226 protein-coding genes, 2 tRNA genes, 1 pseudogene and 1 riboswitch (2 of these 230 only partly in view) are annotated in these 224,888 nt (G+C 58.6%); of the genes and pseudogenes, 97 read left to right on the forward strand and 132 right to left on the reverse strand.

All coding sequences use genetic code 11. The features are described from left to right. Positions 1-842 carry the 3' portion of an asparaginase gene (locus ACR0AM_RS07780; RefSeq protein WP_480554431.1) on the forward strand. It extends 157 nt beyond the left edge of the window, so the window shows 842 of its 999 coding nt (coding positions 158-999); the start codon falls outside the window, past its left edge; it ends in the stop codon at positions 840-842. Between the two features lie 5 nt (positions 843-847). Here the strand turns inward: ACR0AM_RS07780 and ACR0AM_RS07785 are convergent, their stop codons facing one another. From ACR0AM_RS07785 to ACR0AM_RS07835, 11 genes are all read right to left on the reverse strand, one after another. Further along, entirely contained in the window at positions 848-1,168 is a 321-nt protein-coding gene (locus ACR0AM_RS07785) for a YciI family protein (RefSeq protein WP_267364302.1), read from the reverse strand. A gap of 22 nt (positions 1,169-1,190) precedes the next feature. After that, positions 1,191-1,619, reverse strand: a complete 429-nt coding sequence (locus ACR0AM_RS07790) for an SRPBCC family protein (RefSeq protein WP_480554430.1) — start codon at positions 1,617-1,619, stop codon at positions 1,191-1,193. Beyond that, the gene (locus tag ACR0AM_RS07795) at positions 1,607-1,936 is read right to left on the reverse strand and encodes an ArsR/SmtB family transcription factor (protein WP_480493917.1); all 330 of its coding nucleotides are present in this window, start codon (positions 1,934-1,936) and stop codon (positions 1,607-1,609) included. Before ACR0AM_RS07795 ends, ACR0AM_RS07790 begins: the two co-directional genes overlap by 13 nt. A gap of 41 nt (positions 1,937-1,977) precedes the next feature. Then, entirely contained in the window at positions 1,978-2,856 is an 879-nt protein-coding gene (gene serB, locus ACR0AM_RS07800; RefSeq protein ID WP_480554427.1) for a phosphoserine phosphatase SerB, read from the reverse strand. Positions 2,857-2,891: 35 nt separating this feature from the next. After that, the gene (locus ACR0AM_RS07805; protein WP_480622573.1) at positions 2,892-3,620 is read right to left on the reverse strand and encodes a metallophosphoesterase family protein; all 729 of its coding nucleotides are present in this window, start codon (positions 3,618-3,620) and stop codon (positions 2,892-2,894) included. A gap of 120 nt (positions 3,621-3,740) precedes the next feature. After that, on the reverse strand, positions 3,741-5,336 hold the full coding sequence (gene serA, locus ACR0AM_RS07810; RefSeq protein ID WP_480493919.1) for a phosphoglycerate dehydrogenase: 1,596 nt from the start codon (positions 5,334-5,336) through the stop codon (positions 3,741-3,743). 96 nt (positions 5,337-5,432) lie between these two features. Then, complete coding sequence (locus ACR0AM_RS07815) at positions 5,433-6,587, reverse strand: phosphoserine transaminase (protein ID WP_480474210.1); 1,155 nt, start codon at positions 6,585-6,587, stop codon at positions 5,433-5,435. A gap of 196 nt (positions 6,588-6,783) precedes the next feature. After that, positions 6,784-9,639, reverse strand: a complete 2,856-nt coding sequence (gcvP, locus tag ACR0AM_RS07820; protein WP_480476842.1) for an aminomethyl-transferring glycine dehydrogenase — start codon at positions 9,637-9,639, stop codon at positions 6,784-6,786. 113 nt (positions 9,640-9,752) lie between these two features. Next, positions 9,753-10,118, reverse strand: a complete 366-nt coding sequence (gene gcvH, locus ACR0AM_RS07825) for a glycine cleavage system protein GcvH (RefSeq protein ID WP_480474211.1) — start codon at positions 10,116-10,118, stop codon at positions 9,753-9,755. Positions 10,119-10,136: 18 nt separating this feature from the next. Further along, entirely contained in the window at positions 10,137-11,231 is a 1,095-nt protein-coding gene (gene gcvT, locus ACR0AM_RS07830; protein WP_480622574.1) for a glycine cleavage system aminomethyltransferase GcvT, read from the reverse strand. Between the two features lie 288 nt (positions 11,232-11,519). Further along, positions 11,520-12,716 (reverse strand): Zn-dependent hydrolase, encoded by a 1,197-nt coding sequence (locus ACR0AM_RS07835; protein WP_480622575.1) that lies wholly within the window; start codon positions 12,714-12,716, stop codon positions 11,520-11,522. Between the two features lie 139 nt (positions 12,717-12,855). Between ACR0AM_RS07835 and ACR0AM_RS07840 the strand changes: the two genes are divergently transcribed. The 4 genes from ACR0AM_RS07840 to ACR0AM_RS07855 are packed head-to-tail and all read left to right on the forward strand — an operon-like array spanning position 12,856 to position 16,358. Beyond that, positions 12,856-13,506, forward strand: a complete 651-nt coding sequence (locus ACR0AM_RS07840; protein ID WP_480605520.1) for a histidine phosphatase family protein — start codon at positions 12,856-12,858, stop codon at positions 13,504-13,506. A 21-nt stretch (positions 13,507-13,527) separates the two neighbouring features. Next, complete coding sequence (locus tag ACR0AM_RS07845; RefSeq protein WP_480474213.1) at positions 13,528-14,142, forward strand: glutathione S-transferase family protein; 615 nt, start codon at positions 13,528-13,530, stop codon at positions 14,140-14,142. Between the two features lie 14 nt (positions 14,143-14,156). Continuing rightward, positions 14,157-15,212: a saccharopine dehydrogenase gene (locus tag ACR0AM_RS07850; RefSeq protein WP_480622576.1), complete on the forward strand. Its 1,056-nt coding sequence runs from the start codon at positions 14,157-14,159 to the stop codon at positions 15,210-15,212. A gap of 3 nt (positions 15,213-15,215) precedes the next feature. After that, positions 15,216-16,358, forward strand: a complete 1,143-nt coding sequence (locus ACR0AM_RS07855) for a saccharopine dehydrogenase family protein (RefSeq protein WP_480622577.1) — start codon at positions 15,216-15,218, stop codon at positions 16,356-16,358. A gap of 94 nt (positions 16,359-16,452) precedes the next feature. Here the strand turns inward: ACR0AM_RS07855 and ACR0AM_RS07860 are convergent, their stop codons facing one another. The 3 genes from ACR0AM_RS07860 to ACR0AM_RS07870 form a co-directional block, all read right to left on the reverse strand. After that, positions 16,453-16,656, reverse strand: a complete 204-nt coding sequence (locus ACR0AM_RS07860; protein ID WP_480474216.1) for a DUF1127 domain-containing protein — start codon at positions 16,654-16,656, stop codon at positions 16,453-16,455. Positions 16,657-16,693: 37 nt separating this feature from the next. After that, positions 16,694-16,921 carry a DUF1127 domain-containing protein gene (locus ACR0AM_RS07865; protein WP_480474217.1) on the reverse strand — a complete coding sequence of 76 codons (228 nt, stop codon included), beginning with the start codon at positions 16,919-16,921 and terminating at the stop codon, positions 16,694-16,696. 245 nt (positions 16,922-17,166) lie between these two features. Continuing rightward, on the reverse strand, positions 17,167-17,484 hold the full coding sequence (locus ACR0AM_RS07870; RefSeq protein ID WP_209505065.1) for a DUF3775 domain-containing protein: 318 nt from the start codon (positions 17,482-17,484) through the stop codon (positions 17,167-17,169). A gap of 151 nt (positions 17,485-17,635) precedes the next feature. On the opposite strand from ACR0AM_RS07870, the gene ACR0AM_RS07875 reads away from it, so the two are divergent. Together ACR0AM_RS07875 and ACR0AM_RS07880 are read left to right on the forward strand one after the other, a co-directional pair. Continuing rightward, a complete protein-coding gene (locus tag ACR0AM_RS07875; RefSeq protein ID WP_480517947.1) occupies positions 17,636-18,292 on the forward strand; it encodes a sigma-70 family RNA polymerase sigma factor in 657 nt (218 codons plus the stop codon). A 10-nt stretch (positions 18,293-18,302) separates the two neighbouring features. Continuing rightward, the gene (locus ACR0AM_RS07880; RefSeq protein WP_480605507.1) at positions 18,303-18,953 is read left to right on the forward strand and encodes a ChrR family anti-sigma-E factor; all 651 of its coding nucleotides are present in this window, start codon (positions 18,303-18,305) and stop codon (positions 18,951-18,953) included. 63 nt (positions 18,954-19,016) lie between these two features. Here ACR0AM_RS07880 and ACR0AM_RS07885 read toward each other — a convergent pair whose 3' ends face one another. The 6 genes from ACR0AM_RS07885 to ACR0AM_RS07910 all read right to left on the reverse strand — a co-directional run bounded on the left by ACR0AM_RS07885 (position 19,017) and on the right by ACR0AM_RS07910 (position 26,324). Next, entirely contained in the window at positions 19,017-20,246 is a 1,230-nt protein-coding gene (locus tag ACR0AM_RS07885) for a DNA recombination protein RmuC (RefSeq protein ID WP_480622578.1), read from the reverse strand. Positions 20,247-20,303: 57 nt separating this feature from the next. Next, positions 20,304-22,166, reverse strand: coding sequence for a DNA mismatch repair endonuclease MutL (gene mutL, locus ACR0AM_RS07890; RefSeq protein ID WP_480622579.1), 1,863 nt, complete (start codon positions 22,164-22,166; stop codon positions 20,304-20,306). A gap of 262 nt (positions 22,167-22,428) precedes the next feature. Then, positions 22,429-23,358, reverse strand: a complete 930-nt coding sequence (locus ACR0AM_RS07895) for a metal ABC transporter permease (RefSeq protein WP_267363489.1) — start codon at positions 23,356-23,358, stop codon at positions 22,429-22,431. Continuing rightward, positions 23,355-24,560: a metal ABC transporter permease gene (locus tag ACR0AM_RS07900; protein ID WP_480622580.1), complete on the reverse strand. Its 1,206-nt coding sequence runs from the start codon at positions 24,558-24,560 to the stop codon at positions 23,355-23,357. The genes ACR0AM_RS07895 and ACR0AM_RS07900 overlap by 4 nt, the downstream gene beginning before the upstream one ends. 3 nt (positions 24,561-24,563) lie before the next feature. Beyond that, positions 24,564-25,367 carry a metal ABC transporter ATP-binding protein gene (locus ACR0AM_RS07905; RefSeq protein WP_480474224.1) on the reverse strand — a complete coding sequence of 268 codons (804 nt, stop codon included), beginning with the start codon at positions 25,365-25,367 and terminating at the stop codon, positions 24,564-24,566. 3 nt (positions 25,368-25,370) lie between these two features. Next, positions 25,371-26,324, reverse strand: a complete 954-nt coding sequence (locus ACR0AM_RS07910; protein WP_480605500.1) for a metal ABC transporter solute-binding protein, Zn/Mn family — start codon at positions 26,322-26,324, stop codon at positions 25,371-25,373. Positions 26,325-26,522: 198 nt separating this feature from the next. Here ACR0AM_RS07910 and deoC point away from each other — a divergent pair, with 198 nt between their 5' ends. From deoC to ACR0AM_RS07925, 3 genes are all read left to right on the forward strand, one after another. Further along, complete coding sequence (deoC, locus tag ACR0AM_RS07915; protein ID WP_480474226.1) at positions 26,523-27,521, forward strand: deoxyribose-phosphate aldolase; 999 nt, start codon at positions 26,523-26,525, stop codon at positions 27,519-27,521. 47 nt (positions 27,522-27,568) lie between these two features. Then, positions 27,569-29,902, forward strand: a complete 2,334-nt coding sequence (locus ACR0AM_RS07920; RefSeq protein WP_480622581.1) for an aldehyde dehydrogenase family protein — start codon at positions 27,569-27,571, stop codon at positions 29,900-29,902. 224 nt (positions 29,903-30,126) lie between these two features. Further along, the gene (locus tag ACR0AM_RS07925) at positions 30,127-30,936 is read left to right on the forward strand and encodes an SDR family oxidoreductase (RefSeq protein ID WP_480493935.1); all 810 of its coding nucleotides are present in this window, start codon (positions 30,127-30,129) and stop codon (positions 30,934-30,936) included. A gap of 22 nt (positions 30,937-30,958) precedes the next feature. On the opposite strand, the gene ACR0AM_RS07930 is transcribed toward ACR0AM_RS07925, so the two are convergent. The 7 genes from ACR0AM_RS07930 to ACR0AM_RS07960 form a co-directional block, all read right to left on the reverse strand. Then, entirely contained in the window at positions 30,959-32,269 is a 1,311-nt protein-coding gene (locus ACR0AM_RS07930; RefSeq protein ID WP_480474230.1) for a M16 family metallopeptidase, read from the reverse strand. Next, complete coding sequence (locus ACR0AM_RS07935; RefSeq protein WP_480622582.1) at positions 32,266-33,606, reverse strand: M16 family metallopeptidase; 1,341 nt, start codon at positions 33,604-33,606, stop codon at positions 32,266-32,268. The genes ACR0AM_RS07930 and ACR0AM_RS07935 overlap by 4 nt, the downstream gene beginning before the upstream one ends. 81 nt (positions 33,607-33,687) lie before the next feature. Then, positions 33,688-34,203 (reverse strand): DUF3035 domain-containing protein, encoded by a 516-nt coding sequence (locus ACR0AM_RS07940; protein ID WP_480474232.1) that lies wholly within the window; start codon positions 34,201-34,203, stop codon positions 33,688-33,690. Positions 34,204-34,253: 50 nt separating this feature from the next. Then, complete coding sequence (gene lspA / locus ACR0AM_RS07945; RefSeq protein WP_480474233.1) at positions 34,254-34,730, reverse strand: signal peptidase II; 477 nt, start codon at positions 34,728-34,730, stop codon at positions 34,254-34,256. Further along, entirely contained in the window at positions 34,730-36,319 is a 1,590-nt protein-coding gene (gene purH, locus ACR0AM_RS07950) for a bifunctional phosphoribosylaminoimidazolecarboxamide formyltransferase/IMP cyclohydrolase (RefSeq protein WP_480622583.1), read from the reverse strand. Before purH ends, lspA begins: the two co-directional genes overlap by 1 nt. 22 nt (positions 36,320-36,341) lie before the next feature. Beyond that, positions 36,342-38,081, reverse strand: a complete 1,740-nt coding sequence (locus ACR0AM_RS07955; RefSeq protein ID WP_480622584.1) for a heparinase II/III family protein — start codon at positions 38,079-38,081, stop codon at positions 36,342-36,344. A gap of 89 nt (positions 38,082-38,170) precedes the next feature. Beyond that, the gene (locus tag ACR0AM_RS07960; RefSeq protein ID WP_480622585.1) at positions 38,171-39,430 is read right to left on the reverse strand and encodes an RsmB/NOP family class I SAM-dependent RNA methyltransferase; all 1,260 of its coding nucleotides are present in this window, start codon (positions 39,428-39,430) and stop codon (positions 38,171-38,173) included. An 88-nt stretch (positions 39,431-39,518) separates the two neighbouring features. Between ACR0AM_RS07960 and ACR0AM_RS07965 the strand changes: the two genes are divergently transcribed. Further along, the gene (locus ACR0AM_RS07965; RefSeq protein WP_480622586.1) at positions 39,519-39,701 is read left to right on the forward strand and encodes a DUF1674 domain-containing protein; all 183 of its coding nucleotides are present in this window, start codon (positions 39,519-39,521) and stop codon (positions 39,699-39,701) included. 4 nt (positions 39,702-39,705) lie between these two features. Here the strand turns inward: ACR0AM_RS07965 and ACR0AM_RS07970 are convergent, their stop codons facing one another. Beyond that, on the reverse strand, positions 39,706-40,560 hold the full coding sequence (locus tag ACR0AM_RS07970; protein WP_480622587.1) for a LysR family transcriptional regulator: 855 nt from the start codon (positions 40,558-40,560) through the stop codon (positions 39,706-39,708). Between the two features lie 99 nt (positions 40,561-40,659). Here ACR0AM_RS07970 and tmpA point away from each other — a divergent pair, with 99 nt between their 5' ends. The 3 genes from tmpA to ACR0AM_RS07985 are packed head-to-tail and all read left to right on the forward strand — an operon-like array spanning position 40,660 to position 43,048. Then, positions 40,660-41,796: a 2-trimethylaminoethylphosphonate dioxygenase gene (gene tmpA / locus ACR0AM_RS07975; RefSeq protein WP_480622588.1), complete on the forward strand. Its 1,137-nt coding sequence runs from the start codon at positions 40,660-40,662 to the stop codon at positions 41,794-41,796. Further along, positions 41,793-42,383, forward strand: a complete 591-nt coding sequence (gene tmpB, locus ACR0AM_RS07980) for a (R)-1-hydroxy-2-trimethylaminoethylphosphonate oxygenase (protein ID WP_480482839.1) — start codon at positions 41,793-41,795, stop codon at positions 42,381-42,383. Before tmpA ends, tmpB begins: the two co-directional genes overlap by 4 nt. Then, entirely contained in the window at positions 42,380-43,048 is a 669-nt protein-coding gene (locus tag ACR0AM_RS07985) for an ureidoglycolate lyase (protein WP_480622589.1), read from the forward strand. Before tmpB ends, ACR0AM_RS07985 begins: the two co-directional genes overlap by 4 nt. 86 nt (positions 43,049-43,134) lie before the next feature. Here the strand turns inward: ACR0AM_RS07985 and dapB are convergent, their stop codons facing one another. Further along, complete coding sequence (dapB, locus tag ACR0AM_RS07990; RefSeq protein ID WP_480517976.1) at positions 43,135-43,944, reverse strand: 4-hydroxy-tetrahydrodipicolinate reductase; 810 nt, start codon at positions 43,942-43,944, stop codon at positions 43,135-43,137. Positions 43,945-44,045: 101 nt separating this feature from the next. Between dapB and rbfA the strand changes: the two genes are divergently transcribed. The 7 genes from rbfA to ACR0AM_RS08025 all read left to right on the forward strand — a co-directional run bounded on the left by rbfA (position 44,046) and on the right by ACR0AM_RS08025 (position 49,581). Next, positions 44,046-44,441 (forward strand): 30S ribosome-binding factor RbfA, encoded by a 396-nt coding sequence (gene rbfA, locus ACR0AM_RS07995; RefSeq protein WP_480622590.1) that lies wholly within the window; start codon positions 44,046-44,048, stop codon positions 44,439-44,441. Beyond that, entirely contained in the window at positions 44,438-45,181 is a 744-nt protein-coding gene (locus ACR0AM_RS08000) for a phosphodiester glycosidase family protein (protein ID WP_480622591.1), read from the forward strand. The genes rbfA and ACR0AM_RS08000 overlap by 4 nt, the downstream gene beginning before the upstream one ends. Positions 45,182-45,235: 54 nt before the next feature. Then, positions 45,236-46,141 carry a tRNA pseudouridine(55) synthase TruB gene (gene truB / locus ACR0AM_RS08005; protein WP_480494047.1) on the forward strand — a complete coding sequence of 302 codons (906 nt, stop codon included), beginning with the start codon at positions 45,236-45,238 and terminating at the stop codon, positions 46,139-46,141. A gap of 21 nt (positions 46,142-46,162) precedes the next feature. After that, a complete protein-coding gene (locus ACR0AM_RS08010) occupies positions 46,163-46,666 on the forward strand; it encodes a DUF1643 domain-containing protein (protein ID WP_209598417.1) in 504 nt (167 codons plus the stop codon). 95 nt (positions 46,667-46,761) lie between these two features. After that, entirely contained in the window at positions 46,762-47,796 is a 1,035-nt protein-coding gene (locus ACR0AM_RS08015) for a calcium-binding protein (RefSeq protein WP_480622592.1), read from the forward strand. A gap of 143 nt (positions 47,797-47,939) precedes the next feature. Further along, positions 47,940-48,209, forward strand: coding sequence for a 30S ribosomal protein S15 (gene rpsO, locus ACR0AM_RS08020; RefSeq protein ID WP_480474255.1), 270 nt, complete (start codon positions 47,940-47,942; stop codon positions 48,207-48,209). A gap of 196 nt (positions 48,210-48,405) precedes the next feature. Beyond that, positions 48,406-49,581, forward strand: coding sequence for a S41 family peptidase (locus tag ACR0AM_RS08025; protein WP_480474256.1), 1,176 nt, complete (start codon positions 48,406-48,408; stop codon positions 49,579-49,581). 69 nt (positions 49,582-49,650) lie between these two features. Here the strand turns inward: ACR0AM_RS08025 and ACR0AM_RS08030 are convergent, their stop codons facing one another. After that, positions 49,651-50,550, reverse strand: coding sequence for a hypothetical protein (locus tag ACR0AM_RS08030; RefSeq protein ID WP_480493945.1), 900 nt, complete (start codon positions 50,548-50,550; stop codon positions 49,651-49,653). 178 nt (positions 50,551-50,728) lie between these two features. Beyond that, positions 50,729-52,441: an adenylate/guanylate cyclase domain-containing protein gene (locus tag ACR0AM_RS08035; protein WP_480622593.1), complete on the reverse strand. Its 1,713-nt coding sequence runs from the start codon at positions 52,439-52,441 to the stop codon at positions 50,729-50,731. A 329-nt stretch (positions 52,442-52,770) separates the two neighbouring features. On the opposite strand from ACR0AM_RS08035, the gene pnp reads away from it, so the two are divergent. Both pnp and ACR0AM_RS08045 read left to right on the forward strand, forming a co-directional pair. Continuing rightward, positions 52,771-54,921 carry a polyribonucleotide nucleotidyltransferase gene (gene pnp / locus ACR0AM_RS08040; RefSeq protein WP_480493947.1) on the forward strand — a complete coding sequence of 717 codons (2,151 nt, stop codon included), beginning with the start codon at positions 52,771-52,773 and terminating at the stop codon, positions 54,919-54,921. A gap of 176 nt (positions 54,922-55,097) precedes the next feature. Next, positions 55,098-56,102, forward strand: a complete 1,005-nt coding sequence (locus ACR0AM_RS08045; RefSeq protein WP_480622594.1) for a Hint domain-containing protein — start codon at positions 55,098-55,100, stop codon at positions 56,100-56,102. Between the two features lie 12 nt (positions 56,103-56,114). On the opposite strand, the gene ACR0AM_RS08050 is transcribed toward ACR0AM_RS08045, so the two are convergent. Then, a complete protein-coding gene (locus tag ACR0AM_RS08050; RefSeq protein ID WP_480560535.1) occupies positions 56,115-56,750 on the reverse strand; it encodes a DUF1326 domain-containing protein in 636 nt (211 codons plus the stop codon). A 265-nt stretch (positions 56,751-57,015) separates the two neighbouring features. Between ACR0AM_RS08050 and ACR0AM_RS08055 the strand changes: the two genes are divergently transcribed. Further along, positions 57,016-57,705 (forward strand): outer membrane protein, encoded by a 690-nt coding sequence (locus ACR0AM_RS08055; RefSeq protein ID WP_480622595.1) that lies wholly within the window; start codon positions 57,016-57,018, stop codon positions 57,703-57,705. A 129-nt stretch (positions 57,706-57,834) separates the two neighbouring features. Here ACR0AM_RS08055 and ACR0AM_RS08060 read toward each other — a convergent pair whose 3' ends face one another. Next, positions 57,835-58,485 (reverse strand): peroxiredoxin, encoded by a 651-nt coding sequence (locus ACR0AM_RS08060; protein ID WP_480517988.1) that lies wholly within the window; start codon positions 58,483-58,485, stop codon positions 57,835-57,837. A gap of 214 nt (positions 58,486-58,699) precedes the next feature. Between ACR0AM_RS08060 and ACR0AM_RS08065 the strand changes: the two genes are divergently transcribed. Continuing rightward, positions 58,700-60,139: an aldehyde dehydrogenase family protein gene (locus ACR0AM_RS08065; protein WP_480622596.1), complete on the forward strand. Its 1,440-nt coding sequence runs from the start codon at positions 58,700-58,702 to the stop codon at positions 60,137-60,139. 61 nt (positions 60,140-60,200) lie between these two features. Here the strand turns inward: ACR0AM_RS08065 and ACR0AM_RS08070 are convergent, their stop codons facing one another. Beyond that, positions 60,201-60,635: a glyoxalase superfamily protein gene (locus ACR0AM_RS08070; protein ID WP_480622597.1), complete on the reverse strand. Its 435-nt coding sequence runs from the start codon at positions 60,633-60,635 to the stop codon at positions 60,201-60,203. A 177-nt stretch (positions 60,636-60,812) separates the two neighbouring features. Beyond that, positions 60,813-61,664 carry a bifunctional helix-turn-helix domain-containing protein/methylated-DNA--[protein]-cysteine S-methyltransferase gene (locus tag ACR0AM_RS08075; protein WP_480622598.1) on the reverse strand — a complete coding sequence of 284 codons (852 nt, stop codon included), beginning with the start codon at positions 61,662-61,664 and terminating at the stop codon, positions 60,813-60,815. Between the two features lie 117 nt (positions 61,665-61,781). On the opposite strand from ACR0AM_RS08075, the gene nth reads away from it, so the two are divergent. After that, positions 61,782-62,426: an endonuclease III gene (nth, locus tag ACR0AM_RS08080; protein ID WP_480622599.1), complete on the forward strand. Its 645-nt coding sequence runs from the start codon at positions 61,782-61,784 to the stop codon at positions 62,424-62,426. Next, positions 62,423-63,412, forward strand: coding sequence for an adenosine kinase (locus ACR0AM_RS08085; protein ID WP_480517990.1), 990 nt, complete (start codon positions 62,423-62,425; stop codon positions 63,410-63,412). The genes nth and ACR0AM_RS08085 overlap by 4 nt, the downstream gene beginning before the upstream one ends. Positions 63,413-63,486: 74 nt before the next feature. On the opposite strand, the gene ACR0AM_RS08090 is transcribed toward ACR0AM_RS08085, so the two are convergent. Both ACR0AM_RS08090 and ACR0AM_RS08095 read right to left on the reverse strand, forming a co-directional pair. After that, positions 63,487-64,386, reverse strand: coding sequence for a LysR family transcriptional regulator (locus ACR0AM_RS08090; RefSeq protein WP_480605464.1), 900 nt, complete (start codon positions 64,384-64,386; stop codon positions 63,487-63,489). Between the two features lie 409 nt (positions 64,387-64,795). Further along, complete coding sequence (locus ACR0AM_RS08095; RefSeq protein ID WP_480554394.1) at positions 64,796-65,287, reverse strand: RNA pyrophosphohydrolase; 492 nt, start codon at positions 65,285-65,287, stop codon at positions 64,796-64,798. A gap of 137 nt (positions 65,288-65,424) precedes the next feature. Between ACR0AM_RS08095 and ACR0AM_RS08100 the strand changes: the two genes are divergently transcribed. After that, entirely contained in the window at positions 65,425-67,452 is a 2,028-nt protein-coding gene (locus ACR0AM_RS08100; RefSeq protein WP_480622600.1) for an FAD-dependent oxidoreductase, read from the forward strand. Here ACR0AM_RS08100 and ACR0AM_RS08105 read toward each other — a convergent pair. Continuing rightward, positions 67,418-68,080 (reverse strand): LysE family translocator, encoded by a 663-nt coding sequence (locus ACR0AM_RS08105; protein ID WP_480622601.1) that lies wholly within the window; start codon positions 68,078-68,080, stop codon positions 67,418-67,420. The genes ACR0AM_RS08100 and ACR0AM_RS08105 overlap by 35 nt on opposite strands. Positions 68,081-68,503: 423 nt before the next feature. Between ACR0AM_RS08105 and ACR0AM_RS08110 the strand changes: the two genes are divergently transcribed. Next, positions 68,504-69,409, forward strand: a complete 906-nt coding sequence (locus tag ACR0AM_RS08110; RefSeq protein ID WP_209505110.1) for a LysR family transcriptional regulator — start codon at positions 68,504-68,506, stop codon at positions 69,407-69,409. 52 nt (positions 69,410-69,461) lie between these two features. Here ACR0AM_RS08110 and ACR0AM_RS08115 read toward each other — a convergent pair whose 3' ends face one another. Beyond that, a complete protein-coding gene (locus ACR0AM_RS08115; protein WP_267365933.1) occupies positions 69,462-70,379 on the reverse strand; it encodes a LysR family transcriptional regulator in 918 nt (305 codons plus the stop codon). A 98-nt stretch (positions 70,380-70,477) separates the two neighbouring features. Here ACR0AM_RS08115 and ACR0AM_RS08120 point away from each other — a divergent pair, with 98 nt between their 5' ends. Further along, positions 70,478-71,440, forward strand: coding sequence for a sodium-dependent bicarbonate transport family permease (locus ACR0AM_RS08120; RefSeq protein WP_480493955.1), 963 nt, complete (start codon positions 70,478-70,480; stop codon positions 71,438-71,440). On the opposite strand, the gene ACR0AM_RS08125 is transcribed toward ACR0AM_RS08120, so the two are convergent. Genes ACR0AM_RS08125 through ACR0AM_RS08140 form a run of 4 tightly spaced genes read right to left on the reverse strand, consistent with a single transcriptional unit; the run spans position 71,433 to position 74,349 of the window. Beyond that, on the reverse strand, positions 71,433-72,335 hold the full coding sequence (locus tag ACR0AM_RS08125; protein WP_480474274.1) for an OmpA family protein: 903 nt from the start codon (positions 72,333-72,335) through the stop codon (positions 71,433-71,435). The two genes, ACR0AM_RS08120 and ACR0AM_RS08125, sit on opposite strands and share 8 nt — an antisense overlap. Then, entirely contained in the window at positions 72,332-72,904 is a 573-nt protein-coding gene (locus ACR0AM_RS08130) for a peroxidase-related enzyme (protein WP_480474275.1), read from the reverse strand. Before ACR0AM_RS08130 ends, ACR0AM_RS08125 begins: the two co-directional genes overlap by 4 nt. A 15-nt stretch (positions 72,905-72,919) precedes the next feature. Then, positions 72,920-73,630 (reverse strand): GNAT family N-acetyltransferase, encoded by a 711-nt coding sequence (locus tag ACR0AM_RS08135; protein ID WP_480622602.1) that lies wholly within the window; start codon positions 73,628-73,630, stop codon positions 72,920-72,922. Then, on the reverse strand, positions 73,627-74,349 hold the full coding sequence (locus ACR0AM_RS08140) for a competence/damage-inducible protein A (protein WP_480474277.1): 723 nt from the start codon (positions 74,347-74,349) through the stop codon (positions 73,627-73,629). The genes ACR0AM_RS08135 and ACR0AM_RS08140 overlap by 4 nt, the downstream gene beginning before the upstream one ends. A 50-nt stretch (positions 74,350-74,399) precedes the next feature. On the opposite strand from ACR0AM_RS08140, the gene sfsA reads away from it, so the two are divergent. Beyond that, entirely contained in the window at positions 74,400-75,107 is a 708-nt protein-coding gene (sfsA, locus tag ACR0AM_RS08145) for a DNA/RNA nuclease SfsA (RefSeq protein WP_480605454.1), read from the forward strand. A gap of 86 nt (positions 75,108-75,193) precedes the next feature. Then, positions 75,194-76,891, forward strand: coding sequence for an adenylate/guanylate cyclase domain-containing protein (locus ACR0AM_RS08150; protein WP_480493959.1), 1,698 nt, complete (start codon positions 75,194-75,196; stop codon positions 76,889-76,891). Positions 76,892-77,077: 186 nt separating this feature from the next. On the opposite strand, the gene ACR0AM_RS08155 is transcribed toward ACR0AM_RS08150, so the two are convergent. Then, positions 77,078-77,878 carry a helix-turn-helix transcriptional regulator gene (locus ACR0AM_RS08155; RefSeq protein WP_480622603.1) on the reverse strand — a complete coding sequence of 267 codons (801 nt, stop codon included), beginning with the start codon at positions 77,876-77,878 and terminating at the stop codon, positions 77,078-77,080. A gap of 172 nt (positions 77,879-78,050) precedes the next feature. Here ACR0AM_RS08155 and ACR0AM_RS08160 point away from each other — a divergent pair, with 172 nt between their 5' ends. Next, positions 78,051-79,142, forward strand: coding sequence for an extracellular solute-binding protein (locus ACR0AM_RS08160; protein WP_480622604.1), 1,092 nt, complete (start codon positions 78,051-78,053; stop codon positions 79,140-79,142). Positions 79,143-79,226: 84 nt separating this feature from the next. Continuing rightward, entirely contained in the window at positions 79,227-80,192 is a 966-nt protein-coding gene (gene speB / locus ACR0AM_RS08165) for an agmatinase (RefSeq protein WP_480622605.1), read from the forward strand. 182 nt (positions 80,193-80,374) lie between these two features. Here speB and ACR0AM_RS08170 read toward each other — a convergent pair whose 3' ends face one another. The 5 genes from ACR0AM_RS08170 to ACR0AM_RS08190 are packed head-to-tail and all read right to left on the reverse strand — an operon-like array spanning position 80,375 to position 84,571. Beyond that, positions 80,375-81,460, reverse strand: coding sequence for a flavin monoamine oxidase family protein (locus tag ACR0AM_RS08170; protein WP_480622606.1), 1,086 nt, complete (start codon positions 81,458-81,460; stop codon positions 80,375-80,377). Further along, positions 81,460-82,134 carry an SDR family NAD(P)-dependent oxidoreductase gene (locus ACR0AM_RS08175; RefSeq protein ID WP_480493961.1) on the reverse strand — a complete coding sequence of 225 codons (675 nt, stop codon included), beginning with the start codon at positions 82,132-82,134 and terminating at the stop codon, positions 81,460-81,462. Before ACR0AM_RS08175 ends, ACR0AM_RS08170 begins: the two co-directional genes overlap by 1 nt. 4 nt (positions 82,135-82,138) lie before the next feature. Then, complete coding sequence (locus tag ACR0AM_RS08180; RefSeq protein WP_480622607.1) at positions 82,139-82,816, reverse strand: cupin domain-containing protein; 678 nt, start codon at positions 82,814-82,816, stop codon at positions 82,139-82,141. Positions 82,817-82,831: 15 nt separating this feature from the next. Beyond that, entirely contained in the window at positions 82,832-83,812 is a 981-nt protein-coding gene (locus ACR0AM_RS08185) for an MBL fold metallo-hydrolase (protein WP_480622608.1), read from the reverse strand. A 57-nt stretch (positions 83,813-83,869) separates the two neighbouring features. Then, on the reverse strand, positions 83,870-84,571 hold the full coding sequence (locus tag ACR0AM_RS08190; protein ID WP_480622609.1) for a type 1 glutamine amidotransferase domain-containing protein: 702 nt from the start codon (positions 84,569-84,571) through the stop codon (positions 83,870-83,872). Between the two features lie 108 nt (positions 84,572-84,679). Between ACR0AM_RS08190 and ACR0AM_RS08195 the strand changes: the two genes are divergently transcribed. Continuing rightward, complete coding sequence (locus ACR0AM_RS08195; RefSeq protein WP_480474288.1) at positions 84,680-85,225, forward strand: TetR/AcrR family transcriptional regulator; 546 nt, start codon at positions 84,680-84,682, stop codon at positions 85,223-85,225. A 488-nt stretch (positions 85,226-85,713) separates the two neighbouring features. Further along, positions 85,714-86,526 (forward strand): type I methionyl aminopeptidase, encoded by an 813-nt coding sequence (gene map / locus ACR0AM_RS08200; RefSeq protein ID WP_480493965.1) that lies wholly within the window; start codon positions 85,714-85,716, stop codon positions 86,524-86,526. Here the strand turns inward: map and ACR0AM_RS08205 are convergent. The 4 genes from ACR0AM_RS08205 to ACR0AM_RS08220 are packed head-to-tail and all read right to left on the reverse strand — an operon-like array spanning position 86,514 to position 89,115. Beyond that, positions 86,514-86,693, reverse strand: coding sequence for a hypothetical protein (locus ACR0AM_RS08205; RefSeq protein ID WP_480622610.1), 180 nt, complete (start codon positions 86,691-86,693; stop codon positions 86,514-86,516). The two genes, map and ACR0AM_RS08205, sit on opposite strands and share 13 nt — an antisense overlap. Before the next feature lie 25 nt (positions 86,694-86,718). Then, a complete protein-coding gene (locus tag ACR0AM_RS08210) occupies positions 86,719-87,354 on the reverse strand; it encodes an HAD family hydrolase (protein WP_480622611.1) in 636 nt (211 codons plus the stop codon). Beyond that, a complete protein-coding gene (rsmD, locus tag ACR0AM_RS08215; protein ID WP_480474291.1) occupies positions 87,347-87,907 on the reverse strand; it encodes a 16S rRNA (guanine(966)-N(2))-methyltransferase RsmD in 561 nt (186 codons plus the stop codon). Before rsmD ends, ACR0AM_RS08210 begins: the two co-directional genes overlap by 8 nt. Beyond that, positions 87,904-89,115: an NAD(P)/FAD-dependent oxidoreductase gene (locus ACR0AM_RS08220; protein WP_480622612.1), complete on the reverse strand. Its 1,212-nt coding sequence runs from the start codon at positions 89,113-89,115 to the stop codon at positions 87,904-87,906. Before ACR0AM_RS08220 ends, rsmD begins: the two co-directional genes overlap by 4 nt. Before the next feature lie 99 nt (positions 89,116-89,214). Here ACR0AM_RS08220 and ACR0AM_RS08225 point away from each other — a divergent pair, with 99 nt between their 5' ends. The 4 genes from ACR0AM_RS08225 (at position 89,215) to ACR0AM_RS08240 (ending at position 90,734) form a co-directional block, all read left to right on the forward strand. After that, the gene (locus ACR0AM_RS08225) at positions 89,215-89,700 is read left to right on the forward strand and encodes a redoxin family protein (RefSeq protein WP_480474293.1); all 486 of its coding nucleotides are present in this window, start codon (positions 89,215-89,217) and stop codon (positions 89,698-89,700) included. A gap of 103 nt (positions 89,701-89,803) precedes the next feature. After that, positions 89,804-90,049 carry a glycine zipper 2TM domain-containing protein gene (locus ACR0AM_RS08230; RefSeq protein ID WP_209598444.1) on the forward strand — a complete coding sequence of 82 codons (246 nt, stop codon included), beginning with the start codon at positions 89,804-89,806 and terminating at the stop codon, positions 90,047-90,049. Positions 90,050-90,059: 10 nt separating this feature from the next. Then, positions 90,060-90,407: an EF-hand domain-containing protein gene (locus ACR0AM_RS08235; protein ID WP_480622613.1), complete on the forward strand. Its 348-nt coding sequence runs from the start codon at positions 90,060-90,062 to the stop codon at positions 90,405-90,407. A gap of 15 nt (positions 90,408-90,422) precedes the next feature. After that, entirely contained in the window at positions 90,423-90,734 is a 312-nt protein-coding gene (locus tag ACR0AM_RS08240) for a hypothetical protein (protein WP_209598446.1), read from the forward strand. Here the strand turns inward: ACR0AM_RS08240 and ACR0AM_RS08245 are convergent. Genes ACR0AM_RS08245 through ACR0AM_RS08260 form a run of 4 tightly spaced genes read right to left on the reverse strand, consistent with a single transcriptional unit; the run spans position 90,731 to position 93,473 of the window. Next, the gene (locus tag ACR0AM_RS08245; RefSeq protein WP_480622614.1) at positions 90,731-91,024 is read right to left on the reverse strand and encodes a 4a-hydroxytetrahydrobiopterin dehydratase; all 294 of its coding nucleotides are present in this window, start codon (positions 91,022-91,024) and stop codon (positions 90,731-90,733) included. The genes ACR0AM_RS08240 and ACR0AM_RS08245 overlap by 4 nt on opposite strands. After that, positions 91,021-92,208, reverse strand: coding sequence for a GNAT family N-acetyltransferase (locus ACR0AM_RS08250; RefSeq protein ID WP_480622615.1), 1,188 nt, complete (start codon positions 92,206-92,208; stop codon positions 91,021-91,023). The genes ACR0AM_RS08245 and ACR0AM_RS08250 overlap by 4 nt, the downstream gene beginning before the upstream one ends. Before the next feature lie 45 nt (positions 92,209-92,253). After that, complete coding sequence (locus ACR0AM_RS08255) at positions 92,254-93,021, reverse strand: glycerophosphodiester phosphodiesterase family protein (RefSeq protein ID WP_480622616.1); 768 nt, start codon at positions 93,019-93,021, stop codon at positions 92,254-92,256. Continuing rightward, a complete protein-coding gene (locus tag ACR0AM_RS08260; RefSeq protein WP_480474299.1) occupies positions 93,018-93,473 on the reverse strand; it encodes a RidA family protein in 456 nt (151 codons plus the stop codon). Before ACR0AM_RS08260 ends, ACR0AM_RS08255 begins: the two co-directional genes overlap by 4 nt. 350 nt (positions 93,474-93,823) lie before the next feature. Here ACR0AM_RS08260 and ACR0AM_RS08265 point away from each other — a divergent pair, with 350 nt between their 5' ends. Together ACR0AM_RS08265 and ACR0AM_RS08270 are read left to right on the forward strand one after the other, a co-directional pair. Next, entirely contained in the window at positions 93,824-94,594 is a 771-nt protein-coding gene (locus tag ACR0AM_RS08265; protein ID WP_480476848.1) for an MlaA family lipoprotein, read from the forward strand. Next, entirely contained in the window at positions 94,584-95,183 is a 600-nt protein-coding gene (locus ACR0AM_RS08270; RefSeq protein ID WP_480474300.1) for an MlaC/ttg2D family ABC transporter substrate-binding protein, read from the forward strand. Before ACR0AM_RS08265 ends, ACR0AM_RS08270 begins: the two co-directional genes overlap by 11 nt. 102 nt (positions 95,184-95,285) lie before the next feature. Here ACR0AM_RS08270 and fliP read toward each other — a convergent pair whose 3' ends face one another. The 4 genes from fliP to fliF are packed head-to-tail and all read right to left on the reverse strand — an operon-like array spanning position 95,286 to position 98,476. After that, positions 95,286-96,017, reverse strand: a complete 732-nt coding sequence (gene fliP / locus ACR0AM_RS08275) for a flagellar type III secretion system pore protein FliP (RefSeq protein WP_480474301.1) — start codon at positions 96,015-96,017, stop codon at positions 95,286-95,288. Continuing rightward, positions 96,017-96,304 carry a FliM/FliN family flagellar motor C-terminal domain-containing protein gene (locus tag ACR0AM_RS08280; RefSeq protein ID WP_267364617.1) on the reverse strand — a complete coding sequence of 96 codons (288 nt, stop codon included), beginning with the start codon at positions 96,302-96,304 and terminating at the stop codon, positions 96,017-96,019. The genes fliP and ACR0AM_RS08280 overlap by 1 nt, the downstream gene beginning before the upstream one ends. Further along, positions 96,297-96,893, reverse strand: a complete 597-nt coding sequence (locus tag ACR0AM_RS08285) for a FliH/SctL family protein (protein ID WP_480622617.1) — start codon at positions 96,891-96,893, stop codon at positions 96,297-96,299. The genes ACR0AM_RS08280 and ACR0AM_RS08285 overlap by 8 nt, the downstream gene beginning before the upstream one ends. Further along, positions 96,893-98,476 carry a flagellar basal-body MS-ring/collar protein FliF gene (gene fliF, locus ACR0AM_RS08290; protein ID WP_480622618.1) on the reverse strand — a complete coding sequence of 528 codons (1,584 nt, stop codon included), beginning with the start codon at positions 98,474-98,476 and terminating at the stop codon, positions 96,893-96,895. Before fliF ends, ACR0AM_RS08285 begins: the two co-directional genes overlap by 1 nt. Positions 98,477-98,594: 118 nt before the next feature. On the opposite strand from fliF, the gene ACR0AM_RS08295 reads away from it, so the two are divergent. Genes ACR0AM_RS08295 through ACR0AM_RS08315 form a run of 5 tightly spaced genes read left to right on the forward strand, consistent with a single transcriptional unit; the run spans position 98,595 to position 103,226 of the window. Then, positions 98,595-99,092 carry a flagellar basal body-associated FliL family protein gene (locus ACR0AM_RS08295; protein WP_480487036.1) on the forward strand — a complete coding sequence of 166 codons (498 nt, stop codon included), beginning with the start codon at positions 98,595-98,597 and terminating at the stop codon, positions 99,090-99,092. A 9-nt stretch (positions 99,093-99,101) separates the two neighbouring features. Then, the gene (locus ACR0AM_RS08300) at positions 99,102-99,584 is read left to right on the forward strand and encodes a hypothetical protein (RefSeq protein ID WP_480484557.1); all 483 of its coding nucleotides are present in this window, start codon (positions 99,102-99,104) and stop codon (positions 99,582-99,584) included. After that, positions 99,581-100,165, forward strand: a complete 585-nt coding sequence (locus ACR0AM_RS08305; protein ID WP_480487034.1) for a MotE family protein — start codon at positions 99,581-99,583, stop codon at positions 100,163-100,165. The genes ACR0AM_RS08300 and ACR0AM_RS08305 overlap by 4 nt, the downstream gene beginning before the upstream one ends. Before the next feature lie 47 nt (positions 100,166-100,212). Next, a complete protein-coding gene (motA, locus tag ACR0AM_RS08310; RefSeq protein ID WP_480622619.1) occupies positions 100,213-101,082 on the forward strand; it encodes a flagellar motor stator protein MotA in 870 nt (289 codons plus the stop codon). Then, entirely contained in the window at positions 101,079-103,226 is a 2,148-nt protein-coding gene (locus ACR0AM_RS08315) for a hypothetical protein (RefSeq protein ID WP_480622620.1), read from the forward strand. The genes motA and ACR0AM_RS08315 overlap by 4 nt, the downstream gene beginning before the upstream one ends. A gap of 58 nt (positions 103,227-103,284) precedes the next feature. Here the strand turns inward: ACR0AM_RS08315 and ACR0AM_RS08320 are convergent, their stop codons facing one another. Further along, positions 103,285-104,652: an MmgE/PrpD family protein gene (locus ACR0AM_RS08320; protein ID WP_480622621.1), complete on the reverse strand. Its 1,368-nt coding sequence runs from the start codon at positions 104,650-104,652 to the stop codon at positions 103,285-103,287. A 119-nt stretch (positions 104,653-104,771) separates the two neighbouring features. After that, entirely contained in the window at positions 104,772-106,226 is a 1,455-nt protein-coding gene (betB, locus tag ACR0AM_RS08325; protein ID WP_480622622.1) for a betaine-aldehyde dehydrogenase, read from the reverse strand. Between the two features lie 188 nt (positions 106,227-106,414). Here betB and ACR0AM_RS08330 point away from each other — a divergent pair, with 188 nt between their 5' ends. Continuing rightward, the gene (locus tag ACR0AM_RS08330; protein ID WP_480622623.1) at positions 106,415-106,744 is read left to right on the forward strand and encodes a hypothetical protein; all 330 of its coding nucleotides are present in this window, start codon (positions 106,415-106,417) and stop codon (positions 106,742-106,744) included. Between the two features lie 3 nt (positions 106,745-106,747). On the opposite strand, the gene ACR0AM_RS08335 is transcribed toward ACR0AM_RS08330, so the two are convergent. Then, positions 106,748-107,260, reverse strand: a complete 513-nt coding sequence (locus tag ACR0AM_RS08335; protein ID WP_480487029.1) for a potassium channel family protein — start codon at positions 107,258-107,260, stop codon at positions 106,748-106,750. Positions 107,261-107,325: 65 nt separating this feature from the next. Then, positions 107,326-108,231 carry an oxygen-dependent tRNA uridine(34) hydroxylase TrhO gene (trhO, locus tag ACR0AM_RS08340; protein ID WP_480487027.1) on the reverse strand — a complete coding sequence of 302 codons (906 nt, stop codon included), beginning with the start codon at positions 108,229-108,231 and terminating at the stop codon, positions 107,326-107,328. A gap of 97 nt (positions 108,232-108,328) precedes the next feature. Here trhO and pncA point away from each other — a divergent pair, with 97 nt between their 5' ends. Further along, positions 108,329-108,922: a bifunctional nicotinamidase/pyrazinamidase gene (gene pncA, locus ACR0AM_RS08345; protein ID WP_480622624.1), complete on the forward strand. Its 594-nt coding sequence runs from the start codon at positions 108,329-108,331 to the stop codon at positions 108,920-108,922. On the opposite strand, the gene ACR0AM_RS08350 is transcribed toward pncA, so the two are convergent. Then, on the reverse strand, positions 108,919-109,452 hold the full coding sequence (locus ACR0AM_RS08350) for a hypothetical protein (RefSeq protein ID WP_480622625.1): 534 nt from the start codon (positions 109,450-109,452) through the stop codon (positions 108,919-108,921). The genes pncA and ACR0AM_RS08350 overlap by 4 nt on opposite strands. Before the next feature lie 164 nt (positions 109,453-109,616). On the opposite strand from ACR0AM_RS08350, the gene pncB reads away from it, so the two are divergent. Then, the gene (gene pncB / locus ACR0AM_RS08355; protein WP_480622626.1) at positions 109,617-110,909 is read left to right on the forward strand and encodes a nicotinate phosphoribosyltransferase; all 1,293 of its coding nucleotides are present in this window, start codon (positions 109,617-109,619) and stop codon (positions 110,907-110,909) included. Positions 110,910-110,942: 33 nt separating this feature from the next. Here the strand turns inward: pncB and tnpA are convergent. Then, positions 110,943-111,335 (reverse strand): annotated as a pseudogene (gene tnpA / locus ACR0AM_RS08360) (IS200/IS605 family transposase). A gap of 428 nt (positions 111,336-111,763) precedes the next feature. After that, a tRNA-Thr gene (locus tag ACR0AM_RS08365) sits at positions 111,764-111,839 on the reverse strand. A gap of 238 nt (positions 111,840-112,077) precedes the next feature. Between ACR0AM_RS08365 and ACR0AM_RS08370 the strand changes: the two genes are divergently transcribed. The 3 genes from ACR0AM_RS08370 to arsJ are packed head-to-tail and all read left to right on the forward strand — an operon-like array spanning position 112,078 to position 115,168. After that, positions 112,078-112,911 (forward strand): arsenate reductase/protein-tyrosine-phosphatase family protein, encoded by an 834-nt coding sequence (locus ACR0AM_RS08370; RefSeq protein ID WP_480622627.1) that lies wholly within the window; start codon positions 112,078-112,080, stop codon positions 112,909-112,911. Next, positions 112,908-113,906: an ArsJ-associated glyceraldehyde-3-phosphate dehydrogenase gene (locus ACR0AM_RS08375; protein ID WP_480622628.1), complete on the forward strand. Its 999-nt coding sequence runs from the start codon at positions 112,908-112,910 to the stop codon at positions 113,904-113,906. The genes ACR0AM_RS08370 and ACR0AM_RS08375 overlap by 4 nt, the downstream gene beginning before the upstream one ends. Next, positions 113,903-115,168 carry an organoarsenical effux MFS transporter ArsJ gene (gene arsJ / locus ACR0AM_RS08380; RefSeq protein ID WP_480622629.1) on the forward strand — a complete coding sequence of 422 codons (1,266 nt, stop codon included), beginning with the start codon at positions 113,903-113,905 and terminating at the stop codon, positions 115,166-115,168. The genes ACR0AM_RS08375 and arsJ overlap by 4 nt, the downstream gene beginning before the upstream one ends. 200 nt (positions 115,169-115,368) lie before the next feature. Here arsJ and ACR0AM_RS08385 read toward each other — a convergent pair. Then, positions 115,369-115,445 (reverse strand) — tRNA-Arg (locus ACR0AM_RS08385). A 115-nt stretch (positions 115,446-115,560) separates the two neighbouring features. Between ACR0AM_RS08385 and ACR0AM_RS08390 the strand changes: the two genes are divergently transcribed. After that, positions 115,561-116,586, forward strand: a complete 1,026-nt coding sequence (locus tag ACR0AM_RS08390) for a LacI family DNA-binding transcriptional regulator (protein ID WP_267366879.1) — start codon at positions 115,561-115,563, stop codon at positions 116,584-116,586. Then, positions 116,583-117,794, forward strand: coding sequence for a winged helix-turn-helix domain-containing protein (locus ACR0AM_RS08395; protein ID WP_480622630.1), 1,212 nt, complete (start codon positions 116,583-116,585; stop codon positions 117,792-117,794). The genes ACR0AM_RS08390 and ACR0AM_RS08395 overlap by 4 nt, the downstream gene beginning before the upstream one ends. A gap of 3 nt (positions 117,795-117,797) precedes the next feature. On the opposite strand, the gene ACR0AM_RS08400 is transcribed toward ACR0AM_RS08395, so the two are convergent. Further along, positions 117,798-118,496 (reverse strand): fumarylacetoacetate hydrolase family protein, encoded by a 699-nt coding sequence (locus ACR0AM_RS08400; RefSeq protein ID WP_480493991.1) that lies wholly within the window; start codon positions 118,494-118,496, stop codon positions 117,798-117,800. Positions 118,497-119,098: 602 nt separating this feature from the next. Further along, positions 119,099-119,533 carry a homoprotocatechuate degradation operon regulator HpaR gene (gene hpaR / locus ACR0AM_RS08405; protein ID WP_480494048.1) on the reverse strand — a complete coding sequence of 145 codons (435 nt, stop codon included), beginning with the start codon at positions 119,531-119,533 and terminating at the stop codon, positions 119,099-119,101. Between the two features lie 189 nt (positions 119,534-119,722). Between hpaR and ACR0AM_RS08410 the strand changes: the two genes are divergently transcribed. Continuing rightward, a complete protein-coding gene (locus ACR0AM_RS08410; RefSeq protein ID WP_480474321.1) occupies positions 119,723-120,493 on the forward strand; it encodes an HpcH/HpaI aldolase family protein in 771 nt (256 codons plus the stop codon). Between the two features lie 4 nt (positions 120,494-120,497). On the opposite strand, the gene ACR0AM_RS08415 is transcribed toward ACR0AM_RS08410, so the two are convergent. After that, on the reverse strand, positions 120,498-121,640 hold the full coding sequence (locus ACR0AM_RS08415; protein ID WP_480622631.1) for a DUF3095 domain-containing protein: 1,143 nt from the start codon (positions 121,638-121,640) through the stop codon (positions 120,498-120,500). A gap of 140 nt (positions 121,641-121,780) precedes the next feature. Between ACR0AM_RS08415 and ACR0AM_RS08420 the strand changes: the two genes are divergently transcribed. The 5 genes from ACR0AM_RS08420 to ACR0AM_RS08440 all read left to right on the forward strand — a co-directional run bounded on the left by ACR0AM_RS08420 (position 121,781) and on the right by ACR0AM_RS08440 (position 128,022). Next, on the forward strand, positions 121,781-122,953 hold the full coding sequence (locus ACR0AM_RS08420) for an MFS transporter (protein WP_480622632.1): 1,173 nt from the start codon (positions 121,781-121,783) through the stop codon (positions 122,951-122,953). 21 nt (positions 122,954-122,974) lie between these two features. Further along, complete coding sequence (locus tag ACR0AM_RS08425) at positions 122,975-124,006, forward strand: glycosyltransferase family 4 protein (RefSeq protein WP_480622633.1); 1,032 nt, start codon at positions 122,975-122,977, stop codon at positions 124,004-124,006. Between the two features lie 103 nt (positions 124,007-124,109). Continuing rightward, positions 124,110-125,132 carry an aspartate-semialdehyde dehydrogenase gene (locus ACR0AM_RS08430; protein ID WP_480474325.1) on the forward strand — a complete coding sequence of 341 codons (1,023 nt, stop codon included), beginning with the start codon at positions 124,110-124,112 and terminating at the stop codon, positions 125,130-125,132. Positions 125,133-125,255: 123 nt separating this feature from the next. Then, positions 125,256-126,887: a DUF4139 domain-containing protein gene (locus ACR0AM_RS08435; protein WP_480622634.1), complete on the forward strand. Its 1,632-nt coding sequence runs from the start codon at positions 125,256-125,258 to the stop codon at positions 126,885-126,887. Between the two features lie 217 nt (positions 126,888-127,104). After that, positions 127,105-128,022 (forward strand): endonuclease/exonuclease/phosphatase family protein, encoded by a 918-nt coding sequence (locus ACR0AM_RS08440; RefSeq protein WP_480622635.1) that lies wholly within the window; start codon positions 127,105-127,107, stop codon positions 128,020-128,022. 63 nt (positions 128,023-128,085) lie between these two features. Here the strand turns inward: ACR0AM_RS08440 and ACR0AM_RS08445 are convergent, their stop codons facing one another. Continuing rightward, positions 128,086-128,622 (reverse strand): SRPBCC family protein, encoded by a 537-nt coding sequence (locus ACR0AM_RS08445; protein WP_480622636.1) that lies wholly within the window; start codon positions 128,620-128,622, stop codon positions 128,086-128,088. 97 nt (positions 128,623-128,719) lie between these two features. Further along, positions 128,720-129,370, reverse strand: a complete 651-nt coding sequence (locus tag ACR0AM_RS08450) for a carbonic anhydrase (protein WP_267363919.1) — start codon at positions 129,368-129,370, stop codon at positions 128,720-128,722. 144 nt (positions 129,371-129,514) lie between these two features. Here ACR0AM_RS08450 and ACR0AM_RS08455 point away from each other — a divergent pair, with 144 nt between their 5' ends. From ACR0AM_RS08455 to ACR0AM_RS08465, 3 genes are all read left to right on the forward strand, one after another. After that, positions 129,515-129,904 (forward strand): hypothetical protein, encoded by a 390-nt coding sequence (locus ACR0AM_RS08455; protein ID WP_480622696.1) that lies wholly within the window; start codon positions 129,515-129,517, stop codon positions 129,902-129,904. 63 nt (positions 129,905-129,967) lie between these two features. After that, the gene (locus ACR0AM_RS08460; protein WP_480622637.1) at positions 129,968-131,350 is read left to right on the forward strand and encodes a leucyl aminopeptidase family protein; all 1,383 of its coding nucleotides are present in this window, start codon (positions 129,968-129,970) and stop codon (positions 131,348-131,350) included. Then, positions 131,347-132,084: a C40 family peptidase gene (locus ACR0AM_RS08465; protein WP_480622638.1), complete on the forward strand. Its 738-nt coding sequence runs from the start codon at positions 131,347-131,349 to the stop codon at positions 132,082-132,084. The genes ACR0AM_RS08460 and ACR0AM_RS08465 overlap by 4 nt, the downstream gene beginning before the upstream one ends. On the opposite strand, the gene ACR0AM_RS08470 is transcribed toward ACR0AM_RS08465, so the two are convergent. The 15 genes from ACR0AM_RS08470 to ACR0AM_RS08540 all read right to left on the reverse strand — a co-directional run bounded on the left by ACR0AM_RS08470 (position 132,081) and on the right by ACR0AM_RS08540 (position 146,941). Continuing rightward, the gene (locus ACR0AM_RS08470) at positions 132,081-132,431 is read right to left on the reverse strand and encodes a DUF2794 domain-containing protein (protein ID WP_480474332.1); all 351 of its coding nucleotides are present in this window, start codon (positions 132,429-132,431) and stop codon (positions 132,081-132,083) included. The two genes, ACR0AM_RS08465 and ACR0AM_RS08470, sit on opposite strands and share 4 nt — an antisense overlap. Before the next feature lie 73 nt (positions 132,432-132,504). Continuing rightward, entirely contained in the window at positions 132,505-134,169 is a 1,665-nt protein-coding gene (locus ACR0AM_RS08475) for an ABC transporter permease (protein ID WP_480622639.1), read from the reverse strand. A 122-nt stretch (positions 134,170-134,291) separates the two neighbouring features. Further along, the gene (locus ACR0AM_RS08480; protein WP_480622697.1) at positions 134,292-135,509 is read right to left on the reverse strand and encodes a phenylacetate--CoA ligase family protein; all 1,218 of its coding nucleotides are present in this window, start codon (positions 135,507-135,509) and stop codon (positions 134,292-134,294) included. Between the two features lie 19 nt (positions 135,510-135,528). Continuing rightward, positions 135,529-136,362 carry an ABC transporter ATP-binding protein gene (locus tag ACR0AM_RS08485; RefSeq protein WP_480622640.1) on the reverse strand — a complete coding sequence of 278 codons (834 nt, stop codon included), beginning with the start codon at positions 136,360-136,362 and terminating at the stop codon, positions 135,529-135,531. A gap of 111 nt (positions 136,363-136,473) precedes the next feature. Continuing rightward, positions 136,474-137,757: an ABC transporter substrate-binding protein gene (locus ACR0AM_RS08490; RefSeq protein WP_480474335.1), complete on the reverse strand. Its 1,284-nt coding sequence runs from the start codon at positions 137,755-137,757 to the stop codon at positions 136,474-136,476. A gap of 74 nt (positions 137,758-137,831) precedes the next feature. After that, positions 137,832-138,908, reverse strand: a complete 1,077-nt coding sequence (locus ACR0AM_RS08495; RefSeq protein WP_480482437.1) for a branched-chain amino acid ABC transporter permease — start codon at positions 138,906-138,908, stop codon at positions 137,832-137,834. A 3-nt stretch (positions 138,909-138,911) separates the two neighbouring features. Then, positions 138,912-139,169: a hypothetical protein gene (locus ACR0AM_RS08500; RefSeq protein ID WP_480474337.1), complete on the reverse strand. Its 258-nt coding sequence runs from the start codon at positions 139,167-139,169 to the stop codon at positions 138,912-138,914. Continuing rightward, a complete protein-coding gene (locus tag ACR0AM_RS08505) occupies positions 139,166-139,585 on the reverse strand; it encodes a hypothetical protein (protein ID WP_480622641.1) in 420 nt (139 codons plus the stop codon). Before ACR0AM_RS08505 ends, ACR0AM_RS08500 begins: the two co-directional genes overlap by 4 nt. Beyond that, positions 139,572-140,558: a branched-chain amino acid ABC transporter permease gene (locus ACR0AM_RS08510; RefSeq protein WP_480474339.1), complete on the reverse strand. Its 987-nt coding sequence runs from the start codon at positions 140,556-140,558 to the stop codon at positions 139,572-139,574. Before ACR0AM_RS08510 ends, ACR0AM_RS08505 begins: the two co-directional genes overlap by 14 nt. Positions 140,559-140,587: 29 nt before the next feature. After that, positions 140,588-141,406 carry an ABC transporter ATP-binding protein gene (locus ACR0AM_RS08515; RefSeq protein ID WP_480474340.1) on the reverse strand — a complete coding sequence of 273 codons (819 nt, stop codon included), beginning with the start codon at positions 141,404-141,406 and terminating at the stop codon, positions 140,588-140,590. Between the two features lie 78 nt (positions 141,407-141,484). Further along, a complete protein-coding gene (locus tag ACR0AM_RS08520) occupies positions 141,485-143,458 on the reverse strand; it encodes an AMP-binding protein (RefSeq protein WP_480622642.1) in 1,974 nt (657 codons plus the stop codon). 306 nt (positions 143,459-143,764) lie between these two features. Beyond that, positions 143,765-144,355, reverse strand: coding sequence for a hypothetical protein (locus tag ACR0AM_RS08525; protein WP_480493996.1), 591 nt, complete (start codon positions 144,353-144,355; stop codon positions 143,765-143,767). 110 nt (positions 144,356-144,465) lie between these two features. Beyond that, positions 144,466-144,864 carry an 8-oxo-dGTP diphosphatase MutT gene (mutT, locus tag ACR0AM_RS08530; RefSeq protein ID WP_267363933.1) on the reverse strand — a complete coding sequence of 133 codons (399 nt, stop codon included), beginning with the start codon at positions 144,862-144,864 and terminating at the stop codon, positions 144,466-144,468. Continuing rightward, entirely contained in the window at positions 144,861-146,087 is a 1,227-nt protein-coding gene (gene argJ, locus ACR0AM_RS08535; RefSeq protein ID WP_480622643.1) for a bifunctional glutamate N-acetyltransferase/amino-acid acetyltransferase ArgJ, read from the reverse strand. The genes mutT and argJ overlap by 4 nt, the downstream gene beginning before the upstream one ends. 5 nt (positions 146,088-146,092) lie before the next feature. Further along, positions 146,093-146,941 carry a peptidylprolyl isomerase gene (locus ACR0AM_RS08540; protein ID WP_267363935.1) on the reverse strand — a complete coding sequence of 283 codons (849 nt, stop codon included), beginning with the start codon at positions 146,939-146,941 and terminating at the stop codon, positions 146,093-146,095. Between the two features lie 177 nt (positions 146,942-147,118). Between ACR0AM_RS08540 and secA the strand changes: the two genes are divergently transcribed. From secA to ACR0AM_RS08555, 3 genes are all read left to right on the forward strand, one after another. Then, positions 147,119-149,836: a preprotein translocase subunit SecA gene (gene secA, locus ACR0AM_RS08545; RefSeq protein WP_480622644.1), complete on the forward strand. Its 2,718-nt coding sequence runs from the start codon at positions 147,119-147,121 to the stop codon at positions 149,834-149,836. Between the two features lie 100 nt (positions 149,837-149,936). Beyond that, a complete protein-coding gene (locus tag ACR0AM_RS08550; RefSeq protein WP_480622645.1) occupies positions 149,937-150,854 on the forward strand; it encodes a hypothetical protein in 918 nt (305 codons plus the stop codon). A 24-nt stretch (positions 150,855-150,878) separates the two neighbouring features. Continuing rightward, complete coding sequence (locus tag ACR0AM_RS08555; protein WP_480622646.1) at positions 150,879-152,435, forward strand: phosphate ABC transporter substrate-binding/OmpA family protein; 1,557 nt, start codon at positions 150,879-150,881, stop codon at positions 152,433-152,435. Between the two features lie 3 nt (positions 152,436-152,438). Here ACR0AM_RS08555 and radC read toward each other — a convergent pair whose 3' ends face one another. From radC to dnaK, 13 genes are all read right to left on the reverse strand, one after another. Next, positions 152,439-153,194 carry a RadC family protein gene (gene radC, locus ACR0AM_RS08560; RefSeq protein WP_480482451.1) on the reverse strand — a complete coding sequence of 252 codons (756 nt, stop codon included), beginning with the start codon at positions 153,192-153,194 and terminating at the stop codon, positions 152,439-152,441. Positions 153,195-153,229: 35 nt separating this feature from the next. Continuing rightward, positions 153,230-153,964 (reverse strand): ABC transporter permease, encoded by a 735-nt coding sequence (locus ACR0AM_RS08565; RefSeq protein ID WP_480622647.1) that lies wholly within the window; start codon positions 153,962-153,964, stop codon positions 153,230-153,232. After that, positions 153,961-154,689, reverse strand: a complete 729-nt coding sequence (locus ACR0AM_RS08570) for an ABC transporter ATP-binding protein (RefSeq protein ID WP_480622648.1) — start codon at positions 154,687-154,689, stop codon at positions 153,961-153,963. Before ACR0AM_RS08570 ends, ACR0AM_RS08565 begins: the two co-directional genes overlap by 4 nt. Further along, positions 154,686-155,360, reverse strand: coding sequence for a thiaminase II (tenA, locus tag ACR0AM_RS08575; RefSeq protein ID WP_480622649.1), 675 nt, complete (start codon positions 155,358-155,360; stop codon positions 154,686-154,688). Before tenA ends, ACR0AM_RS08570 begins: the two co-directional genes overlap by 4 nt. Beyond that, positions 155,357-156,292 (reverse strand): ABC transporter substrate-binding protein, encoded by a 936-nt coding sequence (locus ACR0AM_RS08580; RefSeq protein ID WP_480474352.1) that lies wholly within the window; start codon positions 156,290-156,292, stop codon positions 155,357-155,359. Before ACR0AM_RS08580 ends, tenA begins: the two co-directional genes overlap by 4 nt. An 18-nt stretch (positions 156,293-156,310) precedes the next feature. Continuing rightward, the gene (locus ACR0AM_RS08585) at positions 156,311-157,276 is read right to left on the reverse strand and encodes a ThiF family adenylyltransferase (protein WP_480622650.1); all 966 of its coding nucleotides are present in this window, start codon (positions 157,274-157,276) and stop codon (positions 156,311-156,313) included. After that, positions 157,273-157,869 carry a thiamine phosphate synthase gene (locus ACR0AM_RS08590; protein WP_480622651.1) on the reverse strand — a complete coding sequence of 199 codons (597 nt, stop codon included), beginning with the start codon at positions 157,867-157,869 and terminating at the stop codon, positions 157,273-157,275. Before ACR0AM_RS08590 ends, ACR0AM_RS08585 begins: the two co-directional genes overlap by 4 nt. Further along, positions 157,866-158,630 (reverse strand): thiazole synthase, encoded by a 765-nt coding sequence (locus tag ACR0AM_RS08595; RefSeq protein WP_480474355.1) that lies wholly within the window; start codon positions 158,628-158,630, stop codon positions 157,866-157,868. Before ACR0AM_RS08595 ends, ACR0AM_RS08590 begins: the two co-directional genes overlap by 4 nt. Before the next feature lie 2 nt (positions 158,631-158,632). Next, complete coding sequence (thiS, locus tag ACR0AM_RS08600) at positions 158,633-158,827, reverse strand: sulfur carrier protein ThiS (RefSeq protein ID WP_480622652.1); 195 nt, start codon at positions 158,825-158,827, stop codon at positions 158,633-158,635. Further along, positions 158,811-159,788: an FAD-dependent oxidoreductase gene (locus ACR0AM_RS08605; protein WP_480622653.1), complete on the reverse strand. Its 978-nt coding sequence runs from the start codon at positions 159,786-159,788 to the stop codon at positions 158,811-158,813. The genes thiS and ACR0AM_RS08605 overlap by 17 nt, the downstream gene beginning before the upstream one ends. Continuing rightward, positions 159,785-160,588 carry a bifunctional hydroxymethylpyrimidine kinase/phosphomethylpyrimidine kinase gene (gene thiD / locus ACR0AM_RS08610; RefSeq protein ID WP_480622654.1) on the reverse strand — a complete coding sequence of 268 codons (804 nt, stop codon included), beginning with the start codon at positions 160,586-160,588 and terminating at the stop codon, positions 159,785-159,787. The genes ACR0AM_RS08605 and thiD overlap by 4 nt, the downstream gene beginning before the upstream one ends. A 44-nt stretch (positions 160,589-160,632) precedes the next feature. Next, positions 160,633-160,737: riboswitch (TPP riboswitch) on the reverse strand. 241 nt (positions 160,738-160,978) lie between these two features. Next, positions 160,979-162,124 (reverse strand): molecular chaperone DnaJ, encoded by a 1,146-nt coding sequence (gene dnaJ / locus ACR0AM_RS08615; protein WP_480474359.1) that lies wholly within the window; start codon positions 162,122-162,124, stop codon positions 160,979-160,981. A 74-nt stretch (positions 162,125-162,198) separates the two neighbouring features. Next, positions 162,199-164,106, reverse strand: a complete 1,908-nt coding sequence (gene dnaK, locus ACR0AM_RS08620) for a molecular chaperone DnaK (protein WP_480518184.1) — start codon at positions 164,104-164,106, stop codon at positions 162,199-162,201. 212 nt (positions 164,107-164,318) lie between these two features. On the opposite strand from dnaK, the gene ACR0AM_RS08625 reads away from it, so the two are divergent. After that, entirely contained in the window at positions 164,319-164,921 is a 603-nt protein-coding gene (locus tag ACR0AM_RS08625) for an alpha-ketoglutarate-dependent dioxygenase AlkB family protein (protein ID WP_480622655.1), read from the forward strand. Here the strand turns inward: ACR0AM_RS08625 and ACR0AM_RS08630 are convergent. Further along, the gene (locus ACR0AM_RS08630) at positions 164,918-165,742 is read right to left on the reverse strand and encodes an ABC transporter permease (protein ID WP_480482477.1); all 825 of its coding nucleotides are present in this window, start codon (positions 165,740-165,742) and stop codon (positions 164,918-164,920) included. The two genes, ACR0AM_RS08625 and ACR0AM_RS08630, sit on opposite strands and share 4 nt — an antisense overlap. 122 nt (positions 165,743-165,864) lie before the next feature. Between ACR0AM_RS08630 and cysQ the strand changes: the two genes are divergently transcribed. The 7 genes from cysQ (at position 165,865) to ACR0AM_RS08665 (ending at position 173,895) form a co-directional block, all read left to right on the forward strand. Continuing rightward, positions 165,865-166,662, forward strand: coding sequence for a 3'(2'),5'-bisphosphate nucleotidase CysQ (gene cysQ / locus ACR0AM_RS08635; RefSeq protein ID WP_480506880.1), 798 nt, complete (start codon positions 165,865-165,867; stop codon positions 166,660-166,662). Continuing rightward, the gene (locus ACR0AM_RS08640) at positions 166,662-167,462 is read left to right on the forward strand and encodes a 3-deoxy-manno-octulosonate cytidylyltransferase family protein (RefSeq protein WP_480622656.1); all 801 of its coding nucleotides are present in this window, start codon (positions 166,662-166,664) and stop codon (positions 167,460-167,462) included. The genes cysQ and ACR0AM_RS08640 overlap by 1 nt, the downstream gene beginning before the upstream one ends. 71 nt (positions 167,463-167,533) lie before the next feature. After that, positions 167,534-168,517, forward strand: coding sequence for a UDP-glucose 4-epimerase GalE (galE, locus tag ACR0AM_RS08645; protein WP_480622657.1), 984 nt, complete (start codon positions 167,534-167,536; stop codon positions 168,515-168,517). A 7-nt stretch (positions 168,518-168,524) separates the two neighbouring features. Next, on the forward strand, positions 168,525-169,568 hold the full coding sequence (locus tag ACR0AM_RS08650) for a glycosyltransferase family 2 protein (RefSeq protein ID WP_480622658.1): 1,044 nt from the start codon (positions 168,525-168,527) through the stop codon (positions 169,566-169,568). Between the two features lie 185 nt (positions 169,569-169,753). Next, positions 169,754-170,740, forward strand: coding sequence for a glycosyltransferase family 2 protein (locus tag ACR0AM_RS08655; protein ID WP_480622698.1), 987 nt, complete (start codon positions 169,754-169,756; stop codon positions 170,738-170,740). Continuing rightward, positions 170,737-172,437, forward strand: a complete 1,701-nt coding sequence (locus ACR0AM_RS08660; protein ID WP_480622659.1) for a DUF5927 domain-containing protein — start codon at positions 170,737-170,739, stop codon at positions 172,435-172,437. The genes ACR0AM_RS08655 and ACR0AM_RS08660 overlap by 4 nt, the downstream gene beginning before the upstream one ends. Before the next feature lie 6 nt (positions 172,438-172,443). Further along, positions 172,444-173,895: a nodulation protein NodH gene (locus ACR0AM_RS08665; RefSeq protein ID WP_480622660.1), complete on the forward strand. Its 1,452-nt coding sequence runs from the start codon at positions 172,444-172,446 to the stop codon at positions 173,893-173,895. Here the strand turns inward: ACR0AM_RS08665 and ACR0AM_RS08670 are convergent. The 8 genes from ACR0AM_RS08670 to hslO all read right to left on the reverse strand — a co-directional run bounded on the left by ACR0AM_RS08670 (position 173,879) and on the right by hslO (position 183,118). Then, positions 173,879-174,397, reverse strand: a complete 519-nt coding sequence (locus tag ACR0AM_RS08670) for a L,D-transpeptidase family protein (RefSeq protein ID WP_480474368.1) — start codon at positions 174,395-174,397, stop codon at positions 173,879-173,881. The two genes, ACR0AM_RS08665 and ACR0AM_RS08670, sit on opposite strands and share 17 nt — an antisense overlap. Positions 174,398-174,456: 59 nt before the next feature. Beyond that, on the reverse strand, positions 174,457-175,242 hold the full coding sequence (locus ACR0AM_RS08675) for an ion transporter (RefSeq protein ID WP_480474369.1): 786 nt from the start codon (positions 175,240-175,242) through the stop codon (positions 174,457-174,459). A 21-nt stretch (positions 175,243-175,263) separates the two neighbouring features. Continuing rightward, on the reverse strand, positions 175,264-176,493 hold the full coding sequence (locus ACR0AM_RS08680) for a class I SAM-dependent RNA methyltransferase (RefSeq protein WP_480622661.1): 1,230 nt from the start codon (positions 176,491-176,493) through the stop codon (positions 175,264-175,266). 39 nt (positions 176,494-176,532) lie between these two features. Then, positions 176,533-178,365 (reverse strand): ABC transporter ATP-binding protein, encoded by a 1,833-nt coding sequence (locus ACR0AM_RS08685; RefSeq protein WP_480622662.1) that lies wholly within the window; start codon positions 178,363-178,365, stop codon positions 176,533-176,535. Next, on the reverse strand, positions 178,362-180,200 hold the full coding sequence (locus tag ACR0AM_RS08690; protein ID WP_480622663.1) for an ABC transporter ATP-binding protein: 1,839 nt from the start codon (positions 180,198-180,200) through the stop codon (positions 178,362-178,364). The genes ACR0AM_RS08685 and ACR0AM_RS08690 overlap by 4 nt, the downstream gene beginning before the upstream one ends. 191 nt (positions 180,201-180,391) lie before the next feature. Next, a complete protein-coding gene (locus ACR0AM_RS08695) occupies positions 180,392-181,546 on the reverse strand; it encodes a CCA tRNA nucleotidyltransferase (protein WP_480622664.1) in 1,155 nt (384 codons plus the stop codon). Next, positions 181,543-182,139, reverse strand: a complete 597-nt coding sequence (locus ACR0AM_RS08700; RefSeq protein WP_480474374.1) for a CoA pyrophosphatase — start codon at positions 182,137-182,139, stop codon at positions 181,543-181,545. Before ACR0AM_RS08700 ends, ACR0AM_RS08695 begins: the two co-directional genes overlap by 4 nt. After that, the gene (gene hslO / locus ACR0AM_RS08705) at positions 182,132-183,118 is read right to left on the reverse strand and encodes an Hsp33 family molecular chaperone HslO (RefSeq protein WP_480506871.1); all 987 of its coding nucleotides are present in this window, start codon (positions 183,116-183,118) and stop codon (positions 182,132-182,134) included. Before hslO ends, ACR0AM_RS08700 begins: the two co-directional genes overlap by 8 nt. A 76-nt stretch (positions 183,119-183,194) precedes the next feature. Between hslO and ACR0AM_RS08710 the strand changes: the two genes are divergently transcribed. Next, complete coding sequence (locus ACR0AM_RS08710) at positions 183,195-183,638, forward strand: NUDIX hydrolase (RefSeq protein ID WP_480494015.1); 444 nt, start codon at positions 183,195-183,197, stop codon at positions 183,636-183,638. Here the strand turns inward: ACR0AM_RS08710 and ACR0AM_RS08715 are convergent. Beyond that, on the reverse strand, positions 183,635-184,909 hold the full coding sequence (locus tag ACR0AM_RS08715) for a PP2C family protein-serine/threonine phosphatase (RefSeq protein WP_480622665.1): 1,275 nt from the start codon (positions 184,907-184,909) through the stop codon (positions 183,635-183,637). The genes ACR0AM_RS08710 and ACR0AM_RS08715 overlap by 4 nt on opposite strands. Positions 184,910-185,071: 162 nt before the next feature. Here ACR0AM_RS08715 and ACR0AM_RS08720 point away from each other — a divergent pair, with 162 nt between their 5' ends. Further along, entirely contained in the window at positions 185,072-185,401 is a 330-nt protein-coding gene (locus ACR0AM_RS08720; RefSeq protein WP_480622666.1) for an Hpt domain-containing protein, read from the forward strand. On the opposite strand, the gene ilvA is transcribed toward ACR0AM_RS08720, so the two are convergent. Further along, on the reverse strand, positions 185,398-186,624 hold the full coding sequence (ilvA, locus tag ACR0AM_RS08725; protein WP_480622667.1) for a threonine ammonia-lyase IlvA: 1,227 nt from the start codon (positions 186,622-186,624) through the stop codon (positions 185,398-185,400). The genes ACR0AM_RS08720 and ilvA overlap by 4 nt on opposite strands. Positions 186,625-186,682: 58 nt before the next feature. Continuing rightward, the gene (locus ACR0AM_RS08730; protein WP_480622668.1) at positions 186,683-187,462 is read right to left on the reverse strand and encodes a hypothetical protein; all 780 of its coding nucleotides are present in this window, start codon (positions 187,460-187,462) and stop codon (positions 186,683-186,685) included. Positions 187,463-187,603: 141 nt separating this feature from the next. Here ACR0AM_RS08730 and ACR0AM_RS08735 point away from each other — a divergent pair, with 141 nt between their 5' ends. The 4 genes from ACR0AM_RS08735 (at position 187,604) to msrA (ending at position 190,556) form a co-directional block, all read left to right on the forward strand. Next, entirely contained in the window at positions 187,604-188,830 is a 1,227-nt protein-coding gene (locus ACR0AM_RS08735) for an argininosuccinate synthase (RefSeq protein ID WP_480622669.1), read from the forward strand. Between the two features lie 32 nt (positions 188,831-188,862). Further along, positions 188,863-189,267, forward strand: coding sequence for a DUF1810 domain-containing protein (locus ACR0AM_RS08740; protein ID WP_480622699.1), 405 nt, complete (start codon positions 188,863-188,865; stop codon positions 189,265-189,267). A 79-nt stretch (positions 189,268-189,346) separates the two neighbouring features. Continuing rightward, positions 189,347-189,628 (forward strand): SCP2 sterol-binding domain-containing protein, encoded by a 282-nt coding sequence (locus tag ACR0AM_RS08745; RefSeq protein WP_480474381.1) that lies wholly within the window; start codon positions 189,347-189,349, stop codon positions 189,626-189,628. A gap of 256 nt (positions 189,629-189,884) precedes the next feature. After that, positions 189,885-190,556 (forward strand): peptide-methionine (S)-S-oxide reductase MsrA, encoded by a 672-nt coding sequence (gene msrA / locus ACR0AM_RS08750; protein ID WP_480622670.1) that lies wholly within the window; start codon positions 189,885-189,887, stop codon positions 190,554-190,556. Here the strand turns inward: msrA and ACR0AM_RS08755 are convergent. Together ACR0AM_RS08755 and ACR0AM_RS08760 are read right to left on the reverse strand one after the other, a co-directional pair. Beyond that, a complete protein-coding gene (locus tag ACR0AM_RS08755) occupies positions 190,553-191,425 on the reverse strand; it encodes a ribokinase (protein ID WP_480622671.1) in 873 nt (290 codons plus the stop codon). The genes msrA and ACR0AM_RS08755 overlap by 4 nt on opposite strands. 3 nt (positions 191,426-191,428) lie before the next feature. Further along, positions 191,429-193,684 carry an NADP-dependent malic enzyme gene (locus ACR0AM_RS08760; protein WP_480622672.1) on the reverse strand — a complete coding sequence of 752 codons (2,256 nt, stop codon included), beginning with the start codon at positions 193,682-193,684 and terminating at the stop codon, positions 191,429-191,431. Between the two features lie 161 nt (positions 193,685-193,845). Between ACR0AM_RS08760 and mutS the strand changes: the two genes are divergently transcribed. After that, complete coding sequence (mutS, locus tag ACR0AM_RS08765) at positions 193,846-196,461, forward strand: DNA mismatch repair protein MutS (RefSeq protein ID WP_480622700.1); 2,616 nt, start codon at positions 193,846-193,848, stop codon at positions 196,459-196,461. A gap of 57 nt (positions 196,462-196,518) precedes the next feature. Here mutS and ACR0AM_RS08770 read toward each other — a convergent pair whose 3' ends face one another. Together ACR0AM_RS08770 and hrcA are read right to left on the reverse strand one after the other, a co-directional pair. Further along, positions 196,519-197,082, reverse strand: a complete 564-nt coding sequence (locus tag ACR0AM_RS08770; protein WP_480494021.1) for a nucleotide exchange factor GrpE — start codon at positions 197,080-197,082, stop codon at positions 196,519-196,521. A 10-nt stretch (positions 197,083-197,092) separates the two neighbouring features. Next, complete coding sequence (gene hrcA / locus ACR0AM_RS08775; RefSeq protein ID WP_480494022.1) at positions 197,093-198,157, reverse strand: heat-inducible transcriptional repressor HrcA; 1,065 nt, start codon at positions 198,155-198,157, stop codon at positions 197,093-197,095. 112 nt (positions 198,158-198,269) lie between these two features. Between hrcA and rph the strand changes: the two genes are divergently transcribed. Genes rph through ACR0AM_RS08795 form a run of 4 tightly spaced genes read left to right on the forward strand, consistent with a single transcriptional unit; the run spans position 198,270 to position 201,094 of the window. Beyond that, positions 198,270-198,983 (forward strand): ribonuclease PH, encoded by a 714-nt coding sequence (gene rph, locus ACR0AM_RS08780; RefSeq protein ID WP_480606640.1) that lies wholly within the window; start codon positions 198,270-198,272, stop codon positions 198,981-198,983. After that, complete coding sequence (gene rdgB / locus ACR0AM_RS08785) at positions 198,980-199,594, forward strand: RdgB/HAM1 family non-canonical purine NTP pyrophosphatase (protein ID WP_480622673.1); 615 nt, start codon at positions 198,980-198,982, stop codon at positions 199,592-199,594. Before rph ends, rdgB begins: the two co-directional genes overlap by 4 nt. Beyond that, the gene (gene hemW, locus ACR0AM_RS08790; protein ID WP_480622674.1) at positions 199,584-200,738 is read left to right on the forward strand and encodes a radical SAM family heme chaperone HemW; all 1,155 of its coding nucleotides are present in this window, start codon (positions 199,584-199,586) and stop codon (positions 200,736-200,738) included. The genes rdgB and hemW overlap by 11 nt, the downstream gene beginning before the upstream one ends. Before the next feature lie 2 nt (positions 200,739-200,740). Continuing rightward, positions 200,741-201,094 carry a YbaN family protein gene (locus ACR0AM_RS08795; protein WP_480474389.1) on the forward strand — a complete coding sequence of 118 codons (354 nt, stop codon included), beginning with the start codon at positions 200,741-200,743 and terminating at the stop codon, positions 201,092-201,094. Here ACR0AM_RS08795 and ACR0AM_RS08800 read toward each other — a convergent pair. The 7 genes from ACR0AM_RS08800 to ACR0AM_RS08830 all read right to left on the reverse strand — a co-directional run bounded on the left by ACR0AM_RS08800 (position 201,084) and on the right by ACR0AM_RS08830 (position 208,455). Beyond that, positions 201,084-201,980 (reverse strand): ParB/RepB/Spo0J family partition protein, encoded by an 897-nt coding sequence (locus ACR0AM_RS08800; protein ID WP_480622675.1) that lies wholly within the window; start codon positions 201,978-201,980, stop codon positions 201,084-201,086. The genes ACR0AM_RS08795 and ACR0AM_RS08800 overlap by 11 nt on opposite strands. 20 nt (positions 201,981-202,000) lie before the next feature. Next, complete coding sequence (locus ACR0AM_RS08805) at positions 202,001-202,804, reverse strand: ParA family protein (RefSeq protein ID WP_480622676.1); 804 nt, start codon at positions 202,802-202,804, stop codon at positions 202,001-202,003. After that, a complete protein-coding gene (gene rsmG / locus ACR0AM_RS08810; RefSeq protein WP_480622701.1) occupies positions 202,797-203,414 on the reverse strand; it encodes a 16S rRNA (guanine(527)-N(7))-methyltransferase RsmG in 618 nt (205 codons plus the stop codon). The genes ACR0AM_RS08805 and rsmG overlap by 8 nt, the downstream gene beginning before the upstream one ends. After that, complete coding sequence (mnmG, locus tag ACR0AM_RS08815; protein ID WP_480622677.1) at positions 203,414-205,282, reverse strand: tRNA uridine-5-carboxymethylaminomethyl(34) synthesis enzyme MnmG; 1,869 nt, start codon at positions 205,280-205,282, stop codon at positions 203,414-203,416. Before mnmG ends, rsmG begins: the two co-directional genes overlap by 1 nt. 12 nt (positions 205,283-205,294) lie before the next feature. Next, on the reverse strand, positions 205,295-206,581 hold the full coding sequence (gene mnmE / locus ACR0AM_RS08820) for a tRNA uridine-5-carboxymethylaminomethyl(34) synthesis GTPase MnmE (protein ID WP_480622678.1): 1,287 nt from the start codon (positions 206,579-206,581) through the stop codon (positions 205,295-205,297). Between the two features lie 30 nt (positions 206,582-206,611). After that, positions 206,612-207,883, reverse strand: coding sequence for a transcription termination factor Rho (gene rho, locus ACR0AM_RS08825; protein ID WP_480554303.1), 1,272 nt, complete (start codon positions 207,881-207,883; stop codon positions 206,612-206,614). A gap of 122 nt (positions 207,884-208,005) precedes the next feature. Further along, positions 208,006-208,455: a CopD family protein gene (locus tag ACR0AM_RS08830; RefSeq protein ID WP_480622679.1), complete on the reverse strand. Its 450-nt coding sequence runs from the start codon at positions 208,453-208,455 to the stop codon at positions 208,006-208,008. Between the two features lie 405 nt (positions 208,456-208,860). On the opposite strand from ACR0AM_RS08830, the gene ACR0AM_RS08835 reads away from it, so the two are divergent. The 4 genes from ACR0AM_RS08835 to dnaQ are packed head-to-tail and all read left to right on the forward strand — an operon-like array spanning position 208,861 to position 211,595. Further along, positions 208,861-209,460 carry a Maf family protein gene (locus ACR0AM_RS08835; RefSeq protein WP_480622680.1) on the forward strand — a complete coding sequence of 200 codons (600 nt, stop codon included), beginning with the start codon at positions 208,861-208,863 and terminating at the stop codon, positions 209,458-209,460. Further along, complete coding sequence (locus ACR0AM_RS08840; RefSeq protein ID WP_480518235.1) at positions 209,457-210,290, forward strand: shikimate dehydrogenase; 834 nt, start codon at positions 209,457-209,459, stop codon at positions 210,288-210,290. The genes ACR0AM_RS08835 and ACR0AM_RS08840 overlap by 4 nt, the downstream gene beginning before the upstream one ends. Then, on the forward strand, positions 210,287-210,880 hold the full coding sequence (gene coaE, locus ACR0AM_RS08845) for a dephospho-CoA kinase (protein WP_480622681.1): 594 nt from the start codon (positions 210,287-210,289) through the stop codon (positions 210,878-210,880). Before ACR0AM_RS08840 ends, coaE begins: the two co-directional genes overlap by 4 nt. Next, positions 210,873-211,595: a DNA polymerase III subunit epsilon gene (gene dnaQ, locus ACR0AM_RS08850; RefSeq protein WP_480622682.1), complete on the forward strand. Its 723-nt coding sequence runs from the start codon at positions 210,873-210,875 to the stop codon at positions 211,593-211,595. Before coaE ends, dnaQ begins: the two co-directional genes overlap by 8 nt. Before the next feature lie 24 nt (positions 211,596-211,619). Here dnaQ and secB read toward each other — a convergent pair whose 3' ends face one another. Beyond that, positions 211,620-212,120, reverse strand: a complete 501-nt coding sequence (secB, locus tag ACR0AM_RS08855) for a protein-export chaperone SecB (protein ID WP_209506872.1) — start codon at positions 212,118-212,120, stop codon at positions 211,620-211,622. Positions 212,121-212,174: 54 nt separating this feature from the next. Next, entirely contained in the window at positions 212,175-212,675 is a 501-nt protein-coding gene (locus ACR0AM_RS08860) for an FxsA family protein (RefSeq protein ID WP_480622683.1), read from the reverse strand. A 108-nt stretch (positions 212,676-212,783) separates the two neighbouring features. Here ACR0AM_RS08860 and ACR0AM_RS08865 point away from each other — a divergent pair, with 108 nt between their 5' ends. Genes ACR0AM_RS08865 through ACR0AM_RS08875 form a run of 3 tightly spaced genes read left to right on the forward strand, consistent with a single transcriptional unit; the run spans position 212,784 to position 215,070 of the window. Continuing rightward, the gene (locus ACR0AM_RS08865) at positions 212,784-213,446 is read left to right on the forward strand and encodes a Tim44/TimA family putative adaptor protein (RefSeq protein ID WP_480559165.1); all 663 of its coding nucleotides are present in this window, start codon (positions 212,784-212,786) and stop codon (positions 213,444-213,446) included. Further along, positions 213,443-214,483: a murein transglycosylase A gene (gene mltA / locus ACR0AM_RS08870; RefSeq protein WP_480622684.1), complete on the forward strand. Its 1,041-nt coding sequence runs from the start codon at positions 213,443-213,445 to the stop codon at positions 214,481-214,483. The genes ACR0AM_RS08865 and mltA overlap by 4 nt, the downstream gene beginning before the upstream one ends. After that, entirely contained in the window at positions 214,483-215,070 is a 588-nt protein-coding gene (locus ACR0AM_RS08875; protein ID WP_480518245.1) for a Smr/MutS family protein, read from the forward strand. Before mltA ends, ACR0AM_RS08875 begins: the two co-directional genes overlap by 1 nt. On the opposite strand, the gene ACR0AM_RS08880 is transcribed toward ACR0AM_RS08875, so the two are convergent. From ACR0AM_RS08880 to ACR0AM_RS08900, 5 genes are all read right to left on the reverse strand, one after another. Beyond that, a complete protein-coding gene (locus ACR0AM_RS08880) occupies positions 215,067-216,287 on the reverse strand; it encodes an MFS transporter (RefSeq protein ID WP_480622685.1) in 1,221 nt (406 codons plus the stop codon). The genes ACR0AM_RS08875 and ACR0AM_RS08880 overlap by 4 nt on opposite strands. Next, positions 216,284-217,384 (reverse strand): alpha/beta hydrolase, encoded by a 1,101-nt coding sequence (locus tag ACR0AM_RS08885; RefSeq protein WP_480622686.1) that lies wholly within the window; start codon positions 217,382-217,384, stop codon positions 216,284-216,286. The genes ACR0AM_RS08880 and ACR0AM_RS08885 overlap by 4 nt, the downstream gene beginning before the upstream one ends. Before the next feature lie 154 nt (positions 217,385-217,538). After that, positions 217,539-219,233 (reverse strand): Na/Pi cotransporter family protein, encoded by a 1,695-nt coding sequence (locus ACR0AM_RS08890; RefSeq protein WP_480518249.1) that lies wholly within the window; start codon positions 219,231-219,233, stop codon positions 217,539-217,541. A 4-nt stretch (positions 219,234-219,237) separates the two neighbouring features. Next, entirely contained in the window at positions 219,238-220,035 is a 798-nt protein-coding gene (locus ACR0AM_RS08895) for an inositol monophosphatase family protein (protein ID WP_480622687.1), read from the reverse strand. A gap of 364 nt (positions 220,036-220,399) precedes the next feature. After that, the gene (locus ACR0AM_RS08900; protein ID WP_480622688.1) at positions 220,400-221,266 is read right to left on the reverse strand and encodes a glycosyltransferase family 2 protein; all 867 of its coding nucleotides are present in this window, start codon (positions 221,264-221,266) and stop codon (positions 220,400-220,402) included. An 819-nt stretch (positions 221,267-222,085) separates the two neighbouring features. On the opposite strand from ACR0AM_RS08900, the gene ACR0AM_RS08905 reads away from it, so the two are divergent. The 4 genes from ACR0AM_RS08905 to ACR0AM_RS08920 all read left to right on the forward strand — a co-directional run. Continuing rightward, a complete protein-coding gene (locus ACR0AM_RS08905) occupies positions 222,086-222,562 on the forward strand; it encodes an acyltransferase (RefSeq protein ID WP_480622689.1) in 477 nt (158 codons plus the stop codon). Then, positions 222,559-222,972: a sugar 3,4-ketoisomerase gene (locus tag ACR0AM_RS08910; RefSeq protein ID WP_480622690.1), complete on the forward strand. Its 414-nt coding sequence runs from the start codon at positions 222,559-222,561 to the stop codon at positions 222,970-222,972. The genes ACR0AM_RS08905 and ACR0AM_RS08910 overlap by 4 nt, the downstream gene beginning before the upstream one ends. Next, positions 222,969-224,069 (forward strand): DegT/DnrJ/EryC1/StrS family aminotransferase, encoded by a 1,101-nt coding sequence (locus ACR0AM_RS08915; RefSeq protein ID WP_480622691.1) that lies wholly within the window; start codon positions 222,969-222,971, stop codon positions 224,067-224,069. Before ACR0AM_RS08910 ends, ACR0AM_RS08915 begins: the two co-directional genes overlap by 4 nt. 75 nt (positions 224,070-224,144) lie before the next feature. Further along, positions 224,145-224,888 carry the beginning of a glycosyltransferase family 2 protein gene (locus tag ACR0AM_RS08920; RefSeq protein ID WP_480622692.1) on the forward strand. The gene runs 1,551 nt beyond the window's last position, so the window shows 744 of its 2,295 coding nt (coding positions 1-744); it begins with the start codon at positions 224,145-224,147; the stop codon falls past the right edge of the window.

The raw sequence follows: 224,888 nt of genomic DNA on the forward strand, positions 1-224,888 counted from the left end.
TTCAGGCGCTTCCGCTGGTCACGTCGGGAGCCGCTGCAAAATACGGATTGAACAGCGAACATCTTGCATTGGCCTGCGCGTCACACAACGGGGCTGCGATCCATACCGACCGCGTAACAGCGTGGCTTGATCATCTGGGGCTGAGCGAGCACGACTTGCGCTGCGGGCCACAGGAGCCAGCGGACACTGCCGCGCGGGATCGGCTGATCCTGGCGGATGACACCCCGTGCCAGATCCACAACAACTGTTCCGGCAAGCATTGTGGTTTCCTGACACTGGGTCAGCATATGGGCGCAGGGCCGGAATATCTGGAAATCGATCACCCGGTGCAGCAGGCCTGCCTGTCTGCCATCGAAGAGACGTCAGGCGAAACCAGCCCCGGTTACGGTATTGACGGCTGTTCCGCCCCGAATTTCGCCGTGTCGCTGGCCGGGCTGGCCCGGTCGATGGCATGGTTCGCCAGCGCCTCGGATCGGTCCGACCGTTCCAGCGAGGCGGCGGTGCAATTGGTGGCGGCAATGGTAAAACACCCGGAACTGGTAGCCGGTGAGACCCGTGCCTGCACCGAACTGATGCGCGCCATGAACGGGCGTGTTGCCATCAAGACCGGGGCCGAGGCGGTGTTTGTGGCCATCATCCCGGAAAAACGCATGGGCGTTGCGCTAAAGATCACCGATGGCACCACGCGGGCCAGCGAATGCGCCATCGCCGCTATTCTGGTGAGCCTCGGTGTGCTGGAGGCCGATCACCCGGCCACCCGCAAGTTCATGAACGCCCCGCAATACAGCCGCCGGGGGCTGGAATGCGGCGTGATCAAACCTGCGCCGGGTTTCCCCGGCTAAGGCCCCTACATCTCGATCTCGTGCACCTCGGCCACCTCGACCGAGCCCGAGCCATTGACGACCATCGGACAGCCCTTGGCCATCTCGGTCGCGGCTTCGATACTGTCGGCCTTGATCACGGTAAAGCCCGAGGCCGGGTTTGCGCCGCCATTGTCGACAACCCCGCTGCTGCTGACCGTATAGGACTGTCCGACCGGGTTGCCGGGGATCTCTAACGCTTCGGCCATACCCTGAAACCATGCGCCCCAAGCGGCCATGGTCGCCTCAATCTCGGCGGGGTCGGTCGGGGTGTGTCCCCCGTGATAAACAAACAAATACTGGGGCATATCGCTCCTCCCTGATGAAACCTTATTTGCACTTCGCTTCGAGTTTGCGCAGCGAAGACGTCCAGCCCTGATTGTGGTTCGCGGCTGCTTCGGCATCGGCCAGTTCGCGGTGGTCCAAAACCAAGCGTGACCCTGTGCCCGTCGCTGTGACTGTGAAGGTGACGTGGCTTTCGGCCCCGCGCTGATCCTGATCGTCATGCCAGCCCCAGGTAAACCCCACCGAGTTTGGCGGGTCGACATGCGTGACGTGGCCCGAGACCTTGTATTGCTGACCCTCGCCGTTTTCCATGACCGAATACCACGGGCCGGTGCGCGAGAAATCCAGATTGTGCTCAGGCACGTGCATCCCTTCGGGCCCCCACCATTGCAACAACCGGCTGCCGTCGCTGATCCATACAAACAGATCCTCTGGGCTGACGGGGAAGTCCCGTTCCAGTTTCAGGTCGGCCATGACTTCTCCCTTTCGATAATATCACTGAGGCGATCGAGGCTGCTTTCCCAGAATTGCCGTTTGGAGATCGTCCAGTCGGCAATCATCCGCAGCCCGTCGGACCGGATGGAGTACATCCGTTGGGTGCCCCGCACGCGCTGCTGCACCAACCCTGCCTCGCGCAACACTTTCAGATGGCGCGAAATCGCAGCACCGGACATTCCGCGCCCTTCGATCAGGTCACCGGCGGGCAGTTCGCCCTGCTCCATCAGCTGCTCGACAATCGAGAACCGGGTGGCATCGGACAAAGCGGAAAAGGTGGTCAGAAGCGTGCTCATAACCTCTATTTAACACAAATGTTAAATAATGAAAAGCCCTGTCAGGATTCGGTAAAATCCAAGCGACTGTACCCTTGCAGGTAAAGCAGTGCCGTCAGATCGCCGTGATTCACCCGCACGTCACATTTCGCGGCCACCGACGGCTTGGCGTGAAGGGCAACCCCGGTTCCGGCCCGCTCCAGCATGCCCAGATCATTGGCCCCGTCGCCCACGGCGATCACGTCATTTTCGGACAACCCAAGACGCGTGGAAATCTGCTCAAGCGCCTCGATCTTGGCTTGCCGCCCCAATATGGGACGCGCCACATCGCCCGTCAGTTTGCCATCTGCGGCCAGCAGAGTGTTGGCGCGGTTTTCATCGAACCCCAGCAGCTCTGCCACCCGCGCGGTGAAGGCAGTAAAGCCACCGGACACCAGTGCAGCATAGGCACCGTTGGCTCGCATTGTTGCCAGCAACGCCTGTCCGCCGGGCATCAGGGTGATCCGTTCGCGCAGGACTTTGCCAATGACGCTTTCATCCAGATCCTTCAGCAGACCAACCCGTTCGATCAGAGCACCTTCGAAATCCAGCTCTCCGTTCATGGCGCGGGCGGTGATGTCCTTGACCCTTTCGCCGACGCCAGCCTCATCCGCCAGTTCGTCAATGCATTCCTGCTGGATCATGGTGCTGTCCATATCGGCCAACAGCATCTTTTTGCGCCTCCCCTGTGCGGGCTGCACAATCAGGTCCACGCCCATGCCTTGCAGATCAGCCCAAACGTCCCAGCGATTGGCGGGCATGTCACTCAGCTCAAACTCGACCGCCTCGTCCGGGCTGAGCCACAGGACATCTCCACCGCCCCACGCGTTGCGCAGCGATTCAGGCAGGGCACGGTCCAGCGAGGGTGCAACCGGGTTGGTCAGCAAAGTGGCGACGTACATATTCCAATCTCCAGTGTCATACCCATGCGGGACGGTCAGGGCGTCAACAGTGTTCGACCCTGTTCGGTCAGTTCCCAGCAATTCTGTCCCTCGAATACGGCGACGCCCGTCGGGCGTCCGTATCCGGCCCCCGTGTCCAGATTGATCCGGTTGCCATAATGCGTCGCCTGATCCACAGGCGTGTGACCATGAACGATCAGTTTGGGATGCGGGCCGTGGTAGTCGTGGAAGTCCTGTCTGATCCAGATCAGATCACTTGCCTGCTGTTCATTCAGCGGCACACCCGGACGGATACCCGCATGAACAAAGACAATCTCGGGCGTCTGATGCATCACCACCAGATCGCGCAGGAAGGTCAGGTGCGACTTCGGCACGGCTGTCTGAGCCATACGGTGCAGGTTTTCAAGGCGGATCTGACCTTCGAATTCCACCCCATAGCTGCGCAGGGTGTCGACCCCGCCCAACCTGTCATGCAGCCAGTGGTATCCCGCCAACAAATGCGGATCGTGGCGCGGAGTGTCCTCCATGAACCAGGCAAACATGCGGTCGTGATTGCCCAGAAGAGTGATCCAGTTCCGGCCGGCATCACGTCCGGCAATCAGGCGGTCAATCAGCCCGCGACTGTCAGGGCCGCGATCCACGTAATCACCAAGAAACACGATCTGAACATCGGGGCCACCATCGCTTTGGATCAGAGACAGCGCGCGGTCCAGTTCGGCCACCTGCCCGTGCAGATCACCAATGGCATAGACTGGCAATGTCATAGAATCCTCCGGCGGTATGAGTCAGCTCGCTTGTGACTCAGATTGCGAAATCAGAGAAGAAAGGACCCGGGTATTCGCATAACCGGGTCGTGAACTGTTCCTCAAACTCAACAGCCGCGATCAGGCGACGTCGAATTCCAGCGGTTTGATCTGCGTGAACAGGCCTGTTTCGGCAAGCTTTGCCCGTGCTTCGGCCGGGACCGGTTCGTCGACATAGAGCAACGCAATCGCTTCGCCGCCAGCCTCTGTGCGGCCGAGGGTAAAATTGGCGATGTTAACGTTGTTCTCACCCATGGTCTGACCCAGCGTGCCGATGATGCCGGGCACGTCTTCGTTGGTGGTGTACAGCATATGAGCGCCGACCTCGGCATCGATATTGATGCCTTTGATCTGGATGAAGCGCGGCTTGCCATCGCTGAACACCGTACCCGCGATCGACCGTTCACGTTTGTCCGTTACGACCGTGACCTTGATATAGCCATCAAAAACACCCGACTTATCCTGATTGGTGGTCGAGATTTTGATCCCGCGTTCTTTCGCGACCACAGGGGCCGAGACCATGTTCACCTCGGGGTTGAACTTTTTCATGATCCCCGCGACCACCGAACAGTTCAGCGCAGCCAGGTTCATTTCAGCGGCCACACCGTCATAGAGGATGTTGATCGCCTTGACCGGCTCATCCGTCATCTGGCCGATGAAGCTGCCCAGATGACCTGCCAGCTTGATCCACGGCCCCATCAGCTTGGCTTCTTCCGCTGTCACGCTGGGCATGTTCAGCGCGTTCTCGACCGCGCCCGTCAGCAGGTAGTTCGAAATCTGTTCAGCCACCTGCAAGGCCACGTTCTCCTGCGCCTCGGTGGTCGCCGCGCCCAGATGGGGCGTGCAGACCACGTTGGGCAGGTTGAACAGCGCGTTATCCTTGGCGGGTTCCTCGCTGAACACGTCAAAGGCCGCTCCGGCAACATGGCCGGATTGCAGCATTTCGGCCAGAGCCACTTCATCGACCAGACCGCCACGGGCACAGTTGATGATCCGTACACCCTTTTTGGTTTTGGCCAGATTCTCGCGGCTCAGGATGTTGCGGGTCTGATCCGTCAGCGGCACATGCAGGGTGATGAAATCGGCGCGCGCCAGCAGTTCGTCCAGTTCGACCTTTTCGACGCCCATCTTGGACGCTTTCTCTTCGCCCAGATAAGGATCATAAGCGATGACTTTCATTTTCAGGCCCAACGCACGTTCGCACACGATGCCACCAATGTTACCGGCACCGATCACGCCCAGTGTCTTGTTGGTCAGCTCGATCCCCATGAACTTGGACTTTTCCCACTTGCCCGCATGGGTCGAGGTGCTGGCCTCGGGGATTTGCCGCGCCACGGCGAACATCATCGCGATGGCGTGTTCGGCGGTGGTGATCATGTTGCCGAAGGGTGTGTTCATCACGATCACACCCTTTTTCGAGGCCGCCTCTTTGTCGACATTGTCGGTGCCGATCCCGGCGCGGCCGATGACCTTCAGCCTGTCGGCTTTTTCCAGAAGGGTCGGTGTAACCTTGGTTGCTGAACGGATGGCGAGACCATCATATTGACCGATCACCTCGGCAAGCTTGTCTTTGTCTTTGCCCAGCTCGGGCATGAAATCCACGTCGATGCCGCGGTCGCGGAAAATCTGCACTGCGGTTTCGCTGAGATTGTCGGATACGAGTACTTTGGGAGCCATTTTGGTTGGTCCTTTGAATTCTTCAGAGGGTAGCGCGCTGACGCCCGCCTTACATCAGTGATGGGGTAGGCCGGGCTTCAGCCCGGCACATGAAACTCAGGCAGCCTGCGCCTGCGCTTTGATCTCGGTCGCAAAGGCCCATGCCAGCCAGGGCAGCATCGCCTGAATATCCGAGGTTTCAACCGTACCGCCGCACCAGATGCGCAGGCCCGCAGGCGCGTCGCGATAAGCGCCGATATCAAGTGCGATATTCTCGGCTTCAAGTCGCTTGGCGACTGCCTTGGCAAAGGCTGCACCGTCCTGAATACGCGCGTCGGTGAACTTCAGGCAGACCGAAGTGTTCGACCGTGTCGCCTCATCCTCTGCCAGGTTTGCGATCCAGCCGTTCTGGTCGCAGAACGCGTGTACCGCACCCGCATTGGCATCCGCACGCGCGATCAGCCCCTGCAATCCGCCCACCGATCGCGCCCAGTCCAGCGCAAAGAGATAATCTTCGACCGCCAGCATTGACGGCGTGTTGATCGTTGCCCCGGTAAAGATGCCTTCGATCAGTTTGCCGCCCTTGGTCAGGCGGAAAATCTTGGGCAGCGGCCATGCGGGGGTATAGCTTTCCAGCCGTTCAACGGCGCGCGGGCTGAGGATCAGCATCCCGTGGGCCGCTTCGCCGCCCAGCACTTTCTGCCAGCTGAAGGTTGTTACATCCAGCTTGTCCCAGGGCAGATCCATCGCAAAGGCCGCCGAGGTTGCATCGCAGATCGTCAGGCCCTGGCGGTCATCGGCAATCCAGTCGCCATTGGGTACCCGTACACCCGAGGTTGTGCCGTTCCACGTGAACACCACGTCATTTGCGAAATCGACCGAGGCCAGATCAACGATCTGCCCGTAATCCGCGGTCTTCACCTCGGCGTCGATCTTCAGCTGCTTGACCACATCGGTCACCCAGCCGGACCCAAAGCTTTCCCAGGCTAGCATCTCGACCTTGCGCGCACCCAGCAAAGACCACAGCGCCATTTCAACCGCGCCGGTGTCCGAGGCGGGAACGATGCCAATGCGGTAATCCGCCGGAATGCCCAGAATCTCGCGCGTGCCTTCGATGGCCGCCTTCAGCTTATCCTTGCCGACAGCGGCGCGGTGCGACCGGCCCAATGCGGCATCAGCCAGTTTTGTCAGGTCAAATGTGGGGGGTTTGGCACAGGGGCCCGAAGAAAAACGCGGATTTGCCGGCCGCGTCGCCGGTTGTTCGATCGTCATGTGTATTACCCTTCCAGATACACGCCCCTCGTTGGGGAGGGGTGTCCCACGGACAGACCTAGGGGGCCTTCGCACCTGCAGCAAGCAGAAAAGACGCTTTACCGGGTGAAAACGACATCTGAAACGGGTACAAATCAGAACACGCGTTTCCGATTGGCGAAAAACCCCGCCGATGTTTCGGCGGGGTTGGGTTGTGTTACTCTGCGGCGTCTTCGTATGCGTCCATGGGTGGGCATGTGCAGACGAGGTTTCGGTCGCCGTATGCGTTGTCGACGCGGTTGACGGGGGACCAGTATTTGTCGACGCCCATGGAGCCCGGAGGGAAGCAGGCCTGTTCGCGGGTGTAGGGGCGGTCCCAGTCGCCGACCAGATCACGCACCGTGTGAGGGGCGTTTTTCAGCGGGTTGTTTTCCGCGTCGATCTTGCCGTCGATGATGTCCTGCGCTTCCGAGCGGATCGAGAGCATGGCGTCGCAGAAACGGTCGAGCTCGTCCTTGGGTTCGGATTCGGTGGGCTCGACCATCAGGGTTCCGGCCACCGGCCAGCTCATCGTGGGGGCGTGGAAGCCTGAATCGACCAGACGCTTGGCCACATCGTCGACGGTGACATGCGCCGCCTCGTCCAGCGGTCTTGTGTCGAGGATGCATTCATGCGCCACCCGGCCCGTTTCCGATGTGTAGAGGATCGGATAGGCGTCCTTGAGCCGCGCCGCGATGTAGTTGGCGTTCAGGATCGCCACCTTGGTGGCCTGCGTCAGCCCCGCACCGCCCATCAGCAGCACATAGGCCCATGAGACGGGAAGGATCGAGGGCGAGCCGAAGGGGGCCGCCGAGACCGGGCCCACGGCGGTGCCATATTCCGGGTGGCCCGGCAGATGCTCGGCCAGATGCGCCTTGACGCCGATCGGACCCATGCCGGGGCCGCCACCGCCATGCGGGATGCAGAAGGTCTTGTGCAGGTTCAAGTGGCTGACATCGCCGCCAATGTCACCGGGGCGCGACAGGCCGACCATGGCGTTCATGTTGGCGCCGTCGATATAGACCTGACCGCCGTGATCATGGGTGATCTGGCAGACCTCCTGCACGGTGGTCTCGAACACGCCATGGGTCGAGGGGTAGGTGATCATGCAGGCGGCCAGATGGTCCGAATGCTTTTCCGCCTTTTCGCGGAAGTCATTCAGATCGATGTTGCCCTTGTCATCCGATTTCACCGGCACAACCTGCCAGCCCACCATCTGCGCCGAAGCCGGGTTGGTGCCATGGGCCGAGGTCGGGATCAGGCAGACATTGCGCTGCCCTTCGCCACGGGCGAAGTGATAGTTGCGGATGGTCAGAAGGCCCGCATATTCGCCCTGCGCGCCCGAGTTGGGCTGCTGGGAGATCGCGTCATACCCGGTGATCTGGCACAGCTTGTCGTTCAGGTCCGCAATCATCTCGTGATAGCCCCGCGCCTGATCTTCGGGCACGAAGGGATGCAGGTTGCCGAACTCGGGCCAGGTGACCGGGATCATCTCGATCGTGGCGTTCAGCTTCATGGTGCACGAGCCCAGCGGGATCATCGCCCGGTCCAGCGCCAGATCGCGGTCGGCCAGACGGCGCATATAGCGGGTGATCTCGGCCTCGGCCCGGTTCTTGTGGAAGATCGGGTGGGTCAGGTACTCGCTTTCGCGCAGCGCGTAATCCGGCAGGCGGTATTGCTTGTTCGAGCTGTCATCCTTGCGGTCGATGCCGAAGGCACCCCAGACCGCCTCGATGGTTTCGGGGCGGGTCTGTTCGTCCAGGCTGATGCCCACGCGGGTCTCGCCGACCTTGCGCAGGTTGACGCCACGGGCCACGGCGGCCTCCATCACCACGTTCTGCAGGTGGCCGACCTCGACCGTGATGGTGTCGAAGAACACTTCAGGTTCCACCGCAAAGCCCGCCTCTTCCAGACCGGCGGCCAGGCGCGAGGTCTTGCGGTGCACCGATTGCGCGATCGCCTTGATGCCGTCGGGTCCGTGATAGACCGCATACATCGAGGCAATGACCGCCAGCAGCGCCTGCGCGGTGCAGACGTTCGAGTTCGCCTTTTCGCGGCGGATGTGCTGCTCGCGGGTCTGCAGCGCCAGGCGGTAGGCCTTGTTGCCGCGGCTGTCGATGCTGACCCCGATGATCCGGCCCGGCATCGAGCGCTTCAGCTTGTCGGTGGTCGCCATATACGCGGCGTGCGGGCCGCCATAACCCATCGGCACGCCAAAGCGCTGGGTCGAGCCGATGGCGATATCCGCGCCCATCTCGCCGGGGGATTTCAGCAACGCCAGCGACAGGATGTCGGCGGCGACAACGGCGATGGCGTTATGGTCATGCAGCGCCGCGATCTCGTTCGTGAAGTCGCGCACATGGCCATGGGTGCCCGGATACTGGAAGATTGCACCAAAGACGGCACCTGCATCCAGCTGATCGGGATCGCCCACCTGCACGTCGATGCCCAGCGGCTCGGCGCGGGTTTTGATGACCGCGATGGTCTGCGGATGGCAGTTGCGGTCGACGAAGAAGGCCGCGTTATTGGCTTTGGACCGGCCGCCGCGCTTGGCCATCGCCATGGCTTCTGCCGCGGCAGTGGCTTCGTCCAGCAGCGAGGCGTTGGCCACATCGAGCCCGGTCAGGTCGCTGACCATGGTCTGGAAGTTCAGCAGCGCTTCGAGCCGGCCCTGGCTGATCTCGGGCTGATAGGGCGTGTAGGCGGTGTACCAGGCCGGGTTTTCCAGAATGTTGCGCAGGATCGGCGCCGGGGTGGTGGTGCCGTAATAGCCCTGACCGATCAGCGAGGTCAGAACCTTGTTCTTGCCCGCCACCTGTTTCATGTGAAAGAGCGCATCGCGTTCCGTCATCGCCGGGCCCCAGTCCAGCGGCTCCTTCTGCCGGATCGCGGGCGGGACGGTGGCGTCGATCAGCTGGTCCAGCGTCTTGAAGCCGATCACCTGCAGCATGTCGCGCATCTCGGTCGGGCTGGGCCCGATGTGGCGGCGATTGGCGAAGTCATAGGCTTCGTAGTCGGTCAGTTTGAAGGCCATTGCAGCGCTCCTCAAAGAATGTCTCGCCCGGCCGCTCTGGCAGATGCCTCCGGCGGGAGTATTTGGAAAAAGATGAAGCGGGGAGCCCCGGTCTCTGGGGCTCCGGGCCGGATTTAGCCGATGAAGGCCTTGTAGCCGGCTTCGTCCATCAGATCTTCCAGCTGCGCGGCATCGGCGATCTTGATCTTGTAGATCCAGGCCTCGCCTTCGGGGTCGTCGTTCAGCGCGCCGGGATTGTCGGCCAGCGCCTCGTTCACCTCAATGATCTCACCATCAACCGGCGCGTAAAGCTCGGAGGCGGCCTTGACGGATTCGATCACGCCGATCTCGCTGTCCTTGTCGAACTCGTCGCCCACTTCCTGCTGCTCGACAAAGACCACCTCACCCAGCTGCTCGGCCGCGTGTTTGGTGATGCCCAGCGTGGCCGTGTCGCCTTCGACCGCCAGCCATTCATGCTCTTCGGAATAATAGGTTGCCATGGTGTCTCTCTCCTGACTTCAACGCTTGTAATTCTGTTTGACGAAGGGCAGCGCCACGATCTGCGCCGGTTGCGCCTTGCCCCGGATGATCAGGTTGACCTTCTCGCCCGGCTCGCCATGGCCCGCGGACACATAGCCCATTGCAACCGGGCCGCCGACCGTGGGGCCAAAGCTGCCCGAGGTGATCTGACCGATGGTGTTGCCCTCAAGGCATTGCACCTCGACCCCCTGACGCGCGGGCGCGCGGCCGTCGGGCTTGATGCCCACCAGCTTGCGCGCAGGCCCCTCGGCCAGTTCGCGCTGCACACGTTCCGCACCCGGAAAGCCGCCTTCTTCCTTGCGGCGTTTCTGCATCGCCCAGCCAAGGCCGGCCTCGACCGGCGAGGTGCTCTGGTCAATGTCATTGCCGTACAGGCACAGACCCGCCTCCAGCCGCAGGCTGTCGCGCGCGCCCAGACCCGCCGGTTCGCAATCCTCATGCGCCAGGAACGCCCGGGTAATCTCGATCGCCTTGTCTTCGGGGATCGAGATCTCGTACCCGTCCTCACCCGTATATCCCAGCCGCGAGATGCGGCATTCGACACCCAGGATGTCAGCAATCGTGGTTTCCATGAACTTGAGGTCGCGCGCCGCAGGGCAGAGCGCACTCACCACGTCCTCGGCCTTGGGACCTTGCACGGCCACCAGCGCGCGGTCGAAGATCTCGGTCACTTCGACACCTTCGAGATTGTCGCGCATATGCGGAATGTCCTGATGGCGCAGCGCCGCGTTCACGACCACAAAGTAATGATCCCCCGCATTCGACACGATCAGGTCATCCATGATCCCGCCTTCGGCATTGGTGAAGAACCCGTACCGCGCCTTGCCGTCCTTCAGCGTCGCATAAGCCTGCGGGCACAGAGCTTCCAGCTTCTCGCCCACATTCTCGCCCCGCAAAATCACCTGACCCATATGCGACACATCAAACAACGCCGCCTTCTCGCGGCACTGCTTATGCTCGCCCATGATCCCCAGCGGATACTGAACTGGCATCTCCCACCCGGCAAAATCAACCATCTTGCCGCCCAACTCAACGTGAAGCCCATACAACGGCGTGCGTCTAATCTCGGTCATCTTGGATACCTTTTCGTATCTTTCGGTTTCGAACGCATTCCCGTCAGTCTGCCCCACGCTATCAATTTTGCAACGATTCCGGTCAACTTGCGAACCAGAGTACCGCCTGTGGGACAAGTCTGTATACGGGCGTATGCATCCTTTGCGTTCCTATAGGAAACTTTTTTCCGTTAGGCAACATTGGTCTTTTGACTTTTGCATGGGTTTGCCGATCACAGTTTCGAGCGCGACGATAACACCAGACAAACCAACCGCAATGGCCTGTAAAAACGGTATTTTACCCGCACCTTATCGCACCCGCCCTTCAAGTGACTGCACTGCGAGATCCAGCACCCTCAGCCCGGCCACAAGATCGCTTTCGGCGGTATCTTCGGCAAAATCGTGGCTGATACCGTTGATTGAGGGCACAAACAGCATCGCAACAGGCATCAGGCGCGACACGTTTGTGGCATCGTGCAGCGCGCCCGACGGCATCCTGCGCCACCTGCCGGGGGCCACCTGTTCGGCACCGTGTTCCAGCGCCACGCGCAGGGTCTGATCCATCGTGACAGGTTCCAACCCAAGCAAAGGGCCGTAGGTCAGTACCATGTCCCGTTCCCTGGCTACTTCCTGGGCTGAGGTACGGATGATTTCCTCCATCCGCGACAGCCGATCCGGATCGCCATCGCGCCACTGCATCGAGAACCGCGCCCGACCCGGCACGATGGACGACGCATTGGGGTGAAGGTCGACCCGCCCGATGGTCCAGACGGTTTGCGGTGTCACCACGTTGCGAAACCGTTCGGTGAGGCGCGTGCTGAACAGTGACAACGCCTGAAACGCATCGCGGCGCAAATGCATCGGCGTGGTGCCCGCGTGATTCTGCTGCCCTTCGAAAGTGACCGACATGTCCCGGATGCCGACGATATCGGTAACGACGCCGATCTGCTCGTTCGCAGCGTCCAGAGAGGGGCCCTGTTCGATATGCATCTCGACAAAGCCACTGAACCGCGCGGGATCGACAAAACCCTGCGACAGGTTCGCCATGGAAGATCGGGCCTCACCAAAGCTGACGCCGGCACCGTCGGTCAACACATCGGCCTTGTCCAGCGGCAGACCGCCGGACCAGACCGCCGAGCCCGTGGTCACACCGAACCGGCCTTCTTCATCCTGAAAACTGACGACCGAGATCGGCTGGTCGCTGGACCGCGCGATCTCCAGCGCGGCAATCACCCCGAGCGCGCCGTCCAGCCAACCGCCTTCGGGCTGGCTGTCGGAATGCGACCCCATGAGCAGAGAACGGCCAGGGGCCAGCCCAAACAGATTGCCGACCGGGTCGAAATGCGGTGTCAGACCTGCGTCGGCCATACGGTCCGCCAGCCATTGGCGCGCCGCAATATCCGCTTTTGAATAGGCCGGGCGGATGACTCCTTTGCCCACACCCGAGGCACCGAATTCACGCAGCTTGTGCAGATCATCCAGAAAACGCGTGTGATCGACGGCCATGAATCCCTCCGGGCGCAGTTGGTCAGGGCGACCATAGCCAGAAACCGGACAGCTGCGAATGTTTTTCCGGCGAGATCAAGAAACCCCTCTGGTCCCGGCAAGGAACCTGCCCTAAGACTTCGGCGCAAGAGGGAGCGACATGTCACATATCACATTGGTGCGCCACGGGCAGGCAAACACGACAGCGCGCGACGAAGCAAGCTATGACAAGCTGAGCGATCTGGGCCATCAACAGGCCCGCTGGCTGGGCGCGCATCTGCGTGACACCCGCAGCCACTATACACGCGTCTATTGTGGCACCCTGACCCGCCACACCGAGACGGTCACCAGCATGGGATTGACCGATCCTGTCTGCGACGCACGGCTGAACGAGATCGAGTATTTCACCCTTGCACAGTTGTTCGAAGAACAGCACGGCGTCGAAATCCCGACCGACCGCGAGGGATTTGTCGAACACTTGCCCAAAACCTTCGCGGCCTGGGCCAGCGGAAAGATCGAGAACGCTCCGGAAACCTTCGACGCGTTTGAAGCCCGCGTCCGCGATGCGCTGCACGAGATCGGGACCGAGGGCGGACCGGCCATCGTCGTGACCTCGGGCGGGTTGATCTCGATGGTGGTGCGGCAGGCGATGGGGTTGGACATCCCGTCGATGGCGCGGGTGGCCCTTGCCATCATGAACACGTCGATGCATCGTCTGCACCCGATTGGCGCACAGCTGAGCCCGGTTTTGTTCAATGCGGTGCCGCATCTGGAAGCACCCGACCGGCAGTTTGCGCAGACCCACCTGTAGGAAGCAGATTGGAGATCCCCGATGCAGCTTTATTACGCACCCCGAACCATCTCGGTCGCTGTTGCGATTGCTCTGGAAGAGGCCGGACTGGACTATGAAGCAATCAAGCTGGACTTTGCCGATGGGGAACAGACAAAACCGGCCTACAAGCAGATCAATCCCAAGGGGCGCGTTCCGGCGCTGGTGGTCGATGGCGGCATCCTGACCGAGACCGGCGCGTTGCTGGAATATATTGCGGCCAAGGCACCCGAGGCCGGGTTGGTGCCAGCTGATCCGGTCATGGCCGCCCGCATGCGCGAGGTGATGTTCTATCTGGCCTCGACCATGCATGTGAACCACGCCCACAAGCTGCGCGGGCATCGCTGGGCCGACAAGAAATCCAGCTGGAAAGACATGACGGACAAGGTCGCGCAGACGATGACTGCATCTTGCGACTATATCTCGTCAAACGGGCTGCGCGGGCCGTTTGTTCTGGGGGACGCGTTCTCTCTGGCCGATGCTTATCTTTATGTGGTTTGCAGCTGGCTGGAAGGCGACGGCGTCGATGTCTCGGCCTTCCCCAGGATCATCGCCTTCCGCGAGGCGATGGAGGCACGGCCTTCGGTTCAGGCGGTGCGCGCTGCCGGGATGCTCTGACAAAAGGAAGTAAGATGACACATCTCTGGGTCAGGGCGGAACAGCGCCCGAACGAGGAACGGGTGGGGCTGACACCCGAAGGGGCCGCGGCACTGATCGCCGCAGGTCTCCGCGTGACGGTTGAGGAAAGCCATGTCCGCGCCATTCCGATTGATGGCTACAAGGACGCTGGCTGTGCAATCGCGGCTGAGAATTCGTGGCCCGAGGCCCCGCTGGACGCGATCATCTTTGGCCTCAAGGAACTGCCCGAAGATGGCACCCCCCTGCCCCATCGCCACATCATGTTCGGCCATGCCTATAAGGGCCAGCATTCGGGTCGTGCGCTGCTGGAGCGGTTCAAGGCCGGGAGCGGCACGCTTTATGACCTGGAATATCTGGTGAGCGAAGATGGCCGCCGCGTTGCCGCCTTTGGTTACTGGGCCGGGTATGCCGGTGCTGCGGTAACGCTCAAGACGTGGGCGGCACAGCAACGGGGCGAGGCATGCCCGCCGGTTGGGGTGTATGCAGGCAAAGACGTTCTGAACGCTGAATTGCTGGCCGAGTTGGACGCCACCGGAGCCCCACGCCCCCGCGCCATCGTGATCGGTGCACTGGGTCGCGTGGGTACGGGGGCCGCAGACCTGTGCGACGCGATGGGCGTCGACGTCACCAAATGGGACATGGCGGAAACCGCCAGCGGCGGACCGTTTCCGGAAATTCTGGACCACGACCTGTTCCTGAACTGCATCTTCGCGCGCCCCGGAACCCCGGTCTTTGTTCCGCGTGAGGCGTTGACTGCCCCGCGCAACCTGACTGCTATCGGCGATGTCGCCTGCGACCCGGACAGTGATTACAACCCGGTGCCGGTCTATGACCGTGCAACCACATGGGACGCGCCCGCTTTGCGCGTGGCAACCGATCCGGTGATGGACGTGATGGCCATCGATAACTTGCCGTCGATGCTGCCGGTCGAAAGTTCGGAAGATTATGCGGCACAGCTTTTGCCGTCGCTTCTGACCCTGACCGATCTGGACAGCGGCGTCTGGGGTCGGGCAGAAGCAACTTACAAAACACATATCGAAGGGATCTGAGCGATGACGATTCACTGGTGTGGCACCGGCCTGTCGGCCATCCCCGGCCTGCGCCGTCTGATCGAGGGCGGTCACAAGGTCACTGTCTGGAACCGGACGGTCGAAAAAGCCAGGGCCGAGGTTGGGGACCTGACCAACGATATTCGCGCCTTCGACATCGACGCTCTGGGTGGTGTGCTTGAGAAGGGCGACGTGATCGTGTCCATGCTGCCGGGCGACTGGCACGTACCACTGGCAGAACTGGCGATTGCGAAACAGGCCAATTTCGTGTCGTCATCGTATATCGCGCCCGAAATGCGCGCACTGGACGACAAGGCGCGCGAGGCCGGTGTGGCGCTGGTCAACGAAGTTGGTCTGGATCCGGGCATCGACCACCTGATGGCCCATGCACTGGTCGATGACTATCGCGCCTCGGATGCGTTCGATCCGCAAAACCACCTGAGCTTTATTTCGTATTGCGGTGGCATTCCCAAAATCCCGAACCCGTTCCGCTACAAGTTCAGCTGGTCGCCCTTGGGTGTGCTCAAGGCGCTGCGGTCGCCGTCGAAGTCGATCCGCGACTATGCCCCGTTGGACGTTGCCCGTCCGTGGGATGCGATCAGCAGCTATATCGCGCCGCTGCCAACGCCGGAAAGTTTCGAGGTCTATCCCAACCGCGACTCGATCCCGTTCAAGGCGCAGTACCAGTTCGAGGATCACTGGCCAGTCAGAGAATTCGTCCGCGGCACCCTGCGCCTGAACGGTTGGGCGGATGCGTGGTCGGATGTGTTCCGTGAAATCGAAACCCTGTCGGGCCCGGAAGGGGATGCGCGTCTGAAAGAGATGTCTGACCAGTTCTGGAGCGAAAACGCCTATGACGAAGGTGAGCCCGACCGCGTTGTGCTGTGTGTTGGACTGAAAGCCGAGAAAGACGGCGTTCCTGTCTGGCACAAGACCTATGTCATGGACGCCTGGGGCGATGAGCGCGGCACAGCAATGGCGCGTCTGGTATCGATCCCGGTTTCACTTGCCGTCGAGGCCGTTTTGAACCGCGCCATCCCGGCAGGCGTTCACGCAGCCCCGAGCGACCCAAAACTGGTACAGGGCTGGATGACCGAGATCGACAGGTTGGCCCAGCACTTGCAGATCGTGGATCATACGGCCTGATCGCACGAAAAAAGCCATTCCAGAGTTTCTGGAATGGCTTTCATTGTTCTTCTTCAGGCATGGTAAACTCGTCTGGATTTCTCTGAAGGTATCTTCAGATATAGCGCTCGATGGTGTCTTCGACATCGCTGCGGTTGATGCCAAGCTCTGCCAGCTGATGGTCGGTCAGGCCGTTCAGATGCTGAGCGGCCCGAACGATATCCGGGCTGATGGCTCGAATGCGCATGGCGCGATCAAACAGCAACAAGGCGCTGGCGGCCGGGGTCGGTTGATTGGTCGAGGGGATAAAGTCAAACATACTGATTACCTCACGCAAGGGTTGCGAAACTTTCGGGTCACTGCTGGTAGGGTGCGTTGTGATACACGCTGTGATAAGCGCGCCGACGGATCTGGTCGCGGGGAATGCCGATATCGTTCAGCTGCTTGTCGCTGAGCTTTTCCAGCTTCCGAACGGTTTTTGAGAAAATCTGGCGTCGGAAATGTTCAACTTTTGCGTCGGCATATTTGGCAAAGAGGCCGTCCAAGAGGCCCTTATGAGTGTCAATCGTCTGTGCATGGGTCATTGCTGGTTCCTCCAATATTTGAGTTGCTTGGTTGTGATAGCTTCAAATAAGGGAGGCCACCGTTAAGGCCGCCAGTCGGAATCATTAAAGTTTGTTGAGATGACGCGTGCAGCTATTCGCGACCGGTCTGCCCTACCTGTTCCTCACTTACAGGAGTGCCCGCGCAGCGGAAGGCGCGTTGGCCTTGGTATCCGACGCTGGCGACCAACGCACAAGTCTGTTTTTGGGTGATGCCGCCGAAGGGCCTACATCAGATCGTTTTCTACGTCTTCCGCAGATATTCCCAGTGCGTCCAGACCATTCTCAAGGTGGTCAGACATGTGCGGTGTTCCGATCAGGTAGTCTGCACAGGGGGTCGAAGCCTCGGACTTGGCGGTGGCGATGGCCTCGGCCAGATCTTCCGCGAAAAAGCTCTCGCGCCCGATCCACATGATGGCAACCAGTTCGGCCTGCTCGTCTTCGCTCATGCGGTCGATGAACGCTCGCAATTCGCCCTCGGCCCGGTTCAGTTCGCGGCCCATCATGGCGACCTGGGCGACTTTTCTTGCCGAGATTTCCAACATCTCTTCCACTCCTCGTGTTCGCGGTTGTTACGCCATCACAACCACCGACAGCGGCCTGCGTCTTTGATCTTGAACAAACAGGCGGATCAGCGCCGCGATCAAAATGTCCCGATAAAGTGATCCGGCTTGGGGCGTGCGCCGTAATGTGGTTATGTTTACCCAGACCAATACAGCGACCTTGGACGGACCAGCGGTTGAAACACCCGCCCCTCAACCTTGGCGCATCAACAAACACATCAAGGGTAGGCGGGTGAACGACATCAACGGCAAGCGCGAGACCAGGGCCGAATGGGTGGACCACGTCAGACGCATCCGGGATGCGCAGGATCAGGCGGCATTTGCCGATCTGTTCCAGCACTTCGCGCCGCGTATCAAGGCCTTTCTGATGAAGTCAGGGGCTGATGCCGCCATGGCAGAAGAGTGCGCGCAAGAGGTGATGGCGACCTTGTGGCACAAGGCCCACCTGTTCGATCCGACGCGGGCCACTGTGGCCACGTGGGTGTTCACCATCGCACGGAACAAGCGCATTGACGTGCTGCGCAAGCAACGCCGTCCTGAACCCGAGGATCTGGGTTGGGGTCCCGAGGCAGAGCCCGATCAGGATGACGTCATCGCGCTGCAACAGGAAACCGCGCAACTGCGCACCGCCTTGCAGGCGTTACCGGATGCGCAGCGGGACCTGATCGAGAAGGCGTATTTCGGCGACCTGAGTCACCGGGAAATAGCGTCACAAACCGGATTGCCACTGGGAACAATCAAGTCACGGATACGGCTGGCGCTGGATCGCTTGCGCCACGCGATGAATTGAGATGAGTAAGATGAACAAGTTGATCAAACATCACCTGACAGATGACCTGCTGATGGCCTATGCCGCAGGCAACCTGCCCGAAGCCTTCGATCTGATGGTCGCCACGCATCTGTCCCTATGCGACCACTGCCGTGCGCGCGCAGAAAGCTATGACGCCGTTGGCGGGCAAGTTCTTGACAAGCAGAGTGAGGCAGTCAGCATGAGCGAAACCTCTCTGGCGGCCACGATGGCTTTGATCGCCAAGGGTGCTCCGGCGCCCAAGCCCGTTCGCCCGGGATGTGCAGTTCTGCCGGCCCCGTTGCAGGATTACGTGGGTGGAACAGTCAAGGACATCCGCTGGAGGCCGATTGGCATGGGCGTCAAACAGGCGATCCTGCCGACCACTAAAGACGCCACCGCCCGATTGCTGTTCATCCCAGCCGGTGCCGCCGTACCGGATCATGGCCATAACGGCATGGAGCTGACAATGGTTCTGCAAGGGGCTTTCTCGGACGAGGTTGACCGCTTTGCCCGCGGCGATGTCGAGATCGCTGACGAGGATCTTGAACATACGCCTGTGGCGGATATCTCGGAAGACTGCATTTGTCTGGCGGTTACGGATGCGCCGCTGAAATTCAACAAGCTGATGCCGCGCCTGTTCCAGCCCTTTCTGCGTATCTGAGCGCTTGCAGGCGCTGGCCCATCAGAACCGGTCCGGTGCCGGTTCAGTTTTTCAACAGGATCCTCAGCCTTCGTGACGCGCCAGAGGTACAACCTCTGTTTCAGTATCGGGCGCGATTTCTTCGAAGTCGAAATTATCCAACCGCTGCGCCCGGCGGCCGGCCTTTTCGGCACTGATCTTGATTTCCGAGATATCCTTGGCCGCCTGACCGAAGTGACGGTCGAGGTTTGAAACGCGGTCGCCCAGACGGTCCACATCCTTGTGCAGCAATCCCAGTTCTTTGCGGATCGCACCGGCCTGTTCACGCATGCGCGCATCTTTAAGGATCGCTCGCATCGTGTTCAGCGTGGCCATGCAGGTGGTGGGAGAGACGATCCAGACCCGTGCGGAGAACCCTTCGCGCACGACATCAGGCAGGCGGGCGTGCAGCTCGGCATAGATCGCTTCGGACGGGACGAACATCAGGGCACCGTCAGCGGTTTCCCCTTCGAGGATGTATTTCTCGGAAATGGCCTTGATATGCACTTTCACGGCAGCGCCAAAAGCCCGCAGGCATCTTTCAACATCTGCCTTGGTCTGCGCGGCGGCAAGTGCTTCGAAATCCTCAAGCGGGAATTTCGCGTCAATCACGATCGGGCCAGGCGGGTTAGGCAGATGCACGAGGCAATCTGCACGCCTGCCGTTCGACAAGGTGGCCTGCAGCGAATAGCTGTCTGCGGGCAGTGCCTTGGACACGATATCGTTCAGCTGAATCTCACCAAACATCCCGCGCCGCTGCTTGTTTGACAGGATATCCTGAAGGCTAAGAACATCGCCCGACAGTTTCGTGATATTGTCCTGCGCCTTGTCGATGGCGGCCAGACGCTCCTGCAACTGCGTCAGTGATGTCGCCGTCTGCTTTGACGAACCGTGCAGGGTTTCCTTCATCCGTTCCTGCATTTCGGCCAGCGCGCGCGCCGATTTCATCGCGTTGTCCGCCAGCCGGTCATTCATCTGCTGCTGGACCGAGGACAAGCGCGCCTCGACCGTCTGGATCACCTGCACCTGCGCGTTGGCCTGCGTGTCCGAGACATGCTGCAAGCCGCCGCGCAACTGTTCCTGCCCCTGCCCCAGCTGCTGCACATGCTGACCCAGAAGCGCCATCTGCCGCGCCAGCGGTTCCGCCATCCGGGCCGAGCGATTGGCTGCGCGCAACGACAGGAACAGCAGCAGCAGGATCAGCGCGACTGTTCCGCCCGCAACCAGAATCACGGGATCATTCAGCGCTATTTCAATACCTGCAATCTGGATCATGGGGTTCAGTATGTTCTCGTTTTGTTTCTGTCTTCTTAAGGCCTGTTTGACACCAAATCAACTGCGCCCGAACAGGCGTTCGATATCGCTTAGCTTCAGTTCCACATATGTGGGTCGCCCGTGATTGCACTGGCCGGAATGCGGCGTCGCCTCCATCTCGCGCAGCAGGGCGTTCATTTCCTCGGCCCGCATCCGGCGGCCGGACCGGACCGAGCCGTGGCAGGCAACCCGGCTGAGGATCGCCTCGATCCTTGCCTGCACCATCTGGGTTTCGCCCTGATCGGCCAGTTCGTCGAGGATATCCAGGATCATCGCGCGCGCATCGACCTCGCCCAGAACGGCCGGGGTTTCGCGCACGGCAATGGCGCCTCCGCCAAAGGGTTCGATGGTCAGCCCCAAACGGGACAGATCATCACAGACCGCCATCAGACGGGCGCAGTCGCCTTCGGACAACTCAACAATCTCAGGGATCAAAAGTGCCTGCGCCGCGACGCCCGTCTCGGCCATCTGTGTTTTCAGCTTTTCATAGACCAGCCGTTCATGCGCGGCGTGCTGATCAACGATCACCATTCCATCGGCAGTCTGGGCGATGATGTAGTTTTCATGCACCTGCCCGCGCGCAGCTCCCAGCGGAAGGTTTTGCGCATCAGGCTCCTGACCCTGTGATACGGGTGCAACCGGGGTCGGATCGACAATGCTGCCGCTGTAATCATGCGCCAGTTCCGCAAACCCCGGAGCCTGCGCCCGGTACGCGGCCTGGCGCGCTGCGGGCGACGGGCGATCCATCTGATAGACCCGCGCTGGTGCAGACTGCGCAGGCTCCGGTCTCATTGCACCCAGGGTCGCATTGGCCACGGTCGAGGACGCACGATGCCCGGCCTCGGCCAAAGCGTGGCGCAGGCTGGACACGATAAGCCCGCGCGCAACGCCGGGATCGCGGAACCGGACCTCGGACTTGGCAGGGTGAACGTTCACGTCAACCAATGTCGGGTCGCAGTCGATGAACAATGCCGCCGCCGGGTGACGGTCCCGGCTGAGGAAATCGAAATAGGCCGCCCGCAAAGCACCGGTCAGCATCTTGTCCCGCACGGGACGCCCGTTGACAAAAAGGTACTGCGCCACCGCAGCGCCACGGGAATAGGTCGGCAGGGCCGCATAGCCAAAAAGCCTGAGACCTTCGCGCGTGGCATCAATCCGCAGCGCATTCTCGGCGAATTCGCGCCCGATCACACGGGCAAGACGGGCGTGCAGGGCGTCAAACAGGTCGCCATTCTCGCGATCCGCGCGGAAGATCACGCGACCTTCACCTCCGCCCGAGACATCGCGCAGGGTAAATGTGACGGATGGTTCGGCCATCGCCAGCCGTTTCACCATGTCCGTGATCGCCTGTGCCTCGGCCCGGTCGGTGCGCATGAATTTCAGCCGGGCGGGGGTGGCGAAGAACAGATCGCGCAGCTCGACCACCGTACCCGCGCGCAGGGCGGCAGGCTTGACCGACCCCGTCTTGCCACCTGCAACATGGATCTGCGCCGCATCCAGACCCGGCGCTCGGCTGGTTATGGTCAGGCGTCCGACAGCCCCCAACGAGGGCAGGGCTTCGCCTCGAAATCCGAAGGTGTGGATATTCAGCAGATCCGATCCATCAATCTTTGACGTGGCGTGGCGCGACAGGGCAAGCGGCAAATCTTCGGCCGGAATGCCGCAGCCATCGTCGGTCACGCGGATCAGTGTCTTTCCCCCGTCGGCGATTTCGACGGATATACGCGTGGCCCCGGCATCCAGTGCATTCTCGACCAGTTCCTTGACCGCCGAGGCCGGGCGTTCCACAACTTCACCCGCCGCAATACGGTTGATCGCAGCATCGTCAAGCTGTCTGATCACGGGGCGATTTTCGCTGATATTGGGGTTTGTCTGCGCCATACCCCTAGACCTAGCACAACCGCGCACGATTCTGCCACCGGTTTGAGCATGTCTTCTGATCGGAAAGTGGCGCCCGGATGGCCGTGAATGAATCCCCATTCCGTACCATCCGGGCGTACCAAAGTGAGTGGTGTGTTCAGCTAATCAATGGGCAGCCCTCTAGCACGAGACTTCCCAAAAATCTGCTTAAGATTAACCTTAACGGCATCTGGGCAGAGTTTGGCCGATGACGCATAGGCATCTGCGGCAGGAAAATGCCGTCTCAGGCTGACGTCTGAACACCAATGCGTGTGCGGCATGGGCCAAACATGGCCGCCAGCGCCAGGATCAGCCCGGACATCGTTGCGATCATCCCTGCCGCACTGACCGCATCCGCTGCGCCCAGCCACAGGGGCCCGTAGCCTGCCAGCACATACCCCGTCACGGCAGAGGTTACGGCGATCACGACACTCCAGCCAATCTGTGCCTCAAGCCGGTTGGTCAGCATCCGCGCAGCTGCCGGAGGGCAGATAAACATCGCGATCACGATGATCGAGCCTACCGCGTCGAAGGCGGCGACCGCCGCGATGGCCGCAGTGATGACGAGCGCCATACCCAGAAGTCCCGTACGAATACCAATCGTGCGGGCGAAACCTTCGTCAAAGGTGGATATTTTCAGCGGCCGCCAGAACAGCCATGTAAACAGCATCACACCCACCAGTGTCAGCGCAATACGGGGCAGTTCCGGGGGCAATCCGGCAAGGGCCTGAGCGTCCAGCAACGAAGACCACCCGGTCGCGTCCAGCCAGATCAGGCTTTCGAGATTGCCGTAAAGCGCATGTTCCACATCCAGATGCACGGTTGACGTATCCGTCTGCTCAAGCAGCAGGACGCCTGCCGCGAACATGGTGGTAAAGACCACGCCCATGGCGGCCCCGGGTTCGATCTGCCCCAGTCGGCGAATGGCCTCGATCAGGACAACAGCCAGAACCGCGGCCCCAGCCGCACCCAACATCATCGGCCAGGTGGATATGGCACCTGTCAGCAGAAACGCAACAACGATACCCGGCAGCACTACATGGCTGATCGCATCGCCGATCAGCGCCTGTTTTCGCAACACAAGAAAGTTGCCGGGCAAGGCACAGGCGATGGCCGCAAATGTTCCGATCAGCAGCGGCGTCAGAGACAGCGGAACGAATTCTTCACCACTCATGCCGGTATCCCCTGCGGTCCGCCAATCTGGCGGTCGATCTCATCAATCTGGTCGCGTGTCAGAACGGTCTCGATATCACGCAACCCGTCATAAAGCGCAGCTGTCGCCTCGTGCGCCTGATCGGCGCGCACGATTTCCCATCGCTTTTCATCCCGCAGGGCCTTGGCCGCGCGGGCCTTGCCGGTGTCCGTCGCCACGCCATCCGCCCGGACCAGCCCGGCACGCCGCAGCAAACGCAGGGTCAGGGGTTCATAGATCTTCTGCCCTTGTGCCAGCGCCAGAAGTCCCTGACGAATATGCACCCGGCGCTGAAACCGCAGATGCCGCAGCACCGCCGCCAGAACGCCGCGCACTGGGGCGAAGAAGAGGGAGGCGAGGAAAAAGGCAAAGCTGACCAGTACGATGATCGGGCCGGTTGGAAGATTGGGCGCAGATGCGGATATGGCAGCGCCGATATATCCGGCCAGCCCACCGGCCAGCCCGGCCAACAGAACAACGCGTTCCGAGCGGTCAGACCAGAACCGGGCGGTCACCGCCGGAATGATCAGCAAAGCCACGATCAGGATCAGGCCGACGATTTTCAGACCGACCACGGTCACGGCCATGACCAGCCCCATCATGGCCAGATCGATACGATGCACCGGCAACCCGCGCGCCGCTGCATATTCGGGGTCGAATGCGACAAGGGTCATCGGACGGCGGATGATCAGCACCAGAGCCAAGGTCAAGGCGCCACCAAATGCGATGATCACCGCATCGGCCCACAGCATTCCGGCGGTCGAACCCAACAGGAAACCTTCCAGCCCGGCCTGACGGCCAACCCCCATGGTTTGGATGACCGTCAGCAGCACGATCCCAAAGCCGAAGAACACAGACAGGATCGCACCGATCGCGGCGTCCTCAGCCAGGCGGGTACGCCGTGTCAGCCAGTTCATGCACAACAGACCAACCCAGGCTGAAATTGCGGACCCAACCAGCAGGCCCGGCAGGTAGCGCCCGTCCCCGCCCAGAGCGACCAGCACCATGAAAGCGATACAGACGCCCGGCAGGGTCGCATGGCTGATTGCGTCGCTGACAAGGGCGCGCTTGCGCAGAAACAGGAATGTCCCCGTTACGCCCGCCGACACGCCCAGCAATGTCGCACCGATGGCAACCAGCGTGGCGTTATAGCCAAGCTGAAGGGTCAGAGCATCCCAAAGCATGAACTATCCCAGCGCGCGTGAAATCTGATCGATCTGTGCCGTTGCCAACCTGCCACCATAGGCCGATTGCAGCGTTTCCGCAGTGAAAGCCTCGGCCACTGAACCCTCGGCCACCTTGCGGGTGTTGATCAGGAAAACGTGGTCGAAATAGTCGGTCACGGTGGCCAGATCGTGATGCACGACAACGACTGTCTTACTGGCCTCTTTCAGTGATTTCAGCACCGCGATGATGGCTTTTTCAGTAGCAGCGTCGACACCGGCAAACGGCTCGTCCAGCAGATACAGATCAGCATCCTGAGCCAGAGCACGCGCCAGAAACACACGCTGTTGCTGGCCACCGGACAGCTGGCCAATCTGGCGATCCGCGAAATCGCGCATTCCGACACGGTTCAGGCAATCCATCGCACGGGCCTTGTGGCGCGCGCGCAAGCGGCCCAACAGGCCCAGTTCACGCGACAGACCCATCAGAACCACGTCGATCACCCGTGTCGGGAAATCCCAGTCCACACTGGCACGTTGGGGAACATAGGCGACACGTGCGCGTTGCGAATTCAGCGGCTGACCAAATACTGTCACCTGCCCCGACAATGGCGTAACGATGCCCAGCGCCGCCTTGAGCAGCGTTGATTTTCCAGCGCCGTTTGGCCCGATAATGGCAGTCATCGCGCCGGGCGTAACCGTCATATCAACCGAAAAGACCGCAGGTTTCTGTCCGTAGGAAACCGTCAGCCCCCGCACAGCCAGAGGGCTGTTATCCAGGTTTTGTTCCTGGACCGTCACACCTTCGTTGCTGATCAGCCCCAGCATCTCTCAGAACCCCGCTGACAGTTTGCCGTTCATGCCGCGATCGGGAACTTCTCCGCCCAATGCGCCTGCGATAACGGTGATATTGTGGTCCAGCATCCCGATATAAGTGCCTTCATAGGTGCCATCCTCGCCCATGGCATCCGAGAACAACTCGCCCCCGACCTTCACCTCGTGCCCTTTGGCTGCGGCCCCTTCGATCAGCGCGCGGATCGACCGGTCAGAAACCGAGCTTTCGACGAATACCGCCGTGATCCTGCGATCAACCAACAGGTCAACCAGCTCTCCGATCCGGTTCAGGCCCGCCTCGGATTGGGTCGAGATGCCCTGAATGCCCAGAACCTCGAACCCGAAACTTTCACCGAAATAACCAAAGGCGTCGTGGGCGGTGACCAGAACCTTGTTGTGATCCGGTACGGTGGACAGGGTTTTCTCGGCATAGGCCGTCAGACGGTCTATGTCGGCCAGATGGGCTTGTGCATTCGCAGCAAAAACCTCGGCTGCTTCGGGGCGTGCCTCGGTCAGGGCGCGCTGCACCTCTACAACAACCTCGCGCCACAGCACGGGCGTCATCCATAGATGCGGATCATACTTGTCGGCATAATTGTCGTGCGCGCGCAGCCTGGACTTGTCTACGCCTTCTGCAACCGCAATAACGGTCCTTTTCCGCTCAAGATCATGAAAGAAGTCTTCCATTTGCGCTTCGAGATACAGGCCGTGCCACAGAACCAGGTCTGCTCGTGTCATCGCCACAATATCGCTGCGCGTCTGGCGATAGGCATGGGGATCAACGCCGGGGCCCATAAGCCCTCTGACCTCAACCAGATCACCACCGACCTGACGCGCCGCATCTGCAATCATGCCCGTTGTGGCCACCACTTTCAGCGGTGCCCCGGCAAACGCCATGGCTGGCACCGAAAGGGCCAGAGCCAATAGTGCAAGGTAATGCCGACGAATCATTTCCAACCTCGATTTGGATGCGCGTTGGATCAAATATGAGAACCATTCGCAACTAAGTCAACGCTAATGAGAATTATTCGCAAGAAAACCTCTATTATTTGTCCAAATGGTCAAAAATATTCGATCATTGCGCCGGAACACCTTCCATTCCCGAGCCACCCGTGCGATTTTGTCGCAAACCTCCCAAAGGACGTAACCATGGATACGCAGAGCTCAGAAAGCCCCGTGCGCACCGCGCATCTGCCGCAAGTAACCGAACCCCGGAACCCCGGAATGGAACTGGATCTGGACTGGGTGCGCGCCGTTCAGGCCAATACTTCTGCGATTGAACGCCGTGCGGCCACATTGCCGGGCCGCCGTTCGGTCAAGAAGGAATATCAGGCTGCGTGGCTGCTGAAAGCCATCACGATGATCGACCTGACCACGCTGTCGGGCGATGATACGGTGGGCCGTGTGCGCCGCCTGTGTGCGAAGGCCCGTCAGCCGGTTGCGCCTTCGGTTCTTCAGGCTCTGGACATGCCGCCGATCACGACAGGGGCGGTTTGCGTCTATCACGATATGATCGAAACCGCTGTGGACGCTTTGAAAGGCACTGGCATTCCGGTCGCTGCCGTGTCCACCGGCTTTCCCGCCGGCCTGTCCCCGTTCCATCTGCGCGTGGCCGAGATCGAGGAAAGCGTGAAAGCCGGGGCCGAGGAAATCGACATCGTGATTTCGCGCCGTCATGTGCTGTCAGGTGACTGGCAGGCCCTGTATGATGAGATGAAGGCGTTCCGCGTGGCTTGTGGCGATGCCCATGTCAAAGCCATTCTTGCGACCGGAGAATTGGGCAGCTTGCGCAATGTCGCGCGCGCCTCGCTGGTCTGCATGATGGCCGGGGCGGATTTCATCAAGACCTCGACAGGCAAGGAAAGCGTCAACGCCACCCTGCCCGTGTCGCTGGTAATGATCCGCGCGATCCGCGATTACTATGACCGCACTGGATATCGGGTCGGGTATAAACCTGCGGGTGGTATTTCGAAAGCCAAGGACGCGCTGGTTTATCTGTCGCTGATCAAGGACGAGCTGGGCGACCGCTGGCTGGAACCGGATCTGTTCCGCTTTGGCGCCTCGTCGTTGCTGGGCGATATCGAGCGGCAGTTGGAACACTATGTGACCGGGGCTTACTCGGCTGGTTACAGGCATTCGATGGGCTGAGCCCGTGGATATGTCTGGACAGTGAGTATTTGGGAAAAGATGAAGTCATGACAGTCAAAGAGATTTTTGAGACCATGGAATACGGCCCCGCCCCCGAAAGCGCCGCTGAGGCGCTGGCCTGGCTGGTCGATCAAGGCGACAAGTTCGGACACTATATCGATGGTGCGTTCACCAAGCCTGGCAAAGGGTTTGACAGCCGCAACCCTGCGACCGGGGAGGTTCTGGCGAAACTGACGCAGGCCAAGCAGGCCGACGTGGACGCCGCTGTAGCCGCCGCGCGCAAGGCTCAGCCGAATTGGGAGAAACTGGGCGGCGCGGGCCGTGCGCGGTATCTCTATGCAATTGCGCGCCTGCTGCAAAAGCATTCGCGTTTGTTTGCGGTGCTGGAAAGCCTCGACAACGGCAAACCGATCCGGGAATCGCGTGACATCGATATTCCGCTCGCGCAGCGGCATTTCTATTATCACGCCGGCATGGCGCAGCTGATGGAAAGCGAGCTGCCCGACGCCGAAGCGTTGGGTGTGTGCGGTCAGATCATTCCGTGGAACTTCCCCCTGCTGATGTTGGCGTGGAAGATCGCGCCTGCGCTGGCGATGGGGAATACGGTGGTTCTGAAACCGGCTGAATATACCTCGCTGACGGCGCTGTTGTTTGCCGATATCTGCACACAGGCCGGTCTGCCGAAAGGTGTCGTCAACATCGTCACCGGAGACGGTGCCGTGGGTGAGATGATCGTGGCCTCGGACGTGGACAAGATTGCCTTTACCGGCTCGACCTCGGTAGGCCGCCGTATTCGCGAGGCGACGGCGGGTTCGGGCAAGGAACTGACTTTGGAACTGGGCGGCAAGTCGGCCTATGTCGTGTTCGACGATGCCGATATCGATTCAGCCATTGAAGGGCTGGTGGATGCGATCTGGTTCAATCAGGGTCAGGTCTGTTGTGCGGGCTCGCGCCTACTGGTGCAGGAAGGCATCGCCGACCGTTTCCACGACAAGCTGCGCGCTCGGATGGACACGCTGCGCGTCGGCAATCCGCTGGATAAATGCATCGACGTGGGCGCAGTTGTGGACCCGGTTCAGTTGCAGACCATCAAGGGAATGGTCGAAAGCAACACTGCGGGCCATGTGCACCAAGCCGCCTGCGATCTTCCCGCAAACGGTTGCTATTACCCGCCGACACTGATCTCGGGGCTCGAGACCTCGGACCCGTTGATGCAGGAAGAGATCTTTGGTCCGGTGCTGGTGTCTTCGACTTTCCGCACACCAGAAGAGGCCGTCGAGCTGGCCAACAACACCCGGTATGGTCTGGCGGCGACCGTCTGGACCGAGAATGTGAACCTTGCGCTGGATATCGCGCCCAAGCTGGTTGCGGGCGTGGTTTGGGTGAATGCCACCAATCTGTTTGACGCTGCTGCCGGGTTCGGTGGGGTCCGCGAAAGCGGCTTTGGCCGCGAAGGCGGCTGGGAAGGGCTGGCCGCCTATACCAAACCCAAGGGCAAGGCCAAGCCGCTGGCAAAGGTCGAGGCAGCCATGGGCGAAGGGGGCCCGGTCGACCCCATCGACCGCACCGCCAAGATGTATGTCGGCGGCAAGCAGGCGCGGCCCGATGGTGGTTATTCGAAACCCATTTGGGGCAAGTCCGGCCTGCTGGGCCATGTGGGTCTTGCCAACCGCAAGGACGTCCGCAACGCGGTCGAGGCTGCGGCAGGTGCAAAAGGCTGGTCCAAGACCACCGGCCATCTGCGGGCCCAGATCCTGTATTACGTCGGCGAAAACCTCTCGGCCCGCGCCGATGAATTCGCGGCGCGGATCGACGCCATGACCAGCAGGAAAGACGGCGCGAAAGAAGTTGAGGCCTCGATCCAGCGCCTGTTCACTGCCGCGGCATGGGCCGACAAATATGACGGTCAGGTGCATGGCGTTCCGATCCGGGGCGTGGCCATCGCCATGAAGGAACCCGTTGGCGTGATCGGTGCGCTTTGCGCGGATGAGGCACCGCTGCTGGGTCTGGTGTCGGCTATGGCGCCTGCGATTGCGATGGGCAACCGGACGGTTCTGGTGGCCAGCGAGCCCTACCCGCTTGCAGCGACGGATTTCTACCAGATCCTTGAGACTTCGGACGTGCCCGCTGGTGTGGTCAACATCCTGACCGGTAGTCATGCCGAGCTAGCGAAACCGCTGGCCTCGCATCTGAATGTCGACGCGATCTGGTCGTTCTCGTCCACCGACCTGTCAAAAGAGATCGAGGTCGTTTCAGCCGGGAACCTGAAGCGGACCTGGGTCAATAACGCGACGGCATTTGACTGGAGCATGGACCATTCCCGCCGCTTCCTTCAGGCTGCAACCGAAGTGAAAAACATCTGGGTGCCCTACGGCGAGTAGGGCTCCCGCCAAGGGAGCGTTTACTTTGGTACTACCGACTGAGAAAACCAATCGGACTTCTATCGCTCGTTTGGTGATTTTTTCTTTGGTCGGCGCATTTGCGTGCTTGGTATTCTTACTCGCAAATCGCGAAACTCTTGTGCTTCCGATGATTGAGGAGATGCGCAACGAACTCAGTCAAGAGAATGGCGCTCACCCAGTAGATCAAAGATAAAGGGCGTTACATGGATTTTTCGGGAAAAACCGTCATCGTGATTGGCGGAACCAGCGGTATCAATCGCGGCATTGCCGAGGCTTTTGCGGCCTCGGGCGCCAAACTGGCCGTGGCCAGCCGGTCGCAGGAAAAGGTCGATGACACCATCGCCGCGCTGAAGGCCGCGGGCGCACAGGATGCGATTGGGGCTGCGTTTGATGTGCGCGATGCCGACGCTGTGGCGGCGGGACTGAAGCAGTTCCATGACGCCTTCGGGGATTTCGATGTGCTGATCTCGGGCGCGGCGGGCAATTTCCCGGCGCTGGCATCCGAAATGTCAGTCAACGCGTTCAAGACCGTGATCGATATCGACTTGATGGGCACGATCCACGTGATGAAGGGGGCCTATCCGTTCCTCAAACGCCCCGGTGCCAGCATCATCAATATCTCGGCCCCGCAATCCTATCTGCCGTATGAGGGCCAGTCCCATGTCTGCGCCGCCAAGGCGGGAGTCGACCAGATCACCCGCACCTTGTCGATGGAATGGGGTGTCGAGGGGATCAGGGTGAATTCGGTTGTGCCGGGGTTCATCGAAGGCACCGAGGGTGCGAAACGCCTTGCGCCCACCCAAAACGCCCACGAAGAACTTCGCCGGGACGTGCCGTTGGGTCGCTGGGGTCAGCCGCAGGACGTGGCCAATGCCTGCCTGTTCCTCAGCTCGGATCTGGCCAGTTATATCAGCGGCACGGTTCTGGCCGTGGACGGGGCACTCTATCAGCGCGGATCGGGCAAGTTCGGGCAGATGATGGGCGATATGCTGCGGAGTATGAAAAAGAGGTGAGCCGCAACTCACCCCTTGCAGTTCAGTTGGTTGTTTCCAGACCAACCGGCTTTCCAACAACAGTGAAATGCAGGCCGTCCGGGTCCAACAGTTCGGATGCAACGCGGTTCACGTCTTCCAGTGTGACCGCGTTCACCTTGTCATTGCGGGTGGCGATATAGTCGATGGGCAACCCTTCCATCTGCATCCCCACCATGATCCCGGCAATCTGCCCGTTGCCGTCAAATCGCAACGGATAAGCGCCGGTCAGATAGGTTTTGGCATCGTCCAGTTCCTTCTGCGTCACCCCTTCGGTGGCGGCGCGCGCCCATTCGTTTCGAATAACCTCTATCGCCTCGGCAATGCGGTCATTGGCCGATGACACCGACCCCAGGTAAACCGAGGCCAGATCCTTGGGCACAAGATAGGTTCCAACCCCATAGGTCAGGCCACGCTTTTCGCGCACCTCCTGCATCAGACGGCTTTCGAACCCGCCACCGCCAAGGATGTGGTTCAGGATATAGGCGGCAAAGAAATCCGGATCGTCCCGATCTATTCCGGCATGGCCAAACAGCGCCACGGATTGCGGGGTGTCAAACTCGACAACACTGATCCCGCCGGGGATGGTCACGTTGGCCTTGCCCGGGATGGGCTTGCCCGTTTCCGGCAGGTCGGCGAGCAACATGTCAAGCAATGCGCCCAGTTCTTCGGCCGTTATATCGCCGACGGCCCCCACATAAAGGCGATCCTTGGCAAAAACGCTTTCATACGCCGTTACCACATCATCCCGTGTCAGCGCCGAGACACTTTCGATCGTGCCCTTGCCTTCGGAACCGTAAGGGTGATCGCCATAGGCCATCCGGGCAAAGTTGCGGCCTGCAATCTCGTTCGGGTCGGTCTGATCTGATCGCAGCCCGGACAGGATTTGCGCGCGCACACGGTCAACCGCGTCCTGATCAAAGCGCGGTTCGTGAATCGTCTCACGCAGCAGGTCGGAAACTTCATCCCGGTTTTCGGTCAGAAAACGTGCGGAAATCGAAACCGTGTCGTCACCGGCGTTATAGCGGAACGATGCGGCCAGCGCCTCAAGCTCGCGCGCATAGGTCCGCGCGTCCATTTCGCCGGACCCTTCCTCGATCAACCCACTCATCAGATAGACCGCGCCACGCTTGTCCGGGTCGTCCAGCGACGTACCGCCACGGAAGCGCAGCTCAAGCGCGGTAAACGGGATCGAGTGATCCTCGACCAGCCATGCGGTGATCCCGCCGGGCGAGGTTACTTCCTCGATCTCGATCTCGGCCAAAGCGGGCAGTGCAACCAGACAGGTAATCAGCGTTGCGAGAAACCGTTTCATTGCGTCACCTCATCATCGCGCATCAGCCAGCCGGTGACCGACGCCTCGGGTTGCAGAACGTCGCGGGCGGCGGCGATGATTTCGTCTCCGGTCACGGTCTGAAGGATATCAGGCCATGCCTGCACGTCCTGTATTGTCAGGCCGCTGGTCAGGGCGCGCCCATAGCGGTTGCCGATCCCGTCCACATTGTCCCGTGCATAGGTCTGCGCGGCCCGCAACTGCATCTTGATACGGTTCAGATCGTCCTCATCGACACCTTCGGCAATGAAATCGGCCACGGCCTGATCCATGGCATCCTCGGCCTCTTGCAGGGAAACCCCTTCGGCGGGAACGACCAGCAGGTCGAATGTTGTGTCATCCAGCGAGACGTCACGATAGAACGCCCCGGTATAAACAGCCATTTTCTGATCGAATTGCAGCTTTTCGTTCAGGTAAGAGGTCGTGCTGCCCCCCAGAAGTTCCGCCAACAGAAATAGGGCTGCCGCCTTTTCCTGATCGCCCGGATCGCGTTCCGGCGCCAGATAACTGCGCTGGACATAGGGTTGCGCCACGCGAGGGTCCTTGAATGTCAGACGACGTTCGGCGGTTTGCGGGGGTTCCTGCGACCGGACCCGTTCCGGCAAATCCGCATTGGCGGGAATCACACCGTAATACTGATCGGCCAGAGTGCGGACCTCGGCGGGATCAACGTCTCCGGTGACAACCAGAATGGCGTTATTGGGCGCGTAGTGGGTCTGGTAGAAAGACAGCGCGTCTTCCAGTTCCAGTTCTTCCATCTCGTGCTTCCAGCCAATGATCGGCACGCCATAACGGTGATTGAGGTATTGTGCTGCGCTCATCTGTTCGCCAAACAGGGCGCGCGGGTTGTTCTCGGTGCGCTGGTTGCGTTCTTCAAGGATCACATCGCGCTCGGTCACGATATCTTCTTCGCTCAGGCGAATGTTCCGCATCCGGTCCGATTCCATGCGCATCATCAGCTCAAGCCGGTCGGCGGCGACGCGCTGGAAATAGGCAGTGTAATCATACGAGGTGAACGCGTTGTCGTTGCCGCCATTGGCCGCGACGGTGGCCGAGAATTCGCCCGGTGCCAAAGTATCTGTGCCCTTGAACAGCAGGTGTTCAAGAAAATGTGCGACACCCGACGACCCGATCGGCTCATCCGCCGATCCGGCGCGGTACCAGACCATGTGCTGCACAACAGGCGCGCGGTGGTCTTCGACCACGACGACATCCATGCCGTTGTCCAAAGTGAATGTGGTGACCGCTTCTTTCCCACCCTCGGCAAAAGCCGGAGTGGTGGCGATCAGGGCAGCCGACAAGGCAAGGGCCCGAACCATGGGGCATCCTCCGTTTCGTTTCTGTCATTCAAACTACGGTGGTGCGGCCCGGGTTCAAGCCCGATGACGGAAAGTTAAGAATTATTCATTCGGCGGCGAGGTTGGAGTCTCGACCCCGGCCCGGCGGGCGGCTTCGGTTTCCGAATACGGATCGATCGACTGGCGTTCGTAGACCTGATTATAGCGGTCGACAGGGAACAGGCGCAGACCGGTCCAGCGGCCCCGGCGTTTGCGGAATGCGGCGTCCTCGGCTTCGACCACCTGCCGCGTATCGGGTGACACGCCATAACGGCTGGACGCCGTCACAAGCGCCGCATCCGACGACGGCACACCAGCGTTGGGGTTCAGGGCGGCGGCATTACCACCCAGCGCGACCACCAAATCGGCTTTGGGGGTCGGGTCTGTCAGGTTTCCGCCACCCGGCGTGGGTGCCGGCAGAAACGCGTAATCCTGAGGCTGGGTCAGCGGCTTGACTGGCAATACCGAAAATTCATCCGGGCCCTGTCCCGGAGGCGCCAGATCCCGCAGTCCGGGATTCGAACATGCCGCGACCGCAGCGGCAACTGTCAGAACAAATATGGCGCGCGGCATCCGCATTGGTGTCTCCAGCCTGTTTCAGGCGCTTTTATCGCAAATCACTCCGCGCGTCACGAGGGCTTTTTGCCGTCAAACAAAACCAGCCCCAGCGCTCCGGCGAATATGAACACATCCGCCAAGTTGAACACAAACGGGTTGTTGATGCCACAGCAGGACATGTTCAGGAAATCCAGTACAAACCCATAGAGGAGCCGGTCGATCACATTCGCAAGCGCTCCGCCGATCAGAAGGCCGCCACAGAGCAACATGAATTTCGAACGCGTCGAACGACCAAGCCAGACAAGAACACCGATACAGATCACCACGGACACACTGATCAGAAACCAGCGTGCGGCCTCAGAGTCGCCCTGAAACAGGCCGAAATTAATGCCTCGATTCTCGCCGTATTTGAACACCAGCAGCGGCGGCAGAACATCGATACCGTCGGGCCGTTCAGCCACGCGCAGGACGTGAACGACCAGATATTTGCTGATCTGGTCGATCGCAAAGGCGGCCAAGGCTGCCCAGAGAAGCAGGCGTGACCGCATCAGTGACGGAAATGACGCATACCGGTGAAGACCATCGCCAGTCCGGCCTCATCGGCTGCGGCGATCACTTCATCGTCGCGCATGGACCCGCCCGGCTGAATGACGCAGGTCGCGCCCGCTTCGGCGGCTTCCATCAACCCGTCGGGGAAGGGGAAAAACGCATCCGATGCCACGGCCGAACCGATGGTCAGCGGCTGCGGCAAGCCCAGCGTTTCAGCCATGCGTTCGGCTTTCTTGGCCGCGATCAGGGCCGAATCCACTCGGCTCATCTGCCCCGCGCCAACACCCACGGTCGCGCCATCCTTGACGTAGACGATGGCGTTGGATTTGACGTGTTTGGCCACTTTCCACGCGAACAACAGGTCTCGCATCTGCGCGTCAGTCGGGGCTTTCTTGGTCACGACCTTGAGGTCGTCCATGCCGATTAAGCCGTTATCCTTATCCTGCACCAACAGCCCGCCAGCCACCTGACGGACGGTTTTGCCACCTTCGGTTACATCCGGCAGCGCCTCGGTCGTCAGCAGGCGCAGGTTTTTCTTGGCGGCAAAGATCGCCTTGGCCTCGTCCGAGGCACCGGGGGCAATCACAACCTCGGTGAAGATGCCCGTGATCTCTTGCGCTGTTTCTGCATCCAACGGCTGGTTCAGCGCAACAATGCCACCAAAAGCCGAGGTGCGGTCGCAGTCAAATGCCGCCTTGTACGCCTCGAGAAGGGTTGCACCTGTGGCTACACCGCAAGGGTTGGCGTGTTTGATGATGGCGCAAGCCGCGCCTGTCGCTGGATCAAACTCGGCCACCAGTTCAAAGGCCGCGTCCGTGTCGTTGATGTTGTTATAGCTCAGTTCCTTGCCCTGATGCTGTACGGCGGTGGCGACACCGGGGCGGTTGGTGCCGTCCGTGTAGAACGCTGCCTGCTGGTGGCTGTTTTCGCCATACCGCAAGGTCTGCTTCAACTCACCGGCAAACGCGCGGCGCTTGGGGGCGTCCAGTTGCAGCGCATCGGCCATCCAGTTCGACACGGCGGCGTCATAGGCCGCTGTTCGGGCATAGGCCTTTTGCGCCAGCCACTGGCGGAAGCCATAGGATGTCTTGCCATAGTTTTCTTCCAGCTGATCCAGCAGAGAGGAATAATCCTCGACATCCACCACCACGTTCACGAAGGAATGGTTTTTTGAGGCCGCGCGGATCATCGCCGGGCCGCCGATGTCGATATTCTCGATACATTCGTCATAGCCCGCGCCCTTGGCGACTGTTGCCTCGAACGGGTAGAGGTTTACGACCAGCAGGTCGATGGCGCCGATGCCATGTTCCTCCATCGCCGCAACATGGGTGTCATTGTCGCGCAGCGCCAGCAACCCGCCATGCACCATCGGGTGCAGCGTCTTGACCCGGCCATCCATCATCTCGGGGAACCCGGTGATTTCACTGACATCGCGCACCTCAAGCCCTGCATCGCGCAGCGCCTTGGCGGTGCCGCCGGTCGACAGCAATTCGATCCCGCGCTCGGACAGCGCCTTGCCCAGCTCGATCAGCCCGGTCTTGTCGGAAACGGAAAGCAACGCGCGGCGCACGGGGTGAAGGTCGGTCATGGGTCCAAAGGTCCTTTTGGCGTCAGTCAAACTTGGGCTCGTCCCGGTGCGTATCGCGCACGGCATAGGCTGTATCCTGCGCCTTGCTCAGCGTCCACCGGATGCGCGTCGCATACTCCATTGCGCGGCCAGATAGAACGATCTGTTTTGTCGCGCGTGGCTTTAAACGGCCCTTTTCAAGGTAAACACTTGGTTCGACAGATAATTTTCCCACGCCATCATGGCGGAAAACCCAGATCTCGCCGCTTTTGAGCGCCATCGACACTGCCGCCCCGCCCAGATCCAGCGCCGCGTCTACGTCAGGATGCAGATGAAAACGGATGTCATAGCCAATGCCCTTGAGGCCCGAGGCGTCCAACGCCCTGTCGAACTGACGCTTGGCCTTGTCGGTTGCGGTCAGCAGAATATCCTCGACCGTCAGCTCACGCCCGTCAAAGCGCAATTCGAATGTGCGCGCGTGGGTCAGCCCGAAGACTTTGACATATCCGTCATGCCCGGCCATGAAACGGATGCCTTCGAACGCATCTTCAAAATCGACTGGAACGTCCTGTGGCGCGTCGACCAGCGCCTGACTTTCGCGGCCCGGCAACGGGTTGGCCAACCGCGCGCTCGAGAACCCGTCCAGACACAGGGTTGAGTGAGACGGGGTCGCACGCCCGGCGCGGCGCCAATCCAGCCCGAAGCTGGCCCCCGATCCACAATTCACGATCAAAGGGCGGCGCCCCGAGGTCAGCTCGAACGCCAGCGTTGAGGCGTGCGCGTTGAATGAGGCCGCTCCGGACGGCGGCGCGCTGGCATCCACGATCACCGTGGTGCGTGCTGCGGCCAGGCGGGCATAGCCCATTGGCAGTTCGGTCGCCGCCTTGTGCTTGACGCCACTTTGCGCAAGCGCCTGTTCCAGCCGCCCTTCGACCCCGCGCCCGCCACCGTGAAACCGCGCCAGCGCGCCATCCGCATGGCGCAGACTGCGCAAGGTCGGTGCGATCCGCTTGATCGCCTTGGCCTGCGCGACAGGTGTGCCGCGTCCAAGATCGCTCAGCGCCGCCGACGTCCAGCTGAGCAGCATGAACACCTCAAGCAGCTCTTCCGGGTTGCGTGTTGGAATACCGCCCTTCGCATCCACCTGCCGGTCACACTCACCAGCCAAAGCCCGCAGGGCCGGATCGGCCATCTGCTCCAACCCCTCCAGCGCCAATCCGGCTTGCACAAGACCGGCCAGCGCCTCGAAACGCGGCAACCCGGGCGTCGCGGCCTGCCAGCGTTTGGACAGGAACCATGTTTGCTGCGCCAAAGACCGAAAGAATAGTTTGCTTTGCTTTTCATCTGCCCCGCGCAGCAGAAAAAGCGCATGGTTGATCCAGCGCATCACCCGCCGCCCGGTCAGGTCAGGCACCCAGCCCGGGCCCTGCCCGCGGCCATGCGTCTCGATCCAGCCCCAAACCCAGCGCTGCGCTTTTTCCCGTGCGCGCATATCACCGACAGCGGCCAGATCATCCAGCCATGCAAAACCATGGCGTTCCTCGTCAAAGCCGGCGCTGGGGGCAATGACATCCCACAACGCGGTATCGTCTGCCTCGACCAGATAGCCGGCGAACAAGAGATTCCCCGCAACCAGCTGCCGCCCGCGCGCAAACGAACCAACGGTGCGCGGCTGGGGCTGCGCAACAAACCCCGTAGCTGCCTTTTGCCGTTGGCTGAGACGCGCGTAGAAACGGTTCTGCAACCGCATCCACCGACTGGCCATGGTGTCCGAATTTGACATGCGCGTGTTACTCTGCCCCTTGCGCTCTGCTGGCGCTTGAGACCCAACGATAGACCGCGCCGATCGTCAAGTCATCGAAAAGCGTGCACTCAGGCGGATTTGTTCAGGCAGGCGATATAGAACCCGTCCATACCCCCGCGATCGGGCCAGTAGTCGGGCCGCAGACGCAAGCCGCCTTCCTCAGTGATCCAGTTGTCTTCGATGCCGGGTAAGTTCAGAGCGGCGCGATCAACACGCATGTCCGGATACATGCTCAGCGCGTCTTCGATCTGAACCTCGCCCTCATCCGGCAAGAGCGAACAGGTGCAATAGACCAGCCGCCCTCCGGGTCTCAGCAGCGTCCACGCATGGGCCAGCATCTGCGCCTGCAACTCGATCAGTCCGCCAAATTCCGAGCCATCCTTGGCAAAAGGCAAGTCAGGATGCCTGCGGATCGTACCCGTGGCCGAGCAGGGTGCGTCCAGCAAAATTGCGTCGTACTGACCCTGATGGTCCAGCGCGTCACCCACGATGACCTCTGCCTGCAACCCGGTCCGGGCGAGGTTTTCGCGCACGCGTTCGGTGCGCGCCGCGGATACATCCAGCGCCGTCACATCGGCCCCCGCCGCAGCCAGTTGCATCGTTTTGCCGCCCGGAGCCGCGCAAAGGTCCAACACCTTCTCGCCCGCCATCGGTGCCAGAACACGTACCGGCAGCGCGGCTGCCGCGTCCTGCACCCACCAATCCCCAGCCTTGTACCCCGGCAAGGCCGAGACCTGACCCGCATCCTGAATACGCACAGACCCGGTGGGCAGCTTTTCGCCCGGGGGGCCTTCTGCCCCCGGCTTCAGTGTAAGGTCCAGTGGTGCGCCCGCGAAATGCGCCTGTTCCATACCGGCAACCGCTTCGGCACCCCAGGCCGCGATCAGAGGTTCTCGCAACCACTCCGGCAGGCGCGGGACACGCATTTTCGGCCATGCCTCGGGACCCTCGGACGCGACCTTGCGCAAAACAGCATTCACCAGCCCTTTCAGACGCCCGTGCTTGCGCGAGCGGCTGATGATTTCAACCATGGAGTTCACCACCCCATGCGCGGCTTCCCCGTTGCACAGTTCGACCGCACCCAACCTCAGCGCGTTGTGTACGGTCAGGGCGGGTGTTCGGTTCAGGTGGTTGTCCAGCAGACGGTCGGCGCGCTCCAGCCCGCGCAGGGTTTCCGACGCCAGCCGCTGGGCACGCGCGCGATCCTCTGGCCCCAACCGATCCAAAGCGCCCGCAGCGAGGCATTCAGACAACAGGCGGCCTTCGCCCAGAACCTGATCCAATAGATAGATTGCGCTGCGCCGTGCTGCTGTCGCGCTGTTTGTCATGGTGCTGCCTTCATGTGACCTGTGCCCGCATTGCCATTGGCGGACGCGGGCGTATATCAAGGCTATGCACGGAAAGGAACCCGATGTCATGAGTGACGACCGCAAAGACCTGCCCCCCGCCGCCCAACGCGCGCTGACTGAAGCGGAAGAACGCCGCCAAAAAGCCCAGGCCGAAGCCAGGGAAATGCCCAAGGAACTGGGCGGGCGCGATGGGCTGGACCCCGCCCGTTACGGTGATTGGGAAAAGAAAGGCATCGCCATCGATTTCTAGGCCCTCAGCCGCGCAGCGCCTTCAGAAAATCATCGATCAGGGCGCGCTGTTTTCTGGACTGCGCCCGATCTTCGGGCCATGTCAGCCAATATCCGTCCTTGGTCTGCAGCTCTGGCAGCTCTAACCTGCGCAACCGGCCATCCTTTAGATCACCGGACGCCAGCGGAACCGAGCCCAGCACAATCCCCATTCCGCGCCTTGCCGCCGAAACGGCGTGTTCCATCGAATCGAAACTGACATGTGATGGCGCGACGTCCCCGTGCCCGTATTTCCGGTTCCACTCGCGCCAGCCCGGACGCTCGCCGCGCAGATCGATCAGGGGGGCACCCCATTCAACGCCCGGCGCGGCCATCGGCACCAGCACCTCATGCGCGATCAATGCCGCGTCGCGCCCGGCCCACACGCCGCGACCATAGCGGATTTGCAGCCAGGTGCGTTCCTCATCCAGCGACGACCGGCGCGCAACCGAGTCGGTCATCACCCGAACCTCGGGGCGCAGATTTCGGAACACAGGCAGGGCTGGTACAACAAGGGCGTGAATGTTTGATGACAACCCGGCGACCCTGAGTTCGCGTGGCGATTTTCCAAACAGATCCTCAGTGTTGCGTTCCAACGCCAGCAGGCTGTCCTGCACGAGCGGCAGATAGCTTTCACCTTCGACCGTCAGCGACACGCCGCGCGCCTCGCGCACAAACAGGGACCGGCCCAGCCACGCCTCAAGATTGCCGATCCTTTGGCTGACAGCGGCCTGCGTCAACCCGAACTCTTTCGCCGCGGCCGAGAACCCGCCAAGCCGCCCGGCGGCTTCGAACACGCGCAACCAATCCAGCGGCGGTAATCCGGTCTTATTCTTAGCCATTAGTTTTTCCAAGCCTCAGCCGAAATAAGGATTAATTGTCGTAATGCCACGAACGGCGTATCTGCTCAACCAAAGCCCGCGCCGAACAGGAGACCCCCAATGCTGCGCACCGCCACCCACGACACCTCGATTGTTACAGTCGCGTTTGATACCGGGACCAAGGCCCGTTTCCACGCCATCTGGCTGCGCGACAACGCGCTGGACGCTGATACCCGCGCACCGGGCAACGGTCAGCGCCTGATTACTATCGGCGATATTCCTGCCGACATTTCGGTCAGTTCAGTCGAGGTGGTCGCGGGTGACCTGCAAGTCACGTTCCAGCCTGAGGGCAAAACCGTTACCTTCCCGGCGGACTGGTTGGCCGAAAACGGCTATGACCGCGATCATGACATTGCGCTGGGTCGCATCGCCCCCGGCATCACGACCTGGGAAAGTGGCATCGCCGCGCCCAGCGGCGATTGGAACGAGGTCCATGCCAGCCCGGCGGCCAAGCGCAATTGGCTGGCCGCTGTGGCCGAGTTCGGCTTTGCCAAGCTGACCGGCGGCCCGACCGAGCCTGAATCGCTGCTGAAGGTCGCTGACCTGTTCGGCTATGTCCGCGAAACCAATTATGGCCCCTATTTCGAGGTGCGGACCGAGGTGAACCCGACAAACCTTGCCTATACCGGGCTTGGCCTTCAGGCGCATACCGACAACCCCTATCGCGACCCGGTGCCGACCTTGCAAATCCTCTATTGTCTGGAAAACTCGGCTGAAGGTGGGGAGTCCATCGTTGTTGACGGCTTCCGCGCCATCGAAAAACTGCGTTACGCAAACCCCGAAGGCTTTGCCCTGCTGGCCGGATATCCGGCGCGGTTCGAATACAAGGGCTCGGACGGGGTCTGCCTGCGGTCGCGCCGCCCGATGATCGAGTTGTCACCGGATGGCGAGCTGATCGGCATCCGCTTCAACAACCGCTCTTCCGCCCCCTTTGTGGATGTGCCGTTTGACAAGATGGAGGCTTATTACGCCGCCTATCGCCAATTGGGGGATATCATCGACGACCCGGCCATGGGCGTGTCGTTCAAACTGGAACCGGGGGAAAGCTTTATCGTCGACAACACCCGCGTCCTGCACGCGCGGCTTGGCTATTCCGGGGCCGGATCGCGCTGGTTGCAGGGATGTTACGCCGACAAGGACGGGTTGCTGTCCACACTGGCGGCGATGGAGATGGCGCATCCGGAGGCGGCGGAATGAAACCCGATTTCTCGACACTGAACCGGGACAATATCGTTGCCTTCATCGGTGACATCTTTGCGCGCCGCGGCGGTGAAGAATATCTGGGCGAGCCTGTCACCATGGCCCAGCACATGCTGCAAGGCGCCACCATTGCCGAGCAGAACGGGATGCCCGAGGAAATTATCGTGGGCGCCTTGCTGCACGACATCGGCCATTTCACATCCGAGTTCGGCACCTACCACCCGGATGACACCGAAGACCGTCATCATGAGGACGCGGGCGCCGAGGTGTTGGAGCAGTTCTTCCCCTCGGTCATCACCGATTGCTGCCGCTACCACGTGGCGGCCAAGCGGTATCTTTGTGCCACCAAGCCCGAGTATTTCAATCGCCTGTCCGCGGCGTCGGTTCACACGTTGGAACTGCAAGGTGGTCCGATGAGCGCCGAAGAAGTTGCCGTGTTCGAAGCCAACCCGAACCTGAAAGAGATTATTCAGGTCCGCTATCTGGATGAGGCCGGCAAACGCGCCGACATGGAAACACCTGACTTTGCACATTTTGCGCCGATGGTGCAGCGTATGGTCGACAAGCACATGGAGGCCGCATGAACGCCCCGGAATACATCTTTGAAGCCAGCACCAAACCCTCGCTGCCCTGGCACGAGGTTCCCCTGATCCGCGCAACGGACGCCTCGGTCAAAGGTTATGGGTGTCTGGTCGATGATCCCGAAGGGTTCGAGATCGAGATCACTCGCTGGCCACAACAGGGGTGGCGGCCGATCGATGAAGGCACCGGCGATGAAGGCGGCTGGGTCGAAGGTACCTTTCGCGGTGAGTGGAAGGGCGACGTGCTTTACGGCGAGAACGAAGCGGTCAATGGTCACTATGTCCTCGGCTGGTCCACCGATCCGCAGCAGGCACAGACAAGCCGCCAAACAGCGCCCCGCGATCAGGTGCTGCTGTGGCACATGAACTACCACCCGGATGGCGGGCAGATGTTCTGGCCGCTCGACAAAAAGCCCTTCATCATTCCTGCCGCGTTGCCCGGCGACAACCTGACACCAGAAAAGGTGGTGGCGTTTTGGTGCGACGGTTCGCGCGGGCTGTATATCCATCCCGGTATCTGGCACGAGGGGATATTCCCGGTTGAAGACAACCAGCGGTTCCTCGATCGGCAGGGTGCGGTGCACGCCCGCGTCAGCGCTGATATCGGTCAGGAATTTGGCGTCTACCTCGCCTGCCCGCTGCGCGCCGACAAAATCAGGGATTTGTAAGAAAAGCACCGCTTGTTGCTGCGGTGCTTTTTTGGAGCACCGCATTCATTCGATTAGTTGATTTGACCGCGTATGTTTAGCAGCGCCTACAACCCCAACACATCCACCATGTCATACTGACCCGGCGCCTTGCCCTGCCCCCACAGGGCCGCCTTCAGCGCGCCGCGGGCAAAGATGGCGCGGTCCGTGGCCAGATGGCGCAGGACGATGCGTTCTCCGGGGGCGGCGAACAGGACATCATGCTCTCCGACAATGTCGCCGCCGCGAATAGCGTGAAAGCCGATATCTCCGCGCTTGCGCGCGCCGGTGATGCCGTCCCGGCCCCGGTCGGACACATCCGACAACTCGACGCCGCGCCCTTCGGCTGCGGCCTCACCCAGCATCAGCGCCGTGCCCGAAGGTGCATCGACCTTGTGATGGTGGTGACCTTCGATGATCTCGATATCGAAATCCTCATCCAATGCGGCCGCGACCTTTTTGGTCAATTGCACCAGAAGGTTGACGCCAAGGCTCATGTTTCCGGCCCGAACGATCACCGCATGGCGCGACGCGGGTTCCAAAGCTGCGATCTGTTCGTCGGACATGCCGGTGGTGCCGATCACATGCACACAGCGCGCCTGCGCGGCCAGCGCGGCAAATTCCAGAGTCGCTTCGGGCGCGGTAAAGTCGATTACGGCCTGCGCCTGTGCAAACGCCTCCAACGGGTCGTCGGTCACGGTCACGCCCAGCGCGGGGCCGCCCATCGCTTTGCCCACGTCCTGACCGATCCAGTCATGGCCTTTCCGCTCGACCACACCCACCAGGCGCGCCTGATCGCTGTCGGTGACGGTCTTGATCAGCATCTGCCCCATACGGCCCGAAGCCCCTGTAATGACGATCCCCGGAATATGGGTCATAGCGCTGGTCCTTTTTGTTCAGGTCGGCAATGTCGGCTCAAAGCCTCCTACCCCGTTCGCGCCCGCTTGGCAAAGCCCTGCTTTCGGCTTAGATCGAAGACATGGCAAAGAATAAATTCCACGATGGCCCCGGCCCGTCCCAACGGCAACTGCGTGTCGGCGAACTGATCCGTCGCACCCTGTCCGAAGTTCTGGCGCGCGGAGATGTCCACGACCCCGACCTGAACCGCTTGTCGATCACCGTAGGCGAGGTGCGCACTTCGCCCGATCTGAAGATCGCGACCGCCTATGTGCTGCCCTTGGGCGGCAAAGGGCAGGACGACGTGATCGATCTGTTGGCCCGCAACAAGGGTGAGCTGCGGCGTATGGTCGGCAAGAAAGTCGGCCTGAAATTCGCGCCCGATTTGCGCTTTCGGCTGGATGACACGTTTGACCGTTTGGACGACACCCGCCGTATGTTCGAACAGGACGCGGTGCGCCGCGATCTGGACGAGTGATCCGCACGTTTGTCACATTGGCGACGCTTCTCTGGGCCGTGCAGGCAGGCGCGGTCACTTGTGAAAAGCTGACCCATGAGGACAAACGTTATACGGTTTGCAACGTCGATGCCGCCAATGAAGATCTGCGGCTGTTTCTGAACGGCAAAGACGGTCAGGTATTGGGGCATTTTTCGTCGGTCAACGAAGTGCTGGCCCCGGAAGGCAAACGGCTGGCTTTTGCAATGAACGCGGGCATGTATCACGACGACCGTTCACCCGTTGGCCACTATGTCGAGGACGGGCAGGAACAGATGCGTGTGATCGCCAACCCCGGTCCCGGCAATTTCGGGTTGCTGCCCAATGGCGTGTTCTGCATCCGCAAGGGTCGGGCGGATGTGTTTGAAACGCTTGATTACGTGGATCAGGCCCCCACCTGCCGCTTTGCTACCCAATCCGGTCCAATGCTGGTGATCGACGGAGAACTGCACCCGCGTTTCCTGCCCGATTCGACCTCGCTTTATGTTCGCAATGGGGTCGGCACCAGTTCCGACGGTACGCGAGCGGTGTTTGCGATCTCGGAAGATTATGTCACCTTCCACGAGTTCGGGCGTCTGTTCCGCGATGTGCTTGGCACACCAAACGCGCTGTTTTTCGACGGCAATATCTCGCGGATGTATGAGCGGGCCAGCAACCGCTCGGATCTCGGATTCTCGCTGGGGCCGATTGTCGGCGTAGTCGAAGAAATGCCCGCAAATTGACAGCGGCAGAGTGATCCGTTAACTCGCGCGCCTTAGCAAGATTCAAGGTGCATGATGGGACGTAAACGCAAGGGTCGCGACATTTCCGGCTGGCTGGTGGTGGACAAGCCCGCGGGCATGACCTCGACCGCCGTGGTCAACAAGGTGCGTTGGGCGATGGATGCCAAAAAGGCGGGCCATGCGGGCACGCTGGATCCCGAGGCGACCGGTGTTCTGGCAATTGCCTTGGGTGAGGCAACCAAGACCGTTCCCTATATCACCGATGCGTTGAAAGCCTACACCTTCACTGTGCGCCTGGGGCAGGCCACCAACACGGACGATGCCGAGGGCGAAGTGATCGCGCAAAGCGATACGCGCCCCTCGGATGACGATATCAAGCAGGCGCTGACCCGGTTTCTGGGTGACATCATGCAGGTGCCGCCCAAATTCTCGGCGGTGAAGATCGACGGCCAGCGCGCCTATAAACTGGCCCGCGATGGTGAGGACGTGGAGCTGACCGCCCGCCCCCTCTGGGTCGAGGAACTGATCCTTGTCGACCGCCCCGACGAAGACCATGTGGTGCTGGAGATGACCTGCGGCAAAGGCGGCTATGTGCGTTCGATTGCCCGCGATCTGGGCGAGGCGCTGGGGTGCCACGCCCACGTCAAGGAACTGCGCCGCATCTGGTCCGGCCCCTTCGAGGCCGAGGACGGGTTAAGCATCGAGCAGATTGACGAAATGGCGAAAACAACCGCGCTGGACGAATATCTGCACCCGCTGGAAACCGGCCTGTCCGACCTGCCCGAGTTGAAATGCACTGCCGAGGGGGCAACCCGTCTGCGCAATGGCAATCCGGGCATGGTGCTGGCCTCAGACATTGAATACGGCGACGAGGCCTGGGCATCATTCGACGGCAAGGCCGTGGCCGTTGGCATCTATAAATCCGGTGAATTGCACCCCAGCCGGGTGTTCGTCGACTGAGAGCCGTGATAGGCGAAGGGCATGATCACCCGTTCCCATACCAAGGGCGACGCGCCCTCGACCGCCATATATTCCGATTGCGAGAAATACCGCTATAGCCTGACCCGCATCTGGGACCCTGAAGGGCGCAAGGCATTATTTGTGATGCTGAACCCGTCAACTGCGACCGAGGTGCAGAACGACCCGACGGTGGAACGCTGTGAACGGCGCGCACGCGCGCTTGGGTTCGGCGCGTTTCAGGTCACGAACATCTTTGCCTGGCGCGACACCGACCCGCGCAAAATGCGGGCTGCCGCCGATCCGGTCGGGCCCGAGAATGACGCGGCCATTCTGGACGGCGTGCAATGGGCCGATCAGGTCATCGCGGCCTGGGGCACGCACGGCGCGCATCTGGAGCGCGGCCCTGCGGTGGAAACCCTGTTGCGCGGCACCGGCCAATCGCTGTTCCATCTGGGCCTGACCAAGGACGGTCACCCCAAACATCCGCTTTATATCGCCTATACGCAGCAGCCTGAACTCTGGTGACAAAGGGTTAACCATTTCAAAGGTTTACCTTTGACCTGGTGACGGGCGACATGGGATATTCCACCCTCGGAGCATCATGCTTTCGGAGGGGTTCAATGTTTCTGGCCGGATTGCTTGGACTGGCCGCCATCGGCGGCGCTGCTTACGCGATGAGCGATTTTCTGATCGAAGAGGACGACACGCCGGATGAAAACCCGGAAGGTGAGCCATCGGCCGAGGTTGATACCGGTGAGTTTCTGGTCATCGGCGAGGGTGTCGACGACCCGGAAAACGCTGACACCGAACCTTCGCCGGACAATGGCGAGGCACCCTCCACCGGGACTGTGATCTCGGAATTTGAAGGCGATCTCGTGATTGCCGGTGGCGATGGTTCGGACATGATTACCGGGCAGGACGGTGTCGATCAGATCAACGGCTATGGCGGGGACGACACGATAAACGGTGCCAAGGGCAACGACGTTCTGCACGGGGGCGACGGCGCGGATGAGATATCGGGCGGGCAGGGGAATGACGTCCTGCACGGTGAGGCGGATGACGACCTTTTGTTTGGTGATGACGGAGATGACGCCCTTTACGGTCACTTTGGTGACGACACTCTGGATGGCGGTGCGGGTGAGGACGAACTGTTTGGCGGTCAGGGCGACGACAGGCTGGACGGCGGCGCCGGGGATGATGCGTTGCAGGGTGGGTTCGGGGATGATGTTCTGAACGGTGGCGAAGGTGAGGATACTGTCTTTGGCGGGGACGGAGACGACTTTGTTTTCGGGATCGAAGAAGGTGCCGCCGAAAGGGATTCCCTGAACGGCGGTGCGGGTGACGATACCATTCTGGCAGGCGGCAAAGACGTGGTGACGGGCGGAGCCGGGGCCGATGATATCGTGCTGAACCCCGGCGACGATCAGGTGACCGTGATGGGTTTTCAACCCGGCGAAGACAAGCTGCTGGTGACGTGGGAGGATGAGGCCGACCCGGCAATCGAGGTTGAGGTCGACGCTGAAAACGCCAACCTGACAAGGGTTTTCATAGATGGCCAGGAAGTTGCGCAGGTATATGGTGCCGAAGGGATGACAGCGGCCGACATTCAGCTGATCACCGAAGCCCAGTTGGCGCAATACGGGCAGATGGCCTGAGCCCACAGAAACCCTTTGCCATTTGGGTCAAATGCGCTTATACGCGCCCATCCGCATCGGAATCGGTGCGGTCTTCTCCATGGGCCTGTGCTGGACGACATCCCGGCCTGCGCCATCAACCCTAACCTTAAAAGGAGACCCCGATGTCGATCACTGCCGCTGAAAAAACACGCGTCATGCAAGAATTCGCAACCAAAGAAGGCGACACCGGTTCGCCTGAAGTTCAGGTTGCTATCCTGACCTCGCGCATCAACACCCTGACCGAGCACTTCAAGACCCACAAGAAAGACAACCACGGTCGTCGTGGTCTGCTGAAAATGGTTGCTCAGCGCCGTAAGCTGCTGGACTACCTGAAGGGCAAGGAAGAGGCGCGCTACCAGGACCTGATCAAAAAGCTGGGCATCCGCCGCTAAACGTATTTGTTACGTTTTGTACCGGTTCTGAACCCCGGTTTGTAAGATTTGTACGCCCGCCCAATAGGCGGGCGTTTTCTTATGTGGACGAATGTCAAGTATTCCAACCGACCAAAGCTGCAGTGGTAAACTCAATCTCGGTTGGCAAGGTGAGCCCAATCTGGACATTGACGAGTGGCCATGCGCATCGTGAGGCATGTCGCTCACGGAAGACCTAAACCAAATTTTAGAAACTGTCTTGCCGACCGATCCCAGCTTTCAGCAGATCGAATATGCGGTGATAGACAATTGCATTAGTGAAACCCGGCGATACGCCTTGGAAGGCTCCACCGAAGCCTTCTTGATGTCCGCGATGCGTCTACTGGCACTTCCCGACAATGGGCACACACGGCTGATCCCGAACGATGCGATCAAAGTGCTTCCGCTGAGGTTCGTGAGCGTAGGGCGTTCTGTGCAACTCGTCGGCGCGTTTCCAGAGATAACTGCACCACGAGGAGAACTGATTGCGGTTAACGGCGCAGCTTTGAGCCAGATTGAAGCAAAGGCGGAGCAGTTTCTTGCGGGAACGTGCCAAAGGAAGCGAGTCATCGGACCGATTCTTTTGGCTTGGCCGTACGCCTTGGCACGTTTGGGTTTTTCGTCAAACGGTGGAACGACCGAGTACCGTGTGCAGGACGAAAATGGGCAGATAACCAATCTGAAAGTGGCAAATGGAAACACTGTTCCTGGATCGATGCTCTACCCGAGAAATGAGCACGGCAAGGATGATCCAACCTGGGTGCCTGAGACTTTTGCGGAAATAAAGGACTGGCAAGATCTTGGGCTATCAATAGCGTTGCCGAGCTTTTTTGCTCCGAACGAAACAACGCTGCACAAAGCCGTCTCAGCCGCGGTGGAACGCGTGCGCGCCCGTCCGAACGGAACGCTTTTGATTGACGTTCGCGGAAACACCGGCGGCGATTTTCTTCTGACTATGCCTTTGATAGACGCGATCTCGCAAATCGCAAGCAAGCAGGTTGTTGTGCTTGTTGATAAATTCACGTTTTCCGCGGCGATAGTGTTTGTGGCCATCCTCAAACATCGTTTGGGAAACAGGCTCAAACTCATCGGGGAAGAAATGGGTGACGGGTTGATGTTCTTTGCCGAGGGCGGGTTGCTCGATTTGCCGACCAGCGGGGCGGTTGTTCGATACTCATCAGCCTTTCACGATTGGAAGAATGGAAGGACTGACAAAACCACTCCGCCCGAAATCGCGCGGAAGATCGTTCCCGTAGGGGCACTTAATTTGGATTTGGAATGGGTCGCAAGTCGTGCAGATGAGGATGCGGACGGCGCCTTCTATCAACGAGTTCTCAGAAGCATGAGCACTTAGGCAAACAGCCGCGACGGCACCGCGGTGCCCATCCGCGACGCCGCTCGGTATGGCTTTTGATGTCTCTGGTCAGATTGCCTGCCACTTTTTGTAGGTATCGACCGCCAAGGCGGTGTCGATCACGAACATCGCAACCGCGGTTACCATCGCCAGCATCGACAGCCAGAACGACCCGCTTGCCGAGGCGACGGCCAGTGTCATGCCGCCGACGCAGGTGGCAATCGCAGCGGCTTTTTCAAGGCCGCTCATGTCGGTCAGAACGATGCCCGCAAGTTTGGTGAACCCGACGGACGCCTTGGCGACGCCCAGCATTGCCTTCATCATGGCCAGATCGCTGCCCGCCGTTCCGGCCTTGGCGATTGCACCGGCGTGGCGGCTGATCGGGCCGCTGCATTTGACAGCAATCCCGGCCCCGGCCCGCGTGACTGTCTTGGTTCCGAGCGCCTGATAAACCCCCAGCGCGGCCATGGCCATCGTGATGATATCTGCAAACGCCTTGGCGGCGGCCCCGATAAAGGTGTTCAGCGCAGCTTTCTTGCGCTTTTTCCTGCTGGTGCCCAGCGGAGCCCCCAAAAGCGGCGTGTCCCCCTGCATCAGGATCAGGCTGTCCGCAGTTTCATGCACCGAGAACGGCGCGGCATCGACGGGAACCGTGGCGGCTTCGGCCTCGGGTATCGGGTCGGGAGACAGGAACCGCGCCTTGATCTGCGCCTGCTGGTCGGCCGGTAGCGCGCGGATATCGGCCCCTTCGTCTGAGGCATAAAGCTCTTCCCATGCGCTTTCCATGATCGCGGCCACGTCCGCCGCGCTTGGTTCGGCGGCGGGGGCTGTCATCAGCGGCATCTTGGGGCCTGCATCAAGGTCGATGTCCTCCACCGCGTCCTCGGGGAGCTTGTCGAGCATCTCGATGAATGACTCGTCGAACACATCAGGGTTGAATGAAATGCCAGAGGCGGAATGGAGCTTCATGGGTAAACCTACTTTCTTTAACTTTGACACAATAAGCCTGCACAATAGACGAGTTTTGAATTCTCTCTGTGGTGAACATCACACTTGAACAGACAGTCGCCCCCCCCCCGGACGCCGCCAGCCGGGGCGCGCGCGGCGTTTCGTGGCAGCAGCAGGACGCGTGTCTGTAGATCAGCCGTTATTCGGGAAGACCGGCCTTTTTCCACCCTTCGCGCCAGCTTTCGGAACAGGCCGGAACGGTAAAGATCGGCAGCCTGGTCTGATCCGAGGAAGCGGTGATATCCGGGCGCAGCGCTTTCAGGTCGCTTATCGCCGCCTGCGCCGCTGCGGCATCGGACATCTGACCCAAGGCGGCAATAAGCATCAGGTGGCTCATGACAAATCCTGACCGAACGGCCAGAGCGTCACGCGCTGCGGCGGCGGCCTCGTCATACCGGCGCAGCTGAAACAGCGCACTTGCCCGGGCGATATGTGCCGCATGACGCATCGGGTCTTTCGGGCTGAGTTCAATGGCATGTGTTGCGTGGTCCAATGCCTCATCCGGTCGGTTCAACATGCACAGGTTGATGGAGGCGAGCATGTGGACGCTTGCAGCATTGGGGTTTTCGGCCAGCGCCTGTTTGAACGCCGCACGCGCACGCGGCAGGTCGCGGGCCAGCATCGAGATTGAATGCGCCGCATAAGCCATGGCAATGCCGTCGGAGCGGTCGCTCATGAGAACGCGTTCAGCCGCGCTGATGGCGGCCTTGGGCCCTTCGCCGATGGGATCAAGCCCCTGCACAAGCCGCTGAATATGCAGCCAGGCCAGCAGCCCTGCGGCAGCGGCGTAATCCGGGTCGCGGTCCAGCGCCAGCGTTGTCAGCCGGATGGCTTCGCGATTGGCGTCATCTGTCAGCAGATGAAAATGCGACAGCGCCTGAAGGTAGAGTTCATAGGCTTCGAGGTTTTCGGTCGGCTTGGCGCGGGACCGGTTCGTTTCGGCGTGGCGCAGCGATGGCTCGATCGCTGTGACGACCTCTTGCGTGACCTTGTCCTGAAGGTCGAAGATATCGTCCAGCACCCCGTCAAAGCGATCGGCCCACAGGTGGCTGCCATTTTCCGCATCAATCAACTGCCCGGTGATCCGGACACGCTGTCCGGCGCGTCGGACGGACCCTTCCAGCACATACCGAACCCCGAGCGTCAGGCCGACCTGTCGGATATCCGTCGTTTTTCCCTTGAAAATGAAGGACGAGTTGCGGGCCACGACCATCAGCCAGCGAAAGCGCGACAGTTCCGTGATGATGTCTTCGGTTATGCCGTCGGCAAAGAACTCTTGCTCGGGGTCGCCGGACATGTTGTCGAAGGGCAGAACGGCGATCCCCGGACGAGTGTCGGCGGGTGTAGCAAGATGGGCGGTTGAACCCTTTGGCCAGCACCAGACACCAACGCGGCGCGTGATGTTCTTCAGCTCGGCCTGCCCGCCGCCGTCGAACAGGGCCGCATCGCCCCGGTCAAGGCTGTGATGCGCCGTGTCCGAGATCAGGATCTGGTCGGGTTTGGCCAATGCTTCGAGCCGGGCAGCGACATTGATGCCATCACCGAAAATGTCTTCGCCTTCCGTGATGACCTCACCCGTGTGAATACCGATGCGCAGCCGCAGCCCTTCGGGCTTGTCGCAGGATTGCAGGGCAATCGCAAAATCCGACGCGTCGGACGTTGACCGGAATTCGGCGATCCAGCCATCCCCCATGCTTTTGATCAATGTGCCGTTGTGGGTTTCCAGCAGGGCAGTGAGCGTGTCGTCACGGAACGATTTCAGTGCTGCAAGTGTACCCTGCCGGTCCTGATCCATAAGCGCCGAGTACCCGACAACGTCAGCCGCCAGCACTGTCGTAAGCCGTCTTTTCATTCGCACCCCCAATGAAAGTGAGGTTAGCGCAGTGATCCGGTTCTGTCAGGCCATTTCCCGGACGGGGCAATGGCACGCTTCGCACCATCATGCGGCCCCTGTGCCTTGTATCGCGCTGCGAGGGGTCAGGGCCTGCCTCAGCATGATCCGGCCAGCTTTTTCGGTTTCGCTTTCCTTCCAACGCATTCTCATGTATGCGCGCGGTATCTGAGACGTTGTGCCCTGACCCCGGCACTCGAACGGAAGATAAATGGGGTCGGCGGCAATGGGGCCGCCATGCAAAACCGGAGACCCGCAGGGGCGGGAGTGCTCCGTTCTAGGATACGCATATGTTTGATGTAACGAAGAAATCGATGCAGTGGGGCGAGGAGACGCTGACACTGGAAACCGGCAAGGTTGCCCGTCAGGCCGACGGCACCGTGATTGCCACGCTGGGCGAAACCAGCGTCATGGCCAACGTGACCTTTGCCAAGAGCCAAAAACCCGGTCAGGACTTTTTCCCGCTGACCGTACATTACCAAGAGAAATATTATGCCGCCGGTAAGGTTCCGGGTGGCTTCTTCAAGCGCGAGGCGCGCCCGACCGAGAAAGAGACGCTGACCGCGCGTCTCATCGACCGTCCGATCCGCCCGCTGTTCGTTGACGGTTTCAAAAACGAAGTTCTGGTGATGTGCACCGTGCTGAGCCACGATCTGGTCAATGATCCCGACATCGTTGCAATGATCGCCGCGTCGGCTGCGCTGACCATTTCCGGCGCGCCGTTCATGGGCCCGATCGCCGGTGCCCGCGTTGGTTTCGTGGATGGCGAATACGTCCTGAACCCGACCGTGGATGACATGCAGGACCTGCGCCTGAACCCTGAACAGCGTCTGGATCTGGTTGTCGCCGGTACCAAAGACGCCGTGATGATGGTTGAATCGGAAGCCTATGAGCTGTCCGAGGCCGAAATGCTGGGTGCGGTGAACTTTGCGCATGAGCAGATCCAGCCGGTCATCGACCTGATCATTTCGCTGGCCGAAGACGCCGCGAAAGAGCCGTTCGAATTCGTCGCACCCGATTACTCGGAGCTTTACGCCGCCGTGTCGGCTGCCGGTGAAGAGCAGATGCGCGCCGCGTTCGCGATCACCGACAAGCAGGAGCGCACCGCCGCTGTTGCCGCTGCCCGTGAAACGATCAAGGAAGCGCTGACCGAGGAACAGCTGGAAGACGCCAACCTTGGTTCGGCGATGAAAAAGCTGGAAGCCGGCATTCTGCGCGGTGACGTCGTCAAGGGCGGCAAGCGCATCGACGGTCGTTCGACCACCGATGTTCGCGCCATCGAAGCCGAAACCTCGTTGCTGCCGCGCACACACGGCTCTGCCCTGTTCACCCGCGGTGAAACTCAGGCGCTGGCCGTGACCACGCTGGGCACCGGCGACGATGAGCAGTTCATCGACGCGCTGCACGGCAACTTCAAATCGAACTTCCTGCTGCATTACAACTTCCCCCCCTATTCGGTTGGTGAAGTGGGCCGCGTGGGTTCGCCCGGCCGCCGCGAGATCGGTCACGGCAAGCTGGCATGGCGCGCACTTCAGGCGGTTCTGCCTGCGCCAACCGACTTCCCCTATACCATCCGCGTGGTGTCCGAGATCACCGAATCCAACGGCTCCAGCTCGATGGCGTCTGTCTGCGGCGGTTCGCTGTCGATGATGGATGCAGGTGTTCCGCTGAAAGCCCCGGTTGCCGGTGTGGCCATGGGCCTGATCCTGGAAGATGACGGGTCTTACGCGGTTCTGACCGACATTCTGGGTGACGAAGACCACCTGGGCGACATGGACTTCAAGGTTGCGGGTACTGCAAACGGCATCACCTCGCTTCAGATGGACATCAAGGTCGCGGGCATCACGCCTCAGATCATGGAAACCGCCCTGGCACAGGCCAAGGACGGCCGGATGCACATCCTGGGCGAGATGGGCAAAGCCCTGTCCGAGACCAACGAGTTCTCGGTCCACGCGCCGCGCATCGAGACCATGAACATCCCGACCGACAAGATCCGTGAAGTGATCGGTTCGGGCGGCAAGGTCATCCGCGAGATCGTCGAGGTTTCGGGTGCCAAGGTCGACATCAACGACGATGGCGTCATCAAGATCGCATCGCCCGATGGGGAATCGATCAAGAAGGCCTATGACATGATCTGGTCGATCGTGGCCGAGCCGGAAGAAGGTCAGGTCTATACCGGCAAGGTGGTCAAGATCGTCGATTTCGGTGCCTTCGTGAACTTCTTTGGCAAGCGCGACGGTCTGGTCCACGTGTCCCAGATCGAAAACCGCCGCCTGAACCATCCGTCGGATGTTCTGAAGGAAGGTCAGGAAGTGAAGGTCAAGCTGCTGGGCTTTGACGATCGCGGCAAGGTCCGCCTGTCGATGAAAGTGGTCGATCAGGAAACCGGCGAAGAGATCGTTCCCGAGAAGAAAGAAAAGAAAGAGGAAAGCGCAGAGTAATCTGCCAACCCTTAGATTGAATGCGAAAGGCCCCGGTTTCGACCGGGGCTTTTTTTGTACGTGCGGTCAAGAACACCGGGTGTCCCGTGGCTTGGTAAATCAAATGTTAACACTTCATGCGTGTATTTACTCAACCATAAGGATGATCATGTTGCATTCAGGGATGCTTTTCGACCGTGGCCTCGATTACCGTTTTCGAAATCAGCGCAGACCCCTACAGCAATAAAAGCGTCGATATAACCGCCGCTTATTCCGTTGATATCACCGACAATGACGCCCTGTTGCAGGATCCTGACCCTGACAGCGCGCAGCTTGACCTGTCGGCCCTGCCCGGTTTTTCCGGGACAAGCCAGAATTTCAGCACCTTCGAAAGCTATTCGGGAACGGTGAACGGGGCGCCTGTCACCTTCATTCTGGTTCAGTTCTCGAACCCGCGCTACATCATCGTCACCTCGGGTCAGGCACAGTTGAACGATACCATCTCGGGGACCAGCTTTGGCGGGACGGCAGCGCCAACCACGTATCAGACCTTGCCGTCTTTCGTGTGTTTCACCGCCGGGTCTCTGATCCGGACGCCCGTCGGGCTGCGCCGGGTCGAGACGCTGAACCCCGGCGACCCGGTTGTCACCGCCAAGGGCCATACCCGCCCGGTGCGTTGGATCGGCAGGCGTCGCTTGTCAGCGCAGGAGTTGCAACAGGACCCTCATCTCTGCCCGGTACGGATCAAGGCGGGGTGTTTCGGGACAAACAGCCCAAGCCGTGATCTGGTCGTCTCGCCACAACACCGGATCGCCGTCACTTCGGCGATGATGGAGCTGATGCATTGCGAGACCGCGATGCTGGCCCCGGCCAAGGGGCTGATCAACGGGCGGACAATTGTTCAGGAGCTGCCCGCGCAAGGGGTCGAATACGTCCATATCCTCTTTGACCGGCATGAACTGGTGAACGTCGAAGGCATCTGGTCCGAATCCTTCTATCCCGGTGACACGACATTGGGCGCGATGGCACCCGCCACAAGGCGCGAGCTGTTCACCCTGTTCCCGGATCTGGCCTGCGGTGCCGGTGGCTATGGATCAACCGCGTTGCCGGTGCTGAAACCCTTTGAGGTTCGGGTGCTGAAGGCGGATCTGACGCTGCCCTGCTGGTCATCGGTCCCGAACACATCTGCGCACGCCGCCTGACAGGGGTGCCGATCAGTGGGCAACCCCGCCGGGGCCGTGTTTCAGTAGATGCCACTGGCCATAGCTGTCCTTCAGGTCCAGCTTGATCGCGGCATCAGAGCGGGTCGAGGCGCTGCCGATCTCGGCAATGGAAAACTCGATCCCGCCGGGGATATCGATGCGCACCCGATGCGCGCCGCCGCCATGTGGGGCCTGGATCGGCTGTCCGGTGGATTTCAGGACATCACCAACGGAAACGCTGGCCGTGCGTTCTTCGAGGTCCATCTCGAATTCGATCGGCAGGTAGAGCGTGTCATGGACCGTCTCGCACATTGCCCTGAACACGTACCAATGCGTCGCCATTTCTTCGGTTTCTTCGCCGTGAAAGACCTTTTCCAGCGCGTCGCGCTGTGCCGGGGTTGCTGCGGGATCGACGATCACCTGCATCTCGCCGCCGCCTTCAAAGATCGGCCCCGGCCAGGCATAGATCAGCGCGGCTTTGGTCCCGCTGAGGTCGGTGTCGCCGAAATGCCCTTTGGTCACCTCAAGCACTTCGAACCCCCGGCAATCGCCATGGGTCGGCAACTCTTCGAACTGGCAGGGGCAGGCATAGCCGCAATTGCAGTTCCCGAAACTCTCTCCTTCAACATACCAATCTGTAAAAGCCATGGTCTTCTCCCGCTAAGTACAGTCCGACAGCCCGAGGTGATTGGTCTTATGCCTGAGTTTTGCCCCGGAACATCTTATCACAAATTGCCCCGAACCAGAACCTGAGGGCCGTGAGACGGCAGATGAACGGGCCTGCCCAGCCCCGGATCTATTCATTCACGCGCGTCCAAAACCCTGTGAAACGAAGTGATAACCCCGCGCCTTTCCTTTCCGCCAAGCCCGCCCACATCGAAGCCAAGCAGAGTTTGGAGCAACGGAGACAATCATGATCAAGCACGTTTTACTTACCTCAACGGCCCTCGCCGTCAGCGCGACGGCGCTTGCCGCGCAGAGCCTGGGCGACGGCACCTATGTTCAGGGCTTTGTCGGGTACAGCCAGCTGCAGGACAGCGATTTCGCGGGCACGATCGGCGGCGCGCCGCAATCGGTCGACACGGAGTTCGACGCGGGGTTCGGTCTGGGCGTGGCCATCGGCAAGGAGATCCCGCAATGGTCCAATGACAGGTTCGGCACGCGGATTGAGCTGGAGCTGTCTTACCGCGACAGCGACGTGGATGGTGTGAACTTCTCGGGCAACGGGCCGGGGGCCGAGGGCAATATCTCGGGCGATGTCACGCAGACCTCATTGTTTGCCAATGTGCTGTTTGATTTCAAACAGGCGGGTGCGCTGACGCCCTATGCCGGGTTTGGTCTGGGGGCCACCTATTCGGATCTGGATTTTGCCTATGGGCCGGGTGTGGTACTGGATGACAGCGACACCACCTTTGCCGCGCAGCTGATCGCCGGTGTGGCTTACGAGATCAACCCGTCAACCGCCTTTACCGTCGACGCCCGCTATGCCCGCGCCTTTGACGTCTCGTCGCGGCGACTGGCCCCGAACGGCGCGTTGACCGGCATTGTCGAAGACGATCTGGATACGTTCAGTGTCAATTTCGGGCTTCGGTACAAGTTCTGAGGTCTAGGGGCAGGTTTCTCTCAGGTCATCCTGCCCCTGCCTGCTTCATCTGGCCCCAAATATCCTCGGGGGGAATCGTGCCGGCAGGCGCGATGGGGGGCAGACAGCCCCCCTGACCCGGGAACCGCCTCAGGACGGCGCTTTGGTCTTGCGCAGATAGGGGAAGATCGTCTCGAACGCGCCGAATTTGGCCTTGGCGTCTTCGTTCGACACAGAGGGTGGGATGATCACGTCTTCACCCGGCACCCAGTTGGCAGGCGTTGCGACACCTTTCGACGACATCTGCAACCCATCCAGCGCGCGCAGGATTTCCGCAAAGTTGCGACCTACGGTCATCGGATAGGTCATCGACAGTTTCAGCTGCTTGTCCGGGCCGATAATAAAGACCGACCGCACGGTGGCGCTGTCCGCCGGGGTGCGGCCATCGGGCAGGTAAGCTTCGGCAGGCAGCATGTCGAAGGCTTTCGACACGGCCAGACCGTCATCAGCGATGATCGGGAAACTGGGATTGGCCTTGCCGTATTCCTCGATGTCCTTCTTCCATTTCTTGTGGTCTTCAACACCGTCAACCGACACGCCGATCACCTTGGTGTTGCGCGCGGCCCATTCGTCGTTCAGCTGCGCGACGGCCGAGAATTCGGTGGTGCAGACAGGCGTGAAATCCTTGGGGTGCGAGAACAGAATGGCCCAGCTGTCGCCAATCCAGTCGTGAAACTGAATGGTGCCCTGATCTGTTTCTGCGGTGAAGTTAGGGACCGTATCGTTGATGCGCAAACCCATGGCTACTTCCTTTCCTGTTGAAAATCCGAGTCGATTGCCTGAAACCTAATCACTTTGTGCGAAGGTTAAACCTTTCATCGTGGTCGCGGCCAAGGAATTCGCCGGTTTCACTGGAAAAATAATTTGATCAAATTATCTATTGCCCCCTCTTCGCTTGGGTGACAGAGTGTCGGCGAACAGCCGGATTCTAGCTGAACCGACAGGAGGGCTCAGGATGATCGAAAATCGGAATTTCTATATCAATGGTCAATGGGTCGCGCCGTCGCAACCCAATGATTTCGAGGTCATCAACCCCTCGACCGAGGAGCCGTGCGCGGTGATCTCGCTGGGTGGGCAGGCCGACACGGATGCGGCAGTTGCCGCCGCCAAGGCCGCCCTGCCGGGCTGGATGGCAACGCCGGTGGAGACCCGCATCGCACTGGTCGAGAAGCTGATCGACATCTACAAGACCCGCGCGGAAGATCTGGCGCAGGCCATGTCGCTGGAAATGGGTGCGCCGATTGACATGTCGCGCAGCCAGCAGGTTGGTGCAGGCACATGGCATTTGCAGAACTTCATCCGCGCGGCCAAGGCGTTTCAGTTTGAACGCCCTCTGGGGGATCACGCCCCGAATGACCGGATCATCTATGAGGCGGTTGGCGTGGCCGCATTGATCACGCCCTGGAACTGGCCGATGAACCAGGTCACGCTCAAGGTCGGTGCGGCGGCGATTGCGGGCTGCACGATGGTTCTGAAACCCTCCGAGCAAAGCCCGCTGAATGCGATGATCTTTGCCGAGATGATGGACGAGGCAGGATTCCCGCCCGGTGTCTTCAATCTGGTGAACGGCGATGGCCCGGGCGTTGGTTCGCAGCTGTCGGGTCATCCCGACGTGGATATGGTCAGCTTTACCGGATCGACCCGTGCGGGTACGGCAATTTCGAAGAACGCGGCGGAAACGCTCAAGAAAGTGCATCTGGAGTTGGGTGGCAAAGGGGCCAATGTGGTCTTTGCCGATGCCGATGAAAAGGCTGTCAAACGCGGCGTCCTGCATATGATGAACAACACCGGCCAAAGCTGTAATGCCCCCAGCCGGATGCTGGTGCAGCGCCCGATCTATGATCAGGCCGTTGAGATCGCGGCCGAGGTCGCCAGCAAGGTCACGGTGGGCAATGCCGCAGACGAGGGCCGCCATATCGGACCCGTCGTGAATGAGGTTCAATGGACCAAGATTCAGGACCTGATCCAGAAAGGTATCGACGAAGGGGCGCGGCTGGTCGCGGGCGGCACCGGACGCCCTGAGGGGCTGAACAAGGGCTATTATGTCCGCCCCACGGTCTTTGCCGATGCCAACAACCAGATGACCATCGCGCGCGAGGAGATCTTTGGCCCCGTCCTGACCATGATCCCGTTCGACACCGAGGAAGAGGCCATCGAGATCGCCAATGACACGCCTTATGGCCTGACCAATTATGTGCAGACGCAGGACAAGGCGCGCGCCAACCGCATGGCGCGGGTTCTGCGGTCGGGCATGGTCGAGATGAACGGCCAGTCGCGCAGCGCGGGCTCTCCGTTTGGTGGGATGAAGCAATCCGGCAACGGGCGCGAAGGTGGCGTTTGGGGGCTGGAAGACTTTCTGGAAGTCAAATCCGTCGGCGGCTGGGCGGCTGAATAATCCACCCAGCGCAATGCAAGATGAGAGGGCGGGGCAACGCGGTTGCCTCGCCCTTGTTATGTCAGACAGGCCGCACCACTAGCTGGGGTTCCCCGTCGGACGTATGGCGACGGGAACGACCGTCCCAGCCAATCTCTCCAGTCACGCGCTGGCGAAAGGCCGAGAAACTGTCGAACCGGACCACATCGACAGGCGTGTCGAACTGTAGGGTCACCCGGCGGTGTGCACCGTCCCCCAGCATTGTCAGACCACGAATTTCCGCCGTGAACGGCTGGCCCAGGTATCGACCTTCGACCCGGTCGCCCACGCGCAAGCGCATCCGGTTGCCCGCCATCGCGTGCAATGTGTTCCAGTCGCGCACCCCATGTTGATGAGCCACCAGTTCCAGGGCCTGACCGTGCGACAGCTGAACGCCGGTGACGTGCAGTTTCCGTCGCAGGCGTTTGGCCTGTTCTTTCAGTTCCTCCAGCGGAGCGATGTCTTGTGACAGTGTCATGTTTTGCCTCGTTTCCTTGAACGGGCGCGAGTTTAGGACGGGGTTCGCATTACCATCCGCGCGCCGGGAAAGGGCAACAGATGTTTGTTCAACCGGGTTTCACCAAAGCCTATGGCCGCGAACGGCAGGGGACCCGAACCTGCGTTGCTTTTTGGCAGCGGTCGGGCCTTCTGTCAATCAGGCGTCGGCCTGCGCCGCCTCATAGGCCAGCATGGCCCTTTTGACCGGCAGACCCCAGTGATAGCCGCCCAACCCCCCTGATTTGCGCAGGGCGCGGTGACACGGGATCAGCCAACTGACCGGGTTTCGCCCGACCGCCGTGCCCACGGCGCGCACGGCCTGCGGCGAACCCACGCGCTGCGCGATCTCGGAATAGGTCGTCACCTGCCCCGACGGGATGTGCATCAGTGCTTCCCATACCTTGATCTGCAAGGGCGAGCCGATCAGGTAGAGCGGCGTCGGCTCTAACCGGTCGCTGGCCGTGCCGAAAGCGCTGAGAACCCAGGGGCGCAGGCGCATCGGATCTTCGACATAATCCGCGTTGGGCCAGCGCGAGACCATATCCTCCATCGCCGCCTTCTCTCCGGTTTCGGCCCCGAAGGCGATGCCGCAGATCCCCTTGTCGGTGCCCATGACCAGCGCGGGACCAAAGGGGCATTCGAACCAGCCCCAGTAGATCGTCAGACCCGTGCCCTTGCGGGCGTATTCGCCGGGGCTCATGGATTCCCATTTCAGGAACAGATCATGCAGGCGGCCACTGCCGGACAGGCCGACATTATGGGCGGTTTCAAGCGTGGTGAACCGTTCGCGCAGCAGCGCCTTTGCATGGCCCAGCGTAAGGTATTGCTGATACCGTTTTGGCGACACACCAGTCCAACGCGAGAACAGGCGCTGGAAATGCGCCGGGCTCATATCCATCTGGCGGGCCAACTCATCGAGGCTGAGGGTTTCACCGCCCTGATCAATCAGGTCGATTGCCCGGCGCATGACGTTATAGTGGTATCCGCTTTCGGGGGTCTGGACGTTCATGGTTGCACCTCGTTGTCTGGCACAAACCATAGCGCGCGCGACACGCTGCCGCGACCCGGAACTTGCGCATTGGCTTTGGGCTTGTGTCGCGGCCCCTCGGGCGGCATTAAGGCCCGGATGGCAAAGCAACTCGACTATCATACGATCCGCGAGATCTTTACGCGCTTTCAGGAGGCCGACCCCGAACCCAAGGGTGAGCTTGAGCATGTGAATGTCTACACGCTGGTCGTGGCCGTGGCGCTGTCGGCGCAGGCAACCGATGCGGGGGTCAACAAGGCCACGCGCAAATTGTTCAAGATCGCCGATACGCCGCAAAAGATGCTGGATCTGGGCGAGGAGGGCCTGATCGAGCATATCAAGACCATCGGACTGTTCCGCCAGAAGGCCAAGAACGTCATCAAGCTGAGCCGTATTCTGGTCGAAGACTATGGCGGTGAAGTCCCAAATTCCCGTGCAGCGCTGCAATCGCTGCCGGGTGTCGGGCGCAAGACCGCCAACGTTGTGCTGAACATGTGGTGGCGGCAGCCGGCGCAGGCTGTGGACACGCATATCTTTCGCGTCGGCAACCGCACCGGCATCTGCCCTGGCAAGGACGTGGACGCGGTCGAGCGCGCCATCGAAGACAACATCCCCGCCGATTTTCAACTCCATGCGCATCACTGGCTGATCCTGCATGGCCGGTACCATTGCAAGGCGCGCAAGCCGCAATGCCCGACCTGCATCATCCGTGATCTCTGTCAATTCGAGGACAAGACATTATGAAAACCTACCAGCTGACCGGTATCGGAAATGCCGTTGTGGACGTGATCTCGCAGGCCGATGACAGTTTCCTGGAACTGATGGGCATTGAAAAGGGCATCATGCAGCTGATCGAGCAGGAGCGCGGCGAGCTGCTGTATGCCTCGATGGAGGGCCGGGTACAGACGCCGGGCGGGTCTGTTGCCAACACGATTGCGGGCGCGGGTGCGCTGGGGTTGGATGCCGCCTTTATCGGGCGGGTGCATGACGACGCGCTGGGCCGGTTCTATGCGGATGCGATGAACGAAGATGGCGTCGATTTCGTGAACCCGCCTGTTCCGGGCGGGGAATTGCCGACCTCGCGCTCGATGATCTTTGTCTCGCCCGATGGCGAACGGTCGATGAACACCTATCTGGGCATCTCCTCGGAACTGTCGTCGCATGACGTGCCCGATGAGGTCGCCGGAAGCAGCCAGATCATGTTCCTTGAGGGCTATCTGTTCGACAAGGAAAAGGGAAAGGCCGCGTTTCTTGAGGCCGCGCGCGCCTGCCACAGGGGCGGCGGCAAGACCGGGATCGCCATTTCCGACCCGTTCTGCGTGGAACGGCACCGGGTCGATTTCCTGCTGCTGATCGAGAATGAGCTGGATTTCGTCATCGGCAACGAGGCCGAAATCAAATCGCTGTTTGAAACCGACGATCTGGAAGAGGCGCTGATCAAGACCGCCGAGATTTGCCCGCTGGTGGTTTGCACGCGATCGGGTGACGGGGTGACCGTCCTGAACGGAGGCTCACGCATCGACGTGCCGGTCAAGAAGATTGTCCCTGTAGATGCAACAGGTGCCGGTGACCAGTTCGCTGCGGGGTTCCTGTACGGAATGGCCACCGGACGCGACTACGAGACCTGTGCCAGGATCGGCAACGTCTGTGCCCGCGAGGTTATCAGCCATATCGGCCCGAGACCCGAGGCGGATATGCTGGAATTGTTGCGGGAAGAAGGGTTGCTTTGAGTCCAAGGTGGACTACGTCAACTCTCATCTCAGAAGGGAACTCGCAATCTTGTCGGCTGCAGCTTCATTCAGCCTTAGGTGGCTTGTTCCTTAAAAATTACCGCATAGCGAGGTGCGAAATATTTGACGAAGGCTCTAACTTCAGGTCGTCGGTAGGCATCTGGTGAAACCAACAACAAATGTGGCGCTGACAGCTCCTCGATCTCGTCGAAGCACCTGATGAGGGTTTTGTCCGGCTCAAGCAACTTCACGTTGCTTATTCCCAACCCTTGACCCGCCCTGATCGCCGAATGCATTAAGTCCAGTTCGCTATAGGTCGCCACAATCTGCTGGGGCTCAATGCGTTCAACTAACCAATGGTGAAAAACGTTGGGGACGTCCCCTCTTTGGAACGTGACGAACCTGTGGCCTTTCAAATCCTGAGATGAGGTGGGTAATCCAAATTCCTGCTCATAACTTTTCCCACCAAACAGCGACCACTTCGCGTCGCTAATCTTCCTTGAAATCAAATTTTGGTCAGGTTCAGTCCGCACCAATCGTAGCGCTATATCTGCTTCACCTGCCATCAGGTCCAGAGCTCTCACTGAAGGCAAGAACTCAAACGCTATGCCGGGGTTACTTGCTGAAAATTCATTGACAATATCGACCATTCGCGGCGAGAAGTTCGCTGAATATGCAGTGATGCGAATGGGTTTTGTTGCCGCCAATTCACCTGCATGTCTGGCAAACATATTTGCTGCGGCTTCGAGCGTCTCGGCGCTCTTGACGAGATTGAGTCCGTTTTTCGTGAGTTTGAAGCCTCTGGTGTCACGCTCGAACAGAACTAGTCCGGCTGCATGTTCCAATGCATCGATACGCCTAGCCACAGTAGGTTGGGCCATGCCGAGTTTGCGAGAAGCGGCCAGCGTCGACCCCTCTCTGACGACCATCAGAAAAACGCGTACATCGGACCAGTTCCAATTCTCGCTCTGCATTTATGTAGAACAGCACAAATTCAAGCACGATACCAGAAGGTGATGCTGGCCAATAACCTGAATGGAGAACCCATGAACCAAGGTGGCTAACGATGACTTTGCACATCACCCCACAACTCGATACTTGGAAACCTTTCAGATTGTTGCACAAACTGTTTGAACGTATCCCTGATCCTTCACGGTACTGCGAGAATGACCATGAAGCGGCACGACAACGACGGGAGTTCATTCAAGAAATGATGCAAAGCCACCCGGAAGCATTTCAAAGTGAATTGGACGTTCAGTACCTGATGCAATGCTACCCATCTTGGTTTTGAACGTGGCTCCAATGGGAGTGCGAAGGTTTGTGTATTGTTGCGTGTCCGTTTCGTCCCGCTTAGCGGAACAACCTGAAAAGCATCCCTAGCGATCAGAGTTCGTTTAGATAGTCGGAAAAAGCCTCGACCACGCGCTCATACACATCGCGCTTGAAGGGCACGATTTCGGCGATCAGCCGGTCGGGCTCCTGCCATTTCCAGCGGGTGAATTCCGGGTGGTCGGTTTCGATGTTGATCTGATCGTCGGCGCCGGTGAAGCGCAGCAGGAACCATTTCTGTTCCTGCCCGCGATAGCGTCCTTTCCAGATGTGGGGCACGATGTCATGGGGCAGGTCATAGGGCAGCCAGCCCTCGGTTTCGGCGATGACTTCGACCAGATCAGCCGTGACCCCGGTTTCTTCCCACAGCTCGCGCAGGGCCGCGACGCGGGGGTCTTCGCCCTTGTCCACACCGCCCTGCGGCATTTGCCAGGCGTCCGCGTGGCGGTCGTTGCGCTGTCCCACGAAGATCTTGCCTTCGGCATTCATCAGCATCAGCCCGACGCAGGGGCGATAGGGCAGTTTGGCGATTTCTTCGGGGGTCATGCGCGGCCTCATCAGGTTGTTCCGCCCACCTCTAGCAATCACCGGCGCCACAGCAAAGAGGGTGACGTGGGGTTTCGCGTGACAAAGTTGACGCGAACGTCAATCTAGCGGGCAAATTCAGGAGGGAGAGTTCCGCCATGACTGCGTACCCGAATATGCTGGCCCCGCTGGATCTGGGCTTTACCACGTTGAAAAACCGCGTGCTGATGGGCTCGATGCATACGGGGCTCGAGGAGACCGGCGACTGGAACCGGGTGGCCGAGTTCTATGCGGATCGGGCGCGGGGCGGCGTGGCCTTGATGGTGACAGGCGGGATAGGTCCGAACCTTGAAGGCTCGGTCCTGCCGGGGGCCTCGATGATGGTGAGCGACAAGGACGTGGCGCACCATTCCATCGTGACGCAGCGCGTACATGAAGCGGGCGGCAAGATCGCGATGCAGATCCTGCACGCGGGGCGCTATGCCTATGGGCCGAAATGCGTGGCCCCCAGCCCGGTGAAATCGCCGATCTCTCCGTTCCCGCCCACTGAGCTGGATGAAGAGGGCATCGAGAAGCAGATCAGCGATATCGTCAACGCCGCCGTACTGGCGCAAAAGGCGGGCTATGACGGGGTCGAGATCATGGGGTCGGAGGGGTACTTCCTGAACCAGTTCCTTGTGACCCATACGAACAAACGCACCGACCGCTGGGGCGGGTCTTATGAGAACCGGATGCGTCTGCCGATAGAGGTCGTGCGCCGCACGCGTGAGGCGGTGGGCACCGATTTCATCATCATCTACCGGCTGTCGATGATCGATCTGGTCCCCAACGGCTCGACCCATGACGAGGTGGTTCAACTGGCGCAGGAGATCGAAAAGGCCGGGGCCACGATCATCAATACCGGGATCGGCTGGCACGAGGCGCGGATTCCCACAATTGCCACCAGCGTGCCGCGTGCGGCCTTTGCCTGGGTGACCAAGAAGCTGATGGGCAAGGTGGGGATACCGGTGATCACATCAAACCGGATCAACACGCCCGAGGTGGCCGAAGAGGTTCTTTCGACCGGTTGCGCCGACATGGTCTCGCTGGCCCGCCCGATGCTGGCGGATGCAGATTTCGTCAACAAGGCGATGGCAGATCAGGCGGCAAAGATCGCGCCTTGCATTGCCTGCAATCAGGCCTGTCTGGATCACACGTTCAGTGGCAAGCTGACCTCATGCCTCGTGAACCCGCGCGCCTGTCATGAGACCGAACTGGTGATTGAACCGGCCAAAACGCGCAAATCCATTGCCATTGTGGGGGCAGGCCCTGCCGGTCTGTCGACCGCAATGATCGCGGCCCAGCGCGGTCACGACGTCACCCTGTTCGACCGCGCTGATGAGGTCGGCGGGCAGCTGAACATGGCCAAGCAGGTGCCGGGGAAAGAAGAATTCTGGGGACTGGTCGACTGGTACCGCACCATGATGGATGATCTGGGCGTGAAGGTGGAACTGAACCGTGAGGTTGGCGCAGATGACCTGACCGGCTTTGACGAGGTAGTCATCGCCACCGGCGTAAGACCGCGTGATCCGCAGATACCGGGGCAGGATCGGAACAACGTGCTGAGTTACATCGACGTGCTGCGCGGCAAGGCCGAGGTTGGCAAGTCTGCTGCCGTGATCGGGGCCGGTGGCATCGGCTTTGATGTGTCCGAGTTTCTGCTGGAAGAGGGTCACAGCGCCACGACCGACCTGCCACTGTGGATGAAGGAATGGGGCGTGACGGACCCGGCTGAACACCGCGCAGGGTTAGCGCCCGAAGGTCCGCAACCCAGCGCCCCCGCGCGTCAGGTCACCTTGTTGCAGCGCAAGAAACAGGCGCACGGCAAAGGTCTTGGCAAAACCACAGGCTGGATTCACCGGGCAACACTGAAGATGAAGAACGTCAATTTCGTGGGTGGCGTGAATTATGAGCGCATCGACGATGACGGCTTGCATGTCAGCTTTGGCGAAGAGCGCGCGGACCCGACGGTGATCGCGGCCGACACCATCGTGCTGTGTGCCGGTCAGGTGTCCGAACGGTCACTGGCGGACGCGCTGATCGAGCGGGGCATCACCCCCCATGTGATCGGGGGTGCGGATGTCGCCGCCGAACTGGACGCCAAGCGCGCGATCAATCAGGGCACGCGGCTGGCAGCGGAATTCTGATCGCAGGGTTTAACGTTTCCCAGTCGGACAGCGCGAGTTTTGCACCCAGTGCGCCAAAGGCCGTTGCAAAACTCCGCCTGATCCACTTCATCACCGTTGGACGGCGGATCACATAGTCGCGGGCCAGTGCGGCGCAGCCCCCGTATCCGACGAAGACAACAAAGGTCATGCCCATAAAGGCCAGGGCCAGCTGGATCAGCGCACCCCCTGCGTTCGCCGTGTCGGCTGGCAAGAACTGCGGCAAGAATGCCAGAAAGAACAGCGACAGCTTGGGGTTCAGCACGTTGATGAGCGTTCCGGTGACGGCAATCTTGAAACTGCTTTTCGCGGTCTTGTCGGCGGTGACATCCAAGGCGCCGCCACTCCTGAGGATGCCCCACGCCGTGTAGAAAAGGTAAATGACACCCAGGTATTTCACGAGCTGAAACGCCACGGCACTGGTGTGCAGCAATGCGGCAAGCCCGACGATACTGGCCACGGCAGCGGGAACGATTCCCACTGTGCATCCGACCGCGGCGGCAACGCTGGCCCGGAAACCGCGGCCCAGGCCAACGGCCAGTGTGTAGATGACACCGGTGCCCGGCAGCAGCACGACGATCATGGAAGTGATGAAGAATTCCAGTGACATTCAAACCCCCTGCAAATGCGCGCAGGGTCGCGAACATCCGCAAAGATGTAAATACCGATCGGTCAGGGAACAGGGGTTACGGCCGGGTGTTGCCGTCGGACGGGGTGGTGAAACATGGCGTTGCAAAGGGTTTTCGGGGTTCCGCGCCCCCGGCCAAAAGACCAACAAGGACGGAGACGGAGAAAACGGATTTCCTGACCCCTTGTGTGGTCACAAAAATGCCATTCTAAGATGAACAGAAACGAAGGATTGCGCGGAAAATGCAGTATCGCAGGGTTCGGGGCCGGTTTGGAAACCACTGTTTCTGCGTTTCTGATACGCAAACGATCCGATTCATATCCCTGATATTATCCCATGTATGCCCCGATTCCGCCCAGATTCAGAGCGATAGTCGGGTTGGAAATCAAGATCTGGGGAACGAGAATGGACCGACTGACCGAAATGGAAGCCTTCGCCAATGTGGTGGACCAGGGTGGCTTCACCGATGCGGCCAAGAAGATGGGCATCTCCAAATCGGCCGTGTCCAAACACGTCTCGAGCCTCGAAGCGCGTCTGGGAGCCCGGCTGCTGAACCGCACCACGCGCCGGGTGTCGCCGACGGAAATAGGCCTGGCCTATTATGACCGCGCGCGTCGCGTTCTGAATGATGCGGGTGAAGCGGATTCGCTGGTCACATCGATGCAATCGGCACCGTCCGGTCTGCTGCGCATCAGCGTTGCCACGGATTTCGGCGTCAATCACCTGTCGCCGGTCCTGTCCGATTTCCTGGCCGTCTACCCCGACATCACCGTGAACATGGTTCTGAACAACCGCTATGTCGAACTGATTTCCGAAGGATTTGACGTGGCCGTGCGCATCGGAGAGCTGGAAGACAGCACGTTGCGCGCCCGCAAGCTGACCGAAACGGTCAAACGCATGGTTGCCGCGCCCAGCTATATCGAACGGTTCGGGCGCCCGCAGAAGATCGACGATCTGAACGAACACAAGCTGCTGCACTATTCCAGCCAGTCGTCAGGCAATGTCTGGAAGCTGACCGCACCGTCCGGTGAAAAGCGTCAGGTGCGCACCGCGGGCTGGCTGAGCGTGAATGACGGACAGTCGCTGCTGAACGCGGCCATTTCGGGGCTGGGGATCGCGTATCTGCCCAGCTATCTTTATGCCGAAGCGTTGAAGTCGGGGCGGGTTGTCGATGCCATGCCGTCCCTGCCGGACGAGGTACAGGGCATTTACGCCGTTTATCCGCCCGGCCGCTTCACACAACCCAAAGTACGGGCCTTCATCGATTTTCTGGTCGATGCATTCGAAGACAAAAGCCCGATGGATTGGTAGTTTCTCCCTGAAGACCAACCTTAGGCCCGCATGTCAAAGTGCGGGCCTTTTTTTATGAACCGATCACCGTCAGGCCGATGGATCGCGCGGAAGAGCGCAGGCTTTCCATCAACACGTTCTGACCCGGCGGCGGCGTTTCGGCATTGCGCGCCAGCAATGCGATATCGCGATTGGCATTGGGAATGGACAGCGGGCGCAGCCGCACTTCGTCGCGGTAAATGCCCTGTCTGCGGGCAAACAGATCCGGCAGAACCGCAACCCCGACCCCCGAGGCCGCCATCAGGACAATGGAATCAAGCGTTGTGCCTTCATATTCATCCGAAACCACACCGCCGCATTCCGCTGCCAGCGCATAGACGATGCGCGACAGGCGGTGACTTTGGTCAAGGGTCAGGAACAGCCGGTTCTGCAAGTCGGCGGCACTGACGCCTTGTGGGTCCTGCGCCAGAACGTCGTCAACGGCCACCGCGACCCAGAGGGGTTCGTTGAACAAACGGTGCTGCACGGTATTGGGGTGATCTTCGGGCGTTGACAGGATCAGATCAAACCGACCGGATTTCAGACCCTGTTCCAGATCGCGGGTGTTTTCCTCGCGCACGACAATGCGCAACCCCGGGCGCAGGCGGTGCACCTCTTTGATGGCTTGCGGCAGCAGGTACGGCCCGATCGAAGGCAAAACGCCCAGTCGCAACCTTCCTCCGACAGGCATATCGTTGGTCATGGCGTGGCGCAGGTCCTTGACCTCGGCAAGGATCTTTTGCGCGCGCGAGATGAACTCTTCCCCCTTTGTCGTCACCTGAATTCCGCCGCGGTTGCGGTCAAAGATCCGAACGCCAAGCTCTTGTTCTACGGTTGCAATTTGCGCTGACAGGCTGGGTTGGCTGACATTCAGCACCTCGGCGGCCAAACTGAACCGCCCGAGGCGGCTGACCGTGACGATGTATTCCAATTGGCGCAAGGTTGGACGCATTTCATAGCCTGAAACTATGTTAAACTTAAAAAGATAGTATTTGGCGAAATCAATTTTGCAAGGCACCTAGCCCTGAAACGAGGGATCAGGAGTCAAGCATGCCCGGAGTGATCGAGACGCTGTCCAGCAACCTGCTGGTGCCCACCATTTTGTTTTTTGCCCTAGGGCTTTTGGCCGCTTTTGTGCGCAGCGATTTATCTATCCCGGCCGGCGCGGCCAAGTTCATGTCGCTTTACCTGCTGTTGGCCATCGGGTTCAAAGGCGGTGCCAGCCTGGCCGCGCACGGCATCCATTTGCAACTGTTCCTGACCCTGCTGGGCGGAGTGGCCCTGTCCTTTACCATCCCCTTCGTGGCCTTTGCCCTGCTGAGGATGATGACACGGCTGGATGCGTTGAACGCAGCGGCAGTTGCGGGGCATTACGGGTCGATTTCGATTGTCACCTTTGTCACCGCCACCAGCCTGCTGGATCTGGTGGGTCTTGCCCATGACGGGTTCATGGTGGCGGTGGCGGCAGCGATGGAGGTGCCGGCCATTCTGTCGGCGCTGTGGCTGGCGCACAAGACCGGCGGAAATGGCGTCAAGGATGACAAGCTGTGGCGTGATCTGCTGGCCAATGGATCAATTGTGCTGCTGACCGGGGCGTTCCTGATCGGGGCCATAACCGGGGGTGAAGGCATGCAGATGATCGCGCCTTTCATCGTCACGCCTTTCACCGGCATCCTGTGCCTGTTTCTGCTGGATATGGGGCTTTCGGCGGGGCGTAGCCTGATCAGCAATCGCGACAAACTGTCGGTTGGCCTGTTCGCCTTTGGCGTATTGATGCCCTTGATCGGCGCGCTGATGGCCTGGGCCGTCGGTGCGGTAATCGGATTGCCGCAAGGCAGCCTGTTCCTGTTCATGGTGCTGTCGGCCTCGGCGTCTTATATCGCGGTTCCGGCCGCCATGAAAATCGCACTGCCAAAGGCCGAGGCCGGGATTTATCTGACCCTGTCGCTGGGTGTGTCCTTTCCGTTCAACATCACAGTCGGATTGCCGCTGTACCTGTGGTGGGTCAGTTGACGAGCAAGACCGCCTCGACCCGGCGGTTCAGCTCTCGCCCTTCGGGGGTTGCGTTCGATGTGAGCGGGGACAGATAGCCGACGCCCTGTGCCTCGATCCGGTCGGCGGCCACGCCATGCGCATCAATCAGACGGGTGCGGACGGACTCGGCCCGACTTTTGCTGACCGCAATATTGGCCTGCAACGCGCCGGTGTCATCGGTGTGCCCCACCAGCGCCAGGCGCATCTTGGGGTTTTCGGCCAGATATCCGGCCAGCAGGGTCAGAGAGGCATAAGTCCCCTCGTCCAGCGCAACCTCACCGGTTGGGAAATGCAGATCGTCCAGTATCACGTGACCCGATGTTGCCAGTGCTTCGAGCAGCCCGCCCGACCCCTCGACAGCCTGTTCGATCACGACCGGAACAGGGTCCGGTGCATTCTGGGGCGTGACGCGGATCATCTGGACATACCCGTCCGGGGGGTTGCGGCTGACCAGCAGGCTGAGGGCAACAGACCCCTTGGTGGCCGACAGGAAACGGTAATCCTGAATGGCGACGTACATGTCCGGGGTCGGTACCACTTCGGTGCCAAAGCGGAAGTCGAACCCGCCACAGGCGCGGGCATCACATTCGAACAGAATCTTGTAGCCCTGAGCCTCGATCTGGTCGCGCAGCGGGGCCAGTAGCTGGAGGGTTGTGCTGGAGCCCGCCTGAAGCCGCCACGTGTAGCGTTCAACCCGGCCTTCGAGGGTGTCAGCAGGCACCGCGCCATTCGCAAAAGGCCCCGTTGGCAGGTCATAGCTGTCCAACGGCGAGGTGCGGTCGCTGATCTGGCGGGCGCTGGCTGGCAGGGTCAGGTCCTGCGCCAGAACCGGCCCCGCAAAAAGCGTGGCAATGAGGGCGGCTGACCGGATCATCGAAACTGCGCGTGATACTCGGGGTTGGGCACCATTGCCGTGGCGCTGGCCACCCGGTTGGACATGTTGAAGAACCCGGCAACATTGGCAATGTCCCAGATATCGCGGTCGGTAAAGCCTGCATCGCGCAGTTTCTGGCGGTCGGGTTCTTCGATCTCGGCGCTGGCGGTTGTCATTTTGGCGGCAAAGTCCAGCATCGCGCGCTGCCGGGGCTCGATCGGTGCAACACGGTAATTCATCACCAGCATCTCACCCAGTTGCGGGTTGCCCGAAAGCTGCCGCACCGCGGCACCATGCGCGACCAGACAGTAGAAGCACTTGTTGATCGACGAAACGACCACGGCAATCATCTCGCGCTCCAGCTTGGACAGGCCGCTGTCGGCCAGCATCAGATCGTTATACATAGCCGTGAACGTGTTCAGCTTGTCGATGTCGAAGGCGTTCGCCTTTAGCACATTCGGCACCATGCCCAGCTTTTCGACACAGATATCGAAATATTTCTGCGTTTCCGGCGGCAGCGGATCGACCATGGGCAGGTTCAGCGCGGTGGGCATGTCTTTCTGTGTCATGGCGACCCCTTTTGCTCAGACAAGGTGACGGTAATGGTATTCGCTGGCGATCTCCATCCCGAGGGCGCGATAGAGACCATTGGCACCTTCATTGGCCTTGGTGCAGATCACACTGAGGCTTTGTGCGCCGTTGTCACCTGCCCAAATCGCCGCGGCGCGCATGGTCCACTGACCCAGCCCCTGACGGCGGTGCGCGGGCAGGATTTCAAGCGCATGAAGCATCGCGACATCATCGTGCATCGCTACGAAGGCTGCACCGCTGGGCTTGTCGTTGTGGCGCAGAAGCAAACCGGTTTTGGGACCCTTCGCGCGCTCCATCACCGTCAGACGTTCGGGCCCGATCCCACCGGCCGCCCAGATTTCGCGCATGATTTCAAGCGGCTCCCAGACCGAAAACACCATGACCGGAGGGATCGGTTGATCGGTGAGGCGAGAGACGGGGCACGTATAGATGTTGACCGGATCAAGGATGTCATATCCCCGTTGCGCCAGCTTTGCATCCAGCGCCTCACCCCCCGGACGCAGGCAGAAGATGGATTTCTGCCCCATGGCCTGCATCGCGGCCTCGGCCGCGTCGATATCGGCATCGCTGGCCGGGGCCAGTGCATTGGCCGCAGAAACACGCGAGCCACCGCCCTGCCCTTCGCGCAGCTGAAACGGCCCCAGCCTGCGATACCGCGCGGCAGGCCATGTGCCGTCGACGATGTCAGCCCAGTCGCCGCTCAAAGCGCAAGCTCTTTCGCCAGACGGGTCATGGCCGCGTCAATCCGGCTGCCATCGGTGCCGCGCACCACCACGTTGGCCCCAAAGGCCCCGTTGATCTGAAACGGATAGCAACCGATGGACAGATCGCTGAAATCCTCGGCCAGCGCAGACAGGTTTGCGGCGATATCGCCTTCGCCCCGGTCCACGCGCAGGGTTTGCGACAACAAGGGGCTGCCACCGGTCAGCGTGGGCAGGACGCTGGCGACCATAGCCTGAAACACCAGCGGCACCCCGGCCATCACATGCACGTTCTTCAGGGTGAAACCCGGCGCCGTCGAGACCGGATTGTCGATCAATGTCGCGCCATCCGGGATACGCGCCATGCGCAGGCGGGCGGCGTTCAGTTCCAGCCCGGACTTGTCGTAATGCGCCTGCAACAGCGCGCGCGCGTCGTCGCGAACGTCAATCGGGGTGTCGAAGGCGCGCGCAATGCAATCGGCGGTGATATCGTCATGGGTCGGGCCAATGCCGCCGCTGGTAAAGACGGTGTCGTGGCTGTCAGACAGCGCTTTGACCGCCGCTTCGATGGCGGGGGCGTCATCGCTGACGATGCGAACCTCTTTCAGATCAATGCCGTGTTTTGCCAGCTCCTGCGCCAGATAATGCATGTTTGCATCGCGGGTGCGGCCCGACAGGATTTCATCCCCGATCACCAGCATTGCTGCGGTTGGATTGGCCATGGCGCGGACTCCTCTTGATCGTCTTCAGGGGCAGGTATAGGCCCTGAGACATGCGTTTTGGAACCCCTCTTGTCCCCGCCCGCCTGATCCGTCGCTACAAACGCTTTCTGGCCGATTGCAGGCTGGACGACGGGCGCGAAGTCACCGCCCATTGCGCCAATCCGGGATCCATGATGGGGTTGGCTGAACCGGGCCAGTTGATCTGGTTGGAGCCCAATGACGACCCTAAGAAAAAGCTGAAATTCGGCTGGCGGCTGGTGGATCACGAAAACGGGCATTTCACCGGGGTCGATACTTCCGTCCCGAACCGGGCCTTGCGGGCAGCACTTGAGGCGCGCGAGATCCCCGAGCTGGCCGCTTATGAAACCGTCCGACCCGAAGTGAAATACGGGCAAAACAGCCGTATCGACTTCCTGCTGAGCGGCCCCGGTCTGCCAGATGCCTATGTCGAGGTCAAAAGCGTGACCCTTTCCCGTCAGCCCGGTCTGGCCGAGTTCCCCGACAGCGTCACCGCCCGCGGCACCAAACATCTGGGCGAGCTGGCACAGATGGCAACGCAGGGGCACCGGGCGATCATGCTGTACCTGGTGCAACGCACCGATTGCGACCGGTTCGCGCTGGCCGCGGATATCGACCCGTCCTATGCAGCAGCGTTCGAGGCGGCACAGGCTATGGGCGTAGAGCGGATGATCTGCGGGACGCGGATATCACCGGATGGGGTTTGGGTTGACACGAGTGAAACCCGGTTTGGTGTCTGATGGCTCTGAACGGGTGCGAGGCGCCCAGAGTGGACATCGTCTTTAGCAAGTTGGTCTGAAGAGGCTTATCAACTATTGTCGAGTGCATGTCGAACAATGGACTACATTTGCAACGAAAGTTGGCGGCAATACTGGCCGCTGATGTCGTCGGGTATTCGGCACTCATGCATAACGATGAGCAAGCAACACTGCAAATGCTCGATCATCTGGAAACCGACATCGTCACTCCAACAATAGTGGGCCAATCAGGTCGGATCGTGAAAAGCGTGGGCGATGGTTGGTTGGTTCGATTTGACAGTGCGGCACAAGCTGTGACTGCAGCAATTCAGATACAGGAACAATTGGCTGAGCACCCGTTAATGAAAGTGCGGATCGGCGTTCATGTTGGGGATATTACAGAAAAAGCCGACGACATACTGGGTGACGGTGTAAACATTGCTGCGCGGCTTGAGAGCATTGCTCCATCCGGCGGCATCGCTATTTCTGAACCAGTACATTTGAACCTTGACCGCACTCTGGCGGCTGCTTTCGAATCTGTCGGGAAGAAGAAGCTTAAGAACATCGAGCGCAGCCTAGATGTCTGGATGCATCATGGACTGTACGTGGCACCCACGCATAGAGCAGTTTCTTTCGCTGAAACGAACTTGCCAAGGCTCTCCATTTATCCCGTCTCATGCCGCGACCAACGCGTTGAACTAAAGGAAATGGCCGCAGCTCTGACTTCGGATTTCGGTTCCTATTTTCGAACAATCAACTGGTTGAATGCAGCGGTATCCTCGACGGAACCATCAAAGGGATATGCACTTCGTAGCGTGCTACGTGGATACGGGGATCGATTGCGTCTGGAAGCCCGCTTACATGATCCTTCTGATTCTGAAATCTGGACCGAGAAGTTCGATGGGGTGGTCGAAGCCATCTTCGATTGGCAAGATGAGGTGGTAGAAAAGCTGTTGGACGCCGTAAGCGGAACCTTGATCGAGTTTGAGACCGCAAAGCTTTCGGTACTGCCTGAAAACGAACTAACTGCCGAGCAATGCGTCCTGAAGGGTATGATCGCTTGGTCTGGTGCCGGGATCGACAGCTACGAAGAAACGTTATCGTATCAAGCCAAGGCGATTGAAGCCAAACCAACTCTCACGGCCGCCTATGCCGAAGCTATTTGGACAATGAATGGCGCGAGGACTTACAATCTGCGTTGCGAACTGTCGACCTACTACGAGAAACTGCCATCTTGGATTGAGGCCGGGCGACGCATGGCAGGTCAAAACCCAACGCTTGATCTGAGTGTCGCCGTGGCTGACTATAATGTGGACGGGGATGCAGATAAGTTGTCCGTGGCGCTTGAACAAATCCAGAAAAGAGCACCGTTAGATGCCCGTCTTCATTTGTTTATGGGGTGGGGGTATAATTGGGCTGGGTTTCCTGAAATGGCATTAAGCTGCTTTCAAACGGCGCTTCGCTTGGGCCGGTATGGGGCTGTTTTCGTGGGCGCTTCCGGAGGTGCCGCCACTTCTTGCGTAATGCTCGGCCGAGACCGTGATGCCATCGCCTATGCAGAAGCAGGTATGCGATTCTCAAAGGATTATGCCGCTCTTCACAGCACGAGAGCTGCTGCACACGCAATGCTTGGGGAAACTGAAAAAGCGTCTGCAGCTTTGATGCAGATGCTGCAATTGGAACCTAGCGAAACGATCTCGAGGTGGCGTAGCAACGTGGATTATGGTGGTTCAGAAGGCGCTGAACGTTATTTTGAGGCGCTTCGACGGGCAGGGATGCCAGAATAGCGGCGCTGAAAACGGATTGTGCTGGCAAACACGTCCTCAAAGCCCGTAAAACCGTCAGTTCGCCCAGGTCCTGATTTTGCGCCCGTAGAGAATGCCGGCAATGTGGGTTGCACCCGCAGCACCCAGAACACCTTGTGAATCTCGGCCCTGGCCGCATTCACAAGAAAGTTCTACGGATTTCCCAAGTTAAGATGGCTTTGATGCCAAATATCGAGTGGCTGCGGAAAACAACTCTGCCTGTGAACTGACGCCCAGCTTGGAGTAGGCGTTGTGGCGATGCACTTTGACTGTACCTTCGGTGATCCCGAGAAATGCGGAAGCAGAGCCGGCTGAGTGGCCTTGCAAAACAAGGCGCACGACCTCGGCTTCTCTTGGGCTTAACCTGTCCGCACCAAAAGTGGCCAACCGTTCCTCAACCTGATTCAGGGCTTCCGGTTGTCTTTCGGCACCCCTCAGGTTCCAGTTTCGGATCACGGCGGCCGACAGGGTCTTATGGATGGAATTGATCTTCGCGACATCCTCAGGGGTAAACCGGGGCTGACGGGCGCCTCGCGACAGAGATATTACGACCCAGTCCCCGCTGTTTAGCCTTATCAGCACCCCCAACTCATCGCTGATCCGAACCTTGCGATAAAAGGTCCGGTAGTACTCTGAACGAAAGAACGCCTCATTGACTAAATCGGCCAGACGGTAAGCGCCGGGTTCTTTTCCCGATCTACACGCTTGCGAAAACGGATCCAGCAGGTATGGGCCGGTTGCATAAAACTGAATTGATATGGCCGCCTGCACGTCGTCGAGATCGTGATAGAGCGAGACAGGTGGTGCTTGATCCTGATAGCGCGTGAGGATCATCGATTCAAAACTGACATGCAGTTCCAACATCTTCCTCAGAGCTGTTGGGAAGAAGTCTGTTTCCAACCGCTCCAACAAGATTGCGTAGGTCTCATCCCACTTGGCCGCCGAGATGTCGCCGCTATCTGGTAACATAGCCAATTCCTATACCTAAAGATATATATCCTACCGCAAATTTACAGTGATGGCCATTCGATTCCATTGTTGATGTCAGAACGCTCGCCCGGGGTGCTGACTGTGCCTCGTCACCAAAGCCTCTCCGGACGTGAAAATTCAGGGCGGAATCCTGCAACAAGGAGGAGAAACAATGAAACCGCATTTTGGCCTTTCGGCTGTTGCCATTGCCTCAAACCTCGCGATCGCTTTTCCGGCTTCAGCCGAAGACCTCTCAATCTACAATTGGGCTGATTACTTTGGTGAAACGACAGTTTCGGACTACGAAAAGGAGACCGGCACACATGTCAGCCTGGACTATTACGATTCAAACGAAGTTCTGGAAACCAAGCTGCTGACAGGGGCGTCAGGTTACGATGTCGTTTTCCCCGCCGCGTCCAATGCGCAACGAGAGTTTCAGGCCGGGGCGTTGCATCCGATCGACCCCGCGCGCCTGAGCAACTACGGCAATCTCAATCCGAAAATTCTGGCGTCGCTCGACAGTATACCCGGTGCCCGGCAATTGGGCGTACCTTACACTTGGGGCACAGTAGGGCTTGCCTACAATCCAACCATGATCAAAGAGCGACTGGGCACGGATGTCATCACATCCTGGGACGTTCTTTTTGATCCTCAGATCGCCGCCAAGCTTGCCGACTGTGGGATTGCCGTGCTGGACTCACCGGTAGAAATGGTCTCAGTGGCGCTGAACTATCTCGGGGCTGACCCGTACTCCGATGACCCCGCCGATCTCGACAGGGTTCAGGACCTCTTCGAGGCCGTCACGCCGTCCATTCGTTATTTTCACAACCAGAAAGCATCTACAGATTTGCCCGGTGGAGATGCCTGTTTGGCAGTGATGTACAGTGGTGATGCCGGCATAGCTCAGGCCCGCGCCATGGAGTCCGGCAATGGTGTCGAAATTCTGTATTCAATTCCGAGCGAAGGCACTTTGATGTGGATCGACCTCATGTCCATTCCGGTGGATTCAACACGGGCGGATGAGGCATATCGATTCATTGACTATATGCTGCGGCCTGATGTCATCGCAGGAGTGTCCAACTACGTCTATTTTGCGAATGCGAATTCCGCAGCAGATACGTTCGTAGATGAAGCCATTCTGACCGACCCGGGAATCTACCCGGATGAGGCGACATTGAGACGACTCTTCCCTGATCTGAGTGTCGGCGCGAAAACGCTGCGCAATCGCAACCGTCTTTGGACGAATGTAAAATCCGGCACCTGAACCCTGCCAAGCCCGGCAAAGGCGGGAAAGAATTGCAATACCCCGCCACTCGGGCAGCAATCATCAAAATGAACGGAGCCAATAATGGTGACTTCAACCGACCGCGCCTTTCTGGCGCAAAATGAAATGGGCATGGGGTGTGAGCCGACCTTTAGCGGTGCGACAAGTCTGTTCCGGCGACAATATTGCCGCAATCTGGAGCGCGCGGATATGGTCACGTGGGGTGTTCCCTATGATCTCTCTGTGACCAATCGCCCGGGATGCAGGTTCGGGCCACGTGCCATTCGTGCTGTATCGACCAACCTCGCCTGGGATGGTGGGCCCTGGCCCTGGGGATTTGATCCCTTCGAAATCCTGAACATGGTTGATTACGGCGATTGTGATATCGACCCAGGCTTTCCAGAGCAGATTGCGCTACAAATTCAGGACCAAGCGCGGGAAATCCTGAAATCCGGTGCCTTTCTTCTGACGATGGGCGGAGATCACTCGGTCACCTATCCGATCCTGAAGGCGCAGGCAGAACGCCACGGCCCCATTTCGCTGATCCAGATTGATGCCCATTCGGATACATGGGAAGAACACCCAAAGCGGATCGACCATGGTTCAATGTTCTACCATGCCACTGTCGAAGGCATCATATCCCCTGAGACGTCAGTGCAGGCAGGCATGCGCACGCTGAATGAAAAGACTCACGGGTTCACGGTACTCGACGCAAATTGGGTTCACGAGAACGGGATTGATGCAACGGTTGCGCGCATCAAAGAGACAGTAGGAGACCGGCCTGCTTACCTGACCTTCGATATTGACGCGCTTGATCCGGCATTCGCGCCCGGAACCGGAACGCCGGTATGCGGAGGACTGTCTACCTATCAAGGGCAGTCTTTGGTACGCAAGCTCGACGGGGTCAACCTTGTCGGGGCCGATCTCGTCGAAGTCTCCCCTCCGTACGATCATGCAGAGATTACAGCTTTGGCCGGTGCATCGCTCTTGCTGGATATGGTTTGCTTAATAGCAAAGGCGCGAAAAAAAACGGATAAAGAGATGGCTTGAGAGTGATGCCGCAGCCCAAAACTCATTCGCACAGCGAACGGGGCCGCGCAACACGTCAGACGTCCAAGCGAAATGGTCGAAAAGTTGCATGTGGCGCGGTGAACCAGTTTCTTTTTGGGCGACGATAGAAATCGTGCAGATCAATGATCCATCCAGGACAAAGGGTGACAGTCAAATGTCGGTCAGACCTTGGTTTCCATAGAGTGAGTCGCGAGTTTTGCAGCTTTCTCAGCGGCCTCCAGAGCGCCTTCAAGATATCCGCCGAACCCGTGCGCGGTTTCGGTTGAGCAGAAATGGACACCTCGTGCTGCAAGGCTGTTAAGGATCGAAGGCAAGCCGTAGCTTGGGTGGAAGCGAGCCGGAACATGATCCTGCATGCGGGAGATTTCCGCGATTGTTGCCCAATCCTGCAGTTCCAGATCAAGGGGTTGCGCCATCTTGGGGCCAAACATGGCCGTGAGTTGCGCCAAGGCCTGGTCCATCATGGCTTCTTTGTGTGTCGCGCGCATATCGGCGGGGTATCCGACGAATCCGAACAGTGCATAAGGTCCTCCCTTCATGGGGGAGGCATCATGAATTTCGACCATGGGGCCGCGGTGGCTCATCGCGTCACCTGAAAGCCCGGCGTTGCGCCAATGGGGCTCATCGTAAACCGCGAGAATCTTGGCTTGCCCGGCCATCCAGGTCGGAATGTTTTTCAAGGCTTGGATCTGATCCGCATCCAGCGCTGGTTCAAAATTGACGGTATCCGCAATCACCCGCGGCGGGATGGCCAGCATGATCTGTCTGGCTTCGACAGAATAAGGTCCGCCGTCATGGTCGAGAAATGCGGCGATCTTGCCGGGAGAATGCCGGACCGATCTGAGTCTGGTATGTGTCAGGATACGCCCTGCACCCAGCGATCCGGCAAGCGCGCCGGTCAGGGCACCCATGCCTCCGGCCAGCCGGTAGGATCCTTGCATCGACGCATAGCCGCGGGCGCGTTGGACAGCGCCGGACTGGTCCTGAAACATCTGATCCCCGGTTGAATACTGTTCGAAGACCGGGATGTCGAAGCGCTGCGCCAGGGTGGCCATACGCGGCTGGCCAGGCCAGAACCATGCCGGACCAAGGTCGAATTTTCCACCCGACAGCTCTTTGGTCAGGATACGACCGCCGAGGCGGTTCTGCGCCTCGACCAGAAGGAAATCTGCACCCCTTTGCGTCAGGTGGTCCGCGAGGGCGAGGCCAGACAGGCCGCCGCCGACGATGAGAATATCCGTTTGCATCAGAATGTCTCCCCCATGGGTCTGAGATCCAGTTCGTGAGTCCAGGTGGATCTTGGCTGGCTGGCGAGCGCGAGATAGGTGTCTGCGATATCTGCCGGTTGCATCATCCGCGACGGATCCATGCTGTGCAGATCCCGGCTGGCTTTTGTATCGACGATCCCGTCAAGGATCACATGCACGACGTGCACACCTTTGGGTCCATATTCCCGGGCCAGAGACTGGGTCAATGCCCGCAGACCTGCCTTGGCCGAAGCGAAAGCCGAGAAGTTCTTGCCACCGCGCAGGCTGGCCGTGGCGCCAGACACGATGAAGGTGCCGCCCCCGGTGTCGGCCATCGCGGGCAAAACACCTTGCGCCAGAATGACCGCTGACAGGACCATGGAACGCCAGGTCGCCTCGAAGTCATCCGTGCTTGTCTCCTCGAAGGGCGAGATGACAAGGTTCGCCGTGTTGTGGACCACAAGCTTGGGCGGGCCATGGGTGCAGATCATGTCCCGGAGCTTTGCCCTGCTCCAGCGCTGTTCGGTCAGATCGACAGCCAGCGTGGTACTGGCGCCTTGCGGCACGGTCCGGTTCAGGCCAAAGGCCGTATATCCGTTCTGAGCAAATGACGTGACCAGCGTCTGTCCAAGGCCGGGGCCGGCACCGGCGACGATCGCGAGAGGTTTGTCCATTGTCCTATCCTTGGGTCGGGATGATTGGCGGTTGCGCCAGGTGGTCGGACTTGATCCAAAGACGGGCACCTTCCAACCCGGCCGTGGCGTTGAGCGCCATACCCGGTGGCAGACGCAGCCATGAGTTCTTCTGGAAGACTTCTCCGCCTTCGGTGAAGCTGCCGTCGATCACCAGTGCCTCGAACCCCTTGTGCCCGGTCACGTTTACATGTGCCGATGCGTCCCAGACCTCGATCCGGACCCGTTCACGGGAATCCTCAAAGAGCGGGATTTCGGATATGCCATCTGCAACCGGGCGCGGGTCCTGCGCGTTTGTGTCGATTGTCAGCTGTGTGCGGTCCTCCGGGTCGAACTGCCAAAGCTTGACCAGGATCGTTGCCCCGTCCGCCGCGCTTGGCGTATGCGAGGTGGTCGGCGGATTGCGCACATAGGTGCCAACGGGAAAATCCCCGTGTTCGTCCTGAAAGACGCCATCGAGCACCAGAAACTCTTCGCCCCCTGTATGGGTATGGGCTGAAAAGGCGCTGCCCGGTGCATAGCGAACAATTGTTGTTGCCCGTGCAACCTCATCGCCGATCCTATCCAGCATCCGCCGGTCGACACCTTTCATAGGTGAGGCGATCCACGGTTCATTTTCCGAATGGACAACCGCACGTTCATCAAAGTTTGCGTTGAATTCCATCTTCTTGTCCTTTTCTCAAAGGTTGAACTTCATGCCGACGGCGATTGGCACGACCCGCTTGCCGTACCGGCGTTCCAGTGCGTTCGTCGCACGCCACCCGGTACAGTGGCCGGGCATGATCAGGTCGACGTCGAATTGCGCAAAGTCGGCGACGGTCTGGTCGATGATCTTTTCATTGCCACCGGCAAGGTGAAAGCCGCCGGTCAGGCCATGGATCGGCACGCCGGGAAAATCGCGCTGAGCGGCATGAAGGACGTTGACGATACCCCCATGTGAACAGGCAGAAAATACCACCAGACCTTTGCCCGCGATATTCACCGCGACATAGCGTTCGTCCATGAGCAGCGGGTCGTCTTCCCAACCCGCGCCGTCTTCGGTGCGGCGGACATGGCCCGGAAACCCGACCTCGTAATCCGTGACACGGGGAATTTCGCCCGAAATATAGAGCATATCGTCCAACACGCTGACCGGTTGATCCGTGACAACGGGTGTAGCGCCCTGCGCAGCCAGTTCTTCGGGTGTGGCGATTTCTTGTATTTCGATCAGTTCTCCTGACGAAAGCGGAAAAGCACGTTTTCGGAACATTCCGGGATGCAGATAAACCGGTAACTCGCCGGTCCGGCCGTCCTTGCGGATCAGCTCGATGGCCGCTGGAATACCGCCCGCATGATCCCAATGGCCATGCGACAGAGCGATCGCCTCGATGGTGCCAAAGGATGTTCCAAGCCGCGACGCGTTGTATTCGACGGCAAAATCGACCGGCCCGGCGTCAAAGAGCAATGTATGTTCCGTCTCGCCGCGCAGGGCTGAGATGATCAACGCCAGGCCGTGATTTGCACAACATTGACCGGCACCCGAGATCTGCTCCATCCCGGCGTTGTGGAGATTGTCCCACTCATGGGTGAACCCCACGGGCACGCTGGACAGGCTGTCCGTCCGGTTGTCGATGAGAACAAGAATCTCGACACTGTCGATGGGTTGAAGCTTGGTGGGCATAGGTCTTCTCCGTTTCGGGTTGCCAGGGCGGACAATTGCCCGCCCCGGCGATTTGCGTCAGGCAGCAAGACGCCGCTTGAGCGCTTCCGCGAGTGGGGGTGCCGACGCCGGGCTCTGACCAGTCATCAGGGCGCCATCTACGACCACGTTGGCTTCCCAGTTGGCCTTGCTGACGTAGGTGGCGCCACGGCGTTTCAACTCATCTTCAAGCGAGAACAGAAGGTGATGCAGAAGCTCGATCTCGTTGTCTTCGTCGTTCTTGAAGCCGGTCAGGCTGAGGCCCTCAACCAGGTAGCTGCCGTCTGACTTCTTGATATCCCGCAGTATGGCCGGCGCGTGGCAGACCATCGCGACAGGCCGGTCGGATTCGTAGAACTCCCGGATCATCTTGATGGCATAGCTGTCAGAAGCCAGGTCCCAGATCAGGCCATAGCCGCCCGGAATGAAGAGCGCATCGAAGGTCGAATAGTCGATCTCACGCAGTTTGCGGGTATTCTGTACCGCGAACATGGCCACCGGATCGTTGAAGAAGCGGTCAGTGTTTTCGGTAGTGAACGGAGCCTTCATCGACAACAGGTCAATCGGCGCGTTGCCGCCTTTGGGCGAGGCAAAAACAACCTCATAGCCTGCTTCCGTCAGGACGTAATACGGGGTTGCGACCTCTTCGAACCAGGTGCCGGTTTGCTTGCCCGAAATGCCCATTTCGTCAACGGACGACATGACCAGCAAGACGCGTTTTTGTTTGTTTCCAGTAGCCATCAGCGTGTTCCTTTCATGGATGTCTATCTATCACTAGGTAGACACCAGTTAGAAGTTGATTCCCGAGCTGTCAACGTTTATCTATCAATCGATAGATTGGAGATAGTCATGCCGCTGACAATGAAAGAAAAAATTCTCATCGCCGCCGAGAAACGCGTGCGCAGTGCGGGCTTTTCGGAGATGAGCTTCCGTGACCTGGCCAACGATGTGGGAATCAAAAGTGCCAGCGTTCACTACCATTTTCCCACCAAACCGGATCTCGGGGAGGCTCTCGTCACCCGCTACGCCGAGCAGTTCAAGGCAGAACTGGACAAGATTGACCTGAACGACCTGCATTCTGCATTGGAAGGTTTCGTGGCGCTCTATTCCGGCGCGCTGGTGCTGAACGAGTCCATTTGCCTTTGCGCCATCATGGGTGCCGAAGCCATTGGGCTGCCCGAAAACGTCAATCAGCGCACTAAAGCCTTCTTTGAGATGAACAAGGCATGGTTAGAAAACCTATTCACCAAGCACGAGGTCAAGAATGCCGAAGATACCGCAGGCCTCATCGTCGCGGCCTTGGAGGGCGGCATGATTGTCGCCTCCGCTTCTAGCGACCGATCAATATTTGATCAGGTCGCCAAAGCGGCAATTCGCGGCATTGGCCAGGGATAGGAACCGAGTTTGGAGCTGCCCAGTTCGACTACGACATTCCTCATCAAAACGATGTTCTCGTAAGTGTCACCAAGGTAGAATGCGTAATCTCACCGTAGCCTTCCTTTCCAACGCGTGTATTGCGAACCGAGGCTTACAGTACGCTCCTTACGCAGGAACCGCCCTTCTCTTCGGTAAAAAATCTGGCGCAGCTGTTGTTGGTTGTTCCTGGATGCAGCAAAGAATTATTCAGATTTTGTAGAAATCTGCACGGCTGAATGCCCGCAAGCGGGAACCTCGCGGCGCTACCGATGACCCATCGCTGTGAATGCGAGGGTTTTCTGCGTCACGAAACGCCATTCCCAACAATCAAAACACCCCTCGGTCAGCCGATGCTTGAACTTGCTGCTTTTTGCCCCATCTGACACCCGCAACCTGACGCCCTCTGGTACTTTCTGCACAAGCAGCGTAAAAGAAGTGCCGCGCGTAACATTTGGAGCTTTGCGTCGATGAAAGAGCATCGTGGCCGCCTGACCAAGGACGGTATTCGCATCTATGAACAGGGTGATTTTGCCGGGATGCACGCGGCGGGCGCTCTGGCGGCGCGGATTCTGGATGATATTGCCGCGCATGTCTTTCCCGGTCAGACCACGGGTGCGATTGACGGGCTGATCACGCAGATGGTCGAGGATGCGGGCGCGACCTCGGCCACGATCGGCTATAAGGGGTATGAGCACGCCAGCTGCATCAGTGTGAACCATGTGGTCTGCCACGGTATTCCCGGTGACAAGAAGTTGAAGGAAGGCGATATCCTGAACATCGATGTGACTGTCATCGTGGATGGCTGGTTCGGTGACACCTCGCGCATGTATGTGGCGGGCAAGCTGCCGCGCAAGGCCGAGCGTCTGATCCAGGTGACCCATGACGCACTGTTCAAGGGTATCGAAATGGTCAAGCCGGGCAACACGTTCGGCGATATCGGCCATGCCATTCAGGCCTATGTCGAAGCGCACCGGATGAGTGTTGTTCGCGACTTTTGCGGGCACGGTCTGGGCCGCGTGTTCCACGCGCCACCGAATGTGCTGCATTATGGCCGTCCCGGCACCGGCGCGGTTCTTGAGGAAGGCATGTTCTTTACCATCGAGCCGATGGTCAATCTGGGCCGTCCCGAAACCAAGACGCTGGCCGACGACTGGACCGCCGTGACCCGCGACAAGTCGCTGTCGGCACAGTTCGAGCATTCGGTAGGCGTAACGGCGAATGGGGTCGATATCTTTACCCTATCACCGGGCGGCAAGTTTCACCCGACCTATTCGTCCTGATCGGCAGCCTGTTCGCGCAGGAGTTTCAGCAACATCGTCTCAGCCCCCCAAGGGGTAACCGCGTCGTAAATGAACACCGGCGCACGCAGGGGTTTGCGGTCAGGTTTCGTCGCGACCTCGGCGTCGCGGGAGATTTTCCAGGCAAAGGGTGTCAGAGCATGGTCCATGGCTGTATCATAGCACAGTTGGGGGTCAAAGTCGCAACAGCGGGTGTGCCTGTGACATATCCGTGATCACCTCGGCCCCCAGATCGGCCAGCCTGTCACCACCGCCATGCGGCGCGTAGGCCAGACAGCGCATATTGGCCCGGATTGCAGCTGTAACACCATTGTGGCTGTCTTCGATAACCACGGGGGCCTGTGCGCCAAAATGTTCCGCCGCCAGTTGGAACATCTTTGGATCAGGCTTGCCGGTGCCAAGCACATGGGCCGAGAACATCACATCTTTGAACCGGTCCCAGAGCCCGTTCTGGCCGAGCGTGATCTGCATCTTGTCCGGGCTGCCGTTTGAGGCCACGCAATAGGGGATGCCCCGCTGATCCAGCGCCGCAAGCAGGTCCGCGACACCCGGCACCAAAGGCACACCGGCGCGCAGGCGGTCGTAGGTTTCGGCATAGACCTGATCAATCCAACCTTCGGGCAGGTCTGCGCCCATCGCACGCGCCTTGTCGCACACCCCGACCATGGTTCCGCCCACAAACAGGGACATGCATTCGGGCAAGGTCAGGTGCAGGCCATAGCCCGCCAGATTATCCGCCAGCACCTGGTTCGAGATCACCTCACTATCGACCAGAACGCCATCGCAATCGAAAATGACCAGATCATGCACTCTGATCACCGTTCCGCATCAATGAGATATACGTGTCGCCATATTTGCGGCTGTCGTGCAACGTGAACCCGGCCGGGGCCTGCATCCGTGAGTTTTCTTCCCAAACCAGCAGCGCATCATCCGCGATCCAGCCATTGGCCAGCGCGGCGATGGCTTTCTGTCCCATGGCCTTGCCATAGGGCGGGTCCAGAAAGATCAGATCGTAGGGCGCGTCCGGATTTTCGCCCAACCGGGTTGCATCGCGGCGGATCAGGTCGGTGCGCCCGGCACTGCGGGTCAGGTCGATATTCTTGCGGATCAAACCCTGCGCCACGCGCCCGTCATCCACGAAGGTGACATGCGCCGCACCGCGTGACAGTGCTTCGAGCCCGAGCGCGCCGGTGCCAGCAAACAGGTCCAGCACGCGCAGGCCGTCGAAATCGATCTGATGGGCCAGCACGTTGAACAGGCTTTCGCGCACCCGGTCGGTGGTCGGGCGCAGATGCGCGCCCGCATCGCCTTTGCCGACGGGGGTCAGGGCGCGACCGCGGAACTCTCCGGCGATGATCCTCATGCCTTGAGCAGCGATTTAAGGTCTGCATCAGGGTCGGCCACGACAGCCGGGTCGGCCGTTTTTCCCATTTCGATCAGGCGTTTGCCGACCATATAGGCACGCGGATCGTTCATCGCGTCGACCGCAATCAGTTTATCCCCGTTGTAATACCAGAAGGACACGGTCTGCCCGTCGCCCTGCCGGGTCACCACGCGGTCATATCCGGTGTTCAGACCCGCGATCTGAAGCTTGACCTCGTATTGATCCGACCAGAACCACGGGGTTGCCACATAGTCCTTGGCCGCACCCAACATGTTCTGGGCCACGATCTCGGCCTGATCAATGGCATTGGGGACGCTTTCCAGACGGATGCGGCCTTCGCCATGGGGAAAGGAGGCGCAATCGCCAGCCGCCCAGATCGACGGGTCGGACGTGCGGCCATGGGCGTCGGTTCTGATGCCGTTGTCCAGGTCCAGCCCCGCCATCTCGGCCAGTTGGGTTGCGGGTGCAATGCCGACGCCAACCACAACGAAATCAACGTCCAGCTTTGTTCCGTCAGTCAGAACCGCGCCGGTGACCTTGCCGTTTTCGCCGATCAGATGATCCAACCCGACGCCTTCGCGGATGTCTGCGCCGTATGCACTGTGCAACGCGCGGAAATAGTCGCTGGTCTCGGGCGCTGCGACACGTTGCAGGATACGGTCGGCCATCTCGACCAGAGTGACCTTGACGCCGCGCTTGGCACATACGGCGGCAGCTTCGAGGCCGATATACCCGCCGCCCACGATCAGCGCGCGGGCGCCTTCGGTCACTTTGGGCTCCATCTCGTCGATATGGGCCAGATCGCGCACCACATGCACACCGTCCAGATCGCCACCAATCGCTGCGGGCAGGCGGCGCGGGTCAGACCCGGTGGTCAGCGCCAGTTCGTCGTATGAGATAACCTCATCCCCCAGGGTGACCGTTTTGGCCTTGGGGTCGATACCGGTGACGCGCTGACCCAAACGCAGGGTGATGTTGTTTTCCGTGTAAAAACTTTCGGGCCGCAGGAACAGACGCTCAAGCTCCATCTCGCCCAGCAGATAGGCTTTGGACAGGGGTGGGCGTTGATAGGGCAGATGCGGCTCGGCCCCGATCAGAGTGATCTCACCCGCAAACCCGTCCTTGCGCAGACGAGCCACCAAAGAGGCGCCTGCCTGCCCCGCGCCGATCACGACAATATGGTTCATGCTTTGCCTACCCCGTAGTTTTCAAGTGGTCACCGTGTTCAGACCACCTATATTGCGGCTAAGCACATTTCTGCAAATCCAAACGACAGGAGCTGAATAATGATTTCAACAGGAGATACCCTGCCCGAAGCAACGCTGATTCAGATGGGCGCGAACGGGCCGGAAGAGGTGCGGATTTCAGACAAGACCAAAGGCCGCAAGGTGGTGATCTTTGCCGTGCCGGGGGCTTATACCGGCACCTGCACGACCGCCCATGTGCCCAGTTTCATCCGCACGAAGAAACAGTTTGACGCCAAGGGCGTGGACGAGATCCTGTGCCTTTCGGTCAATGATCCGTTTGTGATGCAGGCGTGGGGGCAATCCACGGGCGCGACCGAGGCGGGGCTGACCATGGTGTCGGACGCAGCGGCAGAGTTCACCAAGGCCATCGGCATGGATTTCGACGCGCCGCCCGTGGGGCTTTTCGCGCGGTCCAAGCGGTATGCAATGCTGGTCGAGGATGGCACGGTCACGGTGCTAAATATGGAAGAAAACCCCGGCGCCTGCGAGATTTCCGCCGGTGAAGGCCTGTTGGATGTGATCTGATTTTGATCGGCCCCGGTCCGACCGGGGCCTTTCGCCGCCAATTTAACTTGAAGCACCGCCCCAGAGCGCGAATACTTGGCGTATTCATACGGGGAGTTTTTTCATGAAACTTAACGCGTTCTACCTATTACTGTCCGGCGCGGCCCTTTTGGCGGCCTGCGGACCGGCCCCAACTCCGCAACAGCAAGCTGCACGCCAGCACGAAATCGCCTGTCTGGGCGGAACGTTGGGCGGGGCGCTGATCGGGGGCGCAATCGGCAACCAGTTTGGTGGCGGATCAGGCAAGACGATCCTGACCGCAGCGGGCGCTGCCGCTGGCGGCATCGAAGGTCAGAGATTCGCGTGCTGAGGAGGTCGATATGAAACAGCTAAGCCTAGTGATGTTCATGGTGGCTTTGGCCGATTCGGGTCACGCCGAAAGCGTGGCTGAACTGCACGAAAACGAGTTGAAGTCCATCGACGCCGACAATGACGGGTTCCTGTCCAAAGACGAGTTCGATGCTTTCTCGGATTACGCCTTTCAGACGATGGACGAAGACAGGAACGGTACTCTGGGTCAGGCCGAGGCCAAGCCGTTCATGGACATCAAACTGTTCCGCAACGCTGACCGAAACGGCGACAACGTGATCTCAAGACCAGAATTTGACACCCAGATGGGCGAGGATTTCCAGTCTGCCGATCAGGATGGGAATGGTCAGCTTGACTGACAGCAGGAGCATGAGATGAACAAATGGCTTGGGGTGACGGCGCTGGGGCTGGTTGCAGCCTGTGACGTGCCGCAGGCCCCGTTGGTGACAGGCCCGGACGGGCAGGCCCGCATACAGATCAACCTGTCTGGCCTGACCTGTTATGAAAACAAGTGTCTGGATATCAACCCGGCCGCGCGCAGCGTGCGCCAGATCGGAAACAAGACCACTGGTATTCCAAGGGCGATTGATGTCAGCGACGGCACTGTCACGCCTGCCGAGTTCCGGCAGATGGGCACTGCCGCATCGCTGGCCGGCGGTGAAGGGTCAGGCCGCAACGATCGCTAGCACAGACTGTCCATCTTGCGGGCCAGTTTCGCATCCAGCGACGACAGGCCGCCCACATCATGGGTGGACAAGACAACCTCGACCGTGCGGTAGACATTGAACCATTCGGGGTGATGGTTCCACTTCTCAGCCCAGATTGCCACCTGTGTCATCCAGCCGAAGGCGTGGACAAAACTGTCGAAAATGAAGGTCTTGGTGATCGCATCGCGGCCTTCAACCATGGTCCAACCGTTTTTGAACAGCGGATCCAGCAGCGGGCCACGGGTTTCGGTCGACAAGAGTTCGGTCATTGCTGTTCCTCCGGGTTCGATTTCCTGAACGGGCCGTAATCCGTCAGAATCTCGATCTCTTCTTCCACTGCGTGGCCTTCGGCGTCCAGATATTTCTTGACCGCATCGGCAAAACCCGGATCGCCTACCCAATGCAAGCTATGCGTGCGTGTTGGCAGGTACCCTCGCGCCAGCTTGTGTTCGCCCTGTGCACCTGCCTCGACCCGGGTCAGCCCGTGGGCAATGGCAAAGTCGATTGCCCTATAATAGCACAGTTCGAAATGCAGGCAGGCATGATGTTCGATGCAACCCCAATAACGCCCAAAAAGGGTTTCACGGCCGATATAGTTCAACGCACCCGCAATGGGAAATCCATTCCGTTCGGCCAGCACAAGGGCCATGTCATCTGCCATCGTATCCTGTGCAATATCAAAGAACCGCCGCGTCAGGTAGGGTGAGCCCCATTTGCGCGATCCGGTGTCCTGGTAGAACCGCCAGAACGCGTCCCAATGTTCGGGGCGCAGCTGGTCACCGGTCAGAGTGCGAATCTCACCACCAAAACCACAGGCCTGCGCGCGTTCTTTCCGGATAGTCTTGCGCTTGCGCGACGACAGCGCGCTCAGAAAGCCGTCGAAATTCGCATAGTTATCGTTCAGCCAGTGAAACTGCTGCGATCGGCGTAGCATCAGGCCCATCTGTTCGCCAGCCAATGCTTCTTCCTCGGTACAGAAGGTCGCGTGAAGGGACGAAACCCGGTTGTCAGCCGCAAGCTGCACCGCCCCCTGAACCAGCGCCGACATACCGATCCGTTCATAGCCCGGACGCACCAGAAACCGCCGCCCGGTTGCCGGGGTGAACGGCACCGCGATTTGCAGTTTGGGGTAATACCGCCCGCCCGCATTTTCATAGGCATGGGCCCAGCTGTGATCGAAGATGTATTCGCCCTGGCTGTGCGACTTGGCATACATCGGGGCCGCCGCGATCAGCATCCCGTCAAGATAGGCGGTCAGGTATTGCGGCTGCCAGCCGGTGCCACGCCCGACCGAGCCGCTGTCTTCCAGCGCCAGCAAAAAGCGATGTGTGGTAAAGGGATCAAGCGGCCGCCCGCCATCGGCAGCTTCGGGGCAGGCGCAGGCATCCCACTCTGCCGCTGAAATCTGCGACAGAGCGCCCAGTACCTGAACCTCGATCTGTGCCTGATCCATATGTCCTCCGCGCCTGTCCTTTATCTGTGACCGCACGGAGGGGGTTCAAGTCGAATGCGCAGCCAAATAGCCTTCGAAGGTCACATTGTCGGCAACCTTGCGGGCTTCTGCCTCTTGTTCGGGCGACCGGATTGTCCAACACAGGATCGGCACGCCCCGCGCCTTGAGTTCCGCCACGCGGGGGCGCGACAGGTCTGCGGCTTCGTGGCTGATGAAACTGGCGCCGACACGGTCGAAATCCGGGATATCGCGCAAGTGATCGCAGACGCTTTGCGGCAAAAGCTCGACACTGGGCTCATACGCGCAGGTCGTGATCCCGCGCGGCAGATGCGGGGCCAGCCGCGCCAGTTCAGCGACCGAGTTGGGATTGAAGGACATCAGGGCCACCGGGCCTTTGTAGCCCTGCAACGCGCGTACGGTGTCGCGTTCAAGCGCGCCCACCTTCGTGCCCATCGCCCCGTCCTGATCCTTTAATTCGATCAGCAACGGCACCCGGCCCGCGACAATTTCCAGCACATCATCCAGTGTCGGAATGCCGTCATCCCCATGCAGAAGCGGCGTGCCAGAGGCGGCCAGTGCCGTGACCTGCTGAATGGACCCCGACCGCCCGGTCAGACGGGTCATGTCATAATCGTGAAAGACCATTGCATGGTCGTCCGATGTCAGTTGAAGATCGATCTCGATCCCGTAGCCAGCTTCAATCGCGGCACGAATGGCCGCCCGGCTGTTTTCCGGGCGGTTCTTGGTAATGTCGTGCAGCGCCCGATGCGCAATCGGGGCCTGCAAAAAAACATCTGGTAGGGGCGGCGTCATTCGATTTCGAAAATGCCTTCGATCTCGACCGCGACACCCAGCGGAAGCGACGCCGCGCTGACGGCGGAACGCGAATGGCGACCGGCATCGCCCAGCACCTCGACCAGAAAATCGGACGCGCCGTTGATCACCTGCGGCTGTGCCGTGAATTCAGCGGTCGAGTTCACGAATCCGGTCAGCTTGATCACGCGGACCAGTTTTTCGATATCGCCGCCACAGGCAGCCTTGACCTGTGCCAGCAGGTTGATCGCGCAGACACGCGCCGCCGCAGCCCCGGCTTCGACATCCAAGTCATCGCCCAGTTTTCCGGTGATCAGCTTATCAGTCTTCGAGATCTGGCCAGATACATAAAGGATGTTGCCGACACGCACGAAAGGCACATAGTTGGCCGCAGGCGCGGGCGCGTCTTCCAGCGTTACACCGAGGCTTTCCAGTTTTGCAGCGATGCTCATTGCGAGGGTCCTTCCCTAATATCAACTCAGCGGGACGCTAACCGGGAAGCACGGATTGGGAAAGACGGAAACCGGCAAATTTCGGCCTTCCTGCGATCTGAGCGTATCTTTACTGAAAACTCACTGTTGATCGACGGTCACTTTACCCCACCGTGATGAACAGGTTACACGCAAGGTGTTTCATTTAAGACCTGAAACGACTATGTGACTGCAACTTGTGCCACCCCGGCACGTGGATTTTGGTGGATTATTGATTGAATGTCCGGCGGGCGCATGTGCCAGGCCATTTAGGAGAAACAAAGATCGTGTCGAGCAGATTTCGCCTGAAACACCTTGTTTTACTGTCGGTCATGGCCCTTGTGTCCGCTTGCGCAACAACGCCGCCAGAGGGTGCCTTGCGCAGCGACGTGTTTGATCCGTACGAAAATGCGAACCGGGGAATTCACAAGTTTAATCTGGGTGTTGACCGGTTCCTGTTCCGGCCGGCCTCGAAAGGGTATGTCAAAATCGTTCCTGACCCGATGGTCACCAGTTTCAGCACTTTTGCCGAAAACATCTCGCTGCCCGGTCAGGCAGTTGACTACCTGCTTCAGGGCAATCCAAAACAGATGGGCAATGCTCTGCTGCGCTTTGTGATCAACATGACCGTCGGCGGCTTTGGCTTGTCCTCGCCCGCTGATGAGCTGAACCTGCCACCCGTTGACACTGATTTCGGTGAGACCCTGCATGTCTGGGGGGTTGGCGAAGGCGCTTATGTCGAGCTACCGTTCTATGGCCCGTCGACCCAAAGGGATGCGATCGGGGTTGTGGTCAACCTGTTCTCGAATCCGATCAATTTCAGCCCGACCCGCCCCGCCGACAATCTTGGCGTCTACGCCGAAATTGTGCGGCGCATGGGGGATCGGGGTCGGTTCTCGGATACTGTCGATTCCATTCTTTACGAAAGTGCCGACAGCTATGCGCAGGCTCGCCTGATCTATCTGCAAAACCGCCGCTTCGAACTGGCAAGAGATGACGAAGACGCCTATCTGGACTTGTATTCTGACCCCTATGCCGAAACCGGGACGGACCCGGTCAGGGACCCCTATCTTGACCCCTATGAGGACCCCTATGCTGAATAACGCGTTGAACCGTCGCCATTTTATCGCAGCCGGGCTTGCGCTGGCAGTGCTGCCCGTACCTGCCTTTGCCCAGACCGAGGCCGCCGCCAAGGCGCTTGTGACCAACGTGGTTTCCGACATCAACCGGGTGATCGAGTCGGGTAAATCCGAAAAAGCGATGCTGCGCGATTTCGAAAAGATCTTTGTTCAATATGCTGATGTGCCGATCATGGCGCGCTATGCGTTGGGTGCGGACGCCCGCACAGCCAGCCCGACCCAGCTGAAACAGTTCACCGCTGCATTTCAGGGCTATATCTCGCGTAAATACGGTCGCCGTTTTCGTGAATTTATCGGCGGTGAGGTCGATGTTCGCAATGCCCGCAAGATCAAAGCCGGGTACGAGGTTCGCACGTTGGTCAAGCTGCGCGGATCAGCCCCGTTCGACGTAACGTTCCTTGTTTCCGACAAATCAGGTCGCGACAAGTTCTACAACATGTTCATCGAAGGCGTGAATCTGTTGCTGACCGAGCGAACCGAAATCGGCGCGATGCTGGACGCCCGCAAAGGCAATCTGAATCAACTGATCACGGACCTGAAAAAGACGGGTTAAGCCGTTTCCGGCACAAAAGTGTGCCGGACAGCTCGTGTTTTTGGAAGTTCAAGAGGGTCGGGTCTGCCTGACCCTTTCTCGTGATGCGCGTGCCTGACAGATTTACGGCATGTAGCTGCGAACCAACGCGCCTGCGATCAAAGCCCACCCGTCGGCGATTACGAAAAACGCCAGCTTGAACGGCAAAGACACGATGGCAGGTGGCACCATCATCATGCCCATCGACATCAATACCGCTGCAACCACAAGATCAATGATCAGAAAGGGCAGGAAGATCAGGAACCCGATCTGAAAGGCGCGCGCGATCTCGGACAGCATGAAAGAGGGCATCAACACCGATAACGGGGCCTGAGCTGACAGCTCGATCGCGTCACCGCCGGGGCGCAGGGCCGCCATTGCATAAAACGTATCTGAATCCAGCCGGTTCGCCATGAAGGTGCGAAACGGCTCTAACGCGCGTTCCAGCGCGGGCTCGACCGCCATGGTTTCTTCCATCATCGGGCGTATTCCCGCGGTCCAGGCCTCGGTGAACACAGGGTCCATGATGAAATAAGTCAGAAACAGCGCAAGACTGACCAAAAGCATATTCGGCGGCGATTGCTGCAGGCCGACACCCTGCCGCAGGATCGAAAGCACGGTGATCAGGAACGGGAAACAGGTGATCATGATCGCCAGACCCGGAGCAACGCTGAGCACCGTGATCAACAGGATCAGCTGGATGGTGCGGGCCGAGATCGAACCGCCTTCGCCCAGCGACAGGGTCACATCCTGAGCCGCCGCCATCGACGGCAGTGACACCACTACAGCCAGACCCAGCCAGATCACATAGCGCATCAGCCGATCCCGTTTTGCAGATCCGCAATCTCGGTCAGGCGCACGGCCAGTTGCCCAGCCTGATCGCCCTCCATCTCCTCAAGCACCCCGCGTGCCACCAGCTGATCCCCGACATAAAGGTCGACCGGGTCTTCGATCCGCTTGTCTAGGGTCAGAACCGCGTTCTCACCCATGTTCAGCAAGTCCCGGATCAACGGGCGGGCGCGGCCAACCGAAACGGTCACTTCAATCGGAACCGTTTCGAAAGGATTGGGTTTTTCGGTTTTCGGGAACTGGGTGTCATTCATTGGACAAAGCCTTTCTTGCCTCAAAGACGTATGCGTCAAATGCCTGTGCAATGGTGGACAGCAGGGCCGCGCAATCAATCTCGCGCCGGCTTGTGCCAACCTGCAATCGCGCCTGTCCGGGGGCCAGGCCAGGGTCTTCGATGACGCGCGGTGCGGAGTTCAGGGTCTGCGGCAGCAGGGATTGCACGGCTTGCGCGCACCTTTCCGGCACCATGATCTGCATCGGTTGTTCGATTTCGACGCGCGCCATCTCGCAAAGCTGTTCGACGATCCGGGCGGCCAGCCCGCGTTCGACCATGTCAGGCAATACGGTCTGAACCAGGCTTTCGAACATCGGTTCCAGAGACAATGTCATCCGGTTAAGCGCCTCGTGATAGGTGAAGGACATAACCTCAAGCGAACCCGCCAGTTCAGCTGAAACGCGGCCGCGGTTCTGTTCCTGCGCCTGCGCGGCATCCTCCCAACCGGCGCCGTACCCGCTTTCGAACGCGGCAAGGCGTTGTTCCTCAAGCGCTTCCTCGTCCAGATACAGAACGGCTCCGGCGCTGGTTCGGGTGGTGAAATCCTCAAGCAGATGAGCGATGGACATCACACGCGCTCCTCACCTTCTTCAAGCCAACTGCGCAGGATCTCGACCGTTTCTTCCTGTTTGTCGCCGATCATTGCGCGCAACCGATCAACCGGGTCCCCGATGGCACTGACCCCAAGCACGGGAACGGTCCCTTGTTGGGGCAGTGGCGTGAACTCTGCCGTTCCGTCCGCCGCGATTTCACCGGTCAGGACCGACGGGGGCGGAGCCCCCCCCTCCGCAGCTGGCAACATCGCCGGGACCATCGCAGGTTTCATCAGGATCGGACGGATCACGAACAACGCCAGCACCAGCGACACCAGCGCCAACGCTGCCATCTGGATCAGTGACATGGCGTCCAGGTGGATGTTTTGCCAAAGCGAAGAGGAAACCAGCGTGCCTTGTGGCGCGACCGTTGGTAAATCCAGCGATTTCAGAGTGATGACATCCCCGCGCACGGCGTCAAATCCCACAGCCGAGGCCACCAGCTCTTCAAGTGCGTCGAGTTCCGTCTGCGGCAGCGGTGTGAAGGATTCAGCGCCCGAGGCATCCACCGCCCGCGTTCCGTTGACCAGAACGGCAACCGTAAGGCGTTTGATCGCACCGGGGGCGGTGTGCACCTCCAGCTCGGTTTCGGAAACCTCGTAATTCACCCTCTCACGTGTCTGGGTCCCGGTCGAATTCGATTCTTCCCCCCCCGCGCCATCGCCGTCGGGCAGGTTTGAGGCCACCGTGACATCAGCTGACTGGTTGCGCGCGCTGTCGGAGCGTTCCTCGACATCTGTACTGATCGCCACCCTGCCCTTGGGGTCAAAGCGTCGCTCACGCAGGGATTCCGTCCTGGTTTCGGTATCGACGCTGACCTCGACAACGGCATTCCCCGTACCGACACGCGCTTCGACCAGACGCAGAACCCGTTCCCGCAGCTGCCGCGCCTTGTCATCTGCCGTGTCGGCGGCCACGGCGGTGTCCTGCCCACCAATCACGGACCCGTTCGAATCGATCACTGTCACGCTTTCAGGCGACAGACCACTAACGGCAGAGGCGACAAGAAACCGGATGGCCTTGGCCTGATCGCTAGTGATATCGCCCCCCGAGGGCACCAGATAAACCGAAGCCGTCGGTGCGACGCTGCGCTGAAACGGATTGGCAGAGCCGTTGGCAATATGAACGCGGGCCTGGCTGACATGCTGGCTGCCCACGATTGTGCGCGCCAGTTCCCCCTCTTTCGCGCGCCAGTAGGCAGCATCGAACATTTGGGATGTGGTGCCGAAGCCGTTTAGCGAATCCAGCAGTTCATAGCCCTTGTTGCCGTTGGCCGGCAGACCTTCACTGGCCAAAGTCATCCGCAGCTCGTCCCGCTGTGCGCCCGAGACGTAAATTGATCCGCCCCGAATCTCGTAGGCCACGCCACGCTGGTCCAGCGCGCGCACGATATCCCCGGCGGCCCCGCTTTCCAGATCCGCGTAAAGCAGGGTCATCGACGGCGCTGTCGCAAGGCGCGACATTCCGAGGATCCCGAGAAACACCAGCACAACCGCACCGGCAACGACGATTTGTTTACGCCTGTCCAAACTTGCCCAGACAGTTCCGATCTGCTGCACGCTCACCTCCGACTCGCCGACATTCTGCCCGGCGCATCCTCTGTTTGGACGATTGCCCTTAACAATCGGTTAGTCCCTGCGAGGTTATGACAGGACAGATCACAGGAATGAGGACGTCATGACCGACGCAACGGCTGAACAGGCGGAAACCCCGGAAAAGAAGGGGAAAAAAGGAATGATCGTCGGGGTGATTCTGGCCATCGCCGGTGCCGCCGGTGGGTATTTCCTGACCTCGTCCGGGCTGCTGCCGCTGGGGAACAAGGCCGAGAAGGCGGAAAGCCATGACTTGGAAAAGGAAGAACCGGCCAAGGCATTGGCGGATGTTGCCTTTCTCGATTTGCCGCCGGTGATCGTTTCGGTGAATTCCGGCGGCGCGCGGCATCTGAAGTTTCACGCACAGCTTGAGGTTAACGCCCCGTACATGACTGACGTGGAAAAAATGCGACCGCGAATCATGGATGTCCTGAACGGGTATCTGCGGGCCGTCGAATTAATGGATCTTGAGGATTCACTGGCGTTGATGCGCATCCGGGGCCACCTGCTACGCCGCATCGAGATTGTCGTTGGCGAAGGTCGCGTGCGCGACGTGCTGGTGATGGAATTTGTTCTGAACTAGGAGGCGAAATTGGAGCTGATTGCGGATATTTTGCTGGTCGCCGGCGCCATGGGTGCGGGTCTGTATTGTTTTGTGCTGTCGCGCCGTCTCAAGCGTTTTGCCGATCTTGAAAAGGGCGTCGGCGGCGCGGTAGCGGTGTTGTCAACCCAAGCGGAAGAGCTGCGGAAATCACTGGATGATGCGCGAAACGCCTCTGATCAGTCAGGCGACCAGCTTAAGGCGCTGACGGGGCGCGCCGAAACGGTGGCACAGCGGCTGGAACTCATGATGGCGTCAATGCACGACGTCGTGCCCGAAAAAGACGCTGATCCCCAACCCGAGGCAGAGATTTCAGCGACAAGCACCATCACCGAAGTTCCGGAGAGCGTGAAGCACGAAGGCAAACCCGAGCCGCAGGCCAGCGAAGCCGCTGCGCCCCAAGAACAGGCACGCGCACCTGAGGGGCTGATGTTCTTCCGGCATGACCGCAAGCAAGGCGAGGCGCAGGCATGAGCCGCCCGCGGATCAACACTCCCAACGCGCGGCCCCGCGGAGGGGTGCTTGCCGTGATCTCATTGCTGATGATCGGCTCGGCCGCTATCCGCATCGGACTGGAAGCCGGACCCGCCTTTGCCAAACCAGCCAAACCTGAGGCGGAACACGATGAACCCGCCCCGTCCGACACCCGTGACATGCAAGTTTTGCTGACCGAGCTTCTGCGCCGGGAAGAGCGTGTCAAACAAAAGGAAGACATGCTGCGCGAGCGGGAAAACGCTCTGGAAATCGCGGGTCAGGCTATTGAGATGCGCATGGCCGCGCTTGAGGAGGCCGAGGAGTCGTTGCGCACCACTCTGGCGCTGGCGGACAGGGCGGCGGAAAACGACCTGACGCGCCTGACCGATATCTATCAGAACATGAAGCCGAAAGACGCGGCTGCGCTGTTCGAAACCATGGACCCGACCTTTGCCGCCGGGTTTCTGTCACGCATGTCACCGGATGCGGCAGCCGGGGTTCTGGCGGGGCTCAGCCCCGAAGCGGCCTATACGATCAGCGTTGTCATGGCGGGCCGAAACGCCTCGGCCCCTCAGGAATAGTCGCCCGTGTTCCCCGCGGTTGCAACACACATAGCCGGAGATCTCAGATGATTGGAATTGTTGGAATTGTCGTCATTTTCGTGATGGTCTTCGGCGGCTATCTGGCCGCTGGCGGCAAGATGACCATCATTCTAAAGTCGCTTCCGTTTGAAATGATGATGATCGGTGGTGCCGCGGTTGGTGCCTTTTTGATCAGCAACGACATCGGCGGCGTGAAACACACGATCAAGGACATGGGGAAGGTCTTTAAAGGCCCGAAATGGAAGCCCGAGGATTACCGCGACCTGTTGTGCCTGCTGTTTTCCCTCATCCGCATTGCCCGCGCCAATCCGGTAGAGGTGGAACAGCATATCGAAGACCCCGGCAGCTCGGACCTGTTTTCGTCCTACCCCAGAATTCAGGCCGACAAGGAAGCGGTTGATCTGATTTGCGACACGATGCGGTCCGCGGCGATGAATTACGACGATCCGCATCAGGTCGAAGAGGTTCTGGAGAAACGGATGGAAGCGAATTTCCACCATGCCCTGAATTCGAGCCACGCCTTGCAAACCGTGGCCGACGGCCTGCCCGCACTTGGAATTGTCGCCGCCGTTCTGGGGGTAATCAAGACAATGGGGTCCATTGATCAGCCACCGGAAGTTCTGGGAAAACTGATCGGCGGCGCCCTTGTGGGTACGTTTCTGGGTGTCTTTCTGGCCTACGGTCTGGTTGGTCCCTTTGCGGCCAAGCTGAAATCCGTTGTCGAGGAAGACAACCACTTCTATCAGTTGATCAAGGAAGTTCTGGTTGCAAACCTGCACAACCACAATGCTGCCATGTGCATTGAGGTCGGACGCCAGAACACACCAACGCACAACCGCCCCGGTTTCTCTGAGCTTGAGGATGCGTTGAAAGAGCTCAAACGGGCCGCAGCATGAGGCAAACCGCGATACTGGTTGCAGCGTTGATCACGCTTGCAACGGCCGCAACCTCTGAAGAGGTGACTGTGCGGTCCGGTGAACATGACGGCTACACCCGGCTGGTTTTCACCGTTCCACCGGATACGGGTTGGGTTCTGAGCCAACGCAAGAACGGCGCCAAGCTGGCAATTGACCTGAAGGGTGTCACATTTCGGACGGGTTCGGTGTTCGGGCGGTTGACATCAGATCGGCTGGCCGCGCTGTCGCAAGCGCAACCCGGTGGCGCGCTTGAGCTGGAATTCGGTTGCGACTGCACCGCGTCGGCGTTCCTGTTTCGAAACTCGATGATCGTTCTGGACATTGCGCCAGCAATAGCCCTGCCCCCCTTGCTTGCGGAAATCCCTCCGCCGACTCGAAAAAAACCGGCAGCGCCGAAAGCTTCTCCCGCGGAACACAAGCTTCTTTCCCAGCTGGACCTGCCGCTTCTGACCGGGAAGACGCACGGGATCAGGGATCAGTTGTCGACCCGTCTGGTGCAAGGGGCGGACCGTGAGCTGCTGGACCTGAATCTGGCACCTGTCGGACCGCGCCGTTCTGCCTCGTCCGAGGCCGTGACGCTGTTACCCGGATTGACATCGAACATCCGTGTGACCTCGGTTCTGGATGATCTGCAGGACATTCTGAACTCTGGTTTGCAGCAGATCGACGACAACCCGGTTTGTATCTCAACGGCCGAACTGGGGTTCACGACATGGTCCGGGACGCGCCCGTTTCCAGAGCAGGTGTCCGCCTTGCGCACCGCCCTATACAAAGAGTTCGACCGTCTTGACGCGGAAAGCGCGCTGGAACTGGCAAAGCTCTATGCCTATCACGGCTTTGGGGCCGAGGCGCAAAAGGTTTTGCAGTTATTGAACACCGCGTCGGATGAGGCTGGACGTGTCGAAGGGATTGCACGGCTGGTGGATGAGCGGCTAGCACAGGTGCCAAATCCATTCAGGGGCCAGCAACGGTGTAACAGCGACGTCGCACTTTGGGCCGTGCTGTCCGAAGGTCAGCTGGCATCCGACGCACATCTTGAAGCCATCGAACACAGCTTTGCAAAGCTGCCAGAGCATCTTCGCCGCCATCTTGGCGCGCGGCTTTCGGATATCCTGACAGACACGCACGAACTGGAGGCCGCGCGCAGGATCATGCGTTCGGTCGACCGGGTTGAACAGAACCCGTCCCCGAACGCCACGCTGGCCCGGGCTGGCGTCGCCGAAGCCGAAGGCAACAGCGCCCTTGAAGAGGCCCTGCTGACCGAGGTCGCGACCTTAGCCGGGACCAAGACCGAAGCGCCTTTGGCTTTGGCCCGGCTGGTGGAAAATCGGTGGTCCGACCGCAAGACCGTGTCTTCAAAGGAACTTGAACTGGCCGCGTCTTACGCGATCGAATTCCGGCGATCCGAACTGGGCCCGATGATGAACTGCACCCATGCGATTGCCCTGGGTCTGAGTCAGGATTTCGACAGCGCATTCGATGTGATCCAGTCTTTGCCAGACGGCCCGGACAGCAACAGCGCTTTCAACCGTCACCTGCAATTGCTGGCAGAGCGATCAGACGACCTTACCTTTTTGCGTCAGGTTACGCTGGTGCAGCAATCGGGTCGGGCGGCGGCGCTATCCACGGATACCGCGATTGCACTGGCCCAACGCCTAGCCGTGCTCGGCTTTGCCGATCAGGTCGTAGCGCTTGCGAACAGGCCTGAAGATCAGGCCCGGCGGTCAGAGCGCGCCCGTTTGCGCGCCCGTGCGGCGTTGTTGTCGGACCGCCCGCAACAGGCCATGCTTGAGCTGGCCAATGATACCTCGGACGAGGCGCTCGTCCTGCGGGCGCAGGCGTTGGACAAGGTGCAGGACTACGCCGCAGTGGCCGAACTCATGAAGAGCCGCGGGCAACAGGACGAGGCGAACCGGTACTTATGGCTGGCCGGGTTGCCGGGGGAAAAATCTGGGCCATCTGACGGAAAATACGCAAGCCTCAACCAAACTGCGGAGGCCCTTTTGGCCCCGCCGGTTCGCGTGTCAGGCAAGCCGCTGGCTGATGCGGGAAGCCTACTGGAGGACAGTCAGGCAACGCGGCAGAGGATCGTCGAAATGCTGAACACGGTCAGGGTGGAGTGAGGTTTCCCAACCGACCGGACCAATTGCCCGGATCGATGCAGGCGGGACGGGGCGCGGTTCACGGTTCTGGCGGATCAAAAATCAGCGGTGTCAGGTCTGCATACCGCACGCTTTTGTCCGGCCAGCCAAGTATTACACGACGGATGCGGTCGGCACGTACTTCCCCAAGCACAGGGGCTGCAAACTGCATGTATTTGGCGATGACGTCGTCCCGTGTCATGGGGGCCTCGGGGCCGCCGCGGGCATGAATATCCCCGGATTTCAGAACACGGCCATCCGTTGTTGTGATCGTAACATCTGCCCAGCGCCCTTCAGGAAACCGGACGCTGTGGTGTTCGCTTTCCGCGACCGTGATGCGGGACATCAGATTGGCGACCGCGGGATCAGACAGGCCAGACCTTGAGATATGTTCAACGCCGATGCGCCCGTAAACGGCCTGAACTGCCACGGCAAATGGCAGGGAATACTGCGCTTGCGAAGTTGTTTCGGGCAGCCCCGCAAAAAGACAGGCCGCCTGATGAAAGCTGTTGATATGCACTGTTTCGATCTGCGCGCTGGTCAGGTCATGCGCGATCATGACAGCGCGCACGCCATCAATCGCGGCATGGGCCCAGCGACAGATCGGATAGGGTTTTACATATTGATGTTCGACCTGCCAGAAGGTGCCCAGATCATCCCAGTAGGGTTTGACCTCTTCCGCCTCGATGGTGATGGCGGGCGCGCCGGTAAAGCCGCGTTCGGCCAGAACAGCGGCGGAAAGCCCCACCATCGCGCCCCAGCCCGACCCGTCATGCAGCATTGTCGGGTTGGCAATCTCGCGCATCATCTGGCTGCGTGGCCCGTGATACTCGGCGATCCCCATCGCCTGCCGCATCTGGTCGGCAGACAATCCGCGTAGGCGCGCCGCCATCGCGACCACGCCCAGCGCGTTCCAGGCACCGGATGTGTGGTAGTCGCTGACACTGGCGTGCAGTGACAGGCCCGCGCGCCCGGCCACCTCGTACCCGGTGACGACCGCTGCCAAAGCCTCGGGTCCGGTTAGGTTCGGGCAATGTTCGGCCAGTGCGGACAGCGCTGGCAACACGACCACCCCAATATGGCCCTTGGTGGGGTTATATCCATCGTGACCATCCAGATTGTCGGTTTGCGTAGCGGCGGCATAGGCAGCACCTGCCATGCTGACGGTACGGCCATCGAACAGCATCCGTGCGCCATAAGCAGAATCGGAGCTGGCATAAAGCAACGCCGCCGTGTCCCGCGCGATCACGCCTGCCTGCATCGGGCCGGACGCGATCAGGATCCCCATCGTGTCGAGCATCATCAGCGCCGCGGCCTCTAGTGCGCTTTCGGGCATGTCCGAGGCCGCGCGGGTCAGCGTGAAATCGGCAACCCTGGAAAATGTATCTGTCTGCGGGTTATGCGTCATGAGAGCTCTCCTGTCGGGCGGGGCCGGTACAGGAAAGTCAGCCACAGGTAAGGGCGGGCTTGTACTCTGTTCCCGACGCCAAATGTCGGGAACAGAGGAAAACGTATGAAGAAGAGACCCTAGTAAGGGGCTTCGACGCCGTTCATGGACACGTAGACTGTTTTCATTTCCGAAAAATGGTTGATCGCCAGCTTCGAATTCTCGCGTCCGACACCCGACATTTTCGATCCCCCGAACGGGGCCTCGACCGGGGCAAGGTTATAGGTGTTGATATAACAGGTCCCCGCCTCGAACCCGGCCACAACACGGTGCGCGCGGGTCAGGTCATTGGTGAAGACGCCTGCGGCCAGACCAAATTCGGTGTCATTGGCACGGGCCATGACCTCGGATTCCGTGTCGAAATCCAGCACCGACATGACGGGGCCAAAGATTTCCTCGCGCGCGATGGTCATGTCATCGTTCACTTCCGCAAAAACGGTTGGCTGCATGTAGAAACCGTCGCCTTCGATCCGGTTGCCGCCGAACACCAGCCTTGCGCCCTCGGCCCTGGCTTTGTCGACATAGCTCAGCGCGATGTTCAACTGGTTTTCGCTGACCATCGGACCAAAGCTGACGTCCTCGTCCATCGGATCGCCGATTTTGGCGTTGGCCAGACGTTCGGACAGGCGTTTCAGGAAGGCATCCTTGATCCCTTTTTGCACAAAGACGCGGGTACCGTTGGAGCAGACCTGGCCCGATGAATAGAAGTTGCCAAGGATCGCGCCGGACACCGCGTTTTCGATGTCGGCATCGTCAAAGACGATCATCGGAGATTTGCCGCCCAGCTCCATGGTGACGTGCTTCATGCCGTCAGCTGCCGCGGCATAGACCTTGCGGCCTGTCGGCACTGATCCGGTCAGCGAGACCTTGGCTACACGCGGATCGGTGACCAGTGCGGCCCCCACGTCGCCATAGCCCTGAATCACGTTGTAGACACCCTTGGGTGCGCCGGCTTCGACCAGAATTTCGGCCACTTTCAATGCCGAAAGGGGCGTGGTTTCCGAAGGCTTGAAGACCATTGTGTTGCCGCAGGCCAGCGCCGGGGCACCTTTCCAGCAGGCAATCTGCGTGGGATAGTTCCACGCACCGATGCCCACGCAAACGCCCAGCGCCTGACGGATGGTGTAGACGAAATCGCCACCGCCCAGCGGAATATGCTCGCCGGTCAGAGAGGCGGCCAACCCGCCGAAATATTCCAGCGCATCTGCACCCGATGTGGCATCTGCCACCGTGGTTTCCTGAATCGGTTTGCCGGTGTCATGGGTTTCCAGAACCGACAGGTCGTAGTTGCGGTCGCGCATAATGTCGGCCGCGCGGCGCAGAATGCGGCCGCGTTCTGTTCCGGTCAGTGCGGCCCAAGCTGCCTGAGCGGTTTTCGCGCTGTTCAGAGCCTTTTCTACAATCGCCGGTGTCGCCGAATGCAGACGGGCAATCACCTCGCCGGTAGCGGGGTAGATCACGTCAATGGCCGCGCCATCGGTATCCTCGACATAGGTGCCGTCGATGAAATGGCTGGCCTTGGGCTGAAACTTCATACCGTGTCCTTTTCGCTCGACCCCGTCCGGGCGGGGCATTTGGTCATTTTGAATCGGCCCTAATGGTTATTGACTGGCCAGTCAATAAAATCATCCAAGCGGCAAGGTCACGCCTGCCACCGCGCACAAATCTTGAAACTCCTTGGTTAATGTTCTATATATGTTCCACATAGTCAGAGGACAAACCGATGACCCAGCACATGCGCCACACGGCCCTGAACGGGCCAAACAATGACTACCACCTGCTTCCGGTAACAGACCGGCAGATGCGATATGCGCGCGCCATTGCCGAGAAATCAGCGCTTGAGATCCCGGTTGAAGTTCAACGTGACAGGCGATTGTTGTCCGACTGGATTTCGGCCCACAAATCATGTGGCACCTCGCAATTCGACGATTACCCGACGGGCAAGCAGGTGGCATTCGCCGAACGGATCTCACGCAGCAAGCACCGCCCGATCCCGTCCGAGTGTTTTCGGGACAAGAAAATGATGTCCCGCTGGATTGATCACAACAGATAACCCTTACTTAGGGTCTTCTGGCGCATGATTGCGGGTATAAAGCGCAACCGCAGCCGCAACAAACATACCCAGCAGAATGTAACCGGTCACAGCCTCGGACACTGCAAGCCCGCGACACAGGCCGGTCGGGGACATGTCGCCATACCCGACCGTGGTGAAGGTGACATATGAGAAATACAGGACATCCCCCGGACCCTGCGCCCCGACCACACAGTTGTCGTTGTACCCAAAAGCCCCGTAGACGGCGGCGAACAGGAACGGGACGACCTGGATGAATGACACGCCCATCAGGAACAAAAGCCGTCGCGGCGATTTCACCTGTGTCATGTAGTACCAGGATTGCGACACCAGCCAGATCAGCAGGCCAACCGACGCGATTGTTCCGATCATGTCACCCGCAGCGGTTTCGTTCAGGCGCGACAACCCGAACCAGGCAAGAAAGCTTGTCAGAACCAGCCCCAATGCCGCAATCAGGGTCGATTTCCATTCTTCCAAAGTTGTGGGTTTGCGATGCATGAACGCTCTCTCAGCCTAGTCTGAGGGTGATCATCCGACCTAAAGCAAGGGCCTGCAACCCGCTTTCAGTCCTGACGCAAATGCGGCTCGCCCCGCTTGCGCGCAAGCACTATCTGTTTTTGCCGTTCACGAAAGCGCATCTTGTCGGCCTCGGAGGTTTCGTCGATGCATTGGTGACAGGACACGCCATGTTCATATTCGGGGCGTTTCATATCCTCGGGCAGGATCGGGCGACGGCAGCCATGGCACAGCTTGTGCGGTCCTTCAACAAGGCCGTGCCCTACCGAGACACGGTTGTCGAACACAAAACATTCACCCTGCCACGAGCTGTCTTCGGATGGCATCTCTTCAAGATAGCGCAGGATGCCACCTTTGAGGTGATAGACATCATCTACCCCCTGCCCCAGCAAATAATTGGTGGACTTCTCGCACCGGATGCCGCCGGTGCAGAACATGGCAACGCGTTTGTTGTGAAAGCGGTCCTTGTTCGCCTCCCACCAGGCAGGAAATTCGCGGAAGCTGGCTGTTTCAGGGTCTATTGCGCCTTCAAACGTGCCGATCGCCACTTCGTAGTCATTGCGGGTATCGATCACCACGACATCGTCCGAACGGATCAGATCATTCCAGTCCTGCGGATCGACATAGTTGCCGACACGGGCGCGCGGATCGACATCCGGCTGACCCATGGTCACGATCTCTTTCTTCAGGCGCACCTTCATCTTGCCGAAAGGCGGATGGTCCGAGGTCGCCTCTTTCCACTCCAGATCCGAGCAACCGGGCAAGGCCCGGATATGTGCCAATACCGCATCGATCCCGGCGCGTGGACCTGCGATGGTGCCGTTGATACCTTCCTGCGCCAGCAACAGCGTTCCCGTGACGGACTGCGCGCGGCACAGATCAAGCAACGGTTCGCGCAGTGTGACGGGGTCTGGGAATCGGGTAAAGTGATAGAGGGCAGCGATCGTGTACATATGCGCGATCTACCCCCGCAAACCCGGAGTCGCAAGGGATTGCATTGACGCCCCGGCCCCTGCCCCCTACCGATAAGGCAGTTATACGGAGGCCGCCATGACCCATGCCCTGCTTGTCATCGATGTCCAGAACGATTTCTGCCCGGGCGGTGCCTTGGCAGTGGCCGGAGGAGACGAAATCGTCGCGTCTATCAATACCATGATGGAGGAGTTCGACGCCGTGATCCTGACGCAGGACTGGCATCCGGCGGGGCATTCTTCCTTTGCCAGCTCGCACAAAGGCAAAAACCCGTTCGAGCTGATCGACATGCCTTATGGCCCGCAGGTGCTGTGGCCGGACCATTGCGTTCAGGGCTCAAACGGTGCTGCGTTTCACCCCGAGTTGCGCACTGATGGTGATTTGATCCTGCGCAAGGGGTTCCGCAGTGGCATCGACAGCTACTCCGCGTTCTTCGAAAATGACCATCAGACGCCAACAGGCCTGAAAGGCTATCTTGAGACCCGAGGCATCACCCGTTTGACACTGGTTGGATTGGCGACCGATTTCTGCGTTCACTATTCGGCTGTAGACGCTGCCCGGTTGGGATTCGATGTCACAGTCCGGATGGATGCCTGCCGCGCGATTGACATGGACGGATCACTGTCTGCCGCCGAGCAGGCCATGCGCGACGCCGGTGTTACGCTGGCCTAAGGTGTCGCCCCGGCAGCCGCCAGCAGTTTGATCGTCACAAACAAAACAACGGCCAGCCCAAACGCCAGCCCGATACGCCCCGAAATAGAACGCCGACGTGCCGAAACGGGTTGCTGTGGCTGTGGCGGTGGTTTGCGCACCTGACGCGTGCGCACGATCCCGGCCATGGGCTGCGCCATCCGAATGTAATGCAGAAAATCCCACAGGTTGAATTCGCCGCAATACTCCCCCTGAACGCCGCGCGATTTTATGTTCTCAAACAGAGAACGCAGAATCCTGACCCGGTCCACCTGATCTTCGGCCGGAAACACACCGGGCACGATGCCGCTGTTCCGCGACTCGAGGCTGAACCCGGCATCCAGGAAAATCTTGCGGATTTTCGGCGATGTTCCCCGTAGCGCATCTGCCGTTCTGATGTCGCGAAACACCGCACACACCTGGCGTTCCACATCAGAGTCTGACCCCAGCTTCTCCGGGTCAATTTCGTTCAGTGCTACATTAACAATATCAAAATCGTACTCGAGACCCATTCACAAACTCAGTTTCGTCTTACCATCCCCTTCTCTCACTAACCGGCGAAAACAATGCACAATATGCCCGTATTGTGACGTCATGCTGGCATTGTCACCAAATCAGCGACTCTTGCCATTCCCGTTGTCGATTGATCTAACTACGGAAATCGCAGGAGTTCCCCATGGTCGACATCGCGACCCGCGTCTACAATCATAAATGGAAGATTGACCCGATTGTCCGGTCTTTAATCGACACAGACTTCTACAAACTGCTGATGTGCCAGTCAGTGTTTCGAAACAAGCCCCAAACAAATGTGGTGTTTTCCCTGATCAACCGGTCGAATCACGTGCCTTTGGCCCGTTTGATCGATGAAGGCGAGCTGCGGGAACAGCTGGATCATATCCGCTCGCTTAGTCTCAGCCGGGGGGAAAGCACCTGGCTGCGGGGCAACATGTTCTATGGAAAACGCCAGATGTTCCGTTCCGATTTCATGGAATGGTTCGAAAATATGCGCCTGCCGCCCTACCACCTTGAACGCAAAGGCGATCAGTATGAACTGACCTTCGAAGGCAAATGGCACGAGGTCATGTTGTGGGAAATTCCGGCGCTGGCGGTGCTGATGGAACTGCGCTCGCGTGCAGTGCTGAACGACATGCGTCGGTTTGCGCTACAGGTGCTATATGCCCGCGCGATGACCCGCGTATGGGAAAAGATCGAAAAGCTGAGCACGATCAACGGTCTGGGGATTGCCGATTTCGGCACGCGGCGACGGCATTCTTTCCTGTGGCAGGATTGGTGCGTGCAGGCGATGATCGAAGGGCTCGGCCCCGCGTTTACCGGAACCTCAAACTGCCTGATCGCGATGCGGCGTGAGGTTGAGGCCATCGGCACCAACGCGCATGAGCTGCCGATGGTCTATTCCGCGTTGGCCGATACCGATGCCGAACTGGCGCAGGCCCCTTATGACGTTCTCAGCGATTGGCATGACGAACATGACGGCAATCTGCGCATCATCCTGCCCGATACCTACGGCACCAAAGGCTTTCTGGACAACGCGCCCGACTGGCTGGCTGGCTGGACCGGTATTCGCATCGACAGCGGCGACCCGGCTACCGCCGCCGAGGTGGCCATCAACTGGTGGAAAGCGCGCGGAGAGGACCCGACCCAAAAACGGATCATATTCTCGGACGGGTTGGACGTAGGCAGTATTCAGGAATTGCATGCACAGTTTGCGGACCGCACCAAAGTATCCTTCGGCTGGGGTACCTTGCTGACCAACGATTTCCGCGGACTGGTCCCTCATGACGCGCTGGCACCGTTCTCACTGGTCTGCAAAGCCGTATCCGCCAACGGACGCCCGACGGTAAAGCTGTCGGACAATCCGAAAAAGGCAATGGGCCCCGCGGATCAGATCGAGCGATACAAACGGGTGTTTGGCGTGGGCGCACAGGAAGCGATCAAAGTGATTGTCTGAGCTAAGGCATAATACCAAACACTTACCCTCAATTCATATGATGTCAGGACTGAACGACCACCGACTGGCGTCGGTAGGATCGGCGATATGGTTTTCGAGGTATTGCAGCACGATATCTTCGGTGATGGCGCCGTTGGTGGTTGAGAAATGCCTCCTGCCCCAGAACCGGCGACCCCAGTAGCGGCTGCGCAGCGCGGGAAGTTCCCGTTGCACCTTGTGAGACGAACGGCCCTTCATCTTGCGCACCCGACCCGAGATGGCAATCTTCGGCGGCACCGACACGAACAAATGCACGGGATTGCTCGACAACACCCCGCGCAAGATGTCGACCTCGTTCTCGTGGCAGACCCAACGGATGATGGCGCGTACCCGCAAGCGCACCGCACCGGTCAGCACCTAGTAGCGATACTTGGTCGACCAGACGATATGGTAGCGGTGATAGAAAACACAGTGCTTGCCAGTGTCATACTACATGACCTTACCCTCTGGAAAATGAGCCTTCGAACCGGCTGCGGCTCATTTTCCAGAGGGTAAGGTCATAACACGATTCTCCGCGCTGAAGCAGGTACGACTGGAAGTCGGAGGGTTTACTCCAATGCGTGGATACCAAACAGGTGGTTCATAATTCGCAGCTGCGCAATCTCACATTGATGATCATCACTCAGCGGATACCATCAACAAGCTTTCGAGAAGCGTAACACGTGAACCGCCCATCAAAGTCTTCAATGCCTGTTTTTGAGCGCAAAATTTCCGCTTGCGGTTACCTGCTTTGAGGCCGCACTTCAGACCAAGGTGCGTTTCCTCGAACTGAGCCGAGTATCTATCTGTACATGGGATTTTAATCTTCGGAAAACTGGTGCCGCTGAAGGGACTCGAACCCCCGACCCCATCATTACGAATGACGTGCTCTACCAGCTGAGCTACAGCGGCGCCTTGAGTCATCCGGAACTGGCCTCGACCGGATGAGATGGCCCATTTAAACTGTCAGCCTAAAGCCTGCAAGACCAGTTATGTCCGTTCGGGCCTTTCCCCCCTTTTCACCAGAGGTTGTCGTCGACGTATTGGGCCAATGATCAATCCAATGGGGCGAGCTTTCAGTTTGTGAAATTTTTGTAACGACGCATGAGTAGCTTTGACCCTAAACTTATTATTCTATATTTCGTGAAATATGATAAAAGAGATAACCAACCAGCTGGCCATCCTTGGCCACCCACAACGTATCACCGTATTTCGCATGTTGATGCGACGGTATCCTGACACTGTTCCAGCGGGGAAACTGGCGTCGGAACTGGGGATCAAGTCCAGCACCTTGTCGAACTATCTCAACGCGTTGCAGCGATCCGGGCTGGTCAAGCAGGAACGATCCGGGACGTCACTGCTCTATTCGATTGAGATGAAGAACGTGCAGCACATGTTCGATTTCCTGCTCGTGGATTGCTGCCGTGGCCGACCCGATCTTTGCATGCCCTTGGCCAAAGGGCGCGAAACCATGGCTGACCGAAAGTTCAATGTGTTGTTCATTTGCGTGGGTAATTCTGCCCGGTCGATCTTTGCCGAATCCCTTTTGCGGGATATCGGCGGGGATCGGTTCAATGTCTATTCGGCCGGCATACGGCCGTTTTCCGAGCTCAACCCGTTTGCAATTCGGGTCCTTCAAGACAAGGGGCATGATACTTCGGCGCTCCGCTCCAAGAACGTATCCGAGTTCTCGCGACCGGGCGCACCCGAAATGGATTTCGTCTTTACGGTCTGCAATCAGGCTGCGAACGAAGAATGCCCCGCGTGGGAAGGCCAGCCGATCAGCGGTCACTGGGGCATGGCGGATCCGGTCAAGGCAGAAGGCACCGATGCCGAGAAAAGCCTGGCCTTTCAAAACGCGTACGGCGCGCTGAAGCGTCGGGTTCAAGCCTTTACATCGCTGCCGGTTGAAAGCCTGGACCGGATCACACTGCAATCCGCCGTTGATGAAATCGCGCGGTCGCCACTTGAGGATGCGCCATGACGACTTACGCTGTGAACGGCCTTGGCCGAATGGGGAAACTGGCCCTGAAGCCCTTATTGGAACGGGGCGCAAAGATTGCCTGGATCAACGATGCCGTCGGCGACCCCCAGATGCACGCGCATCTGTTGGAGTTCGACACGGTACACGGGCGTTGGGATGCAGAATTCAGCTTTGATGCCGACAGCATCACTGTGAATGGAGCCCGCCTGCCGTTCATCGGCACGAAAGACCTGAACACCCTGCCGCTGGATGGCGTTGATGTCGTGATCGACTGTACGGGCGTGTTCAAAACCGAGGCCAAGCTGGCCCCGTATTTTGATGCCGGGGTAAAGAAAGTCGTCGTCTCTGCCCCGGTCAAAGACGGCCCGACGGCAAATATCGTTGTCGGAGTGAATGAAAGCACATATGACCCCGCGACCCATAAAATTGTGACAGCGGCCTCTTGCACAACGAATTGCCTGGCGCCGGTGGTCAAGGTGATCCACGAGAATCTGGGTATCCGCCACGGGTCGATGACTACGATCCATGACGTGACCAACACGCAAACAATCGTTGATCGGCCCGCAAAGGACTTGCGGCGCGCACGGTCGGCCCTCAACTCACTGATCCCGACGACCACCGGTTCGGCCACCGCCATCACGCTGATCTATCCGGAACTCAAAGGGCGTCTGAACGGTCACGCCGTCAGGGTGCCGCTTTTGAACGCCTCGCTGACCGATTGCGTATTCGAAGTTGAGCGGGCCACCACGGTTGACGAGGTCAACGCCCTCTTTAAAGCGGCGGCTGAGGGTGACCTGAAGGATATTCTGGGTTATGAAACCCGCCCTCTGGTATCTACCGATTACACCAATGACAAACGCTCCTCGATTGTCGATGCGCCCTCAACCATGGTGATAAACGGGACACAGGTGAAAATCTATGCGTGGTACGACAATGAGATGGGCTATGCGCACCGCTTGGTGGATGTGGCGCTGATGGTCGGGTCCTCGCTGTGACCCAGCGGCCCGAAGGACTGTCGGCTTATGTCGCGGTCACGGCGGCTTATTGGGCCTTCATGCTGACTGACGGGGCGCTCAGGATGTTGGTGCTGCTGCACTTTCACACCATGGGATTCTCACCGGTTCAGCTGGCCTATCTGTTTGTGCTTTATGAGATTGCTGGGATCGTCACCAACCTGGCCGCAGGCTGGATTGCCGCCCGGTTCGGGCTAACGTCCACCCTGTATGCAGGATTGGGGCTGCAGGTGGTGGCGTTGCTTGCCATGACACAGCTTGATCCGCACTGGACCGTTACCGCCTCGGTCATCTTTGTGATGATGGTACAGGGGGCAAGCGGAGTGGCCAAGGATCTGGCCAAGATGTCGTCGAAATCATCAGTCAAATTACTGGCCCCGGCCGAGGGCGGAGGGTTGTTTCGGTGGGTCGCTGCGCTGACCGGATCAAAAAATGCCGTCAAAGGGCTGGGTTTCCTGTTGGGCGCGGCCATGCTGGCCACGTTGGGATTCATGGCGGCAATCCTGGTCTTGGCGGCGGTTCTGGCACTGATCCTGTTCGCAGTTATCCTGTTCATGCCAGCGGGCCTGCCGAAGGGGCGAAAAGGGGCGAAATTCTCGGAAGTATTGTCAAAATCCGCCAATGTGAACTGGCTGTCCGCGGCGCGGGTCTTTCTGTTCGGTGCGCGCGATGTCTGGTTCGTGGTCGGCATCCCGATCTATTTCTACGCCGTCCTGTCGGATGGCACCGAGGACGGCAACCGTTCCGCGTTCTTCATGATCGGAACATTCATGGCGGTGTGGGTCATCCTCTATGGCGCAGTGCAGGCCTACGCGCCAAAGATCCTTCGTGCGGCGGATCGAACCGAAGGCGATTTGATCCGCGCGGCACGCAGGTGGGCGAGTGCCCTTTTCTGCGTTCCTGCGTCTCTAACATTGGCCGTTTCGCTGTCACATGGGCCTGAAACCTGGCTAACCACAACGCTTGTGGCTGGGCTGCTGATCTTCGGAGCAATCTTTGCGGTGAATTCATCGCTGCATTCCTATCTGATCCTGGCTTTCACCCGGTCCGAACGTGTGACAATGGATGTCGGATTTTATTACATGGCAAATGCAACAGGACGGCTGATCGGCACGGTTCTGTCCGGCCTGACCTACCAGATCGGAGGATTGCCACTGGTCCTCGGGACCGCGACCGTGATGGTGGCCCTTGCTGCGTTGACTTCAGGCAAACTGACGGATCAAACCTCCGAAGCACTGACGTGACCATTTCGAACGATATCTCACGGACTGGATCGCTCTTGCCATGATCGGTGGCATTCTGATCGGAGCGGCTGCGCAAGGTTATTGAAGAACGATTAGCGAGAATTCTATATGTTTCGGCATATGACCTCGCAAAGCTTAGCAAATCATGACGGCGCCACTGGCCGCGGAAACCCGGTATCTGTTAAACAATACGGTATTTTTGGTGACCCCGGCAGGATTCGAACCTGCAACCTGCCCCTTAGGAGGGGGCTGCTCTATCCAGTTGAGCCACGGGGCCTTGTCAGGCTCTCTGTAACCGGGATTTTCCGGGTTGTCATCGCCTTTGCACAATTGTTGTACACGCCGACCTGTTCACGCTACCATCGGACAAAACAACAACGCAGGTGCCTCCCGTGAACAGTGAAACCAAACGCCCGCTTACCCTTCGTGATGTGTCCGAGGCTTCCGGAGTATCCGAGATGACGGTAAGCCGGGTTCTGCGTAACCGGGGGGATGTGTCTGACGCCACCCGCACCCGCGTTCTGGCCGCCGCCAAGGAGCTTGGCTATGTCCCCAACAAGATCGCGGGCGCATTGGCGTCCAGCCGGGTTAATCTGATCGCGGTGATCATCCCTTCGCTTTCGAATATGGTCTTCCCCGAGGTGATGACAGGCATCAATCAGGTGTTGGAAGACACCGAATTGCAACCGGTGGTCGGGGTAACCGATTATCTGCCCGAGAAAGAGGAGAAAGTGCTGTACGAGATGCTCTCGTGGCGGCCTTCCGGCGTGATCATTGCGGGGCTTGAACATACCGAGGCCGCGCGCGCTATGCTGGATTCGGCAGGTATTCCGGTGGTCGAGATCATGGACACGGATGGCAAGCCGGTGGATGCGATGGTGGGGATCTCACACCGCCGCGCGGGGCGCGAAATGGCACAGGCAATCCTGAAGGCCGGGTATCAGCATATCGGTTTCATGGGCACCAAGATGCCACTGGATCACCGCGCACGAAAGCGGTTCGAAGGCTTTACCGAAGTTCTTGGCAAGCACGGGATCGAGATCGAGGATCGCGAGTTCTATTCCGGTGGATCGGCCCTGGCCAAAGGGCGCGAGATGACCCAGGCCATGCTGGAACGCTCACCCGAGCTGGATTTCCTGTATTACTCGAACGATATGATCGGGGCCGGTGGCCTGCTGTACCTGCTGGAACAGGGTATCGATATTCCGGGACAGATCGGCCTGGCCGGGTTCAACAATGTCGAGCTTTTGCAAGGCTTGCCCCGAAAACTCGCGACGATGGACGCCTGTCGTCTGGAAATCGGCCGTCAAGCCGCCCAGATCATCGCCGAACGTCTGGAAAATCCTGATACCGAGATCGAGACACGCGTTACTCTGACCCCCACGATCAGTTATGGTGACACGCTGAAACGGCGATGAACACATCCCTGAAAAGGCTCGACAACCGGACGGCCCGGGCGATCTTCATGGACCGGCACGTATTGGGTGAACAACCCTCAGGCTCGGCCAAAGGTTCCGCGCTTCTGGATCTGATCCACCGGCTTGGATTTGTTCAGCTTGATAGCATCAACACCGTTGCCCGTGCCCATGACATGATCCTGTTCTCGCGCAGGCCCGCCTATCGCAGCGCCGACCTAAAAAGGCTCTATGAAAAGGATAACGCGCTTTTCGAGCATTGGACGCACGATGCGGCGGTGATTCCGATGAAATTCTATCAGCATTGGCATCTGCGCTTTCAGCGGGATGCGGATATGTTGAAGGCGCGGTGGAAGAACTGGCGGCGGGATGGGTTCGAACAGCAGTTTGACACAGTCCTGCAACACATCCGCGACCATGGGGCGGTGTCGTCCTCGGATGTTGGCAAGGATGAAAAGAAGGGCTCGGGCGGGTGGTGGGACTGGCACCCATCGAAAACCGCGTTGGAGTATCTGTGGCGCTCGGGTGCCCTGACCGTCGTCGGTCGGGATGGGTTCCAGAAACGCTATGATCTGACAGAGCGCGTGATTGAAACACAGCTCTGCCCCGGAAACACGCCCTGTGATGCCGAAGCGACCGTGGATTGGCTGTGCAACGCCGCATTGGACCGGCTTGGATTTGCAACATCCGGAGAGTTGGCGGCTTTCTGGGACACCGTCAGCGCGGCTGAGGCAAAAGACTGGTGCGCGGCGTCGCTGGAAAGTGGCGATATTGAAGAAATCGAGGTCACCTGTGCCGATGGGTGCCTGCGCAAGACATACGCCCGCCCAAACCTGACGACCGAAGTACCGCAACCACCAGGCCACATTCGCGTGCTCAGCCCGTTTGACCCCATGCTGCGCGACCGCCGCCGGGCCGAGCGGCTGTTCGGCTTTCACTACCGCATCGAGGTTTTCGTCCCCGAGGCCAAACGAACCTATGGATACTACGTTTTTCCTTTGCTCGAGGGCGACCGTATGATTGGCCGTATCGATATGAAGGCCCACCGCGATCGTGACCTGCTGCATGTCAAAGCGCTCTGGCCCGAGCGCGGTGTGCGCTGGTCAGATGCCCGTACCCGACGCCTGAACGCCGAGCTGGACCGGGTGCGGCGACTGGCCGGTGTGGAACATGTGACTTTCGCCAAGGACTGGCTGAAAGACCCTAAATAGGGTCTATTCTGCGTCGGACAGGGACAATTTGATCGGTTCCAGCCCATCAATCTCACCTGTCAGAACATCCCCTGCAACGACTGGACCAACGCCAGCCGGCGTACCGGTCAGGATCAGGTCACCGGGGCGCAGGTGGTAAAAGCCGGACAGGTGCATGACAATCTCGTCGATCTTCCAGATCAGCTCCTCCAGGGTCGCGTTCTGGCGCAACTCTCCGTTTACGCTTAGCCGAATGCGCTTGTCATCCTCCGGGGTCCAGTCGGCAGCTGGTGTCAACGGCGCAAAGACCGCTCCGTTTTCGACGTCCTTTCCCAGATCCCAGGGCCGCTGCTTGTTGCGCTCGCGGATTTGCAGATCACGGCGCGTCATATCCAGGGCGCAGCCATAGGCAAAAATGGCATCCCACGCCTGCGCACTGGTGGCGCGAAACACGGGTTTTCCAATGGCCAATGCCAATTCCATCTCATGGTGGTAATTTTCGGTCCCGGCAGGATAAGGAACCGTCGCACCTGAGAGTACAGCGTTCGGGGCGGATTTAGTGAAATAGAAAGGTGCCTCGCGATCCACCTCATTCCCCATTTCTGCGGCATGGGCAGCATAGTTTCGACCGACACAGAAGATCCGTCCAATGGGATATCCGGCCGCCGCGCCGACAACGGGGATGGTGATCGGGTCCGGAAGCGAAAACAGGCTGTTTGGCATGATAATCCCTGAAGGTTGCGTATCTTCCATATTACGTCTGCCAAACCCGCCAGCAAGCCCGGAAAACACGCTGTATTTCGCCAATCTCGAGGAGGTGTTTCAGCGTGAAACGGCTCAATTCTGACCTGAATGACTGACGCCGTGTCAAAAATTGGTTTCATCAGTTTTTATGGTCTCACCAGTACACAAACAGATCGAAACAACTCTTGGCTCAGTCAAAAGCCGGGCTAAATCCTCAGGTAGTCAGGCCCGTGCCGATTTCGGTGCGGCGTCAAAATTCAGAACAGCAGCTTTGGTAAAGCATTCCACCAAAGTGACGTCGACAAACCATACGCTGACCCATTTACCGATCGGCAACTGCCTAAACCAGTTTCGGAGAGTATAGGTGCTAGGCCCCTCCCCCATGGGCCAAAAAGACCCTGTTCAGAGCCACATTTCAGGCTTTTCGTATACTCCGAAGCACAGGCCGGACCGTCAGGTTTGACGTAACCGGTCTTGGGCCAGGCACCAACGACCAGTCCGGGTCTGGCCGCCCCGTCGGAGACTCCCCCTACAGTTTCCGGCGGGGTCACTGCCAACGACATCGGATACAGTGCCAATAATCAGGAGTCGAGGTCCTTCAACTCGTTCAGCAGATCCAGCAGTAACTCATGCTTGTCCGGTCCAAGCTGAGATCGAATACGTTCCGCCTGGGCCGTGCTTGCAGCCAGATTGGCACGAATGATCTGAACCCCTTTTGTATTGATCTCAACAACCTGACGCCGTCGGTCAGCCGGATGGCTGCGCCGCGTGATCAGTCCACGGTTCTCCAACTTCTGAAGAATGCGCGTCAGGCTTGGCAGCAACAGGCAGGCGCGATCGGCGATGTGGGTCGGCTCTTGTGGGCCTTCTTCGTTCAACACCCGCAACACCCGCCACTGCTGTTCCGTGACGCCAGCGTCAGCCAGCATTGCTCGAATGGGTCCCATAACCTTTTCCCGCGCCCGCAAAAGCGCAATGGGCAAAGATCGCGACGTCAGAGGGAGATCGTCGGTCATAAGAAAATTATCACCGAAATCCGGGATATAAGCAAGCAACCCGACACGCAGCAGCAGCGCCCGCACCCGAATTTGCACCGTCATGCGGGCCGATTTCGGGCTGGACAATTCAAAACGACCGTTGAAGATGCCATCGACATCCGCTTCTTGTCCTTCTCACCCCCTGCGGTCGAAATATGAGGTTTCAGCATGGCAGCCCCACAAAACGCATTCAAACAGGCTCTAATACAGGGCAAACTGCAGGTTGGCTGCTGGATGAGCTTTGCTGAATCCGTCACCGCCGAGATCATGGGAACCGCGGGTTTCGATTGGCTGGTGATCGATGGTGAACACGCACCAAATGATATCCGCTCGATCCGGGATCAGCTGACAGCTTTGGCCAGCAGCGCATCTCATCCCGTTGTGCGGGTTCCTGTCGGAGAGACCTGGCTGATCAAGATGGTTCTGGATGCTGGCGCCCAAACAGTACTGGTTCCGATTGTCGAAAGCGCCGCTCAGGCGCAGGACTTGGTCCGTGCCTGCCGTTATCCGCCGGACGGGGTGCGGGGTGTTGGTGCAGCGGCATCGCGCGCCACGATGTATGGGTCGACAAGCGACTATATCCAGACCGCAGATCAGGAAATCTGCCTGTTGTTGCAGGTGGAAACCCGCGCCGGATTGGCCGCGTTGGATGACATTCTTCAAGTCGAAGGTGTGGATGGCGTTTTCATCGGTCCCGCTGATCTGTCAACCGACATGGGGTACAAGGGCAACAGCGCCGCACCCGAGGTGCGCGAGGTCATCGCGGACGCCCTGGCCCGGATCAAGGCCGCAGGCAGAGCGCCGGGCATCCTTGCCACCAATGACGAAGCACGTCAGACCTATCTGGACATGGGCGCACAATTTCTGGCGGTCGGCATAGATGTGATGCTGCTGGCGCAGGCGGCTCGCGCGCTGGCCGGGCAATGGAAACCATCCTAAACAGTCAACTGCGCATGGCCGCAGCGGCCTGCGCATAGCCGCCCGAGGCTCCATCAACAAAATGCACATGGTCATCCCGCATGGCCGAGGGGACGATACATGTCATCATCGCCTCGTCCTGTGCGTGCAAACCGTATCTGATTTTCCCCCGGCGACGCGCCTCTTCAAGCAGGTGTTCGATTTGGCGCAACGTGTCCGGATCGCAGTCGAACGTCATTTTCAGCCCGTCATCAAACTTTCGGTAATCGGCATTACTGCTGACCATATGTCTGTAATGGTCCGGCTCAAAGCGTCCCATCCGCAGGCCAGTTTTGAACAGTACCGCGATCAACAGGTTCTGAACCAGCAGGACGAGTTTGTGCATAATCACATGACGCCCGTTGCGCGACACATGAGCGTCGATGTCAAGGCCGGGTGGAGGCCACGCTATGGGCGGACCCTTTTCCGACACTGGATGGCCTGCACGATCCAGTGTTTCCGACGCGGACAGGACGGATTGCGCAAGATCGGCAAAGTCCCGTTCGGTTGCTGACGGTGTGGGCTGTACGACCAGCGAAACGATCTGACCGTGACGGGCCGGGCTGTTGGACCACCTGCAAGACAGGCCTGTCAGATCCGGCTGCGCACCTGGCCCGGCGGGTGTAACCATATTTTGCCCGGCTTTCATCACGGCCTCGGCCCAGGCCAGACCACCACCGGAAAACATGGCGTAATCCACTCCGGTAGAGGGTGCATAGCGCGCAACGCGCAGATCCTTACCCGCTTTGCGAATATCAGCCACCGACACCAGCGCTGCCCGCAAAGGCATGGAGAATTCTTCATCTGCCCAGCGCCGCAAATCCGCCAGCGTAGTCCGGGCGATTTCAGCTTTTCCGGGCGGGACAGCAAACCCCGCCCCATCGCCGCCAAAGACATATGGAAACAACGCGCCGTCCATTGCGTTGATCATGGCCGAAATTACCGCAGCGCCCACAGTATTGACAGTCTTGTACCGGCCCCGCGCGATTTCGCCCGTTGAATCGACAATATCAGCAACACCCAGAACCCAATCACCGGGCAGTTTTGAAAACTGCGCGGGGTCTGCCAGACGGGTAAAATCGCGCTGCAAGGGAAGGTTTTCGTAAAATGCGGACTGGAGGTCTTTCATGCTCCCCCTCGGAATCAGTGTTTTGACAAAGATAGCCGTAAGGCGAGCCATGTCCTGACTTTGAAACAATATACACAGGCTTGTGCGTTGCATCACGGCGTGCCAAGCATTTCCCTCGGACGAGCAGGAAAGGGCTGAATATGCAGGCAGGTTTGGTGGTTTTATGCCTGGGCTATGTGCTCAGCCAGTTTTTCCGTGCTTTCCTTGCGGTTCTCAGCCTGGATCTGGAGCGTGACATCAGTGCCGCGCCCGAAGATCTGGCCTTTGCTTCCGGTCTTTGGTTTATCGTGTTCGCCGTCATGCAGATCCCGGTCGGATGGGCGCTGGACAGGATTGGGCCCCGCTTCACGTCCGCCGCGCTGCTTCTGGTGGGCGGGGCAGGTGGAGCGGCGGTTTTCGCAGCCGCAACAACGCCCTTGCACATCAGCATAGCCATGGGCCTGATCGGTGTCGGGTGCTCTCCGGTCCTTATGGCCTCCTACTATATCTTTGCACGCGAATACCCTCCGGCGCGGTTTGCTACATTAGCGGCCGTGATGCTGGGCGCAGGGTCCGTTGGAAATCTGGTGGCTTCTTATCCAACCGCGCTTGCCGTGGAATGGATGGGGTGGCGCGGTACGATGGTCGGGCTTGCCGTGGTGTCCGCCGCAATCGCATTGGGCCTTTGGCTGACTGTTCACGACCCTGCGAAGGTCGAAACAGAACACAAGGGATCGCTGCTGGATCTGCTGAAGGAGCCTGCCTTGTGGCTGATCCTGCCCCTGATGCTGGTTGCTTACGCCCCCGCTGCAGCGCTGCGCGGGCTGTGGGCCGGGCCGTACCTGAATGACGTTTTCGGCCTCAGTTCCACTCAGATCGGCACCGCAACGCTGATCATGGGCGCGGCCATGATTGCGGGCACTTTTGTCTACGGACCACTGGACCGTATTTTTGGCACCCGGAAATGGGTGGTTTTCGCTGGCAACGCTTTGGGTTCAGTTGCGCTGGGCCTGCTCTGCCTGTGGATTGATAATGCAACATGGCTGTCCGTCCTGCTGATGGCCGTGATCGGCTTTACCGGTGCCAGCTTTCCGGTCATCATGGCTCATGGCCGGGCCTTCGTACCTCCGCATCTGGTGGGGCGTGGTGTGACATTGCTGAATCTTTTCGGCATCGGCGGCGTTGGCATTGCTCAATTCGTCACCGGGCGTATTCACGCAGCCACCGTGCAAGACGGATCAACCGTGCCCTACACAGCAATATTCGGGTTTTTTGCGGTCACTCTTGCCATAGGGTGCGTGATCTATCTATTCAGCCGGGATAGTGTGGATTGACGCAGCCATCAGGAGAGTCCGTTGAACGACCCCGTTGTCATAGCCCCAAATCTGAAACGCAGACTGTCGGGCGTAACAGCGACCATAGCAAGGCTGGTTCCGCTGCAGACGCAATGGATCGACATCGCCGCCACCGGGCCAGGTCTGCCCGCTGACACTCCGCACATCCCGCTTGGTCGACTGCCTTTCCTGTCGCGTCGTAAAAGGCGGGTCTGGCACGCGCGCCGCAACACCGAGATGTTACTGGGGCTCATCCTGCGCAATGTGTTCCGGTTGAAACTCAAAATGCTGTTCACAAGCGCGTCCCAACGGCCGCACACAGGCTATACCAAATGGCTGATCGGCAAGATGGATGCTGTCGTTGCAACCTCGCGCAAAACCGCAGGGTATCTTGAGCGAGACTCGCAGGTGGTGATGCATGGCATCAACCTAGAAGACTTCGTTCCGCCTTCAGACAAGGCCGCCGTCCGTGCTCGGCTGGGGCTGCCGGATGGGGTACTGTTAGGGTGTTACGGCCGTATCCGACACCAAAAAGGCACGGATGCCTTTGTCGACGCCATGATTGACGTGTGCGGACGGTTCGAAATAGTGTCAGGCATCGTCATGGGCCGGGCAACCGAGAAACACACCGCTTTTCTGGCCGAACTGAAGACTAAAGTCGCCAAAGCTGGCTTGTCTGATCGCATCCTTTTCAAGCCCGAGGTGACCGTAGATCAGATTGCTGAATGGTATCAGGTCCTGGACCTGTTTGTTGCGCCACAAAGGTGGGAGGGATTTGGTTTGACCCCTCTCGAAGCAATGGCCTGCGGTGTTCCGGTCGTGGCCACAGATGTCGGCGCGTTTTCCGAAATCATTACTGATCCATCCTTTGGCAAGGTGGTAGCCCCCGATGATGTTCCTGCCTTGGTCGAGGCGATTGCCCTAATGCTGAAAAGCAATGATTCCCTGTCACAAGCGGGCCAGGCATCCCGCGCCCATGTCGAGCAGAATTTTGACATTCAGGGCGAAGCAAAGACGCTGGTTGCGCTATATGAACGACTTTTGAACGATTGAACCGCTTGAATTCGGCATCAGTCGTTGAAAACCCCGCTGATAGCCCTTTTTTCTTCGCCGCAACGCGGCTATGAACGCGCGTCCTTAACTTTGGAGACATGAAATGGGCTATCGCGTCGTAGTCGTCGGCGCCACGGGCAACGTGGGCCGCGAAATGCTGAACATTCTGGCTGAACGCCAGTTCCCGGTTGATGAACTTGCCGCACTGGCAAGCCGTCGCTCGCTGGGTACCGAAGTAAGCTTTGGCGACAAGACCCTTACGACCAAAGATCTGGACACGTTCGATTTCACCGGCTGGGACATGGCGCTGTTTGCCGTGGGTTCCGAGGCGACCAAAGTCTACGCTCCAAAGGCGGCGGCGGCGGGTTGCGTGGTGATTGATAACTCGTCGCTCTATCGCTATGACCCGGAGATTCCGCTGATCGTGCCGGAATGTAACCCGCAGGCGATCCACGACTACAAGAACAAGAACATCATCGCCAACCCCAACTGCTCGACCGCGCAGATGGTTGTCGCGCTGAAGCCGCTGCATGACCGCGCCAAGATCAAGCGCGTTGTTGTGTCGACCTATCAGTCAGTTTCGGGTGCCGGCAAGGAAGGTATGGATGAGCTTTGGGATCAGACCAAGGCCGTCTACAACCCAACCACCGAAGTCGCACCGAAGAAGTTCCAGAAACAGATCGCCTTCAACGTCATTCCGCAGATCGACGTCTTCATGGAAGACGGCTCGACCAAGGAAGAGTGGAAGATGGTTGTCGAGACCAAGAAGATCGTCGATCCGTCGATCAAGGTCACCGCAACCTGCGTCCGCGTTCCGGTCTTCGTCGGCCATTCCGAGGCCGTGAATATCGAGTTCGAGGAATTTCTGGACGAAGACGAAGCCCGCGATATCCTGCGCGAAGCGCCGGGCATCATGGTGATCGACAAGCGCGAAGCCGGTGGCTACGTCTCGCCCATCGAGTGCGCAGGCGACTTTGCCACATTCATCAGCCGCATCCGCCAGGATTCGACCATCGAAAACGGTCTGAACCTGTGGTGCGTCAGCGACAACCTGCGCAAGGGTGCCGCCCTGAACGCGGTTCAGATCGCCGAACTGCTGGGCCGGGAAGTCCTGAAAAAGGGCTGAGGGCTCGCGAAGCTGAAAACCCCCAAGGGTCGCCCTTTGCAGGCGGCCCTTTTTTGTGCTTGCAGTCGTCCATCCGGGCTGCAACCTTTGCGGGAATATAACACCTGATTTCCGCGAGTGATTATGAGACCCCTGATTTACCTTCTGGCCCTTGCGCCCACCGTCCTGCATGCTGAAACATTTTTGATCGACACCAAAGTCAGTGAGGTCACGGTTTACCCCAGAGGAGCCGACATAATCCGCACAGGGGTCTACGAAATTCCTGCTGGCAACCATCGTCTGATCTTGCAGGGCATTCCCGCACGTGACGAAAATCAGTTGTTTTCAATTCAGGTTCTGACCGAAGGCCTGACACAAACCGCGTTGCTGCGGCGCTTTGAAAACCTTCCGGTACAGGACCGCAAAAGCGAAGCTGTAATGCAGGCCGAGGACCGGATCGAAGCCATCGAAGATCAGATCACTGCTGTCACTGACAAGGCAAAAGCCACCCGTCTACGCGCCGAGGCTGCACGCCAATCCTTATTGTTTCTTGGTCAATTGGGACAGAATGAAGGCCTGCCTGCCGACCTAAACACGCTGCGTGAGATCACCCGCATGATCGCCGAGGAATCTCTGCGCGCCGAGCAAGAAGCCCAAACGGCTGAAATCGAAGCCCGAGGTGTCGAACGGCAACTGGAACAGCTGGAAGAAGATTTGTTGATTGCTCAGGCTGATCTGGCAGCACTGATCCCCGAAGCTGATGACCATGTATTCGTTGCCATCGACGTGACCGCCGAAACAGCAACAAAAGGTGCTTTGACCGTGTCGTACATCGACTCCTATGCCGCAGAATGGTCGCCGGGATACGAGTTTCATTTGGCAACAGGCGACGCGCCCACAGTTCGGATCGACCGCAACCTCCTGATCACGCAGGACACCGGTGAAAACTGGCGCGATGTTACGATGCATGTGTCGACCATTGCCCCAACTGGACAGAACGCTGCATCATGGCTGCCTTCATTACGACATTGGATACGCGAAACACCGCCACCGCAACCAGAACAGGGAAATTTCGGGAAATTGGCAGAAGCGGTTGTCGAGGCACCTGTTGTGGTAGAAGAGACATCCATTGGCACGATACTGACCTCGTCAGTAGAAGGCACCGGCATCACTTACACTTTGCCAAATCTCATCTCGGTTTCCACTGGTTATGAGATTACCGAGGTCGCATTGGACGCAATCACCCAATCTGCCGAGGTTTTTGCGCTTGGCGTGCCCTGGCGCGATGACACGGCGTATCGGACCGCTCGGTTCACCAACCCAATGGATCAGAGGCTTCTGGAGTCTGCTGCCGCACGGTGGTTTGTAGATGATGTTCTGGTTGCTGCCGGAGACTCGCAGGAAATTGGCCCTCGGGAAGAAATCGAGATGGGGTTTGGCCCAATCCATGGTCTGACACTTTCCCGACAGATCCTGAACCGCAGCAGCGGTGACACCGGGATTATTTCACGGTCCAATCAACGGATCGAACAGGCTGAAATCAGCATTGAAAACCTGACGGACCAAACCTGGCCGCTGCGCCTTTTGGACCGGGTTCCATATTCCGAGCAGGACGATCTGGAAATCACGTGGAACGCCAATCCGCGCCCAAACGAAGAGAATGTGGACAACCAACGCGGAATTCTGGCTTGGGAGATGGATATTGCCCCCGATCAAAAGGCAAACATCACCTTGAACCTTGAATTGAATTGGCCTGAGGGGATGGACCTGAAGTAGTTTCCAAAGACGCTCGGCTTTTGCCGTCTATTTCATCAGCCGCACCCATCAAGGCACCGACTGGACCCCAAGCTTCGGCAGAGCGCTGACGGCAATCCAAATTGCCGACCTGTTGACAAATTCAGGCGTGCTTGCCAGCTAAGCACGGACCTGAACGCGACGGATGGGCCAGAACAGACAACAGGTGGTGCCCTGCACAGGGCATCAGAGGTATAGTATGGGAATTTCGACCAAACGCAGAATTGGAAAATACCTGATCATTGGATGTGCAGGCATTCTGGTCGGGCTTATCCTCATCGGCTTTTCTGGGCAATTCCTGGCGGTGGGAGATTCCTTTGCGCTTTTCCGCCCGCAAGCCGGCGTTCTGCTTTTGCCGTGTGCCGCGATCCTGCTGTATATGCGCGCCAGATACCTTGCTTTGGTGACCCTGGCCTTTGCCGCTGTTGCTGTCGGATCAATCGCAACCAGTTTCGCCGCCCCGCCCAAGGACTGCGACGGTCCGTGTCTGACCCTGTATCAAAAGAACCTCATGAGCAGGGCGTGGCCGCGGTATTCGCTGGCCGACGACATCATAGCATCCGATGCTCAGATCGTGACGTTGCAGGAAGTCTCAAGTCACAACCGCGAATACATGAGCAACCTGTTCGAGCATTACCCCGAAAAGGTGATCTGTGAGTTTCGTTCCGAACAAAACGTTGCCATCCTGACAACTTTGCCGATTGTCGAAGGGTCCGGGTTCTGCCTGAAAGGTCATGGTCTTGTCGGAATACAAGTCGAAGCCCCGGATGGGTCTTCGGTCTGGATCGTATCGATCCACCTGAACTGGCCTTTTCCTTACGACCAATCGACCCAAAGCCGGATTATTGCAGAACGCATCGCAAAATTGGATGGCCCGGTTCTGATTGCCGGAGATTTCAACATGGTTCCATGGGGCGCAAGCGTCCGGCGGATCGCAGCGGCAGCCGAAAACCAGAGTTTTGGGGCTGTCCTGAATACGCATAATCTTGGCAGCTGGCACCTACCCTTGCCGATCGACAACCTTTTGTTCCCAAAGGGAACCACCGGAACGGTCGAACTGCGTCCGTTCATGGGGTCCGACCATTTCGGCAAATTCGCGCGGTTTCGTTTGGATTGATCCGCGAGGTCCCCGCTGCCTTGGTGGGCAAACCAGAACGCATGTTGCGATCTCAAGAAGGGTCTAGGTGTTATTTTCGATCAGAACTTCCAGATTATTCAACCCGCGCTCGTAATCGCCGCCAACCCATTTATCCACCATCAACCCCATCCAGCGGGACATGGGATTGAGCCCCAGATCGGATTCGAACCCCCAAGTCACGTTGGTTGCGTCACCATCGGGTTTCAGTGTGAACGAAGCCGAGGCCGTGCCCATCTGCCCAAAGTCCAGATCTGTTTTGACCAGTTGATTTTCCACGCTTTCGACGATTTCCTGCGTACCGCTGCCAACCTGTGCGTGATCAGAGCTCCAGTTCAACTTGTTGCCGACACCTTCATCGGGGCCACTGTAGCTTAGTTTCGTCTCCGGATCGCGTGACAGCCAGGGGGACCATTTCTCAGTCGCTTGCATGGAATTCACAAACGGAAAGATCACTGCGGCCGGGGCGTCGATGGTGATGCTGCGGGACACTTCCGCCTTGCCGGGCAATACGTAAGAGACTGCGACGAACAGTACAACAAGAAGGCACAACCCTGCGAGAATTCGTTTAAGCATCTTCATAGCAAGCTCCAAATTCAAACGTAATGTGTGGAGCATACAAAATAACGGCTCTGAATCAGAGCCGTATTCCGCATCATTTATTCACTTTGAACTGTCGTCAGACCGGAACGAATTTCTTCTGTATTGGGTCGAAACTCTCTAACCCGCCAGCTCCGATATCGGTCCACAACCCGTGCAGGCTCAGGGTGCCCTGTTCGACCGCTGACGAGATAAACGGGAACGTCATCAGGTTTTCAAGCGACGCGACAACCGATTGACGTTCCAGCTGTCGGGCTTGTTCGAGGCTGTCTTCGATATCAGCGACAAGTTCGAATTTTGGTTTCAGAATGTCCATCCAGCGGCCTACAAAGCTTTCCTTTGCATCCAGTTGCGGCGCCTGACCCTTGCACATGTCGATACAGCCCTGAACGCCACCGCATTGCGAATGACCAAGAACCATCAGATGCGCAACCTTGAGAGAAGTGACGGCATACTCGATTGCTGCGCTGGTACCGTGATGATCGCCGTCCGGCGCATAGGGAGGCACCAGATTGGCGATATTGCGGTGGATAAAGAAATCGCCCTGATCCGCACCAAACATCGAAGTCACATGGACCCGGCTGTCGCAGCAGGAGATCACCATCGCCCGGGGCCGCTGCCCTTCATCTGCCAGCCGCTTGAACCAGACCTGGTTTTCCGAATACGTGGTCGCTTTCCAGCCGTGATACCGCGTGACCAGATAGCTCGGCAAAGGTTTGGCAAATTCCATTACGGTGTCCCCGTTCTTGTCGCTGATCGATCCTCTAAACCGAATTCTAGGAAAATTCGAGCAATTATCCGATTTCTCTGCAAGGTTTTGCAAAGGAATTTGCCACCAGTATCAAACCTGCGCCGTGGGGGCGTCAGAATTAGGGTGAATGTGGTGGAAAAAATAATCACGCTTGAACACAAGGAATCCGTCCGTCTGGATTCGGATCAATTAAGTGGCCTTTACCGTCAACTGGGCGACAAGAACGCGCTGGATGTGCTGTGCCGCACCATCGAAGAACTGGCAGTGCGCCTGTCGAACTGCGAACGCTTTTGGCGTCAGCGCAAGTGGGCCGACCTGCGCAAATGCGCAAGGTCGCTGGTCGCGATTTCCGAACAGGTCGGGATGACGGTTCTGGCCAGGGTTGCAGGGGACGTGGCGCAGGCTGTCGATGCCGGTGACGCGGTAGCAGCGGGCGCGACCCTGGGACGTCTGATCCGCGTTGGTGAGCGGTCGTTGACAGCCGTCTGGGACCAACAGGACCTTTCCGTCTGACAGGGGTTGCGGGCAGATTATGCGCGGCTAGTCTGTGCACAGAAACAATCTGTCGAGGCGCCCATGACTCTGTCCTTCGCCCCATCCTCTGACCCTTCCGTACCGCTTCATGTAATCGCGCAGCCGGATTTGGACGGCTGGCTTCTGGATCAGCCTGAGCGCGTGCAATCCTGGGTCGCAGCAAACGGGTTTTCCGGCGCACTGGGGCAGGCCCTGCTTGTGCCGGCAACGAACGGCGCAATTGAGTTCGCGCTGGCTGGTTACGGAACCGCAGAAAAACGTGCGCGCAAACGGTTCCCCCTTGCCGCAGCGGCCATGGCGCTGCCGGAAGGCACCTACGGCATTGCTTCGGGCATTCCTGCGGATCTTTTGGAGATGGAGTGTCTTGGCTGGCTGATGACTGGCTATGTCTTCGATCGATACGCGTCCAAGACCGGAGGGCCAGCGGCATTGATTGCACCTGATGGCATCAACGCCGCCCGTATCGAGGCCATGGCAAATGCCGAAGCTCTGACGCGCGATCTGGTCAACACGCCCACTTCGGACATGGGACCGGATCAGTTGCAGCAAGCGGTCGAGGTTCTGGCGAATGAGTTCGGCGCGTCTTGCAAGGTGATCACTGGCCATGCGCTGCTGGATCAGAATTTTCCCATGATTCACACGGTGGGACGGGCCGCAGCGCAGGCCCCCCGGCTGATCGAGCTGGCCTGGGGCACCAGTGGCCCCAGACTGACACTAGTGGGCAAAGGTGTTTGTTTCGATACCGGCGGGCTGAATTTGAAACCGGGCGCCTCCATGGGCCTGATGAAAAAAGACATGGGCGGCGCGGCCAATGTGCTGGGACTGGCCCGGATGATCATGGCGCTGGACCTTCCCCTGCAACTGCGGATTCTGATCCCGGCCGTTGAAAACGCAGTCTCAGGCAATGCCTTTCGCCCCGGTGATATCCTGACGTCACGCAAGGGCCTGACCGTTGAAATCAACAACACCGATGCCGAAGGGCGTCTGGTTCTGGCTGATGCGCTGACTTTGGCGGATGAAGGGAATCCCGATCTGGTGATCTCGATGGCGACGCTGACCGGTGCGGCGCGCGTGGCCGTGGGCCCTGATCTGGCACCGTTCTACACCGACGACGAAAGCTGCGCGCTGGCCTTGGCACAAGCGGCCAAAACTTCTGCCGATCCGGTCTGGAGAATGCCGTTTCACACACCCTACGAGGCGATGATCGAACCCGGCATTGCCGATCTGGACAATGCCCCCTCGGGCGGGTTTGCCGGGTCTATCACCGCCGCGCTGTTTCTGCGCCGGTTCGTAGGGTCTAGCCGCTATATCCATTTTGACATTTACGCATGGCAACCCAGCAATGAACCCGGCCGCACAAAAGGCGGTCTGGGTCAGGGATCACGCGCGGTGCTGTCGGCCTTACCGGAGGTATTGGGATTATGACCAAGCGCCGCGTATCCAAACCGGTCGTCGACCTGTTGCGTGCTCCTGACGGGCCGCGTGATCGTCAATTGCTGCTGGGGGACACGGTTCACGTCAAAGAAAACCACGGCGGGTGGAGCAGGATCGTCGCAGAAAAAGACGGATATGCTGGTTGGCTGGAAACAGACCACCTGTCCGAGGAAATACCTGCAACGCATTGGATCAATGCGCCCGCAACACATGCATACTTGACCCCTGATATCAAAAGCCGCGATCTCGTGTCTCTGAGTTTCGGAAGTAAAATCCACGCGACTGCCGAAACGGATCGGTTTGTGCAGACCGAATTGGGTTTTGTCCCAAAGGTTCACATGGCCCCTATTGCAGAAAAACCGCACGATCCGGTTGCCGTGGCCGAGTTGTTCCTGGGTACGCCCTATCTGTGGGGCGGCAACAGCCGGTTCGGCATTGATTGTTCAGGGCTTGTTCAGGCCGCGTTGCTGGCCTGCGGTATTCCCTGCCCCGGCGATAGCGGCTATCAGGAACAAGCCTTGGGCGCTGCCCTGTCAGCTGGAACACCTGCGCAGCGCGGGGATTTGCTGTTCTGGAAAGGTCACGTGGCCTGGGTTTCGGGCGACAACATGATTTTGCATGCGAACGCCAGCCATATGGCGGTTGTGTACGAGCCGATGGACCGGGCGATCCAGCGCATTCAGGATCAGGGCGACGGGCCTGTTACAGCGCGAAAAAGGCTCTAATCCGGGTTTACGGCCCGGATGAGCTTGCGTTCCAGCACCCGCAGCACGGCTCGCAGATCGTGGCCGCGTTTCAGGATGCGGCCATCCATACCGATGACAGAGTACATCCCCTGCCGGGATTTCAGGCGCGGGTGCTTTTCGACGCGGTAGATCGGGTGCTCAGCAGTGCGCCGGAAGATCGAGAACACCGCCATGTCGCGCAGGTTTGAGATACCATAGTCCCGCCACTCTCCGGCGGCGACCATCCGTCCATAAACGGACAGGATTTGCGACATCTCGTGCCGGTCAAAGGCCACGGGCATCTGCGCTGCGCTTGCCGAAAACCGGTTGGGAGGCTGCATGTTCATACCGCCAGCCTTGCCGGAAATTATGTTTGAATCAAGCCTGATGCGCGGTTGTCCGGCATTTACAACACAAGTGTTACCGCCGACCAACCTGACGGCAGATCAGGATTACCGGCAGCAGGCCGACCGCCAGAATGACCAGTGAGGGCACGGCGGCACCCTCAAGCCTCTCATCCGAGGCAAGCCTGTACGCCTGTACGGCCAGTGTGTCGAAGTTGAACGGGCGCATGATCAGGGTGGCAGGCAATTCCTTCATTACGTCCACAAAGACGATCAACAGCGCAGTCAACAGCGACGGTGTCAGAATGGGCAGGTGAACGCGCCGCAATGTTCCCAGCGGTGTTTGCCCCAACGACCGGGCCGCGGCATCCATATTGGCATGAACCGTGCTTTGCCCCCCCTCATATGCGCTGAGCGCGGCAGCAAGGAATCGCACCATGTAAGCGGCGACCAGCAGCCAGATTGAACCTGTAACCAACAACCCAGTTGACACATCGAATGTCTGCCGCATCCAGGCATCCAGCGCGTTGTCAAAGCTGGCGAAAGGTACAATCAAGCCGACTGCGATGACGCCACCGGGCACGGCATATCCCAGCCGCGCCATGTAGGCCGTGGCAGACGACGCGCGCCCGGGTCTCAGACGCTGAAAGAACCCGACACAGATCGCCGCAAAGACAGTGACGACCGCGGCCGTGCCGGCAAGGGTCAGCGAGTTTTGGATGAAACTGATATAGCGCCGCGACAGCAGGTTCTGTTCCGATTCCAAACCCATCTCGACCAGTATGATAACGGGCAGCAGGAACCCGAAGATAACAGGTATGGTACATAACAAGAATGCCGCGACGGCGCGAAGACCGGTCAGATCTTCCGCCGGTTGGGCAGCATGTTTCTTTCCGGCCTGATAGTATTTTGCCTTACCGCGTTGGGTGCGCTCGGCCACAGCCATGATCAGTGCAAAGACAAGCAGGCACCACGCCAGCTGCGCCGCCGCCGCACGGTCGGCCATGGAAAACCAACTGGTGTAAATCCCGGTCGCAAAGGTCTGCACACCGAAATACGACACGGTTCCGAAATCGGCGATGGTCTCCATGATGGCCAGAAGCACACCACCGGCGATTGCCGGGCGCGCCATCGGCAGCGAGACGCGCCGAAACGCCAGCCATGGGTTGTTGCCCAGCGCCCGCGCCGCCAGAAATGCCGTAGCACTTTGTTGCAGGAACGCAGCCCGCGCCAGAAGGTAGACATAGGGGTACAGCACCAGAATCAGCATTACTGCAGCGCCCCCGGTCGAGCGGATTTCAGGGAACCAGTAGTCGCGCGGCCCCCAACCCGTTACATCCCGCAAGGTGCTTTGAACGATACCCGGGTGATCCAGAATAAAGGTGTACGCATAGGCGAGCACATACGCCGGAAAGGCCAACGGCAAGACCAGCGCGATCTCAAGGATCCTGACACCGGGAAAGCGGGTCATCGTCACCAACCAGGCAGCGCCCGTGCCGATACTGAACGTACCCGCCGCAACCAGCACCACAAGGATCAGGGTCGTCACGGTATAGCCGGGCAACACCGTTTCCATCAGGTGCGAGATCGTATTTGTCCCGCCGGTCACCGCTGCCAAGACCACGGCCACCATGGGCAGCAGGCACGCGGCAGCCACAAGATAGGCGACAGCGGCCAACAGCCGTGTGCCGCGTACACCGCGATTGCGTGATCCGTTTTCTGAATAGTCGATCTGGGCCATCATCCCGGCTTTTGATTGGCAAAGGCTTAGGGTCTGCCTTTAATCGACCAAAATGCTCGGAAACACCAGTGCGTCGGTCAACAAATCTGCGACACAAACTGCCGCAGACCTGATTTTCACTGCTATTCGTAGACGCGCTGATCCTCAATCACCAGCCCGTCTTTGGGCAGCGAGCCGGGGGCGACGACTTCGATTGCGCCTTTCAGTTTCAGCACTTCGGCCACCGATCTGGCATATGCCGTATCATCCCCGCCTGTGCTTTCGATCTGGACAGTCATCGAATCCATCTCGCCCTGACGGGTGGCGATGACGCGGGCCTTGACGATTTCTTCATGCTTGTCGACCAACGCGGCAACCTGTTCCGGTCGCACGAACATACCTTTGATCTTGGTTGTCTGATCTGCACGCCCCATCCAACCCTTGATCCGGGTGTTCGTGCGACCGCAAGGAGAAATTCCCGGCATCACGGCGGACAGGTCGCCCGTCGCAAAGCGGATCAGCGGGTAATCGGGGTTGAGTGAGGTTACCACGACCTCACCCACCTCACCCGGCGCCACCGGAGTTCCGGTTCCCGGTGTAACAATCTCGACAATCACGTGCTCGTCGATGATCATCCCGTCGATCGCGGCGCTTTCATAAGCAATATTGCCCAGATCCGCTGTCGCGTAACATTGCAGGCACGAGATACCCCGATCGGCATATTCCTGTCGCAAAGACGGGAACAAAGCGCCTCCGCCAACGGCGGCTTTCGAGAAATGCAGTGAAACGCCCATCTCGTCCGCTTTGTCCAGAATGACTTTCAGGTAATCCGGCGTGCCTGCATAGGCCGTACAGCCAAGGTCGCGGGCGGCAGTCACCTGCAACTCGGTTTGTCCGGTTCCTGCGGGCAGAACAGCCGCGCCAACAGCGCGTGCGCCGTTTTCAAAAATCATACCGGCCGGGGTCAGGTGATACCCAAAACAGTTCTGGACGATGTCCCCGGCGCCAACACCCGCAGCATTCAGGAAACGGCCCATGCGCCACCAGTCGTGATCAGTGCTGCCCGGCTCATAGATCGGTCCGGGTGACTGGAACACATGATGGAAATGCCGCGCCGGTTTTACCGTAAATCCGCCAAACGGGGGGCGTTTGGCTTGTGCTCGGGTCAGATCCGATTTCCGCAGAACGGGCAATGTTGGCAAATCATCTGCTGACATTACATTATTAGTGTCTGATTCTGACAAATGCGACGCAAATCCAGGGGCCGACATCGCGCGTTTGATCTGCTCCACTAGTGCCCTGGCCTGATCCGAGGCGCGTTCGTCTGCCGAGCGTGTTTCGAGTGCGTCGAAATAGGTCATCGCCATATCCTCCATCCGCTCACAGCCACCTTTTGCGACGACGATAGGACCGCACATCACGAAAGCTTTTGCGGCCCTCATCGGACATGCCCAGGTAGAACTCTTTCACATCCGGGTTTTCGCGCAGGTCGGCTGCCGGGCCATCCATCACGACACGCCCGGATTCAAGAATGTAACCGTAATGTGCAAAGCGCAGGGCGACGTTGGTGTTCTGCTCTGCCAGCAGAAAGGACACGCCCTCTTTTTCGTTGAGGTCCTTCACGATACTGAAAATCTCTTCGACCAGCTGCGGAGCAAGACCCATTGAGGGTTCGTCCAGCAAAATCGTCTCGGGCCGCGACATCAACGCCCGCCCCATGGCAACCATCTGCTGTTCCCCACCCGAAGTATAGCCTGCCTGTGACCGGCGGCGTTCCTTGAGCCGGGGGAAATATGCGTAAACCATCTCAAGATCCTGCTGGACCGCAGCCGCCCCGTCTTTTCGGGTATAAGCACCGGTCAGCAAGTTTTCCTCGACGGTCAGGTGCTCGAAACAATGGCGACCTTCCATCACCTGAATGACACCCTTTTCAACCAGATCGGCCGGATCGCTTTCATGCACGTTCTGGCCACGATACTTGATCGAGCCTTTGGTGACTTCTCCGCGTTCGGAATGCAGCAGGTTCGAAACAGCCTTGAGTGTGGTTGTCTTGCCCGCACCATTGCCGCCCAGCAGTGCTGTGATGCCGCCCTTTGGAACGTTCAGGCTGACGCCTTTCAACACGAGGATCACGTGGTTGTAGATCACCTCGATATTATTGACCTCAAGCAGGGTTTCCGCCTGCACGTCAGTGGTTTGTGCCGCATCCAGCATCAGCGCGTTTCCTCATGCCTGCCCGTTCCGGGACTGTTCGTGAGGAGCGGCAGGCGACCCGCCGCTCCGGTTGTCTGAACGCCCCGGATCACATCCGTGGCGCAACATGCCTTACTCGCAACGTGGCGAGATGCTGTTTTCGGTTGCGTAGGCACCGGAATCTTCATCGATCAACGCGCCGATAACTTCGGCATCTGTCGGTTTGAAGTCCTGTACCGGGTTCCAGGCGCCAGTCGCCGCATCCCACTGAACAACACCGACAAGGCCGGGGCCGCCGTGATTTTCGCAGGAAACCGAGAATTCAGGGCCGAACCCGGACATGCCAAGAGCTTCCATCTTGGCGTTGGTCATTTCCAATGCTTCCATGCCATCGCGCATCATCGATGCGTCGATATCAGCGGTTCCGTGCATCGCCTGCGCCGTTTTCACAGCCTCGGCTGCCAGCATGGCGGCATAAAGACCACGGTTGTACTGAACTGTACCCAGCTGATCGCCGGCACCTGCAGCCTTGCCCGAGTCAACGACGTACTTTTTCAGGTCGTCATAGACAGGATAGTCCATGCCAAGGCCAGTAAAGGTCAGCGCCTTGTAACCGGTCGCTTTTTCCCCAGCAGGCTGAACGTCGAATTCCGCGCCCGACCACCAGACACCGATGAAGTTTTCCATCGGGAAACGGATGTTGGCCGCTTCCTGAACCGCAACCTGGTTCATGACGCCCCAGCCCCACATGATGACATAGTCAGGCTTTTCGCGGCGAATTTGCAGCCATTGCGACTTCTGCTCCTGGCCCGGGTGATCAACCGGCAGCAAGGACAGCTCATACCCATGCTTTTCAGCCAGAGTTTCCAGCGTCCGGATCGGTTCCTTGCCATAGGCCGAGTTGTGATAGACCAGCGCAATCTTCTTGCCGCTCAGGTCACCGCCATTTTCATCCAACAGATAGTTGATCGCACCGGACGCACCGTTCCAGTAGTTGGCCGGATAGTTGAACACATGACTGAACACTTTGCCATTCGCAGCCGAGGTCCGGCCATACCCCATTGTGTGCAACGGAATGCCGTCGGCGGTTACTTTGGGGATCAGCTGATAGGTGATTCCGGTCGACAGCGGCTGATACACCAGTGCGCCTTCACCTTTGGTGGACTCATAACATTCCACGCCTTTTTCGGTGTTATACCCGGTTTCACATTCGATCACGTTTGCAGGTACACCGCCAATGCCACCGTCCCGCTCGTTCAGAAGCGTGAAATAGTCGGCGTAACCGTCCGCGAACGGAATACCACCGGCCGCATAGGGCCCGGTTCGATAGCTGAGCGACGGGAACACAAGATCCGCCATCGCAGGTCCTGCCGCCATCAGGGCGCTCAGCGCCACAGTTGCCAGTTTCTTGTTCATCGGGTGTCTCCTCCCTTGATTGATCCGATATTGAGTTCGGGCTTGATCACCCGTCTTTATGATTGGGCCAGCCCTCAGTGCGGGAACGGCCAGAGTCTGAGTTTCTCTTTCGCCACGCGCCACAACTGGGCCAGACCGTGGGGCTCGAGGATCAGGAACATGATGATCAGCGCGCCCACGATCACGAGCTGAAGATGGGCAACGATATCGGTCGGCCAACCCAGAAGATCGACGCCAACCAGTTTGAGCAGAACCGGCAGCAGCACCAGGAATGCCGCCCCGGCAAAAGACCCGAAAATCGAGCCTAATCCACCGATAATCACCATAAACAGCACCAGAAACGACTTCTGGATGCCGAATGCTTCGCCCACCTCGACCGCGCCAAGATAGACGGCAAAGAACAACGCCCCGGCGATGCCCACAAAGAACGAGCTGACAGCGAAAGCGCTGATCTTGGCTTTCAGCGGGTTCACCCCGATGATTTCGGCGGCGATATCCATGTCGCGGATCGCCATCCATGTCCGCCCGGTCGTGCCACGGGTCAGGTTGCGCGCAATGATGGCGCTGAAGGTCAGGAAGATCAGGCAGAACAGGTATGTCGCCCAGGCCGGGGCGTTCGGGCCCGAGATGATAATGCCGAACACGTCACGTTCCGGTGCGTTGATCTGGCCCGAGGCCGAGTAGTTGTAGAACCACGGCACCCGGTTAAAGAGCCAGACCAGAAAGAACTGTGCCGCAAGCGTGGCCACCGCCAGATAGAACCCCTTGATCCGCAGGGAAGGCAGGCCAAACAAAACGCCTACAATCGCGGTAATGCCACCAGCCAGCAGGACATGAATGAACATGCTGACGTCTGGAAATGCGGTCATCAACTTGTAGCAGGCATAGGCGCCAACAGCCATGAAACCGCCTGTACCAAGGCTAACCTGCCCGCAATAGCCCACGAGTATGTTCAACCCAATCGCCGCGATGGCGTAGATCAGAAAGGGCAGCAGCAGGGCGTTTGCCCAATAGTCGTTGATGATGAACGGAATGATCCCAAACGCCACCGCCAGAACGACATAGTACCGGTACCGGTCGAACTTGATCGGGAAAGTCTGGCTGTCATCCACGTAGGAGGTTTTGAAATCTCCGGCCTCACGATAGAACATCTGTTACTTTCCCCATTCTTCCTGCGCCCGGTTACGGGTCGCGGCGTCCAGCTGGCTGGACCCTTTGGCATATCCGCTCGCCTCAGAGGCGCGCACGAGTTTCAGGTAGGCCAGAACGCCCATGATCAGCCCGGCAAAGGCCAGGATCGCGGCAATCGTCAACTGGCTGTCTGTCAGGTCATTCGAGGTCAGCGCGATGTAGCCAAAGGCCCAGAACCCCGCCCATGCGATTACGTTGATGATGGCGATCACCTTGGTCATGAGATCGAAGCCTTTTCCTCATTTCCGCGGTCGAGGAGCACCAAGGACGTTCCGACCAGCGACAGAGCAGTGATTGCGAGTGGAAATGTTCCAAAAATGATCCCGGTGATTCCAATGCTTACCATTACGCCAAACACAGAAATCGCTGCAAAAAACAGCAGTGAAAGCGCGATCAGAAAGCCAGCTGCCGCCACAGTTCTTTCGAAGAAACCAGTCCTGAAAAGCAGAGCGGCAATGGCAAAATAGAGCAATGCCACCAGTATCGGTGCCGCGTAGATCATCAATTTCTTCAGCAATCCAAAGCGGAATACGCCCTCATCGGTCCATAGCTCTGGAACACCCCAAGCGGCCAGCGCGCAAAGAAAAACTATGCTCGCAGAGACACCCAAAATTATGGGGAACTTAAACCCTTTCAATGATCTTCTCCCCAAACAGACCCTGTGGTCGGAACACCAGAAAGATCAACGCCAGCACATAGGCGAACCAGTTCTCGGTCGCGCCGCCGACCAGCGGGCCAATCGAGAATTCGAACAGCTTCTCGCCCACACCGATGATCAGTCCGCCGACGATGGCACCGGGGATCGAGGTGAACCCGCCCAGCATCAACACCGGCAGCGCCTTGAGTGCGATCAGTGACAGCGAGAACTGTACGCCCGATTTGGTGCCCCACATGATCCCCGCGACCAGCGCCACGAATCCGGCCACCGACCAGACCATGACCCAGATGAAGTTGAGCGAGATCCCGACCGAAAGTGCCGCCTGATGGTCATCCGCCACAGCGCGCATGGCCCGCCCCTGCTTTGTGTACTGGCTGAAGGCCACCAGCGCCGCGACCAGAAGCGCCGCGATCACGGTTGCCACGATGTCGAGGTTGTCGATGAAGAAACCATAGCCGAAGATGTTAAAGGTGACCTCGTCAATCCACAGGTTGATGCCCTGCGGCAGACCCACATCCAGCGTCTTGATCTCGGATCCCCACATCAGGTCGGCCACGCCTTCAAGGAAATAGGCCAGACCGATCGTGGCCATGAACAGGATGATCGGCTCCTGCCCAACCAGATGCCGCATGACAAAGCGCTGCACACACCACGCCAGCAGAACCATCACGCCCATTGTCAGGATGATCGCCAGCAGGGCGGGGATGGTCCAACCGAAGTTGTAGACATGAGTGCCGAAGGTCGCGTTGATCAAATGCGCGAAAGGCACCTGCCCGTTCATGATCCCGACCAGTGTCATCGCCGCAAACAGGGCCATAACCCCTTGCGCGTAATTGAAAATCCCGGATGCTTTGTAGATCAGCACAAAGCCCAGCGCGACCAGCGCATAAAGCACCCCGGCCATCAGACCGTTAAGGATGACCTCCGTGGCAAAGATTAACTGCTCAGGCATATGTGCCTCCCCGGATATCTGCTTTGGTCTCAGTCATGGCTGACTCCCAGATAGGCGTCGATGACTTCCTGATTGTTGCGCACCTCGTCGGGCGTGCCGTCACCAATCTTCTTGCCGTAATCCATCACGACCACGCGGTCGCTCAGGTCCATCACCACGCCCATATCGTGTTCGATCAGGGCGATGGTGGTGCCGAATTCGTCATTCACGTCGAGGATAAAGCGGCTCATGTCCTCTTTCTCTTCAACGTTCATGCCCGCCATCGGTTCATCCAGTAGCAAGAGCTTTGGTTCTGCCGCCAGAGCACGCGCAAGTTCCACCCGCTTTTTCAACCCGTATGGAAGGCGCGACACGGGCGTTTTTCGGATGTGCTGGATTTCAAGGAAATCGATGATCTTCTCGACCGCCTCACGGTTTTCAACCTCTTCCGCCTCGGCCTTTCCCTTCCACCAGGCCTGCTGGAGGATGTTGGTCTGCATGAAATTCAAACGCCCTGTCATGACGTTGTCCAAAACGCTCATCCCCTCGAACAGGGCGATGTTCTGGAACGTCCGCGCGATCCCCTGCTGCGCCACCTCAAAGGGCCGCATCGCTGGGCGTTTTGATCCGTGGAACCAGACCTCTCCCTCCTGCGGGACATAGAACCCCGAGATGACGTTCAGCATCGATGATTTTCCGGCCCCGTTCGGCCCGATGATGGCGCGAATCTCACCCTCGCGAATATCGAACGAGATATCCTTGATCGCCACGACGCCGCCAAAGCGCAGAGTGATGTTCTTCATCTCCATCACCACGCCGCCGATCTTGCGACCGTCTTCAGTGACATATCCTTCGGCGTTATCCAGCATCAGTCACTCCCTGACTTGCGCAAAAACGGGATGGCGGACAGGGCGATGGCCGCAGGTCGCGCGGTGCTGTGGCGGCCCTCATTCCGCTGCCACCTTGTGCTGCGCAACCGGTACAACCGGCGCGTCCACGATTTTCAGCGTTGCGCTAATCGATCCCTTGCGCCCATCCTCATAGGTCACTTCGGTCGTGGTCGAGACGCTTTCGGACCCGTCGTAAAGCGCCGCAATGATGTCGTGGAACTTCTCTTCGACAAACCCGCGCCGAACTTTCCGGGTGCGGGTCATCTCACCATCATCAGCATCCAGTTCCTTGTGCAGCACCACAAAGCGATGCACCTGGCAACCGGACAGCATTTCATCAGCCGCTACCGATTTGTTGACCTCTTCCACATGCGCCTTGATCGTCTCTAACACACGCGGATGGCCCGCCAGTTCCTGATAGGACGCATAGGCCACGTTGTTGCGTTCCGCCCAGTTGCCGACCGCTGTCAGGTCAATATTGATGAAGGCCACACAGCGATCCTTGCCGTTTCCGAACAGAACGACCTCGAGAATATCGGGGTAGAACTTCAGCTTGTTCTCGACATATTTCGGCGCGAACATGGACCCGTCGGCCATTTTGCCCACGTCCTTGGCCCGGTCGATGATCCGCAGATGGCCCGAGCTTTCCTCGATGAACCCGGCATCACCCGTTGCCACCCAGCCTTCGGCATCTTTGGTTGATGCCGTGGAATCCGGGTTGTTGTAATATTCGACAAACACGCCGGGCGAGCGGTAGTGGATCTCGCCCTTGTCGTCGATCTTGATCTCAACATCCGGCGCGGGCACGCCAACCGTATCGGCCCGAACCTCACCATCCGGCTGCACGGTGATGAACACGGTTGCTTCGGTCTGACCGTAAAGCTGTTTCAGGTTAATGCCCAAAGATCGATAGAAATCAAAGATTTCCGGTCCGATCGCTTCACCCGCTGTATAGCCAACCCGGAACCGGCCATAGCCCAGCGTATCCTTGAGCGGCCCATAGACCAACAGGTTACCCAGCGCGTATTTCATCCGGTCGCCAAAGCCGACGGGTTTGCCATCCAGCAACTTGCCGCCCACCTTTTTGGCATGCGCCATGAAGTGATGGAACATGCGCTGCTTCAGCTTGCTCGCATCCTCCATCCGGATCATCACATTGGTCAGCTGGCTTTCAAACACGCGCGGCGGGGCGAAGAAATAGGTCGGCCCGATTTCGCGCAGATCGGTCATCATCGTGTCGGCGCTTTCCGGGCAGTTCACGCAGAACCCGCACCAATAGGCCTGACCGATGGAAAAGATGAAATCCCCAACCCATGCCATTGGTAGGTAGGAGAGGATATCTTCATCGCGGGTCAGATGGTCGAAGATCGCTGAATTCTTGGCGCTTTCAATCACGTTGCGGTTCGACAGAACCACCCCCTTGGGCTTGCCCGTTGTGCCCGAGGTATAAAGCATGACGCAGGTGTCGTTATAGGTGATCTCAGAGATGCGCTTGTCCAGCTCTGCATCAAACCGCTGATGTCCTGCCTGACCTTCGGCCATGAGGTCTTCCAGCGCGTTCATCTGACTGTGGTCGTATTTCCGCATCCCGCGTTTGTCGGTATAGAGGATATGCTTGATCTGGTGCACTTTTTCCTGAATTTCGATGACCTTGTCGACCTGTTCCTGATCACCGCAGACGACATATTTCGCACCGCAATGCTCCATCACATAGGTCATCTCTTCGGCGACTGCATCCTGATACAGAGGCACCGGAATTGCACCGACCATCTGTGCCGCGACCATGGTCCAGTAATGTGCTGGCCGGTTGCGCCCGACCACGGCAATGTGGTCACCGCGCTCAACGCCAATTTCAAGAAATCCAAGGGCGAGAGCACGAACTTCCTTGGCCGCTTCAGCCCAGGTCCAGCATTGCCAGATCCCAAATTCTTTTTCCCGATAGGCCGGGGCATCCCCGAACTGGGTCGCGTTGCGGTGTAGAAGCGCCGGAAGGGAGTGCAACCCTTCGGCGCCCGACTGCGTCTGAGCCAATCTTTTTCTCCTCCCCATCCGGCCTCCTCTAAGCCGGAAATGGCGGATCCGGGAAAGCCCCCGGATGCCAGTGCCCCGATTTGGGACACCCGCACGATCAGCGTCAAGTTTTGCCTGATGTTTTCTCAATTCTTACGAATTGTAACAGGTGCAGAAGGGTGATGTTACGTTTTGTACAATATGTACAAATGCAGACTGTTACGAGGAACCCGTTCGTCCCACGCAATTACCGTACCAAACAGGTCCTGTGTGCAGCAGGGACGCCGGACCGGCAAACAGAATTCGACCTTCGGCAGGTTGGCGCGGTTACTGATACTTAGCTTTTAATGCTGCTTTTTTAAAACGACCAACAGATGTTGAGCGCAACGTGTACAGCAACCCCAAAAGTTTCGTGTTCAAGGGCATTGTCTTATCGCGGTAAACGAGACTTGCCTCATAGGGCTTGTTGGCGTCGCAAAGTTCAATGATTTCACCTGCGGCCAAAACCATCTCTTCCATCAGGGTTTCTGCGGCTACTGCCTTGCTTGCCTCATCCTCGGAAATTGTTTTGTCTCTTTGGGACTTTCGCCGGAAATCCACAATGGCAGCGGGCACGTATTCAGTGACCCGATTTCTGAATCGCGTCATGTCAGAGCCATTGGCCTGAGTGCCGTCCGATTTGGTGTAGGAGTTGTAATCACCGTATAGGGCCAGGATCGTGCTCGTCTGGTGAAACAAAAGATCTTGCCGTGCAAAATCGAGTTCGACATAGCGATCAATTCGGGCCTGCTCTTCGATCATGACCGATACTGCAGTCTTCGCATCATCTGCTTTGGCACTATGAACCGCCAAAACAAATAAGGCCAAAATCAAAACAATCCTGGACACCCAAAGCTTTCCAACTCGACTTGCAATCATAACGAGGTACTCCTTCACCATTGAGAAAGCACTCGAACACTACCACAAATCGGCAAATAAATCCGCCAAGCCGAAATTCGGGCCGTTAGCGCCTGACGCCTTTTGAGCCCCTACAACCAATCCCGCAGGATCGGGATCAGGGGCACATCCGCGGCCGGCATGGGGTAATTGCGCAGGTCATTTGCGCGGACCCATTTCAGCGCCTGCCCCTCTTTCGACTGTGGGATGCCCTGCCATTTGCGGCAGGCGAACAGAGGCATCAGCAGGTGGAAATCATCATAGCTGTGGCTGGCGAAGGTCAGGGGGGCAAGGCACGAGGCCCAGGTGTCGATGCCCAGCTCCTCGTGCAATTCGCGGATCAGGGCGGCCTCGGGGGTTTCGCCGGGCTCGATCTTGCCGCCGGGAAACTCCCAAAGACCGGCCATGGATTTGCCCTCGGGGCGTTGGGCCAACAGCACCCGGCCCTCGATGTCGATCAGGGCGACAGCAGAGACCAACACGGTTTTCACGAGCGGTAATCCGCGTTGATCTCGATATATCCGTGCGTCAGATCGCAGGTCCAGACGGTGGAATTGCCTTCGCCCAGGCCCAGATCAACGGCGATGACCAGATCCTGACCTTTCATATAAGCGGCAGCTGTGTCTTCGCTGTAATCGGGGCTGACCCAGCCTTTTTCGGCCACAAGGATGTCGCCGAAGGAAATGCTCAGCAGGTCGCGGTCCGCCGCGGCACCGGATTTACCGATGGCCATGACGATACGACCCCAGTTCGGGTCTTCGCCCGCGATGGCGGTTTTGACCAGCGGAGAGTTGGCGATGGCAAGGCCGTGGATCTTGGCGTCAGCGTCTGTTGCGGCCCCTTTTACGCGGATTTCGACGAATTTCGTGGCACCTTCGCCATCGCGCACCACTTGCTGGGCCAGATCCAGCATCACGGCTTCCAACGCCTCGGCGAAAGCCGCGTTGCCGGTGGCGTCCACACCCGAAGCGCCGGTGGCGCACAGCAGCAGGCTGTCCGAGGTGGATGTATCGCTGTCCACGGTGATGCAGTTGAACGTCCGGTCTGTCTGCGCGCTCAGCATCGCCTGCAACGCTGATTGTTCGACCTGCGCGTCGGTGAAGATATAGACCAGCATCGTCGCCATATCTGGCGCAATCATGCCCGAACCCTTTGCAATCCCCGCAATAGAGACTGTTTTGCCATCAATTTCGACCTGCGCCACGGCCCCTTTCGGGAAGGTGTCCGTGGTCATGATCGCGCGTGCGGCGTCTTCGATCGCGTGACGGCTGAGACCCGCCTTCAGCGTTTCAAGCTTGGCAATGATGCGGTCATGAGCCAGCGGCTCACCAATCACGCCGGTTGAGGAGGTAAAGACCCGCTCGACCGGAACACCAGTCGCCTTCGAGACGGCCTGCGTTACTTCGGCCACCGAGGTCTGACCATAATGCCCGGTAAAGGCATTGGCATTGCCCGAGTTCACCAGGATCGCCGCCGGGCCGTCACTGGGCCCGCCGATCTTGTCCTGACAATCCAGAACCGGTGCCGCCCGTGTGGCCGAACGGGTAAAGACCCCGGCCACAGATGTGCCCGGGTCCAGCACGGCCAGCATGACATCGGTGCGGCCCTGATATCGCACGCCCGCCGCGACGGTGGCAAACCGCACACCGTCAATTGCAGGCAAATCAGGGAAGGACGCTGGCGCCAGCGGCGAAACCTTGGTGATCTTGGCCACGGGGGTTACTCCTGAATCAGGTCCAGCTGGCGCAGGACTTCGGGTCCGGCACCTTCCAGAGCGGGGCGGTCGATCTGGGCCTGCTGTGTCAGTTCATCGATGCGCGCCTGAATGGCGTCCTGCTGAACGGTTTGTGCAAGCTCTTCGCGCACGGCGTCCAGCGCGGGCGCTTCGGTTTTGCGCTTGTCGTTCAGCTTGACCACATGCCAGCCAAACTGCGTCTGAACCGGATCGGACACCTGCCCTTTTTCAAGCGCGACCACGGCTGTTTCGAACTCCGGTACCATCTGGCCCTTGCCGAACCAGCCCAGCGCGCCGCCATTGGGACCGGACGGACCGGTGGAGTGCTCGCGCGCGAGCTCGGCGAAATCGGCGCCGTCATCAAGCTGCGCCTTAAGGTCGTTGGCCTGTTCTTCGGTCTCAACCAGAATGTGGCTGGCATCGAATTCGTCCTCACCCGCGAAATCGTTGTACTGCGCGTCGTAGGCCGCCTGAATGGCCTCGTCCGTGACAACGGTATCGGTCAGGGCTGTGACGGTCTGAACCGCCAGAAGTGAGCGTTCTTCATTTTTCAGCCGCAGCGTGTTCAGTTTGTTCAGCCCATCCTGCTGTTGCCCCAGCAATTGCTGCTGGATCAGCTGTTCCAGCACGAAGTCGAACAATACGTCATCTTCGGCCTGCTGGTATTGCGGCGGCAGGGCGGCAACGGTAGCGATCACGTGACCCAAAGTGATCTCATCCCCGTTCACACGCGCCACCACGGTGGATGCATCCGGCTGGGTTTCGGCGGCCAGCGGCAAGGCCATCATGGCGGTCAGAGCCAGCGATGGCAGAAAAGTGAGGCCTTTGGGCATTGAATCATCCTATTTCCTTGCCGCGGCAGGGCGCAGCGTTGACACTCTGGAACCTGCCGCTTACATCGCTTTGAAGCCTTGGACAGGGCCGCCTTTCACCCCCCGTATCTATGGGTTGCGCGCAAGGTGGGCAAGCCTGTCAAAAACCAAGACAAGAACAGATCCGCTGGAGTGAACATGCTGGGACTCGGAACGCTCGCCAAAAAGGTGTTCGGAACACCGAACGACCGCAAGATCAAGGCGACCCGCCCCCTGATCGAAAAGATCAACGCGCTGGAACCCGAGTTCGAGAAGCTGTCCGATCAGGACCTGATCGACAAGACAGAAGACCTGCGCAAACGCGCGCTGGATGGCGAAAGCCTTGACGATCTGCTGCCCGAAGCCTTTGCCAACGTGCGCGAAGGTGCCCGCCGCGCGCTGGGACTGCGCGCCTTTGACGTACAGCTGATGGGCGGTGTGTTCCTGCATCAGGGCAACATCTCGGAAATGAAGACGGGTGAGGGCAAGACACTGGTCGCGACCTTCCCGGCGTATCTGAACGCGCTGACCGGCAAGGGCGTGCATGTGGTCACGGTGAACGAATACCTGGCCAAGCGCGACGCGGAATGGATGGGCAAGGTGTTTGCTGCCGTGGGCATGACCACCGGCGTGATCTGGTCGGGCCAGCCCGATGCAGAGAAACTGGCCGCCTATAAATGCGACATCACCTATGCCACCAACAACGAGCTGGGTTTTGACTATCTGCGCGACAATATGAAGGCCGATCTGGAGCAGGTTTACCAGAAGCACCACAATTTCGCGATTGTGGACGAGGTCGATTCGATCCTGATCGACGAGGCGCGGACGCCGCTGATCATCTCGGGCCCGGCACAGGACCGCTCGAACCTGTATACCGCCATCGATGCGCTGATCCCGAGCCTGACCGACGAACACTACACGTTGGACGAAAAGGCCCGCAACGTGACCTTCACGGATGAGGGCAACGAGTTTCTGGAGCAGCAGCTGTTGGCTGCCGGTTTGATTCCCGAAGGCCATTCGCTGTATGACCCGGAAAGCACGACCGTTGTGCATCACGTGAATCAGGGTCTGCGCGCGCACAAGCTGTTCCAGCGCGACAAGGATTACATCGTGCGCGACGGCAATGTCGTTCTGATCGACGAGTTTACCGGCCGCATGATGCCGGGCCGCCGCCTGTCCGAGGGTCTGCACCAGGCCATCGAAGCCAAGGAAAACGTGCAGATTCAACCCGAGAACGTGACGCTGGCCAGCGTGACCTTCCAGAACTATTTCCGCCTTTACGACAAGCTGGGCGGCATGACCGGGACCGCCCTGACCGAGGCCGAGGAATTTGCCGAGATTTACGGCCTGGGCGTGGTCGAGGTTCCGACCAACAAGCCGATTGCCCGTGTGGACGAGGACGATCAGGTCTATCGCACCGCCATGGAAAAATACGGCGCGATGATCGAAGAGGCCAAATTGGCGCAGGAAAAGGGCCAGCCGGTTCTGCTGGGCACGACCTCGATCGAGAAATCGGAACTGCTGAGCCAGATGCTGACCAAGGAAGGCATCGCCCATAACGTTCTGAACGCCCGCCAGCACGAGCAGGAGGCGCAGATTGTCGCCGATGCCGGCCGTCTGGGCGCGGTAACCATCGCCACCAACATGGCCGGTCGCGGTACCGACATTCAGCTGGGCGGCAATGTCGAAATGAAGGTGCTGCAAGCGATTGCGGACAACCCCGAGGCTGATCCGTCGGAGCTGCGCGCCGCAGAAGAGGCGCGCCACGCGGAAGAAAAAGAAAAGGTTCTGGCCGCAGGGGGCCTTTATGTGATGGCGTCCGAACGCCACGAAAGTCGCCGCATCGACAACCAGCTGCGCGGCCGTTCGGGCCGTCAGGGCGATCCGGGCCGTACCGTGTTCTACCTGAGCCTTGAAGACGACCTGATGCGCATCTTTGGCTCGGAACGGCTGGACAAGGTGCTGACCACGCTGGGCATGAAAGAAGGCGAGGCAATCATTCACCCCTGGGTGAACAAGTCGCTGGAACGCGCGCAGTCCAAGGTCGAGGGCCGCAACTTCGACATGCGCAAGAACGTTCTGAAATTCGACGACGTGATGAACGATCAGCGCAAGGTGATCTTTAGCCAGCGCCGCGAAATCATGTCGGCCAATGACCTGTCCGAGATCGTCTCGGATATGCGCGAGCAGGTGATTGACGATCTCATTGACGAATACATGCCGCCGAAATCCTATGCGGATCAGTGGGATACCGACGGTCTGCATGCGGCGATCAAGGACAAGCTGACCATCGACGCCCCGGTTCAGGACTGGGCTGCCGAAGAAGGCGTGGATGACGAGCAAGTGCGGGAGCGCTTGGTTAAGGCCGCAGATGAGATGATGGCCCAGAAGGCGGTTGCCTTTGGTCCCGAAAACATGCGCAACATCGAAAAGCAGGTGCTGTTGCAGACCATCGATGCCAAATGGCGCGAGCATCTGCTGACGCTGGAACACTTGCGCTCGGTCGTGGGTTTCCGCGGCTATGCCCAGCGCGATCCGCTGAACGAATACAAAAACGAAAGCTTCCAGCTGTTCGAAACCATGCTGGACGGTTTGCGGGAAACCGTGACACAGCAATTGTCGCGCGTGCGGCCACTGACCGAAGAAGAGCAGAAGGAAATGCTGGCGCAGATGGCGGCGCAACAGGCGCAGGCACAACAGGCCGTGGACAAAGCCGCAAGCCAAGCCGAGGCCAAGGCCGAAGCGGCGGCGTCAGGCGATGCCCTGCCGGGGTTTGATGAGGGCGATCCGTCAACCTGGGGTAACCCGTCGCGAAACGACCTGTGCCCCTGCGGATCCGGAAAGAAGTTCAAACACTGCCACGGCAGATTGACCTAACGTTAACACCCTTTCATCACAATGAGTCCGTCTCGCGGCCACAAATTGGCCGCGATTGGTGGCGAGAGTGCAAGCTGCTCCTTCAACTGGGGAGGGTGTCTTGTTTGTAGTTCGCAACTACGTAACCATGTGCGGAACGGTCGCTTGTGCCTTGGGCATAGGCTATCTGATGCAGAACGGACCGGCTGCGCAGCAGAACCGCGCGCAGGGCGGTGTTGATGTGGCCTCCGTTGCCGATCAGTCTTCGATTCTGTCGGGGCTGGACGGTATCGTGCTGACGTCGGCTACAGTATCAGATGCCGATCCGGTCAATGTCACACCGGCACCCCGCGCTGTACCCGCTGTCCCCAGAACATCGAGTTGCAGGATCAGCGCGCACGCGACCGCAGCGCCCGGTGCCTTGGCGCACCTGTCGCTGAAAGCGCCGTGCCACAAGAATGAGCGGATCGAAATCCACCATAGCGGCCTGACTGTTAGCCAGATGACTGACGCCAGCGGCGCGCTGGATATGGCGATCCCGGCCCTTTCGGAATATGCGATTTTCCTGTTTTCCTTCGAAGATGAAACAGGCACCGTCGCCACCACTCACGTCCCCGAAATCGCCGGTTTTGATCGTGTTGTCCTGCAATGGCAGGGTGATACCGAGTTGCAGATTCACGCGCTGGAATTTGGCGCCAGCTATGGCGCGGATGGCCATGTCTGGGATGACGCATCTGCAGAAGGCGCCGGTAAGGTTATGCGTCTGGGTCAGTCCGGTTCCGGTGTGACGCAGAATATCGAAGTGTATTCTTTCCCGGCCAGTACATCGGATCAGTCGGGCACGATTGACCTGACCGTCGAGGCCGAAGTGACCGATGCAAATTGCGGCCACACGCTGAACGTGCAGTCGCTGGAGCTGTTGTCGGACCGCCGCCTGCGGTCGCGCGACATGTCCGTGACCTTGCCGGATTGTTCGCGCTCGGGCGAGTTTCTGGTGTTGAATAATCTGCTCTCAGACCTGACAATCGCGGCAAAGTAATCCGCAGGCAGGCTTGAACCTCTTATGACATTTTTCCGTGTGGCGGTGGCTGCGCTGTTTTCCGTGACGGTGGCGACCGGTGCTTTTGGGCAGGACATCACGTTGACCTCGCATGATGGCAAGGTCGAAGTGACAGGCAATCTGCTGAGCTTTGACGGTGAGTTTTATCGCGTCGATACGCAATTCGGGACGTTGACCGTGGATGGTTCCGGCGTCACATGCGAGGGACCCGCCTGCCCCAACCTGATCGATTTCGTCGCCGAAGTGCAGTTTTCCGGATCATCGGTGATGGCCGAAACGGTGCTGCCCGCCCTGATCATCGGCTTTGCCCGTCAGGAAGACCTGACCGCGACCCCCGCCCGCGTGGATGAGGACACCTTTATTTACGAGTTGCATCAGGCAGGCCGGTCGGCGCCGCTTGCGCGGTTTTTCTTTGACGTGGGCACCACGGATCGCGGGTTCAGCGACCTGATCGCAGACCGGGCGGATATCGTGATGGCCCTGCGCGAGATGCGCGAGGCCGAGCGGGAGGCTGCCGAAGCTGCGGGGTTGGGCGATCTGAAACGCACGCGGCGATCACGGGTCATTGCACTGGATGCCATGGTCCCGGTCGTGGCCCCCGACAGCGTGATGCGGCAGGTTTCGCTGGCGGATCTGGCCCGCATTCTGTCCGGAGAGATCAGCAACTGGGCGCAGCTGGGTGGGCCGGATGCCCCTATTGCACTGCATGTGCCAGAGGCCGGGTCGGGTCTGGCGCAGGCGGTCGAGGATCAGGTTCTGAAAACCGCCGGTGTGGTGCTGACCGATACGGCGATCCGCCACAATCGCATACATGACCTGACCGCGGCTGTGGCTAAGGATCCGTTTTCCATCGGTATCGCCAGCAAGGCATCGGCCCATGGCACCCGCGCTGTGCCTTTGACTGGCGGGTGCGGGCATCCTCTGGCCGCGACCCGCCAGTCAATCAAGACCGAAGATTACCCGCTGAATATGCCCATGTTCCTGTATCTGCCGGAACGCCGCCTGCCCCGGATTGCGCGACAGTTTCTGGCCTATAGCCAAAGCCCCGAGGCACAGGTGGCGATACGTGACGCGGGATATGTGGATCAATCTGCTGAAACCCTGCCGGTTGGCGTGCAGGGGGACCGGCTTGCCAATGCGGTCGTCACCGGCGGAACTGAGGTCGGACTGGAGGAGTTGCAGCGCATGATCGAAACCTTGCGCCCGCTGTCGCGCCTGTCCCTGTCGGTCCGGTTCGAACCCGGATCGTCCCGTCCGGACGCGCAGTCACGCGCCAATATTCAGCAACTGGCGCAAATGCTGGACGCGGGTACGTTGCAGGCACGCAAGGTGGTGTTTGCAGGCTTCAGCGATGGGGACGGGGGTGCCGTTTCAAATGCCCGCATCGCCCTGCGGCGCGCGCAAACCGTGCGAAACGCGGTTATCGCCGCGCTTGAAGCCCCGATCCCTGATAGTATCACGGTCACCGCCGAAGGATTTGGTGAAGCGATGCCCATGGCCTGCGATGACACCGAATGGGGCCGCAAGGTCAACCGCCGGGTCGAGATTTGGGTGCAGTAGCCGCTAGAGATACCCTTCGGAACGAAAGCTGAGCTCGGTCGATTTGCCGATGATCAGGTGGTCATGCAGAATCAGCCCCAGGGCGGAACAGGCATCCTGAATGCGGTTGGTCATATCGATGTCTGACTGTGACGGCGTTGGGTCGCCCGAAGGATGGTTGTGCACCAATATCAAGGCCGAGGCATTCAGTTCCAACGCCCGTTTCGCCACTTCGCGCGGATAGACCGGCACGTGATCCACGGTGCCTTTGGCCTGTTCCTCATCCGCGATCAGGACGTTCTTGCGATCCAGATAGAAAACGCGAAATTGCTCGGTCTCGCGATGCGCCATTGTCGTGTGGCAATAATCCAGCAGCGCGTCCCAGCTGGATATTACGTGTCGTTGCATCACCCGCGCCCGTGCCATCCGATGCGCGCAGGCTTCGAGGATTTTCAGATCGGTGATGACCGTATCACCAACGCCCTTGATCTGCCGCAGCCGTTCTTCGGGTGCTGTCAACACACGGTTGAAATCGCCAAAGGCATTCATCAATGCCCGCGCCAATGGTTTCACATCCTGCCGAGGGATGGACCGGAACAAAACCAGTTCCAGCAACTCATAATCCGGGATCGCTGCGGATCCGCCCGCCATGAACCGTTCGCGCAGCCGCTTGCGATGGTCTTTGATGTAGGAGGGTAACCGACCATTCGGCAGCGGCTGCGCTGGCGCTTCGTCCGTATCAAACAGCATGGTGGCTTCGGCAAAGGCGTCCTGTGTCATGCGTTTACCCTGTCGCAGAATCACTTTCCGAAAGGTTAACGCACCTCTCCTGCCATATGCGCGGTGGCGCGGCGGACAATCATGTGCAGAAGGATCGAAAATACGCCCAGAGTCAGCATCGCTGCAAACATCAGGTCCGTCTTGGCGCGGCCATTGGCCAGCAGCATCAGATATCCCAGACCTTGCGATGAACCGACCCATTCACCGATCACGGCACCGATCGGCGCATACACCGCTGCCAGCCGCATCCCCGAGGCCAGAGACGGCAACGCCGCAGGGATACGGATGTGCCACAACACAGTGCGCTTGCTGGCCTGCATCGTGCGTGCAAGGTCCAGATACCCCTGCGGTGTCCGCATCAAACCGTCAAAAAAGGACGACGTGATCGGGAAATAGATGATCAGGACCGCCATCGCGACCTTGGACAACAAGCCATAACCCAGCCACAGGGTCAGCAACGGGGCCAGTGCAAAGACCGGCAGGGCCTGCGTGAACACCAGCATTGGCTGCACCAAAACTCGTGCGACGCGGGAATTGGCCAGCTGCAATGCAGTGACAACGCCAAGCAGCGTGCCGCAGGCAAGGCCGATAATGACCTCAATGGCTGTGATCCAGGTGTGTTCGGCAATCAGCCAGCGGTTCTGCCACCAGGTCTCGGCAACCACCAAGGGGCCGGGCAGGATGAACTTTGGCAATCCGGTCAGGGTCACGATCCCCTGCCAGATGGCAATGGCAAACAGGGTTGCTGCCAGAACAGAGAGGGACTTCATACCCCGCCCTCCCGCAGCAGCCGCAAAAGCGCGCCTTGTGTTTCCAGCGTCTGCAGATCGTCCACGCTGCGCGGGGCTGGAGCAACCGGCGGATCGCACGGCGTCAGCCCGTGCTGTGTCATGACGACGATGGATTGCCCCAGACGCGCGGCCTCGCCCGGATCGTGGGTTACCAGAAGGACAGTGCGGCCCCGCAGCGCCTCGGCGGCCAGATCCTGCATATCGGCACGGGTTCGGGCATCAAGGGCTGAAAAGGGTTCATCCAGCAACACAATCGGCCGGTCTTCCATCAAGGTGCGGGCCAGTGCCACGCGCTGACGCTGCCCGCCCGAAAGCTCGGGCGGTTTCTTGGTCATATGGTCCTGCAACTGCATCCGTTCGATCAGGCGGTCACGCCGGTCAACGTCAACTTTCTCGCCCCGCAGCCGCGCGCCCAGTGAGACGTTTTGCGCAACACTCGCCCAAGGCAGCAACAGGTCGTCCTGCGCCATATAAGCAACCCGGTCTGAAACCGACTGGCCATCGCTGGCGGTGATCCGGCCCGTGAATTCAGCCCCGGTTTCCAGCCCGGCAATCAACCGCAAAACCGTGGTTTTGCCAACACCCGATCCACCCAGCAGACAGGTCCACGCCCCTGCGTCAAGCGTCAGGGTCAGCGGCGCGAACAGAGTCGCGCCATCGATCATGGCTGTGCCGCTGATGGTCAGATCGGGCGCCGGGGTCATGGGGTCAGACCCATCTGCCAGAAATTGACTTCCAACTCCGTGGCCGTACGGAACGTCCTGCACAGACGATCCCAGCGAGGCGACGTTTGGAAATCCGCCCCAATCCGCCTTGTTAGAGCCGAATCCAGCAACTCACCCACGGCCACGCAGGCGTTCTGGTAGCCCTCGTCCGCGTAGGTATCGATCCAGCCACGATAGGTCGTTGATGTTGCCTCCTCAGCCAGGCGGGTGCCTATCTCACCATATCCCATGACGCAGGGTACAAGTGCTGCCAGAAGATCCAGCAGATCACCGCTATAGCCCGCCTCGAGAACAAAGCGGGTATAGGCCAGGTTTTCGGGCCGTTCCGGCGTTGCAAAAAGGTCTGCCTGCGAGATGCCTTCTGCTTCGCAAATGCCGATATGCAGCTTCATCTCTTCGCTGATCAGGCCGTTCACGGTACGCGACGCTGCCAGCATTTCAGCATGTGTTTCCGATTTCACCACGGCCAGCGCCCAGGCGCGCGAGAAGTGTATCAGGAACACATAATCCTGACGCAGATAGTGCAGGAACGCCGGGCGTGGCAGGGTGCCGTCTTTCAGTGCTTCGACAAAAGCGTGGCGGGTGTAATCCCGCCACGGCCCCTGCGCCGCATCGCGCATCAGCGCAAAGGCTTTGCCATAATCGCTCATTGCGCGGTTACGTCGATGGCAATGTCACTGACGGGCAGGACGGTGTCGATCATGCCGCTGTCGTTCAGGAATGCCTCGAACCGGGCATAACGGCCAGCGTCAAACCCGGCGGGACGCAGGGCAAAGCGCGGCAGCGTGTCGACCCATGCGCGCGCATTCAGCTCGTCCTGCAGTTCGGGTGAAGTGGCTGAGAAGACCTCCCAGCTTTTTTCGGGGTTGTTGACGATGTACTGAGTCGCTTTTTCGGTCGCGGCCAGGAAACGGGCGATCTTGTCTTTGTCCATCGTATCAGGGTTGGCGACATAGATCAGTTCGTCATAAGACGGCACGCCCTCTTCCTCGATATAGAAACAGGTGCCGGGGCGGCCTTCGATATCCATCTGGTTCAGCTCGAAGTTGCGATAGGCGCCGATCACCGCATCCACCTGACCGGTCATCAGCGAGGGCGAGAGCGAGAAATTCACGTTGATCATCTCAACATCATCCAGCGCGACGTCGTATTTGCCAAGCACGGTGCTGAGAATGGCCTCTTCCACACCGGCGACGGAAAAGCCGATTTTCTTGCCTTTGAGGTCAGCGGGCGATTTGATCGGGCCGTCTTTCAGAACCAGCAGGCAGTTCAGGGGCGTCGCGACCAGCGTGCCGACCCGTTTCAGCGGCAGCCCTTCGTGGATCTGCAAATGCAGTTGCGGTTGATAGGATACCGCCAGATCCGCCTGACCGGCAGCCACCAGACGCGGCGGTGCGGATGGGTCGGCGGGGGCAACGACTTCGACCTGCAACCCCTGTTCGGCGAAATAGCCGTTTTCCTGCGCCACGATGATGGGCCCGTGGTCAGGGTTGATAAACCAGTCCAGAAGGACGGTCATTTTGTCTTCGGCCCAGGCTGGCGCGGCGGCCAGAAGGGCAAGGGCTGTCATCAGCTTTTTCATATCACACGTTTCCTTTTCTCAGGAGGCTGAGGCCGCGACGAGCACAATCTCGCCCGGCCAAATCGGTTGGATTTTCTCGGCAGCGCGCCATGCGCGCAGCCCGGTGGCACAGCAAAGGGCGAGGCGTTGCCCCTTGTTTGGGTCTATTTTTTGTATTTCTTCGGGTGAAATGCGCGTTGCATTCGGGTGAGCCGGAACCGGAGCTTCGTTCGGGTCACGCAGTTCGATAATCTGGTCTGTCTCCCTCAACTGACTGGCGGAGAGAAAGCGGAAACAGCTTGACGGTTCCGGCGCGTCATCAAAACGAAACCCGGTGCTGCGCAGGGTTCGCGCATCATATTGCACCATCTGCCCTAGGGGTGATGGGTCAAGCCGCAAGATCAGGCTCAGCGCCATCTGCGCCTGAATGGACCCGATCACACCGACAACGGGACCCAGAACACCCGCCGTGGCGCAGCTTGCGCCGCTATCCGGCGCATCGGGGAAAACGGCTCGCAGAGAAGGCGCGCCGCCACAGAAGCCGCCCGCATATCCTGAAAGCCCCAACACCGAGGCGCTGATCAGTGGCTTGCCTTGTGCCAGACAAGTATCCGACAGCATATAACTGACCGCATAGCTGTCGGCACAATCCAGGACAAGATCCGCCTGCGACACCAGATTGGGCGCATTTTCCCCTGTTAGAGCCTGTTTCTTGGCAATCACATCGATTTCGGCATTCAACGCACGGCATCGGTCAGCGGCGCGTTCAGCCTTTGACTGCCCGCAATCTTCTTCTGAAAACAACGTTTGGCGATGCAGATTCGACAGATCAATGATATCACCATCTACAATCGTGATGTGCCCCACTCCGGCTCCGGCCAATAGCGGCAGAAGCGGCGCGGCCAGACCACCTGCGCCGACCACCAGAACACGGGCCGCAGTCAGGCGGCCCTGTCCTTCGATCCCAACCTCGGGCAGCAGCGTTTGGCGGACATAGCGGCTCATCTCCTGACCTCGATCCAAGCACGCACCCGCGCTTCGGGGTCGGTGTTCAGCGTGATGTCCGTGACGGCCGAGACAATGTCGGCCCCCGCTGCCAGCACCCCTGCTGCGCGCTCGACGCTCATGCCGCCAATACCGACCAGAGGAATGTCCCCAACCCGCGCCTTCCATTCGGTCACGCGGGGCAGGCCCTGCTGATGCCATTTCATCTTTTTCAGGATGGTCGGATAGACCGGGCCCAGCGCCACGTAATCAGGATCCATGGCCAGAACCCGCTCAAGCTCATCATCGTCATGAGTGGAAACACCCAGCTTTAGACCCGCTTTTCGGATAGATTTCAGGTCTGCGTCATCCAGATCCTCTTGCCCCAGATGAACCCAGTCACAACCCAGATCGATGGCCTGCTGCCAGTAATCGTTGATCACCAGAACCGCCCCATAGTCGCGGCACAGATCGCGCGAGGTGGCAATCTGATCGCGCACCACCTCATCCGGCTGATCCTTGATACGCAGCTGCACCAGTTTGACACCCAGGGGCAGCATCCGCCGCAGCCAATCCGCGTGATCAAAGATCGGATAGAAACGGTCCAGCGTCATGACAGGAAGGCCTTTCCAACAACAGGGGTCGAAGGCTCGGCCATATCACGCGCCTCGATTGGGTCTGCCTGATGGGCCAGTTGTCCGGCATGGATTGCCTGCGCCATCGCCTTGGCCATCAGAACGGGATCACCGGCACGGGCCACAGCTGTGTTCAGCAGAACGGCATCATAGCCCAGTTCCATCGCGTGGGCCGCGTGGCTGGGCAGGCCGATCCCGGCATCCACCACCAGCGGCGTGTCGGGGAACTCGGCCCGCATCGACCGCAGGGCGTATTCGTTGTTCAGCCCACGCCCAGACCCGATAGGCGCGCCCCACGGCATCAGCACTTCGCACCCCGCTTCCAGCAGGCGTTCGCCCACGATCAGATCATCGGTGGTGTAGGGAAACACCTCAAACCCGTCTTCGGTCAGGATTCGCGCAGCCTCGACCAGCTGGAACACATCCGGCTGCAAACTGTCGGTGTGGCCAATCAGTTCCAGCTTGATCCATTTGGTGTCAAACACTTCGCGCGCCATATGGGCTGTGGTCACCGCCTCTTTCACCGTATGACAGCCAGCCGTATTTGGCAGGATCAGAACACCCAGCTCACGGATCATCTGCCAGAATGTCTGCCCCGCGCCGGATTCCCGCCGCAGCGATACCGTTGCAACCGCCGCACCGCTTTCGCGAAAGGCCTGTTCCAGAATGGCGGGGCTGGGATATTGGGCGGTGCCCAGCATCAGCGGGTTCGGCAACTCGATGCCGTAGAACGTTCTCATCCTCAGCCCCCCTGCATCGGCGCGACAACTTCGATCCGGTCGCCATCGGTCAGTTTGTGCGCAATGCGCAGGCTTGACGGCACGAAATCTTCGTTCACTGCGGTGGCCACACGGCCCGAGAAGCCGCATTCCAGCAACAGACCCGACAGGGTTTCAGCGCGCACGTCCCGCGTCTCGCCGTTAAGCACGATCTTCATCGACCATCTCCGAATGTGTGTTGTCCAATGCCAGATCAGCGACACCCCGCGCCATTGCAGGGGCCAGCAGATAACCATGGCGATACAGCCCATTGGCATAGATTGTCCGACCCAAGCGCCGGATACGCGGCAGGTTGTCCGGGAAAGCGGGGCGCAGGTCGACGCCGATCTCCAGCACCTCGGCCTCGCCAAAGGCCGGGTTCACGGCATAGGCCGCGCTGAGCAGTTCCAGCATCGAGCGGGCGGTGATGCGGCCGCTGTCCTCGGATTCGATCATGGTTGCACCCAGCATGTAGACGCCGTCCCCGCGCGGAACGATGTAGAGCGGCATCCGCGGATGCAACAGCCGCACCGGGCGCGAAAGGTTCACATCGGGGCAGCGGAGAACCAGCATTTCACCCTTCACGCCGCGTAGGTCATGCAGATATTCGCGCGCGTGCAGGCCCCGGCAGTCAATGGCGTTGTCCAGTTGCGCCGGAGCCAGCTTTCGGTGGAATTCCACGCCTGCGCCTTGCAGGTGACGATGCAGATCGCGCAATGCCTGGCGAGGATCAAGGTGCGCTTCGTTCTCAAAATACAGAGCTTTGCCGAACTTGCTCAGATCAGGCTCTAATTCAATTATTTTCGCGCGATCAAACTCGCTGAACCCTTCGGTCCTGCGTGCAAACCGACGCAGGTCGGGCAGGTCACGTGCGTTGGCAACAACAAGGGTTCCACTTCTGTTTACCTGCGTTCGCTGCACCCACCATTCGATGGCTTCCTGCCCCAGCCGCAGAACCGGTTCTTCCGCATTTTCATATTCACACCACGGCGCCAGCATCCCACCGGCCCACCAGGAACACCCATGCGGGCCGGGCGGGCCGCCCGGATCAAAAACCTGCACCCTTGCGCCGCGTGACACAAGCTCACTGGCCACGGCCAGACCCGCAACGCCTGCACCTATGACCGACCAGAGCGTCACGCGGGCCAGATCCGATGGAAGTGGTGCACAGGGCCGTGCCCGGCACCAATCTTCAGCTCATCCGCCCGCGCGATGGCCCCTTGGAGATAATCATGCGCCTGCGCGACCGCATCCCTCAGCGGCAGGCCCCTGGCCAGTCCGGCGGCGATCGATGACGACAGGGTGCATCCGGTTCCGTGGGTGTTTTTCGTGTTCTGACGCGGGGCCTGAAACGCGGCCACGATACCTGAGGGGTCGACCAGCAGATCGTGGCAGACATCGCCGGACCCATGCCCGCCCTTCATCAAAACCGCACCTGCGCCCAGATCACACAGGGCCTGGCCTTGTGCGGCCATCTCGTCCGGTGATTGCGCCGGTGTCGCATCCAGCAAACACGCCGCTTCGGGCAGATTGGGTGTCAGCACAGTCGCTGCTGGCACCATCACTTCGCGCAGCGTCCGGACCGCTTCCTGCGCCAACAACGCATCTCCGGATTTTGCGATCATGACAGGATCAAGAACGACGGGACCTTTGAACGCTTCCAGGCCTTGGGCCACTGTATGAATGATCTCTGGCGTCGCAAGCATACCGATCTTGATGGCCGTCACATCCAGATCGCTGAGCACCGCGTCGATTTGAGCGGCAATGACATCCAGCGGAACCCCATGCACCGCAGAGACGGCTTGCGTGTTCTGCGCCGTAACAGCGGTAATGACACTAGCGCCGAATACACCCAACGCGGACATCGCTTTCAGATCGGCCTGAATCCCGGCGCCTCCGCCACTGTCAGACCCCGCAATGGTCAGGGCAATTGCCGCCATGTCGTTGCTCCATCTTTTTTGGGCAACGAGGTAAGGAAAACGTCTGTGTTCATAAGACCGTTCCCTACGCCGGAATTGCCCGGATCAGGTTCGATGGGTTAGCGCGGCTGCGCCTCTCAGCCCTGATACGGGCACCCCAACGGTTGTCGTGGACAATTTCAGGGTCGACGGTCGGAATCAAGACCCAATTTGGCAAATGCATTGCCACTTTTGGTCATCTGATAAGGCCAATTGAGTGTCTTTAGGGAGTGTTTTGCGAGGCTCTGCCTCGCGCTCCGGGATATTTAGAGCCAGATGAATAACGGATCCCTGCTTCATCTGGCTGGAAATATCCCGGGGGAGGCGCCCGGAACGGGCGGCGGGGGCAGAGCCCCCGGGTAACCCTGGTTGTCAGCTTTTCATACCGTCCCAGAAGGATTTGACGGATGAGAAAAAGCTTTTTGATTCCGGGTGGTTGTCTTCGCCCAGGTCATCAAACTCGCGCAAAAGTTCTTTCTGGCGGGTGGTCAAGTTGACCGGGGTTTCAACCGCCAGTTCGATGAACATGTCGCCAACACCGCCGCCGCGCAATGCGGGCATGCCTTTGCCGCGAAGACGCATTTGCCGACCCGACTGGCTGCCAGCCGGGATCTGCACCCGCCCACGCCCGCCATCGATTGTCGGAACCTCGATCGATCCGCCCAGCGCGGCCTTGGCCATGCTGACCGGTACACGGCAATAAAGGTTTACGCTGTCGCGTTCGAACAACTTGTGATCAGACACTTCCACAAAGATGTAGAGGTCGCCCGGAGGGCCACCACGCATTCCGGCCTCGCCTTCACCCGCCAGTCGAATACGCGTTCCGGTTTCGACACCAGCGGGGATGTTGACCGACAAAGCGCGATCTTTTTCGACGCGGCCTGCACCTTTACAGGATTTGCAGGGGTTCTTGATGATCTGACCCAGACCCGAACAGGTGGGGCAGGTTCGTTCGACCGTAAAGAAGCCCTGTTGCGCCCGCACCTTACCCATACCGGAACAGGTGGGGCAGGTTGTCGGCTCGACCCCGCCTTCTGCACCGGTTCCTTCGCAGGAGGAACAAGCCACGGCTGTAGGTACATTGATGGTTTTCTGCTGGCCCGAGAACGCCTCTTCCAGCGATACACGCAGGTTATAGCGCAGGTCCGAGCCGCGCGCGGCGCGTCGGCCGCCACCGCCACGTTGCCCGCCCATGAAATCGCCGAACAGGTCGTCGAATACATCCGAGAACGCGCTGGAGAAATCGCCCTGCCCAAAGCCGCCGCCAGGCCGACCACCGCCGCCCATGCCGTTTTCAAATGCGGCATGGCCAAAGCGGTCATAGGCCGCCTTTTTGTCGGCGTCGCGCAGCACGTCATAAGCCTCGTTGGCTTCCTTGAACTGCGCCTCGGCATCCGGGTTGTCCTTGTTGCGGTCCGGATGCAACTCTTTGGCTTTCGTGCGAAAACCTTTCTTGATCTCATCCGCCGAAGCGCCCTTGGACACACCGAGCACTTCGTAATAGTCGCGTTTTGACATCAGTATTTCCTTCTGCCTCAACGTAAATAGGCCGGCCCGGCATCCGGACCGGCCCACATTGGCCCGGTTACCCGTTAGTTACGCTTTTCGTCGTCCAGATCTTCAAACTCGGCATCGACGATATCGTCATCACCATGTGCGGCATCCGCTGCGACAGGCTCGTCCTCGGCCTCTTCGGACTGCGCCTTGTAGATGGCCTCACCCAGCTTCATCGCTGCTTCGGTGACATTCTGGATGCCAGACTTGATCTTGTCGGCATTGTTGGTTTCCAGCTCGTCCTTGAGTGCGGCGATGGCCAGTTCGATGGCTTCGATCGTGGTCGGGTCGACTTTGTCGGCATGCTCTTCCATCGACTTTTCGGTCGAGTGGATGAGACTTTCCGCCTGGTTCTTGGCGTCGACCAGCTCGCGGCGTTCCTTGTCGGCTTCCGCGTTCTCTTCGGCGTCCTTGACCATCTTTTCGATGTCTTCGTCGGACAGACCGCCCGATGCCTGGATGGTGATCTTCTGTTCTTTGCCGGTGCCTTTGTCCTTGGCCGAAACCGAGACAATGCCGTTGGCGTCGATGTCGAAGGTCACCTCGATCTGGGGCATGCCGCGCGGTGCGGGCGGGATGTCTTCGAGGTTGAACTGACCCAGGATCTTGTTGTCCGCAGCCATTTCACGTTCGCCCTGGAACACGCGGATGGTCACGGCGTTCTGGTTGTCCTCGGCAGTCGAGAAGACCTGAGACTTTTTCGTCGGGATCGTGGTGTTGCGGTCGATCAGGCGAGTGAACACGCCACCCAGCGTCTCGATGCCCAGCGACAGCGGGGTCACGTCCAGCAGAACCACGTCCTTGACGTCGCCCTGAAGAACACCGGCCTGAATGGCGGCGCCCATGGCAACCACTTCGTCCGGGTTCACGCCTTTGTGCGGCTCTTTGCCAAAGAACTTTGTGACCTCTTCGATCACTTTCGGCATCCGGGTCATACCACCGACCAGAACAACTTCGTCCACGTCAGCAGCCGACAGACCAGCGTCTTTCAGAGCAGCCTGGCACGGTTTCATCGACTTCTTGATCAGGTCGCCGACCAGAGATTCCAGCTTGGCACGGGTCAGTTTCATGACCATGTGCAGCGGCTGACCGTTCGAACCCATCGAGATGAACGGCTGGTTGATTTCGGTCTGCGAGGTCGAGCTGAGTTCGATCTTGGCTTTTTCCGCGGCTTCTTTCAGACGCTGAAGGGCCATCTTGTCAGCAGACAGATCGACACCGTGTTCCTTTTTGAACTCATCCGCCAGGTAGTTGACGATGCGCATGTCAAAGTCTTCACCACCCAGGAAGGTGTCACCGTTGGTCGATTTGACCTCGAACAGGCCGTCGTCGATTTCCAGAATGGTCACGTCGAAGGTACCGCCACCAAGGTCATAAACCGCGATGGTTTGGGTTTCCTGCTTGTCCAGACCGTAGGCCAGCGCGGCAGCTGTCGGTTCGTTGATGATCCGCAGCACTTCCAGACCGGCGATTTTACCGGCGTCTTTGGTGGCCTGACGCTGTGCGTCGTTGAAGTATGCCGGAACGGTGATGACCGCCTGCGTGACTTCCTCACCCAGATAGCTTTCCGCGGTTTCCTTCATCTTGCCCAGAGTGAAGGCCGAGATCTGGCTTGGGGAGTATTTTTCACCGCGGGCCTGAACCCACGCGTCGCCGTTGCCACCATCGACGATGGTATAAGGCACCATTTTCTTGTCTTTTTCGACTTCGGCATCATCCACACGACGACCGATCAGACGCTTGACGCCAAAGATCGTGTTGTCGGGGTTGGTGACCGCCTGACGCTTTGCAGGCTGACCGACCAGCCGCTCTTCTTCGGTGAAGGCGACGATCGAGGGCGTGGTCCGCGCCCCTTCGGCGTTTTCGATAACCTTCGGTTGCGAACCGTCCATGATGGCCACGCACGAGTTTGTGGTCCCGAGGTCAATCCCGATTACTTTTCCCATTTTTGCAATCCCTTTCTCTTCAAGGCGATGTCTCGACGGCAGGACCCGTTACGGCATCCCGTCCCCGATCTGATGTGCGCGACAGCACTACCATCGCGCGTCCCGGCGTATATAAGGGCGAGACCAGAGGCCTGCAAGCACCGTAGAACGCAGGTTTTAGGGATTCTGATGCCTTTTTTGGCAAGGAATTGGAAAGGATTGGGGTTTCCGGAATGGCGCGATTGGTTTTGCGGGGGTTCGATATCAGGAAAGGCTATCTTGATCCTGCGGCCCAGTCGCGGGTGATCGCGGATTTGCGCCCGATTCTGAAAGCCGCGCCCCTGTTCCGGCCTGTTACCCCCTCAGGCAAGGAGATGTCGGTTCGGATGACCTCGGCTGGCGATCTGGGTTGGGTAACCGACAAGGCGGGGTACCGGTATCAGGATCAGCACCCCAAAGGTGGCGACTGGCCGGAAATCCCCGCCGCCATTCTGGATATCTGGCGCGATCTGGTCAGCACCGAGCAGGCCCCAGATTGCTGTTTGGTCAACTATTACGGGGAAGGTGCAAAAATGGGCTTGCATCAGGACAAGGACGAGGCCGATTTTTCATGGCCCGTCCTGTCGGTTTCGCTGGGCGATGATGCCTTGTTTCGGATTGGCAGCACGACGCGCGGCGGCAAGACCGAGTCGATCTGGCTGAGTTCGGGGGATGTGGTTGTCATGGGCGGTCCGGCGCGGCTGGCATATCACGGTGTGGATCGGATCAGGTTCGGATCCTCGCGCCTGCTGCCCAAAGGCGGGCGCATCAACCTTACGCTGCGGGTGGCGCGCTAGCGGCGCGCATTCCAGCTTTTTGAGACGTGCTGACGGGTGAAGAATTCGCCCATAAGACCGATCATCAACAGAGCGATTCCGACCCAGGCCGCGTATTCCCAGCTTGTGTTTCTTGGATAATAGTTGCGGAACACGAACCCGCGGGTCTGGTCGATGATGTGAAACAGCGGGTTCCAGGCAAACATCATCAAAAGCCCGCCACCCAGTGCGTTCGCAATGAACATCTTGCCGGAAAACACCATGTTCAGCCGCCGGTAAATATTGGTCAGCATCGAAACGGTCGTCGGGGCCCACGGTTTCAGTGCCATGAACACAAGCCCCACCGCGCAGCCGGTAAACCAGGCCAGCACCAACATTGCAAAGGCGCCGCCAGGGTTCTGCACCTCAAGCGGAGCAACAGCGACACTGTAGACGAACAGGATGATGAACATGGCCAGCAGAAACTTGTAGAAAGTGCTGAAGGCCGCAGCGAGAATCGTGACCATTACGTTCATCGGCGAATGCAGCATCATCGGGTTATTGGATGACCCAACCCCGGAAATCGCGCCGATCGACTGTATGTGCAGCATGAACGGGAACACGCCTGACAGGACATACAGCAGAAATTCGCCCCTGATCCTGGCGACCCCACCCCGGCCCATCAGCGACATGAGAAGATAGAACGTGACCATCATCACCAGCAATTGCACGACGTTAAGCATAATCGCGATCACCGCATTCGGATGCTGCGCGCGCACGTTCCGCACCACCGCGTGGAACACCAGTTCCGCAGTCGTCAGTGCACCGCCCAGCAGCGTTTGATTGCGCTTGTAATAGAACACTAAAAGGGTCTTTCCTGCCTCGTCGTCCCTAACCTGGCATGAATATCTTGCCGTTCGGTAACCGTCGCATCATAAGTCGGTCACGAGTTTGGATCAACAAACCACAGGAACGGAGCATTTTTGTGACCTACGACGCGCTTATTCCCGTCATCCGGCGTCTGGCCCTTGAGGCTGGCGACAGGATCATGGAAATCTATGAGGCAGACGATTTCGACGTCAAAGTCAAATCAGACTCCAGCCCTGTGACCGAAGCGGATGAGGCAGCCGATGCGCTGATTTCAGCCGGGTTGCGTCAGGCGTTCCCCGATATCCTGCTGATCACCGAGGAACAGGCCGCCTCGCATTCCGAAAAGGGGGATACCTTTTTGATTGTCGATCCGCTGGATGGCACCAAGGAATTCATCAACCGCCGTGGCGATTTCACCGTCAACATCGCACTGGTCGAGAACGGAACGCCGACACGGGGCGTGGTCTATGCGCCAGCGCGGGGTCGCATGTTCTATACGCAGCCCGATGGTCAGGCGGTCGAGGAAACGGGCGCGTTTGACAAGGATGCACCCGGCACCCCGACCCCAATATCAGTCTCTAACCCGGACAATTCCGCGCTTTTGGTCGTGGCGTCAAAGTCGCACCGGGATCAGGCCACCGAGGATTACATCAACAAGTATCAGGTCAGGGACAGCAAAAGCGCGGGATCGTCTCTCAAGTTCTGTTTGGTTGCGACGGGCGAGGCGGATCTTTATCCGCGGGTCGGGCGCACGATGGAGTGGGACACGGCGGCAGGGCACGCGGTACTGGCCGGGGCCGGAGGCCAGGTTGTGCGATTTGACGATCACGCGCCGCTTCTCTATGGCAAAGAGGGCTATGCGAACCCGTTTTTTATCGCGTACGCTCCGGGTGTTAAGTTGAAGGAGGCCTGATGTCAGTTCTGATCGCCATCCCCGCCCGCTATGCCTCGACCCGCTATCCGGGCAAGCCATTGGTGCCGCTGACCGGCGCGACCGGCGTTTCGATGACACTGATCGAACGGTCCTGGCGGGCGGCCACTTCTGTCGCGGGCGTGGACCGGGTTGTGGTCGCAACCGATGACGACCGCATCCGCGAGCTGTCCGAAGGCTTTGGCGCCGAGGTGGTGATGACCTCGGAAAACTGCCAGAACGGCACCGAACGCTGTGCTGAGGCGCACAAGGTTCTGGGCAGCGGATATGACATCGTGGTCAACCTTCAGGGCGATGCACCCCTGACACCGCATTGGTTTGTCGAGGACCTGATCACAGGGCTGCGCGCGGCACCCGATGCTGGCGTGGCCACACCCGTCCTGCGTTGCGACGGGGACGCTTTGAACAGCCTGCTGAATGACCGCAAACATGGCCGTGTTGGCGGAACAACCGCCGTGTTCGGGCGCGACAACAGCGCGATGTATTTCTCGAAAGAGGTCGTGCCTTTCACCTCAGAAACCTATGGCGGGGATGAACCCACGCCGGTGTTTCACCATGTCGGCGTCTATGCCTATCGGCCCGATGCGTTGGCGGCCTATCCGGGCTGGCCAACAGGCCCTCTGGAAAAGCTGGAAGGTCTTGAACAACTCAGGTTCATGGAAAATGGCCGCAAGGTTCTGTGCGTCGAGGTTGACGCCAAGAGCCGTCAGTTCTGGGAGCTGAACAACCCGCAGGACGTGCCCAAGATCGAAGAGATGATGGCTGCGATGGGGCTGGAGTAGCCGGTTTTGCCCATGACGCCCCGCGGTTCCCATATCTCGATGACAGGCAATCTGGTTCCAAAGGACGCTTCATGAAACCAATCCTCGTGACCGGTGGTGCCGGATATATCGGGTCGCATGCCTGCAAGGCGCTTGCGCAGGCGGGCTATGTTCCCGTGACCTATGACAATCTGGTCACCGGCTGGCAGGATGCGGTGAAATACGGGCCGTTTGAACAGGGCGACCTGTTGGACCGGGCACGCCTGGACGAGGTTTTTGCCAAACACAAGCCGGTTGCGGTGATGCATTTTGCGGCGCTCAGCCAAGTGGGCGACGCGATGCAGCAGCCCGGTTTGTACTGGTCGAACAATGTGACCGGATCGCTGACGCTGGTCGAGGCTGCGGTTGCGGCGGGCTGTCTGGATTTCGTGTTCTCGTCCACATGCGCCACCTATGGCGAACATGACAATGTGGTGCTGGACGAGGCCACCGCCCAACACCCGCTGAATGCCTATGGTGCATCGAAGCGCGCGATCGAGGACATCCTGAGGGATTTCGAAGCGGCCCATGGGCTGCGCCATGTCATTTTCCGGTATTTCAACGTTGCTGGTGCCGATCCCGAAGGCGAAGTGGGCGAATTTCACCGGCCTGAAACTCACCTGATCCCCCTGATGCTGGATGCGATTGATGGCAAGCGCGAGGGTTTGACCGTTTTTGGCACCGATTACGATACGCCGGACGGCACATGTATCCGCGATTATGTCCATGTCTGTGATCTGGTCGACGCACATGTTCTGGGGCTGGGCTGGCTGGAACAGGGAAAAGAAAGCCGTGTTTTCAATCTGGGCACCGGCTCGGGGTTTTCCGTGCTTGAGGTGATCGAGCATTCCAAATCCGTTACCAACCGTCCGGTACCGTATTCGGTCGGTACCCGACGGGCGGGCGATTGCACCAAGCTGGTGTCCGGCTCTGTCCGCGCCCAAACCGAACTGGGATGGAAGCCGAAAAGGTCAACGTTAGAGACGATGATTGCGGATGCCTGGCGCTGGCATCAGAACGGCCACTACGAGAAATGAGGCCCCGGTGACGTCCAATACGGTTCAGACACTTCCTGATATCGGTTGGCAACAGGAATACCGGTTGCGCTGGAAACGGCGACGCCTTCTTTGGCGCTCGATGCGCAGCCGACATCAACTGACCTGCCTAAATGATCAGACAAGCAGGATACGGGGCGGCGACGTGCTGGCCTTTACCACCTTGCGCAATGAGATTACCCGCCTACCCTGGTTCTTCCGTCACTACCGCCAGCTGGGCGTGAACCATTTTCTGATCGTCGACAACGGCAGCGATGACGGCTCGGCTGACTACCTGCAAGGGCAACCGGATGTGTCCCTTTGGCAGACCCGGTCCAGCTATCGCGGATCACGCTTTGGGCTGGACTGGCTCAGCTGGCTACAGATGCGTTACGGCCATGGCCACTGGTGCCTGATGGTCGATGCGGATGAGTTGCTGGTTTATGCCCGGCACGACCGCCATTCCCTGCATGAGCTCACAGAATGGCTGGACCGGCAGGGGCGGGTCGGGTTTGGCGCTTTGATGCTGGATCTGTATCCAAAAGGGCCGTTGGGCGGACAAACCTATGACCCGGAAACGGACCCGATCGAGGTGCTGAACTGGTTTGACGCAGGCCCGTATCGCGCGCAGCGGCAAAGCCCGATGGGAAACCTGTGGGTTCAGGGCGGCGCACGCGAGCGGGTGTTTTTTGCCCAGATACCGCAGCGATCCCCGACGCTGAACAAGATCCCGCTGATGCGCTGGTCGCGGCGATATGCCTATGTAAACTCGTGCCATTCCGCCCTGCCCCGCCGCCTGAACGCAGTGTATGACGGGCCAAGCGGCGACACCCCGTCCGGCGTGCTGCTGCATACGAAATTTCTGCCGGACATTATTGAAAAATCCAAAACTGAAAAGCTGCGCCGCCAGCATTTTCATGACCCGAACCAGTTCGGCACGTATTACGATCAGATACTCAGTCAACCAGACATGTGGACCCCGCACTCGGTGCGCTATACCGGCTGGTCGCAGTTGCTGGAGATGGGGCTGATGCGTGACGGCGGCTGGTGTTGAAAACATATCCAAAGGGATCAACGGCACCTTTACCACTTCCGGGGTTTAAAAAAGTTGCCTCAGAAGAGGTAGAAGTGGCATAAACCGACAATGTCCTGTCGCACCAGCGGTCACGGCAGGTTCGGGGAAAGCTCGCGTCATAATAAAGGTTGGGCAGTCGCGTGAGCCTGTTTGATTCATACAAGATGAGATTGCGGCGCAAGCGCCGTATTCTGCGCTGCCTCAGACGTCGGCGCGAACTTAAGCCCGCCAGCACCAACACGTCTGCCATCCGCCGTGACGATATCCTGTTGATGAGCGTTGTGCGAAACGAGAAAATTCGCCTGCCCTATTTTCTGGAATATTACCGCAAACTGGGCATCGACCATTTTCTGTTCATCGACAATGACAGCGATGACGGCAGTTTCGAATTCCTGAAAGTGCAGGCCGATGTATCGGTCTGGCGGACGACAAGCAGCTACAAACGTGCAAGCTATGGTCTTGACTGGTCGAATTACATTCTGCGCAAATACGCGCATGGACATTGGGTTCTGAGCGTCGACCCGGATGAGTTTTTCATCTACCCCTTCTGCGACACCCGCCCGATCCGCGCCTTGACAGATTGGCTGGACGGAAGTGCCGTGCGCAGCTTTGGCACCATGCTGATCGACATGTACCCCGAAGGACCTGTCGATGCCGTAACCTATCGCGAGGGGCAGGATCCCTTTGAAATCGCACGGTGGTTCGATCCGGGGAATTACACGATCACCAAGAACCCCGATTACAAGAACCTGTGGATTCAGGGGGGCGCGCGGGCGCGGGTGTTCTTTCGCGACAAGCCATCCAAAGCCCCGGCACTGAACAAGATCCCGCTGGTCAAATGGGATCGGCGGTATGTCTATGTCAGCTCGACCCACTCGCTTTTGCCGCGCGGGCTGAATCAGGTTTACGACGAATGGGGTGGGGAAAAGGCCAGCGGTTCGTTGCTTCATGCCAAGCTGATCGACACCCTTGGAGACAAGGCACGCGAAGAATTGCAGCGCAGCCAGCACTATAGCGGTTCTGGCGAATACAAGGCCTATGCCGCACAGCTTGAAGACAAGCCCGTATTCTGGTGCGAATGGTCTGAGGCCTATATCAACTGGCGGCAGCTTGAGATTCTGGGCCTGATGTCAAAAGGAAACTGGGCATGAGCGGTCTGGGCATCGTCATGCTGGTTCATACCTCGCTGGACCGGGCCGAACAGGTCGCGCGTCATTGGACCGCTGCCGGATGCCCGGTTGTGATCCATGTGGATCGCAAGGTGCCCGGTGAAGAATTTGCGCGATGCGTCGCGTCCTGTTCCGACAACCCCCGGATCGCATTTTCTGACCGGCATCAATGCGACTGGGGCGGGTGGGGCATCGTTGCTGCCTCACAAAGCGCGTCCGAACTGATGCTGGAGCAATTTCCGGAAACGCGCCACGTCTTCCTGTCGTCGGGGGCCTGCCTGCCGCTGCGCCCGGTTCAGGAGCTGATCGATTACCTGGCCGACCGGCCTCGTGTCGATTTCATCGAAAGCGCGACAACGTCTGATGTCAGCTGGACAATCGGCGGGTTGGATCATGAGAGGTTTACGCTACGGTTCCCGTTTTCCTGGCGAAAACAGCGCGGATTGTTCGACGCATATGTAAAGCTTCAGCGCGCGGTCGGGTTTCGCAGGAAAATCCCCGACGGTCTGGTCCCGCATATGGGCAGCCAGTGGTGGTGCCTGACCCGTCAAACACTGTCTGCCATTCTGCAGGACCCCAAGCGCAAACAATATGACAGCTACTTCCGCCATGTGTGGATTCCGGATGAAAGCTATTTCCAGACATTGGCGCGGCTGTATTCCACACATATCGAGAGCCGATCCCTGACCCTGTCCAAGTTCGACTATCAGGGCCGCCCGCACATTTTTTACGACGATCATCTGCAATTGCTGCGGCGGTCAGACTGTTTTGTTGCCCGCAAGATCTGGCCCCGTGCGGAACGGCTGTATCAGGCGTTTCTGACCGATCAGGCCAGAGCGATGAAACCGGCAGAACCCAATCCCGGCAAGATTGACCGCGTGTTTTCCAAGGCGGTCGAGCGGCGGACACGGGGGCGTGACGGGCTTTACATGCAAAGCCGGTTTCCCCGGCACGGCAGTGAAAACGGCCTTACCTCGTCACCCTATTCCGTATTTCAGGGCTTTTCCGAACTGTTTGAAGATTTCGAAGATTGGCTGGCCGCGGCCACTGGCACACGCGTGCACGGGCATCTGTTTGGACCCGAGCGTGCGGAATTTGCAAAGGGTGAAACCATCACAAACGGTGCGCTTAGCGATTGTGCTTTGCTGCGCGATTACAATCCGACGGCCTTTCTGTCGAATCTGATCTGGAACACACGCGGCGAACGCCAGTGTTTCCAGTTCAGCCCCCGCGACACGCAGGACATCAATTGGTTTCTGGCGCGGGACAAGAATGCGCAAATCTCGGTCATCACCGGGGCCTGGGCGATTCCGCTATTCCGGTCGAACCTGAATTTTTCGGATATCCGGTGCGAGGCCGCGCGTCTGCAACAGATCGAAACCAAACAGCTTGAGGTACTGACCTCGGTCTGGACCAAAGCGCGGATGCGCAGCTGGTCTCTGGCCGATTTCATTGAAGCACCGATGGAGCCCTTGCAGACAATCCTGGACGAGATTGGCGCGCATCAGGCCAGCCACCTGACCGAAGTGCCCACCATGGTCGATCTGTCCGGGTTCGGGAAGTTCCTGCAAAACCTCAAGAACCAGGGAATGCACCCTTACCTGATGGGCGATTTTCCTTCGGACGATGTGTTCGGCCGTCAGACGAAACCCTATCGCAAACCCTATCTGGTGCAGTAATCATCCATGCCAGCCAATTTTGACTACTTCGTTGTTCTGGCTGCCATGCGCACAGGGTCGAACCTGCTTGAGGCCAATCTGAACGCGCTGGACGGGGTTTCCTGCCACGGCGAAGCCTTCAACCCGCATTTTGCCGGCAACCTGAAATCCGATACCCTTCTGGGTCTGTCGCTGGAAGACCGCGATGCAGATCCGATGCGGCTGTTGACGGCAATCCGTTCGGCACCGGGCGACTTGAACGGTTTTCGGTATTTCCAGGACCACGATCCACGCATTCTGAAGCCAGTGCTGAACGATCCGCGCTGTGCCAAGATCATTCTCACGCGCAATCCGCTGGACAGTTTTCTGTCCCTGAAGATCGCGCGCGCCACGCAGCAATGGCAGCTGAAGAACGTGAAGCGCCGCGTCGATGCACAGGTTGCGTTCGACGGGGCCGAGTTTTCTGAGTATCTGGATCAGGTCCACAGCCACCAGCACATGTTGCGGCGGCATTTACAGAAGACCGGTCAGACTGCCTTTTTCATTACCTATGACGACCTGGCCGAGTTGGACGTTCTGAACGGTCTGGCCGCATGGCTGGGGGTTGAGGCGCGGCTGAGCAAACTTGACGATACTCTGAAACCGCAAAACCCGGCTCCTGCCGTATCGAAAGTCACCAACCCCGATGAGATGCAAGACGCCCTGTCCAAGCTGGACAGGTTCGGATTGCACCAGCCCGCCCGTTTCGAACCAAACCGGGGCGCGGCGGTGCCGCAATACGTCGCCGCAGCCAGATCAGCATTGATGTATTTGCCCATTCGCGGCGGCATAGAGCCTGTTATTGCGCAATGGATGGCCAGCCTGGATGGCTGTTCTACGGACGATCTGGTCACAAACCGGAACCGCAAGGAAATCCGCGTCTGGATGCAAGACCACCCCGGACACCGAAAGTTCACCGTGTTGCGCCACCCGTTGGCACGGGCGCATTCGGCGTTCTGCCAGTACATTCTGGATACCGGGCCGGGCAGTTACAAGATGGTCCGCAATTATCTGCGCAACCGCCTCGTCCTGCCAATCCCCGGGCAGGTACGCGACAACAATTACTCGGTCGAACAGCATCGGGATGCATTTCTGGCGTTCCTCGGGTTCCTGCGCATGAACCTCAACGGTCAGACGCCGATCCGCGTTGACGGGACGTGGTGCAGCCAGTCCCGCACGCTGGATGGCATTGCCAGCTTTCTGATGCCCGACGTGATTCTGCGGGAAGAGGAGCTGATCACGGCTCTGCCGGATCTGGCCCGCTCAACAGGCCACCCCAATCCGCCGGTTCCCGGCCCGTGCGCGCAAGATGTTCCGTATACGCTGGATCAGATCTATGACGAACAGCTTGAAGCGCTGGCATCCGAGGTCTACCAGCACGACTATGAAACATTCGGGATTGCAGCGTGGGCGCCTGTGCCCCCTAAGGGCGCAGAGTGATCAGCGTCCCTCGGTTGACCATCGCATAGATTTCTTCGATCTCGTCATTCTTGACCGCGATGCATCCCGCGGTCCAATCCGGAGTTTTCTTGGCGCGTTTGAACTCGGATCGCAGATTTGGCTGCCCGTGAATGAAGATGTCCCCACCCGGATCAACTCCCTCAGCCTTGGCCTTGGCGATGTCCTGAGAGTTGGGATACGATATCCCGATAGACAGGTGATACCGGCTGTTGGGGTTGTGCCGATCGATCAGGTAACTTCCTTCGGGCGTGCGGCCGTCTCCGCGTTTGGTTTTTGTGCCCTGCGGCGCAAACCCCAAATCCACATCATATTCCTTGAGGACTTTTTCGTGGTGCAACAAATAAAGTTTGCGCGCGCCCTTGTTGACCACCAGCGAGGTGACCTCGGGCCCATCATAAGTCAGAAAATTTGGTCGGGCTGATGCACAAGCCGAAAGGCCCAGCGTTGCCATCGCCCCCAATCCGAATGCTCGACGATCCATGTTTCACTGCCTGCTTTGTTTTTTGGGGCTTATTATGCCAAAAAACGCGAAAACTGAAATCACTTTTTGATGTTCAAGTTTTCGGTCAGATGCCGCTCGATGCTCTCCAAGCGTTCCAGAACCTCATCACGATACGCATCAGTTTTGACCTCATCCTCTGCATGGTGCGCGTCCTGCATGGAATTTACGATCAGACCCACCAATAGGTTCACCACCGCAAAGGTGGTGACCATGATGAAGGGGACGAAGAACAGCCAGGCATAGGGATAAACCTCCATCACTGGGCGGACGATCCCCATCGACCAGCTTTCCAGCGTCATGATCTGAAACAGTGTATAGGCTGACCGGCCAAGATCGCCGAACCAATCCGGGAAGGTTGCCGAGAACAGCTTGGTCGAGATCACGGCACCGATATAGAACAGAATTGCCATCAGCAGGAACACACTGGCCATTCCCGGCAGGGCCGAGATGAACCCTTCAACCACCCGGCGCAGTCTTGGCGCAACGGAAATCACGCGCAATACCCGCAGGATTCGCAGGGCTCGCAAAACGGACAGGCCTCCGGCGCTGGGAACAAGCGCAATGCCGACGATCAGGAAATCGAAATTGTTCCAGCCGTTTGTGAAAAACCTGCGCCCAGTCGCGATCAGTTTCATGGTAATTTCCGCCACAAAGATCGCAAGGCACAGCTTGTCCAGCATCACGATCAGCGGCCCGGCGGCTTCCATCAGGGTCGGCGACGTCTCCATCCCTAAAAGCACTGCGTTAAAGATGATGACAGCCGTTATGAATTGCCCGAATGCAGGCGCTTCGATGATGTTCAGCAAACGCTGTCTGAAACCCATGGGTCGCTTTCTCCTGTCTGATCAAGATGCGGCGTTCAGGGTAAACCGCGCAGCAAGTTCCGTATGTGACGACCATCGAAACTGGTCAACGACCTGCACCCATTCAAGGGTATAGCCAGCGTTAACCAATATTTTTGCATCGCGCGCGAAGGTGACGGGGTTGCACGAGACATAGGCAATCACCGGGCGTCTGGCCTGTGCCAGCTCGGCCACCTGCGCCTCGGCACCGGCGCGGGGCGGGTCCAGTACGATTGCGTCAAACGATTTCAGTTCATCCGGCATCAACGGACGACGGAACAGGTCGCGGGCCTCGGTCGTCACGCGTTTCAGACCTTGCGCCCTGCGCCAGCCCTGATCCAGTACCTGCATCATGTCTGCGGCACCTTCGACCGCGTGAACCTCGACTTTTTCTGCCAGAGGCAATGAGAATGTGCCGCTGCCCGCAAACAGGTCAACAATCCGTTTCGCACCCCGTGTTGCCTCGGAAACGACCTGTAATAGAGCCTGTTCTCCGTCGTTGGTCGCCTGAAGGAAGGCACCGGGCGGCGGCGTGACGGCGGCAGCCCCAAAGCGCTGAACCGGAGCGTGGCGCATAGCGATCACTTCACCATCCCAGCTGAGCCGCGCCAGACCGTGTTTTTCGGTTTCCTGCGCGAGCGCCAGTTCCAGCGGCCCATCCAAGGGCTTGCCGCCCTTGACGGCCACATCCAGCCCGCCCTCGGACAGGGTGAGCGTGACGGCCAAGACGCCCTTGCGGCTGCCGCCCAGAACCGCCAGCGCCTCGGCCACGGGAATGGCGACGATCAGGGCCGGGTCAAGCAAACGGCAATCCGGGATTTCGGTGATCGTATCCGATGCACGTCCATGGAACCCGGCCAATGTGCCTTTCTTGGTCCGCCTGACGGCAATCGTGGCGCGTCGGCGTGAGTGTTCGGGTGATGTGTGTATCGGACGCATCGGCGCCTCAAGCCCCTGCGCGGACAGGGCGTTGCGGACAATGCTCAGCTTCCAGTCGGCGACAAACACATCAGAGGCGTGTTGCAACTGACAGCCACCGCAGGCTTTGTAATGGCGACACGGGGCCTTTACCCGGTCATCAGACGGTACCTCGACGCGGATATCGGTCAGCACCTGATCAACAAGGGTGCCGCTGACAACCTCACCCGGAAGGGTGCGCGGGGCATAAACGGGCCCATCAGCGATGCCGTCGCCCTGATGGCCAAGCCGGGTGATTGTGTAATACTGCGTCATGAGGCGCCTGATATCCGGGCTTTGGGTGCAACAAAACCCTTATTCGGCAGCTTCTGCCTGAATGAAGCCACCAGATTGCCGATGCCAGAACCGGGCGTAAAGCCCGCCCTGATCCAAAAGGTCTTCGTGGGTTCCGGTTTCCACGATTTGCCCCTGATCCAGAACGATGATCCGGTCCATCTCGCTGAGCGTTGACAATCTGTGGGCGATGGCCAGAACGGTTTTGCCCTGCATCACCCGATGAAGCGCCGATTGAATCGACGCCTCGACCTCGGAATCAAGGGCCGAGGTTGCCTCGTCCAGAACCAGAATGGGCGCGTCCTTAAGAATAGCGCGAGCCAGGGCGATCCGTTGCCTTTGGCCACCGCTGAGCTTTACGCCACGCTCGCCCAGATGAGCGTCATAGCCGGTACGGCCCTGGGCGTCCTTGAGGCTCAGGATGAAGTCATGCGCTTCGGCCTTGATTGCGGCCTTGATCAATTCGGCCTCGGACGCGTCCGGGCGGCCATAGAGGATGTTTTCGCGGGCGGACCGGTTGAACATCGCCGTTTCCTGCGTGACCATGCCGATTTGGCGGCGCAAACTGTCCTGCGTGACCTGCGACACGTCCTGCCCGTCGATGCAAATAGCGCCGTTTTCCCTATCATAGAGCCGAAGAAGCAGCGAAACGAGTGTTGATTTGCCCGCCCCTGAGGCACCGACAATTCCCAGCTTCTCGCCCGGTTGCACGGTAAGCGTCAGGTCCGTAACACCGCCCACATCCCGACCGTATGCAAAGCTGACATCTTCAAACGAGATGGATCCTTCGGTTACATAAAGATCTTTCGCGCTGCGCGCATCCTCGACCCTGTCCCGTCTGGCCAGCGTCTTCATCCCGTTTTCGATCTCACCCACATTGGCATAGAGGCCCATCAGCGTGAAACTGACCCATCCGGTCATCTGCGAAATACGAACCGACACGGCGCCCGCGGCAACGATGTCACCCGCAGTCGCCAATCCGAACTGCCATAACCACAGCGTCGCCCCCAGCAGGAGAACAGGCAAAATGCCGGCAAGCGCCATCAGGACGAACCGGAAACTGGCCGACAGCTTGCCAAACGCCAGTGATTTTTTCCGCAGTTCGACCATCGAGTGCCGCGCGGCCTGATCTTCGAAATCCGAGTGCGCAAAAAGCTTGACGGTTTTGATGTTGGTGATCGTGTCGACCACCTGCCCCGAAACCATCGCCCGCGCCCCGGCACGCGCAGCCGAGCGTATGCGAATACGCGGCAGGTACCAGCGCACCAGAAGGAAATAGACCACCAGCCAGGCTGCAAAGGGCAGCATCACCAAAGGATGAATAGACCCTAACAAAAGCAAAGAGCCCGCCAGCGACGCCAACGCAAACACAATCGCACTGATCGTTTCGGACACGACCGAGGCCATGGCGTTCGACGTCTGCATCTGTTTCTGGGCAATGCGCCCGGCGAAATCATCGTCGAAATAGGTGACAGACTGGCCCAGCGTCCAGCGGTTCAGCTTAGCCAGCACCAAAGGCGTGATGTTGGGCATCACGATATAGTTGTTCGAAATCGAAGACAGCCCAAACAGGATCGGGCGCAGCAGCATGAAGAACACCACCGCCCCAAAGATCATCCACATATTCCCGACGGTCATGAAATGCTCGGGCCCGCTGGATGTTGCCACATCGATCACACACCCCAGAATCCACGCTGTTCCAGCCTCCATCGCGCCAGCCAGGGCCGAAAAGAACGCGGCGACAAACAGCATGGGCCAAGCACCGGAAAGGCTCCAGCGAATGAACGCCCCCAATGTCTGCGGCGGGGGCGTTTCTGTGGTTCTGAACGGATAGATGAGATCGGCAATCTTCATTCAGCGGCCTCCGGGTTCATGAAGCCGCCAGATTGCCGCGCCCAGAACTGCGCGTAAAGGCCACCCTGCGCCAATAGATCAGAATGCGCGCCCTCTTCGACGATGCGGCCCCCGTCCATCACCAGAATGCGATCCATCTGCGCAATGGTGCTGAGACGGTGGGCGATGGCGATCACGGTCTTGCCCTGCATCATTCCGTAGAGCGTTTCCTGAATTGACGCTTCGACCTCGGAATCCAGCGCCGATGTCGCCTCGTCCAGCAAAAGGATTGGTGCGTCCTTCAGGATCACCCGAGCCAGCGTTACCCGCTGCCGCTGACCACCAGACAGCTTTACGCCCCGCTCACCCACATGCGCATCATACCCGGTGCGCCCCTGCGGGTCTTGCAGGTCAAGGATGAACGCGTGCGCTTCGGCCTGTTTGGCTGCGGCAATCATCTGCGCCTCGGTCGCGTCCGGACGACCGTAAAGGATGTTGTCACGCACAGAGCGATGCAGCAACGCACTATCTTGCTGGACCATGCCGATATGGCTGCGCAGACTGTCCTGTGTGACATCCGCTATGTTTTGATCATCAATCAGAATGGCACCGCGTTCGACGTCATAAAATCGCAAAAGCAGCTTTACCAGAGTCGATTTCCCGGCACCCGACCGCCCAATGAGGCCGATCTTTTCGCCGGGCTGAATGGTCAGGTTGATGTGGTCAAGCCCACCGGCCTCGCGCCCGTAATGGTGCGAGAGATTGCGGATCTGGATCTCACCCCTGGTCAACCGCAGGGGTTTGGCTTCGCGTGCGTCAAGCAGGTCGATGGGCTGGGCAATGGTCTCCATCCCCTCAGCCACGATACCAAGCTGGCGGAAGAAGCTGGTCAGCGCCCACATGATCCATCCGGTCATGGCGTTCAGGCGCAGGGTCAGTGCGGTTGCTGCCGCGACGACGCCGACCGAAGCGGAACCCTGCATCCACAAGGCAATTGCCCAGCCCACGACACCAACGATCAGCACCCCGTTCAGGGTGACCAGAACCGCATCCATGATGGTGAAAATCCGCATCTCGATCTGGAATGTCCGGCGGGTTTCCTCGATCGCTTCACGGGCATAGTCCAGCTCTTGCGGGCCATGGGCGAACATCTTGACGGAATGAATGTTGGTATAGCTGTCCACGACGCGGCCGGTAACAGTTGACCGCGCATCGGAGGCCGCCTTGGAGGCCGGCCCGACACGGTGAACCGTCCAGCGCACCAGCATCGCGTAGAACACAAACCAGATCAGCAGCGGGATCAACAGGCGCGCATCCGCTACATAAAGCAGGATCGCCGCACCGACCAGGTAGGCCAGTGAAAAGGAAATCGCGTCAAAGACCTGAAAGATCACCTCACCCGCTGCGGGCGGTGTCTGCATGATCCGGTTGGCAATCCGCCCTGCAAAATCGTTTTCGAACCAGCCAACCGACTGACGCAGAACGTGTTTATGGGCGCGCCATCGGATCAGAGTGCCAAAGTTCGGCAGGATCGTGTTGTTCAGGATCAGTACATCGACAAGATGCAACAAAGGGCGCAGAAACAGGACAAAGGCCGCGATCAACAACAGCTCGGTCCCGTGGTTCTGCCAAACCTCGGTTGGGGTACCGCCCAACAGGTCGACGACACGACCCATATAGTAGATCAACCCGATCTCGACACCGGCGACGATAATGGAAATCAGCGCAGCCCAGACAAAGACCCGGTAGAACGGGCGCGAATAGTCCAGCAGGAACGGCCACAGTCGGGTCGGCGGCGTGTCAGCCTCATGATAGGCGACAAAAGGGTCAACAAGGTTTTCGAAATAGCGAAACATGGAGTGTGCTCCGATTGAGCAGAGAAAAAGACGTGCGAAGACAGATGGCGCCTGAACACCACCCTTTACGGGGCAAGTGTCCCGGCTTTAGCCGAACCAGATCCCGTAATACATTCGCATTCCTCCATCCATATGACGGGCGCACCTAACCACAATGGGCAAAAGTTGTCATCCCCTTTTGAGACTAAACATCAGCTTGCAAGCAAGTCTTCGCGTGACAGCTCAAAACCCGACGCGATCCAGAGGCTTTCAAGCTCGGCCAGTTTCTGGCCCAGCGCCGGGCCGGTGAACCCGGGGATCAGGTCCTTGGCCTGTATCGGGAAACGCGCGGCTGCACCTGCGTGCAGGTCCTGTCTGAAGTTTTCGGACCAGGGTTGTTCAAAGAAGGCGCACCGCAAAAGGGTTTTGTTCAACCCGCCTTCGTCACCATACCGATAGCCCAGTTCAGCCACGCTGGTGGTTGACTGCGCTTCGGCTCGCATTCCGGTCAGGCGTTGCAGTTGCGAACGGCTCAGGCGCAGGGTTGCGGCATCATCGGGCGTCGCGATAGCCGCCAGACGGCACAGGGGGTTCGGCTCGGCACCTGCCGCATGTTCCAACGCGACCAGAGGTGCCAGCGAACGGTCATCCGCACCCGGCAGCAATTGCGCCAATACGCCGGTGCTGCGCATCGTCGCAATGGCCGGGGCCGGATCGGGTGCGCCCAGCAGTTTCAGCAGCTCGGCTCCGACGCGTTCCCGCGACAACGAGGTCAGCCCATCAAGATTGGCACCAATGGCAGCCAGCGCGTCCGGGTCGAAACCGGCATCCGGGTCACCATACCAGGCGTGAAACCGGAAATAGCGCAGTGACCGCAGATAGTCTTCGCGAATGCGATCTTGGGCCTCGCCGATGAACCGCACGCGCCGGGCCTGAAGGTCGGGAAGCCCGCCAAGGGGGTCTAACACGGTGCCATCTGGCAGTGCATAAAGCGCATTCATGGTAAAGTCGCGCCGCGCGGCATCTTCTTCGACGTGATCGGAAAAGGCGATGACGGCGCGGCGGCCATCAGTTTCGACGTCACGCCGGAAAGTGGTGATCTCGTGCGGGATACCGGCGCTGACCACTGTAATAGTGCCATGGTCGATACCGGTGGGGATGGCCTTGAGGCCCGCAGCCTGCGCCATCTCGACAACCTGTTCAGGCCGGGCGTCAGTGGCAATGTCGATATCCGACACCGGCGCGCCCAGCAGCGCATTGCGCACGCACCCGCCCACAAAAAGCGCTTGCACCCCGGATGAGGTCAGGGCGGCGCATACCTTTTGGGTCGCCGGTTCGCTGACCCAAAGTTCTTCAATCTGCATCATTCATTCACCCGTGCAGCAAGCCCGCGCAATATGCGGGCCGTCGCGCCCCATATGTAATAAGGGCCGTACGGAACTGTGTAATATCTGCGTTTCTGGCCACGCCAGCGGCGCGATTCAACCAGATAGTTCTTGGGATTCAAGAGATGCGCAAGGGGGGTCGAAAAGACTTCGTCGACTTCGCCGGGTTCCGGAACAGGTTGGAATCCCTTTCGAAGAACGGCCACCACGGGTGTAACCGTGAAAGAGGTGACTGTTTCATGCGTCGGCAGGTAACCCAGAATTTCTGGAAGATCCGCGGGAAGACCAATCTCTTCCTGTGCTTCGCGCAGGGCCGTAGCCGTGACATCTGCATCCCCTTCATCCTGTTTGCCGCCGGGGAACGCGATCTGACCCGGGTGGTGTTTGAGGGCCGAGGACCGTTTCGTCAGAATCACCCGAGGGGTGTCATCTGCAAGCGAGATTGCAACCAGAACCCCCGCCGGGCGCAGGCGACGCCCGGGCGGCAGGGAAGTGTCCGGGTTCAGGTCAAAGTCGCTGGACCCGTGACCGGGACGGCGCAGCGCCGTCCGGATCTGTTCAATCGGGTCAAGCACCCTTGCGGTCTTCGGCTTCAAAGCCAACTGTTGACGGATCGAGCACGTAATGTGCGCCGCAGAACTGGCAATCGGCAGTGACCTGACCTTCGGGCGTCGTCATCTTTTCGAGGTCCTTTGCCGAATAGATCGACAGGCTCTGCCGCACCCGGTCTTCGGAGCAGGTGCAGCCAAACTGCACGGACTGCGCATCATAGACCCGTGGCTGTTCTTCGTGGAATAGCCGGACCAACAATTCAGTCGGTGCAATTGAAGGACCGATCAACTCAAGATCCTCGACTGTGTCCAGCAGGATATTGACCCGGCCCCAGTTTTCGCCCTCTTCGCCGTCGACCAGATCGCTGGCGGTCAGAATCTCGCCATTGCCTTCCCCCGAGGCGGCGAATGGCGAGGCTTTGGGCATATGCTGCAACATGATACCACCGGCACGCCAGTGTTCATTCACGCCGGGCTCGGTCGATTTGCCAAAGCTCAGCGAGAACCGGGTTGGCAGCTGTTCGGACTGCGCAAAATAGGCCTCGGCGCAGGCGCTGAGAGAGGCCCCGGTCAGCGGAGTGATGCCCTGATAGGGCTGCGTGCCTTTGCCCTGATCTATCATGATGGCAAAGTACCCCTCGCCCACTTGGTCGAAGGGTGCTGAATTGGTTAGACGTTCACGGTCAAAGCTGGCATAGGCCCGGATCTGCGCAGGGTGGCCTTCGGTCTTGGGTGCGTAATAGTCGGTCGCAATCATGCGCACCGGCCCCTTGGACTGCACCTGCAACGACAGCTTCCAGCGCAGCGCAACCGTCTGCCCGATCAATGCGGTCAGCAAGGCCATCTCGGCCACCAGCGCCTCGACCTGTTCGGGGTAGTCATGCTGCTTCAGGATGCCATCCAGCACACCATCCAGACGAGCCACACGGCCACGCATATCCGATACATCGAGTTGAAAGGGCAGGACGGTATCGTCCCACGCGATTTTCGTTCCAAGAGACATGGGGTTTCCTTACGCGCCACAGGTTGGCATACCGGCACCATATAGGTCGAACAGATTAGGTTTTAAGGGGCCATACATGATCAGGCGGTTCGGTGAAACCCCAGAGCCGGGGCGGAAATACACGCGACGGGTCGGTGTTTACGCACTTTTGCCCCGCAGAAGTCACCTTTTGCTGACCTGCCAGACAGAACCCGGACCCGACCTGCAATTGCCCGGCGGGGGTATTGATCCGGGCGAATCACCTGTTACCGCCCTGCATCGTGAAGTCTTTGAAGAAACCGGGTGGCTTATTGCTGCACCCCGACGGATTGGCGCCTTTCGACGCTTCACCTATATGCCGGAATACGACCTGTGGGCCGAGAAGGTCTGCCTAATCTATCGCGCCCGCCCCGTACGCCGCATAGGCCCGCCGACCGAGGCGTTTCACGAAGCGTTGTGGATGGAAACCGCCGACGCCGTCGGTTTACTGGGAAATGACGGTGACCGGCATTTTGCCGAAATACACCTCGGCTCGCTTTAAAGTCCGTTATATTCAAAGAAGACGGCCGAGACGTCGTCTCCGATACCGTCTTTCGGTGACATCACTTGCGTCAAACGCCAGAACAAGTCGTCCAGAAACTCTGACCCGCCCCTTTCCGAGATGCTCTGTTGGGCCATCTGTCGCAAACCGTCTTCGTCCAACAAACCTCCACCAGCCAGTTGGCATTCTGTAAACCCGTCCGAGTACAACAGCAGCTTGTCGCCGGGCTGCATCTGCGTTTCGATTTGTTGAAAGCGCGCATCTTCGATCAATCCTATGGGCAAGCCTCCGTCACCAAGAAACTCGGCGCGACCACCCTGCCGCAGCAGCAGGGGATGCGGATGCCCGGCTTGCACCATCTTCAGATGCCCGTTGCGCAGGTCGACGATGGCGTAGATCATCGTAAAATACTCTTCGATACCTTCATCGGCCATCAGCCGGGAATTGAGCGTTTCAGCCACATGTTTCGGTGGTAGAAGTGCGTAAAACTTGTCGAACCTCCGCTCCATCGCGACGTTCTGGTCAAAATGTTTGCTGGACAGATACCCCCCCAATCGCGCCGTCATCATGGCCGAGGTGATACCATGCCCGGATACGTCGATGCTGTAGAACCCAAGCCGGTTCACCCCGGGCGAGAACATCCCCACCAGATCACCGCCGATATGACCACAAGGTTTCAGCAACAGACTGACCCGCGATTTGCCGAATGTCCGGGTCAGTTCGGGAACCAGCGATTCCTGAATTTTCCGCGCCTGCATCAGGTCCTTGTCGATCGCGTCATGCGCAAGCCTGAGTTCCTTGAGCGCGGATTCAATCAGGCGGTTTTTCTGGGAGAGCTCGCGCTGCATGTCCAGAATGCGCGCACCAGCTGAAATCCGGGCGCGCAGTTCGTCCGCCTCAAGCGGCTTGATCAGAAAATCGTCGGCCCCGGCATCCAGACCGCGCGCGACTTCCTGCTTTTCGCTTTTGGATGTCAGAAGGATGAAATAACTGTATTGATCCGTTTCCAAGGCCCGAAAGGCACAGCAGAATTCAAGGCCGCTCATTCCCGGCATGACCCAGTCGCTCAGCACAAGATCGGGCGGATTATCGACACAAAGCGCCAAAGCGGCATGGCCTGTATCGGCCTCGATCACCTCGAACCCCCATTTCCTGAGCGAGGCCACCAGAATGCGCCGTTGCAGGCGGCTGTCATCCACCACCAGCACCGTGCGGATCGCGCCGAAATCCAGATCAGTTCTGGTTTCCTCAAGACTCGCCCCCGGCACCATTTACCCTCTGCTCTGATGAGTTTCGTCACTTATGGCGACCCTATCGCCGACTGATTTAACATCCGGTGAAGAGTGACGATTGCCGGAGCGTGACCCCGTTAACCTGCTTTTTACCGGACGCGTCTATTCAGAACCATGACCATTCATTAGCTGGTGTATAGGATGATCCACTGGGCCAGAGTCAGGCAGTTGCGGGATGAAGTCGGCCCCGAGGAATTCGATGAGGTGGTGGAGATATTTCTGGAAGAGGTGCAGGACGTGATCACCCGCCTGCGCCGCGATACCAACCGGGCCGAGCTGGAACAGAACCTGCATTTCCTGAAAGGCAGCGCGTTGAGCCTGGGGTTCGATCAATTCTCGAAACTCTGCCAGGATGGGGAACGACAGGCCGCAGCAGGGCAAGGGGCCGAGGTTGATCTGCCGGCGCTTTTGGCCGCTTTCAACAGCTCGAAAACCATGTTTGAAGCTGAGCTGAACAAGAACCTGAGCTAGATCACGAACTGTGCCAGCGTCTCGTCCTCGGTGATGTCGGTATAGGTGAACCCGGCATCGTCCAGATGGGCAAACAGGCGCATGAAGTTTTCGGGCTTGCGGGTTTCGATCCCGATCAGAACCGAACCGAAATTGCGCGCCGATTTCTTCATGTATTCAAACCGCGCGATATCATCCTCGGGGCCGAGAATATTCAGGAACTCCTTCAGGGCACCGGGTCGCTGCGGCAGGCGCAGGATGAAGTACTTTTTCACACCGGAATACCGCTGCGCACGTTCCTTGACCTCGGGCAGGCGTTCGAAATCGAAATTGCCGCCGGATGTCAGGCAGACCACGGTCTTTCCGCGAACAAAACTTTGGATATCGCCTACTGCCTCGATCGCCAGCGCCCCCGCAGGTTCCAGCACGATGCCTTCAACATTCAGCATATCGATCATGGTGGTGCAGATACGATCCTCGGACAGGACCAGAACGTCCGACAGGTGACGTGATTTCAACAACTCGAACGGCTTTTCACCGATCCGCCCGACCGCCGCGCCATCGACAAAGGTATCTACTCGATCCAGCGAAACAGGGTGTCCTGCCGCCAGGGCTGCGCGCAGACAGGCCCCTCCGGCCGGTTCGACGAACAGGCAATGGGTGCGGTCCCCGAACCATGTGGCCACGCCGGCGGACATGCCGCCTCCGCCCACGGGAAGCACAACGTGATCGGGCGCACCGCCCATCTGCCTTTCGATTTCAACCGCCAGCGAGGCCTGTCCTTCGATCACATCGGCATCGTCAAAAGGCGACAGGAAATACCCGCCCTGCTGTACACACCACGCCTGAGCGGCAGCAAGCGTGTCATCGAAATAGTCACCGATCAGATGAATCTCGACGTTGTCCCCGCCAAAAATGCGCGTTTTCTGGATCTTCTGCTGAGGCGTCGTGACCGGCATGAAGATCACGCCCCGGACGCCCAGATGCTTGCACATGAAGGCCACGCCCTGCGCGTGATTGCCCGCGCTGGCACAGACGAACAGGTCCTGCCCCTGTTGCTTGCGCATTGCGTTGAACGCACCGCGGATTTTGTAGGACCGAACCGGGCTCAGGTCTTCGCGCTTGAGCCAGATATCCGCCCCGTAACGGTCGGACAGGTGGGCATTGCGCTGCAACGGCGTTGCCGGGAAGACAGAGCGCATCGCCTTTTCGGCGGCGCGGGCGCAGGTCATAAAGTCGGTCATGCCCGCTTCCCTGCCCCATCAGCGTGATAAGGGCAAGGAATACATATGTGTACGTCGGTTAGGAGAGTTGGCGTTTTTCGATAAAGACGCCGTACATCGTGGTCCATACACTTACATGCACAAGCGAAAAAAACAGATGAAATACTACATCAGCGGCCAAAGAAAGCATCGGAAGAACACTTGCGACCACACCGATGATAACTTCAGTAAGAAAAATGCCAGTCAATTGTACAATAGCAAGAAAAAGCAATGACCCGGCTTTACCTTTGGTAAAATAGTATGCGTTCTTTATACTCATAGTCTGACCAATGGCGGTTGCCGGAAAGGTTATCCCCAAGCGAAAGACAACGAAAAAGGAAATAAAGAACGAAACAAGCGGCGGTAGGTTCAAAAATCCGCGCGGAAGTAAAGATGCGCTCGTCAAGAAAACCAATACCAGCAGGCAAACGAAACTGATCAAAAAAGACACGACAAAAGCAACGGCTAAAACTTTTACGCCCTGTTTCAGATATTGACCTAAATACATGGCGTGCAAAGGCGGAATCCAACCATTTGGATACTCTTCCAGCAGCACAAATCTATGCCAAACCACAAAAACCCAGAGAATAACAAAAAGATTTCCTACAACGACTAGGGCAAACCCGGCTTGCGCAGCACTACTCATCGATTCAAACCACGCGAACCAAGACTGATTTGTAGAACCAGTCGCTTGCGAACCATGAAAGATGAATGTGAGCACTGCAATCAGTGTGGAAGGTATTAACCCAATCCGAAGGGCTTGGCGCCAGTTCTGAAAAACCATCCGCACCGAATGCACAAAAATCTGCCAACCCAACATCCTGAAACTGCCCCCTCAACCAATCATTGTTTTCTTTGCGCCGGTTTCACCTTAATTCCTGCCCTGCGTCAACGCTCATAACTTGCCCCCGCGTCCAAAACCCGCTAGGGGCCAATCGTTCTACGCATAAAGGGAAGTCAGATGTCCGCGCCCAAGAAAGTTGTTCTGGCCTATTCCGGTGGCCTTGATACCTCGATCATTCTGAAATGGCTGCAGACCGAGTATGGCTGTGAGGTCGTGACCTTCACTGCCGATCTGGGTCAGGGCGAGGAGCTGGAGCCCGCGCGCCAAAAGGCCGAACTGCTGGGGATCAAGCCCGAGAACATCTATATCGAGGATATCCGCGAGGAATTTGTCCGCGATTTCGTCTTCCCGATGTTCCGTGCCAATGCGCAATATGAAGGTCTGTACCTGCTGGGCACCTCGATCGCGCGGCCGCTGATCTCGAAACGCCTGATTGAGATCGCTGCCGAAACCGGTGCTGATGCCGTCGCCCATGGTGCAACCGGCAAAGGCAATGACCAGGTCCGGTTCGAACTGGCAGCATATGCGCTGAACCCCGATATCAAGGTGATCGCCCCCTGGCGCGAGTGGGATTTGACCAGCCGTACCAAGCTGCTGGAGTTTGCCGAGCAGAACCAGATTCCGATTGCCAAGGACAAGCGTGGTGAGGCGCCGTTCTCGGTCGATGCGAACCTGCTGCATACCTCATCCGAGGGCAAGGTTCTGGAAGACCCTGCCGATATGGCGCCCGACTATGTCTATCAGCGCACCGTCCACCCCGAGGACGCCCCGAACGAGCCTGAGTTCATCGAGATCGGCTTTGAAAAAGGCGACGCGGTCAGCATCAACGGCGAGGCGATGAGCCCGGCTAGGATCCTGACCAAGCTGAACGAATACGGCGGTAAGCACGGTATTGGCCGTCTGGACCTGGTCGAAGGCCGTTTTGTAGGCATGAAGTCGCGCGGTATCTACGAGACACCTGGCGGCACCATCCTGCTGGAAGCGCACCGCGGCATTGAATCCATCACCATGGACCGTGGCGCGATGCATCTGAAAGACCAGCTGATGCCGCAATATGCGGAACTCATCTATAACGGTTTCTGGTACAGCCCCGAGCGCGAGATGCTGCAAGCCGCCATCGACAGGTCGCAAGAGCATGTCACCGGCACCGTTCGCGTGAAGCTGTACAAAGGTCTGGCCTCGACCGTGGGTCGCTGGTCGGATCATTCGCTGTACTCTGAGGCGCATGTGACCTTCGAAGAGGATGCAGGTGCGTACGATCAGAAAGATGCGGCAGGCTTTATCCAACTGAATGCGCTGCGTCTGAAGCTGCTGGCTGCGCGCAACAAGCGCCTGTCCAAGTGATCGACGAAGACGATAGCGACGACGAACTCGACATGTTCATCGAGGCGCAGGACACGGTTTGGGCCGATGTCCTGCGCGAACTTGAACAGGGGCAGAAAACCAGCCACTGGATGTGGTTCGTGTTTCCGCAACTGGCCGAGCTAGGCCAATCCCATATGGCACAGCTCTACGGCATTGAAGATCTGGACGAGGCGACACGCTATCTGAACCACCCGGAACTGCGCGACCGGCTTAGGCAGGCGGCCTCGCTGATGTTGCTGCACGCAGGACGCGATGCCAGCGACATTCTGGGCGGGATTGACGCGAAAAAGCTGCGATCTTCGATGACATTGTTTTCGTCTGTGGCAGATGCTCCGCCCGAGTTTCGTGCTGTTTTGGACGCCTTCTATGGCGGTAAGCCTTGTGACCGGACGGTTCATTTCCTCGGCGCATCGTGATCAGAAGTTCCAGTTGGGTCAGCCTTGCCTGTTTGGCACCTGACGCATTACGCATTCGGAAACCGTGAAAGGAACCCGAATGCTTCAGGACATCGCCGATGGAATTCAAAAAGGGCTGAACGGCAAAAGCTTTGACGGTTCGCTCAAATTCGATTGCGGCGCGGACGGTGTGATTGTTCTGGCAGAAAATCAGGCAACGACGCAGGATCGGGACACGGATTGCACAATCCGCATCTCGCAGGAAAACCTGACCAAGCTGTTGACCGGAAAGCTGAACCCGATGACCGGCGTTGCTTTGGGCAAGCTCAAGATCTCGGGCAATATGGGTGTTGCGATGAAGCTGGGGCAACTGCTGGGCTGAATTTGCCGCAAAGCTGGCCTTTGGTCCGAGTCCAGCCAGACTGGCGGTTCCACCCGCGGTGTATCGCAGTTCCGCATCGGGATACCTGTCGCGCATGATCTGTTGCAAATGAGCGGAGGTTTCGCCCACCCATCAAATGAGCCGTATACAGGTGATCGCAGACGATAAACTCGTCTCACCAGCGCGTGACATTGCATGACAGGCAATTGCAAGGCGGTCGAACCCGCGTCAATCTCATCTTAAAAGGAGACCTGACATGATGCGGACTGCTTATTTCGAAACCGTCAGACCAGCCCTTCTGTTTACACTGATTGCATTGGCTGCCCTGTTGCGCGCGCTGCCTGCCCCGGCTGCAGGAACCGAAACGCTGACGGTGGCCGGAGGGTGTTTCTGGTGCGTGGAATCCGATTTCGAATCCGTGCCCGGCGTTATCGATGCGGTGTCGGGGTACACCGGCGGGACATCTGCGGACCCGACATATGATCAGGTTTCAAAAGGGGGGACCGGCCATTACGAGGCGGTTCAGATCACGTTCGATCCGGCGCGGGTTTCTCGCGCATCGTTGCTGAGCATGTTTTTCCGGTCGGTTGACCCGACAGACGCCGGTGGCCAGTTCTGCGACCGGGGCGAAAGCTATCGAACTGCGATATTCGTCTCTAACACAGGAGAAAATGCGCTGGCGGAACAAGCCAAAACAGACGCGCAGCAAGCGCTGGGGCAGACCATTGTCACCCCGGTTCTGAGCGCAGGACCCTTTTACCCCGCCGAGGCGTATCATCAGAATTATTACAAAGGCAACAAACTGGTCCTTACCCGCTTTGGACCAAAGCGTCAGCACAACGCCTACAAAGCGTATCGCAAAGCCTGTGGTCGTGACGCGCGCGTCAAGCAGCTTTGGGGCGGGGAAGCGCCATTTGCAGGGTCCTAGTCAAAGGATGCGTCACGCACTTCTTTCAGATCGGGAATGACATCCGCCGTTCCGTGCCGCATGACCATCAGAGCTGCGGCGCGGTTTGCCTGCAATATGGCCTGTTCCATTGGCATTCCGCGATCCATGCCTGCCAGCACATAGCCGGTGAAGGTGTCGCCTGCCCCTGTGGTATCCACCGCCCGCACCTTATGCGCGGGAAACTCGACCGGATCGTTGCCCTGCTGCAAGTACCTCGCGCCTTTTGAGCCGAGTGTAACGATGACATGCCGAACAGGCAGATCGGCGATGCTCAGACCGGTTTCCTGACGCAGCTGCTCGGCCTCCACCTCATTCAGGATCAGAAAATCCAGAAAAGGCAGAACGCCCTGAACGGCCTGTGCCTGAAACGGGGCTGCGGCATAACAGACGGTCAAGCCAAGCTTGCGCCCCAGCTGCGCCGCTTCGACCTGGGCATTGGTTTCATTCTGCAAGATCAGCAGATCACCGGTGTTTGCCGAGGCCAGCGCCTGCCCCAGATGGGCAGCTTCCAATGCGTGATTGGCCCCGGGATACAGGATAATCAGGTTCTCCCCCTCGGCATCCACCGCAATGATGGCGTGGCCCGTGGGAACATCCACCTCAGAGATATGGCGCGTATCCACACCGTATTCTGTCAGTCGATCCTTGGCCCAGCGCCCATCGGGCCCCACGGCACCTATATGGCTGACGCGTGATCCCGCACGCGCAGCGGCCACCGACATATTGGCTCCCTTGCCGCCCAGGAACCGATCCAGCCCGCGGGCGGCCAGGGTTTCCCCCGGCGCAGGCAGATGCGGCAGGTCATAGACCATATCCGCGTTGATCGAGCCGAGATTCCAGATCGTCATGATTTATCCGATGTCGCAAGAGGCCAAAATGGCCATATTCAGAATATCGTTCGCGGTCGAGACGGTCGAGCAGATCTGGATCGGCTTGTCGATGCCTGACAGGATCGGGCCAATCACGGTGGCTCCACCCATTTCCTGCATCAGCTTGGTCGAGATTGATGCCGAATGCCGGGCCGGAACGATCAGGATATTCGCCGGACCGGTCAGGCGCGAGAACGGATAGGCCGTTTGCTGTTCGACGTTCAGGGCAACGTCCACCGTCATTTCACCCTCGTATTCAAAGTCAACGCCGCGCCGATCCAGCACAGCCGGGGCCCGGTGCATCTTTTCAGCACGTTCTGACACCGGATAGCCAAAAGTTGAGAAGCTGACAAAAGCCACGCGGGGCTCCAACCCCATATGCCGGGCAACTGCGGCCGAACGTTCGGCAATATTCGCCAGATCGTTTTCGTCAGGCCATTCATGCACCAGTGTGTCGCCAATCAGGACAATCCGGCCTTTATGCAGCAAAGCTGTCACACCGGCGGCACCATTGGCGGCATCGGCATCAAACACATGGTTGATCCGGTCGAGCACATGCGCAGACTTGCGGGTTGCGCCGGTGACCAGACCGTCACCATGCCCATGGGCCAGCATCAGCGACGAAAACACATGCCGGTCCCGTGCGGCCAGACGATGAATATCTTTGCGGTCAAAGCCCTTACGCTGCAAGCGCTGATACAGGAAGTTCGAATAGGTTTCGAGGTGCGTGGTATTGGCGGCATTCACGACCTCGATTTCGCGTACAGCGTCGTCCAGGCCCGTGGCTTCCAGTTTGGCCTTAACATCGTCTGGCCGACCCACCACAAGCGCCTTGCCGAAACCTGACCGCTGATACATGACCGCTGCGCGCAATACCCGGGGATCGTCGCCCTCGGCGAAAATCATGCGGCTTTGCGCCTGACGCGCTCGGGCGTTCAGACCGCGCAGGATGCTGGCGGTCGGGTCCATCCGGGATTTCAGACTCAGCTCATACGCGTCCATATCGATAATCGGACGGCGCGCGGCACCGGTGTCCATCCCTGCCCTGGCAACGGCCGGCGGGATGCGATGGATCAAACGCGGGTCGAACGGGGTGGGGATGATATAGTCCCGCCCAAAAGTCAGCGACTTGCCATAGGCCATGGCGACCTCATCCGGCACATCCTCGCGCGCCAGATTGGCAAGTGCGTGGGCGCAGGCGATCTTCATCTCATCATTGATGGCGCGGGCATGAATGTCCAACGCGCCTCGGAACAGGTAAGGGAAGCCCAGAACGTTATTCACCTGGTTTGGATAATCGCTGCGCCCGGTGGCAACGATCGCATCCACGCGAACCTCGTGCGCTTCTTCCGGAGTAATCTCGGGGTCGGGGTTGGCCATCGCAAAGATGACAGGATTGTCGGCCATGCTGGCAACCATATCCTGCGTGACCGCGCCTTTCACCGAAACACCCAGGAACACATCCGCCCCCTTCATCGCGTCTTCCAATGTGCGCAAGTCGGTTGTGATCGCGTGGGCCGATTTCCACTGGTTCATGCCCTCTGTCCGGCCCTGATAGATCACGCCCTTGGTATCGCAGACAATGCAGTTTTCATGCCGCGCGCCCATTGCCTTGAGCAGTTCGATACAGGCAATCCCCGCGGCACCTGCGCCATTCAGAACGATTTTCACGTCCTCGATCTTCTTGCCCGAGATATGCAGCGCGTTCAGCAGGCCCGCCGCACAGATCACGGCCGTGCCGTGCTGGTCATCGTGAAAGACGGGGATGTCCATCTCTTCCTTCAGTCGCTGTTCGATGATGAAACACTCGGGCGCCTTGATGTCTTCCAGATTGATGCCGCCAAAGGTTGGCCCCATCAGACGCACTGCACGGCAGAATTCGTCCGGGTCTTCGGTGTCCAGCTCGATATCGATCGAGTTCACGTCGGCGAACCGTTTGAACAGGACCGATTTGCCTTCCATCACCGGTTTCGAGCCCAGCGCGCCGAGGTTACCAAGGCCCAACACCGCCGTCCCGTTCGAGATTACGGCCACCAGGTTGCCCTTGTTGGTATAATCATAGGCCGTTTCCGGGTTTTCCGCGATAGCCTCGCAGGGAACGGCCACACCCGGGCTGTAGGCCAGCGACAGATCTCGCTGCGTTGTCATGGGGACGGTGGCCTGCACCTCCCACTTGCCGGGGGTGGGGTCCAGGTGAAAGGCCAATGCCTCTTCTTTGGTGATCTTCGCTTTGGGCATCTTAAATGTCGTTTCCATGACTTCAGGGCTGACGCCTCATAGCGCAGGAGAACGCCCGCCTCAACGAGAATGAGTTTTCGGCTTTTACAGAAGATGCGGGATTTGTAAGGTCGCGCCCGGAATACGCCAAAAGGGGGCCGCTTTTGTCCACAGTCACGCCAATGATGGCGCAATACCTCGAAATCAAAGAGGCCCACCCGAATGCCCTGCTATTTTATCGCATGGGTGATTTCTACGAGATGTTTTTCGAGGATGCCGTCAACGCTGCTGAGGCGCTGGATATCGCGCTGACCAAGCGCGGCAAGCACAATGACGAAGACATCCCGATGTGTGGCGTGCCGGTGCATTCGGCCGAAGGGTACCTTTTGACCCTGATCCGCAAGGGCTTTTGCGTTGCGGTCTGTGAACAGTTGGAAAGCCCGGCTGAAGCAAAGAAAAGAGGCTCTAAATCGGTCGTAAAACGTGATGTCGTGCGACTCGTCACGCCCGGAACACTGACCGAGGATGCGTTGCTTGAGGCGCGCCGACACAACTTTCTGGCTGCCTATGCCGAGGTCCGGGACGAGGCCGCGCTTGCCTGGGCCGATATTTCGACGGGCGCGTTTCACGTGATGCCACTGACCTCGGTCCGGCTCAGCCCCGAGCTTGCCCGGCTTGCGCCCTCGGAACTGATCGTGGCCGATGGAACGCAGGAAAAGCTGAACGAAACGCTGCTTGATCTGGGGATTTCACTGACGCCGGTCGGGCGCGCCAGTTTCGACAGCACGGCGGCGGAAAAGCGCATCTGCGGGCTGTTTCACGTGGGTGCCTTGGACGCGTTCGGCAATTTCGGCCGCGCCGAAGTGTCCGCGATGGGCGCGCTGATCGACTATCTGGAGATTACGCAAAAGGGCAAACTGCCCCTGCTGCAAACGCCGCTGAAAGAATCTGAGGATCGCGTCGTTCAGATCGACGCTGCAACGCGTCGAAACCTTGAGCTGACCCGTTCTCTGTCTGGCGGGCGCGCAGGATCGCTTCTTTCTGTCGTTGACCGGACCGTTACCCCCGGCGGCGCGCGATTGCTGGAACAGCGGCTTTCAAGCCCTTCTCGAAATCTGGATGTGATCCATGCCCGGCTTGACGCAGTCAGTTTCGCCGCTGGTGACAGCTTGATCGCGTCTGATCTGCGCGAAGCCTTGCGCAAAACCCCGGATCTGGACCGCGCCCTGTCGCGTTTGTCACTCGAGCGCGGCGGACCTCGTGACCTGACAGCCATACGCAACGGGCTGACACAGGCGGCCACGATTGCCGAAATCTGCACCGATCAGGATTTGCCTGTGTTGCTGGCGACCGCGCTTCAGAACCTTGTTGGTTTCGATGACTTGCTGACATTGCTGGACGAAGCGCTGGTGGCCGAACCCCCGCTTCTGACCCGCGACGGAGGCTTTATCGCGCCAGGTTTTGATACTGAACTGGACGAGGCCCGCACCCTGCGCGACGAAGGCCGGTCCGTCATCGCCGGGTTTCAACGAAAATACGTCAAACATACCGGCATCACCTCGCTGAAAATCAAGCACAACAACGTGCTGGGCTATTTCATCGAAACCACGGCCACCCATGCCGAAAAGATGCTGAACCCTCCCTTTAGCGAAGCCTATATTCATCGCCAGACGACAGCCAACCAGGTGCGGTTTACAACCGTCGAACTGTCCGAGATCGAAACTCGTATCCTGAGCGCCGGAAATCTGGCGCTGGAGATTGAAAAGCGGCTCTATCAAAGACTTTCTGGCGCGATACTGGACCTCGCTGCCCGATTGAATCAGGCCGCCCGCGGGCTTGCCGAACTGGACTTGACGACCGCCTTGGCTGATCTTGCGCGGGGTGAAAACTGGTGCCGTCCAAAGGTTGACGGCTCTCGCGCATTCAATGTGCAGGGTGGTCGCCATCCGGTTGTGGAACACGCCCTCCGGCAGCAAAGTGGCGGTGCATTCATTTCCAATGATTGCGATCTGAGTGTCCAAGACGGTGCGGCTATATGGTTACTGACGGGTCCGAACATGGCCGGTAAATCAACCTTTCTGCGCCAGAACGCCCTGATCGCACTGCTTGCCCAAATGGGCAGCTATGTCCCGGCCGAAGAGGCGCATATCGGCGTCATCAGTCAGCTGTTCAGCCGCGTAGGAGCCTCGGACGATCTGGCGCGGGGGAGGTCGACGTTCATGGTCGAAATGGTGGAAACCGCCGCCATCCTGAATCAGGCCGATGACCGTGCATTGGTGATCCTGGACGAAATCGGCCGTGGTACCGCCACCTATGATGGCCTCTCGATTGCCTGGGCCACATTGGAACACCTGCACGCGGCCAACAAATGTCGCGCATTGTTTGCCACGCATTATCATGAGCTTACGGCTTTGGCCGGTAAACTCGAAGGTGTCGATAACGCCACCGTAGCGGTCAAAGAGTGGGATGGCGAAGTCATCTTCCTGCACGAGGTTCACAGGGGCGCGGCTGACCGGTCTTATGGGGTGCAGGTTGCGCAACTAGCCGGTTTACCCGCTTCTGTTGTCGAACGTGCCCGGATGGTTCTGGACCAGCTTGAAAAAACCGAACGCGAAGGCGGCAAACAAAAAGCGCTGATTGATGACCTGCCGCTGTTCTCAGCAGCCGCGCCGCCACCCCCGCCCGCACCGAAAACTTCGCCAGTGACCAAGATATTGGAGGGTGTCCTGCCCGACGAACTGACCCCGCGCGAAGCGCTGGATCTGATCTACAAACTGAAAGAGGCGGCCAGATCCTGACCGCCCTTCATCTTTTCAAAAAATACTCTCGCCGAAGGCTTGGCTTTGAAAAGCCAATCAGCTTGCTGGCGTTGAAGAGACCCCGACTTGAGCCGGACGCAACAGGCGGTCGTGCAGCATGAAACCCTCGGCAGACACCTGAATGATGTCCCCTGCCCGCGTGCCCGGCACCGGGGCCTCGAACATTGCTTCGTGCACATTCGGATCAAACCGGTCGCCAACCTGGGGCGTAATCACTTCGATCCCGTGTTTCTGGAACACATCCTTCAGGGCACGCATGGTCAGTTCGACGCCCTCCAGCAGCCCGGCGGCGACCTCTTTCTGCTCGTCAGTCGCGGCCTCAAGTGCGCGCTTCATGTTGTCGTAAACGGGCAGCATATCACGGGCCAGCTTGGAACCGCCATACTGCTCGGCATCGCGGCGCGCCTTGTCGCCACGTTTGCGTGCGTTCTCGGCATCGGCAAGCGCGCGCATGAATTTGTCTTTATACTCATCCCGCTCGGCGCGCAGCTCGTCCAGCTCGAGCGCCTCGTCACTGATCTCAGCAAACTCCTCGGCCAGCTCTTCCGCTTCTGCCGCCATGATATCGTCCAGAAAATCTTCGTTCTTGGGCTCTGCCATCTCTTACCCTCTAGCTCCGGTCGGATATCAGCTTGCCGACCAGTTGCGCCGTATAATCCACGATCGGCACGATCCGTCCATAATTCAGACGCGTGGGCCCGATGACCCCGACCGCACCGATTATCTTTCGATCAGCGTTCATATATGGAGACACCACCAAAGAGGAACCCGAAAGTGAGAAAAGTTTGTTCTCAGACCCAATAAAAATGCGCACACCCTCGCCGCTTTCCGTCAATTCAAGGAAATCCGCGATGTCGCGCTTGCGTTCCAGATCATCAAACAGGCTGCGAATACGCTCCAGCTCTCCGGCCTGGCCGGGTTCGTTCAACAGATTCGCCCGTCCCCGCACGATCAGACGGGCCGAGTCGGCTCCGTCTCCGTCCCAAGCGGCCAGCCCGCTTTCGACCAGCTCGCGCGCCAATACATCGATTTCCTGCTTGCGCGCTTGAATCTGTTTCTGCATCTGACGGCGTACTTCGCTAAGCGTGCGCCCCTCGATCAGAGCATTCAGAAAATTCGCGGCCTCGCGCATCGAACTGGGCGTCTGGCCGGGTGGTGGTGTGAACAGACGATTTTCGACATGGCCGTCCGAAAAGACCAGAACCACCAAAGCCTTGTCATGCCCCAAGGAAACAAACTCGATATGCTTGATTTCTGCTTCATGCTTTGGTGTCAGGACCAGCGACGCACCTTGCGTCAGGTGTGACAAAGCTGACCCGACCCGATCCAGCATTCCGCCAACATCGCCCGCGTTAGAGCCTAATGTTTCTTCCAGTTTTTGCTTGTCGTCGACGCCCAGATCGCCAACCTCAAGTAAACCGTCCACGAACATACGCAGTCCTTGCTGCGTCGGTACCCGACCCGCGCTGATATGCGGGCTGTCCAGAAGACCCAGAAACTCCAGGTCCTGCATCACATTGCGCACGGTTGCGGCACTGACCTTTTCCGACAGGCTGCGCGTCAGGGTTCGGCTTCCGACCGGCTCTCCGCTTTCCAGATAACTTTCAACGATCAGCCGGAACACCTCGCGCGACCGGTCGTTCATCTCGTCCAGAATTTTGCTCGCTTCACTCATGCGTTTTCCCCTGCTGGTTCATCATTAAATAGCAGGCAAATGAAAGGTCAATCGGGGTTGCATCGTAACGCTGCGGGGCGGTATCCCCAACCCAGCAAACAAAGGATTTCCCATGCGACCCTCTGGAAGAGACTTAAGTGAAATGCGCACCGTTTCAATCGAAACGGGGTTCACCAAACATGCCGAAGGTTCCTGCCTGATCAAGATGGGCGATACCCATGTGCTGTGCACCGCCACGATCGAAGATCGGGTACCCCCTTTCATTAAGGGTTCGGGGCTTGGCTGGGTCACCGCCGAATACGGTATGCTGCCCCGCGCCACCAACACCCGGATGCGGCGTGAAGCGGCCTCGGGCAAGCAAGGTGGCCGTACGGTGGAAATTCAGCGCCTGATCGGTCGCGCCCTGCGGGCCGGCGTCGACCGGGTTGCACTTGGCGAACGTCAGATCACGGTTGATTGCGATGTGATCCAGGCCGATGGCGGCACCCGCTGTGCCTCGATCACCGGCGGCTGGGTTGCTTTGCGATTGGCCGTCAACAAACTGATGAAGGCAGGTGACGTGATTTCAGATCCGCTGGTTGATCCGGTCGCCGCCGTGTCCTGCGGTATCTATGCGGGCCAGCCTGTTCTGGATCTCGACTATCCCGAAGACAGCGAGGCCGGTGTCGACGGCAACTTTATCATGACCGGGTCAGGCAAACTGATCGAGGTCCAGATGAGCGCCGAAGGTTCTGTATTCAGCCGCGCCCAGATGGATCAGCTGGTGGATCTGGCGGAAAAAGGCGTTGCCGAGCTGGCCGCAGCCCAGAAAGCCGCCACCGCATGACCCGTAAGTTTGACAGCGACAGGCTTCTGGTTGCGACCCACAACAAAGGCAAGCTTGAGGAGATGGCGCATCTCCTCGAACCTTTTGGCGTGACGGTTGTGGGTGCGGCGGACATGGAGCTGCCTGAACCGGAAGAGACCGAGGACACCTTTGTCGGCAACGCCCGGATCAAGGCCCACGCCGCCGCAAAGGCCACCGGGCTGCCCGCCCTGTCAGACGATTCTGGAATCACCATCGACGCGCTGGACGGCGCGCCGGGTGTTTATACCGCTGATTGGGCCAAAACCGGCAACGGTCGCGACTTCCTGATGGCGATGACCCGCGCCCATAATGAGCTTGAGGCAAAGAGCGCCCCCCACCCCCGCACCGCGCAATTCCGCAGCACACTGGTGCTGGCCTGGCCTGATGGGCACGATGAAGTGTTTGAAGGTGTTGCCCCCGGTCATCTTGTCTGGCCCATCCGCGGCGAAGGTGGATTCGGCTATGATCCGATGTTTGTTCCCGAAGGATACGACATTACCTTTGCCGAGATGGATCGCTGGGAAAAGAACAAGATCAGCCATCGCGGTCGCGCGGTTGAGAAGTTCGTGAAAGGCTGCTTTGGCGGATGATTGGCGCAACGGGGGCTTTGGCCTTTACGTGCATTGGCCTTTTTGCGAGGCCAAGTGCCCCTATTGCGACTTCAACAGCCATGTTTCCAGAAACATTGATCAAAAACAATGGCTTGACGCCTATCTAAGCGAATTGCGGCGCTCGGCTGCCGAAACCCCGGATCGGGTGCTGAACACGATCTTTTTCGGCGGTGGAACCCCGTCTCTGATGGACCCGGAAACCGTTGCCGCCGTGATCGGTGAGGCCCGTGCGTTCTGGCACCCCTCCAACACCATGGAAATCACGCTGGAGGCAAATCCCGGATCAGTCGAGGCCGGGCGGTTCGCGGCCTATCGTGATGCAGGCGTCAACCGGATATCGATGGGCGTGCAGGCGCTCAACGACGAAGACCTGCGCCGCTTGGGGCGAATTCACACTTTGGCCGAGGCCCGCTCTGCTTTTGACATCGCCCGTGATTGTTTTGAACGGGTGAGTTTTGACCTGATCTATGCCAGGCAACACCAAACGTTGGACGCTTGGCGGGCCGAGTTGAACGAAGCGCTGTCCATGGCCGTGGATCACCTGTCGCTGTATCAGCTGACAATCGAAGAAGGCACGGCTTTTGGCGATCGTTATGCTGTCGGAAAGCTGCGCGGCTTGCCCGAAGATGACAGTGCGGCCGACATGTACCTTGCAACACAAGAGATTTGCGAGAAACACGGCCTGCCCGCCTATGAGGTGTCCAACCACGCCCGCCCCGGTGCAGAGTCGCAGCACAATCTGGTCTATTGGCGTTACGGGGACTATGTCGGCATTGGTCCCGGTGCTCATGGGCGAATAACGGTGGGTGGTGAAAGACACGCGACCGAAACCCATCTGAACCCGCAGCGTTGGCTTGACGCTGCTGCAAAGGGTGACGGAGAAAAGAAACGCTATGTCCTTTCGCCTGAAGATCAGGCGAACGAATACCTTATGATGGGCATGAGGATATCAGAAGGACTAGATATAGATAGGTGGGAAGCCCTGTCAGGCCATCCACTTTCTGACGAAACCGTGGACCATCTGGTCGGCATTAATATGATTGAACGTGAAAACAACAAACTCAGAGCAACACCAGCGGGGCGCGCCGTGCTGAATGCTGTAATCCGGGAATTGATGGGCTGAATATGCAGTATCTTTGGGCGGGGCTGGGATTGCTTTGCGTTGCGATGGCCGCGATTGGGGTTGTTCTGCCTCTTCTTCCAACGGTTCCGTTTTTGTTGCTGGCAGCGTTTTTCTTTGCGCGATCCTCTTCACGGTTGCATAACTGGCTACTGTCGCACCGGATTTTCGGGCCAATGATACTGGATTGGCAGAGTTCGGGCGCAATACGCCCGGCCGCAAAAAAGGCAGCAACCTTATCGGTCTCCGCCGTTTTCGGGGTGTCTTTGCTACTATCCGTTCCGCCCTTCGTGCTGATCATTCAGATCATTGTTCTGGGTGGCGTCCTGATATTTATCTGGACGCGCCCTAACGGCTGAGCTTTGCACAAAGATCGTCAAGCTGATCCAGGTTTTCATATGTCAGAACAACCTGACCGGATTCCGTTCCCGCCTTGTGGTTGATTGAGACTTTCATTGCCAGAATCGCAGACAGGTCTTTTTCCAGCGCGCGTGTGTCAGCATCTTTTCCGGCATCCAGATTCCTGGATCTGGGAGCAGGTCGTGCAGTGTCGCCCTGCTGCTGTTTCTTGACCAGCGCCTCGGTAGCGCGCACAGACAGACCATCCTTGACGATCAGGTTTGCCAATTCCGAGGGATTTTCCGCCGTAATCAGCGCCCGCGCATGACCAGCCGATAATTTCCCTTCAATTACAAGAGTTTGCACGTCAATTGGCAGAGACAAAAGCCGCAACAGGTTCGCAATATGGCTGCGACTTTTCCCCAAAGCCTCGGCAAGCTTTTCCTGCGTGTGGCCAAAGCGATCCATCAACTGCCTGTATCCGGCGGCCTCTTCCACTGCGTTCAGATCAGCGCGCTGGATGTTTTCGATGATCGCAACTTCCAGTACCTCGGTATCATCGAATTCGCGCACAATCACAGGGATCTCGTGCAGCTGCACCATCTGAGCAGCCCGCCACCGGCGTTCACCAGCGACGATTTCGTATTCTCCGACCCCTGTTGGACGTACGATCAAGGGTTGGATGATACCTTTTTCCCGAACCGACGCAGCAAGCTCATCCAGTTGTTCGGGTTGAAACGTGCGTCGCGGCTGATTTGGGTTTGCCCTCAGCTTTTCGATCGGAACTTTCAGATCAGGTCTGCGCGCGTCAGATGATACCCGGTTGCCCGCTTCCGGATTAACATCCGCCATGAGTGCGGATAATCCCCGGCCCAACCCTCTGGATTTCGCTTTCCTGGTGCTCATGTCGGCCTCCTCACCACCGCTCATGCTGCGGTCTTGTTGTTCTTATGCATGATCTCACGGGCCAGATGCCGATACGCCATCGCACCAAGTGATCCCGAGTCATACTGCAATACCGGCAGCGCATAGGATGGCGCCTCGCTGACCCGCACATTCCTGGGTATCTTTGTTTTAAAAACCATCTCACCCAGATTGTCACGCGCATCCTTTTCGACCTGGCGGGACAAGTTGTTGCGGTTGTCATACATGGTTAACACAACACCTTCGATTCTCAGGTCTGGATTTGCGGTTTGCCGGACCTCCCGGATCGTCAACATCAATTGCGAAAGACCCTCCAACGCAAAGAACTCACTTTGCAGCGGCACAAGGACAGAATGGGCGGCAACCATCGCATTTACGGTCAAGAGGTTCAGTGACGGCGGGCAATCTATCAGGATGAAATCCAGCTCAAACGCGTCCACTGCCGTCTGACGCAGCGCATCGTGCAGCAGATAGCTGCGTTTTTCGTTGGAAATCAGCTCGATATCTGCCGAGCTCAAGTCAACCGTTGCAGGGACAACCAGAAGGTTTTCGATCTCCGTCTCCTGAACCACTGCCTCCAAGGGCGCGTCGTCCAGGATGAGATCATAAGTGGTCCAATCCCGATCTTCGACCCCTAAACCGGTTGATGCATTCCCTTGTGGATCGAGGTCAACCACCAATACCCTGCGGCCAGCTTCGGCCAACCCTGCCGCTAGGTTGATTGCTGTGGTTGTTTTCCCTACTCCGCCCTTCTGATTGGCAACCGCAATTATCCGGGGTCCGGACGGTCGAGACAGATCAACCACGTGATACTCCTTTGATCTTAAGGATAACAGCCTGAGGTTCAGTTAAACTTGTAATGGCCTCAGCATCGAAATTCCATTCCTCACGCGCCTCATCCAGCTCTTTTTTCCAGTTTGCACCTTTAGGCAACAGCGCGGTCCCGTTTTCACCTAAATGTCTGTCACAAAATGATAACAATGTACGCAGATCCGCCAGCGCGCGCGCCGAAACGATGTTTGCGCCCAGGGGTTCAACCACCTCGATCCGCTTGGAAATCACTTTACACGACACGCCACATTCACGGGCGACGTTACGCAGAAAAGCCGATTTTCTCTGGTCGCTTTCCACTAGGGAGAAACTGGCGGTCGGAGCTTCCTCGGCAGCAATAATGGCGCACACCATTCCGGGGAATCCGCCACCGCTGCCAAGGTCCACCCAAGTGTCAAACGTTTCAGCGCATCGAAAAACTTGGACAGAATCCAGAATATGCCGATCCCACAGGAATTCCAGACTATTGCGTGAAACAAGATTTATCCTGGGATTCCAGCGGTTCACCAGATCAACATAGATTTTCAGACGTTCGAATGTTTCACGTGAAACATTCAAGCCATCAAACTTGGAAAAATCGGCCATCATGCCTGACGCGCTCGTTGATCGCGGCGCAATTTTGCCAGGACAAGGGTGAGCGCAGCCGGTGTAACGCCTTCGACTCGGCTTGCTTGCGCTATGTTCGACGGTTTGGCCTGTGACAGTTTCTGCTTCATCTCAGAAGACAGCCCGTCCAGGCCAAAATAGTCAAATTCACGCGGGATAACATAGGATTCATCCCGCTTCATAGCCTCAACATCGCGCTTTTGCCGGTCGATATAGTTCGCATAAAGTGCGTCACGTTCGATTTGAAGCCGGATCGCCACGTCTACATCTTGTAGATCTGGTATCAAGGGAAACAAGTCCTCGAAAGATGTATCCGGAAATGCCAGAATCGCCACTCCATCTCGGCGGTTTCCATCCTGGTTGACGTTGATCCCGGCTGAAAGAACTTCCTTGGGTGTGTATGTGCGAGCGGTCAGCTTGGATTTCGCTGCATCAAGCTGGCTCATTTTCTTCTCAAAATGCGCCTGACGCCTCTCTCCGACACAGCCAAGTTCCAACCCAATCGACGTCAACCGTTGATCTGCATTATCTGCACGCAGAGACAGTCGGAACTCGGCCCTGGAGGTGAACATTCGATAAGGCTCTGCCACACCACGTGTCGTCAGGTCGTCTATCATCACGCCGATATAGCTGTCTGATCTGGTGAAAATGACCGGCTCGCGGCCCTGTACGTCCAGCGCCGCGTTAAGGCCAGCAACCATCCCTTGTGCCGCAGCTTCCTCATATCCTGTGGTTCCGTTGATCTGCCCTGCCAGATATAGTCCCGGAACGTCGGGTAGCGACAAGGACGCGGTTAAGACACGTGGGTCCACATAATCATATTCAATCGCATAGCCCGGTTGCAGAATATCCGCCTTTTCAAGCCCTTTGATCGACCGAACGTATTCCAATTGCACGTCCTGAGGCAGTGACGTTGAAATACCGTTGGGATAAATCGTGTGATCATTGACGCCTTCAGGCTCAAGAAAAACCTGATGCGAGTCCTTATCTGCAAAGCGCACAATCTTGTCTTCGATCGAAGGGCAATATCTTGGACCTATGCCATCGATATGGCCCCCATACATCGCCGATTTTGAGAGGTTTGCTTCGATGATCTCATGCGTCTTGGCATTGGTATGTGTAATACCGCAGGAAATCTGAGGCGCGACAATCGATGTTGATAGGAAAGAAAACAAGGTCGGGTCCTCATCCCCGTCCTGTCTTTCCAAACCTGACCAGTCGATCGTGCGCCCATCCAGACGCGGCGGTGTGCCGGTCTTCAAGCGTCCCAGCGGAAGGTTATAGCCATCCAACCTCTCGGCCAGTTTTATCGAAGGGCGATCTCCCATCCGCCCACCAGCCCGTGACACATCGCCTATATGGATGACGCCGCGCAGGAAGGTTCCGGAAGTCAGAACAACGGCTTTGGCATGCACTTCCGACCCATCTCCAAGCAGGACACCGGCGACACGGTGTCCGTCCATCAGGAAGTCTACAACCTCCCCAACGATAACGGACAGGTTTTCCTGGTTGCTGATTTCGTTTTGCATTGCCGCACGATACAGGGCGCGGTCAGCCTGCGTTCTGGGACCCTGAACAGCCGGACCTTTTCGCCGGTTCAACAGTCGAAACTGAATACCAGCCTGGTCAGCGACGCGACCCATTACACCGTCCAGCGCGTCAATCTCTCGAACCAGATGTCCCTTCCCCAACCCACCGATAGCCGGGTTGCAGGACATGACGCCGATATCGGTCGCAGATAATGTCACCAAAGCGGTTTTCGCACCCATCCTGGCAGCGGCGTGCGCGGCTTCCGTACCGGCATGACCGGCCCCAACCACGATGACATCAAAGTTTGAATGTTTCACGTGAAACAATCCTTATTTTCCTAAACAAAAGCTGGAGAAGATTTCATCCAACAGTGTCTCGACATCAATTCTGCCGACCAGAGATTCAAGCGCCCGTATGGCAGTCCTTAACTCCTCCGCAGCGATATCATACAGGTCCGGGCCTGATTCCAGAACCGTGATCGCAGCAACAAGTGAAGCCGATGCCTTGTTCATCGCAGCGCGATGGCGTTCACGCGTGGCTATACCATGTGTTGTGGTTCTTTCACTCAAGGCCCACGAAATCTGGTCGACAAGCGCATCAATCCCCTGTCCTGTCTTTCCTGAAACACCTTCACTCTTATCTTCCCGCAGGTCTGCTTTGGGCAGAACATGGATATCACCATCCTGCACAGCTACATCCAGCTCTTCCGGGACTTCGGTCAGAAAAACACGCAAGTCTGCCGCTTCTGCCCGTTTTCGAGCCAGCTCGATCCCAAGATTCTCGACGTGATCTTCGGTTTCCCGCAACCCGGCCGTATCCAGCAATGTCACCGGCAAGCCAGCCAGATCCATACGAACCTCGATCACATCCCGGGTTGTGCCTGCGAATTCCGAGGTAATTGCGGCTTCACGTCCTGCAAGCGCGTTCAACAGGGTTGATTTTCCTGCATTGGGAAGACCAACAATAGCCACTTCAAATCCGGTACGAATACGCTCGGCAATCTTCACCCCATCTGCTTCTCGACGAAGATCTGCCAGAACACCGCTTGTCAAATCGCGGACTTCCGGCGTGACGTCGGTGGGGACGTCTTCATCAGCGAAATCGATGACGGCTTCCAGCAACGATGCCGCGCGGATCAGATCGCGCCGCCAGCGCTCGGCCAGCGTGCCAAGCTCACCGGCAAGAATGGTCTGGGCCTGCTTACGCTGTGCCTCGGTTTCCGCATCAATCAGGTCTGCCAGGCCTTCGACCTGTGTCAGATCCATCTTGCCATTTTCAAGGGCCCGGCGTGTGAATTCACCCGGGTCCGCCAGCCGCAGCCCATCGGTGTTCGACAAACAGCGCAGAACCGCATTGACCGAGGCCGTGCTGCCATGGATCTGAAGTTCTGCCACGTCTTCCCCGGTGAAACTTGCCGGTGCCTGAAAGGTCAGAACCAGACCATCATCCAGACGTGATCCGTCCTGATCCCGCAGGGTGCGCAAGACTATTCCCCGCTTGGGCAGTTCCGCGCCGCTCAGACATGCGGCTGCGGCATGCGCTTCGGGGCCAGAGAGGCGGATGACCGCCACCCCTGCTTTGCCTTGCGCGCTGGCCAAGGCGAATATCGTATCCATTCGTAGGCCTCGCGTCGCTTAAGACCTGTGTCAGGTGTTCATTGAATCGAAGAACTCGCCGTTTGTCTTCGTCTGTTTCAACTTCGACAACAGGAACTCGATTGCGTCGGTGGTGCCCATAGGATTGAGGATACGGCGCAGAACGAAGGTTTTGGCCAGATCGCCCTTGTCGACCAGCAGGTCCTCTTTCCGTGTACCGGATTTCAGGATGTCGATCGCCGGGAACACGCGTTTGTCTGCAATCTTGCGGTCCAAAACGATTTCCGAGTTACCAGTACCTTTGAATTCTTCAAAGATCACCTCGTCCATCCGGCTGCCGGTATCGATCAGCGCCGTGGCGATGATGGTCAGCGATCCGCCCTCTTCGATGTTCCGGGCCGCGCCGAAGAAACGCTTGGGCCGCTGCAGCGCGTTTGCGTCCACACCACCGGTCAGAACCTTGCCCGAGGATGGTACAACGGTGTTAAAAGCCCTACCAAGTCTTGTGATTGAGTCGAGTAGAATAACAACATCTCGTTTATGTTCGACCAGGCGCTTGGCCTTTTCAATGACCATCTCCGACACGGCCACGTGACGCGTTGCGGGCTCATCGAAGGTTGACGACACAACCTCACCCTTAACCGAGCGCTGCATGTCGGTCACTTCTTCCGGGCGTTCGTCGATCAGCAGGACGATCAGGTAACACTCCGGATGGTTCTGTTCGATCGAATGCGCGATGTTCTGCAGGATCACGGTTTTACCAGTCCGCGGCGGTGCCACGATCAGCGAACGCTGACCTTTACCGATCGGCGCAACCAGATCGATCACGCGCGCGGACTTATCCTTGATGGTGGGATCTTCGATTTCCATCTTCAGACGCTCATCCGGGTACAGAGGCGTCAGGTTGTCGAACAGGATCTTGTGCTTGGCCTTCTCGGGATCTTCAAAGTTGATCATGGTGACATTTGTCAGCGCGAAATAACGCTCACTCTCGTCCGGCGCCTTGATCTCGCCCTCGACCGTGTCCCCAGTCCGCAGTGAGTGCAGACGGATCATATCGGGCGAGACATAGATATCGTCAGGACCCGGCAGATAGTTTGCCTCGGGCGAGCGCAGAAAGCCGAACCCATCCTGTAGCACTTCCAGTACGCCATCACCGCCGACGGTCCAGCCATCATCGGCACGTTCGCGTAGAATCTGGAACATCATCTCGCCCTTGCGCATGGTCGAGGCGTTTTCGATCTCCAGCTCTTCGGCCATTGCCAGAAGGTCTTTGGGGCTTTTGGCTTTCAGGTCGGCCAGATTCAGGGATTCATTGGACATGATACATACCTTCACCGCTGAAAACGCGGCTTGAAGTGGAATTTCAGTACGGAAAATACGCCGCCCGGACGGGCGTGTTGTAATCTACATAAGCGCAGCGTCGTTCGGAGTCAAATAGGCGTTCAGAACTTCAGAATGACCGCCAGAACGATGGTAACCATCAGAATGGTCGGAACCTCGTTCATCATGCGATATTGCCGCCCAGTGAGCTTATTCTGGCCTGTCAGAAAATCCTTTCTTCGGGCCATAAGCCAGTGGTGGAACCAGGTCATCGCGATCACGCCCGCGCCTTTAACCCAGGGCCATGCGAAATCCCATCCGACGATCCCCGGTGTGAACACCATGATCAGCCCGCATAACCAGGTCACAACCATCGCGGGGCGCATGATCACCCGCAGCAGCTTGTCTTCCATTTCAAAGAAGATGTCTTGCGCGCCCTCTACGGCCTGCGCTTTTTCGACATGATAAACAAACAGTCTGGGTAAGTAGAACAAACCCGCCATCCATGAGATCACGGCCATGATATGTAATGACTTCACCCACGGGTAAATCGTGAAAAGAAGGTCTGTCATGCCGGCTCCGAACGTTGTTCGGAACTCTCCCTAATAAAAAAATAAGAAAAGAAAAAGGATGATGGTTTTGTAGGGTGCTAAATATCCGTGGATTATTATTTTTACCCTAGCGTTTTCCCCAGGGGGACAAAATATCTGAGGTTCCCAGAGATTCTGTTGATAGTACAAATTATATATATAAATCAATTATTTAAGTTGAACCAGGCGAATCTGGTCTGTGGATAACCCGATGGGTATCGTTGGATACATCTGTTATCCCAGGAGTTAGAGTTATCCTTGTCCCGAAAGGATGAGATTTGAGCGACTCGGGGATCTTTGCCACAAAATTCCCGGGGTTGCGTGTCAACCGGAAAACCATACAAAACACCCCAGAACTCTCATCGATTTGCACACGGGGTTTTCCACATGTCTGTCCCCATTCTTCTGGCTTCGGGATCTGTTATTCGCGCGCAACTGCTAAGGAACGCAGGTGTGCCGTTTGCGGTTCAAACGGCGCGCGTGGATGAAGAGACGGTCAAACGGGCGTTGCTGGCAGAGGATGCCGCACCACGCGATATTGCGGATACGCTGGCGGAGATCAAAGCGCGTAAGGTCAGTGATAAAAACCCTGGCGCCATGGTGATCGGTTGCGATCAGGTGCTGGATTTCGAAGGGCAGCTGCTGTCAAAGCCCGAAACCCCGGAACAGGCGTTGGCCCAACTGAAAGATATGCGCGGCAAGCGGCACATGCTTTTGTCCGCTGCTGTGATCTATCAGGATGGTGAGCCGATCTGGCGGCATGTGGGGCAGGTGCGTTTGCGGATGCGGGCCAGTTCCGATGCCTATCTGAAAGACTATGTTGCGCGGAACTGGGACAGCATTCGCCATGCCGTCGGAGCCTACAAGCTGGAAGAAGAAGGCGTCCGCCTGTTCGCCACCATTGACGGCGACTATTTTAACGTTTTGGGTATACCTCTGTTAGAGCTTCTCAACTTTCTGGCTGTCAAAGGGGTGATCGAGCAATGACAGACAACCGGGTTCCTTTAGCCGGAGTGATCGGGCACCCCATCGGGCATTCGCGTTCACCCAAGCTGCACGGGCATTGGTTAAAGACCTATGGGCTTGTCGGGCATTATATCCCGATGGACGTCGCCTCTGCTGATCTGGAGACTGTGCTGCGAACCCTGCCCAAAGCGGGCTTTGTCGGGGCCAACGTGACCGTTCCGCACAAAGAAGCTGCGTTGAAGATCGCAGATCACGTTTCCGACCGCGCAACGGTGATTGGTGCCGCAAATACGCTGGTGTTCCGAACTGATGGTTCGATCCACGCAGATAACACCGACGGGTACGGGTTTATGGAGAACCTGCGCAATGGCGCACCTGACTGGAATGCGAAAGATGGCCCGGCGGTGGTGTTTGGTGCCGGGGGTGCTGCCCGTGCCGTTTTGCAGGCTTTGTCTGATGCCGGGGTGCCGGAAATCCTGCTGACCAACCGGACGCGCGCCCGCGCGGATCATCTGAAGGAAGAGTTCGGCCAACGCATTCGCGTGGTCGATTGGGTTCAGGCGGGAAATGTCATTGAAAACGCCGAACTGGTGGTCAATACGACTTCACTGGGGATGCAGGGCCAGCCAGAGCTGCGCGTGCCGTTGGACGGGTTGCAGCCCGGTGCCGTGGTAACGGACCTTGTCTATGCCCCGTTGAAAACCCGCCTGCTTCAAACCGCCGAGGAGGCCGGATGCACCACGGTTGATGGTCTGGGGATGTTGCTGCATCAGGCCGTTCCTGGGTTTGAACGCTGGTTTGGTGTTCGCCCCGAAGTAGACGCGGATACGCGCGCGGCGGCCCTGGCATGAGTTTTACGCTTGGCCTGACAGGCTCAATCGGCATGGGGAAAAGCACCACAGCGCAGATGTTCGTTGAAGAAGGGTGCGCATTGTGGGATGCGGATGCGGCGGTGCATCGGCTGTATGCCATTGGTGGAGCAGCGGTTGAACCAATGCGGGCAGCCTTTCCCGATGCGATACGTGATGGGGTGGTCAGCCGAGACGCGTTGAAACGAATTATCGTGGGTGACCCGGCCACGTTGAAAGCGATTGAGGCGATTGTGCATCCACTTGTCGCTGCTGATCGTGCGGAATTTCGCGAAAGCGCTACAAGCGACATCCTGGTGTTCGATATTCCGCTTTTGTTTGAAACGGGCGCTGATGCAGCAATGGACGCAGTGGCCTGCGTTTCGGTCCCGGCCGAAGACCAAAAGCGGCGCGTAATGGAACGCGGAACAATGACCGAGGCGCAGTTCGAGCAGATCCGCGCCAAGCAGATGCCGAACGATGAAAAATGTGCGCGGTCGGATTTTGTGATCGTGACCGATACTCTGGACCACGCCCGCGCGCAGGTGCAGGATGTGGTCAGGCAGATACGGGCGGGGATGGCACATGCGTGAGATTGTACTGGATACCGAAACCACCGGGTTTGACCCCGACAGCGGGGATCGGATCGTGGAAATCGGCGCCGTTGAGCTGTGGAACCACGTTGCAACCGGTGAAACCTATCACGTCTATATCAACCCCGAACGCTCGATGCCGGAAGAGGCGTTTGGCGTGCATGGTATAGGTCCCGATCTGCTGGAAACCCCGCGCCCGCCGGAAAAGGGCGAAGTGACGCTGAAAGACAAGCCGGTCTTTGCAAAGGTTGGCCATGGATTTCGCGAATTTGTTGGCGATGCGCGGTTGGTGATCCACAACGCCTCATTCGACATGAAGTTCCTGAATGCCGAGCTGAAATGGATGGGTGCCCCGCTTATCCCCATGGAGCAGGCGTTGGATACACTGGCAATTGCCCGTAAACGGTTCCCCGGTTCGCCAGCGTCACTGGATGCGCTGTGCCGTCGCTTCAATATCGACAACTCGAACCGTGTGTTGCACGGCGCGTTGCTCGACTCGGAAATTCTGGCCGAGGTTTACCTGGAATTGATCGGTGGGCGGCAGCCGGATTTTGGTCTGTCGACATCCACATCTTCTGCGGACGGTGGCAGCGATGATTGGCGAGCTACACCGCGCAGCACACCATTGCCATCCCGGATCACCGAGGATGAACGCGCAGCACATGAAGCTTTCGTGGAAAAACTGGGCGAGAACGCCTTGTGGACCCGCGCCTGATCCGGACAGGCGCGGGTCAAAACCTTACGCGTCTGCTTTTTGGGCCTGTTCGGCCTGACGGCGCATCAACTCATTGCGATAGAGCGCAACGAAATCGATATTGTCCAAGTTGACCGGCGGGAAGCCGCCATCGCGGGTGATATCGCTGACAATGCGGCGCAGGAACGGGAACAACATGCGCGGGCATTCGATCATCAGGAACGGGTGCAGCTGATCTTCCGGCACACCTTCCACGTGGAACATTCCGCAATAGTCCAGTTCACACAGGAACAAGATGTCATCCATGCCTTTGGCTTTGGATGTCAGGTTCAGCTTGATCGAAACTTCGAACTGATGGTCCGCCGCGCGTTTTTTGGCATCCAGATTCACCTGAACGGCGATTTCCGGTTGTACGTCTCCGGAAACGCCCTTTTGCGCCATCACGTTTTCAAAGGACATATCACGGATGAACTGCCCCAGAACACGCATCTGAACCTGCGGGGCGGCTTGGGCCGCAGTGTTTTCTGCAGCGTTTTCTTCGGCCATGGATCTACTCCAAAAATGAAATTCGCCACTGCTTAGCAAGTTGGGCGCGGCACCTCAATGCTGGTGGGGGCCTTCCACCCATTTCGAAGGCTTCGAGGAGTCTTTTTTTGGCCGAACTTCGGTGAAATCCCCATCGATGATATCGCCCTGATCGAAAGGGGTCCCCCGGGTTTGATATCCGGGGCCCGGCCCCATCTGGAACTGAGTCACTGTAACCTTGGATTTCAGGTACCGGAAAACGGCGATGCGGATACCGGGAACTAACAACGCAAAACCAACGGCATCAGTGAAAAAACCCGGTGTCAGCAACAAAACGCCCGACAACAGGATCATTGCCCCATGGGCCAGGGGTTCGGTCGGATCGTCCAATTCGGCAAAGGACCGTTGCAGCCGTCCAAGCGCCATGCGACCTTGTGTCCGCACCAAAACCGTGCCCAGAACCGCGGTCAGCACTACGATGGCAAGTGTCGGCCACAACCCAATCAAACCACCAACCTGAATAAACAGCGCGATTTCGATTATGGGCACCAACAAAAATGCCAAGAACAGATACATTTGCGTTATCCTTTCCCTTAGGCCGGGCTGTGGACTTGCCACTCACTGTCACCTACATAGTGGCATGAGGCCGTGTATACAAAGTCGCGGCGTTGAAAAGAGAATGAAATGAGCGACAACCCTATGATCCAGCTCCTGGTCCTGGCCGGAATTGCCATTTTCCTGATCCTGCGCCTCAAAAGCGTATTGGGCACGCGTGAAGGCTTTGAAAAACCGCCTGTGCAGCAACAGCCCGAAGCCCATAAATCGCGCCGCGGTTTCGAGGTGATCGATGGCGGCCCGGATCATGACATTACCGACCATGTCGCCGAAGACAGCGAACAGGCGCAAACCCTGGCTGCAATGAAACGTGTCGAGCCCGGCTTCTCGGTCGGCGAGTTCGTTCAGGGTGCGCGCGGTGCGTATGAGATGATCGTGATGGGGTTTGAAAGGGGCAATCTGGATGAAATCCAGCCTTTCCTGTCGGAAGAAGTGTTCGAGACTTTCGTTTCGGTCGTGGCAGCGCGCGAAGATCAGGGCCTGACCATCGAGGCTGAATTCATCGGCGTGCGGGAAACCACCCTGACGGATGTGAAATTCGACAAGGATACGAACCAGGCCGAAATCACGATGAAGTTCGTGGGAGAGCTGACCTCGGTCGTGCGCGATCGCGGAGGCGACATCGTCGAAGGCAACCCGAATACCGTGAAGCGCCAGAAAGACAGCTGGACCTTTGCCCGTGTCATGGGCAAGGACGATCCGAACTGGCTGCTTGTCGCCACGGACGCATGATTGCAACGCTTCGGTCGCTTTTACTGGTGGGCGCAATGACCACCGCCAGCGCTGCCGGAGCCGAGGCAATGCGATCCATTCTGTCGTTTGACGATCTGCAGGGCTGGGCGGAGGACGACCACGGCGCGGCCCTTTCCGTTTTTCTGAACACGTGCGGTGATCTGGATGACCCGGATTGGCGCGCCTTGTGTGGTGTGGCCAGAACATATGAACCGGATGCTGCCCGCGCCTTTTTCGAGTTATTCTTCCGCCCTGTTCTGGTCGAGGATGACAAAGAGGGCCTGTTTACCGGCTATTTTGAACCCGAGCTTGACGGCGCGCGCACCCGGACAGACCGTTTCAAATACCCGATCTACAAGATGCCACCCGAAGCCCGTGCGGAAGGACCATGGCTGAGCCGTCGTGACATCCTGACCGGCGATGTGATGCAGGGCCGCGGGCTAGAGATTGCCTGGGTCGACGACCCAGTTGAGCTGTTCTTTCTGCAAATTCAGGGCTCGGGGCGTATTCGATTGTCGGATGGCGGTGCGCTGCGGGTTGGATATGGTGGTGCGAATGGTCACCCCTATCGGTCGATCGGTGTCGAGTTGGTGCGACGCGGGGTTCTGGGTGCGCATGAGGTCAGCGCCCAGATGATCCGCGCCTGGGTGCGCAAGAACCCCGAGGCCGGTGCCGAGTTGCTGTTTCACAACCCGTCATACGTGTTTTTTCGCGAGGTTTCACGCGTTGCCCCCGAATTTGGACCTTTGGGGGCGATGAACCGGTCGATCACGACAATGCGCTCGATTGCGGCGGACCCCACCTATACACCATTGGGCGCACCTGTCTGGGTGGAAAAGGACGGTGAAAACCCGTTGCGACGGCTAATGATCGCGCAGGACACAGGCGCGGCCATCAAAGGTGCGCAACGGGCGGACATCTTTTTCGGTACCGGTGAAGAAGCCGGACAGGCTGCGGGCAGGCTGAAAGATCCGGGTCGGATGGTTCTGTTGTTGCCTATTCAGCGCGCCTATGCCCTGTTGCCGGATGAATTCTGATGACCCGGCGCAAACTGACAACCGATGAGATCGAGCTTTGGCGCAAGGTCACCAAACAGGCCGAGCGTCTGCATCCGGACTGTCCTCAGACCGTCCATCCGACCACCCTGCCGAAACCCAGGCCCAGAAAAACACCAAAACCCCGGTTTGAGGTGTTTGAGCTTGGTCAGAACCTTCAGCCGAACTCGAAGCCAAACGATCTGAAACCATCGTTGACGGACGCGCTGCGTGCCGCGCCTGTTCAGATGGATATCAAGGCTTTTGGCCGGATGAAGCGCGGTAAGCTAAAGCCCGAAGGCAAGCTGGATCTTCACGGTATGCGGGTTGATACGGCCCATCCTGCGTTGATCCGTTTTATCCTGAGCGCGCAGGCACAAGGTAAACGACTGGTTCTGGTGGTAACCGGCAAGGGCAAGGACCGCGACGAACCCGGCCCAATCCCGACGCCGCGTGGCGTATTACGCAATCAAGTGCCGCATTGGCTGTCCATACCGCCGTTGGCGCAGGCGGTGATGCAGATCAACCCCGCGCATATCAGTCATGGCGGCGAGGGTGCTTATTACGTCTATCTCAGGCGAATGCGCTAAAAATCCCGACGGGCGCGGGAAATACCTGTTCGGACCAGAACGCAAACCAGCACGAAGAACACCCCAACCCAGATGAACTGTGTGTTCAGCGCAACGCCAAGGTCAATCAGAACGCCGGTCAGGCCGGGGCCGATGGCCGATCCCAGCACCATGACAGCCGCGGCCATCGCCTTGATCGCACCGATATGCCGGGTTCCGTAGAATTCGGCCCAGAATGCGCTGGGCAATGTGCTGTTTGCTCCAACGGTCAAAGCCAGGAAGACCAGCCCCAGGGTCGCGCCGCTGATCGAATTGGTTGTGCCCAGAATGACGAACCCAAGTGCGATCGGAAGCTGGTAGTAGGGCATGATCCGGGCGGTCCCCCATTTATCCAGCGCCCAGCCTGCGACAAACATGGAAAACAGAGATATTCCGGTAAAGATCGGGAATAGAGCCACCAGTTGGATATGCTGCCATCCCTTCACATCGGCCAAAAAAACCTGATGGAAGAAAAATGCGGTGATGAATGCGGATGGCCCAAGCACTGATGGCACCATAAACCAGAACAAAGGATGGAACAGAGCGTCCCGCCGGGTCCAGTGTTTTCCCTGCATTCCCGATGCTGAAAACGCGTTGGCGAGGCTTTGTGGAGTTCTCTCTTCTCGCAGCAGCCGCATCAGAACCGGAATACCCAGCGCCGTGATGCCCGCCGCGGCAACCCACAGCCAGCGCCAATCCAGATAGACCATGGCGCCAACAAAAATCAGCGGCAACAACGCCTCGCCAAGCGCATAGCCGGTGGACGCGATGGAAAGTGCTTTGCCCCGCGTAACCGTGAACCAGCGCGCCATTGCGACCACGGCAAGATGCGTGCTCATCCCCTGCCCAAATAACCGCAGCAGAAAGATCACCAGTGGTAACAGCAGCAGCCAGGTGTTCAGCGCCATTGCAATGGCGGCCAACGCCAGTCCCGCCAACACAACTGGGCCCAATACCCGTACGCGGAAGATATCCGTCAACCCTCCAGCCCAGATCATCACGATTGCAGACAGGGTCGTGCCTAACGTGTACAGCCCACCCCATGCGCCGTGGCTGAGGCCATATTCAGAGCGGATTTCACCAGCAAAGACCGAGATGAAAAAGGTTTGCCCGAAACTGGACAGAAATGTCAGCAGAACGCCGGTCGCAAGCCAGGTCGCGTTGTCCACAAGAAACCGGTGCAGGGAAACCCGCGTCACGGATTGCTCACCTGGGCCTGGCCGGTTTCAGTCAGCACGATTTCTGTTGCGCCAACAGGATTGCGCTGGCTTGGCGGTACGAGGATGTCGATCCCGCGCCGGTCATCGCGCCCAAAGGTTTCGCTGACCCGGCGCACGGAGCGGAGGATAGTCAACAGGGCCGGAGAAGTGGCGGCCACAAAATGGGAAGATTCCGCATCGCTGTTGAAGGCAGTCGTATCCACGATTTCAATCGGATATTCGGACAGTTTCTCGGCCGATCCGATATTGCCCAGCCTTTCACCATCGGCGGTTCCTCTCAGCCGACCTGAAATGTTCAGGATCTTATCTTTCTTGGACACCATCACGACAAAAGGATCAGGAGGATTGTCGATACTGTTCATCTGCGACCGAAAAACATCCACGTCCAGATCGGGAGAGATCAGAATAACACCTTCCAGATTTCGCTTTGCCCAGCCCGGCTGTTTCAGTTCGGTTTGCCGTATCATCTCCATAGCCAGCGCGCCGCCCATTGAATGCGCCACAAGGGCCACCCGCTTGACCCCCATCGACTTGAGAAGACGAATGGTTTCCTCCAGCCCATCACGGGCAAACAACATGCTGTCCAGATCATAGGCATAACCATAGCCCGTCGCGCGGCTGGGCCATGAATAGACAAGGATTTGACCGGGAATACCGATATCATGTGACAGCTGAGCAGCCCGGAACAATGTCTCTGTCTGAGTGGAGTTATAGCCATGCACAAAAATCGTGACTTCGTCAGCCCCCCTCAGCCTGTCCTTCAACTGTTGCGGCCCGCTTAGCTGATCGACCTCTGCCAGTACGAACTGCTTTCTCGGGTCAGGGTTTGCGTATGAAAATTTAAGGCTTCCCGGTGAACGGCCAGGTGGTATCGACACGGTCGTTTCCAGAAATTGCAGGCGTTCTGCGCGGCGGAATCCATACGCGCCATCGGGCTCGCGCGCACGTGTGGTGGCCGCAAAAACTGTTTCGGGAGTTCCGATTTTCAATGCAGATGGAAGCGTTTCGGATACAGTCCGGTCGACGCAGGCCGTCAGCACGACCAAACACAGAATGAAGATTAAGAAACGCAGCACAGATAGCCCCCGGAAACAAGTGCCGACACGCTACCTTATTCTAATCCCGCGTCCAGCACGGCCACGCGCAAAAGCGGCAGAAACCGGCCTGAGCGGTTACAATATGTAACAGACCGTATCCGCACGAAACCAACCTTTGCCGGTGCAATCATCCCTAGACCTCTGTGTCCTCGCCCTGCTCTTTGCGCGGCATTTCTTCGATCAGGCGTGTTTCCAGCAATTGCCCGTTTCGATACAGGATCGGATAGGCCACCGCAGCGATGTGGCTGTTGAATTCCCGGAACGCGCGCAGGGTTTCCAAGTGGATATCGCTGGTCTCAAAGCTTTCCGTACTGCCGTGCTGCAAGCGTTTGAGGTGGCGTTTGCGGCTGTCACGCTCGGCCCGTTTGATTTCGGTTTTCTCAAGGCTCAGCAGACGGGCGCTTTCCAGATCGTCCGAGATCAGAACGTTTGAGGCCAGTTTGAGGTTGGCGAGGATGCCTTCGTGCATCTCAACCAGTTCCGACCAGCCGTCTTTTGAAAATGAAGCGCCTTTCTTCCGCATGTCGCCCGCCAGAACAGTCAGCCGCTTGGCAACAACGTCGCCCGCAGTTTCCAGCCGGATTGCGTATTCCATCAGGTCGCGCGCCACTTTTGCGTTCTGCTTTCCGAACGTCTCCTCGGGAATGGCAGCCACGAATTTTCGAATACCCGACAGGCAGTCGTTCACATCTTCGTCCATGTCCCTTACGGCGCGTATCTGGTCCTTGTCACCGCTGCGGTACAATTCCAGCGACGGGCGGAACATCGACTCGACCAGATCACTCATTCGCAGCAGTTCACGCTTGAGGCTGGACAGCGCCTGGGACGGGCTGCCAGCAGTGCGTACGTCCAGCGCACTGGCCGGGCGACCTGACTGGGCCAGCGCGTTCGCAGATTTCGGGTCCGGAAAAAACTGCTCGAACGGCGCGCGCAATCGCCCGCAGAAGGGCAGCGCAAGCACCAGCAACGAAGCATTGAACGCCAGATGCGCATTGACCAGCATCTGACCGCCCTGCAAATCCCCCAGAACACCGGCACGCAGTGCCGCAGTCGCCGCGAAAAGGGTGACTATCGCCCAGCTGCCGCGCAAGGCCAGGTTGGCAAAGGGTATGCGCCTGGCGGGCATTTCCATCCCCCTGCTCAGCCAAACAGGTATGAAAGCTGAACCGAAATTGGCCCCCAATACCAGCGACAGCCCGGCGGCAAATGGGATTGCGCCGATCTGGACCAGCGTCACACACATCAGGATTGCCGCGACCGAGGAATGCATAACAAAGGCCAGCGCGCCGCCGACCAGAAACGCTGTAATATAGTCGCGTGCCAGATACTCGGCGACGGCAGGCAAAAAGGCACTGTCCCGGATCGGGTCCATGGCTTCGCGCAAAAAGCGCAATGAAATCAAGATGAACGCAATCCCCATCAGGATGCGCCCCAATTGCCGGGGCCTCTTGGCCTCGGTCTTGACAAACAGATACCCGCCAACCGCCAGAAGCAACGGTATCAGCCAACCCAACTGGAATGACAACACCTGAATAATTAGCGCCGAACCGAGATCAGCGCCCAGCACGATTGCAAGACCGGTGGGAAAGGTCAGGAAACCTCCGGCAGCAAAACCCGATGTCAAAAGGGCAACCGCTGCCGAGCTTTGCAGAACCACCGCCATCACAATACCCACCATTGACGCCTGCGCATAATGGCTTTGGCCCGTCATGAGGCGCTGGAACGAAGCCCCATAGCTGCGCTCGATCCCAGTGCGGACCATCCGCACTGCGTAAAGCAGCAGCATCGTGGCTCCGGCCAGGCTGATGAGAAAGCTTACTATCGCCATGATCTTACCCGTTCACCAAGTCCAACATTTCCCCGTGCAGCTCGGGTGTAGCTGCTGAAATCACCCGGCCGTCAGAATTCAAGTCAAGCGGCTGACCCTGCCAATCTGTCATCACCCCACCCGCAGCTTCAACCACGGCCAGCACTGGCAGGTAATCATAGGGCTGTAGATCATAGTCGATCACAGCATCCACATGACCCGCCGCCAGCAGGGCATGGGGATAGCAATCATAGGCGAACCGTCTGGTCTGTCCAGATTGCATCAACCTGTCGAATAACGCCGGATGATCGCGATAGATCTTGTCCCCTTCGTTTACAAAAAGAATGGACTGATCCAGCCGCGTTTGGGCCGAAGTCGTGATCGCATGGCCATTCAACGTGGCGCCCCGGTCAACAACGCCGGTAAACACTTCATTTATCGCCGGCATGCCGATCACGCCGATATCGGGTTTGCCGTCAACCAGATGCCCCAACAGAAATCCAAACAGCGGATGACCTGACAGGAATGACCGGGTTCCATCGATCGGGTCGATGATCCAAACCTCGCGGCAATCCTGCCCTTCGAACCCATGTTCTTCTCCAAAGACGCCGTGATCGGGGAAATACTGTTCAAGATAGGCGCGAACCTGGGATTCAACACTCTTGTCGGCCTGTGTCACCGGGCTTTCATCCGATTTGAACTCGACCCCGAGCGCGCCACGAAAATACCCCCGCGCTGCTTCGCTGGCCAGGTCAGCTATCTTTACCGCATGAGACAGCAGGTCGGCGCTTTCGTCGGTCTGTGAGGTCCTTGGATTCAGCATTCGATTCTATCCTGTTTAGCGATGAAGCGCGGGTATTGGAGGCGATAAGTTAGAAAGCCCCTTGTCGGCGTCGGTCCGGGTAAAGCCTAAACAAAAGCCTTTGGCACTCACGTTTTGTCTGAAGTGAGTCTTGCTGCATCGGGGTCCTCAAATTCCACCACAAGTTTCCACAGTAATCCCACAAAACCACCCAAATACAACAGAAAAATCTTACATTACCTCGTATTCAAGATAAATGTGTGGATTTAGAGAAATACCACGCCGACTGTTTTTTGCAGACTCAGGCCGGTTGTCTGCAAAACAGTCAAACTCCAATGTCAGAGGTCCGTTGGGGGCCGGAAAGCTTGAAAAAAGCCGTGCGTTTTTACTCGTGCTGTTTGCCCGAAGTCGATGAAGACAAGTTCCGCGTTGACCATACAGCGCGTAGAAAAGCCACCTGTTTGGCGCGTTTTCGTTTTGAAAACAAAACCAGAGGTGAAGCCACCTGCAGTAAAGCACTTATCAATGCATTCAAAAAAGGAGCCGGGCGTTTGTGTTTGCGTGCCGCGTAAACACGTGAGCGACCCATGTGCCAGGCTTTGATCGCAGCTATCTTTGGGTTTTTGGGAGAAGATTCTCCACCAATATGGGTTACTTCCGCGTCGGGAAGGAATATCAAGGGCCCCACTTGTTCATTCAAACGCAGACAGATGTCGTCATCTTCGTGGTACAAGAAGATATTTGCATCGAATCCACCGACCTTCTCGAACGCCGACTGGCGCACAAGCAACGCTGCGCCAGACAATATCGGAACCTGTAAATCAGTATCGGTTTCAATCCCGCGCAACCACTTATTACGTGGTAGCAAGACACTGGATCGTTTCAGCAATCCTTTGCCAGACTTTTGAGTAAATGCGGGGTTGAACGCTGAAGCAGTTTTGTGACGGTCTGCACCGGCCAGCAACTTCTCCAAGCTGCCGTTCGATAAGCGCGCGTCCGGGTTCAAAAACAGCAAGTATTCGGTCTCTACCCCGGCTGCACCCTGGTTACACCCCACTCCAAAACCCATGTTCTGGTCGTTTAGAATGAGTTTGGCGTTCTTGAGTTGTGCAAGCCGCTTTAGCTCTTCTAAATCGCCCGAACCATTGTCGACCAACACTATCGGAACACCATCGGGAACCGACGCCAGCATCTGAGGAAGAGTGCTGGCACTATTGTAGGTTACACTGATAATTGTAACACGCGGTTCCAATGCTTGTCCGTTCGTTTACATCTCGGTGCTTGATTAGTTCGAGGTAATTTCGCCTTCACCCCAGAAGGCTTTCCTAGCAAACTTGATCAGCCCCACGTAAGCGGTCCGGTTGATATCGTCAAGTTGCTGTCTGCAATCTCAATTACCCTTGTTGCCAGGCGATAATCAGTAGGTATCCCGACTTCGCCTGAAGCATCACCGTTGCCCGTGTTCTATCATTTCATATGCTGTATAGGCACCTTTCCTTTACTCGCTCAGCCTACAGGTTGTTGAAGGCGTGTCCGCGGAACGAATTTTTGCAGTCGGCTGCGAAACGACGCGCGATTGGGTTGGGAATTGCTCGCGTAACAAAAAACCTGGTCTACGCAAAACGCTGTAGGCTCACCGCTTCAGCCCTTCGGACCAAAACTCTCGACGGCCAGCCTCCCAATCTTGGCATTGGGCTCCTTGATCTCTGCTTCTGTCGGCCCTTCCAGTTTGCCGCCACGTGCAAATACATCGGCCACGCCATCGAGAGCCTGACGCTTCCAAGTGCTGACCTAGTTCGGGTGCATCAAGTGCCTCGCCGCGATCTCCTGGTTCGCTTTGTCACCACCCGGCGATTCCAACGCAAGTTCGGCCTTAAACTGGTCTGTTGACTTCCTGCGCTACGCCATTCTCGTAACCCTTAAAAGGTTCGAAATCCACATTAACTCGCGGTCCAGTTTTCTGGAACCACTTCAAGCTCCGGCAAAACATCGCTCACGGCAACTTGATCTGCTTCCTGCTAAGGCGCTACAAGGGGCAACAATACTGAGAAACATTTGAAACGGTAAGTGCATGAAAAACAGTAAAGATGTCATGATCCACCCTACCGCTGATGTTCAGAGTGAAGCGATAGGAGACCGCACTCGGATTTGGCAGTATGTGGTTGTGCTCAGGGGGGCCGTCATTGGTAGGGAGACAAATATTTGCTCCCATTGTTTTATTGAGAATGATGTTGTTATCGGAGATCGCGTGACAGTGAAATCCGGTGTACAGCTGTGGGACGGTGTCAGGTTGGAAGACGACGTTTTCGTGGGGCCAAACGTGTCTTTCACAAACGACAAATATCCAAAAAGTCGGCAGTACCCTGAATCGTTTCCGTCTCTTGTCGTTCGTGCAGGGGCTTCGATCGGCGCGGGCGCTGTTTTGATGCCCGGTATCTCAATCGGTGCGGGTGCCATGGTCGGAGCTGGTGCGGTTGTGACGAAAGACGTCCCAAATGGAATGCTCGTACTCGGTAATCCAGCGAGAAACGTAGGGATTGCCAAATGAGCCTATCCGACTGCCAAATAATTGACTTACCGAAAGTTTCGGATCCGCGTGGAAACCTGACTTTCATCGAGGGTGGGCGACATGTGCCTTTCTGCATTCAGCGCATATACTACCTCTATGATGTGCCAGGCGGTGCCGAACGAGGGGGGCATGCGCATCTAGCGTTGACACAGCTTATAATTGCGGTATCGGGTAGTTTTGATATTTCGCTCGACGATGGCTACGAGAAGAAGACCTTTCATTTGAACCGATCTTACAAAGGGCTTTTAGTTTGCCCGATGATTTGGCGAGAGCTGGACAACTTCTCATCTGGTGCAGTTTGCATGGTTCTTGCGTCGAACCTTTATGACGAGGCGGATTATTTTCGAGATTATCATACTTTTGTTGATGCGGTGAAACAGTCGAAATGAAAATTCCCTTCTTAGATCTCGGTGCGACATATCGTGAGCTAAAAGCTGAAATTGACGATACAGTTACTCGAGTGCTGGCAAATGGTTGGTATATCCTTGGTGAGGAGGTCGATACGTTTGAACGTGAATTCGCTAAGTACTGCGGTGCTGCGCACGCTATAGGTGTCGCCAACGGTCTTGATGCATTGGTTCTGTCGCTCCGCGCCCTCGGCGTTGGGGCTGGGGACGAGGTTCTCGTTCCGTCCAATACTTTTATCGCTAGTTGGCTGGCCATTTCGGCGGTAGGAGCCCTGCCAGTGCCCGTAGAGCCAAACCCTCGCACCTACAATATAGAGGCGGCTGCGCTTGAAAAAGCGGTTACACCACGCACTAAAGCTATCATGGTCGTACACCTTTATGGTCTGCCTGCCGATCTTGATTCGATACTCGAGTTCGCACGCGCGAAAGACTTGTTTATTGTCGAAGACGCTGCGCAAGCCCATGGCGCCAAATACAAGGGCACTCGCGTTGGGGGGCACGGCGACGTTGTGTGTTGGAGCTATTATCCAGGAAAGAACCTAGGCGCATTCGGGGACGGTGGCGCAATCACCACAAACCACGATGATCTTGCTGATAGGTTGCGCGTGCTTCGGAACTACGGGTCACGGGAGAAATACCAACATGAAGCGCAAGGCGTAAACAGTCGCCTCGACACCTTGCAAGCCGCAGTTCTTCGAGTGAAACTCAGATATCTCGACGCGTGGAACGAACGTCGACGTAATATCGCACAACTCTATCTTGATGGCCTTGAAAACACGAGCTTGATCCTGCCTGAGGTGCCGGACTGGGCCGACCCAGTATGGCATCTTTTTGTAGTTCAAAGCAAAAATAGGGACGCACTGCAAATACAGCTTCAGAAAGCGGGCATTTCAACTCAAATCCACTATCCAATCGCGCCGCATGAGCAGGCGGCGTATGTTGAAATGGGCTTTCCTCGCCATCAATTTCCGATAGCGTCGAGCATTTCGGAGAAAGCACTCAGTCTGCCGATCGGGCCACATCTGTCCACTGAAGCTGCTGAGATAGTTGTCGAGACGATTACCAAGTTAGAAAATTAGATCCCAAGGGCTAGCGCATAGCACGGGGATACACGAAAGCTTCGCTTTTCGATGGGAAGGAGGGCTAATTTGCCCATGCAACGCCTTGAAAGCTCTCCAAAGGTTTCAGTGATTATTCCGGTCTTCAACGAAGAGAAGACCATTGCGGTTGCTGTAGAGTCGGTCGCTTTGCAGCGTACGGAGTTCGAAGTTGAGATCCTAGTAGTTGACGATTGTTCGACGGACAAGACTCCTGAGATACTGGAGGGCATCGCGCGTGTTTATCCGAACGTCACAGTCTTACGCAACGCGTGCAACTCTGGAAAGGGGTTCAGTTTCAAGCGCGCGTATGATCTAGCGAAGGGGCAATATTTCCACGTGCTTGATGGGGATGATTGCTTCGTTTCATACGACAAATTGCAAAACCAAGTGGAATTCCTCGAATGTAATCTCGAATATTTTGCGGTCGGACATAATACGCTTGTAAAAATGAACGATGGCGCCTGTTTGATGCACGGCGATTTGAGTGAGCGCGATTGGTCGTATGAATTGTGCATTGGTGGCGATGTCTATTGTCACACGTCTTCACTTTTGTTTCGAAAAATTGCGAAGTCACTTCCTGACTATTTCCTAGAACCGGAGTTTCGCGGCGACACCGCGATTTTCTTTTTTTCTGCGTTTTCCTCGAAACTAAAATGCAAGTTTCTACCGAACGTTTGGAGCATCTACAACTTTCACGGAAAGGGACTTTGGTCGAGCATGCAGCACGAGGAACAACGTGCGTTTAATTTACGGATCGTAGAGGCGCTAAGAGAAAAGGTCGTACGGGACCCTGGATCC

It is taken from the genome of Ruegeria sp. AD9, from assembly GCF_056542305.1.

What these genes read in the sequence shown, in the direction of transcription:
- ACR0AM_RS08030 (WP_480493945.1), bottom strand. Translation starts at nt 50,550, where the DNA reads ATGAAGCTCCATTCCGCCTCTGGCATTTCATTCAACCCTGATGTGTTC.
- ACR0AM_RS07790 (WP_480554430.1), bottom strand. Translation starts at nt 1,619, where the DNA reads ATGGCCGACCTGAAACTGGAACGGGACTTCCCCGTCAGCCCAGAGGAT.
- ACR0AM_RS08675 (WP_480474369.1), bottom strand. Translation starts at nt 175,242, where the DNA reads ATGGGTTTCAGACAGCGTTTGCTGAACATCATCGAAGCGCCTGCATTC.
- ACR0AM_RS07895 (WP_267363489.1), bottom strand. Translation starts at nt 23,358, where the DNA reads ATGAGTGGTGAAGAATTCGTTCCGCTGTCTCTGACGCCGCTGCTGATC.
- ACR0AM_RS08140 (WP_480474277.1), bottom strand. Translation starts at nt 74,349, where the DNA reads ATGGCCAATCCAACCGCAGCAATGCTGGTGATCGGGGATGAAATCCTG.
- ACR0AM_RS08835 (WP_480622680.1), top strand. Translation starts at nt 208,861, where the DNA reads ATGTCTGTCCCCATTCTTCTGGCTTCGGGATCTGTTATTCGCGCGCAA.
- ACR0AM_RS08770 (WP_480494021.1), bottom strand. Translation starts at nt 197,082, where the DNA reads ATGGCAGAGCCCAAGAACGAAGATTTTCTGGACGATATCATGGCGGCA.
- ACR0AM_RS08510 (WP_480474339.1), bottom strand. Translation starts at nt 140,558, where the DNA reads ATGCCTGAGCAGTTAATCTTTGCCACGGAGGTCATCCTTAACGGTCTG.
- ACR0AM_RS08565 (WP_480622647.1), bottom strand. Translation starts at nt 153,964, where the DNA reads ATGAAGTCCCTCTCTGTTCTGGCAGCAACCCTGTTTGCCATTGCCATC.
- lspA (WP_480474233.1), bottom strand. Translation starts at nt 34,730, where the DNA reads ATGCGGTCACGCCTGCTTCTCTGGGCAGCCTTGGCCGCCTTTGCGATC.
- ACR0AM_RS08095 (WP_480554394.1), bottom strand. Translation starts at nt 65,287, where the DNA reads ATGACCCCCGAAGAAATCGCCAAACTGCCCTATCGCCCCTGCGTCGGG.
- ACR0AM_RS07785 (WP_267364302.1), bottom strand. Translation starts at nt 1,168, where the DNA reads ATGCCCCAGTATTTGTTTGTTTATCACGGGGGACACACCCCGACCGAC.
- ACR0AM_RS07875 (WP_480517947.1), top strand. Translation starts at nt 17,636, where the DNA reads ATGTTTACCCAGACCAATACAGCGACCTTGGACGGACCAGCGGTTGAA.
- ACR0AM_RS08840 (WP_480518235.1), top strand. Translation starts at nt 209,457, where the DNA reads ATGACAGACAACCGGGTTCCTTTAGCCGGAGTGATCGGGCACCCCATC.
- ACR0AM_RS08070 (WP_480622597.1), bottom strand. Translation starts at nt 60,635, where the DNA reads ATGACACTGTCACAAGACATCGCTCCGCTGGAGGAACTGAAAGAACAG.
- ACR0AM_RS08420 (WP_480622632.1), top strand. Translation starts at nt 121,781, where the DNA reads ATGCAGGCAGGTTTGGTGGTTTTATGCCTGGGCTATGTGCTCAGCCAG.
- thiD (WP_480622654.1), bottom strand. Translation starts at nt 160,588, where the DNA reads ATGGCGGCAATTGCCCTGACCATTGCGGGGTCTGACAGTGGCGGAGGC.
- truB (WP_480494047.1), top strand. Translation starts at nt 45,236, where the DNA reads ATGGGACGTAAACGCAAGGGTCGCGACATTTCCGGCTGGCTGGTGGTG.
- sfsA (WP_480605454.1), top strand. Translation starts at nt 74,400, where the DNA reads ATGCGTTTTGGAACCCCTCTTGTCCCCGCCCGCCTGATCCGTCGCTAC.
- ACR0AM_RS08185 (WP_480622608.1), bottom strand. Translation starts at nt 83,812, where the DNA reads ATGCCCACCAAGCTTCAACCCATCGACAGTGTCGAGATTCTTGTTCTC.
- secA (WP_480622644.1), top strand. Translation starts at nt 147,119, where the DNA reads ATGCTGGGACTCGGAACGCTCGCCAAAAAGGTGTTCGGAACACCGAAC.
- mltA (WP_480622684.1), top strand. Translation starts at nt 213,443, where the DNA reads ATGATTGCAACGCTTCGGTCGCTTTTACTGGTGGGCGCAATGACCACC.
- ACR0AM_RS07910 (WP_480605500.1), bottom strand. Translation starts at nt 26,324, where the DNA reads ATGATTCGTCGGCATTACCTTGCACTATTGGCTCTGGCCCTTTCGGTG.
- hpaR (WP_480494048.1), bottom strand. Translation starts at nt 119,533, where the DNA reads ATGACCGACGATCTCCCTCTGACGTCGCGATCTTTGCCCATTGCGCTT.
- ACR0AM_RS08800 (WP_480622675.1), bottom strand. Translation starts at nt 201,980, where the DNA reads ATGAGCACCAGGAAAGCGAAATCCAGAGGGTTGGGCCGGGGATTATCC.
- ACR0AM_RS08170 (WP_480622606.1), bottom strand. Translation starts at nt 81,460, where the DNA reads ATGCAAACGGATATTCTCATCGTCGGCGGCGGCCTGTCTGGCCTCGCC.
- ACR0AM_RS08680 (WP_480622661.1), bottom strand. Translation starts at nt 176,493, where the DNA reads ATGACGCAGTATTACACAATCACCCGGCTTGGCCATCAGGGCGACGGC.
- galE (WP_480622657.1), top strand. Translation starts at nt 167,534, where the DNA reads ATGAAACCAATCCTCGTGACCGGTGGTGCCGGATATATCGGGTCGCAT.
- ACR0AM_RS08415 (WP_480622631.1), bottom strand. Translation starts at nt 121,640, where the DNA reads ATGAAAGACCTCCAGTCCGCATTTTACGAAAACCTTCCCTTGCAGCGC.
- ACR0AM_RS08295 (WP_480487036.1), top strand. Translation starts at nt 98,595, where the DNA reads ATGACCGACGCAACGGCTGAACAGGCGGAAACCCCGGAAAAGAAGGGG.
- ACR0AM_RS08375 (WP_480622628.1), top strand. Translation starts at nt 112,908, where the DNA reads ATGACGACTTACGCTGTGAACGGCCTTGGCCGAATGGGGAAACTGGCC.
- ACR0AM_RS08195 (WP_480474288.1), top strand. Translation starts at nt 84,680, where the DNA reads ATGCCGCTGACAATGAAAGAAAAAATTCTCATCGCCGCCGAGAAACGC.
- rsmG (WP_480622701.1), bottom strand. Translation starts at nt 203,414, where the DNA reads ATGGCCGATTTTTCCAAGTTTGATGGCTTGAATGTTTCACGTGAAACA.
- ACR0AM_RS08470 (WP_480474332.1), bottom strand. Translation starts at nt 132,431, where the DNA reads ATGAACATGCAGCCTCCCAACCGGTTTTCGGCAAGCGCAGCGCAGATG.
- speB (WP_480622605.1), top strand. Translation starts at nt 79,227, where the DNA reads ATGGTGACTTCAACCGACCGCGCCTTTCTGGCGCAAAATGAAATGGGC.
- ACR0AM_RS08255 (WP_480622616.1), bottom strand. Translation starts at nt 93,021, where the DNA reads ATGACGCCGCCCCTACCAGATGTTTTTTTGCAGGCCCCGATTGCGCAT.
- ACR0AM_RS07885 (WP_480622578.1), bottom strand. Translation starts at nt 20,246, where the DNA reads ATGATCCAGATTGCAGGTATTGAAATAGCGCTGAATGATCCCGTGATT.
- ACR0AM_RS08500 (WP_480474337.1), bottom strand. Translation starts at nt 139,169, where the DNA reads ATGACCAAGGTGATCGCCATCATCAACGTAATCGCATGGGCGGGGTTC.
- ACR0AM_RS07955 (WP_480622584.1), bottom strand. Translation starts at nt 38,081, where the DNA reads ATGTCAAATTCGGACACCATGGCCAGTCGGTGGATGCGGTTGCAGAAC.
- ACR0AM_RS08710 (WP_480494015.1), top strand. Translation starts at nt 183,195, where the DNA reads ATGATCAGGCGGTTCGGTGAAACCCCAGAGCCGGGGCGGAAATACACG.
- ACR0AM_RS08665 (WP_480622660.1), top strand. Translation starts at nt 172,444, where the DNA reads ATGCCAGCCAATTTTGACTACTTCGTTGTTCTGGCTGCCATGCGCACA.
- ACR0AM_RS08335 (WP_480487029.1), bottom strand. Translation starts at nt 107,260, where the DNA reads ATGCATCGCAAACCCACAACTTTGGAAGAATGGAAATCGACCCTGATT.
- ACR0AM_RS08225 (WP_480474293.1), top strand. Translation starts at nt 89,215, where the DNA reads ATGATTTCAACAGGAGATACCCTGCCCGAAGCAACGCTGATTCAGATG.
- ACR0AM_RS08595 (WP_480474355.1), bottom strand. Translation starts at nt 158,630, where the DNA reads ATGAGAACGTTCTACGGCATCGAGTTGCCGAACCCGCTGATGCTGGGC.
- ACR0AM_RS08670 (WP_480474368.1), bottom strand. Translation starts at nt 174,397, where the DNA reads ATGGATCGTCGAGCATTCGGATTGGGGGCGATGGCAACGCTGGGCCTT.
- rbfA (WP_480622590.1), top strand. Translation starts at nt 44,046, where the DNA reads ATGGCAAAGAATAAATTCCACGATGGCCCCGGCCCGTCCCAACGGCAA.
- ACR0AM_RS08465 (WP_480622638.1), top strand. Translation starts at nt 131,347, where the DNA reads ATGACCAAGCGCCGCGTATCCAAACCGGTCGTCGACCTGTTGCGTGCT.
- pncB (WP_480622626.1), top strand. Translation starts at nt 109,617, where the DNA reads ATGGTCGACATCGCGACCCGCGTCTACAATCATAAATGGAAGATTGAC.
- ACR0AM_RS08905 (WP_480622689.1), top strand. Translation starts at nt 222,086, where the DNA reads ATGAAAAACAGTAAAGATGTCATGATCCACCCTACCGCTGATGTTCAG.
- fliP (WP_480474301.1), bottom strand. Translation starts at nt 96,017, where the DNA reads ATGCGCTATGTGATCTGGCTGGGTCTGGCTGTAGTGGTGTCACTGCCG.
- ACR0AM_RS08715 (WP_480622665.1), bottom strand. Translation starts at nt 184,909, where the DNA reads ATGGTGCCGGGGGCGAGTCTTGAGGAAACCAGAACTGATCTGGATTTC.
- ACR0AM_RS08085 (WP_480517990.1), top strand. Translation starts at nt 62,423, where the DNA reads ATGAAAACCTACCAGCTGACCGGTATCGGAAATGCCGTTGTGGACGTG.
- ACR0AM_RS08745 (WP_480474381.1), top strand. Translation starts at nt 189,347, where the DNA reads ATGCTTCAGGACATCGCCGATGGAATTCAAAAAGGGCTGAACGGCAAA.
- coaE (WP_480622681.1), top strand. Translation starts at nt 210,287, where the DNA reads ATGAGTTTTACGCTTGGCCTGACAGGCTCAATCGGCATGGGGAAAAGC.
- ACR0AM_RS08230 (WP_209598444.1), top strand. Translation starts at nt 89,804, where the DNA reads ATGAAACTTAACGCGTTCTACCTATTACTGTCCGGCGCGGCCCTTTTG.
- ACR0AM_RS08265 (WP_480476848.1), top strand. Translation starts at nt 93,824, where the DNA reads ATGGCCCTTGTGTCCGCTTGCGCAACAACGCCGCCAGAGGGTGCCTTG.
- ACR0AM_RS08155 (WP_480622603.1), bottom strand. Translation starts at nt 77,878, where the DNA reads ATGTTACCAGATAGCGGCGACATCTCGGCGGCCAAGTGGGATGAGACC.
- ACR0AM_RS08065 (WP_480622596.1), top strand. Translation starts at nt 58,700, where the DNA reads ATGATCGAAAATCGGAATTTCTATATCAATGGTCAATGGGTCGCGCCG.
- ACR0AM_RS07855 (WP_480622577.1), top strand. Translation starts at nt 15,216, where the DNA reads ATGACGATTCACTGGTGTGGCACCGGCCTGTCGGCCATCCCCGGCCTG.
- ACR0AM_RS08555 (WP_480622646.1), top strand. Translation starts at nt 150,879, where the DNA reads ATGACATTTTTCCGTGTGGCGGTGGCTGCGCTGTTTTCCGTGACGGTG.
- ACR0AM_RS07805 (WP_480622573.1), bottom strand. Translation starts at nt 3,620, where the DNA reads ATGACATTGCCAGTCTATGCCATTGGTGATCTGCACGGGCAGGTGGCC.
- ACR0AM_RS08190 (WP_480622609.1), bottom strand. Translation starts at nt 84,571, where the DNA reads ATGGCTACTGGAAACAAACAAAAACGCGTCTTGCTGGTCATGTCGTCC.
- dapB (WP_480517976.1), bottom strand. Translation starts at nt 43,944, where the DNA reads ATGACCCATATTCCGGGGATCGTCATTACAGGGGCTTCGGGCCGTATG.
- ACR0AM_RS08690 (WP_480622663.1), bottom strand. Translation starts at nt 180,200, where the DNA reads ATGTTTCGCTATTTCGAAAACCTTGTTGACCCTTTTGTCGCCTATCAT.
- ACR0AM_RS08315 (WP_480622620.1), top strand. Translation starts at nt 101,079, where the DNA reads ATGAGGCAAACCGCGATACTGGTTGCAGCGTTGATCACGCTTGCAACG.
- mutS (WP_480622700.1), top strand. Translation starts at nt 193,846, where the DNA reads ATGATGGCGCAATACCTCGAAATCAAAGAGGCCCACCCGAATGCCCTG.
- dnaK (WP_480518184.1), bottom strand. Translation starts at nt 164,106, where the DNA reads ATGGGAAAAGTAATCGGGATTGACCTCGGGACCACAAACTCGTGCGTG.
- ACR0AM_RS08370 (WP_480622627.1), top strand. Translation starts at nt 112,078, where the DNA reads ATGATAAAAGAGATAACCAACCAGCTGGCCATCCTTGGCCACCCACAA.
- ACR0AM_RS08640 (WP_480622656.1), top strand. Translation starts at nt 166,662, where the DNA reads ATGTCAGTTCTGATCGCCATCCCCGCCCGCTATGCCTCGACCCGCTAT.
- ACR0AM_RS08110 (WP_209505110.1), top strand. Translation starts at nt 68,504, where the DNA reads ATGGACCGACTGACCGAAATGGAAGCCTTCGCCAATGTGGTGGACCAG.
- ACR0AM_RS08220 (WP_480622612.1), bottom strand. Translation starts at nt 89,115, where the DNA reads ATGAACCATATTGTCGTGATCGGCGCGGGGCAGGCAGGCGCCTCTTTG.
- ACR0AM_RS08125 (WP_480474274.1), bottom strand. Translation starts at nt 72,335, where the DNA reads ATGATCCGGTCAGCCGCCCTCATTGCCACGCTTTTTGCGGGGCCGGTT.
- ACR0AM_RS08160 (WP_480622604.1), top strand. Translation starts at nt 78,051, where the DNA reads ATGAAACCGCATTTTGGCCTTTCGGCTGTTGCCATTGCCTCAAACCTC.
- rpsO (WP_480474255.1), top strand. Translation starts at nt 47,940, where the DNA reads ATGTCGATCACTGCCGCTGAAAAAACACGCGTCATGCAAGAATTCGCA.
- ACR0AM_RS08435 (WP_480622634.1), top strand. Translation starts at nt 125,256, where the DNA reads ATGAGACCCCTGATTTACCTTCTGGCCCTTGCGCCCACCGTCCTGCAT.
- ACR0AM_RS08860 (WP_480622683.1), bottom strand. Translation starts at nt 212,675, where the DNA reads ATGTATCTGTTCTTGGCATTTTTGTTGGTGCCCATAATCGAAATCGCG.
- ACR0AM_RS08330 (WP_480622623.1), top strand. Translation starts at nt 106,415, where the DNA reads ATGACCCAGCACATGCGCCACACGGCCCTGAACGGGCCAAACAATGAC.
- ACR0AM_RS08475 (WP_480622639.1), bottom strand. Translation starts at nt 134,169, where the DNA reads ATGGCCCAGATCGACTATTCAGAAAACGGATCACGCAATCGCGGTGTA.
- ACR0AM_RS07865 (WP_480474217.1), bottom strand. Translation starts at nt 16,921, where the DNA reads ATGACCCATGCACAGACGATTGACACTCATAAGGGCCTCTTGGACGGC.
- ACR0AM_RS08795 (WP_480474389.1), top strand. Translation starts at nt 200,741, where the DNA reads ATGCAGTATCTTTGGGCGGGGCTGGGATTGCTTTGCGTTGCGATGGCC.
- ACR0AM_RS08445 (WP_480622636.1), bottom strand. Translation starts at nt 128,622, where the DNA reads ATGAAGATGCTTAAACGAATTCTCGCAGGGTTGTGCCTTCTTGTTGTA.
- trhO (WP_480487027.1), bottom strand. Translation starts at nt 108,231, where the DNA reads ATGTACACGATCGCTGCCCTCTATCACTTTACCCGATTCCCAGACCCC.
- ACR0AM_RS08400 (WP_480493991.1), bottom strand. Translation starts at nt 118,496, where the DNA reads ATGCCAAACAGCCTGTTTTCGCTTCCGGACCCGATCACCATCCCCGTT.
- ACR0AM_RS07935 (WP_480622582.1), bottom strand. Translation starts at nt 33,606, where the DNA reads ATGGTTCGGGCCCTTGCCTTGTCGGCTGCCCTGATCGCCACCACTCCG.
- gcvH (WP_480474211.1), bottom strand. Translation starts at nt 10,118, where the DNA reads ATGGCAACCTATTATTCCGAAGAGCATGAATGGCTGGCGGTCGAAGGC.
- pnp (WP_480493947.1), top strand. Translation starts at nt 52,771, where the DNA reads ATGTTTGATGTAACGAAGAAATCGATGCAGTGGGGCGAGGAGACGCTG.
- serB (WP_480554427.1), bottom strand. Translation starts at nt 2,856, where the DNA reads ATGTACGTCGCCACTTTGCTGACCAACCCGGTTGCACCCTCGCTGGAC.
- ACR0AM_RS08660 (WP_480622659.1), top strand. Translation starts at nt 170,737, where the DNA reads ATGAGCGGTCTGGGCATCGTCATGCTGGTTCATACCTCGCTGGACCGG.
- ACR0AM_RS08025 (WP_480474256.1), top strand. Translation starts at nt 48,406, where the DNA reads ATGTCGCTCACGGAAGACCTAAACCAAATTTTAGAAACTGTCTTGCCG.
- tmpA (WP_480622588.1), top strand. Translation starts at nt 40,660, where the DNA reads ATGCTGCGCACCGCCACCCACGACACCTCGATTGTTACAGTCGCGTTT.
- rdgB (WP_480622673.1), top strand. Translation starts at nt 198,980, where the DNA reads ATGACCCGTAAGTTTGACAGCGACAGGCTTCTGGTTGCGACCCACAAC.
- ACR0AM_RS08625 (WP_480622655.1), top strand. Translation starts at nt 164,319, where the DNA reads ATGGCGCGATTGGTTTTGCGGGGGTTCGATATCAGGAAAGGCTATCTT.
- dnaJ (WP_480474359.1), bottom strand. Translation starts at nt 162,124, where the DNA reads ATGTCAAAACGCGACTATTACGAAGTGCTCGGTGTGTCCAAGGGCGCT.
- ACR0AM_RS08205 (WP_480622610.1), bottom strand. Translation starts at nt 86,693, where the DNA reads ATGGACCATGCTCTGACACCCTTTGCCTGGAAAATCTCCCGCGACGCC.
- serA (WP_480493919.1), bottom strand. Translation starts at nt 5,336, where the DNA reads ATGGCTCCCAAAGTACTCGTATCCGACAATCTCAGCGAAACCGCAGTG.
- ACR0AM_RS08260 (WP_480474299.1), bottom strand. Translation starts at nt 93,473, where the DNA reads ATGAGCATCGCTGCAAAACTGGAAAGCCTCGGTGTAACGCTGGAAGAC.
- ACR0AM_RS07815 (WP_480474210.1), bottom strand. Translation starts at nt 6,587, where the DNA reads ATGACGATCGAACAACCGGCGACGCGGCCGGCAAATCCGCGTTTTTCT.
- ACR0AM_RS08490 (WP_480474335.1), bottom strand. Translation starts at nt 137,757, where the DNA reads ATGAACAAGAAACTGGCAACTGTGGCGCTGAGCGCCCTGATGGCGGCA.
- ACR0AM_RS08350 (WP_480622625.1), bottom strand. Translation starts at nt 109,452, where the DNA reads ATGGGTCTCGAGTACGATTTTGATATTGTTAATGTAGCACTGAACGAA.
- ACR0AM_RS08580 (WP_480474352.1), bottom strand. Translation starts at nt 156,292, where the DNA reads ATGAAAAAGCTGATGACAGCCCTTGCCCTTCTGGCCGCCGCGCCAGCC.
- ACR0AM_RS08240 (WP_209598446.1), top strand. Translation starts at nt 90,423, where the DNA reads ATGAACAAATGGCTTGGGGTGACGGCGCTGGGGCTGGTTGCAGCCTGT.
- ACR0AM_RS08130 (WP_480474275.1), bottom strand. Translation starts at nt 72,904, where the DNA reads ATGACACAGAAAGACATGCCCACCGCGCTGAACCTGCCCATGGTCGAT.
- ACR0AM_RS08175 (WP_480493961.1), bottom strand. Translation starts at nt 82,134, where the DNA reads ATGGACAAACCTCTCGCGATCGTCGCCGGTGCCGGCCCCGGCCTTGGA.
- ACR0AM_RS08685 (WP_480622662.1), bottom strand. Translation starts at nt 178,365, where the DNA reads ATGAAGATTGCCGATCTCATCTATCCGTTCAGAACCACAGAAACGCCC.
- ACR0AM_RS08865 (WP_480559165.1), top strand. Translation starts at nt 212,784, where the DNA reads ATGAGCGACAACCCTATGATCCAGCTCCTGGTCCTGGCCGGAATTGCC.
- map (WP_480493965.1), top strand. Translation starts at nt 85,714, where the DNA reads ATGAAAGAGCATCGTGGCCGCCTGACCAAGGACGGTATTCGCATCTAT.
- ACR0AM_RS07835 (WP_480622575.1), bottom strand. Translation starts at nt 12,716, where the DNA reads ATGGCCGTCGATCACACGCGTTTTCTGGATGATCTGCACAAGCTGCGT.
- ACR0AM_RS08180 (WP_480622607.1), bottom strand. Translation starts at nt 82,816, where the DNA reads ATGGAATTCAACGCAAACTTTGATGAACGTGCGGTTGTCCATTCGGAA.
- ACR0AM_RS08100 (WP_480622600.1), top strand. Translation starts at nt 65,425, where the DNA reads ATGACTGCGTACCCGAATATGCTGGCCCCGCTGGATCTGGGCTTTACC.
- ACR0AM_RS07970 (WP_480622587.1), bottom strand. Translation starts at nt 40,560, where the DNA reads ATGGCTAAGAATAAGACCGGATTACCGCCGCTGGATTGGTTGCGCGTG.
- ACR0AM_RS08525 (WP_480493996.1), bottom strand. Translation starts at nt 144,355, where the DNA reads ATGATTGCAAGTCGAGTTGGAAAGCTTTGGGTGTCCAGGATTGTTTTG.
- msrA (WP_480622670.1), top strand. Translation starts at nt 189,885, where the DNA reads ATGATGCGGACTGCTTATTTCGAAACCGTCAGACCAGCCCTTCTGTTT.
- ACR0AM_RS07925 (WP_480493935.1), top strand. Translation starts at nt 30,127, where the DNA reads ATGGATTTTTCGGGAAAAACCGTCATCGTGATTGGCGGAACCAGCGGT.
- dnaQ (WP_480622682.1), top strand. Translation starts at nt 210,873, where the DNA reads ATGCGTGAGATTGTACTGGATACCGAAACCACCGGGTTTGACCCCGAC.
- ACR0AM_RS07860 (WP_480474216.1), bottom strand. Translation starts at nt 16,656, where the DNA reads ATGTTTGACTTTATCCCCTCGACCAATCAACCGACCCCGGCCGCCAGC.
- purH (WP_480622583.1), bottom strand. Translation starts at nt 36,319, where the DNA reads ATGACCGACCTTCACCCCGTGCGCCGCGCGTTGCTTTCCGTTTCCGAC.
- mutL (WP_480622579.1), bottom strand. Translation starts at nt 22,166, where the DNA reads ATGGCGCAGACAAACCCCAATATCAGCGAAAATCGCCCCGTGATCAGA.
- ACR0AM_RS07940 (WP_480474232.1), bottom strand. Translation starts at nt 34,203, where the DNA reads ATGCGGATGCCGCGCGCCATATTTGTTCTGACAGTTGCCGCTGCGGTC.
- ACR0AM_RS08585 (WP_480622650.1), bottom strand. Translation starts at nt 157,276, where the DNA reads ATGAGCCGCTATGTCCGCCAAACGCTGCTGCCCGAGGTTGGGATCGAA.
- ACR0AM_RS08655 (WP_480622698.1), top strand. Translation starts at nt 169,754, where the DNA reads ATGAGATTGCGGCGCAAGCGCCGTATTCTGCGCTGCCTCAGACGTCGG.
- ACR0AM_RS08120 (WP_480493955.1), top strand. Translation starts at nt 70,478, where the DNA reads ATGCCCGGAGTGATCGAGACGCTGTCCAGCAACCTGCTGGTGCCCACC.
- ACR0AM_RS08755 (WP_480622671.1), bottom strand. Translation starts at nt 191,425, where the DNA reads ATGACGATCTGGAATCTCGGCTCGATCAACGCGGATATGGTCTATGAC.
- ACR0AM_RS08450 (WP_267363919.1), bottom strand. Translation starts at nt 129,370, where the DNA reads ATGGAATTTGCCAAACCTTTGCCGAGCTATCTGGTCACGCGGTATCAC.
- ACR0AM_RS08270 (WP_480474300.1), top strand. Translation starts at nt 94,584, where the DNA reads ATGCTGAATAACGCGTTGAACCGTCGCCATTTTATCGCAGCCGGGCTT.
- ACR0AM_RS07900 (WP_480622580.1), bottom strand. Translation starts at nt 24,560, where the DNA reads ATGCTTTGGGATGCTCTGACCCTTCAGCTTGGCTATAACGCCACGCTG.
- ACR0AM_RS08245 (WP_480622614.1), bottom strand. Translation starts at nt 91,024, where the DNA reads ATGACCGAACTCTTGTCGACCGAAACCCGTGGCCCGCTGCTGGATCCG.
- hrcA (WP_480494022.1), bottom strand. Translation starts at nt 198,157, where the DNA reads ATGAGTGAAGCGAGCAAAATTCTGGACGAGATGAACGACCGGTCGCGC.
- ACR0AM_RS08285 (WP_480622617.1), bottom strand. Translation starts at nt 96,893, where the DNA reads ATGTCCATCGCTCATCTGCTTGAGGATTTCACCACCCGAACCAGCGCC.
- gcvT (WP_480622574.1), bottom strand. Translation starts at nt 11,231, where the DNA reads ATGACCGAGATTAGACGCACGCCGTTGTATGGGCTTCACGTTGAGTTG.
- ACR0AM_RS08590 (WP_480622651.1), bottom strand. Translation starts at nt 157,869, where the DNA reads ATGACGCTGGACCGTTTCTATCCGATCTTTGATCACGCGGATTGGCTG.
- ACR0AM_RS08740 (WP_480622699.1), top strand. Translation starts at nt 188,863, where the DNA reads ATGTTCATCGAGGCGCAGGACACGGTTTGGGCCGATGTCCTGCGCGAA.
- ACR0AM_RS08890 (WP_480518249.1), bottom strand. Translation starts at nt 219,233, where the DNA reads ATGGCGATAGTAAGCTTTCTCATCAGCCTGGCCGGAGCCACGATGCTG.
- tmpB (WP_480482839.1), top strand. Translation starts at nt 41,793, where the DNA reads ATGAAACCCGATTTCTCGACACTGAACCGGGACAATATCGTTGCCTTC.
- ACR0AM_RS08035 (WP_480622593.1), bottom strand. Translation starts at nt 52,441, where the DNA reads ATGAAAAGACGGCTTACGACAGTGCTGGCGGCTGACGTTGTCGGGTAC.
- tenA (WP_480622649.1), bottom strand. Translation starts at nt 155,360, where the DNA reads ATGAGCGATTATGGCAAAGCCTTTGCGCTGATGCGCGATGCGGCGCAG.
- pncA (WP_480622624.1), top strand. Translation starts at nt 108,329, where the DNA reads ATGACCCATGCCCTGCTTGTCATCGATGTCCAGAACGATTTCTGCCCG.
- thiS (WP_480622652.1), bottom strand. Translation starts at nt 158,827, where the DNA reads ATGAAGATCGTGCTTAACGGCGAGACGCGGGACGTGCGCGCTGAAACC.
- ACR0AM_RS08010 (WP_209598417.1), top strand. Translation starts at nt 46,163, where the DNA reads ATGATCACCCGTTCCCATACCAAGGGCGACGCGCCCTCGACCGCCATA.
- ACR0AM_RS08075 (WP_480622598.1), bottom strand. Translation starts at nt 61,664, where the DNA reads ATGAACGTCCAGACCCCCGAAAGCGGATACCACTATAACGTCATGCGC.
- rsmD (WP_480474291.1), bottom strand. Translation starts at nt 87,907, where the DNA reads ATGAGGATCATCGCCGGAGAGTTCCGCGGTCGCGCCCTGACCCCCGTC.
- ACR0AM_RS07965 (WP_480622586.1), top strand. Translation starts at nt 39,519, where the DNA reads ATGAGTGACGACCGCAAAGACCTGCCCCCCGCCGCCCAACGCGCGCTG.
- ACR0AM_RS08050 (WP_480560535.1), bottom strand. Translation starts at nt 56,750, where the DNA reads ATGGCTTTTACAGATTGGTATGTTGAAGGAGAGAGTTTCGGGAACTGC.
- ACR0AM_RS08105 (WP_480622601.1), bottom strand. Translation starts at nt 68,080, where the DNA reads ATGTCACTGGAATTCTTCATCACTTCCATGATCGTCGTGCTGCTGCCG.
- ACR0AM_RS08250 (WP_480622615.1), bottom strand. Translation starts at nt 92,208, where the DNA reads ATGGATCAGGCACAGATCGAGGTTCAGGTACTGGGCGCTCTGTCGCAG.
- ACR0AM_RS08395 (WP_480622630.1), top strand. Translation starts at nt 116,583, where the DNA reads ATGAACACATCCCTGAAAAGGCTCGACAACCGGACGGCCCGGGCGATC.
- ACR0AM_RS07870 (WP_209505065.1), bottom strand. Translation starts at nt 17,484, where the DNA reads ATGTTGGAAATCTCGGCAAGAAAAGTCGCCCAGGTCGCCATGATGGGC.
- ACR0AM_RS07840 (WP_480605520.1), top strand. Translation starts at nt 12,856, where the DNA reads ATGTCACATATCACATTGGTGCGCCACGGGCAGGCAAACACGACAGCG.
- ACR0AM_RS08480 (WP_480622697.1), bottom strand. Translation starts at nt 135,509, where the DNA reads ATGACCTATTTCGACGCACTCGAAACACGCTCGGCAGACGAACGCGCC.
- ACR0AM_RS07920 (WP_480622581.1), top strand. Translation starts at nt 27,569, where the DNA reads ATGACAGTCAAAGAGATTTTTGAGACCATGGAATACGGCCCCGCCCCC.
- hslO (WP_480506871.1), bottom strand. Translation starts at nt 183,118, where the DNA reads ATGTCTCTTGGAACGAAAATCGCGTGGGACGATACCGTCCTGCCCTTT.
- ACR0AM_RS08090 (WP_480605464.1), bottom strand. Translation starts at nt 64,386, where the DNA reads ATGCAGAGCGAGAATTGGAACTGGTCCGATGTACGCGTTTTTCTGATG.
- ACR0AM_RS08720 (WP_480622666.1), top strand. Translation starts at nt 185,072, where the DNA reads ATGATCCACTGGGCCAGAGTCAGGCAGTTGCGGGATGAAGTCGGCCCC.
- ACR0AM_RS08570 (WP_480622648.1), bottom strand. Translation starts at nt 154,689, where the DNA reads ATGACCCCGGCGCCCGATCTGACCATCAGCGGCACAGCCATGATCGAT.
- ACR0AM_RS08430 (WP_480474325.1), top strand. Translation starts at nt 124,110, where the DNA reads ATGGGCTATCGCGTCGTAGTCGTCGGCGCCACGGGCAACGTGGGCCGC.
- mnmE (WP_480622678.1), bottom strand. Translation starts at nt 206,581, where the DNA reads ATGGATACGATATTCGCCTTGGCCAGCGCGCAAGGCAAAGCAGGGGTG.
- ACR0AM_RS08915 (WP_480622691.1), top strand. Translation starts at nt 222,969, where the DNA reads ATGAAAATTCCCTTCTTAGATCTCGGTGCGACATATCGTGAGCTAAAA.
- ACR0AM_RS08440 (WP_480622635.1), top strand. Translation starts at nt 127,105, where the DNA reads ATGGGAATTTCGACCAAACGCAGAATTGGAAAATACCTGATCATTGGA.
- ACR0AM_RS08875 (WP_480518245.1), top strand. Translation starts at nt 214,483, where the DNA reads ATGACCCGGCGCAAACTGACAACCGATGAGATCGAGCTTTGGCGCAAG.
- ACR0AM_RS08150 (WP_480493959.1), top strand. Translation starts at nt 75,194, where the DNA reads ATGTCGAACAATGGACTACATTTGCAACGAAAGTTGGCGGCAATACTG.
- ACR0AM_RS08515 (WP_480474340.1), bottom strand. Translation starts at nt 141,406, where the DNA reads ATGCTGGATAACGCCGAAGGATATGTCACTGAAGACGGTCGCAAGATC.
- ACR0AM_RS08115 (WP_267365933.1), bottom strand. Translation starts at nt 70,379, where the DNA reads ATGCGTCCAACCTTGCGCCAATTGGAATACATCGTCACGGTCAGCCGC.
- ACR0AM_RS07880 (WP_480605507.1), top strand. Translation starts at nt 18,303, where the DNA reads ATGAACAAGTTGATCAAACATCACCTGACAGATGACCTGCTGATGGCC.
- ACR0AM_RS08015 (WP_480622592.1), top strand. Translation starts at nt 46,762, where the DNA reads ATGTTTCTGGCCGGATTGCTTGGACTGGCCGCCATCGGCGGCGCTGCT.
- ACR0AM_RS08730 (WP_480622668.1), bottom strand. Translation starts at nt 187,462, where the DNA reads ATGTTGGGTTGGCAGATTTTTGTGCATTCGGTGCGGATGGTTTTTCAG.
- ACR0AM_RS08830 (WP_480622679.1), bottom strand. Translation starts at nt 208,455, where the DNA reads ATGACAGACCTTCTTTTCACGATTTACCCGTGGGTGAAGTCATTACAT.
- ACR0AM_RS08460 (WP_480622637.1), top strand. Translation starts at nt 129,968, where the DNA reads ATGACTCTGTCCTTCGCCCCATCCTCTGACCCTTCCGTACCGCTTCAT.
- motA (WP_480622619.1), top strand. Translation starts at nt 100,213, where the DNA reads ATGATTGGAATTGTTGGAATTGTCGTCATTTTCGTGATGGTCTTCGGC.
- ACR0AM_RS08495 (WP_480482437.1), bottom strand. Translation starts at nt 138,908, where the DNA reads ATGTTCTATCGTGAGGCCGGAGATTTCAAAACCTCCTACGTGGATGAC.
- ACR0AM_RS08235 (WP_480622613.1), top strand. Translation starts at nt 90,060, where the DNA reads ATGAAACAGCTAAGCCTAGTGATGTTCATGGTGGCTTTGGCCGATTCG.
- rph (WP_480606640.1), top strand. Translation starts at nt 198,270, where the DNA reads ATGCGACCCTCTGGAAGAGACTTAAGTGAAATGCGCACCGTTTCAATC.
- nth (WP_480622599.1), top strand. Translation starts at nt 61,782, where the DNA reads ATGGCAAAGCAACTCGACTATCATACGATCCGCGAGATCTTTACGCGC.
- ACR0AM_RS08895 (WP_480622687.1), bottom strand. Translation starts at nt 220,035, where the DNA reads ATGCTGAATCCAAGGACCTCACAGACCGACGAAAGCGCCGACCTGCTG.
- gcvP (WP_480476842.1), bottom strand. Translation starts at nt 9,639, where the DNA reads ATGGCCTTCAAACTGACCGACTACGAAGCCTATGACTTCGCCAATCGC.
- ACR0AM_RS08280 (WP_267364617.1), bottom strand. Translation starts at nt 96,304, where the DNA reads ATGAATGACACCCAGTTCCCGAAAACCGAAAAACCCAATCCTTTCGAA.
- ACR0AM_RS08320 (WP_480622621.1), bottom strand. Translation starts at nt 104,652, where the DNA reads ATGACGCATAACCCGCAGACAGATACATTTTCCAGGGTTGCCGATTTC.
- ACR0AM_RS07905 (WP_480474224.1), bottom strand. Translation starts at nt 25,367, where the DNA reads ATGCTGGGGCTGATCAGCAACGAAGGTGTGACGGTCCAGGAACAAAAC.
- ACR0AM_RS07985 (WP_480622589.1), top strand. Translation starts at nt 42,380, where the DNA reads ATGAACGCCCCGGAATACATCTTTGAAGCCAGCACCAAACCCTCGCTG.
- ACR0AM_RS08735 (WP_480622669.1), top strand. Translation starts at nt 187,604, where the DNA reads ATGTCCGCGCCCAAGAAAGTTGTTCTGGCCTATTCCGGTGGCCTTGAT.
- ilvA (WP_480622667.1), bottom strand. Translation starts at nt 186,624, where the DNA reads ATGACCGACTTTATGACCTGCGCCCGCGCCGCCGAAAAGGCGATGCGC.
- ACR0AM_RS08540 (WP_267363935.1), bottom strand. Translation starts at nt 146,941, where the DNA reads ATGCCCAAAGGCCTCACTTTTCTGCCATCGCTGGCTCTGACCGCCATG.
- ACR0AM_RS08055 (WP_480622595.1), top strand. Translation starts at nt 57,016, where the DNA reads ATGATCAAGCACGTTTTACTTACCTCAACGGCCCTCGCCGTCAGCGCG.
- ACR0AM_RS08485 (WP_480622640.1), bottom strand. Translation starts at nt 136,362, where the DNA reads ATGCTGGATGCGGCACAAACCACTGACGTGCAGGCGGAAACCCTGCTT.
- rho (WP_480554303.1), bottom strand. Translation starts at nt 207,883, where the DNA reads ATGTCCAATGAATCCCTGAATCTGGCCGACCTGAAAGCCAAAAGCCCC.
- ACR0AM_RS07845 (WP_480474213.1), top strand. Translation starts at nt 13,528, where the DNA reads ATGCAGCTTTATTACGCACCCCGAACCATCTCGGTCGCTGTTGCGATT.
- deoC (WP_480474226.1), top strand. Translation starts at nt 26,523, where the DNA reads ATGGATACGCAGAGCTCAGAAAGCCCCGTGCGCACCGCGCATCTGCCG.
- ACR0AM_RS07795 (WP_480493917.1), bottom strand. Translation starts at nt 1,936, where the DNA reads ATGAGCACGCTTCTGACCACCTTTTCCGCTTTGTCCGATGCCACCCGG.
- ACR0AM_RS07960 (WP_480622585.1), bottom strand. Translation starts at nt 39,430, where the DNA reads ATGACAAACAGCGCGACAGCAGCACGGCGCAGCGCAATCTATCTATTG.
- radC (WP_480482451.1), bottom strand. Translation starts at nt 153,194, where the DNA reads ATGACACAGGACGCCTTTGCCGAAGCCACCATGCTGTTTGATACGGAC.
- ACR0AM_RS08910 (WP_480622690.1), top strand. Translation starts at nt 222,559, where the DNA reads ATGAGCCTATCCGACTGCCAAATAATTGACTTACCGAAAGTTTCGGAT.
- ACR0AM_RS08695 (WP_480622664.1), bottom strand. Translation starts at nt 181,546, where the DNA reads ATGATGCAGATTGAAGAACTTTGGGTCAGCGAACCGGCGACCCAAAAG.
- ACR0AM_RS07930 (WP_480474230.1), bottom strand. Translation starts at nt 32,269, where the DNA reads ATGAAACGGTTTCTCGCAACGCTGATTACCTGTCTGGTTGCACTGCCC.
- ACR0AM_RS07850 (WP_480622576.1), top strand. Translation starts at nt 14,157, where the DNA reads ATGACACATCTCTGGGTCAGGGCGGAACAGCGCCCGAACGAGGAACGG.
- ACR0AM_RS08760 (WP_480622672.1), bottom strand. Translation starts at nt 193,684, where the DNA reads ATGCCCAAAGCGAAGATCACCAAAGAAGAGGCATTGGCCTTTCACCTG.
- ACR0AM_RS08410 (WP_480474321.1), top strand. Translation starts at nt 119,723, where the DNA reads ATGGCAGCCCCACAAAACGCATTCAAACAGGCTCTAATACAGGGCAAA.
- betB (WP_480622622.1), bottom strand. Translation starts at nt 106,226, where the DNA reads ATGAAGTTTCAGCCCAAGGCCAGCCATTTCATCGACGGCACCTATGTC.
- ACR0AM_RS08060 (WP_480517988.1), bottom strand. Translation starts at nt 58,485, where the DNA reads ATGGGTTTGCGCATCAACGATACGGTCCCTAACTTCACCGCAGAAACA.
- secB (WP_209506872.1), bottom strand. Translation starts at nt 212,120, where the DNA reads ATGGCCGAAGAAAACGCTGCAGAAAACACTGCGGCCCAAGCCGCCCCG.
- ACR0AM_RS08305 (WP_480487034.1), top strand. Translation starts at nt 99,581, where the DNA reads ATGAGCCGCCCGCGGATCAACACTCCCAACGCGCGGCCCCGCGGAGGG.